The organism is Candidimonas nitroreducens, from assembly GCF_002209565.1.
Lineage (GTDB): Bacteria > Pseudomonadota > Gammaproteobacteria > Burkholderiales > Burkholderiaceae_B > Candidimonas > Candidimonas nitroreducens.
Map to the genome: position 1 here is coordinate 1 of NZ_NJIH01000004.1, position 228,736 is coordinate 228,736.

The 228,736-nt window shown below is 64.0% G+C and carries 205 protein-coding genes, 3 pseudogenes and 3 riboswitches; of the genes and pseudogenes, 102 read left to right on the top strand and 106 right to left on the bottom strand.

Annotated features, from left to right (window positions below; all coding sequences use genetic code 11):
• The 9 genes from CEY11_RS26055 to CEY11_RS07555 all read right to left on the bottom strand — a co-directional run.
• Positions 1-281 (bottom strand): transposase family protein (locus tag CEY11_RS26055; protein WP_143322727.1); only part of this gene is annotated, 281 nt, incomplete at its 3' end.
• Positions 282-408: 127 nt separating this feature from the next.
• Positions 409-1,125 carry a GntR family transcriptional regulator gene (locus CEY11_RS07520; RefSeq protein WP_088602778.1) on the bottom strand — a complete coding sequence of 239 codons (717 nt, stop codon included), beginning with the start codon at positions 1,123-1,125 and terminating at the stop codon, positions 409-411.
• A 126-nt stretch (positions 1,126-1,251) separates the two neighbouring features.
• Positions 1,252-2,754, bottom strand: a complete 1,503-nt coding sequence (locus CEY11_RS07525) for an MmgE/PrpD family protein (protein ID WP_088602779.1) — start codon at positions 2,752-2,754, stop codon at positions 1,252-1,254.
• Positions 2,684-3,655: a Bug family tripartite tricarboxylate transporter substrate binding protein gene (locus tag CEY11_RS07530; protein ID WP_088602780.1), complete on the bottom strand. Its 972-nt coding sequence runs from the start codon at positions 3,653-3,655 to the stop codon at positions 2,684-2,686. Before CEY11_RS07530 ends, CEY11_RS07525 begins: the two co-directional genes overlap by 71 nt.
• Before the next feature lie 60 nt (positions 3,656-3,715).
• Positions 3,716-4,288, bottom strand: a complete 573-nt coding sequence (locus tag CEY11_RS07535) for a DUF2889 domain-containing protein (RefSeq protein ID WP_088602781.1) — start codon at positions 4,286-4,288, stop codon at positions 3,716-3,718.
• Positions 4,289-4,326: 38 nt separating this feature from the next.
• Positions 4,327-6,468, bottom strand: a complete 2,142-nt coding sequence (locus CEY11_RS07540) for an acetate--CoA ligase family protein (RefSeq protein WP_088602782.1) — start codon at positions 6,466-6,468, stop codon at positions 4,327-4,329.
• Complete coding sequence (locus CEY11_RS07545) at positions 6,453-7,661, bottom strand: CaiB/BaiF CoA transferase family protein (protein ID WP_088602783.1); 1,209 nt, start codon at positions 7,659-7,661, stop codon at positions 6,453-6,455. Before CEY11_RS07545 ends, CEY11_RS07540 begins: the two co-directional genes overlap by 16 nt.
• A 9-nt stretch (positions 7,662-7,670) precedes the next feature.
• Positions 7,671-8,840: an FAS1-like dehydratase domain-containing protein gene (locus CEY11_RS07550; RefSeq protein ID WP_088602784.1), complete on the bottom strand. Its 1,170-nt coding sequence runs from the start codon at positions 8,838-8,840 to the stop codon at positions 7,671-7,673.
• A gap of 1,040 nt (positions 8,841-9,880) precedes the next feature.
• Positions 9,881-11,332 carry a sodium:solute symporter family transporter gene (locus CEY11_RS07555; protein WP_088603201.1) on the bottom strand — a complete coding sequence of 484 codons (1,452 nt, stop codon included), beginning with the start codon at positions 11,330-11,332 and terminating at the stop codon, positions 9,881-9,883.
• 60 nt (positions 11,333-11,392) lie between these two features.
• Positions 11,393-11,500: riboswitch (TPP riboswitch) on the bottom strand.
• A 74-nt stretch (positions 11,501-11,574) separates the two neighbouring features.
• Positions 11,575-11,673: riboswitch (TPP riboswitch) on the top strand.
• A 46-nt stretch (positions 11,674-11,719) separates the two neighbouring features.
• Between CEY11_RS07555 and CEY11_RS07560 the strand changes: the two genes are divergently transcribed.
• Positions 11,720-12,502: a 3-oxoacyl-ACP reductase gene (locus CEY11_RS07560; RefSeq protein WP_088602785.1), complete on the top strand. Its 783-nt coding sequence runs from the start codon at positions 11,720-11,722 to the stop codon at positions 12,500-12,502.
• A 14-nt stretch (positions 12,503-12,516) separates the two neighbouring features.
• The gene (locus CEY11_RS07565; protein WP_088602786.1) at positions 12,517-13,809 is read left to right on the top strand and encodes an LLM class flavin-dependent oxidoreductase; all 1,293 of its coding nucleotides are present in this window, start codon (positions 12,517-12,519) and stop codon (positions 13,807-13,809) included.
• Positions 13,810-13,816: 7 nt separating this feature from the next.
• Here the strand turns inward: CEY11_RS07565 and CEY11_RS07570 are convergent, their stop codons facing one another.
• Both CEY11_RS07570 and CEY11_RS07575 read right to left on the bottom strand, forming a co-directional pair.
• Complete coding sequence (locus tag CEY11_RS07570) at positions 13,817-14,275, bottom strand: carboxymuconolactone decarboxylase family protein (RefSeq protein WP_088602787.1); 459 nt, start codon at positions 14,273-14,275, stop codon at positions 13,817-13,819.
• A 162-nt stretch (positions 14,276-14,437) separates the two neighbouring features.
• Positions 14,438-15,265 (bottom strand): isocitrate lyase/PEP mutase family protein, encoded by an 828-nt coding sequence (locus tag CEY11_RS07575; protein ID WP_088602788.1) that lies wholly within the window; start codon positions 15,263-15,265, stop codon positions 14,438-14,440.
• Positions 15,266-15,690: 425 nt separating this feature from the next.
• Between CEY11_RS07575 and CEY11_RS07580 the strand changes: the two genes are divergently transcribed.
• Both CEY11_RS07580 and CEY11_RS07585 read left to right on the top strand, forming a co-directional pair.
• The gene (locus CEY11_RS07580) at positions 15,691-16,341 is read left to right on the top strand and encodes a hypothetical protein (RefSeq protein ID WP_198958860.1); all 651 of its coding nucleotides are present in this window, start codon (positions 15,691-15,693) and stop codon (positions 16,339-16,341) included.
• A gap of 135 nt (positions 16,342-16,476) precedes the next feature.
• Positions 16,477-17,181 (top strand): RNA polymerase sigma factor, encoded by a 705-nt coding sequence (locus CEY11_RS07585; protein WP_088602789.1) that lies wholly within the window; start codon positions 16,477-16,479, stop codon positions 17,179-17,181.
• Positions 17,182-17,188: 7 nt separating this feature from the next.
• On the opposite strand, the gene CEY11_RS07590 is transcribed toward CEY11_RS07585, so the two are convergent.
• Positions 17,189-17,806, bottom strand: coding sequence for a hypothetical protein (locus tag CEY11_RS07590; protein WP_088602790.1), 618 nt, complete (start codon positions 17,804-17,806; stop codon positions 17,189-17,191).
• 317 nt (positions 17,807-18,123) lie between these two features.
• Here CEY11_RS07590 and CEY11_RS07595 point away from each other — a divergent pair, with 317 nt between their 5' ends.
• From CEY11_RS07595 to CEY11_RS07625, 7 genes are all read left to right on the top strand, one after another.
• A complete protein-coding gene (locus tag CEY11_RS07595; protein WP_088602791.1) occupies positions 18,124-19,902 on the top strand; it encodes a uracil-xanthine permease family protein in 1,779 nt (592 codons plus the stop codon).
• 216 nt (positions 19,903-20,118) lie between these two features.
• Positions 20,119-21,225: a D-alanine--D-alanine ligase gene (gene ddlA / locus CEY11_RS07600; RefSeq protein WP_088602792.1), complete on the top strand. Its 1,107-nt coding sequence runs from the start codon at positions 20,119-20,121 to the stop codon at positions 21,223-21,225.
• Between the two features lie 445 nt (positions 21,226-21,670).
• Positions 21,671-21,919, top strand: coding sequence for a hypothetical protein (locus tag CEY11_RS07605; protein WP_088602793.1), 249 nt, complete (start codon positions 21,671-21,673; stop codon positions 21,917-21,919).
• A 114-nt stretch (positions 21,920-22,033) separates the two neighbouring features.
• A complete protein-coding gene (locus tag CEY11_RS07610; RefSeq protein WP_088603203.1) occupies positions 22,034-22,807 on the top strand; it encodes a class II aldolase/adducin family protein in 774 nt (257 codons plus the stop codon).
• 409 nt (positions 22,808-23,216) lie between these two features.
• Positions 23,217-24,389: an LLM class flavin-dependent oxidoreductase gene (locus tag CEY11_RS07615; RefSeq protein WP_198958861.1), complete on the top strand. Its 1,173-nt coding sequence runs from the start codon at positions 23,217-23,219 to the stop codon at positions 24,387-24,389.
• Positions 24,390-24,423: 34 nt separating this feature from the next.
• Entirely contained in the window at positions 24,424-25,401 is a 978-nt protein-coding gene (locus CEY11_RS07620) for a Bug family tripartite tricarboxylate transporter substrate binding protein (protein ID WP_088602795.1), read from the top strand.
• 18 nt (positions 25,402-25,419) lie between these two features.
• Entirely contained in the window at positions 25,420-26,199 is a 780-nt protein-coding gene (locus tag CEY11_RS07625; protein ID WP_088602796.1) for an alpha/beta fold hydrolase, read from the top strand.
• A 129-nt stretch (positions 26,200-26,328) separates the two neighbouring features.
• On the opposite strand, the gene CEY11_RS07630 is transcribed toward CEY11_RS07625, so the two are convergent.
• Both CEY11_RS07630 and CEY11_RS07635 read right to left on the bottom strand, forming a co-directional pair.
• Positions 26,329-27,039, bottom strand: coding sequence for a GntR family transcriptional regulator (locus tag CEY11_RS07630; protein WP_088602797.1), 711 nt, complete (start codon positions 27,037-27,039; stop codon positions 26,329-26,331).
• Between the two features lie 47 nt (positions 27,040-27,086).
• Positions 27,087-28,019 (bottom strand): isocitrate lyase/PEP mutase family protein, encoded by a 933-nt coding sequence (locus tag CEY11_RS07635; RefSeq protein ID WP_088602798.1) that lies wholly within the window; start codon positions 28,017-28,019, stop codon positions 27,087-27,089.
• Positions 28,020-28,206: 187 nt separating this feature from the next.
• On the opposite strand from CEY11_RS07635, the gene CEY11_RS07640 reads away from it, so the two are divergent.
• On the top strand, positions 28,207-29,196 hold the full coding sequence (locus tag CEY11_RS07640) for a Bug family tripartite tricarboxylate transporter substrate binding protein (RefSeq protein ID WP_088602799.1): 990 nt from the start codon (positions 28,207-28,209) through the stop codon (positions 29,194-29,196).
• Positions 29,197-29,314: 118 nt separating this feature from the next.
• On the opposite strand, the gene CEY11_RS07645 is transcribed toward CEY11_RS07640, so the two are convergent.
• The 5 genes from CEY11_RS07645 to CEY11_RS07665 all read right to left on the bottom strand — a co-directional run bounded on the left by CEY11_RS07645 (position 29,315) and on the right by CEY11_RS07665 (position 34,677).
• Positions 29,315-29,860, bottom strand: a complete 546-nt coding sequence (locus CEY11_RS07645; protein WP_088602800.1) for a LeuD/DmdB family oxidoreductase small subunit — start codon at positions 29,858-29,860, stop codon at positions 29,315-29,317.
• On the bottom strand, positions 29,857-31,113 hold the full coding sequence (locus CEY11_RS07650) for an aconitase/3-isopropylmalate dehydratase large subunit family protein (protein WP_088603204.1): 1,257 nt from the start codon (positions 31,111-31,113) through the stop codon (positions 29,857-29,859). The genes CEY11_RS07645 and CEY11_RS07650 overlap by 4 nt, the downstream gene beginning before the upstream one ends.
• Before the next feature lie 515 nt (positions 31,114-31,628).
• Entirely contained in the window at positions 31,629-32,264 is a 636-nt protein-coding gene (gene leuD / locus CEY11_RS07655) for a 3-isopropylmalate dehydratase small subunit (RefSeq protein ID WP_088602801.1), read from the bottom strand.
• Complete coding sequence (gene leuC / locus CEY11_RS07660) at positions 32,264-33,649, bottom strand: 3-isopropylmalate dehydratase large subunit (protein ID WP_233154777.1); 1,386 nt, start codon at positions 33,647-33,649, stop codon at positions 32,264-32,266. Before leuC ends, leuD begins: the two co-directional genes overlap by 1 nt.
• A 62-nt stretch (positions 33,650-33,711) precedes the next feature.
• A complete protein-coding gene (locus CEY11_RS07665; RefSeq protein WP_088602802.1) occupies positions 33,712-34,677 on the bottom strand; it encodes a Bug family tripartite tricarboxylate transporter substrate binding protein in 966 nt (321 codons plus the stop codon).
• Between the two features lie 129 nt (positions 34,678-34,806).
• Between CEY11_RS07665 and CEY11_RS07670 the strand changes: the two genes are divergently transcribed.
• Positions 34,807-35,769, top strand: a complete 963-nt coding sequence (locus CEY11_RS07670; protein ID WP_088602803.1) for a LysR family transcriptional regulator — start codon at positions 34,807-34,809, stop codon at positions 35,767-35,769.
• Between the two features lie 38 nt (positions 35,770-35,807).
• Here CEY11_RS07670 and CEY11_RS07675 read toward each other — a convergent pair whose 3' ends face one another.
• Positions 35,808-36,695, bottom strand: a complete 888-nt coding sequence (locus tag CEY11_RS07675; RefSeq protein ID WP_233154778.1) for an isocitrate lyase/PEP mutase family protein — start codon at positions 36,693-36,695, stop codon at positions 35,808-35,810.
• 2 nt (positions 36,696-36,697) lie between these two features.
• Positions 36,698-37,759 carry a TauD/TfdA family dioxygenase gene (locus CEY11_RS07680; protein WP_088602804.1) on the bottom strand — a complete coding sequence of 354 codons (1,062 nt, stop codon included), beginning with the start codon at positions 37,757-37,759 and terminating at the stop codon, positions 36,698-36,700.
• Between the two features lie 146 nt (positions 37,760-37,905).
• Here CEY11_RS07680 and CEY11_RS07685 point away from each other — a divergent pair, with 146 nt between their 5' ends.
• Positions 37,906-38,868, top strand: a complete 963-nt coding sequence (locus CEY11_RS07685; protein WP_158215232.1) for a LysR family transcriptional regulator — start codon at positions 37,906-37,908, stop codon at positions 38,866-38,868.
• Positions 38,869-38,976: 108 nt separating this feature from the next.
• On the opposite strand, the gene CEY11_RS07690 is transcribed toward CEY11_RS07685, so the two are convergent.
• Positions 38,977-39,900, bottom strand: coding sequence for a LysR family transcriptional regulator (locus CEY11_RS07690; RefSeq protein ID WP_088602806.1), 924 nt, complete (start codon positions 39,898-39,900; stop codon positions 38,977-38,979).
• A 269-nt stretch (positions 39,901-40,169) separates the two neighbouring features.
• Positions 40,170-41,159 carry a Bug family tripartite tricarboxylate transporter substrate binding protein gene (locus tag CEY11_RS07695; RefSeq protein WP_088602807.1) on the bottom strand — a complete coding sequence of 330 codons (990 nt, stop codon included), beginning with the start codon at positions 41,157-41,159 and terminating at the stop codon, positions 40,170-40,172.
• Between the two features lie 553 nt (positions 41,160-41,712).
• Between CEY11_RS07695 and CEY11_RS07700 the strand changes: the two genes are divergently transcribed.
• Both CEY11_RS07700 and ribB read left to right on the top strand, forming a co-directional pair.
• Positions 41,713-42,261, top strand: coding sequence for a flavin reductase family protein (locus tag CEY11_RS07700; protein ID WP_088602808.1), 549 nt, complete (start codon positions 41,713-41,715; stop codon positions 42,259-42,261).
• 110 nt (positions 42,262-42,371) lie between these two features.
• Positions 42,372-43,025: pseudogene (gene ribB / locus CEY11_RS07705) on the top strand (3,4-dihydroxy-2-butanone-4-phosphate synthase); the annotation flags it as partial.
• 126 nt (positions 43,026-43,151) lie between these two features.
• Here ribB and CEY11_RS07710 read toward each other — a convergent pair.
• The 4 genes from CEY11_RS07710 to CEY11_RS07725 all read right to left on the bottom strand — a co-directional run bounded on the left by CEY11_RS07710 (position 43,152) and on the right by CEY11_RS07725 (position 46,761).
• Positions 43,152-43,895: a sulfite exporter TauE/SafE family protein gene (locus CEY11_RS07710; RefSeq protein ID WP_233154779.1), complete on the bottom strand. Its 744-nt coding sequence runs from the start codon at positions 43,893-43,895 to the stop codon at positions 43,152-43,154.
• A 28-nt stretch (positions 43,896-43,923) separates the two neighbouring features.
• Positions 43,924-44,895 (bottom strand): Bug family tripartite tricarboxylate transporter substrate binding protein, encoded by a 972-nt coding sequence (locus tag CEY11_RS07715; protein ID WP_088602811.1) that lies wholly within the window; start codon positions 44,893-44,895, stop codon positions 43,924-43,926.
• 200 nt (positions 44,896-45,095) lie between these two features.
• A complete protein-coding gene (locus CEY11_RS07720) occupies positions 45,096-45,983 on the bottom strand; it encodes a LysR family transcriptional regulator (protein WP_088602812.1) in 888 nt (295 codons plus the stop codon).
• 28 nt (positions 45,984-46,011) lie between these two features.
• Positions 46,012-46,761 (bottom strand): sulfite exporter TauE/SafE family protein, encoded by a 750-nt coding sequence (locus tag CEY11_RS07725; RefSeq protein ID WP_233154780.1) that lies wholly within the window; start codon positions 46,759-46,761, stop codon positions 46,012-46,014.
• Between the two features lie 230 nt (positions 46,762-46,991).
• Between CEY11_RS07725 and CEY11_RS07730 the strand changes: the two genes are divergently transcribed.
• The 7 genes from CEY11_RS07730 to CEY11_RS07760 all read left to right on the top strand — a co-directional run bounded on the left by CEY11_RS07730 (position 46,992) and on the right by CEY11_RS07760 (position 54,375).
• On the top strand, positions 46,992-47,774 hold the full coding sequence (locus tag CEY11_RS07730) for a GntR family transcriptional regulator (RefSeq protein WP_088602813.1): 783 nt from the start codon (positions 46,992-46,994) through the stop codon (positions 47,772-47,774).
• A 179-nt stretch (positions 47,775-47,953) separates the two neighbouring features.
• The gene (locus CEY11_RS07735; RefSeq protein WP_233154781.1) at positions 47,954-48,736 is read left to right on the top strand and encodes an ABC transporter permease; all 783 of its coding nucleotides are present in this window, start codon (positions 47,954-47,956) and stop codon (positions 48,734-48,736) included.
• A 50-nt stretch (positions 48,737-48,786) separates the two neighbouring features.
• A complete protein-coding gene (locus CEY11_RS07740; RefSeq protein WP_088602814.1) occupies positions 48,787-49,605 on the top strand; it encodes an ABC transporter ATP-binding protein in 819 nt (272 codons plus the stop codon).
• Positions 49,606-49,699: 94 nt separating this feature from the next.
• On the top strand, positions 49,700-50,695 hold the full coding sequence (locus CEY11_RS07745) for an ABC transporter substrate-binding protein (RefSeq protein WP_088602815.1): 996 nt from the start codon (positions 49,700-49,702) through the stop codon (positions 50,693-50,695).
• Positions 50,692-52,341: a GMC family oxidoreductase gene (locus tag CEY11_RS07750; RefSeq protein WP_088602816.1), complete on the top strand. Its 1,650-nt coding sequence runs from the start codon at positions 50,692-50,694 to the stop codon at positions 52,339-52,341. Before CEY11_RS07745 ends, CEY11_RS07750 begins: the two co-directional genes overlap by 4 nt.
• Before the next feature lie 93 nt (positions 52,342-52,434).
• On the top strand, positions 52,435-53,586 hold the full coding sequence (locus tag CEY11_RS07755; RefSeq protein WP_088602817.1) for a mandelate racemase/muconate lactonizing enzyme family protein: 1,152 nt from the start codon (positions 52,435-52,437) through the stop codon (positions 53,584-53,586).
• 108 nt (positions 53,587-53,694) lie between these two features.
• Positions 53,695-54,375 carry a DUF2946 family protein gene (locus CEY11_RS07760; RefSeq protein ID WP_088602818.1) on the top strand — a complete coding sequence of 227 codons (681 nt, stop codon included), beginning with the start codon at positions 53,695-53,697 and terminating at the stop codon, positions 54,373-54,375.
• 190 nt (positions 54,376-54,565) lie between these two features.
• Here CEY11_RS07760 and CEY11_RS07765 read toward each other — a convergent pair whose 3' ends face one another.
• From CEY11_RS07765 to CEY11_RS07775, 3 genes are read right to left on the bottom strand one after another with little or no spacing between them, the layout of a single operon-like run.
• Positions 54,566-55,426, bottom strand: a complete 861-nt coding sequence (locus CEY11_RS07765; RefSeq protein WP_088602819.1) for an SDR family NAD(P)-dependent oxidoreductase — start codon at positions 55,424-55,426, stop codon at positions 54,566-54,568.
• 12 nt (positions 55,427-55,438) lie between these two features.
• A complete protein-coding gene (locus CEY11_RS07770) occupies positions 55,439-56,431 on the bottom strand; it encodes a Bug family tripartite tricarboxylate transporter substrate binding protein (protein WP_088602820.1) in 993 nt (330 codons plus the stop codon).
• 51 nt (positions 56,432-56,482) lie between these two features.
• Positions 56,483-56,875: a tautomerase family protein gene (locus CEY11_RS07775; protein ID WP_158215233.1), complete on the bottom strand. Its 393-nt coding sequence runs from the start codon at positions 56,873-56,875 to the stop codon at positions 56,483-56,485.
• A 614-nt stretch (positions 56,876-57,489) separates the two neighbouring features.
• On the opposite strand from CEY11_RS07775, the gene CEY11_RS07780 reads away from it, so the two are divergent.
• From CEY11_RS07780 to CEY11_RS07795, 4 genes are all read left to right on the top strand, one after another.
• Positions 57,490-58,194, top strand: coding sequence for a haloacid dehalogenase type II (locus tag CEY11_RS07780; RefSeq protein WP_088602822.1), 705 nt, complete (start codon positions 57,490-57,492; stop codon positions 58,192-58,194).
• 4 nt (positions 58,195-58,198) lie between these two features.
• Positions 58,199-59,416, top strand: coding sequence for a CaiB/BaiF CoA transferase family protein (locus CEY11_RS07785; protein WP_088602823.1), 1,218 nt, complete (start codon positions 58,199-58,201; stop codon positions 59,414-59,416).
• Positions 59,409-59,828 (top strand): PaaI family thioesterase, encoded by a 420-nt coding sequence (locus tag CEY11_RS07790; RefSeq protein ID WP_088602824.1) that lies wholly within the window; start codon positions 59,409-59,411, stop codon positions 59,826-59,828. Before CEY11_RS07785 ends, CEY11_RS07790 begins: the two co-directional genes overlap by 8 nt.
• 70 nt (positions 59,829-59,898) lie before the next feature.
• Positions 59,899-61,380 carry an aldehyde dehydrogenase gene (locus CEY11_RS07795; RefSeq protein ID WP_088602825.1) on the top strand — a complete coding sequence of 494 codons (1,482 nt, stop codon included), beginning with the start codon at positions 59,899-59,901 and terminating at the stop codon, positions 61,378-61,380.
• Positions 61,381-61,446: 66 nt separating this feature from the next.
• Here the strand turns inward: CEY11_RS07795 and CEY11_RS07800 are convergent, their stop codons facing one another.
• The gene (locus tag CEY11_RS07800) at positions 61,447-62,334 is read right to left on the bottom strand and encodes a LysR family transcriptional regulator (protein WP_088602826.1); all 888 of its coding nucleotides are present in this window, start codon (positions 62,332-62,334) and stop codon (positions 61,447-61,449) included.
• 149 nt (positions 62,335-62,483) lie between these two features.
• Between CEY11_RS07800 and CEY11_RS07805 the strand changes: the two genes are divergently transcribed.
• The 7 genes from CEY11_RS07805 to CEY11_RS07835 all read left to right on the top strand — a co-directional run bounded on the left by CEY11_RS07805 (position 62,484) and on the right by CEY11_RS07835 (position 69,374).
• On the top strand, positions 62,484-63,347 hold the full coding sequence (locus CEY11_RS07805; RefSeq protein ID WP_088602827.1) for an HpcH/HpaI aldolase/citrate lyase family protein: 864 nt from the start codon (positions 62,484-62,486) through the stop codon (positions 63,345-63,347).
• Positions 63,348-63,679: 332 nt separating this feature from the next.
• Positions 63,680-64,279 carry an NUDIX hydrolase gene (locus CEY11_RS07810; protein WP_088602828.1) on the top strand — a complete coding sequence of 200 codons (600 nt, stop codon included), beginning with the start codon at positions 63,680-63,682 and terminating at the stop codon, positions 64,277-64,279.
• A gap of 45 nt (positions 64,280-64,324) precedes the next feature.
• Positions 64,325-65,089: a leucyl/phenylalanyl-tRNA--protein transferase gene (gene aat, locus CEY11_RS07815; RefSeq protein ID WP_088602829.1), complete on the top strand. Its 765-nt coding sequence runs from the start codon at positions 64,325-64,327 to the stop codon at positions 65,087-65,089.
• 76 nt (positions 65,090-65,165) lie between these two features.
• On the top strand, positions 65,166-65,903 hold the full coding sequence (locus CEY11_RS07820; protein WP_088603209.1) for an arginyltransferase: 738 nt from the start codon (positions 65,166-65,168) through the stop codon (positions 65,901-65,903).
• 156 nt (positions 65,904-66,059) lie between these two features.
• A complete protein-coding gene (locus tag CEY11_RS07825) occupies positions 66,060-67,097 on the top strand; it encodes a quinone-dependent dihydroorotate dehydrogenase (protein ID WP_088602830.1) in 1,038 nt (345 codons plus the stop codon).
• 145 nt (positions 67,098-67,242) lie between these two features.
• Complete coding sequence (locus tag CEY11_RS07830; protein WP_088602831.1) at positions 67,243-68,322, top strand: cyclase family protein; 1,080 nt, start codon at positions 67,243-67,245, stop codon at positions 68,320-68,322.
• 71 nt (positions 68,323-68,393) lie between these two features.
• Positions 68,394-69,374, top strand: coding sequence for a Bug family tripartite tricarboxylate transporter substrate binding protein (locus tag CEY11_RS07835; RefSeq protein ID WP_088602832.1), 981 nt, complete (start codon positions 68,394-68,396; stop codon positions 69,372-69,374).
• Positions 69,375-69,605: 231 nt separating this feature from the next.
• Here the strand turns inward: CEY11_RS07835 and CEY11_RS07840 are convergent, their stop codons facing one another.
• Positions 69,606-70,184, bottom strand: a complete 579-nt coding sequence (locus tag CEY11_RS07840) for a phasin family protein (protein ID WP_088602833.1) — start codon at positions 70,182-70,184, stop codon at positions 69,606-69,608.
• A 533-nt stretch (positions 70,185-70,717) separates the two neighbouring features.
• On the opposite strand from CEY11_RS07840, the gene CEY11_RS07845 reads away from it, so the two are divergent.
• Complete coding sequence (locus tag CEY11_RS07845; protein WP_088602834.1) at positions 70,718-71,701, top strand: tripartite tricarboxylate transporter substrate binding protein BugD; 984 nt, start codon at positions 70,718-70,720, stop codon at positions 71,699-71,701.
• A 136-nt stretch (positions 71,702-71,837) separates the two neighbouring features.
• Here the strand turns inward: CEY11_RS07845 and CEY11_RS07850 are convergent, their stop codons facing one another.
• The 3 genes from CEY11_RS07850 to CEY11_RS07860 form a co-directional block, all read right to left on the bottom strand.
• Entirely contained in the window at positions 71,838-72,644 is an 807-nt protein-coding gene (locus CEY11_RS07850) for an IclR family transcriptional regulator (protein ID WP_088602835.1), read from the bottom strand.
• A 271-nt stretch (positions 72,645-72,915) separates the two neighbouring features.
• Positions 72,916-73,722: a competence/damage-inducible protein A gene (locus CEY11_RS07855; protein WP_088602836.1), complete on the bottom strand. Its 807-nt coding sequence runs from the start codon at positions 73,720-73,722 to the stop codon at positions 72,916-72,918.
• A 169-nt stretch (positions 73,723-73,891) separates the two neighbouring features.
• A complete protein-coding gene (locus CEY11_RS07860; protein WP_088602837.1) occupies positions 73,892-74,689 on the bottom strand; it encodes an EI24 domain-containing protein in 798 nt (265 codons plus the stop codon).
• A 266-nt stretch (positions 74,690-74,955) separates the two neighbouring features.
• On the opposite strand from CEY11_RS07860, the gene CEY11_RS07865 reads away from it, so the two are divergent.
• Complete coding sequence (locus CEY11_RS07865; RefSeq protein WP_088602838.1) at positions 74,956-75,336, top strand: thioredoxin family protein; 381 nt, start codon at positions 74,956-74,958, stop codon at positions 75,334-75,336.
• Positions 75,337-75,540: 204 nt separating this feature from the next.
• Here CEY11_RS07865 and CEY11_RS07870 read toward each other — a convergent pair whose 3' ends face one another.
• The 3 genes from CEY11_RS07870 to CEY11_RS07880 form a co-directional block, all read right to left on the bottom strand.
• Positions 75,541-76,923, bottom strand: a complete 1,383-nt coding sequence (locus CEY11_RS07870) for a DEAD/DEAH box helicase (RefSeq protein ID WP_088602839.1) — start codon at positions 76,921-76,923, stop codon at positions 75,541-75,543.
• Positions 76,924-77,242: 319 nt separating this feature from the next.
• Positions 77,243-77,578: an AzlD domain-containing protein gene (locus tag CEY11_RS07875; protein WP_088602840.1), complete on the bottom strand. Its 336-nt coding sequence runs from the start codon at positions 77,576-77,578 to the stop codon at positions 77,243-77,245.
• A 139-nt stretch (positions 77,579-77,717) separates the two neighbouring features.
• Positions 77,718-78,485 carry an AzlC family ABC transporter permease gene (locus CEY11_RS07880; protein ID WP_088602841.1) on the bottom strand — a complete coding sequence of 256 codons (768 nt, stop codon included), beginning with the start codon at positions 78,483-78,485 and terminating at the stop codon, positions 77,718-77,720.
• Between the two features lie 265 nt (positions 78,486-78,750).
• Here CEY11_RS07880 and CEY11_RS07885 point away from each other — a divergent pair, with 265 nt between their 5' ends.
• The 4 genes from CEY11_RS07885 to CEY11_RS07900 all read left to right on the top strand — a co-directional run bounded on the left by CEY11_RS07885 (position 78,751) and on the right by CEY11_RS07900 (position 81,622).
• Positions 78,751-79,671 carry a branched-chain amino acid transaminase gene (locus CEY11_RS07885; RefSeq protein ID WP_088602842.1) on the top strand — a complete coding sequence of 307 codons (921 nt, stop codon included), beginning with the start codon at positions 78,751-78,753 and terminating at the stop codon, positions 79,669-79,671.
• A gap of 53 nt (positions 79,672-79,724) precedes the next feature.
• On the top strand, positions 79,725-79,937 hold the full coding sequence (locus CEY11_RS07890; protein ID WP_088602843.1) for a zinc-finger domain-containing protein: 213 nt from the start codon (positions 79,725-79,727) through the stop codon (positions 79,935-79,937).
• A gap of 26 nt (positions 79,938-79,963) precedes the next feature.
• Positions 79,964-80,386 carry a YybH family protein gene (locus tag CEY11_RS07895; protein ID WP_088602844.1) on the top strand — a complete coding sequence of 141 codons (423 nt, stop codon included), beginning with the start codon at positions 79,964-79,966 and terminating at the stop codon, positions 80,384-80,386.
• A 144-nt stretch (positions 80,387-80,530) separates the two neighbouring features.
• On the top strand, positions 80,531-81,622 hold the full coding sequence (locus tag CEY11_RS07900; protein ID WP_088602845.1) for a YheT family hydrolase: 1,092 nt from the start codon (positions 80,531-80,533) through the stop codon (positions 81,620-81,622).
• Between the two features lie 347 nt (positions 81,623-81,969).
• Here the strand turns inward: CEY11_RS07900 and CEY11_RS07905 are convergent, their stop codons facing one another.
• The 4 genes from CEY11_RS07905 to CEY11_RS07920 form a co-directional block, all read right to left on the bottom strand.
• Positions 81,970-83,472, bottom strand: coding sequence for a M48 family metalloprotease (locus tag CEY11_RS07905; protein WP_088602846.1), 1,503 nt, complete (start codon positions 83,470-83,472; stop codon positions 81,970-81,972).
• Positions 83,465-84,322, bottom strand: a complete 858-nt coding sequence (locus CEY11_RS07910) for a cytochrome c oxidase assembly protein (RefSeq protein ID WP_088602847.1) — start codon at positions 84,320-84,322, stop codon at positions 83,465-83,467. The genes CEY11_RS07905 and CEY11_RS07910 overlap by 8 nt, the downstream gene beginning before the upstream one ends.
• An 89-nt stretch (positions 84,323-84,411) precedes the next feature.
• Entirely contained in the window at positions 84,412-85,416 is a 1,005-nt protein-coding gene (locus CEY11_RS07915; RefSeq protein ID WP_088603210.1) for a sodium:calcium antiporter, read from the bottom strand.
• Between the two features lie 86 nt (positions 85,417-85,502).
• A riboswitch (yybP-ykoY riboswitch) is annotated at positions 85,503-85,629 on the bottom strand.
• Positions 85,630-85,766: 137 nt separating this feature from the next.
• Positions 85,767-86,231, bottom strand: a complete 465-nt coding sequence (locus tag CEY11_RS07920; protein WP_233154782.1) for a TM2 domain-containing protein — start codon at positions 86,229-86,231, stop codon at positions 85,767-85,769.
• Positions 86,232-86,510: 279 nt separating this feature from the next.
• Here CEY11_RS07920 and CEY11_RS07925 point away from each other — a divergent pair, with 279 nt between their 5' ends.
• The 9 genes from CEY11_RS07925 (at position 86,511) to recQ (ending at position 96,888) form a co-directional block, all read left to right on the top strand.
• Positions 86,511-87,677: a UbiH/UbiF/VisC/COQ6 family ubiquinone biosynthesis hydroxylase gene (locus tag CEY11_RS07925; RefSeq protein ID WP_088602848.1), complete on the top strand. Its 1,167-nt coding sequence runs from the start codon at positions 86,511-86,513 to the stop codon at positions 87,675-87,677.
• Between the two features lie 28 nt (positions 87,678-87,705).
• Positions 87,706-88,725, top strand: a complete 1,020-nt coding sequence (gene dusB / locus CEY11_RS07930; protein WP_088602849.1) for a tRNA dihydrouridine synthase DusB — start codon at positions 87,706-87,708, stop codon at positions 88,723-88,725.
• A gap of 212 nt (positions 88,726-88,937) precedes the next feature.
• Entirely contained in the window at positions 88,938-89,177 is a 240-nt protein-coding gene (locus tag CEY11_RS07935) for a helix-turn-helix domain-containing protein (RefSeq protein ID WP_088602850.1), read from the top strand.
• A gap of 18 nt (positions 89,178-89,195) precedes the next feature.
• Positions 89,196-90,788, top strand: coding sequence for a bifunctional phosphoribosylaminoimidazolecarboxamide formyltransferase/IMP cyclohydrolase (gene purH / locus CEY11_RS07940; protein ID WP_088602851.1), 1,593 nt, complete (start codon positions 89,196-89,198; stop codon positions 90,786-90,788).
• Positions 90,789-90,923: 135 nt separating this feature from the next.
• The gene (gene ruvC / locus CEY11_RS07945) at positions 90,924-91,463 is read left to right on the top strand and encodes a crossover junction endodeoxyribonuclease RuvC (RefSeq protein ID WP_088602852.1); all 540 of its coding nucleotides are present in this window, start codon (positions 90,924-90,926) and stop codon (positions 91,461-91,463) included.
• A gap of 154 nt (positions 91,464-91,617) precedes the next feature.
• Positions 91,618-92,202 carry a Holliday junction branch migration protein RuvA gene (gene ruvA / locus CEY11_RS07950; protein WP_088602853.1) on the top strand — a complete coding sequence of 195 codons (585 nt, stop codon included), beginning with the start codon at positions 91,618-91,620 and terminating at the stop codon, positions 92,200-92,202.
• A gap of 217 nt (positions 92,203-92,419) precedes the next feature.
• The gene (gene ruvB, locus CEY11_RS07955) at positions 92,420-93,487 is read left to right on the top strand and encodes a Holliday junction branch migration DNA helicase RuvB (RefSeq protein WP_088602854.1); all 1,068 of its coding nucleotides are present in this window, start codon (positions 92,420-92,422) and stop codon (positions 93,485-93,487) included.
• A gap of 268 nt (positions 93,488-93,755) precedes the next feature.
• Positions 93,756-94,895: a fimbria/pilus outer membrane usher protein gene (locus CEY11_RS07960; protein WP_088602855.1), complete on the top strand. Its 1,140-nt coding sequence runs from the start codon at positions 93,756-93,758 to the stop codon at positions 94,893-94,895.
• A 160-nt stretch (positions 94,896-95,055) separates the two neighbouring features.
• Entirely contained in the window at positions 95,056-96,888 is a 1,833-nt protein-coding gene (gene recQ, locus CEY11_RS07965) for a DNA helicase RecQ (RefSeq protein ID WP_088602856.1), read from the top strand.
• A gap of 159 nt (positions 96,889-97,047) precedes the next feature.
• Here recQ and CEY11_RS07970 read toward each other — a convergent pair whose 3' ends face one another.
• On the bottom strand, positions 97,048-98,838 hold the full coding sequence (locus CEY11_RS07970; protein WP_088602857.1) for a ClcB-like voltage-gated chloride channel protein: 1,791 nt from the start codon (positions 98,836-98,838) through the stop codon (positions 97,048-97,050).
• A gap of 160 nt (positions 98,839-98,998) precedes the next feature.
• Here CEY11_RS07970 and CEY11_RS07975 point away from each other — a divergent pair, with 160 nt between their 5' ends.
• From CEY11_RS07975 to CEY11_RS25355, 10 genes and pseudogenes are all read left to right on the top strand, one after another.
• Positions 98,999-99,700: a response regulator gene (locus tag CEY11_RS07975; RefSeq protein WP_088603212.1), complete on the top strand. Its 702-nt coding sequence runs from the start codon at positions 98,999-99,001 to the stop codon at positions 99,698-99,700.
• A gap of 33 nt (positions 99,701-99,733) precedes the next feature.
• Complete coding sequence (locus CEY11_RS07980) at positions 99,734-101,158, top strand: sensor histidine kinase (protein WP_088602858.1); 1,425 nt, start codon at positions 99,734-99,736, stop codon at positions 101,156-101,158.
• 257 nt (positions 101,159-101,415) lie between these two features.
• Positions 101,416-101,862 (top strand): annotated as a pseudogene (locus tag CEY11_RS26060) (AAA family ATPase); the annotation flags it as partial.
• Positions 101,863-101,982: 120 nt separating this feature from the next.
• Positions 101,983-104,190 carry a LuxR C-terminal-related transcriptional regulator gene (locus CEY11_RS07985; RefSeq protein ID WP_233154784.1) on the top strand — a complete coding sequence of 736 codons (2,208 nt, stop codon included), beginning with the start codon at positions 101,983-101,985 and terminating at the stop codon, positions 104,188-104,190.
• 110 nt (positions 104,191-104,300) lie between these two features.
• Entirely contained in the window at positions 104,301-105,314 is a 1,014-nt protein-coding gene (locus tag CEY11_RS07990; RefSeq protein WP_088602860.1) for a Bug family tripartite tricarboxylate transporter substrate binding protein, read from the top strand.
• A gap of 18 nt (positions 105,315-105,332) precedes the next feature.
• The gene (locus CEY11_RS07995) at positions 105,333-106,184 is read left to right on the top strand and encodes an enoyl-CoA hydratase/isomerase family protein (RefSeq protein ID WP_088602861.1); all 852 of its coding nucleotides are present in this window, start codon (positions 105,333-105,335) and stop codon (positions 106,182-106,184) included.
• A gap of 49 nt (positions 106,185-106,233) precedes the next feature.
• Entirely contained in the window at positions 106,234-107,451 is a 1,218-nt protein-coding gene (locus tag CEY11_RS08000; RefSeq protein ID WP_233154785.1) for a CaiB/BaiF CoA transferase family protein, read from the top strand.
• Positions 107,452-107,474: 23 nt separating this feature from the next.
• Complete coding sequence (locus CEY11_RS08005) at positions 107,475-108,170, top strand: enoyl-CoA hydratase-related protein (protein WP_233154786.1); 696 nt, start codon at positions 107,475-107,477, stop codon at positions 108,168-108,170.
• Positions 108,167-108,916, top strand: coding sequence for an NAD(P)H-dependent oxidoreductase (locus CEY11_RS08010; RefSeq protein ID WP_088602864.1), 750 nt, complete (start codon positions 108,167-108,169; stop codon positions 108,914-108,916). The genes CEY11_RS08005 and CEY11_RS08010 overlap by 4 nt, the downstream gene beginning before the upstream one ends.
• A gap of 18 nt (positions 108,917-108,934) precedes the next feature.
• Complete coding sequence (locus CEY11_RS25355; RefSeq protein WP_158215234.1) at positions 108,935-109,108, top strand: hypothetical protein; 174 nt, start codon at positions 108,935-108,937, stop codon at positions 109,106-109,108.
• Here CEY11_RS25355 and CEY11_RS08015 read toward each other — a convergent pair.
• A complete protein-coding gene (locus CEY11_RS08015; protein ID WP_088602865.1) occupies positions 109,105-110,154 on the bottom strand; it encodes a cytochrome d ubiquinol oxidase subunit II in 1,050 nt (349 codons plus the stop codon). The genes CEY11_RS25355 and CEY11_RS08015 overlap by 4 nt on opposite strands.
• The gene (locus CEY11_RS08020) at positions 110,151-111,485 is read right to left on the bottom strand and encodes a cytochrome ubiquinol oxidase subunit I (protein WP_088602866.1); all 1,335 of its coding nucleotides are present in this window, start codon (positions 111,483-111,485) and stop codon (positions 110,151-110,153) included. Before CEY11_RS08020 ends, CEY11_RS08015 begins: the two co-directional genes overlap by 4 nt.
• A gap of 198 nt (positions 111,486-111,683) precedes the next feature.
• Here CEY11_RS08020 and CEY11_RS08025 point away from each other — a divergent pair, with 198 nt between their 5' ends.
• The 4 genes from CEY11_RS08025 to minE all read left to right on the top strand — a co-directional run bounded on the left by CEY11_RS08025 (position 111,684) and on the right by minE (position 115,705).
• Entirely contained in the window at positions 111,684-113,438 is a 1,755-nt protein-coding gene (locus CEY11_RS08025; protein ID WP_088603213.1) for a glutamine--tRNA ligase/YqeY domain fusion protein, read from the top strand.
• A 14-nt stretch (positions 113,439-113,452) separates the two neighbouring features.
• On the top strand, positions 113,453-114,349 hold the full coding sequence (gene minC, locus CEY11_RS08030; protein ID WP_233154787.1) for a septum site-determining protein MinC: 897 nt from the start codon (positions 113,453-113,455) through the stop codon (positions 114,347-114,349).
• Positions 114,350-114,621: 272 nt separating this feature from the next.
• Positions 114,622-115,437, top strand: coding sequence for a septum site-determining protein MinD (gene minD, locus CEY11_RS08035; RefSeq protein WP_088602868.1), 816 nt, complete (start codon positions 114,622-114,624; stop codon positions 115,435-115,437).
• A gap of 1 nt (position 115,438) precedes the next feature.
• Positions 115,439-115,705, top strand: a complete 267-nt coding sequence (gene minE / locus CEY11_RS08040; RefSeq protein ID WP_088602869.1) for a cell division topological specificity factor MinE — start codon at positions 115,439-115,441, stop codon at positions 115,703-115,705.
• Between the two features lie 257 nt (positions 115,706-115,962).
• Here minE and CEY11_RS08045 read toward each other — a convergent pair whose 3' ends face one another.
• The 8 genes from CEY11_RS08045 to CEY11_RS08080 form a co-directional block, all read right to left on the bottom strand.
• Positions 115,963-116,184, bottom strand: a complete 222-nt coding sequence (locus CEY11_RS08045; RefSeq protein WP_088602870.1) for a glycine zipper 2TM domain-containing protein — start codon at positions 116,182-116,184, stop codon at positions 115,963-115,965.
• 107 nt (positions 116,185-116,291) lie between these two features.
• Positions 116,292-116,864, bottom strand: coding sequence for an isochorismatase family protein (locus CEY11_RS08050; protein WP_088602871.1), 573 nt, complete (start codon positions 116,862-116,864; stop codon positions 116,292-116,294).
• 44 nt (positions 116,865-116,908) lie between these two features.
• Positions 116,909-118,582: an energy-dependent translational throttle protein EttA gene (ettA, locus tag CEY11_RS08055; RefSeq protein WP_088602872.1), complete on the bottom strand. Its 1,674-nt coding sequence runs from the start codon at positions 118,580-118,582 to the stop codon at positions 116,909-116,911.
• Between the two features lie 170 nt (positions 118,583-118,752).
• A complete protein-coding gene (locus CEY11_RS08060) occupies positions 118,753-119,493 on the bottom strand; it encodes a hypothetical protein (protein WP_088602873.1) in 741 nt (246 codons plus the stop codon).
• 133 nt (positions 119,494-119,626) lie between these two features.
• Positions 119,627-120,637, bottom strand: a complete 1,011-nt coding sequence (locus tag CEY11_RS08065; protein WP_088602874.1) for a Bug family tripartite tricarboxylate transporter substrate binding protein — start codon at positions 120,635-120,637, stop codon at positions 119,627-119,629.
• A gap of 96 nt (positions 120,638-120,733) precedes the next feature.
• Positions 120,734-121,327: a cysteine hydrolase gene (locus CEY11_RS08070; RefSeq protein WP_088602875.1), complete on the bottom strand. Its 594-nt coding sequence runs from the start codon at positions 121,325-121,327 to the stop codon at positions 120,734-120,736.
• A 201-nt stretch (positions 121,328-121,528) separates the two neighbouring features.
• Positions 121,529-122,290: an SDR family NAD(P)-dependent oxidoreductase gene (locus CEY11_RS08075; protein ID WP_198958862.1), complete on the bottom strand. Its 762-nt coding sequence runs from the start codon at positions 122,288-122,290 to the stop codon at positions 121,529-121,531.
• A 146-nt stretch (positions 122,291-122,436) separates the two neighbouring features.
• Entirely contained in the window at positions 122,437-123,246 is an 810-nt protein-coding gene (locus CEY11_RS08080; protein ID WP_088602876.1) for an aspartate/glutamate racemase family protein, read from the bottom strand.
• A 230-nt stretch (positions 123,247-123,476) separates the two neighbouring features.
• Here CEY11_RS08080 and CEY11_RS08085 point away from each other — a divergent pair, with 230 nt between their 5' ends.
• Entirely contained in the window at positions 123,477-123,986 is a 510-nt protein-coding gene (locus CEY11_RS08085; RefSeq protein WP_088602877.1) for a hypothetical protein, read from the top strand.
• A 62-nt stretch (positions 123,987-124,048) separates the two neighbouring features.
• Here CEY11_RS08085 and CEY11_RS08090 read toward each other — a convergent pair whose 3' ends face one another.
• The 8 genes from CEY11_RS08090 to CEY11_RS08125 form a co-directional block, all read right to left on the bottom strand.
• Positions 124,049-125,035: a 3-hydroxyacyl-CoA dehydrogenase NAD-binding domain-containing protein gene (locus CEY11_RS08090; RefSeq protein WP_233154788.1), complete on the bottom strand. Its 987-nt coding sequence runs from the start codon at positions 125,033-125,035 to the stop codon at positions 124,049-124,051.
• Positions 125,032-125,772: an ABC transporter ATP-binding protein gene (locus CEY11_RS08095; RefSeq protein ID WP_088602878.1), complete on the bottom strand. Its 741-nt coding sequence runs from the start codon at positions 125,770-125,772 to the stop codon at positions 125,032-125,034. The genes CEY11_RS08090 and CEY11_RS08095 overlap by 4 nt, the downstream gene beginning before the upstream one ends.
• Positions 125,769-126,536 carry an ABC transporter ATP-binding protein gene (locus CEY11_RS08100; RefSeq protein WP_088602879.1) on the bottom strand — a complete coding sequence of 256 codons (768 nt, stop codon included), beginning with the start codon at positions 126,534-126,536 and terminating at the stop codon, positions 125,769-125,771. The genes CEY11_RS08095 and CEY11_RS08100 overlap by 4 nt, the downstream gene beginning before the upstream one ends.
• Positions 126,536-127,510: a branched-chain amino acid ABC transporter permease gene (locus CEY11_RS08105; RefSeq protein ID WP_088602880.1), complete on the bottom strand. Its 975-nt coding sequence runs from the start codon at positions 127,508-127,510 to the stop codon at positions 126,536-126,538. Before CEY11_RS08105 ends, CEY11_RS08100 begins: the two co-directional genes overlap by 1 nt.
• 9 nt (positions 127,511-127,519) lie before the next feature.
• Complete coding sequence (locus tag CEY11_RS08110; RefSeq protein ID WP_088602881.1) at positions 127,520-128,437, bottom strand: branched-chain amino acid ABC transporter permease; 918 nt, start codon at positions 128,435-128,437, stop codon at positions 127,520-127,522.
• Positions 128,438-128,509: 72 nt separating this feature from the next.
• A complete protein-coding gene (locus CEY11_RS08115) occupies positions 128,510-129,685 on the bottom strand; it encodes an ABC transporter substrate-binding protein (RefSeq protein ID WP_088602882.1) in 1,176 nt (391 codons plus the stop codon).
• Between the two features lie 33 nt (positions 129,686-129,718).
• The gene (locus CEY11_RS08120; protein ID WP_088603216.1) at positions 129,719-131,173 is read right to left on the bottom strand and encodes a 2-hydroxymuconic semialdehyde dehydrogenase; all 1,455 of its coding nucleotides are present in this window, start codon (positions 131,171-131,173) and stop codon (positions 129,719-129,721) included.
• Between the two features lie 254 nt (positions 131,174-131,427).
• Positions 131,428-132,291 (bottom strand): VOC family protein, encoded by an 864-nt coding sequence (locus CEY11_RS08125; protein WP_088602883.1) that lies wholly within the window; start codon positions 132,289-132,291, stop codon positions 131,428-131,430.
• Between the two features lie 220 nt (positions 132,292-132,511).
• Between CEY11_RS08125 and CEY11_RS08130 the strand changes: the two genes are divergently transcribed.
• A complete protein-coding gene (locus CEY11_RS08130) occupies positions 132,512-133,249 on the top strand; it encodes a GntR family transcriptional regulator (RefSeq protein WP_088602884.1) in 738 nt (245 codons plus the stop codon).
• A gap of 166 nt (positions 133,250-133,415) precedes the next feature.
• Here the strand turns inward: CEY11_RS08130 and CEY11_RS08135 are convergent, their stop codons facing one another.
• From CEY11_RS08135 to CEY11_RS08145, 3 genes are read right to left on the bottom strand one after another with little or no spacing between them, the layout of a single operon-like run.
• A complete protein-coding gene (locus CEY11_RS08135) occupies positions 133,416-134,306 on the bottom strand; it encodes an amidohydrolase family protein (protein WP_158215235.1) in 891 nt (296 codons plus the stop codon).
• A 2-nt stretch (positions 134,307-134,308) separates the two neighbouring features.
• Positions 134,309-135,151 (bottom strand): class II aldolase/adducin family protein, encoded by an 843-nt coding sequence (locus tag CEY11_RS08140; RefSeq protein WP_088602886.1) that lies wholly within the window; start codon positions 135,149-135,151, stop codon positions 134,309-134,311.
• A 2-nt stretch (positions 135,152-135,153) separates the two neighbouring features.
• Positions 135,154-136,137 (bottom strand): Bug family tripartite tricarboxylate transporter substrate binding protein, encoded by a 984-nt coding sequence (locus CEY11_RS08145; protein WP_143322733.1) that lies wholly within the window; start codon positions 136,135-136,137, stop codon positions 135,154-135,156.
• Positions 136,138-136,611: 474 nt separating this feature from the next.
• Here CEY11_RS08145 and CEY11_RS08150 point away from each other — a divergent pair, with 474 nt between their 5' ends.
• Positions 136,612-137,595, top strand: coding sequence for a LysR family transcriptional regulator (locus CEY11_RS08150; RefSeq protein ID WP_088602888.1), 984 nt, complete (start codon positions 136,612-136,614; stop codon positions 137,593-137,595).
• A 13-nt stretch (positions 137,596-137,608) separates the two neighbouring features.
• Here CEY11_RS08150 and CEY11_RS08155 read toward each other — a convergent pair whose 3' ends face one another.
• On the bottom strand, positions 137,609-138,553 hold the full coding sequence (locus CEY11_RS08155) for a glycosyltransferase family 2 protein (RefSeq protein WP_088602889.1): 945 nt from the start codon (positions 138,551-138,553) through the stop codon (positions 137,609-137,611).
• A 429-nt stretch (positions 138,554-138,982) separates the two neighbouring features.
• On the bottom strand, positions 138,983-139,111 hold the full coding sequence (locus CEY11_RS25930; RefSeq protein WP_268248096.1) for a hypothetical protein: 129 nt from the start codon (positions 139,109-139,111) through the stop codon (positions 138,983-138,985).
• Here CEY11_RS25930 and CEY11_RS25935 point away from each other — a divergent pair.
• Entirely contained in the window at positions 139,110-139,235 is a 126-nt protein-coding gene (locus CEY11_RS25935) for a hypothetical protein (RefSeq protein ID WP_269845266.1), read from the top strand. The two genes, CEY11_RS25930 and CEY11_RS25935, sit on opposite strands and share 2 nt — an antisense overlap.
• Positions 139,236-139,342: 107 nt before the next feature.
• Complete coding sequence (uvrA, locus tag CEY11_RS08160; protein WP_088602890.1) at positions 139,343-145,159, top strand: excinuclease ABC subunit UvrA; 5,817 nt, start codon at positions 139,343-139,345, stop codon at positions 145,157-145,159.
• Between the two features lie 1,023 nt (positions 145,160-146,182).
• Here the strand turns inward: uvrA and CEY11_RS08165 are convergent.
• Positions 146,183-147,091, bottom strand: coding sequence for a tRNA threonylcarbamoyladenosine dehydratase (locus tag CEY11_RS08165; RefSeq protein WP_408608107.1), 909 nt, complete (start codon positions 147,089-147,091; stop codon positions 146,183-146,185).
• A gap of 439 nt (positions 147,092-147,530) precedes the next feature.
• Here CEY11_RS08165 and CEY11_RS08170 point away from each other — a divergent pair, with 439 nt between their 5' ends.
• The 5 genes from CEY11_RS08170 (at position 147,531) to purU (ending at position 151,798) form a co-directional block, all read left to right on the top strand.
• Complete coding sequence (locus tag CEY11_RS08170; RefSeq protein ID WP_233154789.1) at positions 147,531-148,190, top strand: gamma-glutamylcyclotransferase; 660 nt, start codon at positions 147,531-147,533, stop codon at positions 148,188-148,190.
• A gap of 54 nt (positions 148,191-148,244) precedes the next feature.
• Entirely contained in the window at positions 148,245-148,877 is a 633-nt protein-coding gene (gene pdxH, locus CEY11_RS08175; protein ID WP_088602892.1) for a pyridoxamine 5'-phosphate oxidase, read from the top strand.
• Between the two features lie 107 nt (positions 148,878-148,984).
• Positions 148,985-149,506 carry a flavin reductase family protein gene (locus tag CEY11_RS08180; protein WP_088602893.1) on the top strand — a complete coding sequence of 174 codons (522 nt, stop codon included), beginning with the start codon at positions 148,985-148,987 and terminating at the stop codon, positions 149,504-149,506.
• A gap of 188 nt (positions 149,507-149,694) precedes the next feature.
• Positions 149,695-150,828 carry an NAD(P)/FAD-dependent oxidoreductase gene (locus CEY11_RS08185; protein WP_088602894.1) on the top strand — a complete coding sequence of 378 codons (1,134 nt, stop codon included), beginning with the start codon at positions 149,695-149,697 and terminating at the stop codon, positions 150,826-150,828.
• 115 nt (positions 150,829-150,943) lie between these two features.
• Entirely contained in the window at positions 150,944-151,798 is an 855-nt protein-coding gene (purU, locus tag CEY11_RS08190; protein WP_088602895.1) for a formyltetrahydrofolate deformylase, read from the top strand.
• 178 nt (positions 151,799-151,976) lie between these two features.
• On the opposite strand, the gene ggt is transcribed toward purU, so the two are convergent.
• Positions 151,977-153,695 (bottom strand): gamma-glutamyltransferase, encoded by a 1,719-nt coding sequence (gene ggt / locus CEY11_RS08195; RefSeq protein WP_088603218.1) that lies wholly within the window; start codon positions 153,693-153,695, stop codon positions 151,977-151,979.
• Positions 153,696-153,983: 288 nt separating this feature from the next.
• Entirely contained in the window at positions 153,984-154,895 is a 912-nt protein-coding gene (locus tag CEY11_RS08200) for a LysR substrate-binding domain-containing protein (protein WP_088602896.1), read from the bottom strand.
• 348 nt (positions 154,896-155,243) lie between these two features.
• Here CEY11_RS08200 and CEY11_RS08205 point away from each other — a divergent pair, with 348 nt between their 5' ends.
• Entirely contained in the window at positions 155,244-156,941 is a 1,698-nt protein-coding gene (locus tag CEY11_RS08205; RefSeq protein WP_088602897.1) for a thiamine pyrophosphate-binding protein, read from the top strand.
• A 213-nt stretch (positions 156,942-157,154) separates the two neighbouring features.
• Positions 157,155-158,348 (top strand): acyl-CoA dehydrogenase, encoded by a 1,194-nt coding sequence (locus CEY11_RS08210; RefSeq protein ID WP_088602898.1) that lies wholly within the window; start codon positions 157,155-157,157, stop codon positions 158,346-158,348.
• Positions 158,349-158,524: 176 nt separating this feature from the next.
• On the opposite strand, the gene CEY11_RS08215 is transcribed toward CEY11_RS08210, so the two are convergent.
• Positions 158,525-159,400: an alpha/beta hydrolase family protein gene (locus tag CEY11_RS08215; protein WP_088602899.1), complete on the bottom strand. Its 876-nt coding sequence runs from the start codon at positions 159,398-159,400 to the stop codon at positions 158,525-158,527.
• 321 nt (positions 159,401-159,721) lie between these two features.
• Here CEY11_RS08215 and CEY11_RS08220 point away from each other — a divergent pair, with 321 nt between their 5' ends.
• From CEY11_RS08220 to CEY11_RS08235, 4 genes are all read left to right on the top strand, one after another.
• On the top strand, positions 159,722-160,441 hold the full coding sequence (locus CEY11_RS08220) for a c-type cytochrome (RefSeq protein WP_088602900.1): 720 nt from the start codon (positions 159,722-159,724) through the stop codon (positions 160,439-160,441).
• A gap of 8 nt (positions 160,442-160,449) precedes the next feature.
• Positions 160,450-161,382, top strand: coding sequence for a c-type cytochrome (locus CEY11_RS08225; RefSeq protein WP_198958875.1), 933 nt, complete (start codon positions 160,450-160,452; stop codon positions 161,380-161,382).
• Positions 161,383-161,553: 171 nt separating this feature from the next.
• On the top strand, positions 161,554-162,255 hold the full coding sequence (locus CEY11_RS08230) for an SDR family oxidoreductase (RefSeq protein ID WP_088602902.1): 702 nt from the start codon (positions 161,554-161,556) through the stop codon (positions 162,253-162,255).
• Positions 162,256-162,362: 107 nt separating this feature from the next.
• Entirely contained in the window at positions 162,363-163,808 is a 1,446-nt protein-coding gene (locus CEY11_RS08235) for an MFS transporter (RefSeq protein WP_088602903.1), read from the top strand.
• A gap of 90 nt (positions 163,809-163,898) precedes the next feature.
• Here CEY11_RS08235 and CEY11_RS08240 read toward each other — a convergent pair whose 3' ends face one another.
• The gene (locus tag CEY11_RS08240) at positions 163,899-164,429 is read right to left on the bottom strand and encodes a MaoC family dehydratase (protein WP_332888359.1); all 531 of its coding nucleotides are present in this window, start codon (positions 164,427-164,429) and stop codon (positions 163,899-163,901) included.
• 161 nt (positions 164,430-164,590) lie between these two features.
• Between CEY11_RS08240 and CEY11_RS08245 the strand changes: the two genes are divergently transcribed.
• The gene (locus CEY11_RS08245; RefSeq protein WP_088602905.1) at positions 164,591-164,881 is read left to right on the top strand and encodes a nucleotidyltransferase family protein; all 291 of its coding nucleotides are present in this window, start codon (positions 164,591-164,593) and stop codon (positions 164,879-164,881) included.
• A 69-nt stretch (positions 164,882-164,950) separates the two neighbouring features.
• Positions 164,951-165,310 carry a HepT-like ribonuclease domain-containing protein gene (locus CEY11_RS08250; protein ID WP_233154790.1) on the top strand — a complete coding sequence of 120 codons (360 nt, stop codon included), beginning with the start codon at positions 164,951-164,953 and terminating at the stop codon, positions 165,308-165,310.
• A gap of 6 nt (positions 165,311-165,316) precedes the next feature.
• Here CEY11_RS08250 and boxA read toward each other — a convergent pair whose 3' ends face one another.
• The 4 genes from boxA to CEY11_RS08270 form a co-directional block, all read right to left on the bottom strand.
• Entirely contained in the window at positions 165,317-166,591 is a 1,275-nt protein-coding gene (gene boxA, locus CEY11_RS08255) for a benzoyl-CoA 2,3-epoxidase subunit BoxA (RefSeq protein WP_088602906.1), read from the bottom strand.
• Between the two features lie 97 nt (positions 166,592-166,688).
• Positions 166,689-168,116: a benzoyl-CoA 2,3-epoxidase subunit BoxB gene (gene boxB / locus CEY11_RS08260; RefSeq protein ID WP_088602907.1), complete on the bottom strand. Its 1,428-nt coding sequence runs from the start codon at positions 168,114-168,116 to the stop codon at positions 166,689-166,691.
• A 148-nt stretch (positions 168,117-168,264) separates the two neighbouring features.
• The gene (gene boxC / locus CEY11_RS08265; protein ID WP_088602908.1) at positions 168,265-169,923 is read right to left on the bottom strand and encodes a 2,3-epoxybenzoyl-CoA dihydrolase; all 1,659 of its coding nucleotides are present in this window, start codon (positions 169,921-169,923) and stop codon (positions 168,265-168,267) included.
• A gap of 394 nt (positions 169,924-170,317) precedes the next feature.
• Positions 170,318-171,247, bottom strand: coding sequence for a helix-turn-helix transcriptional regulator (locus CEY11_RS08270; RefSeq protein ID WP_269845268.1), 930 nt, complete (start codon positions 171,245-171,247; stop codon positions 170,318-170,320).
• Positions 171,248-171,436: 189 nt separating this feature from the next.
• On the opposite strand from CEY11_RS08270, the gene CEY11_RS08275 reads away from it, so the two are divergent.
• The 3 genes from CEY11_RS08275 to CEY11_RS08285 all read left to right on the top strand — a co-directional run bounded on the left by CEY11_RS08275 (position 171,437) and on the right by CEY11_RS08285 (position 174,403).
• Entirely contained in the window at positions 171,437-171,919 is a 483-nt protein-coding gene (locus tag CEY11_RS08275; protein ID WP_088602909.1) for a 4-hydroxylaminobenzoate lyase, read from the top strand.
• 106 nt (positions 171,920-172,025) lie between these two features.
• Entirely contained in the window at positions 172,026-173,582 is a 1,557-nt protein-coding gene (locus CEY11_RS08280) for a benzoate-CoA ligase family protein (RefSeq protein ID WP_088602910.1), read from the top strand.
• Positions 173,579-174,403 (top strand): alpha/beta fold hydrolase, encoded by an 825-nt coding sequence (locus CEY11_RS08285; RefSeq protein WP_088602911.1) that lies wholly within the window; start codon positions 173,579-173,581, stop codon positions 174,401-174,403. The genes CEY11_RS08280 and CEY11_RS08285 overlap by 4 nt, the downstream gene beginning before the upstream one ends.
• Before the next feature lie 131 nt (positions 174,404-174,534).
• Here the strand turns inward: CEY11_RS08285 and CEY11_RS08290 are convergent, their stop codons facing one another.
• From CEY11_RS08290 to CEY11_RS08340, 11 genes are all read right to left on the bottom strand, one after another.
• Positions 174,535-175,512, bottom strand: coding sequence for a Bug family tripartite tricarboxylate transporter substrate binding protein (locus CEY11_RS08290; protein ID WP_408608108.1), 978 nt, complete (start codon positions 175,510-175,512; stop codon positions 174,535-174,537).
• Positions 175,513-175,720: 208 nt separating this feature from the next.
• Positions 175,721-178,483, bottom strand: coding sequence for an aconitate hydratase AcnA (acnA, locus tag CEY11_RS08295; RefSeq protein WP_408608110.1), 2,763 nt, complete (start codon positions 178,481-178,483; stop codon positions 175,721-175,723).
• 125 nt (positions 178,484-178,608) lie between these two features.
• The gene (locus CEY11_RS08300) at positions 178,609-179,493 is read right to left on the bottom strand and encodes a LysR family transcriptional regulator (protein ID WP_088602914.1); all 885 of its coding nucleotides are present in this window, start codon (positions 179,491-179,493) and stop codon (positions 178,609-178,611) included.
• 46 nt (positions 179,494-179,539) lie between these two features.
• Positions 179,540-180,559, bottom strand: coding sequence for an L-threonylcarbamoyladenylate synthase (locus CEY11_RS08305; protein WP_088602915.1), 1,020 nt, complete (start codon positions 180,557-180,559; stop codon positions 179,540-179,542).
• A 13-nt stretch (positions 180,560-180,572) separates the two neighbouring features.
• Positions 180,573-181,754 (bottom strand): 5-(carboxyamino)imidazole ribonucleotide synthase, encoded by a 1,182-nt coding sequence (locus CEY11_RS08310; RefSeq protein ID WP_088602916.1) that lies wholly within the window; start codon positions 181,752-181,754, stop codon positions 180,573-180,575.
• Positions 181,751-182,287, bottom strand: coding sequence for a 5-(carboxyamino)imidazole ribonucleotide mutase (gene purE, locus CEY11_RS08315; protein ID WP_233154791.1), 537 nt, complete (start codon positions 182,285-182,287; stop codon positions 181,751-181,753). Before purE ends, CEY11_RS08310 begins: the two co-directional genes overlap by 4 nt.
• Positions 182,288-182,299: 12 nt before the next feature.
• Positions 182,300-183,184 (bottom strand): phosphoribosylaminoimidazolesuccinocarboxamide synthase, encoded by an 885-nt coding sequence (locus CEY11_RS08320; RefSeq protein WP_088602917.1) that lies wholly within the window; start codon positions 183,182-183,184, stop codon positions 182,300-182,302.
• Between the two features lie 118 nt (positions 183,185-183,302).
• A complete protein-coding gene (gene fba, locus CEY11_RS08325; protein WP_088602918.1) occupies positions 183,303-184,367 on the bottom strand; it encodes a class II fructose-bisphosphate aldolase in 1,065 nt (354 codons plus the stop codon).
• Positions 184,368-184,592: 225 nt separating this feature from the next.
• Positions 184,593-185,228, bottom strand: a complete 636-nt coding sequence (gene mog, locus CEY11_RS08330; RefSeq protein WP_088602919.1) for a molybdopterin adenylyltransferase — start codon at positions 185,226-185,228, stop codon at positions 184,593-184,595.
• A gap of 227 nt (positions 185,229-185,455) precedes the next feature.
• Positions 185,456-186,214 (bottom strand): SDR family oxidoreductase, encoded by a 759-nt coding sequence (locus tag CEY11_RS08335; RefSeq protein WP_088602920.1) that lies wholly within the window; start codon positions 186,212-186,214, stop codon positions 185,456-185,458.
• A gap of 26 nt (positions 186,215-186,240) precedes the next feature.
• Positions 186,241-187,674: an aldehyde dehydrogenase family protein gene (locus CEY11_RS08340; RefSeq protein ID WP_088602921.1), complete on the bottom strand. Its 1,434-nt coding sequence runs from the start codon at positions 187,672-187,674 to the stop codon at positions 186,241-186,243.
• A 379-nt stretch (positions 187,675-188,053) separates the two neighbouring features.
• Between CEY11_RS08340 and CEY11_RS08345 the strand changes: the two genes are divergently transcribed.
• Positions 188,054-188,881, top strand: coding sequence for an NAD-dependent epimerase/dehydratase family protein (locus CEY11_RS08345; RefSeq protein ID WP_088602922.1), 828 nt, complete (start codon positions 188,054-188,056; stop codon positions 188,879-188,881).
• Positions 188,882-189,018: 137 nt separating this feature from the next.
• On the opposite strand, the gene lpxO is transcribed toward CEY11_RS08345, so the two are convergent.
• From lpxO to tkt, 4 genes are all read right to left on the bottom strand, one after another.
• Positions 189,019-189,918: a lipid A hydroxylase LpxO gene (gene lpxO, locus CEY11_RS08350; RefSeq protein WP_088602923.1), complete on the bottom strand. Its 900-nt coding sequence runs from the start codon at positions 189,916-189,918 to the stop codon at positions 189,019-189,021.
• 96 nt (positions 189,919-190,014) lie between these two features.
• Positions 190,015-191,211 carry a phosphoglycerate kinase gene (locus CEY11_RS08355; protein WP_088602924.1) on the bottom strand — a complete coding sequence of 399 codons (1,197 nt, stop codon included), beginning with the start codon at positions 191,209-191,211 and terminating at the stop codon, positions 190,015-190,017.
• Between the two features lie 94 nt (positions 191,212-191,305).
• Positions 191,306-192,319, bottom strand: a complete 1,014-nt coding sequence (gap, locus tag CEY11_RS08360) for a type I glyceraldehyde-3-phosphate dehydrogenase (protein WP_088602925.1) — start codon at positions 192,317-192,319, stop codon at positions 191,306-191,308.
• 15 nt (positions 192,320-192,334) lie between these two features.
• Positions 192,335-194,380: a transketolase gene (tkt, locus tag CEY11_RS08365; protein ID WP_088602926.1), complete on the bottom strand. Its 2,046-nt coding sequence runs from the start codon at positions 194,378-194,380 to the stop codon at positions 192,335-192,337.
• Between the two features lie 363 nt (positions 194,381-194,743).
• Between tkt and CEY11_RS08370 the strand changes: the two genes are divergently transcribed.
• Positions 194,744-195,475 carry a 16S rRNA (uracil(1498)-N(3))-methyltransferase gene (locus tag CEY11_RS08370; protein WP_088602927.1) on the top strand — a complete coding sequence of 244 codons (732 nt, stop codon included), beginning with the start codon at positions 194,744-194,746 and terminating at the stop codon, positions 195,473-195,475.
• A gap of 8 nt (positions 195,476-195,483) precedes the next feature.
• Here the strand turns inward: CEY11_RS08370 and CEY11_RS08375 are convergent, their stop codons facing one another.
• The 4 genes from CEY11_RS08375 to CEY11_RS08390 all read right to left on the bottom strand — a co-directional run bounded on the left by CEY11_RS08375 (position 195,484) and on the right by CEY11_RS08390 (position 200,805).
• On the bottom strand, positions 195,484-195,954 hold the full coding sequence (locus CEY11_RS08375; RefSeq protein WP_088602928.1) for a barstar family protein: 471 nt from the start codon (positions 195,952-195,954) through the stop codon (positions 195,484-195,486).
• Positions 195,955-196,106: 152 nt separating this feature from the next.
• Entirely contained in the window at positions 196,107-197,387 is a 1,281-nt protein-coding gene (locus CEY11_RS08380; RefSeq protein WP_088602929.1) for a patatin-like phospholipase family protein, read from the bottom strand.
• The gene (locus tag CEY11_RS08385) at positions 197,368-199,656 is read right to left on the bottom strand and encodes an NADP-dependent malic enzyme (RefSeq protein WP_088602930.1); all 2,289 of its coding nucleotides are present in this window, start codon (positions 199,654-199,656) and stop codon (positions 197,368-197,370) included. Before CEY11_RS08385 ends, CEY11_RS08380 begins: the two co-directional genes overlap by 20 nt.
• 222 nt (positions 199,657-199,878) lie before the next feature.
• On the bottom strand, positions 199,879-200,805 hold the full coding sequence (locus tag CEY11_RS08390; protein WP_143322735.1) for a hypothetical protein: 927 nt from the start codon (positions 200,803-200,805) through the stop codon (positions 199,879-199,881).
• A gap of 174 nt (positions 200,806-200,979) precedes the next feature.
• Here CEY11_RS08390 and CEY11_RS08395 point away from each other — a divergent pair, with 174 nt between their 5' ends.
• Positions 200,980-202,137, top strand: coding sequence for a pyridoxal phosphate-dependent aminotransferase (locus tag CEY11_RS08395; RefSeq protein WP_088602932.1), 1,158 nt, complete (start codon positions 200,980-200,982; stop codon positions 202,135-202,137).
• Positions 202,138-202,297: 160 nt separating this feature from the next.
• Here CEY11_RS08395 and CEY11_RS08400 read toward each other — a convergent pair whose 3' ends face one another.
• The gene (locus tag CEY11_RS08400; protein ID WP_233154792.1) at positions 202,298-203,287 is read right to left on the bottom strand and encodes a transglycosylase SLT domain-containing protein; all 990 of its coding nucleotides are present in this window, start codon (positions 203,285-203,287) and stop codon (positions 202,298-202,300) included.
• Between the two features lie 352 nt (positions 203,288-203,639).
• Between CEY11_RS08400 and ubiD the strand changes: the two genes are divergently transcribed.
• On the top strand, positions 203,640-205,184 hold the full coding sequence (gene ubiD / locus CEY11_RS08405; protein WP_088603223.1) for a 4-hydroxy-3-polyprenylbenzoate decarboxylase: 1,545 nt from the start codon (positions 203,640-203,642) through the stop codon (positions 205,182-205,184).
• A gap of 10 nt (positions 205,185-205,194) precedes the next feature.
• Here ubiD and CEY11_RS08410 read toward each other — a convergent pair whose 3' ends face one another.
• The 6 genes from CEY11_RS08410 to dacB all read right to left on the bottom strand — a co-directional run bounded on the left by CEY11_RS08410 (position 205,195) and on the right by dacB (position 209,962).
• The gene (locus tag CEY11_RS08410; RefSeq protein ID WP_088602933.1) at positions 205,195-205,539 is read right to left on the bottom strand and encodes a hypothetical protein; all 345 of its coding nucleotides are present in this window, start codon (positions 205,537-205,539) and stop codon (positions 205,195-205,197) included.
• Positions 205,536-205,946: a phage holin family protein gene (locus tag CEY11_RS08415; protein WP_088602934.1), complete on the bottom strand. Its 411-nt coding sequence runs from the start codon at positions 205,944-205,946 to the stop codon at positions 205,536-205,538. Before CEY11_RS08415 ends, CEY11_RS08410 begins: the two co-directional genes overlap by 4 nt.
• Before the next feature lie 108 nt (positions 205,947-206,054).
• A complete protein-coding gene (locus CEY11_RS08420; protein ID WP_088602935.1) occupies positions 206,055-206,381 on the bottom strand; it encodes a DUF883 family protein in 327 nt (108 codons plus the stop codon).
• 222 nt (positions 206,382-206,603) lie between these two features.
• A complete protein-coding gene (locus CEY11_RS08425) occupies positions 206,604-207,320 on the bottom strand; it encodes a hypothetical protein (protein WP_088602936.1) in 717 nt (238 codons plus the stop codon).
• A 298-nt stretch (positions 207,321-207,618) separates the two neighbouring features.
• Positions 207,619-208,257 (bottom strand): uracil phosphoribosyltransferase, encoded by a 639-nt coding sequence (gene upp, locus CEY11_RS08430; protein ID WP_088602937.1) that lies wholly within the window; start codon positions 208,255-208,257, stop codon positions 207,619-207,621.
• A 145-nt stretch (positions 208,258-208,402) separates the two neighbouring features.
• Complete coding sequence (gene dacB, locus CEY11_RS08435) at positions 208,403-209,962, bottom strand: D-alanyl-D-alanine carboxypeptidase/D-alanyl-D-alanine endopeptidase (protein WP_233154793.1); 1,560 nt, start codon at positions 209,960-209,962, stop codon at positions 208,403-208,405.
• Positions 209,963-210,562: 600 nt separating this feature from the next.
• Between dacB and queA the strand changes: the two genes are divergently transcribed.
• The 13 genes from queA to CEY11_RS08500 all read left to right on the top strand — a co-directional run bounded on the left by queA (position 210,563) and on the right by CEY11_RS08500 (position 225,139).
• The gene (queA, locus tag CEY11_RS08440) at positions 210,563-211,654 is read left to right on the top strand and encodes a tRNA preQ1(34) S-adenosylmethionine ribosyltransferase-isomerase QueA (protein WP_088603224.1); all 1,092 of its coding nucleotides are present in this window, start codon (positions 210,563-210,565) and stop codon (positions 211,652-211,654) included.
• Positions 211,651-212,787: a tRNA guanosine(34) transglycosylase Tgt gene (gene tgt / locus CEY11_RS08445; protein ID WP_088602939.1), complete on the top strand. Its 1,137-nt coding sequence runs from the start codon at positions 211,651-211,653 to the stop codon at positions 212,785-212,787. The genes queA and tgt overlap by 4 nt, the downstream gene beginning before the upstream one ends.
• 50 nt (positions 212,788-212,837) lie before the next feature.
• On the top strand, positions 212,838-213,188 hold the full coding sequence (yajC, locus tag CEY11_RS08450; RefSeq protein WP_088602940.1) for a preprotein translocase subunit YajC: 351 nt from the start codon (positions 212,838-212,840) through the stop codon (positions 213,186-213,188).
• Between the two features lie 109 nt (positions 213,189-213,297).
• The gene (gene secD, locus CEY11_RS08455; protein ID WP_088602941.1) at positions 213,298-215,178 is read left to right on the top strand and encodes a protein translocase subunit SecD; all 1,881 of its coding nucleotides are present in this window, start codon (positions 213,298-213,300) and stop codon (positions 215,176-215,178) included.
• Between the two features lie 93 nt (positions 215,179-215,271).
• A complete protein-coding gene (gene secF, locus CEY11_RS08460; protein ID WP_088602942.1) occupies positions 215,272-216,207 on the top strand; it encodes a protein translocase subunit SecF in 936 nt (311 codons plus the stop codon).
• 258 nt (positions 216,208-216,465) lie between these two features.
• Positions 216,466-217,944 (top strand): tRNA (N6-isopentenyl adenosine(37)-C2)-methylthiotransferase MiaB, encoded by a 1,479-nt coding sequence (gene miaB, locus CEY11_RS08465; protein WP_088602943.1) that lies wholly within the window; start codon positions 216,466-216,468, stop codon positions 217,942-217,944.
• On the top strand, positions 217,941-218,939 hold the full coding sequence (locus CEY11_RS08470; protein WP_088602944.1) for a PhoH family protein: 999 nt from the start codon (positions 217,941-217,943) through the stop codon (positions 218,937-218,939). Before miaB ends, CEY11_RS08470 begins: the two co-directional genes overlap by 4 nt.
• Positions 218,929-219,399 carry an rRNA maturation RNase YbeY gene (gene ybeY, locus CEY11_RS08475; protein ID WP_088602945.1) on the top strand — a complete coding sequence of 157 codons (471 nt, stop codon included), beginning with the start codon at positions 218,929-218,931 and terminating at the stop codon, positions 219,397-219,399. Before CEY11_RS08470 ends, ybeY begins: the two co-directional genes overlap by 11 nt.
• An 85-nt stretch (positions 219,400-219,484) precedes the next feature.
• Positions 219,485-220,366 (top strand): HlyC/CorC family transporter, encoded by an 882-nt coding sequence (locus CEY11_RS08480; protein WP_088602946.1) that lies wholly within the window; start codon positions 219,485-219,487, stop codon positions 220,364-220,366.
• 3 nt (positions 220,367-220,369) lie between these two features.
• Positions 220,370-222,013 carry an apolipoprotein N-acyltransferase gene (gene lnt / locus CEY11_RS08485; RefSeq protein ID WP_233154794.1) on the top strand — a complete coding sequence of 548 codons (1,644 nt, stop codon included), beginning with the start codon at positions 220,370-220,372 and terminating at the stop codon, positions 222,011-222,013.
• Between the two features lie 19 nt (positions 222,014-222,032).
• Complete coding sequence (locus CEY11_RS08490) at positions 222,033-222,941, top strand: LysR family transcriptional regulator (RefSeq protein ID WP_158215236.1); 909 nt, start codon at positions 222,033-222,035, stop codon at positions 222,939-222,941.
• Positions 222,942-223,185: 244 nt separating this feature from the next.
• Positions 223,186-224,079 (top strand): TauD/TfdA dioxygenase family protein, encoded by an 894-nt coding sequence (locus CEY11_RS08495; RefSeq protein WP_158215237.1) that lies wholly within the window; start codon positions 223,186-223,188, stop codon positions 224,077-224,079.
• A gap of 43 nt (positions 224,080-224,122) precedes the next feature.
• Positions 224,123-225,139, top strand: coding sequence for a Bug family tripartite tricarboxylate transporter substrate binding protein (locus tag CEY11_RS08500; RefSeq protein WP_088602949.1), 1,017 nt, complete (start codon positions 224,123-224,125; stop codon positions 225,137-225,139).
• 228 nt (positions 225,140-225,367) lie between these two features.
• Here the strand turns inward: CEY11_RS08500 and CEY11_RS08505 are convergent, their stop codons facing one another.
• Positions 225,368-226,597 (bottom strand): alpha/beta hydrolase family protein, encoded by a 1,230-nt coding sequence (locus CEY11_RS08505; protein ID WP_233154795.1) that lies wholly within the window; start codon positions 226,595-226,597, stop codon positions 225,368-225,370.
• 550 nt (positions 226,598-227,147) lie between these two features.
• Here CEY11_RS08505 and CEY11_RS25705 point away from each other — a divergent pair.
• The gene (locus CEY11_RS25705; protein ID WP_088602951.1) at positions 227,148-227,399 is read left to right on the top strand and encodes a hypothetical protein; all 252 of its coding nucleotides are present in this window, start codon (positions 227,148-227,150) and stop codon (positions 227,397-227,399) included.
• A gap of 85 nt (positions 227,400-227,484) precedes the next feature.
• Here the strand turns inward: CEY11_RS25705 and CEY11_RS08515 are convergent, their stop codons facing one another.
• The 4 genes and pseudogenes from CEY11_RS08515 to CEY11_RS25065 all read right to left on the bottom strand — a co-directional run.
• Positions 227,485-227,778 carry a HigA family addiction module antitoxin gene (locus CEY11_RS08515; protein WP_088602952.1) on the bottom strand — a complete coding sequence of 98 codons (294 nt, stop codon included), beginning with the start codon at positions 227,776-227,778 and terminating at the stop codon, positions 227,485-227,487.
• Entirely contained in the window at positions 227,778-228,056 is a 279-nt protein-coding gene (locus CEY11_RS08520) for a type II toxin-antitoxin system RelE/ParE family toxin (RefSeq protein WP_088602953.1), read from the bottom strand. Before CEY11_RS08520 ends, CEY11_RS08515 begins: the two co-directional genes overlap by 1 nt.
• The gene (locus tag CEY11_RS25940; protein ID WP_269845269.1) at positions 228,053-228,175 is read right to left on the bottom strand and encodes a hypothetical protein; all 123 of its coding nucleotides are present in this window, start codon (positions 228,173-228,175) and stop codon (positions 228,053-228,055) included. Before CEY11_RS25940 ends, CEY11_RS08520 begins: the two co-directional genes overlap by 4 nt.
• A 56-nt stretch (positions 228,176-228,231) precedes the next feature.
• Positions 228,232-228,383, bottom strand: a pseudogene (locus tag CEY11_RS25065) (transposase); the annotation flags it as partial.
• Between the last annotated feature and the right edge of the window lie 353 nt (positions 228,384-228,736).

The following is a 228,736-nucleotide window of genomic DNA, read 5'->3' on the forward strand; positions in this document are numbered from 1 at the left end:
ATGCCCGCAAAGCGATGGCGGAAATAGCGATTGCAATCGGTGCAGTGATACTTGGGCACGGCCAAGTGCAGCACCATCAGTTGGTTGCCTTGGCGGGTGTGCTTGAGCGTACGCTGGTGTGTCGCCTTAATTCGTACCGCCTCTCGCTGGCAATGTATGCATGCCAGGCGTTTGGCCGGCCGGGCCCAGACATGGATCTCTCGGCCACGCTGCACGTGTTCAATGAATAAATCTCGAATTCCTAAGATAGAATCTACTGGGGACATCGGTATTCGCTCCATTAAGCTCGTTCTTCGCAAAAACAAGTTTAATGAATACCGCTTATCCCCCGTTCATGATGAAGAGCCTCGCACATTAGCTCCAAAAATTGCAGCCAAGCTATTATGCCAGCGGTATGGACATCCTCGTTTATGGCCGAATGGCCTCCATGTGTACGAGAAACGCCTGCCATGCTCCTAACAAATGATTATTCAACGCTGTATATGCAGCGTCCCGATCATGCTGGCGCAAGGCATCCATAATTTTGACATGATCTGTGTGCGCAACGTGGCCGCGATCCGTAAAATAGCCATCGATCCGGCGCTTGAGTAGTAGCCGCTCGAATGCTTGCTCCAACATGCGCAACAGAATCTCATTGCCTGACAATGACGCCAGCTTGAGATGGAAATCCCGATCAATCAACATGCGATCGCGCGTTCGATTTTCATCGAGGAACACCTTGTACTGATTCATGATTTCCTCCAGCGGAGCTAGATCCCCTTCGGTAAACCCGTGTTCGAACGATAGGTCTAGAGCAAACAGCTCCAGAGCGCGCCGTACCTCATACAACTGCCGTGCCTCATCTTCACTAATTTCGGAGACAAAGTAGCCACGCCGTGCCAAGCGTTGGGCAAAGCCTTCCTGAGTGAGGCGTTCAAGGGCCTCCCGCACCGGAGTTCGCGAAACATCGAGAATTTGAGCCAGCGAATCATGCGTGAGCTTGGCTCCTGGCCTAAGTTGGTTGGACAGAATCAATTCTTTGATGCGGGTATAGACGCTCTTGGACAACGAAGCTTGCCCAGGAACGGAATGGTCATTGCCGGTTGAAGCTACACTAGTTGCACCACGGCGCCCGCCTTCATCCATCCCTACCCTCCCGTTAGCCCGCGATTTACACCGTACCAATCAAATTGGCACGCCATTGAATTACCAAATGGAACTTAGTATTTTATAAAAAACTAGCTTTCCCCGCTTGAAAAGGGAAAGACAGGGCTAGGAATCCAGCAAATGAGGGGGGCTGGCGCCAGAAAATGCGAGTTCGTCGACCACATCCCTAACCGCAATGTCAGAATCGAGGGACTGCAAGAGCTCGAACTGCCGCGTAGCGGCATTTGCCACGGTCGCAACAGTATTCCCAAAAGCATTGCAGTCGAGAAACTTGTCTAACAATTGCCCGCGGTTGAGGCGCCTCGCTGGCTTCCCCTTGGCCAGCAGCACGAGCTCTTCCATTGTCGTGCCTTTTACAGTCATCAGGCTGACGACTGAAGCAAATTCTCCATCATCCCTAACCCGGTCATCGACATAGACTTCGATGCGCCGCATCAGTTGAATTAGAAGGGGATCACTCAATCGCTCTTGCGCAAATGTGGACAGCTTCACCTCCCCATCAAGCAAAGCCACCGCTACGCAATAGCCAATATGGAACTTGGCTTCCAATGGGGTGGTAGGCCAATTCGAAAGAAGTGGGCCACGCGCCATTTCGGAAATTCCAATACGGACGCGGTGAATCTCGTCAACGCGACCGGCCAGATTGGCCCTTAGTATCTGGGCGGCCTCAATAGCCGTATGGGTCGCCCCGCAGCATGGATATGCCTTCAACGCGATACCATACTCGCTCAAAATCTCCAGCCGACTACCCCAATCCGATAGCGCGTTCCAATTAATCTTTCCCGATTCGAACACGGCTGCGAAGCCAGCTGGGCTCTCGATAATATCCAAACATCCATCAATGCCGGCCTGCGCCATCAACGCGGCCATTGCCCCATTGCGAGCCGCCATGCCAGCATGTATAGGCTTCGTCATAGTGCCGAAATTTGCCCTCAAGCCTCCTGCCGAACTAGCTGCGATAGCAAGCGCAATCGCGGCGCGCCGGGAATCCAGCCGTATGAGATGTGCTGCTGCCGCTGCCGCGCCCATCGTGCCTAGTGTACTGGTCGCATGCCACCCTCTCTTATAATGCTCTTGGTTGAGCGCTGACCCAAGTTTACCTATGGTTTCGATGCCAACGATGTAAGCACTGATCAGGTCGGAACCTTTGGCGTTAACCACTTCGCCAGCCGCCAGCAAAGCAGGCACCAGAACAGCGCTCGGATGAGCATAGCCCGGATGGGTGATGTCATCGTAATCCAAGGCATGGGCCATCGCGCCGTTAAGATAGGCGGCGTCTGGAGCAGCAGCAGACCTGCCTAACCCGATGACGGTCGCCGCTCGCTCCGGCGCGGCATTCAGGCGCCAACTTACGGACGGAACGACCTGTAACAATAGGGGAACAATAGGCTCATGCACAGCACCCGCAATACAGGCGATACAATCGGTCACCGCATCGACTGCCAGAGACCTAGCCTGTGCCGGGAATTGCTCATGATCAGAAATGAATCTGGCGAGGCCTTCGGTGCATCCTTGGTGCGATGAGCCTGACATATACTCACTCCAGATGAATTCCTGCTTTCTTGATAACGGTTCCCCAACGGCGAATTTCGCTGTCGAAGCGCTCATGGGCCTGATCGAGAGTGTCGCCTATTGGAGATAGCCCCAAATCTTTCAGTTTCCTGGCCATGCTGGGATCGCGGAGAACTGCTACCAGATCTTCATTCAAGCGCTTAGCGATGGGGGCTGGCGTCTTGCTCGAGACGAAGAGCGTAAATAAGACACTAGCATCAAACCCGGGCAAGCCAGATTCGGCGACCGTAGGGACATTAGGCAATATGTCAGAGCGCTTGAGCGTAGTGACCGCCAGCGCGCGCAGCTTGCCGCTTTTCACAAGTTTTACCGACTCACCAACCGTCAAGATTGCGAACTGCACTTGTCCACCCAATAGGGCCAAACTCGCGTCAGATCCTCCTCGATATGGAATGTGCGTCATCTTGATACCCGCTTCTTGTACCAGCAATTCGCCAGCCAAATGCGTAGAGGTTCCAACGCCAGCCGAGCCAAAGTTTAGGGATCCTGGGCTCGCTTTTGCCATCGCGATCAGATCATGCAGGGTTTTAGCCGGAAAGTCTTTATTCACTATGACAGCAAACGGCCCTCCTACAGCTGTGGTAATAGGAGTTAAGTCCTTGGTCACATCAAAAGGCAATTTTTTTTGTATGGACGGATACACTGCAATAGCGCCACTATGAAAGAGTAGCGTATTGCCATCGGGTCGAGCTTGTACAACTGCTGCCGTTCCAATCTCACCGCCAGCACCACTCCGGTTGTCGACTATGACAGGCCGTTTAGTCTTCGCCTGCAAACTAGATGCTATAAAGCGCGCCAGCATGTCGGTCGTACCACCGGGCGAATACGGAACAACGATACGAATTGGCGCTTCGGAAGTTTGTGCTATCGACGGTGTCGCGCTGGTGAGAAGAGCCGCAACTCCCAAGGCGCGCAAGATAAGGCTTATTTTTGTCACATTAGTCTCCTAGGTTAAAGTTATCAGCAGTAATTTCTTGTTCAGTTTATGAATCCGAATTTATGAATCCGGCTTGGCATCCGCTCCCGTGTAAAACGCCGGCCATTTATCACGCACAACTTGGCGGCTGCTGCCATAGGCATAGCAACTATCTATCTTCACCGGCTTACCCTGTCTATCTAACTTATCTGGCCTGGCCCACCGCAGAACCACCAACGTTTGATATGCTGTAGTCGCCATCGGGCCCAGTAGCTCCATCAGGTGCGTGCATCCGCGCGCGCCGCCCAGACGCTCCTTAACGGCACGAGTCCAGCCTGATGCAATCGTTAAACCGACGATCTGCTGCATTGCATAGACCGCTTGCGGGCAAATCACATAAGGAGAAGCATCAATGGCAGCGTCGACGGCATGGACGAAAAGGGACTCGTCAATGGTTATCCGGATCGACATATCATGAATCGCATCGCCGGCGGCCACGCTACGCCCGCCATCAAGGCGGGAAATGTCATAGGTTTTCCGATCTACCATTCGGCCTTCCACATCGAACATGCCATCACTGCGGCGAAACCCCTGGCATTCGATTTTCCGGACGTGAAGTAATTCCCGATCGCAAGACGGTGATGGCAACGGCATATCTGACTCCCATCGAAGGTTCGTTCTGGCGGCCGCCTTCAGGCCGACCTTCTAACCAGCACATCGACAGCGACTACGCCTTGCCCATTCGGTCGAACGAATACCGGATTCAACTCGATTTCTTGCACCGATGCTTTCATGTTTAAGAATGCATCGCCCAACCTTGCCGCTGCGCGCACTAATGCCTGCCGATCAACGAGCGGCATACCGCGAAAACCCGCCAGTAAGCGCGACAGGTGCAGCCGGCCCACCGCTGCGTGAATCTGGATCTCGGTTGCTGGCAGCGCAAGATAGGCCACGTCCTGCAGCAGCTCCACCATGACTCCACCCGCCCCTATTGCCAATACGGCACCAAAGTCGGGGTTACGCATCACCGCCAGAGAAGCTTCCACGCCGTCACGAATCATCTCTTGCACCAGTAAGTCGTTTTCCGGCTTGCCAATGCGCTCGCGGATCGTTCTGGCCATCCTGTCGACTTCCGTTGCGTTATGGAGGTTGAGCGCAACAGCCCCTAAGTCGGTTTTATGCTCCACATCTTCCGGCATGGCCTTGAGCGCCACTGGGTAAACCAGATCCGCGCAAGCCCGAGCAGCATCCTGGACGGGACGCAAGACGGCAAACCTTGGGGTTTTGATACCAACTTTATCAAGCAGCCCTAGCGTTCCCCGCCATGTGTCACTCGGAGCCCATTGGATTTCTCCCTGTCTCTCCTGGCCAGACTCCTGGCCACTACACGATATAGTCTCGCGTACCCGATAAAGCCATGCTAACCAGCGGACGGCGTCACGCGGATCCCGGGCAACAAATACCCCGCTTTCAGCATGATGACGTCGTTCCTCGGGCGGCATTTCATCCGACAGTAAACTAACCACCACGGGCAGCCGATACTCCCGGGCAATACGGGCCAGCGCATCCTCGTACTTTCGGACATCATGTAGCCCCCGATTGGCGAACTGAACGATCAAAGCTTCAGTATTCGGATCCTTCGCTACGATTTCCAGAGCATCGTTCAGCATGTTCGGGCGCGACAGTACCTGCCCTGTCAAATCGATCGGATTCTTGAAATAGCCGAATCTTGGTAAATTTTGTTCCAACGCATCGACGGTTTCATCCTGAAAGCAAGCCAAGGGAACATCATTTGCGCCGCACAAATCTGCTGTCAATGCGCGGGTCCCTCCTGGGATACTACATACCGCCACACCTCCTTGGTTGGCCTGCTTGCTGCGCCGCGGGGGGTTCATCGCAAGTAGCACTTGGGCAATTTCGACCAGATCAGTTAGGCTATCGACTTGCAAAATGCCAAACTGAGCAAAAACATCGCGGTATATTGCGTAAGGTGTTGCAATCTTTCCCGTATGCGATGCTGCGGCTTCCGCACCCACTGCGCTATTACCCGATTTGAGCGCAACCAACGTCACATTACGGCGCCTCGCCTTGTCGACGATCCGCTTCAGGCGCACACCATCCCGCAACCCTTCCATGAAGAAAAGGATATGCGCCACGTCGTCCTGGTCTAGCAACCAGTCGGTCACATCCAACAGGCTGGTGTCGGTCTCGTTGCCTACACTAACCACATAGCTACAGCCATAGCCTTGATCCTGGAGATGCCTAGCCACAGCACCACTCATCGCACCGCTCTGGCTCACGACGGCGAGGGGCGCATGATATAGCCGCTGGCGCTTGGCCGCTGAACCGAAAGTCAGGATCGTACTGGCGGCAACGGACCATACTCCCTCACAATTCGGGCCAATCAACGTCAGGTTATGCTCCGAACAGATTCTCCTCATTTGTTCGACAAGCGTAACGCCTCCCTCAATTTCCTCGAACCCGGAACTCAGGACAATCGCAGCTTTCATACCACGGTCGCAACAATGCTCCAGCGTATCCGGAACTTCTGCCGCGGGCACCATGACGAGTGCCAGATCAACCCCGTACGGCACATCTTCGACGCAACGGTGGCATGGCAACCCGTCGATGACGTCGTATTTGGGATTCACCAGATGAATATCCCCAGGGAAATCGTGCATCCGCAATAGGTTCAATGGGGCATGATTCAACCGGGCAGGATCCGCCGAAACGCCAACAAGACAAACCGACCGGGGCCGAAACACGGCATCAAGGCGGCTGGAATCAGCCGTTTTTTCTAACGGGATCGCATCCAAATTCAAATCGCGGCGCATTCCTTCAACCTTTCAATCCGTTGTGTCTCGTATCCAAGAACTTCCGCCAGGATTTCCTCGGTATGTTGTGCCAGCATAGGCGGCGCCCGATAGACAGGCTCCCGTTCCCCATCAAAGCGGAACACTGTGCCAAGCAAATGCAGATCCCCCCCAGACGAATGGGCGACTGTCTGGATCATTCCCGGTGAGTTCTGTTGCAACTGTTCAAAAGCCGTCTTCATGTCGTTGACGGGCGCACAGGGAACATCGTGAATCTCAAAGAGCCGAATCCAGTCCCGCGTAGTGCGTCGAACCAAGACGTCGCTCAACAGACCTATGAGCACATCGCGGTTACGGACTCGATCTTGATTGGAAACGAACCGGGGATCCTCACCGAGTTCGGGTAGACCGACGGCGGCACATACATCTCGGAAAATTCGATTCGTGCCAGCGCTGATGACCACATGCCCGTCCGACGTCGGGAATGCCTGATACGGTACTAGCTGCGGATGCCCGGATCCCAAGGGCTTCAAATCGAGATGCCCGTCCATGACCATGACGGCATAGTTGGAAAGCATGCTCATCGTCGCATCAATCAGGGATACGTCGACCTCTCGGCCAACCCCCATCTTCTCGCGTTCATACAACGCAGCCAGCACTCCGGCCGCGAGGAAGATTCCTCCGCCAAAATCCGCCAACGACACAGCAGGTTTGACGGGCTCTTTGCTGTCAATCGCTCCAGTCAGCCGCATGACTCCGGACCGTGCCTGAACTGCGACATCCATACCCGGTTTGTCAGCGAGCGCCCCATCCCCATATGCCGATATATTGGCGACGATGATCTTCGGGTTAATCTGGCGCAGCTCTTCATAGCCCAGCCCCAGACGCTTAAGTACACCAGGTCGGAAATTTTGCACTACAACATCAGCATTCCGCGCAAGATCCTTACATACATCCTTTCCTGCCTCATTTTTCAGGTTCAGGCCGATGCTGCGTTTATTCCGGTTAATGGCGAGAAAATAATCTCCGCCAACCTCCGGAATCTTATCGATGAACCGCTCACTGCCATTCATCGCGCGCGTAGGATCTCCTCGCCCGGGCTTCTCGATCTTGATGATTTCCGCGCCTAAGTCTCCCAGGGTCATGGTGCAATATGGGCCTGCCACACCATGCGTCAGGTCGAGTACGCGAATTCCTCGTAGCGGTGCAACCATATCGCAGCCTCAACGCTTGATGGCGATGTCGCGCGAAGGCAAGCGTATCGACGCAAGGCCCTCGCAGTTCTTTTCACCCCGTTGATTAATTCCCCACCACTTGACGTGAACCAAGGCCTCGCCATCTTCTTTCGTCTTGTCCAAGACTTCGCCTGTCAACTTCGTCAGATCCCCGACAAGATTAGGAACAAGCACCCGGCCGGAATATTTCCTGACGAATCCGTGGTCACCACACCAATTGGTAAGCAGGTGCCCCCCCCAATTAAGCCTCTGCCAGCCCTGGTCGTAGGCACCCGGAAAGCCCACTTCCTTCGCGATCTCCACGTCGAAGTGACCTGCCGCCGGATGCATGGGCACCCCGGTAGCCGGTGAGACATAGCAATTGGACGGATGGCGGTCGCGCTCGGCGAATGCGAGCTTCATTACGTTGTAGACCGTTCTACGACCCGCATAGAAGCCCACGATGTCGACCAGCGTCAGTGGTCCCTTGAACAGAACAGGCAATGCATCGCCGACATTCGTCTCCTCCCAGTACCTGGGTGTACTACCGCGCCGCTCTTCGTTACGGTAGCCCATGGCAATCTCGGAAATTTCCTCTGGAGAATATTTGTAGCGTTCGCCAGTTTCCTTCTTGAATTTGAAACCTTGCCCACTGCGCGAACGAGGCACGCGAAAAATATCACCTTCGTACCGAGAAACTGTCTGGCCAACCTGATTGGTATAGATGACCTCTCCAACCTGATTGACGAATCGCGGAACAGATTTCCCCTCTTTGACCTGCACGTCGATCACTCGCGCACGCGCCGTAATCGTGTCCCCCTGCCTGATCGGTTCGAAATGCTCCCAACGTCCGCCAGCGAAGATCCACTGCACGCCTGGCAACCCGGGTGCGACGATCCCGCTATCGATCGTGTAAAGAAAAGTTGGCGGCGCGATAGGAACACCCCATTGGCTCAATCGCGCATAGCCCGGATCGCAGAACAGAGGGTTGTCGTCGCCGACACTGTAGTTGGTCCAGCGCCGAATGTCGTGTGCCGAGACCGGCTCGTACAGCGACGGCAGATGCACGTCCCGGCGCAGCCAGACACCGATCAAGCCTCTGGCCTTTTCTATTGCCTCGTCCGTCAGCGCTGGAGACAGATCCACCTTTAATGCGTCGATGGTTTCAACCTTACCCATTTCTTTCCTTCCTCTGTTGATCACATTGGTTACCTGGCACCCATGTCGCACGACATCCCTTACATGGCCAGTTGATATCGAGTTTCTTCTCTTATTGGATCCAAATTTTAATGCAATTTTTTATCCAATTTATATGGGTAAAAACCCTTATCACTCTGCCAGATCAGGGCCGCCCCATTGCGCCGGTCTCCCCTTGCAGCAGCCTGGCACAACTATGAGCCTGAAGGCAGGCTATTGACTTCGAAGGCAAAGGGCTCAGCGGCGGATCAACGTGATACCGCATACAAACAAGAGACAAAGCGGTCGACCGACGGTTGCAGTAACGATTCAAGCGGGATTTATAAACAACCCGACTGCGATGCAATATTCAACTTCACCTCGGGTAAATCCTCTACATTAAATCTAAGTGGGTAGCCGACCAATCTTGTTCTGTGGGACGGCTGATCAATCAAGGGATGCACAACCCATTCGCAGCCGTGCAGTTGCTCACCATTCATTTAAAAAACTAATTGCAGGGATGTCGAAATCATGGGCCAGGTGAACCTCGGCCCTTTCCTTTGATTTCTAGAATTCCAGAAATCTGTCCGGCGCCGGGAAATAAAAAGCGGCCCAGAGGCCGCGAGGTTGGTTGCAATCGGACTAGACCTTGGCCCGTGGCTGCGCCGAGAAACCGATACCGCGCTCACCAGTGTTTCAGTCAGTGCCACAGGCTATGTCTATGTCAAGCAGATCTGGGGGGATAAAACCTAACTACATATTTGCAAGTTGTAAGGGATGCCAGATGTAAGGCCCAATAATCTCAGGGTTACGCTTAGTTAGCCGAGCGAAATCTCGCCTAAATGCAATCTAGGGCAGAGTCCGTGCCGAATCTCCACTTAGCTGGACTGGTAGACGCCCAGCGGCGAGTTCCGCTGGCGAACTGTAGAGCACGGCTGGAAGCGAGTCACGCCTCCAGTTGCTGTTATTTTGCCAGGCCCGGCCTCATTTGGCCCTTTGTGGCTAGGAGGAGCGTCCCCAATTGGCTCGCTCCCACACTACCACTAAGCCCCATCCTCATCCAACAACCGCACCGACGCGCCGAGCTTGGCGAAATCGAATTCGTGCATCGAGCGGCGCAGCGGGCGCATGATCAGGATCACCACCACCGGCACCAGCGCCGCGGCCAGGAAGGACTCCAGCAGATGCTCGGGCTTGGCGCCAGGCAACGGAAACAACGACAGGCCAGCCACAAGCCCGAAAAGCGTGCCGGTCATGGCCGCAAAGCCGTCGTGGCGCTTGCTGAACAGGCCGTAGAAAACAGGAAAGGCCGCGGCGGAGCACAGCAGGTCGGCCAGCAGGAATAGATACAGCACGCTATAGCCTTGGGCGGCGACCACGATGACGGGAATCGCCAGCACGAAGATCAGCCCGCGCGCCAGGCGCATCATGGTGGCGCTGCTGGCCTTGGGCAGCAGCCGGCCTAGGTCGACCGCGATAAGGCTGGAGATGGCACTGATCGCGGTGTCGGAGCTGCTCATCACCAAGCCCAGGCCCAGCGGGATCAAGAGCAGTGCGAGCCACAGCGAAGCGTGCGGGATCAGCACGCTGAACAGCGCGACGGAGCTGTCGCCGCCGGGCGCCAGGCCGACGAAGGCCAGGCCGAACAGGCCCATCAGGAAGATGAACGGCCCCACCATCAGGCCGCCCAGCAGGAAGCCGTTGCGCATGGTGCGCGAGTCGCGCGCGGCGTAGATGCGCTGCCAGTTGCCCTGGTGGAACAGGCCGGTAAGAAGAATGGCCACGAAGAAGGTGAATCCCGCCTTGACGCCGGCCGGGTCGCTCAGATCCAGCAGCCGCGGCGCCCGGGCGCGCAGCCCTTCGATGGTGGGCATCGCCCCGCCCGCCGTGTACCAGCCCAATGCGACCAGGAACAGCAGCAGCGGCACGATGACGATCATGTGCACCCGGTCGGTGAAGATGGAGGCGCGCAGGCCGCCGTACGAGGTGTATATAAGGGTGGCGCCCACGACGACGATGGCCGTGACCCAGATCGGCACCGGCGCAAGCAGGCGCACCAGCTTGCCTACGGCCGTGACTTCGGCGGACATGGCGATGAACAGATAGAACACCATGATGAGCAGCGCCAGGCCGTACATGGGCCTGCCATAGCGGGCGATGAGGAACTCGGTCAAAGTGTGGCCGTTGGGGATCAGTTCGCGCATGCGCCGCCCCAGCGGGATCATGGCGATGCGCGGCGACATGGCGCCCAGCGCGTAGCCGATGATGGCCGCCAGGCCGCCCCAGGTCGCGGCCTGCGCCGGCGCGAACAGTATCCACGCCCCCAGGGTCGAGGCCATCAGGGTCAGGATGGTGGCAATGGCGCTCTGACTGTTGCGGGCCGTGATGTAGTCTTCGAGGCTTTTTTTGAAGCTCCGGGTGTACAGGATGCCGGCGGCCGCGTAGCCGAACGCGCAAAGAAGCAGCCAGGAAACGGCTGTTGAACTGCTGAGCATGGTGAAAGTCCTTCCCACAAGTGATTTGGCGGGAGGGGCGCGCCGTATGGCGGTATGGCGCATCGCGCGCGACTCCTTCCCTTCGCCGGCATTACCCGGATCAGGTTCTAAGGGTTAGCGCGAAATAGACGCAATCTCAGCTCGCTGCGAGCTCCCCCAGGACAGGCGTAAGGCTAAAAGAGCCGCGGCCGGCTGTCAACGACATTCCCCGATGCCGGGCGATCCGGTGTGGTAAATTGCGCAATAGCGACACGGGGTGTCCCGACCAAGTCGGGGCTGAGACGACACCCGTAGAACCTGATTCAGTTCACACTGGCGGAGGGATGTTCGCGACGCGGCAGCACACCGGCCGCGCCCGGGTCTTTCGCCTGCTATGCGAGAGACATCATGCCCGGATCCACACAAGCTTTACCCCTGAACCAACAAATAGTCCTCGTTACGGGCGGCGCCCGCGGCCTGGGCGCGCACATCGCACGCGCCTTCCAGCGCGAAGGCGCGCGCGTGGTCGTCAATTATTTCCGCAGCGCCGAGGCGGCTGCGGCGCTGGCCGCGCAGGCGCCGGACCGCACGCTCGCCGTCCAGGCGGACGTCCGCGACGCGCACGCCGTGCAGGCGATGCTCGACCAGGCGCAGCGGCATTTCGGCGCGCCGGTAAGCACGGTCGTCAACAACGCCCTACCTGACTTCCAGTTCAATGGCGACCAGCGTCCGCACGCCGACACGCTGTCATGGGAAAACCTCAGCCAGCAAATGGAAGGCACCCTGCGCAGCGCTCTGAATACCGTGCAAGCGGCACTGCCCGGCATGCGCAGCGCGGGCTTTGGCCGGGTGATCAACGTGGGCACCAATCTTTTCCAGAATCCGGTGGTGCCTTATCACGATTACACGGCGGCCAAGGCAGCGTTGCTTTCTTTCACGCGCACACTGTCGCACGACCTGGGGCCGGACGGCATTACCGTGAACATGGTTTCGGGCGGCCTGCTGCGCACCACCGATGCCTCGGCCGCCACGCCGGAAGCCGTGTTCGAGCTGATCGCCGGCAGCACCCCCTTGCGCCGCGTCACGACCCCGGCGGAATTCGCCGACGCCGTGCTGTTCTTCGCTTCGCCGTGGTCGCGCTCTGTAACAGGCCAGAACCTGGTGGTCGACGGCGGCCTGGTGCACAACTGATACGCGCGGGCACTATGCTGCACCTCAATCTATTCATATTCGGCTGCGGGCATCATCGTGCGGCCTGGCGCCATCGTGCCTCGGCCGCCGAGCGCCTGGGCGACATAGCCTATTACGAAGAGCTGGCGCGCATCGCCGAACGCGGCAAGCTGGACGCGATTTTCTTCGCCGACGGCGCCTCGGTCAGCCACATCGAGGACGGGCCGCGCTGGTACCTGGAACCCCTGACCATGCTGGCAGCGATCAGCCGCGCCACCGAGCGCATCGGGCTGATCAGCACGGTATCCAGCACTTTCTACACGCCGTTCCACGCGGCGCGCCTGGTCGCTTCGCTGGATCACATCTCAGGCGGGCGCATGGGCTGGAACGTCGTGACGTCGATGTTCGACGCCGAGGCGCGTAATCACGGCTACGAGGCTATGCCCGATCACGCCTGGCGCTATGGGCGCGCGGAAGAATTCATCGACGTGGTGCTGCGGCTGTGGGATTCATGGGCGGACGATGCACTGGTGCTGGATCGGGCCCAGGGCATCTACGGCGCCGCCGAACGGGTGCGCCCCATCGGCCACCACGGCGCCCATTTCCTGGTGGACGGCCCACTGACGGTACCGCGCCCGCCGCAGGGGCATCCGGTGCTGTTCCAGGCCGGCGCGTCCGCCCAGGGGCGCGACTTGGCCGCCCGCCGCGCCGAAGCCATCTACGCGGTCGCCTACGATCTTGCCGCCGCCCAATCCTACTACCGAGACATCAAACGCCGCGTCCGGGAAGCCGGACGAAGCGATCCCGTACCCATCATGCCGGGGCTGGTGACATACGTGGGTTCGACGGAAGCGGAGGCCCGCGCCAAGCAGCGCGAGCTGGACGAACTGCTGCCGCAGGAAGCGTCGCTGCGGCAGCTTGGCATGTACGTGGGCCAGGACTGCATGGCGTGGGAGATGGACGCCCCCGTCCCGCCCCTGCCGCCACTGTCGGCGTTCGAAGGCCCGAAGGGCCGCTACGCCACGATTCTGCGCATCATCGAGGCCGAGCAGCCCACGGTGCGCCAGCTGCTGGGGCGCCTGGCGGCCGGCGGGGGGCATTGCACCATGGTCGGCACGCCCGAACAGATTGCCGACCAAATGGAGCATTGGGCCGCCCACGAAGGCGCGGACGGCTTCAACCTGATGCCGCCCACCTTGCCCGGTGGCATCACGGATTTCGTCGAGCAGGTCGTGCCGGTGCTGCAAAGGCGCGGGCTGTTCCGCAAGGAATACGAAACCACTACGCTGCGCGGGCACCTGGGCTTGCGCCGGCCCGCGGGGCCTTGACGCCCGGTCAGTGGCGCCCCGGCTGGTAGTGTCCGGGCTCGGCACGGAACGGGATCGCCAGGCGATTCCAGCCGTTGATCGCGATAATGGCAAACGACAAGTCCACGAGTTCTTTCTCGTTGAACTGTTTGCGCACTTGATCGTAGAGCTCGTCTTCCACGGGATCGGTCGAAATTTTCGTAAGCGCTTCCGTCCAGGCCAGTGCCGCGCGCTCTCGCTCGCTATAAAAAGGCGCTTCGCGCCAGGCATCCAAAAGATACAGGCGCTGTTCGGTCTCGCCGGCGGCGCGGGCGTCCTTCGAGTGCATGTCCAGGCAGTACGCGCAGCCGTTGATCTGCGACGCCCGCATCTTGACGAGCTCGAGTAACGCGTGTTCGAGCCCCGAGCCTTCGACATACTGCTGTAGATTGCGCATGGCCTTGAAGCCTTCCGGCGATGCATGAATGTAATCGAGGCGTTGTGCCATTTTTTACTCCATCAAGTTATTACCACATACAGATAAACAGATTTTTGTGCGAGGCTCGGAACACCAGGCAAGGCACCGGCCGCTGCCTTGCCGCCAAGGTACGGACACCAGCACCAGCCCACTGGAACGGCGACATCGGCCGGTACGCGCCAACGGCAGTGTTCAGTCGTAGCGCTGGAACCGTTCGCCAAGCTGCGCATAGCTCACCGTATTGCCGAGCCCGTCTATCTCGCCGCGCTTCAGCTGGTCTACCGCAGCGACAAAGCCGCTCCAGGCTGCCAGCGACAAGGAGCTTGCCGTGCTGATGCGGCGCACGCCGATCTCGGCGAGCGTCTTGAATCCGAGCTTGGCTGCGTGCCCCATCATGACGTTGACGGGCTTCGGAGCCACAGCTTGCACGACGGCAGCGATGTCTTCGCGCGCCGACAGCCCGGGCGCGTACAGGCAGTCCGCCCCGGCTTCGGCATATGCGCGCAGGCGCCTTATGGTTTCATCGAGATCGGGGCGCCCGACCAGAAAGCACTCTGCGCGCCCCACCAGCATGACCGCTGGATCCTCAGCGTCGATTGCCTGGCGCGCGGCACGCATGCGGGCGACGGCCTCGTCGAAGCCGTATAGCGCGCCTTTTTCGCCGGCGATCGAATCTTCTATGGACAAGGCGGATACGCCCGCCTGCACGCAGCCGCGCACATTGGCCTTCAGGCCTTCGATCGTGCGGGAGTATCCATCTTCGAAATCGGCGTTGACCGGCAGGCCGGTGGCATGCACCAGCTCGCCGCAATGCCGCACGACCTCGTCGACGGCAACTTTCCGATCCGGAACCCCGCGCGAGAACGCGTAGCCCGCGCTGGTGGTGGCCAAGGCCTTGAAACCGGCTTGTTCGAGCCAGCGGGCCGTGCCGGCATCCCATGGATTGGGCAAGATAAAGCACCCCGCTTCATGAAGCTCGCGGAACGCGGCGTGCCGAGCCGCGAGAGCATTGGTAGACATCGGGAACCTCCGGATTTCTGTTGTGGGTGCGGCTCGGCACCCAACGTGCACAGGACAGGAACCGCGCCAGGCTGCGCATGCGCTACCCGCGGCTCCGACAAGGGTGCAAATAGCATATACCCATCTGCGCACTATTCGACAGGCAAGCAATAGCCGGGTCTTGCAATGCACCGAACAGCCCAAGCCCGCGCCAGATCAAAAACGCCCCCGGCCCAGGGTACGGCAGGCACTTCATCTTTGGCCCAGGACGGTGGATTGGAACGTATTACTTGAAACGTATTCCGCCGCCGTCGCATCCAATCGACGAAACGCGATGACTTGCCGCTTCGGCGGAGGGAATTCCCGTCTATCCACGGATCGCTGCCGCCCGTGCGCCTACCGGCCCCCGGAACAGCGGTTCCGACACCCTTAAGGAGCTTGTTACTGTGAAGATCACGAAAAAACTCGTCATGGCTCCGGCCGCTCTGGCCGCTGTCCTCGGGCTCTTGTGCGGCACCACGACCGCCACCGCCGCCGACGCGCCGCAAGCCGGCCACACCATGACCATGGCCATGAATTGGTTCGGTGGGCCGGTCTACGATGGCGCGCCCGCCCTGGCGGCAACCGCCGCGCTGGTTCAAGCCGGCGGCGGCGCCGAGCACTTCACGTTCGCACAGGCGCTGGTGTCCATGCTGGGCGAGAAAACCGTCAACGCTGAAGTGGCAAAGCTCACCAAGCAATATGGCAAGAAAGACGTGGACGGCTTCTTGAACGGCATGACCTTCGCCATCAAGGACGGGCTGAAGCGCGCCACCGAGGCCGGGGTGAAACTGCCGGATGCGCCGGCCGATCTCAAGGGGGTGAAACTGGCGCGGGCACTGGTGCAGGCCGGCACCGCCCCCGACGGCATATTCTGGGCCGGGTACTTGTTCGACAAGGCGATCTCGCACAAGCTGCACAACCAGGTCATGGTCGACATCGACGTGAAATACGGACATGGTGCGGACGAAAACACGCACAAGGTATTGAACCAGGCCATGTACGACGTGGCGCAGGCGCTGGGCGACACGCACGTCAAGCTGGCCTCGCTGCACTAAGCGACGCATGCCCCCGAAGCTCGCGGCAAAAAGCCATGGGAGCCGACTGGCTCCCGATACGCCTCCGCCCCAGCCTGGTTATTGCAATAAAATGCATTCATCGGGTTTGTAGAACAAGAGTTTTCGGGGGTTTATATGGGCACGATGGCCGACGCCGTTTCCATCGACGACTCGGAGCTGATCCAGCTGGCGGCTGCGGGCGACATCGGCGCTTTCGACGCATTGATGCGCCATCACAACCAGCGGCTGTACCGCGTGGCCCGCAGCGTGCTGCATGACGAGGCCGACGCGGAAGAGGCCGTTCAGGAAGCCTGGTGGAAAGCCTACAATCATTTGCAGGACTTTCGCGCCGAGGCCAGGCCCGCGACCTGGCTGACCCGTATCGCCATCAACGAGGCCCTGATGCTCCGGCGGCGCAACAAAAGCCGCGAGGCCGTCATTCAATCTGCGCATCAGGATCAGCGGACACAGGACACCATGCCCATGGACGAACTTCCCCTGGCTATACCCGCCTCCTCGCAGCCCGATCAACAGGCCTGGCGTTCGGAGTTGCGCAGCCTGATCGAGCAACGCATCGACGCCCTGCCCGACATCTACCGCTCGGTCTTCGTGCTAAGAGGCGTGGAAGGCATGCCCGCGAGCGAAGTGGCCGCCGCGCTGGATCTGCCCGAAGCCACGATTCGCGTGCGCTTCATGCGCGCCCGCCGCCTGCTCCAGGACGCGCTGTCGCGCGACATCGACCAGCGCACCAAAGACGCTTTCTCGTTTGCCGGGGAACGCTGCGACCGTATCGTGGCAGCCGTGCACGCGCGCATCAAGCACCAGGCCTCTTCCCGCTAGACGACCGCTATGCTGGCGCGACCGCCTCTTTCGGCGGCTTGGGCATAAGCCCGGAAGAAACCAGGCTGTCATGGAGCGCCGCCACCGAGCACAGGTAGGCATCCACTTGTTGCATCGTCAGCTCGGAAATCGGCGCCACGACGGTGCAGAACCTTCTTAGGTTTCTTTGGAGATACGGCACTTTTCCGACCAGTTCGGCTATGGCCTGGCCTTCGGATTGATTGAGCACATCGACCTTGTCCAACACGAGATGACTCGCGGGAATCTTCAGTTCTCCCACAGACCATCTCAACCTTCCCATCGTCAACGGGTCTATCCTGTCGCCGACCGACATTCCCCGGATTTTGAGCAGCTCCGCCTTTAAATCATCGACAGTCGCGGCGATGTTCCCGATTTCCGCGGAAATCATCCATCGCACGATAACCGCCTCCCGAGCGCGCCACTGTGCACGCTCCCTGCCGTCGCTCAAGGCCAGCCATAACGCCAGCATGACGGATCCCACCGTCCCGAAAGCCGTCATCGCATTGAGCCAATCGATTTTTGCCAGGAATCCCGGCCGTGCGCCCAGGAGCCAGCCAACCAGGCATCCAAGCGCCACGCCGACCGTAAATTTCACATAACGCATTTTTCTCTCCCGACCTTCTGGGCTTCGGAAATCATACCTTCAGCCTTTTCCGATAACACCGGGTAGCGGCGCTTTTCTCTGACACGCCGAGCACCCCATCGGAATGGTAATTGGGCCGCCCGACACGCAGCATCAACGGACACATGATGGAAGAGAACGGCTCGCACGCACGAGCCGCGCCCACAACGCCTGTCAACCGAAGGCATTTAACGTCAACACGCCATAACTCGAAAGCAAATAGTAAATATTAAATACACATGTAATCACATGATACTATTCGGATATTCGGCATAGATCCGCCGCCAAGAAAACCAGCCATGGCCATCCTTCCGAATATCAAACTGCCGCCCACTCCGCCGTTCAAGCGCCCACGCGATCTGGCCTACGCATCGGACGAGCTGCCTCCGCCGCTCACGCTGGCTACATTGTCTATCCAGCATATTGCCACCGCGCTCACCCTGATCGCCTATGTGCTGGCGGCGGCGGGAATCGGCGGCCTGGACGTGAAAGCCACGCAAAGCATGGTAACGGCAACCCTGCTCAGCATGGCAATAGCCACTTTCCTGCAGGCCTGGGGCGGCCGGCTAGGGTCGGGCCTGCTGCTGGTGCATGTGCCCACGTCGCTGCTGGTCGCCATACTGGGCGCGATTCTCGCCAAGTACGGTTTCGGCTCCATGGTCGTCGTCGGGCTGGTCTACGGCGGGGTGGGTCTGGTGATCAGCTTCGTCTTCCCCTATCTGCGCGCCATCCTGCCGCCGGCCGTGGCCGGCGTCGTGCTTTGCCTGGCGGGCCTGTCGCTGATCGCGCCGGCCCTGACCGAAACCGGCAGCCTGTCGGCCGATATGACGCACATGAGCGCCAGCGATGCCCTGGTCGGCATATTCACCCTGGTGATGATCGTGGCCCTGTCCATCTGGGGCACCAAGCAGACCAAGCTGTTCTCGCTGCTGGCCGGCATTATTGCCGGCCTGGTGCTGGCCGCCGCAATGGGCAAGATACATGGGCTGGAGGCCCTGTCGGCCGCGCCGGTCTTCGACCTGCCTCATCTGCCGGTGCCGGTATTCAATGTCGACCCGGGCATCATCGGCGCCGTGGCGGTGCTGTCGCTGATGACCCAGCTGTGTACGTTCGGGCGCGTGGTGCTGGTGCACAAGATGAACGACTCCAACTGGCACCGGCCCAATATGCGCATGGTGGGCGCGGGCATATTCGCCAATTCCCTGGGCAACTTCCTGGCGGCCTGGCTGGGCGCGTATCCCTGCACCACGTCGTCGACCAATATTGCCGTCAACCACATCAGTCATTCCACTTCGCGCTGGATCGGCCTGGCGACCGCCGTGCTGATCGGCCTGATCGCGTTCCTGCCGCAGGTGTCGCTGGCCCTGACCCTGATCCCCACCCCCATCATCGGCGCCGTCGAGGTCTACGCAGCGGCCTATCTCATCGTCTCGGGCATTCAGCTGATCGCGGCGCGCTCCATGGATTCGCGCGCGGTATTCATGGTCGGCCTGTCCTTCGTCACGGGCGTGGGCGTCATGTTCCTGCCCGGCATCGCCCAGATGGTGCCGGAATCGTTCAGGTTCATGGTCGAGAACGGTATCGTGGTGGGTGGGGTCACCGCGGTCATCCTGAACATCATCTTCCGGCTGGGCGTGAAAAAATCCGCACAGCTGGATCTGAAGCCGGTGCAGGATGCCGCCGATCTGGGCGGCAATATTGTCGATTTCGTCGAAGACCAGTGTGCGAGCTGGGGCGCGCGGCGCGACGTCGCGGTGCGCGCCGCTCAGGCGGCGCTCGAGGCCTCCGAGGCCATCGCCGCCGCCGACATGGGCAGGCGCGTCACTGCCGTGCGCGGCAGCTTCGACGAATTCAACCTGGACATCGAGCTGCTGCACGACGGCGCCCCGCTGGCCGTCGAGGCCGACCAGCAGAAGCTTAGGGAAAACCTGCTCGAGGCCGACGACGACACCTTCCAGGCAGCGCTGGAAACGGCGATGCTGAACGTGTCGCACGTGCTGCTTACACGACTGGCCGACCGCCTGGGCAGCGGCAAGCGTGGCGCATCGTCCTATCTGCGCCTGCATTTCAACCACTGATTCCATCTCTAAATCAATCATGCACTGAGTCAGCTTCGCTGGCCGTACTACTTGTACTGTCTGCGCTTCGCTTGCGCGTTCATGATCGGTCTGGAAATGGAATGACATTCCCGGTTACGACCGAGGGCCCGGCACCCCAACAGGGCGCCGGCGTCCATGTATGATGCGTTCTTGGCGGCTCTATCGATGTGCCGCCGTGCAAAAAAGGAACGCAATATGGGCGGCAAGACCAGGGTGGGCATCGTCTTCGGCGGCAAATCGGCCGAGCACGAGGTGTCTCTTCAATCGGCCAGGAATATCGTCGAGGCACTCGACAAGAACCGCTATGACGTCACGCTGATCGGCATCGACAAGCAGGGGCAATGGCACGTGAACAACGCGTCCAACTATTTGCTGCATGCCGAGAACCCGGCCCTGATCGCCCTGAACCGATCCAATGTAGAGGTGGCGCTGGTACCCGGCAAGCGCGAACACCAGCTGGTCGCCACCCAGGGCGCGCCGGCTTCGGTGCTGGGCCAGATCGACGTGATCTTTCCCATCGTACACGGCACCCAGGGGGAAGACGGCTCGCTGCAGGGCATGCTGCGCATGGCCAACCTGCCTTTCGTCGGCTCCGACGTGCTGGGCTCGGCGGTGTGCATGGACAAAGACGTTACCAAGCGCCTGCTGCGCGACGCGGGGCTGGCGGTGGCGCCGTTCGTGGCGTATACACGCGGCTCGGCCGCGCGGGCCAGCTTCGACGAAGTGGCGGCCAAACTGGGCTTGCCCTTGTTCGTCAAGCCCGCCAACATGGGTTCTTCGGTGGGCGTAAGCAAGGTGCGCAACGAGGCGGAATTCCGCCGCGCCATCACCCTGGCGCTGGAATTCGACCACAAGGTGCTGGTGGAGCAGGCCATTGCGGGCCGCGAAATCGAATGCGCCGTGCTGGGCAACGACGACCCGCAGGCCAGCGTCTGCGGCGAGGTGGTGCTGCACGACGAGTTCTATTCCTACGACACCAAGTACATCAATGAAAGCGGCGCGGCGGTGGTCGTGCCGGCCGACATCGACGCCCGCAGCAGCGACGAGGTGCGCCGTATCGCGATACAGGCATTCCTGGCCCTGGACTGCGCGGGCATGGCGCGCGTGGACGTGTTCCTGACCCCGCAAGGCAAGGTGATCGTCAATGAAGTGAACACGCTGCCCGGCTTCACGCACATCAGCATGTACCCCAAACTGTGGCAGGCCAGCGGCATGACCTATACCGAGCTGATCACCCGTCTGATCGAGCTGGCGCAGGAACGGCACGCCCAGGACAGTGCGCTGAAGACCTCGATACTCTGATTTTCCTGCAGTCTTTGACGCTTCGGTTCCCGGCGCTTCGGTTCTTGACGCCGCAACTCCTGGCGCTGCGGCCCTTGATGCTGCGGCCTTTGATGCTGCAACCTTTGATGCTGCAACCTTTGATGCTGCAGCCATCAATGCAAGGCCGGCTCGAGCCGCAGCTGGCTGCTTGGCACAGCGAGCTTGTTGATTCAGGCCGGCACAGCTTGCGGCGAACGCGGCCAGCCGCCCGCCCTAGCCTCTAGCCTCTAGCCTCTAGCCTCTAGCCTCTAGCCTCTAGCCCGCAAGAATGATATTCCCCGAAGCCCCGGCGGCGGCAAAATCCATAGTAAACGTTTCCATCAACGCTCTTTTCAGCATGAAATTCACTCATCGACCGAGGTGGGCGTAGAATGTTACGAACTAAGACAGCGTAAGCTGCTCCAGTTGAAAAGGCGGAGGTGACATGGGCCATCTGAAGATTCAGAACCAATTGAGCCGCATCAACGGCGCGTACCAGCAATGCATGGACGAGCTGCAGGCGCACGGCATCGACACCAACTCATTAGTCCTGCTGCAGATCGAGCGCCACGCGCTGGTGGATCTGCTACTCGACGAGATCCGCAGCCTCAGTGCCCGCATCGACTCTTTGCACAAGACCGGGGCGGCGCTCGAATCCGTGCGCCCAAAAGACAGCCACTACCACGTTTTGTAGTCACGGCCGCGAGCCGCGACGCCCTTCCGCCCCGACGCTGCCGCTAAAGACCCTAAGCACGACTACAGGCAAGGCATTGCGGTATTCTTGCTGCTGAAGAAACCGGAGACCCTCATGCCATCCGCCTCGAACGCAGCCAGCGCAAGCGCAGCCGACACCCTCTGCGACGAACGGCAACTGCGCGCCGATCTGGCGGCGTGTTACCGCATTTTCGCCATGCTGGGCTGGACAGAGCTCATCTACAACCACATCACTGTGCGCGTCCCGGGCCCCGAACGCCACTTCCTCATCAATCCGTTCGGGCTGCACTACACCGAAGTCACCGCCGAGAACCTGGTCATGATCGACCTGCAAGGCCGTATCGTGGGCCGCTCGGACTGGCCGGTGAACCCCGCCGGCTTCGTGCTGCACTCGGCCATCCACGAGGCGATCCCCGAGGCCCACTGCGTCATGCACACGCACACGACGGCGGGTTGCGCCGTGGCCTGCAGTGCCGCCGGGCTGTCGCGCGATAATTTCTATTCAGCGCAGCTGCACGACCGCGTGGCCTATCACGACTTCGAAGGCATCACGGTGCACGAAGAAGAAAAGCCACGCGTGGTGCGTTCGATCGGCCGGGCGCAGGCAGTGATCTTGCGCAATCATGGGCTGTTGTCCTGGGGCGGCACGATCGCGCAGGCCTTTGCCTATCTGTGGACGCTACAGCGCGCCTGCGAGATTCAGGTGGCCGGCGCCGCACTGGGGCCGACCCTTCCCATACCCGAGGCGATACAAGTACAGGCCAGCGCCGACGCGCTGCAATTCGACCCGCGCTACGGCGGCGGCCAGGACGTGTTCGATGCGCTGCGACGCCTGGTGGATCGCAGCCATACCGGCCGCGGCGACTAGACGGCGGCAGCATCCCGATCGGCGCGCGCCGTGACCCGCGCAACCTGATGCCGCGCGACACAGAAACCCCCATCGCCCTCTTGCGCTAACGGCCTCATTGCCCGCGGGGCCATGCCTGCGCTACGCCACGTCCGGCGCGCCTGTGGGCCACCACATTCCATTGACGCAGCATCATTGCAGCATGCTCACATCATGCCGTTCTGGTATGAACTGCATTCATAGGAAGGCTCTTCCGATTTCACTTTGCCGGCTATTTTTCCACGCCTACACTAGCCGCAGCCCTACACACCTGATCGAGGCTACGGGAGTCCGGGTGGCGCAGGACACCGGTCTGGCACAAGTCCTTGGGATCTCGCGCCACCATCCCGCGCCAGCATTCCGATCACGGAAAAATGCCGACGCCTGAGACTTGTCTTTGCCATCTCTACGGGCCTTTCGGGAAAGGGCAAACTTTGACGCAGCTCCCCATTCAGGGGACTCAACAGGAGTATTGAAAATGCCCGCGAAACTCATCGGAATGATTGGTGTCGAACCCCCCAGCACATCCGCCCTGCACATCATTGCGGGAGGGAATATTTCCCCCGATTACGTCACGGAATTCTCGCGCGCCCATGAAGACGCGGGCTTCGACAGCGTGCTCGTGGGATACAACACAGCGTCGGCAGAAGGCTTCAATGTCGCCGCCTATGCCGCGGCACACACCAAGAATCTGGCATTCCTGATTGCCCATCGGCCCGGCGTGGTCGCCCCCACTTTTGCAGCGCGTGCCGCGGCAACGTTCGACCATTTCTCGGGCGGCCGGATTGCATTGCACATCATCTCTGGCTTGAGCGACGCCGAGATGGCGGCCGAGGGAGACTTCAGCACCAAAGAGCTTCGCTACCATCGCGCAGCGGAATACCTGGACATCATGCGCAAGATCTGGACTTCGTCCGAACGCTTCGACTACGACGGCGAGTTTTACAAACTCAAGGGCGCATACAGCGCGGTCAAGCCGCTACAGAATCCCCATGTTCCGCTCTTCTTCGGAGGCTCTTCGACGGGGGCGCTGGAAATGGGGGCGAAGCATTGCGACGTCTATGCCGTGTACGGAGAGCCGTTGAAGGAAACCAGCGATGTCATCGCCGATTTCAGGAAGCGGGCAGCAGAATTCGGAAGAACGCCCAAATTCAACATTTCGTTCCGTCCCGTAATTGCCGATACCGAGGACGAAGCCTGGGAAAAAGCACTCAAGATCCAGAATGATCTGATAGCGCAAAACCTGCCCAAAGAGGCTCGCGACCGTTCCGCCCAGCGCATGCTCGATGCGGCATCGCGCAGCGACATCCACGACGAACGGCTCTGGATGGGGGCCGCCCGTGTCAGCGGAGCGCGCGGCAACAGCTCCTGCCTGGTGGGCACGCCACGGCAGGTCGCAGAGGCAATGCTCAAATACTACCGCCTGGGAATCGAATCCTTCCTGATCCGCGGCTTCGACCCCGTGAACGACACGAAGGAATTCGGAAAAGAGCTCATCCCGCTGCTCAAGGAGGGGGCGCTGCAAGTCGATCGCGAAAAATCTTCAGAGAAGGTAGAAGCTTGATCCGAGGTGGGACGACAATAAAAAGGGAGACATCATGAAGCTCAATAGAATAGCGATAGGGCTTGTCGTTGCCGCTTTCTCGGTCATAGGAACCGCGAGGGCGGACTACCCCAATCGCGCGATCAACCTCATTGTTCCCAACCCTCCGGGAGCCACAAACGATAAATTGGGCCGCATGCTGGGACAATGGCTCAACAAGTATCTGAAGCAGCCTGTCGTCATAGAAAACCGCGCGGGCGCGGCGATGGCGATCGGGACGCAGTACGTCGCCAACTCGCCGCCGGACGGATACACGCTACTCCTTGGAGGAGCCAGCGCTTTCGTCACGAACCCCTTGGTGCGCTCCGACCTACGCTACAACTTCCATCGAGACTTCAAGACAGTTGCGCTGATTGCCAAGTCACCGATGATCTTCCTTGCCAATCCCAGCAGCTCTTTCAAATCGATGCAGGACGTTGTTCAGACGGCAGAAAAACACCCTGGCGAAGTGATGTACGCGACAGCCGGAAGCGGGTCTTCGTTGAACATCGCGACCGAAGGGCTTGCCGCCGACGCAGGAATTCGCCTCGAGCACATCCCCTACCAAGGAAGTGCTCCAGCCATGCTGGCGGTAGTCAAGGGCGAAGTGCCTTTAATGACCGAGGTCGTGTCCGGCGCGGTCGCCTATATCAAGTCTGGCCAGGTTCGGGGGCTAGGAGTCGGATCTGCGCAAAGGCTGCCTTTGTTGCCGAACGTGCCCACAGTCGAAGAGGCAACTGGCATAAAAAATTTCCGCGCAGGAACCTGGTGGTCTTTGACTGTACCTCACGCCACCCCACAGCCCATCATCGAAAAGCTTCGACACGTCGTCGACAAAATCCTGGTGGATCCATCCTTCCAGGCAATATTCCAGAACGACGGCCTGACGATCGCTGCTCCCATGAGCCTGGCGGAAACCCAGGACTATATGGACTCCGAAGTTAAAAGATGGGCAACCCTATACAAGACCGTGGAAAGCCGGCTCGCCAAATAAACACAAGGAAATATTGCTATGCCATTCCTGGATCTCGACGACGCAAGCGTGTTCTGGCGTACCGACGGCCACCCCAACCGCCCCGCCCTGGTACTGGCCAACTCGCTGGGCAGCGATACGGCGCTTTGGGACGGTGTCATTCCGCGGCTTGTGCAGCACTATCACGTCATACGCCTGGATCTGCCGGGCCACGGCGCATCGCGCCTGACCGGGAGCAAAGACGAATGGACTGTCGCAGGGCTGGCTGCCCACGTACTCAAGGCGGCCGACGCCGCCGGCGCAAGTGAATTCGACTTCGCTGGCATTTCCATTGGCGGAATGATCGGCCTGGAGCTTGCCGCCCACAGCAGCCGGGTCAAGCGGCTGATCGTATCGAATACAGCGTCGACGTCGGATCCAAAGATGTGGGCGGATCGCATCCGCACGATAAAGGCAACGGGGCTGCATGCGGCAGTGGACGCTACGATGCAGCGGTGGTTCAGTCCCGGGTTCCTGAAAAGTGATACGCCGCTGCTTGCCACCATCCGCGAACACTTCCTGCAGGTCGACCTGCGGGGCTACACGGGCTGCAGCGCGGCAATCCGCGACCTCGACCTGCAAGCCGGGCTGCCGCACATTCAAGCACCGACTCTGGTCATTTCCGGGGAAAATGATACGGCGATGCCTGCCGGCTCGGCCCAGGCAATCACGCGAGCCATCCCAGGCGCCCGGCATGTGGAGCTGCCCACATACCATATTCCGCACATCGAAGACCCCACGCCCTTCGTCGACGCCGTGCTGGCACATTTGCGGCCCTGAACGACCTGATTCAAAGCTGTATGGGGTTTTCCGACAACATTTCAGGGGCCAATCGAGTTTGGCACTTGTTACCCGGCAGTGCCCAACGGCCCCATAGATAAAAGCAGGCTTTCTACTAAGAGAAGAGTCTCACCCGCCTTCGTTTTCCTGCTTGAACCGCTGGTTCAGGACGTCACGGTTATGCAGGATGTGCTCCGCCATGAGGCCTTCCGCCCGGCTGGCCTCACCGTGTTTGACAGCGGCCGCCAGGCGCAAATGCTCGGAGTAAGCCTCACGGGAGTGCTCTCGCTGGTATAACAGTTGGAGTTCCCCATGGTTGTGCGGCCGCCCCTCGCGATCGAATATCAAGGGCAAACGCCGCACCCGCAACGCGGCTTCGCTTAGCCAGTGATTTCCGGCAATCTCCAAGAACAAGGAGTGAAATTTGAGATTCAGGTCATGCCACGCCAGCGCACGCTCTACCGACCATACCCCGGTGTATAGCACTTCTTGCTGCTTGGCCAGGACTGAATCCAGGCGCGTCATGGCACTTGCATCGAAACCGTTCTGGCATGCGAGGCGGCAAGCGAAGCCCTCTAGATTGGCGCGCAGAGTATAGGCGTCGTACACGTCCTTGAATTGAAAACGTCTAACCACATAGCCACGGTTCGGCAGGTACGCCAGCAACCCCTCGTCCGCCAGCCGAGCCAGAGCGTCGCGCAGCGGAGTCCGTGACACACCCAGTTCGGCAGCCAGAGGCACTTCCATGAGATGGGTGTCGGGAGGCAGCCCCCCCTCATAAATGCGGCTGCGCAAGGTGTCCGCAATACTGAGCGCCCGAGTGGAGAATGTTTTACTCATGAATCGCGCATATGCCGTTCAACCGTAGACGATGCTCGGATGATACCTTAACGATAGCCAAGAGAGCCTTCGTACTTTGCCGCGGCGTCGGCGGGAAGGAATTCCTTCTCGAGTTCATGAATACGTTCCAGTCCCAGGAAGGCATGCATCGCAGCGGTAGGGTGCTGGCGATCCGTCCGGCTTTTTTCATAACGCACTACAGCCTCTACATCATCACGCATAAAGTCGTCGAGATAGTCGACCAGGGCTGCGGCGCTGGCGCGCAAGGCACCCGTGGCGTTAGATACCAATGCCACTCCAATTTCGTTCAGGCGCGCCAGAGGTATTCGCGGAGATATGCCGGCGCGGTTGTAGTGGATCGGCCCATTGATTTCCCGAACACAGCGCACCAGCTCTTCTTCACTGGTGAGCCCTTCCGGGAAAATATGATCTGCGCCCGCATCCAGATAACGATTGGATCGCTCGATCAGTGCGTCAACAGAGCCGCCCGCGACACCACGCGCATCACAACGAGCAATCAGAAGAAAGTCGGGATCCAGTTCCTTGCGCACGTGATCGACGGCACGCAGCTTGCCCACCATCTCCTCCACCGGGATGATCTGCTTGCCGGCAAAGTGGCCACAACGTTTGGGAGCGACCTGATCCTCGATATGGAATCCGGCGACACCCGCAGTGATGAACTCTTCGGCGGTACGTATGGCGTTGATGGCATTCCCATAACCAGTATCGACATCAGCGATCAAGGGGATGGACACGGCATGCGTTATACGCCGAGCGACATCGACCATTTCAGTCATTGTCACCAAACCGACATCGGGTCGCCCCAACAAAGCCGCGGAAACCGCGTATCCCGACAGCCCACAACATTTGAAGCCTGCGCGCTCAGCGACCACTGCGGACAATGCGTCGTAAGTGCCTGGCTTCACGACCGTTTTCCCGGTTTCGAATAGCGCACGCAGCCTGGTGCTGGTTCTAGTCATCAAACGCTCCTATTTCTTGTCTTCCGAGATAGATTGTATACATGAAGGCTAAAATTTTGCAAAAAATCTGGATTTAAAGCAGCTTTTAAAGAATAATGTATCCATGATGGCATGAATCAAGCCAAGGAGCATCCCATCGATCGCATCACACAGCCAACAAAAGCTCCATCGAGACAAAGGTGAAACCATGAAGGGGTTCAAAAGAAACGTGATAGGGAACGCTGTGCTCGCCACTGCGTTTTGCGCTGGCACCCAGGCCTGGGGTTCGACCCACGCCAGCGACTACCCCACCCACCCGTTGCAAATCATCGTTCCCAGCACGCCGGGCGGTAGTGTCGACACACTGACACGAGTGATAGGCAAGCGCTTGTCGCAAGAGTTGAAACAAGCCGTGGTCATCGTGAATAAGCCAGGAGCCGGCGGAACAATCGCCGCAGAGTATGTACAACGCGCGGCACCCGACGGCTACACATTCATGATGGGGACAGTCGCGTCAATGGCCACAAATGTCAGCCTGGAGAAAAACTTACCCTATTACCCACCACGAGACTTTGCCGCGGTTTCTCTGGTTGCCAAGCAGCATCTCGTCTTGGTCACCGGGCCAAAGTTTGCCGCAAAAAGCGTCGCCGACATAATAGCGATGGCAAAGAAACATCCGGGCAAATTATCTTTCGCGTCGGCTGGCGTGGGATCCGCGGGCCATCTATCTGGCGAGCTGTTCAAAATGCTGGCAGGTATAAATCTGCTTCATGTTCCATACAAAGGCGTGTCTCCGGCCCTGATCGACGTAATCAACGGCGACGTCACGATGACCTTCGCCAGCACCATGACAGCACTGTCGCAAGTAAACGAAGGAAAGCTGCACGCATTTGCGGTAACGAGCGAGAAGCGCTCTCCCACGTTCCCAAATCTACCAACAATGGAAGAAGCGGGCGTGAAAGACTTCGTGTCGACCGCCTGGTATGCATTGTTTGCGCCGGCCCATACGCCCCCCAATGTGGTGAAAAAGATCTCGCAGACAGTCGCCGGTATCGTACGTGAAGACGATGTCAAAAAGCACCTTGCATCCGATGGCATGGAACTGGTTGGCAGTACGCCGCAAGAGCTGGCGCGTTTCGACTTGGCGGAAATCAAAAAATGGGCCGCAGTCGTAAAGGCGGCGGATTTAAAGAAATAGATCCGGCAGCTTATGCGGAGCCCGGCAGAGCGTAGGGCCAAACTGCCGGAAGCTGGCCGGGTTCAGGTCGATCCAGCTCGGCCCGTATGCACCAGGGCCGCGCACGTGACACCAGGGCTTATATTGCCGAAGCTACGGGGCCAGCCTGCTGGTCGGGCTGTTCGGCGGGTTTAGGCGCGATGAGGCCCTCGCGTTCAAGTAAAGGATACAGGCCTCCGGCTTCGAGCAGTGCCAATAACTTCGGCGGGAATATCCTGGCGGTCAGCTGCACCCCTGTAGTCAAGTTCTCTACCAGATTCCGCCGCATGTCCACCTGCGCAATCTCACCCTCCTTGAAGGCATCTGATACCCCCGGGCATTCTATTGCGGGAAATGCGAAGTTTACGCAATTACGGAAAAACAACCCGTTGATCGAGTCCGCGACCAAACAAGCCAACCCAAGATTACGCAACGATCGCGCAGCTGGGCGGCTGGAACCCATTCCGAAATTCCTGCCACCAATGATAATGTCGCCCGCCTGCACCTGGCTTGCCCATTCGGGGCGGTTCGCCCTGAAGACATATTTGGCCTGCTCTTCCGGAGTCAGGTAAAACGCCACATTCGGCAGAATCAGGTCGGTATTGATGTCGTCCCCGAACTTCCAGGCTCTAGCTTTGAATTTCATGATTGCAAAACCTCCCTCGGATCAGCAATCACACCGCGAACGGCCGAAGCAGCGACAGTAGCCGGTGACGCCATGAATATACGCGCGCTGGGATCACCCATGCGCCCCTTGAAGTTGCGTGTCGATGCAGTAATGCAAGTTTCTCCCGGCCCCAGTACGCCCATGTGACCCCCGCCACAAGCGCCGCAGGTTGCCGGGGTTACAACGGCACCGGCATCAAGCAGCGTTTCGACGTAACCCTCACGTACAGCTTCTTTATATATGGCCTGTGAACCCGGCGTAATCAGTAAGCGCACGCCGGAAGCCACCTTGCGCCCGGACAGCACCCGTGCAGCCAGCGCCAGATCACTGAGAGTCCCATTGGCGCACGACCCAATAAAGGCCTGATGAATACGAGTGCCTGTCACCGCTCCCACCGGCTCCGAGTTGTTCACGACTTTGTCTGGCAGCGCAACGAGAGGTTCCAGCTTTGACAAATCAATCGTACGTACCGCCGCGTATTCCGCGTCTGCATCGGGATAGACCGCACTAAAGGGCGCGGGATTGCGGCTGCGCACCCACTCCAGCATGATCGGGTCGGGCTCGAATGTCGCAAACTCGGCGGATAACTCTGCGGACATGGTAGTCAGTGTCTTGCGGGCGTTGATATCAAGCCGAGCCATGCCGGAGCCGCCATACTCGACATTCTGCGTGGCATGATCGCCGTATGTACCGGCTATGTGCAGGAATGCATCCTTGGCCGTCACTGCCGGATGCAGCTCCCCCACCAGCTCGTAGCGTATGGTTTCACCTATGCGAAACCATGCCTCCCCCTTGGTGGCGGCATAGAAAACATCCGGGCTGCCAACCCCTCTGGCCGCACAATTGAAAACACCGGCGCCGCATGTGTGAGAGTCTGAACACAGCAGAACCGAGCCCGGTAAGCCGTAGCCATAGTCGGAAACGAGCTGATGGCTGATACCCTGAGATGCCCCCACATCATGAAAGCGCTTTATGCCGAATCTTTCGACGAAGCGGCGTCCCGTGATCTGGGCAGCGGCGCTTGCCTGAGTGGCGGCCGGGACGCGATGATCGAACACAACCACCATCCTTTCGGGATCATGCAATTTCAGAATGTCGCGCCAGACACTGGGCATGAAATTGTTGTCGAACAGAATCACAGTATCTACGTCGACCGTTACCAAGTCCCCTGGCCGGACGGTAGGCTGGCCGCTCTTGCTGGCCAGTATCTTCTCAATGACAGTCATGCCCATCTGTATGCCCCTAATTGCCCCATCGGGCTGACCATGAGCGCGAGGTGACATCGCGCTCATGCACGTTCTAGGTTAATGTATACATTTAAATATGAATTTTTAGATTTTTTCTTTTTGAAAGCCTTGTTTTATTATTATTGTATACATGTATCGCCAAAAAGAGCTAGAAACTTACAAAATATGCGGGCCAGCAGCACATGAGCAGCTTGATTCTTAGAGTGAGGCACGAAAGCAAATAGCTAAAGACCGGGCGCGGCGATTGCGAGAACTCGGGACGTTCCACGCTGAAAAAAGTGTCATTGGGCTTGTCGGCCTATTGATTCGGGCCATATCGAGCCAATCGATCACGCACTGCAGTTACATGCTCCGCAGCAACTTCCCCGACACTGGCTCGCATGCCGCTGCGCCTACCGCTACCCAATGACGCCCTCGTGACGTACTCGTGCCAGCATGAACATGCCGGAGACTCCAGGCCAACAGCGTCGCGTACACAGCAGCGGCGCCCGACAAATCGTTCAAGATTGATCGGAGTTGTCGTGAGGCAGTGACCAAGGAGCAATGCGGTAATAGTCACGCTCGAATGCCGCGACGGCCGGCAACATGGACAGCGTCAGCTCGATTTCGTCCACACCGTGCAGCAGCAGTTCCCGATGAAAGGGATCAATGGCGAATGTATAGGCCGACCCATGCCAATCGCACACTTGTTGCCGCCCCAGATCCACAACGAGATGCTGGCCTGGCTGTGACACCAGTTCTGTGCGCATCCGCGCGCATACGTCAGACGCCAAACGTACGGGTACGATACCGTTGCGCAGGCAATTACGGTAGAAGATATCTGAAAAGCTTGGTGCGACAACACATCGCACCCCGTAGTCGTAGAGCGCATAGGCCGCCCCTTCTCGCGAAGAGCCGCAACCAAAGTTGTGATTCGCCACGATAATGGGCGCATCACGGAACGCAGGGCGATTGAGTACAAACCCGGAGATCTCCTTGCCGCAGTCATCGAACCGCTGATCGTGAAACAGATAACTTCCATAGCCCAGTTCTCGTGGCTTTTTCAGGAAGCGGGCCGGCAAAATCTGGTCTGTATCCACATTCTCTGCATCGAGGGGCGCGGCAATAGCATCGAGCATTGTGAAAGGCTGCGCCATTACCAGGCCCCCAGCTTGCGCACATCCGTCAAGCGCCCCGTGACCGCGGCAGCGGCAGCCATGGCCGGGCTCATCAAATGCGTGCGAACGCCTCTACCTTGACGCCCTTCGAAGTTGCGGTTCGATGTGGATGCGATACGATCACCTGGCGTTCCGAGGTCGCCATTCGTACCTACGCACATGGAACATCCTGCATGACGCCATTCGAACCCAGCCTCTTGGAATACGCGATGGAGTCCCTCGGACTCAGCTTGGTGCCGCACAGTTTCCGAGCCAGGAACCACCAAGCTGGCGACATGAGCCCGGCGCCCGCGCACAATCGCGGCCGCAGCACGCAGATCCTCGATGCGGCCATTCGTACACGAGCCGATGAAAACGCGATCGACGGGCAGGCCTTCCAGCGGGATTCCGGGCGCAAGCCCCATCACACGCAATACATGCCGAAGCCGCATTTTATCCGTCGGATCCCGTGCATCATCCGGGTCGGGAATATGGCCATCAATAGGAAGAGCGTCTTGGGGACTCGTTCCCCAGGTCACCATCGGCGCCAACATTTCAGCATCCAAGGTAAGTTCCCGATCGTAGCTCGCTCCCGGATCCGATGCCAACAACCGCCAGTTACCCACGGCACGATCCCATGCGGCACCGGCGGGTGCATAAGGCTTGTCGCATAGGTAAGAGTACGTAGTGTCATCCGGCGCCACCATACCGGCTCGTGCGCCAGCCTCGATGGACATATTGCACACAGTCAACCTTTCTTCGACCGTCATGCCGCGAACGGCCGCGCCGGCATACTCGATGACATAGCCGGTGGCGCCCCCTGTGCCGATCCGCGCGATGATACCCAGAATTACATCCTTCGCCGTGACGCCACGGGGAAGGCGGTCTTCAATCGAGATCCGCATGACCTTGGGGGTCGTTTGCCAAATCGTTTGTGTAGCCAGCACATGCTCGTTCTCGGACTGGCCTATACCGAACGCCAGGCATCCAAGAGCACCATGCGTGGACGTGTGGCTGTCGCCACACACCAACACAAAGCCAGGCAGCGTCAAACCCAGCTCGGGCCCGACCACGTGTACGATGCCCTGGCGCGGATCGTCCAGTTCGAACGCGGTGAGCTCATTCGCCGTGACGTTGTTGTGAAACGTCGTAAGCATGTGTCGGATTTCCGCACCCGGAGCGTCCTCCAATTTGCGGCCGACGGTCGGCGCATAGTGATCCGCTGTGCCAAACGTCTGCGCCGGACGACGCACCTTGAGCCCACGGCTGGCCAGATTCCTGAAGGCATGGAAAGAACCCTCGTGCACCAGATGCCGATCGACATAGAGCAGCGAGTTCTCGCCGCGCCGGGCGATGACGTGTCGATCCCAGATTTTGGCAAACATGGTGCGTGGGCCAGTCCGCGGTGTGGCCATTGCGTTACCCACTGTCATTTTTTACAGCCTCGTTATTGCGGTGTAATACCGGCGCTTCTAATCAATTCCGCATATATGGCAACGTCATTTTTAAACCGCTTCGAGAACTCGGCGGGCGTATTTGGAGGCAGCACAGCCAGGCCTTGCTTGCTAAGGAAATCACGTACGTCCGGCATTTTCATGATCTTCATGACGGCGGCATTGATCTTTTGGACAATCGGCTCTGGCGTGCGCGCAGGCGCCATCAGGCCGTACCAGGGTTTGACGTCGAAACGCGTATAGCCCAGCTCGTCCATAGTGGGAACATCGGGCAACTCGGGCAAACGCGCCGAGGCGACTACCGCAAGCGCCCGTATGCGGCCGCTCAGTATGTGCGGCATGACGACTACGGGGTTGGAAAAAATAATATCGACTCGACCCGCCAGCAAATCGGTCAATGCCGGCGGGCCGCCCTTGTATGGCACATGCAGCATCTGGACATCCGCTAAGCGAGAAAACAGGACACCCGAAAGTTGCCCGGTGCTGCCAATGCCGGTCGATGCATATGTCACTCTTCCAGGATGAGCTTTGGCGTATGCAATCAACTCTTTCGTGGACTTGACGGGCAACGCCATGCTCGACGCCAGCACCGTATGCGCCTCGACGACATTGGCGACCGGCGCAAGATCACGCACTGGATCGTAGCTCAGTTTCTTGAACAGGCTGACGCTGACGGCGTTGATAGAGGTTCCCATGTACAGGGTGTACCCATCTGCAGGCGCGTGGGCCACGATGGCTCCAGCGATGTTGCCCGTTGCTCCGGGCTTATTCTCGACGACGATCGGCTGGCCCAACAACGGCCCCAGTTTTTCGGCCAGGAGCCGCGCTACCGTGTCGACGGCACCACCGGCGGGATAGCCAACCAGTAAGTGCACAGGCCTACTCGGATAAGCATCAGGCGCGGCAAATGCGAGCGCATGCAGCAAGAGTAGGCATATCGCCACCACGTTACGCTTCATTATGTTTCCTCCTTCTGGGACTATGTCCGCAGTGCCTGCGGATTGAATTCTGTGTATCCCAAAGATTACTTGCCGTAATTAATAGTGTCTATTACTATATTTTGAATAATATAAAGATCAAATCTAATAATGTACGGCGTGACTTTCAAGCAGCTACAGGCGTTCGTAGTGCTCGCACAAGAGCAAAATTTTGGCCGGGCGGCAGAGCGGCTGCATGTCACCCCGCCCACCATCACCGCCACGATCAAAACGCTCGAATCGACCATCGGCATGCGACTGTTCGATCGATCTACGCGATCTGTAACGCTCACCGTGCACGCAGAGAACTTCCTGCCGATAGCCGAGCGCCTGCTCGACGACCTAGCGCGGGCACTGGAAGACCTCAAGGCATTCAAAAATCGGCGCAAAGGCTCGGTTATTGCAATCGGAGCCACATCTTTCATGGCTCACGTGCTCGCTCCCGCTGTGGCGAAGCTGGCCAGTTCGAGCCCCGAAATCAAGGTGCGGATGATCCAGGAATCCACACTGCGAGTGACGCAGGAAGTACTGGACGGCAAAGCAGATTTCGGAATTACCGCTCTCAAGGAAACCGGGCCAGACCTGGTCAGTATCCCATTGGTTACGGACAAGTTCGGCATCGTTTGCCATCGCGACCATCCTCTGGCGGCTCAGGATGGGCCGATCGAACTCCGCGACGCCGCCCGGTATCCCGTCATCGGGCTGAACCACGCCAACGGCCTGCAGATTGCGCTGGCGGCCAATAATCGCATTCCTATCGAGTTCCGTTCGCCATTGCGAGAGGTTTCGACAATAAACCTCATGGAGCCCTTTCTGGAGCAGAACGTGTGTGTAGCCCTACTGCCCGCACTGGGTGCGCGCGTCGTGCAACGCCCTTCGCTGGTATTCCGGCCTGTACGGATTGCATTGAGCCGCAATTTGGATTTGATACTACCCCGGCATCGCAGCCTCACACCTGCGGCACAGGCGCTGATCGGTTTAATGTGCGAGCAGCTTCACCTATTGCGCAATGAGCCCATGCTGCGCATCGCGAACTCCATGGAAGAACTACGGGCGCTCACCACCGTCGTTTGAAGACAACCTTACGTACCAGGAGAGCCGAGCGCCCTCAGTCAAGCCTTCGAAGCGGACATGGGAGTATCTTGAAAGCGGGTACGCAAAGCATCCCATTCCTGGGCCCCGAAGCGATTGAAGGTCTGGGATACCCGCGGCGCGCCCGGAGGCGTGGGATGCATATGCGTCATCTTCAGCTCTTCCAGAACAGTGTCACAGACGCCAATCACCGACTTGCTCAACAACCCAGGCAATATTGCAAGTACATAGCCCATTTGAGCGGCTTCACGCAGATCCAGCAACGGCGTCTTGCCGCCAAACACCACATTAAGCATGCACGGGCCGCCAACGGCCACTGGCACCTGGGCAACCTCATCAATGGTCTGGGGGCCTTCCAGAAATACCAAATCGGCCCCACAGTCGAGAGCCATCTTGCAACGATCCACGGCTTCTTCCATGCCAACGACCGCGCGGGCATCGGTTCTGGCAATAATCAGAAAGTTGGGGTCGGAGCGCGCATACGCGGCGGCACGGATCTTCGCCGCGAACTCCTGACGAGTTATGACCTCTTTGTCGTCCAGATGCCCGCAGCGCTTGGGGCTGACCTGATCTTCGATATGAATCCCTGCCGTTCCGGCCCGCTCATGTTCTTGCACAGTACGAACGACATTCAGCTCATTCCCGTAACCCGTGTCTCCGTCGGCAATCAGCGGTATGTCGATCGAGCCGTTGATACGCCTGGCGGCATCGACCATTTCCGTCATGGTGATCAAACCCAAATCGGGATATCCCAATGCCATAGAGGTACCGGCACCGGTCATGTAGGCAACCGGAAACCCCGCCTGCTGTATCGCCCTAGCAGTAATGGCGTCATAGCAACCCGGGGCGACGACCATGTCTTGGCCCGAAAGTATGGCGCGCAGGCGGCTGGTCTTCATATTAGACATGATCAGTTCGGCTCCAGCGAAAACGTCAGACGAGTGCCCGGGACAATAATGCCTCCACGATCGCCGGCTTGCGTCGACCCATATCTGGCGGCGAACACATCCGGCAAGGGCCGGCCCGCCAGCGGTGCAAGCCAGAGCCGTAACAGGTGGCGCTTACGTTCCGGCTCGGGCCAATCTTCGAAGTCGGTACGCGAGTGCATGATCTGATGATTGTGCAAAAATTGCATGTCGCCAGGCAAAAAGTCCATCTTCAGGCTGAGCCCGGCTTCGTTGCTGAGCTGATCCAGCATGTCGATGGCCGCAAGCTCGGTATCGGTGAGACGGCGCGCCCGAGGAAAGTTCTGCTGGGCGCTGCGAATATATTGCCCGACGTAGATTGTAGTCAGTTCGCCCGCATACCAATTAAAGACTGGCATATCGAACCAGGGATCCATGCCAACGGGCACTTCGCCACGGCGATCCGTCGGGTAGGCATGGAACAGTGCCTCGGCGAGCTCAGGGTATCGCGCACGCATTTCGTTATATAGGGCCACCGAACTCAGTATGCGGCTTTCCCCGCCGCTGCGCGCGGCCTTCAGACACAGCAGACCCACAATGTCGCAAGAGTCGGTATGGTATTCCAGCTGCTTGTTGGTTTGGTAATAGCGCGTTCCACCATTGCGTATGTCAGCCCCCAGATCGCGGACATGGCCCAGCAGATGGCCTTTGGCGTTCTGCGAGCGAAAGCTTCCCAAATGCGCACCGATTCCCAAGTAAATGATCGCAGCCTCTTGCTCGCTGTAGCGATCGATGGGCAGCCCGCGAATCAGGAAAAATCCATGGCCGTGCAGCAGGTCATGCAGGATGCTGTGAAGCTGGTTTGCCAGCGACTCCAGTGGAAACGTGGTCGCGTTGATATCCGCGATCTGGAAATCATGTTGCTTGAATGACTTCAGGGCCGCGTCGATCTCAGCGACGTCGAACCGGGTCAGCCGATATATCCAATTTTCGCTGGACGCCATCTGTGAGCCGTACCAGACAGACGGGCCTTCGATGCGAGCGGGCACCGGGAATGGAGCATCCATAAGTCTCTTTTTCCTGCATCGATGATTGACGATAAATGGAGTCTATATCTGCAAAAATATATAGTAAAATGAATAATATCGATGTATATATCGAATTATTCAATAGTATCAAGCTGGCAGCTGCAGTACTTTCTATGGCTCTCGGAATGAAAAACATCACTTTCAAGCAGATCCGGGCTTTCGCCACGGTGGCGCGAGAGCGTAATTTCACGCGGGCGGCCGAGTCGCTGCACGTCACGCAATCCACTCTGACGTCCGCAATCAAGCTGCTGGAAGCCGAAATCGGCTTGCCACTATTTGACCGATCCACGCGTACGCTGGCTTTGACGCCGCAAGGCGAACGCTTCCTGCCCAGAGCGCAGCGCCTGCTGGAAGAACTAGAAGATTCGCTGGACGACTTGGCCGGGCTGGCGACGGGACAATGGGGTTATGTCACGGTCGCCGGCGCCGCATCTTTTATCCAATATGTTCTGGCGCCGGCCGTGGCCGTGCTAGCGAAAAAACACCCGGGTATCGCCGTCAGGTTGTCCGAAGACACCACTGAAGTGGCAACGCGCAAGGTTCTGGCCTCCGAAGCCGATTTCGGAGTCGTGACACTCACCGAGAAAGTGCCTCAACTCGAATCAATCAAACTGCTCACTGACAGGTACGGCGTGGTGTTCCCTCGCCACCACCCCCTCGATAAAAAGCGCGAACCGATTACATGGGCCGAGCTGCAAGAGCACACGGTGATCGGACTACACCCAAACAACGGAATCCGTTCTTTGATTGATCGGCAAGCAGACATTCCGGGCAGTTTGAAGCGCCCTGCCTACGAAATCAACGCCATGCCCTCGCTTCTGCCGCTACTGGAACAGAAGATCGGCTGCGCAGCGCTACCGTCGATGGCGGCCGCGCCACTCGTCGCGGCAGGAATGCAGTTCAAGCGGCTGACACAGCCCGACCTGTACCGGCAGCTCCATGTGTTCAAGAAGAAGAACCGCAGCCTGACACCTTCGGCACTGGCGCTGCTGCAGGCCACCGCGGAGTCGCTGCAACGCCTGCGTGCGAACCGCGACATTCATGTACATGCCACCGAAACCACTCTGCAGGTCTTTGGCGAGGCCTAGACGATGCCTCTTCGGTTCTACCTCTATGCCATCATCAGCCACTGCCCAAATCCCGGCGGCCGCCCAAACGCCATAGAAGTGTTCTTGCCCGGTCTGGAATCCGGTGGCCTACGCCGCGCCCATGCTGCGCGCCGCGCGCTTCACGCAGTCGATCAGCCATGACACTGCCGGGTCGGCATCGTAACGCCCATGCCAGACGAGATATAGCGGGGTCGGCAGCATCTTGAAGGGCAAAGCATGGACGCTGAGGTCGAAGGCCTGGGCAAAGCCATTGCGCATGGGCTCGGGCACCGTGCACAGGTAGCCGGTCTCCGCCGCGGTTGCGAGCATTGCATAGTAGGTCTGCACCGAAGCCCCGACGCGGCGCCGCAGCCCCAGCTCCGACAGCGCAGCATCGACTCTATTGGTGTGCGAGTCCCGCCTGAAAACGACGTGAGGCCGCTGCAGGAAAAGCTCGAAAGGCATCTCGGTCGACCCGGGGGCATCGGCGTTACGCACCATCGTCACGAAGCCCACCTCGACAAGAGGCTCGGAACGGATGCGGGCGCCATGAAAAGGCCGCCTGGAAACCACGAGGTCGATGTCTCCGCTTTCCAGCATGGCCTCTGTGGTGTCCGCATACGGCGACGGCACGCTGTGAATGACGGCCCCGGGCGCTTCGGAGCAGGCCAGGCGCACGATTTTCGAGAACAGCCAGCTTTCCACCAAGTCATTGGTGCCCAGTCTGAATACGATTTCGGCTGTCGCCGGGTCAAATGACGAACGCACTCTCAGGGCGGTAGAGATTTTCTGCAGCGCATCCTGAATGGGGCCGATGATTTCCGCCGCCATGGGCGTGGGCACCAGGCCCGTACGGCCCGGTACAAACAGCGAGTCGCCCACACATTCCCTGAGCCTGCGCAAAGCATGGCTGACTGCGGATTGGGTAAGAGAAAGCTGTTCTGCCGCGCGGCTGACACTTCTGGCTTCCCACACCACCACGAAGACGGAAAGCAGGTTGAGATCCAGCGACTGAATGTTGAATCGACTCATGATGGCAACGGAATGCGGTAGATATAACCCATATTGCAGGATGCCTATCTTATCTAATACAACGCACCTACATACCCGCAGGCCCGGCAGGCGATTGCGGCCGAGCCCCGCAGACACAGCGCCGACGCGCGGCCGCTACGCAAATCCAGGCGCGGCCAGGCGCCCGGCCGACGCAGCGCCGGGGGCCGGCCCTACCTCGAATGCGCCCGGCCTGCCCGTTCGAGCCCGTATTCCGAGCGCCCCGGGCTGCTTTCATCTCAACCAGAAACTCAAGGCTTGATTCCGCCATTGGCCAAGACCGTCTTGTAAAGCGCACTCCACCGCTCACCTTCCTGGGCCAGAAAGTCCTGAATTTCCTTGGCGCTTCTAGGCACGGTGAATATCAGGCCATCTTGTTTGAAGGCAGCCTGAAAGGACGGCTCGTCCAGCACTCGATAAACGGCTTTTCTGAGCTTGTCGACCGCAGCGTCCGGTGTGGCCTTTGGAACCTGCAAAGACCACCACGTCCAGGCGATGAAATTCTGCATGCCGGTCGCCTCGCCAACCGTCGGCACATCGGGCCATAAAGGCAGCCTTTGGGCAGTCCCTACGGCCAGCGGCCGGGCCTGGCCCGCCTTGACCATGGCAGCAGCCCCCGAAACCACTTCGGTCATCAGCGGAACGTCGCCCCTGATCAAGGCCAGCATGGCGGGGGCGTCCCCTTGATACGGCACGTGTTGAAGATGGATCCCCGCATTGGCGGCAAAACCCTCGGACACCAAGTGCATCGATGTTCCGGTTCCTCCCGTTGCGTACATGACCTTTCCGGGGCTCTTTTGCGCCGCCCGGATGATGTCCTTCATGGACTTGTACGGGCTATTCGGATTGGCGAGAAAGGCCATGGGCGCTTCGGCAATAATCGCGACCGTCTTGAAATCGCGCGCCAGGCTATAGGTGACGTCTTTCCGAACCAGCGGGTTGACGAAAAACGTGGACGCCGAACCGGCCAGCACGGTGTAGCCGTCCGGGGCCGAGCGTTCCACGTATTGAGCACCGATCGCCGTTGCGGCGCCAGCACGGTTTTCTACAACGATCGGCTGCTTGAGCTCCTTATTGAGATGATCGCCCAGTATGCGTATGAGCTTGTCATTGGTGCCGCCTGGCGGATAAGGCACCACCATGTGAATCGGCCGATCCGGATAATCGGCATGCGCCGCGCCGGCAAAACATCCGGCGGCCATGGCCACGACGGCAAGCGCCGCCTTGAGATTGCGGTTCATCTATGTGTCTCCTTCAATTGTCCCACTCTCGAGAGTGAATGTTGTCGAATCTGTGTGCTCTGTGCGCCCTGTTGCGGCATGCATGCAGAGCCATTACCGGAACAGAGGAATTTGCGACCTGCTGGACTTCTGCGCGCCGCCTGTGACTCTCGCGGCCGTCCGCCGGCTCTTTTATTTTTTATAGAATCCTATTATTTAGTACATAGTTTCAACATTTGATGAATTCTATTGTGAGCCATTTTCGATGTCAATATATGCGATATATTTCCCATCTATCAGGACAAAACAGGCATCAAGATCGACGGCCGGCGGTGCAATCCACATATGCGGCGAGGCTCTCATTACCGGCACGGGCCGCGGCCAATAGGGGATCGTCCGTCCGCGCACGCTCACGCCTTCGAGATATGAACGACGTTCATACTCTGGCTATTCCGATTTCACTTTATTCGTTGCGCCCCGCCGCTTATATTGACTCCAACGCGGTGCTTAAAGTTTTCAAAGGCTGCTTGCCGGCACACCCGGCACATAGGCAATCAAATTCGGAGGCAAGGAAATGAGCGCAGTCCATGACCCAAAGCAATTTCGAGGGGCCTTAGGCGCATTCGCGACCGGCATCACTGTCGTAACCGCACGCTCACCGAACGGACAGGATTTCGGTCTCACCGCCACCAGCTTCAATTCGGTTTCCCTGGATCCACCGATGATTCTGTGGAGCCTCGATCGCGGGTCTTCCAACGCAGAGGCCTTTTCGAAGGTGGATGCATTCGCAATCCATGTACTGGCCGCAGATCAAGAGCACATCTGCAAGCAATTCTCGACCAAAGGCATAGACAGGTTTGCCGGCATCGACTGCACCCGCGGACAAGCGGGGATGCCCTTGATTACGGACTGCGCCGCAGTCTTCGAATGCCGTATCGCGCACCGTTATGACGGTGGCGATCATATTATTATCGTGGGCGAGGTGCTGTCCTACGTCGCCACGCATAAAAGCCCACTTATATTTTATCGGGGGAAAATCTGCGGCCCATTCCAGGCCGCCGAGCCCGCCGTCATCAACCGCAGCCCCGCGCCCAGCAGGTTCCAGGAACCCGCATACGCATGACATTACATCGCATCATCCACGCCCATAAGCGATGCGGGATCGAAAGCACCTAAACCGGCCATACACCTAATCCAGGATCAGGCCCGGTGTGAACAGGCCCTAAACCCAATATGAAGTTGTCGGCGCTCGCCAATGCCCAGGCTCAAGACAATACGCGACCAGAGGCGTTCATCATCAGCGAGCCTGCCGAAATCGTGAAGGCTATGCGTGCCGGACAGATGGTAATTCTTGTCGACGACAAGAACCGGGAAAATGAAGGAGATCTCGTCATCGCGGCCGAATGTGTTTCAGCCGAAGACATCAACTTCATGGCCCGGCACGGCCGCGGCTTGATTTGTCTGACGCTGACTCAATCACGCTGCCAAGAACTCGACCTGGCTCTGATCGCGCAGCGCCATACCGGCAGCCGAAGCACGAATTTCACCACCTCGATCGACGCGGCCCATGGAACGACAACGGGGATCTCGGCCGCGGATCGCGCCAAGACCGTACACGTGGCGATCGACCCATCGAGCCGCCCGCAAGACCTCATGCAGCCCGGCCATGTTTTTCCCCTCATGGCTCGACCAGGCGGGGTGCTGGAACGGCCCGGACACACGGAAGCGGGCTGCGACTACGCAGCCCTGGCGGGCTTTCGTCCCGCGGCGGTAATCTGCGAAATCATGAAAGACAACGGCGAAATGGCGCGCCTACCCGACCTGGTGATTTTCGCCCGCCGGCACGGGCTCAAGCTCGGGACGATCGCGGATCTGATCGCATATCGCCGGTCACCGGCTTGGGCGCACACAAATATGCATGCGAGACCCGGGCAGCCGCACGCCGCGTGGGCCCGTCTCGGGGACTGACTGTCTGCTCTTGCCAGGCCCAATAATATGAAGCCGCGCAGGCCCTTACAGCAACATGCCCACACCCGCGCATATCAGCAACACACAGACGATGTGCTTGAGCGTATTTTTCGAAATGGGCACGGACAAATTCGCCGTCAGGAACGTAACCAGGAACACCACGGGTATGGCCTCCAGGGCCAGCCACATTGCCTGGGCGCTTACCAGGCCCGACAAAATCATTACAAGCAGCCGGAACGCGGCCCCTACACCGAAACAAAATATCAACGATTCGCGGATCACGTCCACCGGCCAAGGCTGCCGATACACGGCATAAACCAAAGGCGGCCCGGCGGCGGAAAATATGCCGCCGAGCACACCGGACAAGGCCCCCACGATAGTGAAATATACGCAGCCCGAAGCAAGCGCAAGGGGCTTCGCGGAACGCCAGAGCAATATCGCGCAGCCTACGATGCACAGCCCAAGCAGCGCCTTCAAAACACTGAATGCATGCGCCGCGAGAAACGCAAGGATTCCTATGCCCAGCACTGCGCCAAGCAAGCTGGCAACAATCGTCGGCTTCATTGCCGGCTCCAGCCTTACCGGCCTGCGGCGATAAAGAAACACCACCGCATTCACGATAATCAGCACCGTCACGGCACTCACCGCATCGGGCAATGGCACCAGGTCGGTCAGGCCGACCAGCCCCAGCAGAATCAGCGCAAAGGCGAACCCCGTCAGGTTCTGCACACAGACCGCAATCGCTACAAAGAATGCGAAACAGCCATGAGTGTATAAAACAGAAGACACGGGGATCCTTTGCTTGCTTCGGGCGGCTTCAGTCGCGCCTGATGTTGAGCGGTTTGACCAACTTTCCCCACTTGTCCAGGTCATTGGATATAAGCGTCTTGAATTCCGCCGGGGAGCCGCCTACCGGTATTGCTCCGATCAATTCCAGGCGCTTCTTCATGGCCGGGCTTTTCATCGCCGCGGATATTGCCGCAGCCAGCTTGTCTACGACTGCCTTGGGGGTACCCGCGGGTGCAAAAACCCCATACCACGACTCCATTTCCAGGCCCGGGACGGTTTCCGCCATGGAAGGCAGCTCAGGCGCCAGCGGGCTGCGCTTGCCGGAGGTTACGGCTATGCCTTTAATGCGTTTGTCCTTGATGTAGGGCAATGCCTCGTTCGCGGCTATGAATGTGATCTGCCCACCCATAAGCGCCGTAATTGCCGGGATACCGCCCTTATAGGGAATTCTGGTGATTGCCACGCCAGCCATTTCGTTCAAAAGCGCGCAAATGAGATCGGAGCTGGTGCCGACACCACTAGTCCCGCAGGTTATTTCCCGGGGACGCGCCTTTGCCCCGGCCAACAAATCTTTGAGATTTTTATATTTGGAGTTGCTGGCAACAGCCACGTAATTCGGAATGCTCACAATTTGGCTGACGGGAGCCAGATCTTTCCGGAGATCCAATAATTTCTTGGTGTAGAAAAACTCGTTCAACACATTTGAGAACGCACCCATCAGCAATGTGTAGCCGTCCGCCTTGGCCCGCGCCACGTACCGCGAGCCGAGCATTCCGCCGGCGCCCGGCTTGTTTTCTACTATGACCGGCTGACCCAAGGCGTCCGACAAATCTTTGCCTAGAGCCCGGGACAATAAATCAGCGTTTCCCCCCGGAGGGAATGGCGCCACCAGAGTAATGGTTTGTTCCGGCCACGCAGCCTGCGCCGCCGCCGTCGACACTGCACAAACCGCGGCAGCCGCCAACACCCATAGTCGTCCCGCTGTGATCAATCGTCTCATATTTCCTCCTGATTGATTTTGAATGGCTGCGTCATTTCGAGCCAAGCTTCATAGAGGTTTATGGTAGAGAGTCACACGACCACATAAAAGCGAATTTTTTGACAGATCAGCATCGGCAAAACCGACGCTGCCGGCGATGGTGGGAACCCGCATCCGGGACGCAAAGAATACGAACAAAGGAAAAAGAAGGCCTGCCTGATTTATTTCTTCTGGGGGTGCGGAACATATGTTCCGAACTCCCTGAAATAGCTGAGCAGAACCCGCGTTGCCTTGCTGTCGCTATTTGCACGGCGCACCGCCAGGCAGACCTGCCGGTGTATGCCGGGGAGTTCCACGAATCGCAGCCCGGCATCTTTACGGGCATGTCCCAACAGCACGGGCAGGATGGTTACCCCGATGTCGTGGCGCACTACGGAAAGAACGGCATCATGCGAATCCAGCTCCATGACGGGGCGCACCGAAAATCCTCTTTCGGCGATAAAGCCTTCGATCTGCTTTCCGATCCATGTCGTGCGGTCAAATGCGATATATGGATTGGCTTCGAGAACCTCTTTAATGCTGGTGAATGTACGCTCGCTGCTCATTACCAGGGCCAATGGCTCCGTATACAGGGGATGCAGGCAAAGCGCGCTGGAAACGAGCGGCGGCGGCGTGGATATGATGGCCGCATCGATCAGCCCGGTCTCGACCTGTGCTGCAAGCTCCGGCGATTTATTCGCCGTGATGCGGATTTCCAGCTGCGAGTGATCGGCACTGAGCCGCTTCAGGGCCCCGGGAAGCCCGCCGGTCAGCGTGCTGGTGATGACGCCCAAAGAAACCCTTCCACGCAGACTCCGGGAATTTCCCAAAGACGCCATTTCGGCTTCCAGGTCGAGCATTTGCTGAACCAAAGGCACAAGCTGGTGAGCCCGGGCGGTCAAGGTAATCGACCGCCCCGTTCGGACGAACAATTCAATATTGAATTCCTGCTCCAGGCTTCTCAATTGGACGCTCACGGCGGAGGGCGACAGATGAACCACTTGCGCCGCGGCCGCCACGGTGCCGAATTGATGCAGTGCCAGGAATGCGCGCAGCGAACGACTTTGCATGGATGCCAACGAAAGAAATGAAGAAAGCCTAAATCAGCATGCCCAACCCGGCACACGCCAATAATACGCACACAATATGCCTCAACACCTCGCGCGAGCATGGCAGTTTCCGGTTGGCCGCAAACGTCGTGATCAAGAACGCCACCGGCAGAGACTCCAAACCCAGCAAGACTGCCTGCATGCTCACCTGCCCCGCCAGGCCCATCACGGCAAGCCTGAATGCGGCGCCGATGCCGAAACTGAACACCAGCGTTTCTTGTATCGTCTTCATCGGCCACGGCTGCCTGTAGACCGCATAAACCAGCGGCGGGCCCGGAGACGAGAAGACGCCGCCCAGAATTCCGGACACCCCGCCCACCAAGGCGAAGGCCCTTGCGCTGGAAGGAGTCTGCAGCGGCTTGGCCGCTCGCCACAGCAGCAGCGCGCATCCAATAATGCATACGCCCAGCAACGATTTGAGAACACCCACGGCATGCGCCGCCAGCAGCGTCAGTATGCCCATTCCGACAAAATAGCCGACGAAGCTCGCCGCAATCGCCGGCCGGAACGTCCGCTCTAATTTGAACGGCCTGCGCCGATACAAAAAATAGCTCGCATTTACTATATTGATTATCGATACGGCATTGATGGCGTCCGGAAGAGGGACGACGTTGGTCGAGCCGACCAGGCTCAGCAGCACCAGCGCCAATGCAAAGCCGGTGAGGTTCTGCGTATATACAGCAAGACCCGCAAAAGCGACGAACGCCAAATGCACATACAGACCATCGGACAAAGACATGGGTTAGCGTTCCAACACCGGTAAAGAGGCGGGCCAAAGCCCCGACTGCCGTTTCAGCCTACGAAGGCACGATGCCCATGATAGAAAAGATCCATGCCGGGGCATAGCGCAATGTTGTATTGCTAAGCGTCGGAATTTCCGACGCTCGAATCGGCTTCCGAGGCAGAACGATACGCAAAAATACGGTAAAAAGGCTTGCTTTTTTATATTGTGCTTATTAGCATAACTTTATGAAGAAAGTGCCGGAAAGCCTGCACCGCAATCGCATGCCGCTGTATCTGCAAATGGCCAAGCTGATGCGGCAGAAGATCGAGAGCCAGGAATGGCGCTACGGCGAGCAGATTCCGACGCTCGATGAACTGGAAAAGGAATACCAGGTTTCGCGCATCACCTTGCGCGGCGCGCTGGACTATCTGGAGGAATTCGGCATCATCCGCCGTACGCGCGGACGCGGCACGTTCGTGGCCAAGGATCTGTCGGAAGAACGCTGGTTCAAGCTGGCCAACACGCTGGACGAACTGGTCGAGAAGGTGGCCGACCTGAACGTGCAGCTGCTGCTGATCGAGCAGGCCGAAAAGCCGCCGAGCCCGGCTTTTCCTTTTGGCGAAGTGGGGCCGGCCTATCGGCACCTGAAACGCGTGCACTATCACAAAGAGGTGCCATATTGCGTAATCGATCTTTATCTGGACAAGGTGATCTTCGATTCCGACCCGCAGGCCTTCAGTGCGGCTCCCGTGGTGTCGCAGCTGGCGCGCCGCGATGATGTGCGGATCGCCGGGGCCAAACAGGTGACCCGCGTGGCGGTGGCCGACGAGGAAACCGCGGCGCATCTGCGCATCGGGGTGGGCGAGCCCATAGCCGATGTGTGCCGCACCTTTGTAGACGAAAACGACCGCATCATTTATTACGCGCATATTCAGTACCCGACGCACATGATCCAGATCGAAACCGATTTAATGCAAGGGGCTTCCGCCCCCAGGAAGAAGCGGCAGAAAAGCGGGGATGGCCGCTAGTCCATCGCCCGTTCCGGGTTTCAGCGGACGGGCGCCGGGTCGCCGCCGGGGCGGCCGCGGCACCCGCCCGAAGCAAGTAGACACAGTACGAGGCGGGCATCCGCCCTTTGCACAAAAAGCTGCGCAGCTGGACGGACGGCAATCGAAGCGGAAGCTGGCGCTATATACGGAGACAAGCATTGGCAAGCAAACCGCGCCGCGGCGTACTCGGCCGCATTTTCTGGGTGGTATTCCCCTTCGCGTGCCTGATCGCCTTCTGGGCGCTGCTGCGCGTTTCAGGCCTGATGAATCCGGGGTTGCTGCCCTCTCCTCTGGAAGTGCTGCAAACTTTCTGGAGCCGCCTGACTCAGGCGGGGCTGCTGGTGGACATGCTGATGTCGCTGCAGCGGGTATTGGCGGGCCTGCTGCTGGGCATGCTGGCGGCAGTGCCCATAGGCTTCCTGATCGGCTGGTACAAGCCGGTGCGCCGCTTCATCGACCCGCTGATCAATTTCTTTCGCGCCCTGCCCCCCATCGCCCTGATCCCGCTGGTGATCGTATATCTGGGCATCGGCGAGCTGGCCAAGATCGTGATCTTGTTCTATGCGTCGTTTTTCGCGGCGGTGATCGTCATGTACGAAGGCATGATGCAGATCAGCCCGGTGTACATCCGGGTGGCGCGCACCTTGGGCGCCACCGACCTGGAAATCTTCCTGAAGGTGATGGTGCCGATGACGGTGCCGCACATGCTGACGGCGCTGCGGGTGGCGCTGGGCGTGGGCTGGGCCACGCTGGTGGCGGCCGAGCTGGTGGCCGCACAGCGCGGCCTGGGCGCGATGATCCAGAATGCCTCGGCGTTCTTCGATCTGCGCACAATATACCTGGGCATCATCTGCATCGGCGCGCTGGCGCTGCTGATGGACGTGGCACTGCGCAAGATTTCCGAACGGCTGGTCAGCTGGCAGGACAAGGCGGACAGCTGATCCGGAATCGCGAGCCCATGATGCAAGAGTCGACACTTCGAGGAACGGAAATGCAGGAATCCAAGGAACGCATACGTTTCGATAATGTATCTATGCAATACCAGACACCGGCCGGCCCCCTGGAAGTCGTCAGGCAGATGTCCTTCTCGGTGAACCAGGGCGACTTCATTTCCCTGGTGGGGCCTTCGGGCTGCGGCAAGACGACGCTGCTGAATATGGCGGCCGGCTTCATCCGGCCCACCAGCGGCGCGGTGCTGCTGGACGGCAAGCCGATAACGGGGCCGGGCCCCGACCGCGGCGTAATGTTCCAGGAGTACGGCGTGTTCCCCTGGCTGACTGTAGAACAGAACATCGCCTTCGGCCTGAACCTGAAGGCCGGCGGCAAGCGCAGCGCGCAGGCCAAGAAAGAGATCGTCGACCGCTACCTGGAACTGATGGGACTGTCGAGTTTTCGCAAGGCCTACCCGAAAATGCTGTCGGGCGGCATGCGCCAGCGCCTGGCGCTAGCGCGCACCTATGCCGTGCACCCGGAATTCGTTCTGATGGACGAACCTTTCGGCGCGCTCGACGCGCAGACGCGCAGCGCCATGCACGATCTGCTGCTGGAAGTGCTGCACGCCGAAGGCAAGACGGTGCTGCTGATTACCCATTCCGTGGAAGAAGCCGTGTATCTGTCCAACAAGGTTCTGGTCATTTCGGCCCGGCCCTCCCGCATCCAGGAGGTGGTTGACATCCCTTTCCCTTATCCGCGCCAGCACACCTTGCAGGACACCGCGGAATTCAATGCGCTGCGTGCCCGCATACACCACCAGGTCATGCGGGAATACGCGGCGCAGGAAGCCCAGGCATCGGCAGGAAACGCGAACTGACCGCGGGGCAATCATGCCGAGGCCTACCCAAGCAGCACGCAGCAAGCAGCATTCATCCGCTAAATACGATACCTACCACAATGGAGACGAACTCATGAAACGACGCACATTCATCAGCCTGGCGGCCACCGGCGCCGCCGCCATGGCGCTGCCCGGCCTCGCGCTGGCAAAGACCGACAAGATCAAGGTGGGCTATCTGCACACGCTGGCGGTGGACGGCCAGATGTGGCTGGCGGAATCGCAAGGGCTGTGGAAGCAGCAGAACCTGGAGCCGGAATTCGTGCAGTTCCAGACCGGGCTGGAATTGTTCCAGGCCATGAGCGGCGGCAGCATCGACGTGCTGAGCACGGGCGCGGTCATGTCGAACTTCCCGGCGCGCGGCCAGGGCAAGGTATTCCTGATCAACGACATCGAGTTCGCCACGGCGCAGCTGTGGGTGCATCCCGACATGGGCGTGAAGACCTGGGCCGACCTGAAGGGCAAGAAGATCTCGACCACGGCGGGCACCACGGCCCATGTGTTCCTGGACACGGCTCTGAAGGCCCACGGCATCGACCCCAAGAAAGACATACAAATCGTCAACCAGCGCATGCCCGACGCGGTCACGGCCTTCATTTCCAAGGCAGTGCCGGCGGTGGCGCTGTGGGTGCCTTTCAACATTCCCGTAAAGAACAAGTCGCCCGGCGCCAAGATGCTGGGCGACGCCTCGGCCTATTACCCCAAGGCGGCGATCGTCGACGGCTGGGCCGCGCGCAACGACTTCTACGACAAGCGCAAAGATGTGCTCGAACGCATCATCCGCGCCTGGGTCGGTGCCAACGATTATTTCGTCGGCAATCCCGACAAGGCCCTGGCCGAGCTGCAGTCCAAGCGCTACCCGAACGTGCCGCTGCCCGATCTGAAAGAACAGTTCCATGCGCAGAAGATGTTCACGTCCAAGGAATGGGCCAAGCGCTACGCCGACGGCACGGTCACGAAATGGCTGCAGCAGGTCACCGACTTCTTCGTCGACTTCGCGCACATCTCGAATTCGGTGCCGGCCTCGAAGTACTTCGATCCAAGCATCTATCTGAAGGTGGTCAAGGCATGACACAAAACCAGGGGCGGACATCCCCGGCAGCGGGCGCGGCCGGGGCCGTGCCCGCCTATGACTACATCATCGTCGGGGCCGGCTCGGCCGGCTGCGTGCTGGCCAACCGGCTGTCGGCCGATCCGGCTGTACGGGTGCTGCTGATCGAAGCGGGCGGCAAAGACCGCAACTTCTGGCTACACCTGCCGGTGGGGTATTTCAAGACCATCTACGACACGCGCTTCTCGCGCCTGTTCGACACCGAGCCCTGCGAGGGCACGGCGGGCCGCAACATCATCTGGCCGCGCGGCCGCGTGGTCGGCGGATCCAGCTCGATCAACGGCCTCATCTACATCCGCGGCCAGCACCGCGACTACGACGACTGGGCGCAGAAGGGGGCGACGGGCTGGGACTATGGCTCGGTACTGCCCTTCTTCCGGCGCTCGGAACACTACGAGGGCGGCGACAGTGAATACCATGGCGGCCACGGCGAGCTGGGCGTCTCCAACCTGAAGAACGACCATCCCTACTGCGCAGCCTGGGTCAAGGCGGGCCAGCAGTTCGGCCTGCCCTACAACCCCGACTTCAACGGCGCCACCGAATACGGGGTGGGCGCCTACCAGCTATCGATGTACAAGGGCTGGCGCTCCAGCGCCGCGGTGTGCTTTCTTGCGCCTGTGCGCCGCCGCCCCAATCTTACGGTGCTGACGCGTGCGCACCTGCGGCGCGTGCTGTTCGAGGGCACCACCGCAGTCGGTGTCGAATGGGGCCATGACGGCCAACTGGCGCAGGCCCGCGCCGAGCGAGAGGTCATCCTGTCGGCCGGCACGATCCAGTCGCCGCAAATACTGCAGCTCTCGGGCATCGGGCCGGCGCAACTGCTGCAAAGCCACGGCATTCCGGTGATCGTGGACGCGCCCGAAGTGGGCGAGAACCTCAAAGACCATTACCAGGCGCGCACTATCGTGCGCCTGAAGAAGAAGCTGTCGCTGAACAACGACGTGCGCAACCCCTGCAAGCTCGCCTCCATGGGCCTCGAATGGCTGTTCCGCCATTCCGGGCCTCTGACGGTGGGCGCCGGTCAAGTGGGCGGCTTCGCCTGCACGCCGTACGCGTCCGCCGGCCGCGCCGACATGCAATTCAATGTCATGCCGCTGTCGGTCGACAAGCCCGGCACGCCGCTGCATGACTATCCCGGCTTCACGGCTTCGGCCTGCCAGTGCCGGCCGGCCTCGCGCGGCCGCCTGCAGATCCAATCGGCTGATCCGCTGCAGGCGCCGCGCATCGAGACGCGCTACCTGAGCGAAGAGCGGGATCGCAACACCCTGGCCGCCGGCGTCGAAATGCTGCGCGAGATCTACAATCAGCCGGCATTCAGGAGCTTGGTCGACACCGAGGTGCTGCCCGGGGCGCAGCGGCGCACACGTCAGGAAGTCCTGGACTTCGCCCGCGAGGCGGGCGGCACCGTGTTTCATCCGGTAGGTACCTGCCGCATGGGCTCGGACGATACGTCCGTGGTGGATCCGGCACTGAAAGTGCGCGGGGCGCAGCGGCTGCGCGTGATCGATGCCTCGGTCATGCCCGAAATCATCTCCGCCAACACCAACGCCGCGTCCATCATGATCGGCGAGAAAGGCGCCGACATTGTGCTGCGCCAGCCGTTCTGACCCGGCGCAAGCCCTTATGCACATAGCGGTGCCGGCAGCGGCCGCACCCGGATACCGGCGCCCCCCGGCAATGAGGGGCAAGGACAAAACACCATGCATCAATTCCCAGACACCCCGCCTATCCATCCGGCCAAGATCCAGGCCTTTGTGTACCGCGCCCCCATCGAAGAACCGGTGCGAACCTCGTTCGGCGTCATGCACGATCGCCCTGCGGTGCTAGTGCGCATCGAAGATCATGACGGCGCTCACGGCTGGGGCGAGATCTGGTGCAATTTTCCCGGCGTCGGGGCCGAACATCGCGCGCGCATGCTGGAATCGTGCGTGGCGCCCATTTTGCAGGAACGGCAGTGGGCGCACCCGGCCGAGGCCTTCGAAACCCTGAGCCGACGCCTCGAGGTGCTGGCCATACAAACCGGCGAACCCGGCACCGTGGCACAGGCCATAGCCGGGGCCGACCTGGCGCTGTGGGATCTGGCCGCCCGGCGCCTGGGCCAGCCGCTATGGCGCATGTTCGGCGGCACGCCGCGCATCAGTACCTACGCCTCGGGGCTGAGTCCCAGCGAGCCGCAGCGGCTGGCAGCGGCCAAGCACGCCGAAGGCTACCGCGCCTTCAAGCTCAAGGTCGGCTTCGGCGAAGAGCGCGACGTGCTCAATCTGCGCGCACTGCGCGAGCAGTTCGGGCCGGATACGGCGCTGATGATCGACGCCAACCAGGCCTGGGACGAGGCAGCCGCCGCCCACATGAGCCGCAGGCTGGCCAAATACGGCCCCATCTGGCTGGAAGAGCCGCTGCGCGCCGACTCCAGCCTGGAACAATGGCGCCGGCTGGCGCAGGCCAGCCCGCTGCCCCTGGCCGCCGGAGAAAACCTGCGCGGCGACGCGCAGTTCGACGCGGTCATAAGCAGCGGCTCGCTCGCGGTGATCCAGCCCGACCCGGGCAAGTGGGGCGGCTTCAGCGGCTGCCTGCCGGTGGCACGCCGCGCCATCGCCGCGCAGCGCATGTTCTGCCCTCATTGGCTGGGCGGCGGGGTGGGCCTGGTAGCCGCGATGCAGCTCAAGGCGAGCGTCGGCCACCCCGGCTATGTGGAAGTGGATTCGAATCCGAACCCGCTGCGCGACCTGTTCGCCGGCCCGCTGCTGCGCCCGGACGAGGGCGTGGTCACGCTGCCGGACGCGCCCGGCCTGGGGATAGAGCCGGATCTGGCCGCCGCGCGCGGCTTCCTGGTGCCGCACAACTATCATTGAAGGCAGTGGCGGGCCGCTGCTGCCAAGAGGCCGGCGCACAGCCCGCTCCTTGCCGGGTATCGCCCTGCGGCGGGGTATCATGCATCACACACCCCAAGCGGAAATGAAATGGACGCAAATGTGATCGCCGCCATGGCGCGCTGGCCCGACGTGCCCGACGTCTACGGCTGGCTGTCGCTGTCGGAGAGCGGCCGCTGGCGCCTGCACCCGCGTGGCGATGCATTGCTCGACCCGGCCGCCGCGGGCGAGGAAATTTCCAGCCCGCAGATCCTGCAGTTCATCGGCCGCAACTACACCAGCGACGAACGCGGCCGCTGGTATTTCCAGAACGGCCCGCAGCGGGTCTATGCGCGGCTGGACGCCGCACCCTATATATTCAGCTGCGCCGGGCCCGGCCCCGAACTGCGCACCCACAACGACCTGCCCGCCGGCCCGGTGCTCGCCTGGTGGCTGGACGACACCGGCCGGCTCTATGCACGCTGCCGCCAGGGGCCCGGCCTGATTGCCGGGCGCGACCTGATGGGCGTGATGGACGGCTTGTACACCGAAGCAGGCACGCCCCTGCTGCAGGCGCTGGAACAGGACGACGCTGGCACGCAGCAGCCGCTGCTGGTGCGCGCCATGGCCGAGATCAGCGGCCGCGCGGCGGCCGGCGATGCCCGGCCGGTTCCCGGCAATGCCGGGCGCGGCATCAATGCGGCCGACCCGGTTCCCCTGCACCGCTGCGCAGCGCGCGACATACCCGCGGCGCTGGGATTCGAGCCCCTGCCGCGGCCCAGCCCTAATTGAACTTGGCGTTTTTCAGACGACAGGCACCCTCCACGACAAATGAATCAAATACAAAACGTTCGACCAACACCCGCAGACGACCACCTTGCACCACAATAGCAGTTGCCCGAAGCGATACACCTCGGCACTGCTCACTTCCCAATGTCAATTCGAGCCGATCAGCTTTTGCGTTACCAAAACGGAGCTCGACTTAGCTCACTGGCCTTGCACCGGGCCACAACGATTGCGCCCCCATCGACTGCCAAGCAGCTGGGCTGCCGCATTTCATCGCGGCTTCGCTCGGCGGTAGACTGGCGTCCCAGAGCCTCGCAACGAAGCGATACCCCGTTGTTGCCCCCCCATCTTCAGAAAGTAGCCAGCAGATGGGCGGTATCATTGCGTCAGGCTGGATTAATGTACTTCGATCCAACGGGGCGTGGGCATCGAAAAATGCAGTGTTCACCGCACCGCCAGGCAGCAGAGCATTGCAGGTGACTCCGTGGCTCGCAAGATCGCGCGACCAGCCTACTGTCGCAGCTTCCAGCCAAGCCTTCGAAGGGCCATAGGGGGTATATGCAGCTCGGTACATGGTGTCTAGACTAGTCGTGACGTTGACGATACGCCCCCATTTCTGAGCGACCAAATGTGGCGCCACCGCACGCGCCATCAAGAACGGCGCTTTGGTGTTCAAGTCCATCAGCGACTGCCATAGGGCGGGATCGACTTCCCAAAAGGGCACGGGCCTATCAAGGTAGTCTGCGCGAATCGCCGTCATACCCCGCCCGGCATTGTTGACTACGCCATGCACTGCGCCGAAATGGGCTATAGCGCGATCTACGACAGAATGGCAAACATCTATATCGCAAATATCTCCTGGAACAGCCAGTGCCTTGTCGCCGGCGGCAGTTATTGCCTGCGCGAGCTCCCGGCAGGCTTGCTCGGCTATATCGACGACGATGATATTAGCCCCTTCCCGTGCTATGCCCATCGACATGGCTCTTCCCATGCCCTGGGCGCCGCCTGTAATGATAAAGGTCTTTCCGACGAGGCTTCTAGAAATAGCGTTTCCCATTAATTGTCCTTTTCAATTGATTTTTGCCCCAGACTCTTGCACAACCTTATGCCATTTGGGGATTTCCTCGTGGATTTCCTTTGCAAATTGCGCAGGATCATTGCCCACTACTTCCTCACCGAGAGTTGCCAGCTTTTTCTGCACATCATGCTCGTTCAGAATGTGAGTGATATCGTTATACAGCCTATCAATGACAGCCCTGGGTGTGTGCGCCGGCGCAAAAAAACCGTACCAATTCTCGGCCTGATAGCCCGGAAGTCCGGATTCAGCAACGGTAGGAATCTGAGGCGCCGCTTTCGAGCGCTTCGCAGTGGTTACCGCAAGCGCGCGCAGCTTACCCGCCTTCACCTGGGCCCAAGACGCAGGCATATTTTCGAATGACATATCCACGTGGCCGGCAACCACATCGACAATAGCTGGGCCGCTCCCTCTATACGGAACGGCTGTCATCTTGACGCCGGCAGTAGTGTTAAAAAGCTCTCCCGCGAGGTGGCCGGCAGTGCCCGCACCCCCAGTAGCGAAAGTGAGTTTGCCTGGCTTTGACTTCGCCAAAGCTATAAGCTCGGCAACCGAATGCACTGGAAGCTTAGGGTTCACGACCAGCAAATTTGTTACTACGACGGCTTTGGTGATTGGATCCAAATCTCGTTCCGGATCGTAAGGCAGCTTGGAAAACAGGCTGACGTTGATTGAGATCGGCCCGACCGTGCCCAGCAAAATCGTGTACCCGTCTGGATTCGACTTAGCAACGATCTCAGTGCCTAAATTGCCACCCGCACCGGGGTGATTTTCCACCACTACTGGCTGCCCCAAAGAATCTCCCAGTTTCTGGGCCACGACGCGGGCAAGGATGTCCGATCCGCCTCCGGCTGCGAAGGGCACAATAAGCCGAAGCGGCTTAGTAGGATAATCACTGCCGCTGGCCCAGGCATGTGAAACTCCGCTCAACGCGCAAACACCGAGGGCGGCAGTCAAAGCTGCCCGCCAAATTGTTCGTATAGTCATGACTTGTCTCCTTTATATGGATGAGCACACAAGCTGCGCCAAAGTAAAGAATCAGACTTTGACGCTGTAGCTCAAATTGATCTCGTCGCCAGCCTCGCCCATCAATCCCCAGGCATGACGGGGTTGTTGAGTGATGATGACGTCGATATCCCTGCGTTCTATTCCCGTGGACTCGTGAATACGCTGGACGATTTGCTGCACAACCTCTTTCAATGTCTCCACGGAACGCCCTTCGAAAGTTTCGATCTCGACAATAGTGAATCTTTCCGATCGTTCGTGAGGCGGATAAATGAAGTCGGCACGATCCATCGGAAAAAAGCGCTGCAGCCGGCGCTCCGGCGGAAATTTAAAAGCAACGGAGATAGCTTCATTGACAGCGTCGGAAATGGCTTGACGGTTGGGAATCAGGTTTTCGCGAATACCGTAGATTTTGGCCTGGGGCATGCAACTCTCCTTTGAGCACATAGTGGCGTTGTGAAGTAGAGAAAACTGGAAGTAGCGACGTCCGGCGGAGCGCCGAATATATGTGATGCCGGCGTACCGCCCGCGCGGATCTGGGTTCCGGCAAAAAGCTCAGCCGTCGATACGTTCCGACCAGGCAGGACACCAAAGGCCTTCAAATTGAGGCTTTCCCGCATTTATTTCTCCGAGCAGCCCGGATCCGGGCTTGGAAGGGAGCAATCGACGACGCCCCTTGCATGTGAGCGACCAATTCTACCGACGGCCCTCTCATTAGCCTAATTGATTATTATGATTGCACCATTCACAAGATAAATAATGGTTTGAGCAAGGCAAATTCAGGTAATGGCAAGATCATGTCAGCCACGTCTCCTACCCTGTTGGCTCAGACACTCAATTGAGCTGAGCATCGAAACCGCCGCACAGATGCAGGGGACGCAGTCCGCCGGGATAAAGATCGAACGGGTTCTCGAAGCCCTGCCTCACCATTATCTCCATACAAAATAACGCCATACCAATTATCGATTAGACAAATTTATATCGAAAACCTAAATTTCTTCTGGCTAATCAGCGCACAAACCCTCAGTCGGAGAAACTCCATGGCATCAGCAGACGTCCTCAAGGACAAGATTAAAGTCGTCATGTTCGACCAATACGGCACAGTGGTCGACATGCAAAAGGGCCTGACCGAGGCTGCGGCTCCATTTCTAAAGAAGAAGGGCTGGATCGGCAATCCAAGCTCATTCGTCACATGGTGGCGCCGCGTCCACTTCGAGAACTCGATGATCGACGCACTACAGCACAAGGAACACACGTCATACAGGGAAATCGGCGAACGTGCAGTCGCCTACACCATGGATCGCGCCGGCATCGACTACTCCCCCGAAGACGTACGCTATCTGGTCGCCTGCATAGAAAGGCTGAAGTGTTTCCCTGATGTGCCCGAAGCACTTTCCAGACTGCAGACACGCTACAAGATCGTCGTACTGTCCAACGGCGATCCGGACATGCTGGAAACTGCGAAAGCCTACCACGGCGTACCATTCGACAATATCATCTCCGTCGCGGAAGCCAACTCATTCAAGCCGCACGTTGCCACCTACACCAAGGCTGCCGAGATCATGGGAGTGCGCATGGATGAAGTGCTCTTTGTGGCGAACCACGCATTCGACTGCTTGGGCGCGAAGTCCGCTGGTATGCACAGCGCTTTCATCGATCGCCGCAAACGACCGTTCGGCAGGACACCCTATCAGCCCGACTTATGGGTGGATGACATGAAGTCGCTGGCCGACGTGTTAGTGTGATCACATGAAACCGCTTGCAGGGATCAGGGTGCTCGATATGAGCCGGGTGGTTTCGGGGCCTTTCTGTAGCATGCTGCTGGGAGACCTGGGCGCCGAAGTCATCAAGATAGAAGAGCCCGAGCACGGCGATGACAGCCGCTCCTTCGGGCCGCCTTTCAGTGGAGGAGAAAGCGCGTATTTCCTGTCGATCAACCGCAACAAGAGCAGTTGCGCCATCAATTTACGAAAGGCCGAAGGCGTCGACATCGTGCGGCGGCTTGCCAAGCAAAGCGATGTGTTGCTCGACAACTTCCGCCCGGGAACGATGGAGCGACTGGGACTGGATCATTCGAAGCTACGCGCGGCCAACCCCAGCTTGATAACCTGCTCAATCACCGGCTTCGGTCAGAAGGGCAAGGACGCACTACGTCCAGGATACGACCTAATCATCCAGGGGGAATCCGGAATCATGGACATCACCGGCGACCCCAACGGGCCGCCGACAAAGATCGGCACGTCCATTGCCGATCTGCTGACCGGCCAGTTCGCATCTCAGGGCATTACCGCCGCACTGCTTGAGCGCACACGTACGGGCAAGGGCAGGCACATCGACGTGTCGATGCTGGACTGCATGGCGTCGCTTCTAACCTTCAATGCCGGCATTTATTTCACCACGGGCCGCAGCCCCGAGCGTCGAGGCAACACCCATGCCACGATTACACCTTACGAGACGTTTAAGGCCTCAGACGGGTGGCTCAACATCGGCGTCGCCAACGATAAATTCTGGAGGCTCTTCTGCGAGGTCATTGAGCGCCCCGATCTCGCTGCGGATCCACGCTATGCGAAGGCTGCGGATCGGGTAAGGTCGCGCGGGGAGCTCGTACCAGTTGTCGCAGATATCGTGTCGACAAGGCCCCGAGGCCATTGGATCGATCGGCTGAGGACGGCCGGCGTACCCTACGGCGACATCCGCTCGGTGGGAGAGACCTGTGAAGCAGAACAACTAACCAGCCGCGGAATGGTGATCGAAATGCCCCATCCCACTGCGGGCACAGTGAAGAACATCAACAGCCCTCTGCGCTTCGACGATCAGGGCAACGACCAGCATACGCCGCCGCCACTGCTCGGGCAGCACACCGCCGCGGTGCTGCATGAACTGCTCGGCATAAGCGGTGACAGGTTGCACGCGCTGATCAGCCTGGGCGTAGTGCGCTGCCGAGAAGCCGAGATACCTCATGGATGAGCAGCAGGCGAGGCAGGCCTTCGAACTTGCCCTGAAAACGCAACGTCCCGCCTTCGAGGACTTCTTTCTTGCTCGCCTACTGGGTCTGCGTTTCGAATACCCCGGCCATGCCTGTGTAATCTCGTTCGAGCTCAGGGACTTCATGCTCAACCCCCAGGGCTCGCTGCACGGCGGCGTCGTCGCAACGGTGATGGATATCTCGATGGGCCACCTGCTCAACCGCCTCCAAGGCCCCGGCACAACACTGGAGATGAAGATACAGTATGTGAAAGCAGCACGCCAGGGAACTCTTTGGTGCCGCGGGGAACTCACCAAGCTCGGGCAAGGCATTTCTTACCTGCGGTCGACCCTGTCGGACGAGGCCGGAGATATAGTGGCCTTTGCAACGTCAACGTGGAAGCGATTGAAGTGAAACATCCCATAGCCCCTTGGCCAAACTGTCCCCGCAGGGGCGGCAAACAGATGTATTCGGAGCATATGAAATGGAAAGGTTCTACAACTTGATCAATGGGATCAAAGTGCCGCCGGTCGCCAACAAATGGATGGGTAGCCTAGACCCCTATCGCAACGAAGACTGGTGCGAAATTCCCGACAGCGGAGAGGCCGACGTGGACGCCGCAGTGGCTGCGGCGCGTTCGGCCTTTATGTCCCCAGAATGGAAAGGGATGAGCCAAACCGCGCGAGGGGCGATGTTGCGCACACTGGGGGATCTGATCACAGAAAATGCCCAACGACTCGCTGAGATAGAGGTGCGAGACAACGGCAAGCTCCTCACCGAGATGCTGGCCCAGCTGCGCTATTTGCCGCAATGGTTTTACTACTATGGCGGCTTGGCGGACAAAATGGAGGGCGGCGTGCTTCCAATAGATAAAGCAGACCACTTCGTCTATACAGCCTGGGAGCCTCTTGGCGTAGTGGCGGCGATCACCGCCTGGAACTCCCCATTGCTCCTGCTCACCTGGAAATTGGCGCCGGGATTGGCGGCAGGAAATACGTTCGTGGTCAAACCGTCCGAATTCGCCAGCGCATCCACACTCGCCTTCGCAGAGTTGTTCGAGAAGGCCGGGTTTCCGGCGGGCGTAATTAATGTCGTTTGCGGCACAGGACAAGGTGCCGGCGCGCATCTCGTGGCACATCCCGACGTTGCAAAGATCGCATTTACCGGCTCGGACGCAGCCGGCCGCATCATCAGTCGTGCAGCCGCCGGTGAACTGAAACACATCACAATGGAGCTTGGCGGAAAATCACCTAACATCGTCTTTGAAGACGCGGATCTGGATTCCGCGGCGGCCGGCGTGGCGTCAGGTATTTTTGCTGCTGCGGGGCAAACGTGCATCGCGGGATCGCGCCTGCTGCTGCAGCGATCCATCTACAGCGCCTTCCTTGACAAAGTGACGGCCATGGCGTCCGCGATCAAGATCGGGGATCCAATGGATCCCGCTACACAGATGGGCCCTTTGGCCAACACTGCACACTACAGCAAGGTGCTGAACTGCATTGCGTCGGCTGAACGTGCTGGCTGCAAACTGTCGTTCGGCGGCAAACCGATCGACCATCCAGCCGGCGGCCTGTTCGTTCAACCGACCGTCTTTAACGACGTCGATAACAATTCCGAACTCGCACAGCACGAGATCTTCGGCCCGGTGCTTGCCGTGATCCCGTTCGACTCGGAGGAGGACGCAATTCGGCTGGCTAACGAAACCGACTATGGGCTCGGAGCGGGAGTTTGGACGAAAGACATGGCGCGCGTCTTTCGAATGACCAAGTCCCTGCAGGCTGGAACAGTGTGGGTGAACACCTACCGCTCACTCGGCTACATGGCGCCTTTCGGCGGAGTCAAAGGCAGTGGCCTCGGCAGGGAAAGCGGGCAAGAAATGATCAAATCTTACATGCAGATGAAAACAGTTTGGATCAACAACTCTACCCAGCCAGTGGCGAATCCGTTCGTCATGCGCTTGGGATGAAGGGCGCCCTTTTTACGTTTTTCGGGGAATTCGAACCTAAGAGGAAGTCACTTTCGGACGAAGAGATCAGCGGGGCAATGTATTCGCAACGTCGAGTAGAAGCGCCTTCATCCATGAATGTGCATTGCTATGCACGTGCCGCTGCAGAGAATAAACCATCCACTGGAACTCCGGAACATAGAATGGCAGCGGCTTACAGACTATGCCCTGGCTGGTGAGCTTATTGCCGATGCGCTCAGAGACGACGCCCAGAAGATCCGTTTCCCGCAGCATTTCAGGCACCAAGAGCCACTGAGGAACATTGACCGAGATCTTGCGGCTGAGCCCCTGTGCGGCAAGCTTACTGTCGACGAAGCGCAAGTCAGTAGGGCTCATGGCCACGCGCAGGTGCTGAGCATCGAGAAAACGCTTCAACGTCATTCTGCCCGCACTTAAGGGGTGCCCAGTACGCATGGCGCAAACCATCCGGTCTGAAAGCAGAGGCTCCGAGCGAATGGATTTGCCATGAGAGAGTTCAAAACTGACCACAAAGTCGAGTTGGTCTTCTTCAAGCGCGCGGATCGAACGTTCCGGCGCCATGTGCAAGACGTCGAGAGAGATCCCGGGAGCAGCGGAGGTAAGCCGCCGCATGCAGCCCGGCAGAAGAAGCGATCCCACCAGATCCGACATTCTGATCGTAAACTTCCTGTCGGAAGTACTTGGATCAAAGAGCGGAGCACTGTTCATCAGGCGTTCCGTCTGATGGAGTATCTGGCGCACCGACTCCCCCAGCTCAACTGCACGCGGCGTGGGTTCCATGCCGTGCGCCGTGCGCACCAGCAACTCATCTTTGAAGAGCGTCCGCAACCGCGACAAGGCACTGCTCATTGCCGGCTGACTCATGGCCACGCGGGCCGCTGCCCTTGTGACATGCCGCTCGACCATCAATGCGTCGAACATCACCAAGAGGTTCATGTCGACAGAACGGAGGTTGATTCTCACAGCACGCCAAGTATTTTCAAAGCAGATAATATGTCAACTATTATATATCTATATGAATAACGTGCCCTCGCCTCTCTTTCCAGGTACGGGAGGCTCAAACCAAACCAACGAGGGGGAGCGCGATGCCATCGAGCGATCACCAGAAGTCCTACGCTGTTGTCGCTGACCAGCTACGACAAGCATCCACGTTTCTCTTTGTCCCTGGAAATCGCCCAGACAGATTCCAGTCCGCTGCCCGTAGCCAGGCGGACGTCGTCATCATGGATCTGGAGGCGTCCGTTCACCCTCTCAGCAAAGGCGTTGCACGCGAACAAGTCTCGCTTTGGCTGGCTGCACATAGCCCAGGCATCCCGACACTTGTCCGTCTGAACCGACCGGAAACGCCCGACGCAATGCTCGATTTACAGGCCCTAGCCACGATTGCGGGTATCGGATTAATGTGTTCGGGTGCCGAGATAGGCCCAAACCTGGATCGGATACTCAAGGCTGCGCTCGGACAATTTCCAGTTGTACTGCTCATAGAAACAGCGCTAGGCGTCGAACAGGCAAACCAGCTTGCCACACTCCCAGGCGTGTGCCGGCTCGCCTTTGGAAACATGGACTACGCCACCGAGCTAAACCTTGGCAGAGAGGGCTGGGGGCTCATCTACCCTAGCTCGCGGCTTGTAGTGGCATCCAAGTGCGCCGGCCTGGCTGCACCGATCGCCGGCGTCACCGCCAGCATCCGAGACCGACAGGCCATAGATCGAGACGCAAAATTTGAACGCAGCCTTGGGTTCGGCGCGAAGATGTGCATACATCCAGAGCAAGTGCCGTGGGTGCATGAAGCATTTGAGCCATCGGAGCAGGAGCTTGCCTGGGCCAGGCGCATCATCGAAGCCACTGCGGAAAGCCACGCAATAGGCTTGGACGGGGAAATGGTCGACCGCCCTGTCATTGAACGCGCGAGACGCATACTTGCACGAGCCAAGACACAAGCAGACTGAGCCATCCCAGCGGGGGGGAGGCGGAAAGGCTCGGATCGCGTGGTTCGGGAGTGCCGGCGCGGTCACGCTACCGGCCGGCGCGATCCAGCCCACGATGCGGCGCCGGTGTAAAAACCTGATGCTGCCGCAGCAGGGAACACTTGTGTATCGGGCAGTACATTCGGCGCAGGACAGGCCCGCCAGCGGCAGCGCCATATTGAAACCATCAGCCGCTCAGCCCCGGGCCGCATGACCGAAATTGCGACCAAAGCTTATTCGACCGAGTCGGAGATCGAGCAAATCAACCTCAAAAACTTGCTTACAAAGCATCGTGGCTTGAGTAGAATCGAGGCATGACCGCACATGCCCCAAGCTTTTATTTCCCTTCGCCGCGCACCGAAAAATTCTGCAGCCAATGTGGCACGGAACTCACGCGCATGGTTCCGCCCGGCGACACGCACGAACGCGACGTATGCGAAAGCTGCGGCGCGGTGCATTACCAGAACCCGCGCAATGTGGTGGGAGCGCTGCCGGTCTGGGAAGACAAGATCCTGCTGTGCCGGCGCGCCATAGAACCGCGCTACAACACCTGGACCCTGCCCGCGGGCTTCATGGAACTGGGCGAAACCACAGGCCAGGGCGCGCACCGCGAAACCATAGAAGAAGCCGGCGTCAATATAGAGCTGGGCCCGCTGTACACGGTGATCGACGTGCCGCACGCCGAACAAGTGCATTTCTTTTATCTGGCAAAGGTGCTCGACCCGGCGCTCGCGCCCGGCGAAGAAACCCTCGAGGCGCGTTATTTCAGGCCCGATGAAATTCCCTGGGAAGAGCTGTCGTTCCGCACCGTGATCACCACGCTGGAACACTATCTGCACGACCGCGAAACGGGCAGCTTCCCCATGCACCATTACGGCATCCCGATTCCGCCGCCCAAGCGGCGGCCGGCGTAAAACGCCGCCGCACGGCGCGGCGGCCGTCCGACGCGCCACGACATCATGCACACCCCCATCTGGCTCGCCCCTGCGACCCCGCTGCCCGACCCGTGCCTGGCGCTGCACGACGAATTGCTGGCCGTGGGCGGCGATTTGTCGCTGGCGCGGCTGCGCGAGGCCTATTCCAAGGGCCTGTTCCCCTGGTTCAACGACGGCGAGCCGGTACTGTGGTGGAGCCTAGATCCGCGCATGCTGCTGGCCTGCGCCGAGTTTTCGCCTTCGCACTCGCTGCGCAAGAAGCTGCGCCGCCTGGCGCGCGAAGAAGCCAACGGCAACGCAGCACTGCAGATTCGCATGAACACCGCATTCGAGGCGGTGCTGGAAGGCTGCGCCACGGCGCGCGGCAGAGAAGCCGGCACCTGGATTTCGCCGACGTTGCGGGCCGCCTACCTGGACTGGCACCGCGCCGGCGAAGTGCATAGCGTCGAAACCTGGCTGGATGGCGAACTGGTCGGCGGCCTCTATGGGGTCGGACAGGGGCGGCTGTTCTGCGGCGAATCCATGTTCAGCCGCGCCAGCGACGCCTCGAAGCTGGCCCTGGCCTATCTGGTGAATTTCCTGGTTCGCCACGGCGTGCAATGGATAGACTGCCAGCAGCAGACCGCGCACCTGGCCAGCCTGGGGGCTCGGCCGGTGCCGCGCCGCCGCTTCCTGAGCATACTTGCCCAAGCCAGGCAACAGCCGGCGCCCCCCTGGGGCCGCGGCCGGCTGCTGCAGTCGGGGCTGCTGCAGCAGGCGCCGGCATCCTCCTCCCCCGGATCCGCTTGATCCGCGGTGGCCAAAACCGCCATAATGGGTTTGCGCAATGCGCGGCACGTGGCCGCGCAGCATACGGCACGACGCCATGAGCCACCCCACAGAGCTTAGCTTCAAGACCCTGCAGTTCTACGCCACCGCGCCCTACCCGTGCAGCTATCTGCCCGGCCGCGAAGCGCGTTCGCAGGTGGCCGCGCCATCGCACCTGATCGATGCCGCCACCTATTCCCGGCTGGTCGAACAGGGCTTCCGGCGCAGCGGGCTGTTCACCTACCGGCCGCACTGCGACGCCTGCCGCGCCTGCATCTCGATCCGCGTCGACGCCGCGCGCTACACCCCCAGCCGCACCCAGCGCAAGATCTGGAAGCGCCACGGCGCGCAGCTGCACGCCCGCGTCATGCCGCTGCGCTGGGAAAGCGAGCACTTCGACCTGTACCAGCGCTACCAGGCCGGCCGCCACCCCGGCGCCGGCATGGACGAAGACAGCCAGTCGCAGTACACGCAATTCCTGCTGACCAGCCGGGTCGACTCGCGGCTGGTGGAATTCCGCGACCAACGCGAACAGCTGCTGATGGTGTCGATGATCGACGTGCTCGAAAGCGGCCTGTCCTCGGTCTACACCTTCTTCGACCCGGATGCCGCCGGCAGCCTGGGCACCTACGGCATACTGTGGCAGATCGAACAATGCCGGCTGCTCGGCCTGCCCTGGCTGTACCTGGGATACTGGATCCGCGAAAGCCGTAAAATGGCGTACAAGTCGCAGTTCCGGCCCTTCCAGGTTCTGGACGGCGCCGGCTGGCACGACATGCCCGACACCGAAACCTGAAGCCGCGGCGCGGGTGCGGCACCAGACACGCGGCCGGGCGTGGCCCCGGCGTAGCGCGCCAAGCTGCGGGAACTCTCCGTCGGGTATCATCCGGTACGCGCCCCCGGGCGCGCCGCAAGCCGCGCCACGCCGATCGTCACTTCCCTACTCGCCCTTATGTCCCTATTGTTCAAGACCTACGCCCTGGCTCGCCCGGCGCTGTTTTCCCTGGATGCCGAAACCGCCCACGAACTCACGCTGGAATCGCTGCGCAAGGCCCAGGCCTGCGGCTGGACTCGCGGCCTGCTGCACTCGCAGCCGCAGCAGCCACGCACTCTGATGGGCCTGAGCCTGCGCAATCCGGTGGGCCTGGCGGCGGGGCTGGACAAGAACGGAGCCTATATCGATGCCCTGGGCAACCTGGGCTTCGGCTTCGTCGAAGTGGGCACGGTGACGCCGCGCGCGCAACCCGGCAATCCCAAGCCGCGCATGTTCCGCCTGCCGCAAGCCCAGGCGCTGATCAACCGGCTGGGCTTCAACAACAAGGGGCTGGAAGCCTTCATCGACAACGTGCGGCGCAGCCAGTGGCGCGCCCAGGGCGGCATACTGGGGCTGAACATCGGCAAGAATGCCGACACGCCCATCGAACGCGCCGTCGACGACTATCTGCTGGGCCTGGAAGGCGTATACCCGCACGCCGACTACATTACCGTGAACATTTCCTCGCCCAACACCCGCAACCTACGGGCCCTGCAGGGCCAGGACGAACTGGCGGGGCTGCTCGGCCCGCTGCGCGACAGGCGCAAGGATCTGGCCGACCGGCATGGGCGCAGCGTGCCCCTGGTGGTGAAGATCGCGCCCGACCTGGACGAGGCGCAGATCGATGTGATTGCCGACACGCTGCCGCGCTACGGCGTGGACGGGGTGATCGCCACCAACACCACGCTGTCGCGCGAGGCGGTGCAGGGCCTGCCCCATGCGCAGGAAGGCGGCGGCCTGTCCGGGCCGCCGGTGCACGCCTTGTCGCTGCGCGTCATCGAGCGCCTGCGCCAGCGGCTGGGCCAAGGCCTGGCCATCATCGGCGTGGGCGGTATCGTCTCAGGCCAGCAGGCCCGCGAGAAGATCGCCGCCGGAGCCGATGCCGTGCAGGTCTACACCGGGCTGATCTATCGCGGGCCGGCGCTGATCGAGGAATGCGTGCGGGCGCTGTCCTGAAGCACGGCCCTGGTTCATGAGCGGGCCCCGCAGGCGCGCCGCGAGCCGTATTCCGTACCACGAAACGGAATGAGATTTCTCGCAGGATTGCCTGTGGCCGCCAATATACTGCCCTCGAGGCATAAGCATTGGCGGAGACAGGATCATGGACGACAAGCCGGGCAGCGGGATTGAAAACGCGGGGCGGCGCTGGAAGCGCCGTCCGCCGGGATCTAACTGGGGGGATTTCGGGGCGGACGACCAGCTCGGCCGCATGAACCTGCTGACCCCGGAGAAAGTCAGGCAAGGCTTGGCGGAGGCCCGCGAGGGCAAGGTGTTCTGCCTGAGCCTGCCCCTGGATTTTCCCGGTGGCTCGACCGTGAATCCGCGCCGCAGGCCGCCGCTGCTCCAGCCCACGCTACGCGACGGCAAGCCCAACATCAATTTCCCCCTGAGCCGGCTGCATTGCTGCCATACGGACGTCATCAGCGACGACGCAGTTCTGCTGCACACACAGTATTCGACGCAATGGGACGGCCTGGCCCACGTCGGCGCGTGGTTCGACGCCAATGGCGATGGACGCCCCGAGATGATGTATTACAACGGCTACCGCGCCCGCGCCGACATATTGGGCCCGATGGACTACAGCGCACAGGACGAGACGGAAATCGAAGGCCGGCCGATCGGCGCCAAGAAGCTGGGCATCGAGAACATGGCCTCCACCTGCGTGCAGGGGCGTGGCGTGATGATAGATCTGGCCGCCCACTTCGACACGCAGCGCCACTATGTTTCATACGATGAGCTGATGCGCATCATGGAAGCGGACGGGGTAGAGGTGGAGCGCGGCGACATGGTCTGTCTGCGCACGGGCTTCGACCGCTATCTGCTGGACTGCGGCAGAAACCCGCCGGCACGCGCGCAGATGGACGCCATCCAGGTGGGCCTGGACGGCCGCGACGAGCGCCTGCTGCAATGGATCACGGACAGCGGCCTGGCGGCGCTGATCTCGGACAACATAGGCGTGGAGCTCTTCCCCGCCCGCCCGGTGTCCGGGCACGCGCCGGGCCATCCGCTGCACCAGCACTGCCTGTTCAAGCTCGGCATCCATCTCGGCGAGCTGTGGCTCCTGAGCGACTTGGCCGACTGGCTGCGCAGTGCCGGCCGCAGCCGGTTCCTGCTTACCGCCCCGCCGCTACGGCTGCCCGGAGCGATCGGCTCGCCGGCCACGCCGGTCGCAACTGTCTGAATTATCCAGAGGACGACCCGCATTCGATTGCGAGGGGTAGTCCGTCCGCAAAACCAAAGGAGAGCGGTATCGTGAAAAAGACCATGAAATACATTGTGCTTGCTGGCATGCTGGCAGGCACTCTCTTCAACGCAGGGGCCAGCGCAGCGGCCGACACTTTTCCATCCAAGCCCGTGTATCTCGTGGCGCCGTATGCGGCGGGCGGCCCGGTCGACATCGTGACACGCATACTTGCCAAGCAGCTGTCCGACCGGTGGGGCAAGGCCGTAATCGTCGAGAACCGCGCCGGCGCGGGCGGCAATATCGGCACCGCGTATGTGGCCAGGGCGCGCCCGGACGGCTATACGCTGCTGGTCAACACCCCGGCCATGCTGATCACTCCGCTGATCGGGCCGAGCGTGGGCTTCGACGCCATCAAAGACTTCACTCCGCTGGCCCGCGTCGGACGCGTGCCGGCCCTGCTGCTGACGAACACCAAAGTGCCGGCGAACAATGTGAAGGAGCTCATTGCATTGGCCAAGGCGCATCCCGGCAAGCTGAACTACGCCTCTCCCGGCGTCGGAACTTCCTTGCAGTTCGCGGCGGTGCTGTTCGCCAGTGAAGCGGGCATCGAGATCACCCATGTACCCTACAAGGGCGGCTCGCAGGCTCTGCCGCAACTGGCCGCGGGAGATACGCAAATGATGTTCGACCCGATCACCGACTCGCTGCCCCTGGTCAAGTCGGGCAAGCTCAGGGCGCTGGCAATTTCTACCCAGCACCGCTCTTCCCTGTTGCCCGAGGTGCCCACCGTCGCCGAAAGCGGGCTGCCGCGCTACGACTTCGCCGTCTGGTACGGGGTGTTTGCCCCCGCCGGCATGCCCGCGGCGCTGCGCGACCAGATCGGGAACGACATCATGAAAGCCCTGGGCACGCCGGAAGTGGCCGCCCGCCTGGGCAAGCTGGGCATAGAAATGCAATTGCAGCCGCCGGCCGAGTTCGCAAGCAGCTACCGCGCCGAGCAGAAACAATGGCAGGATCTCGCACACGCCCAGCACATTTCGGCGCACTGAACGGCAAGGGGAAATCATCCCCGGCCGCGCCGAATTCCCTGTGCCACAATTCGAGCCCCTGGAAAAAAACGGACTAGCGCCGTGCGGCGCACGATCGGGCTTGCGCTTCTCGGCGAACGCAGCATAAAAAAACCCCGAAGACAGAAGCCTTCGGGGCCCAGGGGAGACAACTCAATACGGAGGCATCGCGGCGTCTAGCTACGCGCCGCGCTGCGCGCTGCCGTTTGCCTATCAGGCGGCGCTGCGGCGAGCGCGCTGGCCGGGCTTGGCCGCTTCAGCGGCATCGGCAGCGGCCTTGAACGTGGCGTTCGTGGCGGCAGCGAGGTTCGATTCGGCAGCAGCGGCGGCTTGCTTGGCAGCCTTGTTGACCGATTCGTAGGCGCTGTTGGCGGTAGCCAGCGAGGACTTCAGCAGCGCGACGGCGCTTTCCGAGCCGGTGGGCGCGTTCTTCGAGAACTGCTCGATGGCTTCGGACACTTGTTGCTGGCCTTGAGCGATCTGGTCTTCGGTCAGCTTGGACAGATCGGCTTGCACGCCGGAAACGATGTCATACACATGCTTGCTGTAGGCCAGCGCCTTTTCGGCATTGGGCTGCACCAGGCCGGACGTGAAAGCCAGCGCTTCCTGGACGTCTTTCACTTCGATGGCTTGCTGCGACTTCTCGGCGACGTCGTCCAGCGTGGCCTTGATGACTTTCAGGTTCAGGTCGACGAGCTTTTCGAAGCCGCCGAAAAAGGTGCCTTGCACGGCCAGAAACTTGTCGAGGGAGGCTTTTTGGTTGGCCAGGACTTGTTGGGGGATAGCGCTCATGATCATTCCTTCACGAAATGCCGGCGGAGCCGGCGCAATAATTGAACGGGGTTCAAGCTTAAAAAGATGAGAAGGCCAAGCAAATCACTGGTTGTTTGTGAAAACCTGCCTTGCTGCACTGCACAAATGAAATTCTACCGGACTGAACAGCGAAGTCAAGCGGTTTTTGTTGCGATGCAACAAAAAGCGTAAGTACCTGCTGCAAAATGATAATTTTTTGTCGAATAAGCCACGGACATGGCAGTGCAGCAACCCGTCCCAGGGAAACTCCTTACGGGTAAACCTGCACGACACGCAAGGGATTTTCCCCTAGAATTCTGTCAGCTTTATGACAGGAAAAATACAGCCAACAGACAGCTTTCTTTCAGCCAGCCCGCAGGCACTCCGTCGCACGCTACCGCGGCGCGACAGCCCGAGTGCCGGCCGGAGCCCGGCCCAAGGCCTGTCGACGCTGAAAGGGCGCCCTTTCGGCATCGACAGGCCTTGGGTATGAACCACCCGAAATCATCAGAAAAAACACCCCTGGAGCACAAATGAAGCGTCACATCCCACATCTTCCTTCCCTACTGCTGGGCGGCATCCTGGCCTGCGCCGCGGGCGCCGCGGCAGCCGCCGACTATCCCACCCACGCCATCAATATGGTCGTGCCATTTTCGGCCGGCGGCCCCACCGACAACGTGGCGCGCTCCCTATCCGAAGCCATGCGCCCCACCCTGGGTCAGCCGATACTGGTCGAAAACAAGGGCGGCGCCGGCGGCACCATAGGCACGTCGCAGGTGGCGCGCGCCCACCCCGACGGCTACAGCATCCTGCTCATGCACATCGGCTTCTCGACCGCGCCGTCGCTGTACAAGAAGCCCGGCTACGATGCCCTGGCCGGCTTCCAGCCCATAGGCCTGGTGGTCGACGTACCCATGACCATCGTCGCCCGCTCCGATTTTCCGGCCAACAACATCAAAGAACTGGTGGAATATATCAAGGCCAACAAAGACAAGGTGTCCCTGGCCAATGCCGGCATAGGCGCCGCCAGCCACCTATGCGGCACCATGTTCACCAAGGCCTTGGGAGTAAAGCTGCTGACGGTACCCTACAAGGGCACCGGGCCGGCCATGAACGACCTGCTGGGCAAGCAAGTCGACCTGATGTGCGACCAAACCACCAATACCACGCAGCAGATCAAGGCCGGCAAGGTCAAGGCATACGCGGTCACCAGCAAACAGCGCGTGCCCACTTTGCCCGATCTGCCCACCATGCAGGAATCAGGCTACCCTGGCTTCGAGGTCGGCATCTGGCACGGCATGTGGGCGCCCAAGGGTACGCCCAAGGCAGTCACCGACAAACTCGTCGCGGCACTGCAGGCAGGGCTGGCCGACAAGGCCTTCCAGCAGCGCATGGGCGTGCTGGGGGCGCAAGTACTGGTCTCGGATGCCAACCCGCAAGCGCTGCAGAAAAAGGTCGAACAGCAGGTGCCGCAATGGGCCGAGCTCTTCAAGCAGGCGGGTGTCGCGCCGCAATGATGCGGCCGTAACCGGCAGGTGCGCCGCTGCATTGCCCGCAAACCCCGGGGCAGCGGCACCAACAGCCGGCGCACCCGCACAGCAATAAACGCGGGGCCCGGCATTACCAGTAAGAAACAAGAGCAAGGCGGGCGCCTCAGTGCGCCCCTTCGTATCCCAGGGCCTCGGAAATCTGCGCAGCGGTGCGCTGCAGCAGCCCGATCCATTCGTCGCGCATGCGCTCGGCGGGCGCCGAAAGCGACAGGCCGGCCTGCAGCTTGCCGGTATCGTCATAGACCCCCGCGGCGATGCAGCGCACGCCCAGCTCCAGCTCTTCGTTGTCGCGCGAGTAGCCATGGCGGCGCACCAGGGCCAGGTCGCGCTCGAGCTGGTCGAGCTGCGTAATGCTGTTGCGCGTGGTGCCGGCCAGGCCGGTGCGCATGGCATAGGCCCGCACTTGGCGCGGGTCGCTTACCGACAGGAACAGCTTGCCGGTGGAAGTCAGGTGCAAAGGCGCTCGTCCGCCGATGGCGCGCACCACCTGCATGCCGGAACGTTCGCTCCAGGCGCGCTCCACGTAGACGATCTCGTCGCCCTGCTGCAACGAGAGGTTGACGGTCTGCCCCGTGACCTTGTGCAGTTCGCGCATGGCGTCCAGCGCCACTTCGCGCACATTCAGGCGCCCCTTGACCAAAGAGCCCAGTTCCAGCAGGCGCATGCCCAGCTGGTATAGGCCGCTGTCGACGCGTTCGACGTAGCGGCCCGCCACCAGGTCATTGAGTATGCGATGCGCGGTGGAAGTATGCAGGCCAGTGGCCGCGGCAATGTCCTTCAACGCCACGGGTTCGGGCTGCCGCGCCAATACGTCCAGCAGTTGCATGGCGCGCTCCAGCACCTGGATGGTGATGGGCATGGCCTTGGCGAAGGCCGGAGAGGCGGAAGAAAGGCTGGGAGACTGTGACATGGATCAATGTTGACGCAATGCAACATTCCCATAATATGAAAAATTTGGCCTCCCGGCAAGTAGTGTTTTGCAAGTGCTTTGCAAACGGCCTTGTTTATGGGCGGCCGTCCGAGCGCCAGGGAATGCGGGCGTATACGGGCAATCGCCCGGCCCACGGCGCTACACAGACGGGGAGTTATCGCAGCGAGCCCGCAGCGGCGGCGCTATTGCGGGCGCCATGCCGACCGCCCGCCGTAACGGGCCCGGCACCAGCTGCCGGGCCGCCGCCTGATCAGGACTCCGGAGGCGTAAGGCTGCCGCCGACGCGCAGCACCTCGGCGCGCAGGAAGGCCAGCGCCTCGGCGGCGGCGGCGGGCTCGCCCTTGACGCCCAGGTCGATATGAGGATGGCCGCTGCCGCCCATGCTCGGCAGGCTGAAGGCCTTGACGCCCGGCCACTTGCGCTCCAGCTCTTGCATGGCGGGGGTGATGCGCGATTCGGGCAGGCGAAAGGCCAGGAAGGAATGCTCGACGCGCGTGACGCGGTGATGCAGATCGCGATAACGGGTATCGAGCGTCCATTCCATCATCGGCCACGCCATGACGGGAAAGCCCGGCATGAAGGTATGGTCGTGGATGTAGAAGCCCGGGATCTTGTTGTAGGGATTGGGCACGATTTCCGCGCCGACCGGAAACACCCCCATCTGCAGGCGCTGCTGGTTTTCGGGCAGCGACATGTCGGCGCTGCCCTGGCCGCGGCGAGCATTGTCGGCGCAGCGCTCGGCAATCAGGCGGGCAGCCTCGGGGTGCAGCGCCAGTTCCACGCCCAGGGCCTGGGCCGCGGCCTGCCGCGTGCGGTCGTCGGGCGTGGCGCCTATGCCGCCGCAGCTGAAGACCACGTCATCGCTGGCAAAGCTGCGTTTCAAGGTGGCGACGATGGCATCGAAGTCATCGGAGACGAATTCCGCGCCGTACAGCTGCATGCCGCGCTGCCCCAGCAGCTCTACCATTTTGGCGAAATGCTTGTCCTGGCGCCGGCCGGACAAAATCTCGTCGCCGATGATGATCAGCCGCACCCGGGCTGTCGTTGCTGTAGTCATGTTCACCCGATCCCTTGGAAATTCTGATGGAAATTTGCAGCCGCAGCTGCAGTTGCCGCCTCACGGCCTCACGGCCCCAGGCCGCCAGGCCGTACATACAGCAAGACCAGAGGCGCGGCACCGCCGCCATCGCGCCCGCACCAGGCTACTGCCGGGGGCGGCAGGCCCGTCAGGCCTCGATGACGGTTTCGCGCCGCATCTGCCGCAGGGCCTCGAGACTGTAGTGGGCGAAAACCAGCGCCGAAAACACCGGCAGCACGATCCAGACCGGCGGGAACAGATTGATCAGCGCCAGGCAAAGGCCCAGCAGCCAGTATTCGCGGCTGTGGCGGCGCCAGAGGATTCTACGCTCCTGCACGCTGGCGTGCTCGATGAGCGAGTCGACCTTCAGCATGCGGCTGAAGGCGAAGGCCCACCACAATACCGGCAGCGCCAGGGCCAGCGGCGGGAACAGCCAGAGCGGCATGGTGAACAGCCAGCCCAGCGCGAACAGCACGCCCACCCATATGGCATTCCAGGTGCTGACCACAGTGGTGTAGCGCCCTTCGCGCCTCAGGCCGGGATAGTCGCGCGCTTCGAGGTGCCGCAGCACGATGGGCATGACGAAGATGGCGGCGATGACCAGCCCGAGTATGCCCGAAGCCGGCAGCAGGATGCCCACGGCCAGCAGCGGCACCAGGTACAGCTTGACGGAGAACAGGCCGATCGCCACCATCCACTGGTCGACGTGGTCGAGCAGGCCCCAGCCCGACACCTCGGTATTGAGCCAGTGCGTCAGCGGCGTCCAGAAGGCCCACAGCAATATAATGGCGCCGACGATGGCGATCAGGAACGGCATCAGCACTGCCAGCAACATCTTCGGATGGCACTGCGACACCACGGCGCGCCTGAAGGCCAGGCCCACGCCGGACAGGCCCTTGACGGAAGGACGGGTGGTGCCTTGCAGTACCAGATCGGAATCACTCATCGTATCGTTTCGCAGACAAACATTGGAACAGGGAAGCCCCGGGGAAGCCCCAACCGGCCGGCGCTGTGGATGCATCGAACCGCAAGGTAGCTGGCTCGGGCCGCCCACACAGGGCTTGTAAGGAATACAGGGCCGGCACCGGGAAGCCCCGAACCAGTTGCCCGCATGATCAATTTATAGACCAAACAAACAAGGCAGGGCATGAACGGCTGCGCAGCGGCTTCGAAGCTTTCCTATCATAGTCAAACCTGGCGTATTTTTCTTCCATGTCCGTACTGAATCCGTTACACGATCTGTCGGCCCTGCAGGCGCGCATTGCGCACTGTACGGGCCTGGTGGTGGTCTGCTATTGCGCCGCCTGGTGCGACACCTGCACGCAATACCGCGGCGATTTCGAGCGGCTGGCGCAGCGCCTGCCGCAACATGCTTTCGTGTGGGTGGATATCGAGGACAGCCCCGAGCTGCTGGGCGAGGAAGACGTGGAAAACTTTCCCACCCTGGCCATACAGGGCGCGGAAGGCAATCGCTTTTTCGGCACCCTGCTGCCCTACATCAGCCACCTGGAACGGCTCGTCGAGCAATTGCAGGACGACGCCGGGCATGCCGTGGTGGCGGGGCCACCGCTGCTGCGCAGCGCCGTCGCCTGACGCGCGAGAGCAGCGCCGAACGGGGTATTTGGGTCTGTCAAATAACGAGAGTAGCGCCGAACGGGTATTTGGGTCTGCCAAATATCTGGAAATCGGCACATTTGCCGGATCATACAAAGGCGGCAGGGTTCGCTGCAAAGGCGGCAGGGCTCGCACTACCTGCCACACCACAGAACACTTGCGGTCGACCGCGCAGCCAGGCCTTTAGTGGCGTCCGCCGCCCAGCAGCACGCCTACGGATTTGCGGGCCGGCTGGCGCAGCGGCGCGTCCTGTTCGGGCGCAGCCGACGACGAGGGCGCGGGCACATAAGGCTTGTAGAAGAAATCGTCGACCGGCTGGGCGGGCGCGCCGCCATAGGTTCCGTGGTGGCTGGAGCCCGAACGGCTGCGGCCCGAACCGCGTGGCGGGCGCGCCGAAGGCGGCAGCGTGAACTGCCCGCGCGGAATGCGCGTCTTGATGAGCTTTTCGATATCGTGCAGGTGGCGCTCTTCGTCGGGCGCGAAAAAGGCGATGGCCTCGCCGCTGGCGCCGGCGCGGCCGGTGCGGCCGATGCGGTGCACGTAGTCTTCGGGGTTGTACGGCAAGTCGTAGTTGATCACGCAGGGAATGCCGGCGACATCCAGGCCGCGCGCGGCCACGTCGGTGGCCACCAGCACCTCGAGTTCGCCGGCCTTGAAGGCGTCCAGCGCCTTCATGCGGTCGAGCTGGCTCTTGTCGCCATGGATGGATTCGGCCTTCACGCCGTCGCGCTGCAATTGCCGCGCCAGGCGGCTGGTGCCGATCTTGGTATTGGAAAACACGATCACCTGGTTCAGGCCGCGCGACTTGATCAGGTGCACGACCGCGGCGCGCTTGTCGTCGCCCGACAGCGGGTAGGCGATCTGCGTGACGGTGTCGGCCGTGGCATTGCGCGCCGCGACTTCGATCTCGACGGGGTCGTTCAGGAAGCTGCGGCCCAGCTTGCGGATTTCGTTGCTGAAGGTGGCGGAGAACAGCAGGCCCTGGCGCCGCTCGGGCAGCAGGCGGACGATGCGGTCGAGGTCGGGCAGGAAGCCCATGTCGAGCATGCGGTCGGCCTCGTCCAGCACCAGTATGCCGACCTGCCCCAAGTTGACGTTCTTTTGTTCCACATGGTCGAGCAGCCGGCCCGGGGTGGCGATGAGTATTTCGCAGCCGCGGCGCAGCGCATCGCGCTGCGGGCCGATGTCGACCCCGCCGAACACCACGGCCGAACGCAGCGGCGTACGCTTGCTATAGCCCTGCACGCTCTCGGCTACCTGGTCGGCCAGCTCGCGCGTCGGCGTCAGGATCAGCGCCCGCACCGGGTGGCGCGCCGGCGAGGCACTGGTATTGGCCACGGCCATCAGCCGGTGCAGAATGGGCAGCGTGAAGGCCGCGGTCTTGCCGGTGCCGGTCTGGGCGGCGCCCATGACGTCGCGGCCCGCCATGACTATGGGTATGGCCTGGGCCTGTATGGGCGTCGGGGTGGTGTAGCCGGTTTCGGCGACGGCCTGCAGGATGCTGGGATGCAGGCCAAAATCGGAGAACGTGGTGGCGGATGTGTCGGATTGAGTGGAGTCTGTCATTAGAGCGGTGCGCGCCTGTGGTGGGAAGATCCCCCCCGGGCCTTTTATCAGCCTGGCATTTTAGCGCAGCATGGCCCGTCTCCCCTAATCCGGCGCCCGCACCGCCGCCCGCGGCCTATCGGAGTGTCGCGAAAAATCCACGAAATACCAAGGGCTTATAGCGCCGGGAGGGAGGCTTCACGGGCTAGGAACCGGAAAGTGAAGAACTCCGGCTTTTGGCCGAGGCCCCTTGCCGCAACGCAGAAGCATCTGCGGTACTGCGTGGCTACAGCCACGCCAGCGCTCGCCCCGAGCAGGCCAGGCTGCGCCAGGCCCATGATCAGGACAAGGCCTGCAGCCCCCAGAGCGCCAGCATGCCGGCGACGATCACCATGACCGCGCTGCGCGTGCGCAGATAGACCAATACCGCGATCAGTGCGGCAACGGCCTTGACGCCGACCTGCGGCATCGCCCCGGGCATCCACGGCAGCAGTTCGGGCAGCACAATGGCGATCAGCGCCGCGTTGGGCGCGTAGCGCAAGGCCCGGCGCAGCCCCTCGGGCAAGGGGAAATAGTCGCCGAACAGCAGGTAGCCGCAACGCGTCAGGAAGCTGCACAGCACCAGCAGGGCGATCGCGCCCAGCACATACCAGTCCCAGCCTGCGTGCCCGCTCATTGGTATACCCTCCTGTCGCTGCGCGACATCCTCCCCGTGGGAGGACGCGCGGGCGCGACCGGTTGACCACCCTCCTGTCGCTGCGCGACACCCTCCCCGTGGGAGGACGCGCGCCCTCCGGGCGGCCGCGCGGGCGCGCTCATCCCAGCCTCCGCAGCAGCGCGGCGATGCGGCGGCGCCAGCGCGGCCGCGCCGGCGGACGCTTGCGCGCCTGGCGTTCGGCGGCGACGCCGGCCGCGACGCCCGCGATCACGGCGGCGACCAGGCCCAGGCGCAGCGGCAGGCCCTGCCCGAACCAGGCCGCCACGGCGGCGGCGCACAGCGAAATGGCCATGGGCCGGGTGGTGATCAGCGGGATGATGATCGCCAGCAAAGCGAGTATTGCGGCGTAGTCCAGCGACCAGGAGGCCGGCACCCCCGAGCCCATGTAGATGCCCAGCAGCGAACAGGCCTGCCAGGACAGCCAGCCCGGCACGATGACTCCGACGAAGTACCAGAGCTGGTCGCGGGTGCCCTTGTCGCGCGCATCGGCATAGCGCTGCATGAAGAGCACGAACACGATGTCGCCCGACAGATAGCCCAGGAGCAGGCGGCGGCGCCGCGAAAAATGCCGGAAGTACGGATGCAGCGCGGCGCCGAAGATGACGAAGCGGATGTTGACCACGCAGGCGGCGGCGAACACCAGCCACAGCGGCGCCCCCGACACGATCAGCGGCAGCGCCGTAAGCTGCGCCGAACCGGCGTACACGAGCACGGTCATGAGTACGGACATGCCCACGGTCAGCCCCGACTTGACCAGGGCGATGCCGGTGACCAGCGCCCACACGCTGGTGGCGACCATGGTGGGCAGCACGTCGCGCAGGCCGGTATAAAAGCTGCGGCGGGCCTGTACATCGAACCGAGACATGGAAGTCGGGAAAAAAGCCGGCAAGGAAAACCTCGGTCTGGGTCGGATCGGGCCGATAAGCCGCCGCGGGCCCGCGGCGCTGCGCCGCAAGCATGCATATGCCAAAAGTTCGCTATTGTAAGGCTCACCGCTTGCTACAATTGTTGCCGCGGAAAGCCGCGTGCAGGCCGGCTGGGTTCAGGCTCCCTTCCAGGGTTCAGGCTCCCTTCTATCAAATGAGCCGGCGGCCGCAGGGCTTCCTCGATTCCTATTCACGGAGAGCATTATGTCGATGTCCGATCGCGACGGTTTCATCTGGTATGACGGCAAGCTGGTGCCATGGCGCGACGCCACCACCCACGTCCTGACTCATTCGCTGCACTATGGTCTGGCCGTCTTCGAAGGCGTACGCGCCTACAACACCGACATCGGCACCGCCATCTTCAAGCTGAAAGAGCACACCAACCGCTTGTTCAATTCGGCGCACATCTACCAGATGGCGATACCCTACGACCGCGACGCCATCAACGCGGCGCAATGCGAAGTGGTACGCGCCAACCAGCTCGAATCCTGCTACATACGCCCGCTGGTGTTCTACGGTTCGGAAAAAATGGGTGTCTCGCCCAAAGGCGCGCAGGTGCACGTGGCCATCGCCGCCTGGTCCTGGGGCGCCTATCTGGGCGACGAGGCGCTCAAGCAGGGCATCCGCGTCAAGGTCTCGTCGTATGCGCGCCAGCACGTCAATGTCACGATGCCGCGCGCCAAGGTGGCCAGCACCTACGCCAACTCCATCATCGCCAATGCCGAGGCGCTGGATCACGGCTACGACGAGGCCATCCTGCTCGACACCGAAGGCTTCGTGGCCGAAGGCTCGGGCGAGAACATCTTCATCGTCAAGGACGGCGTGCTGTGCGAGCCGGAAATCGCCTCGGCGCTTACCGGCATCACCCGCGCCACCATCCACACGCTGGCCGCCGACCTGGGCATCCCCCTGGTCACCAAGCGCCTCACACGAGACGACCTGTACATTGCCGACGAGGCCTTCTTCAGCGGCACCGCCGCCGAAGTCACGCCCATCCGCGAGGTCGACCGGCGCGTCATCGGCCAGGGCAGCCGCGGCCCCATCACGGCCAAGCTCCAGCAAGCGTTCTTCGACGCGGCCAATGGCCGCAACCCGAAGTACCATCACTGGCTCACCAAGGTATGAAGGCGCACTCACGCCCGCAATCGACCCCACACCCGCTACATCCAGGACACCCCATGACCAGCGCAGACCAGCCCTCGCATCCCGAGCAGCCCACCATCTACGTCGAAGCCAAGGATCTGCCGGTCTACTGTCCGGGGCCCAAGGCTCCGCTGTGGAGCATGCATCCGCGGGTGTACATCGAAGTCGTGAAGACCGGCCGCGCCCTGTGCCCGTATTGCGGGGCAGCCTACCAGCTCAAGGAAGGCGAGCACGTGCACGGCCACTGAGCCGCGCACACCGCCCGCCGACAACCATGTTCGCCACCGCCCACGAAGCTGAAAGCACCTTCTACGAGGCCTTGCGCCGCGCCGACGCGGGCCTGCTGATGCAGGTCTGGGCCGACGACGAGGAAATCGTCTGCGTGCACCCCGGCGGGCTGCGCCTGATCGGGCACGACGCGGTGCAGGAATCCTGGCAGCAGATTCTTGCCAAGGGCCCGCTGGACATCCGGCCAGCGCGCCCGCTGGTGCTCAGCAGCCTGATGAGCTCCACCCATACGCTGATAGAGCAGTTGACGTTCTCGACGCCCGAAGGCCGCCAGACCGCGCACTGCTATTGCACCAATGTCTATCAGAAGGGCGCCACGGGCTGGCGCATGGTGCTGCACCACGCATCCAATGCACCCAGCAGTGCCGGCCTGCTCGATCTGCAGGACGTTCCGGGCACCTTGCACTAGTGGCCTGCCACGACGCAGCCGGCCCACGCGGCCGCGCGTGCCGCCGCGAGGCGGCAGCGGCGCGAGCGACGCGGGCTCGTGTCATGGCAGGCAGGCTCCACCCACCCTTACCATTCCATACAGCAGGCACGTGACAGTAGCTTCGTGACAGCACAGATAGACTCCTCGCCCTGCCCGGTTCCGCTCTGGCTTCCAGGCCGGCACCTGCAGACCATCTATAGCGCGCTCGGCGCCCGCTATCATCGCATCGCCTTCGTCCGCGAGCGTGTCGACACGCCCGACGGCGACTTCATCGATTTCGACTGGGTAGGGCCGGGCCTGTTTTCGGATCAGTCCGCCGACGGCAAGCCGGTCGAGGCGGATCCGGCGCTGGCCGGCACGGCGGCGCGCCGCTGGGTTGGCCCATCCGATTGGGCCAGCCTGCCGACCACGCCCGAGACGCCCGCGCTGGTGCTGTTCCATGGGCTGGAGGGCAGCAGCCGCAGCCGCTATGCGCAAGCCATCGCCCAGCACTTCAGGGCGCGCGGCTGGATCGTCGCAGTGGCGCACTTTCGCGGCTGCTCGGGCTTCGCCAACCGCATGGCGCGCGCCTATTTTTCGGGCGACTCGGTGGATCTGGGTTTCATGCTGGACACCGTGCGCGCCCGCGTGCCGCACGCCGCCTGGCACGCGGTGGGGGTGTCCCTGGGCGGCAACGCCATGCTCAGGTGCCTGGGCGAACAGCCCGAAGCCAGGCGCTGGCTGAACGCCGCGGCCGCGGTCTCGGTGCCGCTCGACCTGGTGGCCAGCGGCAACTCGCTGACCGACACCTTTGCGGGGCGGCACCTGTATACGCCGCATTTTCTGAAAACCATGAAAGAAAAGGTGCTGGAGAAAGCCAAGCGCTTCCCCGGCACCATAGACGTCTTCCGCCTGGGGCAGGCGCGTACCCTGCGCGATTTCGACGACTTGTACACCGCACCTATGCACGGCTATCGCAACGCGCTGGACTACTGGACGCGGGCCTCGAGCAAACCGCTGCTGGGCGCCATCGCCGTGCCGACGCTGGTGCTCAATGCGCGCAACGACCCTTTCGTACCCGGGCCCTCGCTGCCCGGGTCGGCCGATTGCTCCGACTACGTCGTGCTGCACCAGCCCGCCGAAGGCGGCCACGTGGGCTTCGTTACGGGGGCGTTTCCGGGTACGAGCGGCTGGCTGCCGGCGCGCATCGCCCGCTACTTCGAAACCGGCCATTGAGGCCCGCGCGGCACAGCGCCGCCGGCCGATGCACCGATGCACCGATGCACCGATGTGCCGATGTGCCGATGTGCCGATGTGCCGATGTGCCGATGTGCCGATGTGCCGATGTGCCGATGTGCCGATGTGCCGATGTGCCGATGTGCCGATGTGCAAACAGGCTACCGGGTCAGGCCCAAGTAATGGGGACATCTTTCGGGAACATCTTTCCGATCGCCAAGCCTACCGGAGCCTGCGCACCAGCCTGCCCGCCCCAGAACAATTTCGGCTCAAAAGTTTACGGATTTTCCGCGCTACTTGTCCGAAGCCATGCCTCGAAGGGCGTATAGGCCCGAAGCAAAAATGCCCTAGTTCGATTTCTTGAAACGTTCCAGCAGGTGCCGCTCGGTATCGAGGCGCTGGCGCAGGTCGCGGATCTGCGCGTCCAGCTCGGACTGGACGTAGAAGTCGGTGGTCAGGTCGCGCGCCTGGCGCAACTGCTCGACTGCGGTGGACAAGGAACCGGTGAGTTCGTAGTACTTGGCCATGGAGCGCCGCGCCTGCACCTTCTGCCCCAGGCGCTCCTGGCTTTGCGCCCGCAAGCGGTACAAGGGGGCGAACTTGGGCCACTGCCGGATGCAAGGCTCGACGAACTTGATTGCCTCGTCGTCGCGGCGCGCCTGGCGCAGCACGTCGACCAGCGCCACCGCCACGCCCTGGCTGTGGGGCCAGCGCTGCCAGCCCGCGCGGGCTACGCGCAGCGCCTCGTCGGCCTGGCCCTGGCTGTTGGCCAGCCGGGCGGCCAGTACCGCGGTCTCGGGTACGACCGAGGGATCTTGGGCCGACTTGCCCAGGGCCTCCGCAGCCTGGGCATAGCTGCCGGCTTCCCAATAGCCGTAGGCGATGCCGTACCAGGCGGCCGAGCGCTGCACGGCGCTGCCCTGGGTCGTTTCCTGGCGCAGCTGCAGCAAGGCGTCGTCGCGCTCTTGGCGGCTGACCGCCTGCAGCACGCGCAGCTTGGCGCGCAAATACCAGAACTGCGGATCGTCGTGGTGGTGTACGGGCGGCAGCTCGGACACCCGATTCTGGATGTCGGACATGCGCTGTATCGACAGCGGGTGGGTACTGGTATAGGCGCCGCCGCCCTTGCCTTCGTTCAGGCTCGATGCATGCATCAGCATGGAAAACATCTGCACCATGCCGCGCGGATCGTAGCCGGCCTTGCGCAGCATCTCGAAGCCGGCGCGGTCGGCCTCTTGTTCGGCCTGGCGCGAAAAACCCAGCTGGCGATCGATGGCCGCGGCCTGGCCGAAAGCGGCCACACCCACGGCCAGATCGCCGCTGCCGGCAAGCCCGGCGAGCAGCGCGCCCACCAGCGAGGCGATGATGACCCCGGTATTCTGCGACTGCTGGGTCATGCCGCGGGCGATATGGCGCTGCACTACGTGACCGATTTCATGGGCCAGCACGGACGCGAGTTCGGACTCGTTGCCGGCCGACACCAGCAGGCCGCTGTTCACGCCGATGTAGCCGCCCGGCAGCGTAAAGGCATTGATCTGCGGGTCGCGCACGCCGAACACGGTGATGTGGTGGGTGCCGCCGCCCGGCGCCCCGGCCACCAGCTTGCGGCCCATCGCCGTAAGGTACTGGTCGAGATCGGGGTCGGAAATATAGGTGGGGTCGCGCCGCCCTTGTTCCATGATGGCGTCGCCCAGCATCTGCTCGAGCGCCGGCGGCAGCTCGGCATCGGCGGCACTGCCCATGCTGGGCAGGCCCATGGGCTGGGCCAGCGCACGCAGCGGCAACACCAGGGCCAGCGCCGCGCACACCGCGCCGCGACGCAAGCGGGCACGGGCGAACCGCTCAGGCATGCGCGGTGGCCGGCGCCGCCGCGCGCCGGCGCTCTCGCCGGCTGCGCAGCCGCCCCTTGCTGGACAGCCGCATGAGATGCGACAGGGCGAACATCAGGCCGCAGATTTCGATCAGGCCCGCGGGTATCCACATGGTCAGGCCGCCCAGGCTCTGATCCATGACGGCCGACATGGGGATGGCGCGCCCGCACAGGGCGAATACGGGATAGATGTCGTGCTGGGTGAAGGTGATGATCGCCCCCACCAGCATCTGCGGCGCCATGGTGATGATGGGCGAAATGATGCGGCTGCCGGGGGACATTACCGCCGGCGGGCTGGGCCGGCGGTCGAGGATCAGGTTCCAGTACAGGAAGCCGCTGGCCACCACGGACCAGTTCATGAGGCGGTACAGGCGCCAGTCGAGCATGGAATAGAACTGGATGCTGGGCACCAGCCATATCACGACCAGGAACACGAACATGAAAGGCACCAGGAACTTGTTGGTGAGCAGCCCTTCCAGGACGCGGCCGCCGAGGCTGCGGCGGAATTCCAGCAGCAGGCGGCGCCAGCGCGCGGGCAGCCCGGCGCGCATGACCTGGCCGGGATACGAGCCCATGACCAGCAGCGGCCCCAGGTGATGCAGCACCAGGTGCTGCAGGCGGTGCGCGAAGAACAGGCGTTCGGCGTAGTAGTCGACCCGGGTATGCAGCGACAGGTAGAGCAGCACCAGGCCCGTCCAGAACAGGGCCTGGCGCAGGCGCGTGACGCGATGCACCCGTACGCCGCGCACATACAGGCCGCCGCCCACGATGAACAGCAGCACCAGGGTGGGAGAAAATTCCCAGGGAATGAGCCAGTCCAGCCAGTCCATTTCTTGTCCGTTGAAAGCTCGATTGTAAGCCATGGCGCCGCGGCGCGAGACCGCCCGGCGCGGCTCCACGCGCCCAAGGTCGCCGCGATCTACGCGTCCAGGTACGCCACGATATAGGCCGCGAAAACCAGGTACAGCAGGCCCACGGCGGCCAGGGATCCGGCGCGCATGCCGCCGCGCCGGAAGCGCGACCACAGAAACGCGATGGACGCCATGGTCAGGCCAGCCGCCACCAGCAGCGGTGCGTCCAGGTGCCAGGGGGTCATGAAGATCGCCAGCGCGCTGGGTATGGTGGCCTGTATCATCATGGCGCCCGAAATATTGGCCAGGGCCAGACGCTCCCTGCCCTGCCGCACCCAGATCAGGGCATTCATGACCTCGGGCAGCTCGGTGGCCACCGGTGACAGCAGCAGCGCGGCCATGCGCGCGGGCATGCCCGCCCATACTCCTATGGCGTAGATCTGGCCGACGAACACGTGCGAGGCCCACGCAATCACCAGCAGCGCCAGCACGGTCTGCAGCAGGGCCCAGGCCAGCGAGGGCTGCGGATCGCGCGGGCGCAAGCGCAGGGGCTCCAGCCCGCCGGCATCGAGCGTCTCGTCCTCGGCCTTCAATTCATGCCAGACGTAGATGCCGTAAGCCGCCAGGAACAACAGCCCGAGCCAGGGCTTCCAGGCGAATACCAGCAGGCCGAGTCCCACTTTGGCCACGAAAATAACCATGAACCAGGCCTGATCCGAAGCCAGCCGGGGCTGATCCGCCACCAGGCTACAGGGCTCGGCCCGCCGCCGGCGCGCGCGATACAGCACCGCCAGCCCTACCACCGCATAGGCTACCGTGGCCAGCACCAGCGGGCCGCCCAGCGCCGCGCCTACGCCCACGTCCTTGCGCTCGGGCGAACCGCCGAACATCACGGCCATGAATGTGACGGCGCTCTCGGGCAGCGCAGTGCCGAAGGCCGCCAGCACGGTACCCACGGCGGTAGTGCCCAGGTTCAGCCGGCACCCCGTCCATTCAATGCCATTGACGAAGAACTCACAGGCGAAATAAATGGCCGCGGCGGAAAGGAAAAACAGCAGGAAGGTGAGCAGCATGGCGTCCACAGCCGGGCGAAATACGAGAACCATGGCGCAAACGCATCTCGCCCGGCTCGGGACGATGCTTTGCGGCCAAAGGTCTCGCCGGCTGCCAGCCCTCGGGGCATGCCCGGGCCGCCAGTACCTGCGCCATGGCTGTGTGAGGCCAAGTGTGTTGACGCAAGCTTTCCGAGCCGGGCTCGGAAATGGCTACTCCCCTATGACGGAAGTGGGGGGATTCTAACAGACTTGACGGCGCGAGGCCGCGTACCGCAGCCGGCCGGCAAGCAACACGAAAGCGGCCTGAAAGCGATTCGAAAGCATCTGGGCCGCGCACGCGGACGTGGACGGCCCGCGGCCGCCGGGCCCTATAACTGCAGGCCGTCGAGCCAGCCCATTGCCGTATAGATATGCATCACCGCCAGCGCGATGCCGAACACCACTACGGTGCCCATCAGCACCAGGGTGACCATGGCGGCGATGATGGGGCCCCAGCGGGTGTGGGTGGCCACGCCCGAATCGGGGTTGTACAGCTGGTCGAATTTTTCGTCCGGCTTGACCGCGAATATCAGGGCCTCGATGTAGCCCTCGGTGATGGGCAGCAACAGCAGCAGGAAAGCCGGGTTGTCCCACCACACCGGGTACAGGTGGGCCAGGGCCAGCATCACGCAGGAATAGACCGTGAACACCCAAGCCCCGCGGCGCCCCAAGTACCACCAATGGGCGCCGAACATGCCCAGCAGGCTCGCCAGCCATGCGACGGTGGTCTTGCTGCGATGCGTCACGGGGGCGTGGGTAGCCATGGCCGTGGCCGGGCTGGATTGCGGCTGCATGATCGGAAAACCTCTAGGGTCGTTGCGCGCAACGGGGCACACGAGTGCGTCCGGCGCTTAAAATGAACGCATATCCGGCAAAAGGACTTGCCGGACAACCGGAATCACAATCCGGGACTCTGGTGTGTCGAGCCGGCGATTCGTCGAACCGAGCCCCGACTCGGGACATCAGGCCCGGCCATTGTATTCCAGAGCCCGCTCTCCCGGAAGGCGGTGCGCCCCGAAAAGCGCCCGCATGGCGCCGGGGACGGGCCCAACCCTCATACCCTAAGGGAACGGATGGATCTCCCTGCTCAAGAAGTGGATGTAGACGTGGCCATCGTCGGCGCCGGGCCGGTGGGCTGCACCCTGGCCTTGCTGCTGGCACGCGTGGCGCCCCGGCCGCAACGCATAGCACTGGTCGGCCGCGCCGCGGGCGCCGCGCGCGGCGGCAGCGGCGCCGACCCGCGCACGCTGGCGGTAAACCACGGCAGCCGCGTGCTGCTCGAACAACTGGGTGCGTGGCCGGCTGCCGCGGCCAGCATAGAAACCGTGCACGTATCGCAGCGCGGGCGCCTGGGCCGCACCCTGATACGCCACGAAGAGCTGGGCGTGCCGCGCCTGGGCAGCGTCGTGGGCTATGAAGCCCTGCTCGCAGCCATGGCGCAGGCGGTGGCGGACAGCCCGGTGCGCTTCATCGAGGCGCAAAAGCCCGAAGTGCGCCACAGCGGCTCCGCGGCCTATATTGAACTGCCGCAAGCAAGCCTGTCCTGCGGGATCGTGGTGCAGTCCGACGGCGTCCGGCCAGCCGGGCTGCAGCGCGATTACGGCCAGGAGGCCGTGCTAGCCTGCGTGCGCGCCGAGCGCCCCCGCAGCGGCTGGGCCTACGAACGCTTCACCGACGAAGGCCCCCTGGCGCTGCTGCCCCATCCCGCGGGCGGCGGGCTGTACAGCCTGGTATGGTGCTGCACGCCAGAACACGCCCGGCAGCTGCGCGCCATGGACACGGCGGCGTTCGACGCCGCCCTGCGGGAACGCTACGGCGAACGGCTGGGGCGGCTGAGCCTGGCCGGCGAGCGCCATGTGTTTCCGCTGTCGCTGCACACCGGCCCCACCCTGCCCGGCTCCCGCACGGTGGCCATCGGCAATGCCGCCCAGACCCTGCACCCGGTGGCCGGGCAAGGCCTGAACCTGGGCCTGCGCGACGCGGCACAGCTGGCGCAGGCGCTGGCGCCCTGGCTGCTGCAGCCGCAGTCCGACCCGTCCAGCCTGCTGCAACACTACGCTGCCGGCCGGCGCGCCGACCGCTGGCTGACCGCGGGCATCACCGACTTGCTGCCGCGCGTCTTCGCCACGCGCCTGGCTCCGGTCGAGCACGCCTGCGGGCTGGCCCTGCTGGCCCTGGATCTGAGCTCGGCCCTGCGCCTGCCCCTGGCCCGCCATCTGATGCAGGGCCTGCGCGGCTGAGGCCTGGCGACAGGGTTAAAATCCCCCGATGCGCATCGGCTCCTGGCTCCTTCCCAACCCTGTATTCGTCGCTCCCATGGCGGGCGTGACCGACCGTCCCTACCGCCAGCTCTGCAAGCGGCTGGGCGCCGGCTACGCCGTCTCCGAGATGGCTGCAAGCAATCCCAGACTCTGGGATAGCGTCAAGACCTCGCGCCGCCTCGACCATGCCGGCGAGATCGACCCCATCGCGGTGCAGATCGCGGGGTCGGATCCGGCCATGCTGGCCGAAGCCGCCGTTTTCAATATCGAAAAGGGCGCGCGCATCATCGACATCAATATGGGCTGCCCGGCCAAGAAGGTGTGCAATACGGCGGCCGGCTCCGCCCTGCTGCGCGACGAAGCCCTGGTGGCGCGCATACTGGAAAGCGTGGTGGCGGCCTGCACCCCGCTGGGCGTGCCGGTTACGCTCAAGACCCGCACCGGCTGGGATCGCAGCCACCGCAATGCGCCGCGCGTGGCCAAAATGGCGGAAGACATAGGCATTGCCGCGCTGACCCTGCACGGCCGCACCCGCGCCGACCTGTACCAAGGCCACGCCGAATACGACACCATAGGCGAAGTCAAAAACCTGCTGAAAATCCCGGTAATTGCAAATGGGGATATCGATAGCCCGGAAAAAGCCGAATACGTATTAAAGTACACCGGTGCCGACGCCATCATGATCGGCCGGGCCGCGCAAGGCCGTCCCTGGATTTTCCGCGAAGTGGCGCATTACCTGGCAACAGGCGAATACCTGGCGCCACCCACTTATGGCGAACTGCGCGCGTGCCTGCTCGACCACCTGGAAGACCATTATCGTTTTTATGGGGAATTCACGGGGGTGCGCTCGGCGCGCAAGCACATCGGCTGGTATTTGGCCGAGCTGCCCGACAGCCAGGCTCTGATGGCCAGCATCAACGCCATCGAAAGCACGCGCGAGCAGACGGCCGCCCTGATCCACTGGTTCGACCACCGGCCCGCCGACGGGCCGGCCACACAGAGGATGCCGCAGCGGCTGGCCGCGTAAAGCGGCGGGCCGGGCCGCCAATAGGCGTATAAAGGGGTAGCGGCCGAACAAGAAAAGCAACAAGGCGCATAGCCACAGCATATACAGCAGCATTACGGGGCGACGCGGCAACGCAGCCGCCCCGGCGCGGCGCGGCAAGATGACTGCCGGCCGGGCGAAGCCACAAACCTGATTTATATAAGCACAATAACCAAACGCGATACCGAACCGCCATGAACCACAAGTCCCCCCTGGAACAGTCCGTCCGCGACCGTCTCGAACGTTATTTTTCCGACCTCGGCGACGCCGAGCCGCACGACCTGCTGGCCATGGTCGTGAGCTGCGTCGAGCGCCCCGTACTGCAGGTCGCCCTGGAAAAATCCCAGGGCAACCAGTCCAAGGCCGCCGCCATGCTCGGCGTCACGCGCAGCACGCTGCGCAAGAAGCTGCTCGCACATAATCTGCAACCCTGAACCTTCCCTGTCCAACTCATGAAAATCCAGACCGCCCTGATTTCGGTTTCAGACAAAACCGGCATCGTCGAATTCGCCAAGGCTCTCGCACAACGCGGGGTGCGGCTGCTGTCCACCGGAGGCACGGCAAAGCTGCTGGCGCAAGCCGGCCTCGCCGTCACCGAAGTGGCCGAACACACCGGCTCGCCCGAGATTCTCGACGGCCGCGTCAAGACCCTGCACCCGAAGATCCATGGCGGCCTGCTGGCCCGCCGCGACAGCGCCGAACATCTCGACACGCTGCGCCAGCACGGCATCGACCGCATCGACATGCTGGTGGTCAACCTGTATCCGTTCCGCGAAACCATCGCCAAGCCTGGGTGCTCGTTCGCCGACGCGGTGGAAAACATCGACATCGGCGGCCCGGCCATGCTGCGCGCCGCAGCCAAGAACCATGGCACACAGGAAGGCGGCGTCACGGTAATCATCGACCCGGTCGACTACTCGCGCGTGCTGGCCGAAATGGACGGGCCGAGCGGCACGACCTCGTACGGCCTGCGCCTGGAGCTGGCCACCAAGGCCTACGCCCATACCGCCTCCTACGACGGCGCCATCGCCGCCTACCTGAGCAGCCTGACCGAGGCCGAGCCGGCCCAGGAAGCGGCGCCCGGGCGCGAGCCCTGGCCCCGCACCCTGACCCTGCAGGCGCAGCGCCACCAGGTGCTGCGCTACGGCGAGAACCCGCACCAGGCGGCGGCCTTCTACGTCGAAACCCCGGTCGGGCCAGGCCTGCTGGGCGGCTACCGCCAGTTGCAGGGCAAAGAGCTGTCCTATAACAATATCGCCGACGCCGACGCCGCCTGGGAATGCGCGCGCAGCTTCGACACGCCGGTCTGCGTCATCGTCAAGCATGCCAACCCTTGCGGTGTAGCCACGGCGGCCACGTCCGAGCAGGCCTACCGCCAGGCCTTCAAGACCGACCCCACCTCGGCCTTCGGCGGCATCATCGCCTTCAACCGGCCGGTCGACGGCGCCACCGCCCGCGCCGTGACGGAACAATTCGCCGAAGTGCTGCTGGCGCCCTCGTACAGCGGCGAGGCGCTGGCCGTGTTCGCCGCCAAGAAGAACCTGCGCGTGCTGGAAGTGCCGCAAGGCGAGGCGCACAATGCCTTCGACCTGAAGCGCGTGGGCGGCGGCTGGCTGGTGCAGACGCCCGACGACCATCAGGTGCCGCCGTCCGAATTCAAGGTGGCCACGCGCAAGGCGCCCAGCGATGAACAGATGCGCGACCTGCTGTTCGCCTGGAAGGTTGCCAAGTACGTCAAGTCCAATGCCATCGTGTTCGCCGCCGGCGGCATGACCGTCGGCGTGGGCGCGGGCCAGATGAGCCGCGTCGACTCGGCCCGCATCGCCTCCATCAAGGCCGGCAACGCCGGCCTGAGCCTGGCCGGCTCGGCGGCGGCCTCGGACGCCTTCTTCCCCTTCCGCGACGGCCTGGACGTGGTGGTCGATGCCGGCGCGTCCTGCGTGATCCAGCCCGGCGGCAGCATACGCGACGACGAAGTCATCGCCGCGGCCGACGAACGCGGCATCGCCATGGTGCTGACCGGCGCGCGCCATTTCCGGCACTAGCACCGCGCCGCCCGTGACCAGCCGCTACGCGAATTGCATGAGCGCCGTCCCCATCCCGTACGCGCCCAGGCACCGCAAGGTGGCAAACGTGTTCCCGGCGCGGCGTCGTCCCGGAAGCCCGGCCAGCGGGATCCGATGCGCATACTAGGCATCGACCCCGGGCTGCGGCGCACCGGCTTCGGCGTCATCGAGGCCCACGGCATGCGCCTGAGCTACGTCGCCAGCGGCACCATCGTGGTGCCGGCCGGCGAGCCGCTGGCGCAGCGCCTCAAGGTCATACTGGACAATCTGCGCGAAGTCGTGGCCTCGACCCGGCCCGACGTATCGGCGCTGGAAAAAGTCTTCGTCAACACCAACCCGACCTCCACGCTGCTGCTCGGCCAGGCGCGCGGCGCGGCGCTGTGCGCGCTGGCCGACAGCGAGCTGCTGGTGCACGAATACACCGCGCTGCAGATCAAGAAGGCGGTGGTCGGCAACGGCCACGCCGCCAAAGAGCAGGTGCAGAAAATGGTGCAGCACCTGCTGGCCCTGGACGGCCTGCCCGCGGCCGACTCGGCCGACGCGCTGGCCTGCGCCATCTGCCATGCCCACGCCGGCCCGCTGGCGCAGCGCCTGCAGCGCGCCGGCGGCACCGCGGCGCACCGCAGCCGCCTGCGCGGCGGGCGCCTCGTTTGAAAGCCGATACGGGCTTGCCATCAAAAAGACAAGAGGCCTTGCTTCGCCTTGCCGTACTATTTGCACTGTTCTCCGGCTGCGCGCCTTGCCCTCTCGGCGCGCTTGCCGTTTTGATCGCAAGCCCGCAAGAATTGAACGCTGAAAGGACGATCCGATGATCGGAAGAATCACCGGCACGCTGCTGGAAAAAACCCCCCCTACCGTCTGCGTGGACGTGGCCGGCGTGGGCTATGAAATCGACGTGCCCATGAGCACCTTCTACGATCTGCCCGAGACCGGCGCGCGCGTCAGCCTGCACACCCATCTGGCGGTGCGCGAAGACGCCCATACCCTGTACGGCTTTTCCACCGCCAGCCAGCGCAGCACCTTCCGCGCCCTGATCAAGGTCAGCGGCATCGGCGCGCGCACCGCCCTGGCGGTGCTGTCGGGCATGACGGTCGACGAACTGGCCGAAGCCGTCACCCGCCAGGAGACCGGGCGGCTTACGCGCGTGCCCGGCATAGGCAAGAAAACCGCCGAACGCCTGCTGCTGGAGCTGCGCGGCAAGCTCGGCGCCGACCTGGGAGGCCAGGGCGGTGCAGCCGGCGCGCCGTCCTCGGGGCGCGACGACATCCTGAACGCCCTGCTGTCGCTGGGCTATTCCAACAGCGAGTCGCAGGCCGCGCTGAAGAAGCTGCCCGAGGGCGTGGACGTGGCCGAAGGCATACGCCTGTCGCTCAAGTCCCTGGCCAAGGGCTGAGCCAGCCGGCCGGCCGCGGCGCCGGGCGCAGCGGTTTCCCCGGCCTGGGCGCCCGGCGCCACGGCCGGAACGCCGCCGCAGGCGGCACGCTGTATTCCGGGTTGCGGGCCGAACGGCACCCCGCGGCCCGCAACGCCGCGCGGACGGATGCGGCGCCTTCCGCTGCAACGCAAGCGCGTAGTGTACGATTCATTCATTCATCGCCGAATCCGATGCCATGGCCATACATTCCGACTCGCTTTCCAGTTCGGCGCCGCCGCAGCGCCTGGTAGCCCCGCAGCCTTCCTCGCCCAACGAAGAATCGATCGAGCGCGCGCTGCGGCCGCGCGCGCTAGCCGACTACGTGGGCCAGGATCGCGTGCGCGAACAGCTGGAAATCTTCATCGCCGCGGCGCGCAAGCGCGGCGAGGCCCTGGATCACGTGCTGCTGTTCGGCCCGCCGGGGCTGGGCAAGACCACGCTGGCGCACATCATCGCCCATGAAATGGGCGTGCAGATGCGCCAGACCTCGGGGCCGGTGCTGGAGCGCGCCGGCGACCTGGCGGCGCTGCTTACCAACCTGGAAAAGAACGACGTACTGTTCATCGACGAAATCCACCGGCTCTCGCCGGTCGTCGAGGAAATCCTCTATCCGGCACTGGAAGACTTCCAGATCGACATCCTGATCGGCGAAGGGCCGTCGGCGCGCAGCGTCAAGATCGACCTGCAGCCCTTCACCCTGGTGGGCGCCACCACCCGCGCGGGCATGCTCACCAACCCGCTGCGCGACCGTTTCGGCATTGTTTCGCGCCTGGAGTTCTACAACGCCGACGACCTCACCCACATCGTCAAGCGCAGCGCCCATCTGCTCAATGCCGAGATCAGCGCGGACGGCGCGGCCGAAATCGCGCGGCGCGCGCGCGGCACGCCGCGCATCGCCAACCGCCTGCTGCGCCGCGTGCGCGACTACGCCGAGGTCAAATCGCACGGCCGGATCGATTCAGCCGCGGCCGGGGCCGCGCTGGCCATGCTGGAAGTCGACCCGCAAGGCCTGGATCTCATGGATCGCAAGCTGCTCGAAGCCATCATCCACAAATTCGACGGCGGCCCGGTGGGCGTGGACAGCCTGGCCGCGGCCATAGGCGAAGAGCGCGACACCATCGAGGACGTGATCGAGCCCTACCTGATCCAGCACGGCTACCTGCAGCGCACGCCGCGCGGACGCATGGCCACGCAAACCACCTGGCGCCACCTGGGGTTGACGCCGCCCAAAAGCAATTCCGGCAGCGGCGAACTATTTTCCTGACACGGGCTTGCGACCAAAACGGCAAGCGCACTGAACGAACAAGGCGCGAATCCACACGAGCACCGCACAGGCGCGGGCCCTCGCCCAGTAAGGCACATACGCCATACATACGCCCGCGGCCAGGGGCGCGCTTGCACGCGCAGCACCGACCGATGCGTGCAGGCCACAGTCAGCCCTTGCCGCCCGTGCGACGCGATTACAATGACGGTTTCCGGGCCCGCCGCCTGCTGCGGCGCCCGCCCGGGAACTGGCAATGGCAGTGCTTGCAATGAAGATTTCCACAGTGCTGGCCGGCGTGGCGGCGGGGCTCATGATCCCGGCCGGCGCGGCCGTCCACGCGCAGGCCGACATTGCGCAGAACGGCCCGACCCTGCGCGATCTCGCTCCCGTACAGACCTATAGCGTGCCCGACAACGATCGCGTGGCACCGCGCCCGCTACCGCCGCCCGACGACGGTGATGCCGGATCGGGGCTGCGCGTCGACGATGCCGCGGCGCCCGCAGCCGACCAGCCCGAGCCCCTGGATCTGAAGGGCACCTGGCGCCGCTTGCGCCCGGCCTACGCGCCGGGGGCCTGGCAGCCCATGGGGCTGGACGTGCTCGACGACCGGGCGCCGGCCTCGGGCCAGACCATGGCCTCCCTGGGCTGGAGCCTGGGCAGCAAGAACTGGCGCTACACGAGTTCGGGCGGCCTCGGGCTGACGCTGGGAAACGTCTCGCCCACCACGCCGGCCTGGGCCTCGTCCCCGACGCTGGGTGGCGTGGGCTTTTCCAACGGGCTGTCGCAAGGCGCCACCGCAGCGGGCCAGTGGCAGTACTCCGCCATGGTCGGCGCCCTGGACTACACTCCCAGCGGCGCCGAGGGCGGCCTGGACTATGGGCCGGCTGCCGGCGCCTCGGTGCTGCGCTATGGCCTGAGCAACGACCTGACCCTGGAATCGCAGCTGGAGACGGCTCCGTCCATGAATACCATCGGCCTGGGGGGCACCTACGATATGCGCCAATGGGGCGCCTGGTCCGCCGGCGTGGCCCGCGCCACCCAGGAGATGGACGACGGCATGCGCTACCGCGTCGGCTACCAGACGAGCCTGCTGGGCCGGCTGCAGCTTTCGTGGCTCGGCGAGCGCCGCAGCGCCGGTTTTTCCGATCTGAGCCTGTATCGCAACTTCGCCGACAACGAGGCGCAGACCAGCAACCTGTGGAAGCTCACCGTGCCGCTGGACGGCTACGGCAGCCTGAGCGGCTCGTACCAGGCCACCGAAACCCCGTCGGGGCCGCCGGTCGAGGTGTTCGGCGTATCGCACCAGTTCGCCCTGAGCCAGAACGTGAAATTGGCGCTGCAGGCCCAGCGCCAGCGCTACACCGGCGACTACGACGTGGGCCTGCAACTGTCCATACCCCTGAATTGATTAGGGCCTGCGGATCACGCCGGCAGGCAGACCAGCCGCGCGGCGGGACACATTGCCGTGGATCGAAATGGAACGCCGGCACGGGGGCCGGCCGGCAAGGCGATAAAATGCCCTATTTCACGCGGCGGCGCCGCGCGCTTCCCTGACTACACAACACTGCATGCCCGCTACACTCGAATCCCCGCTCGACATCCTGCAACGCGTCTTCGGCTACGAGTCGTTTCGCGGCGACCAGCAGGCCATCATCGAGCACGTGGTCGAGGGCGGCGATGCATTGGTGCTGATGCCCACCGGCGGCGGCAAGTCGCTGTGCTACCAGATACCGGCCCTGGCGCGGCCCGGCACCGGCGTGGTGGTCTCGCCGCTGATCGCGCTGATGCAGGATCAGGTCGACGCCCTGACCGAGCTGGGTGTGCGCGCCGCTTTCCTGAACTCGACGCAGGACTGGCGCACGGCGCGCGAGGTCGAGCAGGCCTTCCTGGACGGCGAACTGGATCTGCTGTACGTGGCGCCGGAACGGCTGGTGACCGAACGCTGCATGGAACTGCTGGCGCGCGGCCATATCGCCCTGTTCGCCATCGACGAAGCGCACTGCGTATCGCAATGGGGGCACGACTTCCGCCCCGAATACCTGGAATTGTCGATCCTGTCCGAGCGCTGGCCCGAAGTGCCGCGCATCGCGCTTACCGCCACGGCCACCACGGCCACGCGCCAGGAAATCGCCCAGCGCCTGAACCTGGTGTCGGCGCGCCATTTCGTCGCCAGCTTCGACCGCCCCAACATCCGCTACCGCATCGTCGAGAAAGCCGACGTCAAGCGCCAGCTGCTCGACTTCATCCAGGGCGAGCACGCCGGCGACTGCGGCATCGTCTATGCGCTGTCGCGAGCCCGCGTCGAGGACACGGCCGAATTTCTCAGCCAGCACGGCATACCCGCGCTACCCTACCACGCCGGCCTGATCGCGGCGACGCGCGCCGCCAACCAGTCGCGCTTCCTGCGCGAGGACGGCCTGGTGATCGTCGCCACCATCGCCTTCGGCATGGGCATCGACAAGCCCGACGTGCGCTTCGTGGCGCACATCGACCTGCCCAAGTCGGTCGAGGGCTACTACCAGGAAACCGGGCGCGCCGGACGCGACGGCCTGCCGGCCACGGCGTGGCTGGCCTACGGGCTACAGGACGTGGTGCAGCAGCGCCGCATGATCGACGAATCACCCGGCGAAGACATGTTCCGGCGCCGCCTCGGCGCCCAGCTCGACGCCATGCTGGGGCTGTGCGAAACCGTGTCCTGCCGGCGCCAGCGCCTGCTGGCCTATTTCGATCAGGCCATCCAGCCTTGCGGCAATTGCGACACCTGCCTGGAGCCGCCGCAGGCCTGGGACGGCACGGTGGCGGCGCAGAAGATCCTGTCGGCCGTGTACCGCCTGTGGCGCGAGCGCGGCCAGCGTTTCGGCGCCGGGCACCTGATAGACATCCTGCGCGGCAAGCCCACCGAGCGGGTCAAGCAATACGCCCACGACGAACTGACGGTTTACGGCGTAGGCGCAGACCTGTCCGAGCAGGCCTGGCGCGGCGTGCTGCGCCAGTTGCTGGCGCAGAGCCTGCTGGCCGTGGATCACGAAGGCTATGGCACCCTGGCCCTGACCGAGGGCAGCCGCGAGGTGCTCAAGGGCGAACGCACCCTGATGTTCCGCCGCGAGCCCGAGAAACGCAGCCGCAGCCGCAGTTCGGGCACGCGCCGCAAAGAGGCCGAAATCGACCTGCCGGCGCACGCGCAAGGCACTTTCCAGGCGCTGCGTGCCTGGCGCGCCGAAATAGCGCGCAACCACGGGGTGCCGGCCTACGTCATTTTCCACGACGCCACGCTGCGCGAGATCGCCGCCACCGGGCCCGCCTCGATGGACGAGCTGGGCCACATCAGCGGGGTGGGCGCCCGCAAGCTGGAAGCCTACGGCGAAGAGATCCTACGCTGCGTGCAGGCCGCCGGCGCCTGACGCTACTTCCGCACCAGGCGCAGCAGGGCCTGTTCACCCTTATAGGGATGCCAGTTGCGGCCACCCCCGAAGATGAAAGAGGCCTCTTTCACGCTAGCTCTTTCACGCTAGTCATTCCGTTTCTAAATCAAGCGTGAACGCGAAAGCGAAGAAGCAGAATCAGCCGCGCGGCCGCGCCACGCGCACGTCCAGCCTGACCTCGCCGCTGGCGTCTATGGATTTCTTGAGCGCGCAATACTTTTCGAGCACCGAGGACTTGTACACCACGCCCAGCAGCCTGGGCTCGGCCGAACTGGCTACCACCGGCAGCCGCTCGCCCACGAAGTTGACGAAATGGGCCTGGGCCTCGTCCAGCGTCATGTCGGGCTGCAGGGGCTTGACGAAATCCAGCCGCAGCACGTCTCCGGCCTTGCGATCCTGCGCATCGGCGCCCTGGTTCAGCAGCATGCTGGTCAGGTCTTGCTGGGCGATGACGCCCTGGAACATCTCGTTCTCGTCGACCACGTACAGGTATTTGACGGGGTAATCGATGAACATCTGCAGCGCCTCGCGCACCGGCGCGGCGGTGTTCACGATGGTGACCGCCGGCTTGATCAGGGCGCTGAGCGGCGTGTCGCGCAGCTGGTGGCGCGTCTCGACGTCGCGCTCGCGCACCAGCACCACCTCGTACATGGCCACCTGAGCAATGCCGCGCGACACGAAATAGGCCACCACGCAGGCCACCATCAGCGGCAGCACGATCTGGTAGCTGAGCGACATTTCGAAGATCATCAATATCGCCATCAGCGGCGCGCTGGTGGCCGCCCCCAGGAAGGCGCCCATGCCGACCAGCGTGTACAGATAGGCCTCGGGCGAGAGCGTCGGCCACAAATACACGACCACCTGCCCGAACAGCGTGCCGAAGGCCGCGCCCACGAAAATCGTGGGCGTAAACACCCCGCCGACCGCGCCCGAACCCACCGTCAGCCCGGTGGCCAGCACCTTGCACACCAGAACCAGCACCACCGCATACCAGGCCCAGTGGCTGTGCAGCAGCGAGTTGATGACACTGTAGCCATTGCCGGCGACCCTGGGCACGAAGATCGACAGCAGGCCCAGCAGCAGCCCGCCCAGGCCCAGCCGCAGCGGCAGCGGCAGCCCGGTGCGGCGGAAGCTTTTCTTGATGAAATCGAGAATCTTCAGGAACAGCGGCGCCCCCAGGCCGGCCAGCACGCCCAGGACGATGAAGGGCAGCACCTGCAGGCCGCCTATCTGCGGCACGTTCAGCACCGCGTAATTGGTGTGGTAGTAGCCGGTGAGCCGCATGACGACATTGGCGGTGGCGGCGGCAATCAGCAGCGGGCCCAAGGCCTGCATGGTCATGGTGCCCAATATGATTTCCGCCACGAACATCGCGCCGGCCAGCGGCGCCCCGTAGGCGGAGGCCACGCCGGCGGCCGCGCCGCAGGCCACCAGCAGGCGCAGGCGCGCCGTGTTGAACGAGGTGAAGCGCCCGATGGCCGAGGCGCTCAGCGAGGCCAGGTGCACCATGGCTCCCTCGCGCCCGATCGACCCGCCCGAAGACACCGTGCACAACGACGACAGCGTGCGCAGCAGGCCCTGGCGCAGCGACAGCCGGCCGTCGCCGATGGCCACCGCCTCCATGTAGTCGGAATTGGCGCCGGCCTTGAAGCGCGCGGCGCCCCACAGCAGGCTGCCGGCCACGACGCCCCCGGCCATGGGGAACAGCAGGCGCCCATACCAGGGCAGGCTCTGGGTGACACCGACAATCGAGCCGCTGCGGCCGGTGACCAGCTCTTGCAGCAGATCCATGCCGCGGTGAAAGACAATGGTGGCCAAGGCGCCGAGCACACCCACCACCGCAGCCCAGCACAGCATGGCGGGCAGATCCGAAAGCCAGGAATAGCCTTCCAGGCGATGGCGGATGGAGGAAAGCAGGCTGGAACTCATGCGCAATTTCAGGTAATGACGGGCGCGCCGCCGCCGGCGGCAGGGACGGTAATCATAGACGCAAACCGGCATGCACGGCCACACGGCGGCCTAGAAGCCAGTTATTTCAGGCAGTTACCGGAACTTGCCAGGCATGGGCCGAACCGGCACACTGGCGCTTATGGATACCCCGCTAGTCAAAGTTCTGGTCGTCGACGACGACCCCGCCCTGCGCCAGCTGCTGGCCGATTATCTGAATCGCCACGGCTACGACACCCTGCTGGCCGCCGACGCCACCGACATGGTGGCGCGCATCCAGCGCTACGCGCCCGACCTGGTGGTGCTCGACCGCATGCTGCCCGACGGCGACGGCGCCGAGGCCTGTAGACGCTTGCGCGAGCAGGGCGAAGACATACCCGTGATCCTGCTTACCGGGCGCGACGAAACCGTAGACCGCGTGGTGGGCCTGGAGGCCGGCGCCGACGATTACGTCGGCAAGCCTTTCGACCCGCGCGAACTGCTGGCCCGCATCGAGGCCGTGCTGCGCCGCAAGAAAGGCGCCTCGGCGCTTACCAAAGAACAGCCCGTCACCTTCGGCCCCTTCGTCTTCGACCCGGCCACGCGCCAGCTGTACAAAGACCAGGCGCCGGTCAAGCTCACCGGCGGCGAGGTCAACCTGCTCGAGGCCCTGGTCAAGAATCCCGGCAAGCCCCTGTCGCGCGACCGGCTGCTGGCCCTGGCGCGCGACGACGACGAAGGCGAACGCAACGACCGCGCCATCGACATCGCGGTGCTGCGCCTGCGGCGCTCCATCGAAGAAGACCCCAGGCAGCCGCGCTGGATCCAGACCGTCTGGGGCGTCGGCTACCGCTTCTCGCCATAGGCCCGCCATGCCGCGGCCTCCCCTGCACCCACGATGAAATGGCGCTCCTTCCTGCCGCGCTCGCTGCACGCGCGCATGATCCTGCTGACCCTGGGCACGGTGCTCCTGGTACAAGCAGCCACCGTCGCCAGCGTCAACTACTTCCGCCGCACATTCGTCGAAGAAGTGGCCGTGCAGTACACAGCCACCACCATCGCCACGCTGCGCGCGGCCTTGGCCACCATACCCGACGACGAGCGCGCCGAGTTCGTGCGCCACGCCTCGCAAGACCAATGGCACCTGTGGTCGCGCAGCCTGCCCTCTGAAGCCCGCATCGGCCGCTGGCGCCATCGGCCTTCCGACGCGCACGACCGCCCTCCGCGGCGCGAACCGCCCCCCATGCCCGACGACATGCGGCGCGACCTGCGCCTGTTCGTGCGCCTGCTCAATGAACGCCTCAGCGACGGCACGCGGGTGGCGCTGTCGCGCGGCCACCGGCCGCGCATGTTCATCTCGCTGGCCAGCGACTTCGGCGAAGACGACACCCCGCGTGACAAGGAATGGCTGGTGATCCCCCTGGATCACATCGCCCCGCCGGTCGCCACCCCGGCCATCGTCGGCTGGCTCGGCGTCATGGGGCTGTTCCTGCTGATATCGGCCGTGTTCTCGTGGCACATCACGCGCCCGCTGACACGGCTGGCCGACGCCGCCGACCAGCTCGCCGCCGGCCAACCGCAGCGCGTCACGCCCTCCGGGCCGCGCGAAACCCGGGTGCTGGGCGAACGCTTCAACGCCATGCTCGACGCCCTGGCCGAGTCCAGCACGGTGCGCCGCACCCTGCTCGCCGGCCTGCCCCACGACCTCAAAGGGCCTCTGTCGCGCATGTGGCTGCGCGTCGAAATGGCCGACGATTCCGACTTCAAGGACGGCATGCGCCGCGACATCCAGGACATGCAGCGCATGGTCGACCAGTTCATAGGCTTCGTACGCGGCACCGACCCCGGCACCTACCACTTCGCGCCGCTGGCCATCAACCCCTGGCTCGAAGAACAGGCGGCAGCCTGGGAAAGCGCCGGCAGCGCGGTGCACCTGACCGAGCTGGCCTCCCAGCCCATGACCGTACGCGCCGACCGCATCGCGTTGGGGCGGCTGCTCGACAACCTGGTGACCAACGCCTTCAACCACGGCAAGCCGCCGGTGGAACTGGCACTGAAGGCCGAAGACGGCTGGGCCGTGATTTCAGTCACGGATCACGGCCCCGGCATCGCCCCGGCGCGCCGCGAAGAGGCGCTGCGGCCCTTCTCGCGCCTGGACGAGGCCCGCACCCGCACCGGCTCGGTAGGCCTGGGCCTGGCCCTGGCCGACGCCGTGTCGCGGGCGCACGACGGCAGCCTGACACTGGAAGATGCCGAGGGCGGCGGCCTGAAGGTGGTGATACGGCTGCCGACCCAGACCGCTGCAGGCATTGCTGCAGGCTAATTTCCTGCCACGGCGATGGCCCGTTATCCCACCCGGCCAGCACGATGACGTCGTGGGCTCTTCCGCATCGCGCCTGGGGCCCTGGCGACCTTACTTTCTGCGGACTGCCTAAATAGCCGCATACGACGGCCGCTACATGTTCGCTATACTCTGAAGGGACGCGCGTTTCGCAAACACCACGAGACATATCGTTATCGGCACCAGGCTTCGAGCGGCTGGGGATGTAGCGCTGCTTGCTCTTTCGTAGGGGGTATCGTATGCACTTGAGCACGCCGCTACGCGTGCGGGCGGATGCCGATCCGCCGATAGCTACGACCGGAGGCCAAGGCTTCAGCGTAGCAAACGTTGCACCGGCCAGGCGCGGAGATATTCTCCGCCATGACGCGCTGCGCCAGCTGGACGCGGCAAAAAATGCGTCCTGCGTGGTGCTACATGGGCCCGCCGGCAGCGGTAAAAGCCATTTGCTTCGAGCCTGGGCCGCGCGCCAGGCGTCGGCGGGCGCCACCTGGATATGGGTGGACTGCGAGCGCCTGCCCAAAGAAGGTATCGCCGCTCCGCTCGTTGGCGCGTGCCTGAGGACACTGCCCGAGCTGAGTGCGAATTTTCCCGATCGGCGCACAGGTACGAAAAACGAAGAGGATGTCCCGTTGATTTTGGGATTGATCCGTGCACTTTCGCACCATGCCGGCCCCTTCATTTTCGTATTCGACAATTTGCACGCGTGCGAGAACCAGAACCGTTTGCAGTGCCTGCAGGCTCTTCTGGACTATTGCCCTCCGCACCTGCAGTGTCTGTTCGCCCATAGGGCTCCGCTACCTCTATCCTTGTCGCGTCTACGGGATTGTGGGGCTCTACTGCAGATCGGGCCGGCCTCACTGGCCTGGAACCTGGAGGAGACCCGCGCTTTTATTCGCAACAAGTTGGGAGTCAGGGCCTATACCCGGGCTCAGGCCTGGTTCGATCTGACCCGGGGGTGGTGTACCGGCCTAGTCTATCTGAGCGATGCTTACGACAGCGCCAAGAATGGCGAAACAGATCCGGAGCATGGGCTGCCGGGTGCCTTATTGGACTATCTGGAAACCGAAGTCTTGCGGCAGCTTTGTGAAGAAGACATATATTGCTTGACCGTACTGGCGCAGCTGGATTCCGACCACGACAAACTGTTGCCTTCCATGCTGGGCACAGGCTGGCCGGCAATTGTGCACAAACTATCGCAACTGAGCCAGTGCATGGGCTTCCTCCAGGCGCAAGGCTCCCCGGGTATGCCGGCTCGATGGGATCTGCATCCGATTCTGCGTCTGGCGCTCCAGCGGCGATTTTCCGGTTGGACAGCCGATGCGCAGGCCACGTTCCATCGGCGTGCCAGCGCCGCATTCACGAATATCGCGGACTTCAAGCGTGTGGTGCATCACGCCATCTGTGCCGGCGCGCCCGACACATTGGGATTGATGGAACAGAGTGTGGAAGCAATGGGGCGGAAGGGAGATCTGCCCCGGATAGCCCAAGTGCTGTCGCTACTGCCCGCACAAGTGCTTCAGGCCCGCCCGCGACTGCAGTCCTGGCTGGCCATGGCCGCGCTGATGGCGCACCGCCTCGAAGACTGCCGCCTGATGATCGGCCGCCTGTATGGGCAGCGGCCAGGGGCGGACGAAGCCGAGCGCTGCCGCTGGCATGTCATAAGTGGCATGCTGGCCATATATTCAGACGACATCGATGCAGCAGCGGCGCTGGTGCCCGTACTGGAAGCGATGCATCCGGAACGGATCGATACCGTTACCCGAAGCGGGCGACGCAACGTACTGTCTTGGATCTACATCCATCAAAGCGCCTACGGGCGAGCCCGGCAGATGCAGCTGGACACGCCGGCCGACGAATCGAACAGGCCCGAAGAAACCATGTTCGGCAGGCAGATCGGCCGCTGCATGGCGGGCTTCAGCCTTGCCCTCGAGGGCAAGATGAATGAGGCCGAGCGGGTCTATCGCGAGGTGCTTGAAAAATGCGGGCCGCAGGAGGAGCAGCTCATGGACGCCATATGCCAGGCGTCGGGGCTCTTGGGCGAAACGTTATACGAACTGAACGACTTGGACAGCGTTCTGGCACTGGCGGTGCGGCAGGACGAAATGGAGCGCGTCGCCATCCCGGACACTTTCCTGCGCGTAATGCTGGGCATCGGACGGACACTGGCCATTCGAGGCCGCTTGCGCGAGAGCAGCGAAATCCTGCTGCGCCTGGAACAGTATGCGCGTGCCCGGAATTTGCGCCGTATTCTGGCCTATAGCCTGCTCGAGCAGTGTGCCCTGTCGCTGCGAGCCCACGACCGGGCACACGCAGAACACCTCCGCCGCCAGTTGGCCGGCCTACGTCGCCGGGACAAAAGCGGGCCGCTGGGCGGCGGCGTGGACATCACGGCGGTGGCCCGTAGAGCGGATATTCTTTGCTGCATCGCTGCAGGGGACATGGCGGCGGCCCACCGGAACATTCTCCGCCTCATGGAATGCAGCCTGGCAGCGGGACGCTACCGACGCGTGGCGGCCCTGTGTTGCCAGATCGCGATAATAGAACGTCGCCAGGGCAGGCATGTGTCCGCGACGGAGCACTTGAAAGAAGCGCTGGCCATCGGATACCGCATGGGTTTGTTGCGCAGCCTGCTCGACGCACACCCCGATGTGCCGGACGCGGCGCAAGATATTTTGAGAATGGGCGGATTGGATTCGATGGCGGCATTTCAGGCCGACCTGCTTTGCAATGCTCCCGGTATTTCTCCGCTTGCCGGGCCGTCCGTACACGCGCCGAGCCATAGCGCCACCCTGGGGCAGGACGATCGACCCCATGATGACGAGCTCTTGACCGGCCGGGAACTGGATATAGCGCGCCAGCTCATTCTGGCGCTGCCCAACAAGCTGATTGCACGCAGCCTGAGCCTGTCTCCGGAAACCGTCAAATGGCATCTGAGCAATATCTACCAGAAGCTCGGCGTGTCCAACAGGCACGACGCGGTTGCGCGGCTGCGTAGGCTTCTGCTCGGCTCCTGACCTCCCACCCAATCGCACAGCCCCCCCGACATGGGTGGGTAGCTTGCCGGGATGCTCTTGGGATAATCCTCTCCACCAGCCAAAGATCTGGCAAGAACAGGAGGAGAGACATGTCCCAGAACCATTTTGATGTCGAGGGCCGGCGCCGAGTGCTGCAATACATGACGGCGTTAGGCCTGCTTTCATGCGCGGGTCTGCCCGCGACCGGCCTGGCGCAAAGCTACCCCAACCGGCCGATAAGACTGTTGCTCGGCTTTGCGCCCGGTGCTGCCACCGATGCTTTCGCAAGAATCGTGGCCAAGCAGTTGTCCGCCATGCTGGGTCAGCAATTCATCGTAGAGAACCGGCCGGGAGCCGCCACCCGCATAGCGATGGACGACGTTCAGAAGTCGGCGGCAGACGGATATATGCTCGGTTTCGCAACTGCGGTTACGGCTGCTTTTCCCCTTCTGTTCAAGGGCATGTCTTTCGATCCGGGGCGCAATTTCACTCCGGTTGCGATGCTCGGGCGCGCGCCGATGTTTCTGGTGGTACGCAGCAGCATGGGCGTGAACACCTACAAGGAGTTCGTCGACTACGCCCGGAAGAAAGGCAGCCTGGCCTTCGGCCATCAGGGCAAAGGCAGCAATCCCCATCTGGCAGGACTCGCGCTAGCCAAATCCGCCGGCTTTCATGTGGTGGATGTGCCGTACCGGGGGGGCGGCCCTTTGTCGCTGGCGTTGGGCGCGGGCGAGGTTGATTTCGCGATGATCGAATACGCAGGCGTACGTCCCATGCTCGAGCGCGGCGTGGTAAAGCTTCTGCTGGTGACCGAGCCGGATCGATCCCCGAATCAGCCCAATGTCCCCGCAGGGCGTGAAGTAGGCATGCCCGCCGATGCCGAAGGGCTCGCACCATGGTTCATGCTGATTGCGCCGCCCGGGATGCCCGAACCCGTCACCGCGCTTCTCGGCTCCGCCGCCAAGAAGTTGTTGGCGCTGCCAGACGTGCACAAGGAACTGCTTGGCATAGGGATCGTGCCCGGCTATGCCGACTCTCAAGCAACTGCCCAGTTCTTTGTGTCGCAGCGTAAACGCATCGTCAAGCTGGCGCACGACCTCAATCTTTCTTTATCGAAATCCTGACCCGGAGCCGACCACGATATGGAAGGAAGAACGTATGCGCTTTCCGTGTCTTCGTTGAGAACAGCCCGGGGGGTGGCCGAGTTCATCCACGAAGATGCCGAGCGCCGCAATCCGCTGGGTTCGGCATTGCGCCACGACTATGAACGCATGCTGGATATCGTCGAGAACGACCCAGAGATCAAATGCCTGCTGTTGGCCGGATCGGGCGGCAGCTTCTGTGCAGGCGGCGACATCCGTGAAATGCGCAGCCGTATCGAAAGCGGCGACCCGTCGAACCACTCTCCCGATGCGACTCGACAGCGCCTGGAGACAGCTTCGCGTTGGTTATCCCGGCTGCGGAACCTGAACGCGATCGTCATTGCCTGCGTAGACGGCCCGGCTTATGGAGGGGGATTCAGCCTGGCACTGCATGCCGATTTCATTCTGGCCTCGCCGCGGGCCGATTTCTGCATGTCGTTCATCCGCCTGGGGCTGACGCCGGACTTCGGTGCCGTCTACTGCCTTTCCCGGCTAGTCGGCCTGGCAGCGGCCCGAGACATCCTTTTGACAGGGCGGCGTCTGGATGCCCAGTCCGCGCACACCATGGGTATGGTTCACGCGGTTCTAACACAAGAGACTCTGATGAAGCGGGCCCATACGATGGCCGACATGATCTGCCGAGGCTCGGCGCAGGCCTTGTCCATGACCAAGGCGATGCTGAACCGCGGCCTCGAGTCGGATTATGCGGCGTCTGCCTCGATGGAGTCCTACGCCCAGGGCATCTCCATGTCCACCCCCTACCACAAGCGGGCCATTGAGGCTTTCCTTGGGCGCGAGCCCCTCCAGTATGAATGGGATCGCGACTGGCCGGCCCGGCCGCAAGCAGAGTAAATGCGGCCAACGGCATGGAAACCAAAAGCATCAACCCAGGAGGCATAAATTGACTCAAGATGCTTCACCGCGCGGAGGGCCGCTTGCCGGCCTGAAAGTGATCGAGCTGGCAACTATCGTGGCAGCCCCGTCGGCCGCGTCTTACTTGTCGGACTATGGGGCGGAGGTGCTAAAAATAGAATTGCCCGATAAAGGGGACGGCCTGCGCAATTTCCCTCCATTCAAGGACGAGCACTCCCTTTGGTGGAAAGTCGTCAATCGGGACAAGCAGCTGATCACCCTGGATCTGCGCAAACCCCGTGGGCGCGAGATTTTCAAGTCCCTGTTGCCGCATTACGACGTCCTGATAGAAAACTTCCGCCCCGGAACGCTGGCAAGATGGGGGCTGGATCCAGACACATTGAGGCAATGCCGGAAAGACCTTATCGTGCTGCGCGCCACGGCTTTCGGGCAGGATGGCCCGTACCGAGACCGCCCGGGATTCGCGCGCATCTTCGAAGCCATGGGAGGCCTGACCTATATAAGCGGAGAGCCGCAGGGCGCCCCCATGCATGCCGGCTATCCCATCGGCGATTCGATAGGCGCGCTGTTCGCCGCACTGGGCGTGATGGTCGCCTTATGGCGCCGAACGGCACATCCGCAAGCGCCGGGCGAGGAGATCGACCTATCCATGACCGAAGCGATGATCAAGCTGCTGGATTTCCTGCCCATGCAGCACGATCTCCTGGGCAAGTCGCAACAGCGATCCGGCAACGTCAGTCAATATGCGGCGCCCACGGGCGTATACAGGACGCGCGACGGGGGCTGGGTGTCTCTGTCGGGCAGCACCGATGCTCTTTTTGCCGCCAATTGCCGTGCCATCGGTCGGGAGGACTTGCTAGCCGACCCTCGCTACGCCAGCAACCGCGCACGCTGCAAGAATTCGGATGAAGTAAACAGACTATTTGAACAGTGGTTTCTGCTGCACGACCAGAATGAGGTTGTCGAGCGTTTCCAGAAGGCCCACGGCACAGTGGCCCCGGTGTATTCGGCCGAACAAGTCGTCAACGACCCACAGGTAGTGGCCAGGAAGTTTCTGCAATCCGTCGAGGACGAGGACTTCGGGTCGGTGCGGATTCCGGGCGTAGTTCCCCGTTTCCGCAACTCGCCCTGCCGAATTGCGCATGCGGCCAGATCGATGGGGGCGGATAACGAAACTGTCTACAGCCGTCTGCTGGGAATTTCCGCGGCCGAGCAAGATATCCTTCGCCAACAAGGAATAATTTAGGCGGCACCATGACAACACATGTATTGACCGAACAACTTGGCGACACATTACATATCACCCTGAACAGGCCGGACAAACGCAATGCCATCGACATGCCTATGTTCTCCCGGCTGGCGGCCGAACTGGCGGAGGCGGAACGAGAGCCCCTGGTGGGCGCCGTGCTGCTATCCGGCGCGGGGGAGTCTTTCTGCGCCGGCCATGACCTGCGCGCGTTCTCAAGCTGGCCGCAGCAACCAGACGGCCCGGTTCCGGCTTTCCTACACGCCTTGGCCGCTTTGCGAAAGCCCCTGGTAGCGGCAGTTCACGGCCACGCCGTGGGCATTGGCGCCACGCTGCTGCTGCACGCGGATTGGGTGATCAGCACACCAGATGCGCAATTGCTCTTGCCATTCGTGGATATGGAAATCGCCCCCGAAGCAGCCAGCAGCCTGTTGCTGGCGCAGGCCATAGGCCTGGTCAGAGCCAAGCGCGCCATGTTGTCCGGAGCCGCCTTTAGTGGTCAACAGGCCTACGATTGGGGCATGGTGACGGAACTCTGCGACCGGGAGACGCTGCTCGCCACGGCGCGGGAAAAAGCAGAATATCTCGCGACGAAGTCCGGCTCGGCGTATGCCCGTATCAAGTGGCTCCTGATGTCGCCCTACGACGTGCATCGGCGCATCGACGAAGAAGTAGACGCCATCAACTTTGCCGTCCTGAAGCAGCGAGGGGTTTCATGAGCACCGCTGGAGTCGAAGGCAAGCGCGCCCGCATCGTGCTCGCCCACCCGGAACCCCGCTCTTTCGTCGCCGCCATGGCGGATACTGCACGAACCGCGCTGACCCACGCCGGCTGGCGAGTCACCGTTTCCGACCTTTACCGCAAGCGGTTCAATCCGGTAGCCAGCGCCGCCGACTTCCGCAACAGGAGCCGGCCGGATTACCTGGTCTACCCTTTAGAGCAGAGGCACGCCCACGCGCAGGGCTCATTGGATCCCGACATCGAGGAAGAGGTCAACGCAGTACTGGAATCGGATTTGCTGATATTGGTCTTCCCGGTATTCTGGTTTTCGACCCCGGCCATATTGAAGGGATGGATAGACCGAGTCTTTCTATCCGGGGCATTCTACGGTGGGCGCCGCGTCTATGATCGTGGCGGGATGACGGGAAAACGCGCCATGATCATCACTGCGCTGGGGGGGCGCGAGCATATGTTCGGTGCGCACGGCATCCACGGAGAGCTGGCGGGCGGCATGCTGCGCCATTTGCAGCAGGGCACGCTGGGATATGTCGGATTCGAGGTTCACGAGCCTTTCATCGCCTACCACGTTCCGTATATCACTCAGACAGAACGGAAGGCGATGCTCGAACGACTGGAGACGGAACTGGCGGCGATAGATGCGCGCCCCCTGGTTTCTTTTCCGTCACTGGAGAATTTCGACGCCCAGTTCCGCCCACTCGGCGAAGCCGGGAACACGGAAGACTAAGGAGCGGCACGGCTGGGTATGCCGGAACGGAACAGGCTGATTGCCGGCATCGTCCTTGATCATCCCGCGATCCGGAATGTATTCGACGATAACCGGATCGCCGAACCAACGGCTCATTGCGCAACTGAACCGGCAACCGTCGCGCGATCTCGAGGCCTTGCCATGCAGGCCATCCAGAAATATTTTGCCTAAGGCTTGAAATCCGGCGGCACGGGTGGGCGCGACAGGCCGAACATGCGCCAGTACACCCAGATATTGAAGATCAGCGCCACCGGCAGGGCTATGACGGTGGCCGACAGGATCAGGCGCAGGGACGATACCGACGCGGCCGCGTCCCAGATGGTGATGTTGTCCAGCACCAGGTAGGGAAAGAAGCTGTAGCCCAGGCCGCCCAGCGTCACCAGGAAGATCAGCAGCACCATCATGAAGGGGAACATGGTGGTGCGGTAGCTGCTGTTGATCATGCGCTGCAGGCACATTTCCACCGACACGAAGGCAAGCAGCAGAAAGCCCCACAGGCCCACCACCACGGCCCAGTCGGGCCCGTCGCTCCATTTCAGGAACACGCCGGTATTGGCGAAGGCCAGCACCACGGACACGCCCACCGCCCCGGCGGCGGTCCAGCGCACCGCGCGCCGCCCCCACAGCACGGCACGCACCCGCAATTTGCCGCCCACGCGCATAATGAGCCAGGAGGCGCCCAGCAGGCAGTAGGCGGCCGGCACGCACAGGCCTGTGAACACCAAGAACCAGGTGTAGCCGGGCTCGTCCTGGTAGCTGACCACCAGTTGCCCGAGCAGCAGCCCGTGCGCCACGGCGGTGACCAGCGAGCCGAGCCCGAAGCCCAGCAGCCAGCGGGCCTGCATCTCGACCGGCGAGCGCAGCCGGAACTCGAAGGAGACCGAGCGCAGCAGCACGCCCAGCGCCAGCAGGCATAGCGGCAGGTAGAGCTGACCCATGATGCTGCCCCAGGCATTGGGAAAGGCCGAAACGAACAGTCCCATGCCCAGGAACAGCCAGAACTCGTTGGCGTCGCGCCAGGGGCTGAGCAGCGCGGCCATGCGCGGGCGCAGATCCGCCGGCGCGAACAGCGTCAGGCAGCCGACGCCGATGTCGAAGCCGTCGAGCACCGTGCCGGCCACGATCACGGCGTACAGCACCGCCATGAAGGCCAGGGGCATCCAGAACGCCGGATCCTGCGCGCTCATGCCCAGCGAAGCGGCGAGCGACTCGATCATGCCCTACCCCTGGTGCGCGCCACCGGCACTACGCCGTAGCGGGCGATGTGCCGCAGCATGTGCAGAAAGCCGAGCATCAGCACCGCGTAGAACAGCGCATAGGCGGCAAGGCCGCCGAGCAGCATTTCGGGGCCGGCAGTGCCGGAGATCTCGGACAGGGTGACGGTGCCATTGACGGCGAAGGGCGACAGGCCGAACAAGGCATAGGCCATGCCCGCCAGGCTGCCGACCCAGCCCGACAGCATCATCAGGCGCAGGAAGCGGCGCCAGCGCCGGGACAAGGCGCCGGGATCGAACTGCCGCTTGCGTACCCGCAAATAGGTGCCCCAGCTGGCCAGCAGCATCAGCAGGCCCACCAGCGCCATGAGACGCACCGACCAGAAGACGGCCGCTACCGGCGGGCTCATCCCGGAAAAATGATCCAGCCCGAGCAGGCGCCCGTCCTTGTCCTGCCCCAGCAGGCGGCCGCCGGCATGGTGCCAGACCCAGGCGGCGCGATTGCGGCCATTCTGCGGCCAGGCGAACAATATCAGGTCGGGCTGTGTGCCCGAGTGCCAATATGCCGCCGCCGCGGCCGCCTTGGCCGGCTGGTAGCGCGCCACCATGTGCGCGGCTCCGGCGCCGGCGCCGCCCTGCAGCAGCACGCAGGCCATGGCCAGGCACAAAGCCGTCTTGAACACCATGCGCTCGCTGTCGTCGAGCGGCCGGCGCAGCGTCTGGCCGGCGGTCACGCCCAGCATAAGGAAGGCAGCCGTCAGGCCTGCCGACAGCAGCAACAGCGCCGCGTGCCAGCCCACCGAGGGATTGAACAGCACCTCGCGCCAGTCCAGGACGCGGTACTGGCCGTCCAGCATCAGGGCGCCCGCGGGCGTCTGCATCCAGGACATCAGCGCCAGAATCCAGAAAGCCGCCAGCGTGGCGCCCACCGCCACCATAAACACCACCAGGGTGTGCAGGCGGCCCGACAGGCGGCGCTGGCCGAACAGCATGGCGCCGAGGAAGCACGACTTGAACACGAACGTGGTCAGAATGGCGGCCAGCAGCAGCGGGCCGGCGACTTCGCCGATCTTGCCCATCAGCCCGGGCCAGAGGCTGCCGAACTGGATCAGCACCGGCATGCTGGAGGCGAAGGCCAGAACGAAGGCCAGGGCGAAGACGCGCACCCAGAAGCGATAGGCGTCCGTCCAGGCCGCCACCCCCGAGACATGGGCACGGATCTTGAAATACAGCAACACCCAGGCCAGCCCCAGCTCCACCACCAGGAACAGCGACAGAAACCCCAGGCTGAGGAAGAATTGGATCTGCGAGAGCCAGAGAGTGGAATTCACCATGTCGGACGCCAGGGCCGGCCCGCGCCGCCCCTGGCATGTACTCACTAAATGGGCCGTAGTGTAGAGCCCTTCGCCGGCCCTGACTACTGCGGGCCGGCCGGCGCGGGCAACGGCTGGCGCGGAAGGAAGCCGGGGAACATGGCAAAATGCCTACTTTGCATGATATTGTTTTTCGTTACCCCCCTGTTTTCCGCCAGCATGAACCCTGATTCCAACCCGCCCGCTTCCAACTTCCTGCGCACCATCATCGAGCGCGACCTGGCCGAAGGCCGCTACGCCGGCAGGCTGTGGGCCGGCCGGCCCGGCCCGGCCTCAGTGCAGGAACAGGGCGCTCCCGACGCGGCGCGGATCCGTACCCGGTTTCCGCCCGAACCCAACGGCTACCTGCACATCGGCCACGCCAAGAGCATCTGCCTGAATTTCGGCCTGGCGCGCGACTACGGCGGCACCTGCCACCTGCGCTTCGACGACACCAATCCCGAGAAGGAAGAAGACGAATACGTGCGGGCCATCGCCGACACCGTCGCGTGGCTGGGCTTCGACTGGCACTGGCAAGGCCAGGACAACCGCTACTTCGCCAGCGACTATTTCGAGTACCTGTACCAATTCGCCGAGGCGCTGGTGCAGGCGGGCGATGCCTATGTCGACGAGCAAAGCGCCGAAGAGATACGCGCCAATCGCGGCACGCTTACGGAAAAAGGCCGCAACTCGCCCTGGCGCGACCGGCCGGTGGCCGAGTCGCTGGCCCGGCTGCGCGAAATGCGCGCCGGCCAGCATCCCGACGGCAGCATGGCGCTGCGCGCCCGCATCGACATGGCTTCGCCCAACATCAACCTGCGCGACCCGGTGCTCTACCGCATCCGCCATGCGCCGCACCACCGCACCGGCGACGCCTGGAGCATCTACCCCATGTATGCCTGGGCGCATCCCGTGGAAGATGCGCTGGAAGGCATCACGCACAGCATCTGCACCCTGGAATTCGAAGACCAGCGCCCGTTCTACGACTGGATCCTGGGCAAGCTGGCCGACCTGGGCCAGCTGCGGCGCCCACTGCCGCACCAGCATGAATTCGCGCGGCTGAATCTCAGCTATGTGGTCACCAGCAAGCGCAAGCTGCTGCAGCTGGTGCGCGAAGGCCATGTGCAGGGCTGGGACGACCCGCGCATGCCGACCCTGGCCGGGCTGCGCCGCCGCGGCTACACGCCCGCTTCGATCCGCCTGTTCTGCGAACGCCTGGGGGTTTCGAAGTCCGATTCGCGCATCGACTACAGCCTGCTGGAACAAGCGCTGCGCGACGACCTCGACCCGCGCGCCAAGCGCGCGGTGGCGGTGCTGGATCCGCTCAAGCTGGTGATCACCAATTATCCCGAAGGCGCCAGCGAGCTCTGCCACGCGCCGCTCAACCCGCACGCCCCGGACGCGGGCACACGCGAATTCCCGTTCTCGCGCGAATTATGGATAGAGCGCGACGACTTCCGGGAAGAGCCGCCCAAGAAATATTTCCGCCTGTTCCCGGGCAATACCGTGCGCCTGAAGTACGGCTATATCGTGAAATGCACGGGCTGCGTCAAGGACGAACAGGGCCGCGTGGTGGAAGTGCACGCCGAATACCTGCCCGACACAAAAAGCGGCACGCCTGGCGCGGACGCAGTCAAGGTCAAGGGCACGATCACCTGGGTCAGCGCGGCGCACGCCGTGGCGGCCGAGGTGCGCCTGTACGACCGGCTGTTCTCCGATCCTCACCCCGACGGCGGCGACCGCGACTTCCTGCAGGCGCTGAACCCGGATTCCTGCCATACGGTACAGGCCTGGCTGGAGCCCGGCACGCGCGCCGAGCCGGGGGCCACGTGGCAGTTCGAGCGCCTCGGCTATTTCGTGGCCGACCGGGAAGAATCGACGCCCGAAAAGCCGGTGATCAACCGCACCGCGACCTTGCGGGATTCATGGGCCTGAACAGAAGGACGATCGTGAGCCAAACATCGAATCAACGCGAAGAGCAACCGGCGCTGGACATCAAGAGCGCCTCGCTGTACGCCTTGCGGGTCGTACTGCGCACGTCCCGATTGTCCGACCTGCAGGCCGCGCTGGCGCAGCGCATGCGCGACGCCGGCTCGTTCTTCGAGAACGAACCGGTGGTCATCGACGCCTCTGCGCTCGAAGAGCCCCTGGACTGGGCCGCCCTGGCGCAAGAGCTACGCAGCCACAAGCTGCACCCCATCGGCGCCGTGGCGCCCGACGAGCAGCGCGACGCGGCCTCGGCGGCGGGCCTGCCCAGCGTCGAGCTGGCCAAGGCGGTGCCGCGCCCCACGGCCACGCCGGCGCCGGAACACGACATTCCGCCAGTCGCCGCGCCGCCGGCGGCTGGCTCGGCCTCTGCCACGGCCGCCCCGGCAAAAGGCGGTAGCGCCGCTCAGGCCGCGCCCGCCGCGGCGCAAGGCAAGGCCGCTGCAGCCCAGGGCAAGGCCGCCAAGGGCGGCACGAGCCGGCCGGCGCAGCCCAGCCCCGCGCCCGAGCACCCGGCCGTCGCCCCGGCGGCGATGGTGATCAGCCGACCGCTGCGCTCGGGCCAGCGGGTCTATGCGCGCGACACAGACCTGATCGTGATCGGCGTGGTCAGCCAGGGCGCAGAAGTCATCGCCGACGGCAACATCCACGTGTACGGGCCGCTGCGAGGCAAGGCCATGGCCGGCGCGCGCGGCGACACCAGCGCGCGCATCTTCACTACCGAACTCGACCCCGAGCTGCTGGCGATTGCCGGCGTATACCGGGTCATCGAAACACGCCTCGAGCCCGCGCTGCACGGCAAACCTGGCATCGTGCAGCTGGAAGGCGAGTCGCTGCGCATCGTTCCGGTAGAGGCCTGAGGCGAAGGCCAGAGCGGCTCGCGGCGCTCGGGCCCCGCTGCAAGGCAGCGCGCAACACGCAGCGCCCGGCGGGCCGGAAGCGACGGCCGTTGAACGGCAAGCGCCTCTAAAGCCCCCGGATACGGGATGGGGCAAACCAGCATAGGCAAAGCACCCCGGCTGCGGTTAAGTTTTGTTGCCAAGCCACGGTCAAACAATTTGAAGTCGGACTCGTATGCAGCGTTTTTGCATTACGATTACGGGATTTACAAAACTAGAGGGAATCTACAGTCATGGCGCGAATCGTTGTGGTGACATCCGGCAAAGGCGGGGTGGGCAAAACGACCACCAGTGCGAGCTTTTCTTCGGGCCTGGCGATGCGCGGCCACAAGACTGTGGTCATCGACTTCGACGTCGGCCTGCGCAATCTCGACCTGATCATGGGCTGCGAGCGGCGCGTGGTGTACGACTTCGTCAACGTCATCCAGGGCGAAGCCACGCTGAACCAGGCGCTGATCCGCGACAAGCAGCTCGAGAACCTGTTCATCCTGCCGGCCTCGCAGACCCGCGACAAGGACGCCCTGACCCAGGACGGCGTGGAAAAGGTGCTGAACGACCTCAAGGACATGGATTTCGAATACATCGTCTGCGACTCGCCGGCCGGCATCGAAACAGGCGCCCTGATGGCGGCCTACTTTGCCGACGACGCGCTGGTGGTGACCAACCCCGAAGTCTCGTCGGTGCGCGACTCCGACCGCATCCTGGGCATACTGTCGGCCAAGTCGCAGCGCGCGGTCAAGGGCGACGAACCCATCAAGGAATTCCTGCTGCTCACCCGCTACAGCCCCAAGCGCGTGGCCGGCGGCGAGATGCTGTCGCTCAAGGACATCGAAGACATCCTGCGCATCAAGCTGATAGGCGTCATCCCCGAATCCGAATCGGTGCTGCAGGCATCGAACCAGGGCGTGCCCGCCATCCACATCCGCGACAGCGACGTGGCCCAGGCCTACCAGGATGTCGTGGCGCGCTATCTAGGCGAGGACAAGGCGCTGCGCTTCGTCGACTACGAAAAGCCGGGCCTGTTCAAGCGACTGTTCGGAGGCAAATAAGATGTCTTTCCTCTCATTCCTGCTCGGCGAAAAGAAAACCTCCGCCAGTGTCGCGAAAGATCGCCTGCAGCTCATCCTCATCAATGAACGCCGCGGCAGCAGCGCCGGGCCCGACTTCCTGCCGCAACTGCAGCAAGAGCTGGTGGCCGTCATCTCCAAGTACGTCAAGATCAACCCCGACGACATCAAGGTGAACCTGGAACGCCAGGACTCGCTGGAAGTGCTGGAGGTCAAGATCGAAATGCCCCAGCCCGAAGCCAGCGCATAATGGTTCGGCGCGCGCACCGCGCCCTGCCTGGGCGCCAGCGCCCGGCGCCTGCCCGCCGCGCTACAAAGCATCGACGCGAAGCATGCACGTCCCGCGCTGTCGGATACGAGGGCGATTGATTCGGAAACGGGATAAGGTACAAGGCCCGCGCAGCCGGGCTGCTGGCACGCCGACCGGATCACCGGCAGGCGGCTCGCAGCCCGGTTGCGCGGGCCTTGTTTGTATTGGAGCCGTATATTACTTACCGGCTCGGATCGTTACTTGCCGACCTGGTTGCCGATGACGCCGCCTATGGCCGCGCCGCCCACCGTGCCGAGTACGCCGCCGCCGGTGATCACCGCCCCCGCCACACCGCCGAGGCCGGCGCCGGTCACCGTGCTCTTCTGGCGATGGGACATGCCGTTCCAGGTGGAGCACCCGGCCATGGACACGCCGAGCAACGCAACAGCCGCGAGTTTGCTTATAGTGCCGTATTTCATTTTTTCCTCCGTAGCAGAGTAACTGCGTTGATTCAATATAACACCAGCTATGAAGCCAGCATTCCAAATTTCCGCTGGTGTTGCTGTGAGCATAGGCAACTAATGTATCAAATGAGTTCGCCCTGCTGCGCAGGCGGCGGCGCCCCCTTCACCAGCGCCAGCACCTCGCGGAAGCGCGGATGATCCGCGCTGGCCAGCCATTCGAACATGGCCATTTCCATGCTTGCGACCTCTATGCCGCGCTGGGCGGCGCGGCCCAGGGCCAGGCGGTGATCCAGGGGTGTGCGCGAGCCCACGCAGTCCGCCACCATGATCGCATGGCGGCCCGCCGCCGCAAGGCCCATGGCCGTCTGCAACACGCATACATGCGCTTCAGTGCCAATTAGCAACACATTCGGCCGCCCCGAAGGCAGTTCCTCGGCCATTCCCGGCTCGCGCGCGGCATCGAAATGGGTTTTGTGGATGGTGCGTTGCACAAATTGCGCCAGCCCGGGCTCGGTCGGGCCTATCCGGTCGGCGCAGTGCTCGGTGGCCAGCACCGGCACGTCCAACAGCAGCGCGGCCTGCACCAGTGCCGAGGCGCGAGCCAGCAGCGCGGCGTGATCATGTATGGCGGGCAGCAGGCGGGTCTGCATGTCCACCACCAGCAGCACGGAATTCCCGGCGCACAAGCGATCCATAAGCCCTCCTGCCCTTGCCGTCCGCCCGGCGGCGCACCCCGCCGCTACTTCAGCGCCTTGTAGCGCAGGCGCTTGGGCTTGGCGCCCTCTTCGCCCAGGCGGCGCTTCTTGTCGGCCTCGTATTCCTGGTAGTTGCCGTCGAAGAACACCACCTGCGAATCGCCCTCGAAAGCCAGGATATGGGTGGCGATGCGATCCAGGAACCAGCGGTCGTGGCTGATGACCAGCACGCAGCCCGCGAATTCCAGCAGGGCATCTTCCAGCGCCCGCAGGGTTTCGACGTCCAGGTCGTTGGAGGGCTCGTCCAGCAGCAGCACATTGCCGCCCGCCAGCAAGGTCTGGGCCAGGTGCAGGCGGCCGCGTTCGCCGCCCGACAGCTTGCCGACCAGCTTGTTCTGATCCGAGCCCTTGAAATTGAAGCGGCCCAGGTAGGCGCGCGAGGACATTTCGAACTTGCCCACGGTAAGCAGGTCGGCGCCATCGGACACGGCCTCGAACACCGTCTTGCCGCCGTCCAGCGATTCGCGCGATTGGCCGACGTAGGCCAGCTTGACGGTCTGGCCGATGCGCACCGCGCCGCTGTCGGGCTGCTCCTGGCCGACGATCATGCGGAACAGCGTGGACTTGCCGGCGCCGTTGGCGCCGATCACGCCGACGATGGCGCCGGGCGGAATCTTGAAACTTAGGTCGTCGATCAGCAGCCGTTCGCCGTAGCCCTTGCTGACGTGCTCGAACTCGATGACCTCGTTGCCCAGGCGCTCGGCCACGGGAATGAAGATTTCCTGGGTTTCGTTGCGCTTCTGGTATTCCAGGGAAGACAACTCTTCGAAGCGCGCCAGGCGCGCCTTGGCCTTGGCCTGGCGGCCCTTGGGATTCTGGCGCACCCATTCCAGCTCTTTCTTGATGGTCTTCTGGCGCGCAGACTCGGCCGCCTCTTCCTGTTCCAGGCGCGCCTCTTTCTGCTCCAGCCACGAGCTGTAATTGCCCTTCCAGGGTATGCCGTGGCCGCGATCCAGTTCAAGTATCCATTCGGCGGCGTTGTCCAGGAAATACCGGTCGTGGGTCACCCCCACCACCGTGCCGGGGAATTTCTGCAGGAACTGCTCAAGCCATTCGACGCTTTCGGCGTCCAGGTGGTTGGTGGGCTCGTCCAGCAGCAGCATGTCGGGCTTGGACAGCAGCAGGCGGCACAGCGCCACGCGGCGCTTCTCGCCGCCCGACAGCGTACCGACCACGGCGTCCCAGGGCGGCAGGCGCAGGGCGTCGGCGGCGATCTCCATCTGGTGCTCGATGTCGTCGGAACCGCTGGAAGCGGCCGCGGCGATCACGGCTTCCAGGTGCGCCTGCTCTTCGGCCAGCTTGTCGAAATCGGCGTCGGGTTCGGAATATTCGGCGTAGACCTGTTCGAGCCGCTGGCGCGCCGAGAAGATCTCGCCCAGGCCGGCCTCGACCGCGGCGCGCACGGTATCGGCCGGATCGAGCTCGGGTTCCTGCGGCAGATAGCCGATCTTCAGGCCCGACATGGGCACCGCCTCGCCCTCGATTTCCCGATCGACGCCGGCCATGATGCGCAGCAGGGTCGACTTGCCCGCACCGTTCAGGCCAAGGACGCCGATCTTGGCGCCGGGGAAGAAAGACAGGGAAATGTCCCGCAGGATCTGCCGCTTGGGCGGCACGATCTTGCCGACACGATTCATCGTGTATACGTATTGAGCCATATGCTAGGAAACAGGAAACAGACAGATAAAAAAGAGGAAACGCGCCAGGAACCGGCGCGCTTGCCCGAAAACACCGATTGTAGGCCGGATGGGAACAACGCAGCCCCGAAGGCGCGAAAAGCCCGGCGGCCCGGTCGACGCGGCAAGGCCGCGCGACGCATCGCAGCCGGCTACAAACCGTCCTGGCTGGGCAAGCGAGCCCACGCCTGGAACTGCGGCGACGCATCCACGCGGCCGGAACGCACCAGTTCGAGCCACACGCCAGCCGCATCGTGGAAGCTGTTGGCGCCGCAAGGCCAGAGCGCCACGCTCATGGCCTCGGCCATTTTCGCTTCGGGGATCCCCAGGGCATAACAGGCCAGCAGCTCGACCTCGACGCCCCATTTCGATTTCGCGCCGCTGTGCGCCGACAGCAGCGCCAGATGCGCCCATTCCGGCGTAACGCCATCCAGGCCCGCGATCAGGGCGTCCACGCCGTCCAGATAGGTACGGCGGGCGCTGATCTCGGGGAAAAAGGCATGCCAGCCCTGCTCGATGAACACGAAGGCACTGACGCCGCTTACCCAGGCGGCCAGCCGAAAAGCCGCGCCCGCCTGGGCATTGGTGCCGCCGCTCTTGAAGAACTCTTTGATGTGATGCGCCCCGATCTCGTTGGCGACGCACAGCAGCGTGAGCCAGACGAACTCCCGCTCGAGCGGCGCCAGATGCTTGGGATCCAGCACCAGCGCCTTGTAGAACACACGATAGCCATCGAACACCCCAGGCAGCGCGGCCGCCATCGGCCCTTGCTGTGGGTTCACATAGCCGCGCCGCGCACGGAACTCGTCCAGCCGGGCCAGAACATCGTCGATGCCGGCCAATTCGCCGCCGCTCAGCGGCTCTGCGGAAGGCGGGGTGCTAGGTTTTTCCACGGAAATCAGGCTCCATTTTGTCTGGTCGATACGGCGCCCACGCAGGCACGCCGACGCGCTTCGGGATCGGGATCGGGAAATGCGAGGCTAAATGCTAGAGGGCAAAGGTGCTTCCGAGTGCAAGCCCGGAGAATCATTTCGACGCCAGGCCTGCCGCCTTGATGGTGCGGTCGATCAGGTGCTGGTCACGCGCCAGCATGTCGCGAAAATCGGCTGATCGGTTGCCCACCGGCTCGGTGCCAAGCCCCTGTAAAGCCTTGTCGACCGCCGGGTCGTGTGCCGCCGCCATGACCGCCTGCTCGAGGCGCTGCACGACGGCCGGCGGCGTACCGGCCGGCGCGAACAAGCCCGTCCAGGAAGTCGACTGATAGCCCGGCACGCCCGCCTCGGCCATGGTAGGCAGATCGGGCAGGAAGCGCGAACGCTTCGCCGAACCTATGGCCAGCGCCCGCACCTGGCCCGACTTGATCAAACCGAGCACGGCCGGCATGTTTTCAAATTCCACCTGCAGCACGCCAGAGCGCAGATCGGTCAAGGCCTGCGCGGTTCCGCGGTAAGGCACATGCGTCATCTTGACCTTGGCCAGGAAATCGAACATTTCGCCGCTGAGATGCGCGATCGAGCCCACGCCGGCACTGCCGAAGTTGATGCCGCCCGGCTTGGCCCGGGCGGCCGCTATCAGGTCGCGCACCGAATGCCACGGCGTGTCTTTATTGACGATCAGCACCATGGGGCTGTCGGAAAACTGTGAAACGGCGACGAAATCTTTCTGGGGATCGTAGCGCACCGGCTTCATGGCCGGGTTGATCTGGATGGTGCCCGGCGTGCCGACCATCAGGGTGTAGCCGTCGGCGGGCGCGCGCGCAACCTGCTGCGCACCTATGATGCCGCCGGCCCCGGCGACGTTTTCCACTACGACCGACTGGCCCAGAGTATGGCCAATGGACTTGGCTAGCAAGCGGCCCAGCACGTCGGTGCCGCCACCGGCCGAGAAAGGAACCACGAGGTGGATGGGCCGATCGGGGAAATGGCCGGCCGCTACGCTGGCCCGCGCCGGCAAGACACCCGCACACGCGGCCGCCGCACAGGCCAACACCGACACCAGCACAGCCCGACGGCCACCGTTTGCCGCATTGCGTTCCATGACCAGCCTCCAGCTATAGTAGCTTCGACGATCCTGTATATATAGCACAAGAACCTGCGGCACAAGAACCGCGCCGCGGTTCAATCCAGGACAAGTTCAAGGGTTGGAAAAAGCCACTGCCTCCGTCGTCTGTACCGTGCAGAAGCGCGCAATGCTCTGTATGGAATTGGCATGCTCTTCGGCACTGTGCGCCGCGCAGGCGTCTTCCAGCACCACCACTTCATAGTCACGGTCGTGCGCATCGCGCACCGTGGCCTGCACCACAGCCTGGGTCGATACGCCCGAGCAGTAGATGCGCGCCACCCCCTGCGCGCGCAACTGCGCTTCCAGCGTAGTGGAATAGAAGGGGCTGACGCGATGCTTGACGACCTGGATGTCGCCAGGGCGCTGCTCGAGCGACGGATGGATCTCGGTGCCCCAGGCGCCCAGCTTGAACAAGCCGTTGCGGGGCGCGCCCGAAAAGATCGGCGAAGACCTCGGGCATTCCGGGTATTCGGGCGAAAACCCCACCCGCACGAAGCCCACCAAGATGCCGGCCTGGCGCGCCTTGGCGATGGCCGCTGCGGTGCGAGGCAGGATGCCGCGCTGGCGCACCTGCTCGCCCATCGGCCCCTTGCCGTTGGGGCCATCCTCGTGCACCAGGTCGTTCTCCATATCGAGAACCAGATAAATCGAACGGCTTGCTTGCATGGACTGCGCCTCCTTAAACAAGAGTTTTGGACAAATAACAAATAATGATTTCAGCTACTGAAAAACACTGCCGGGCATCTGTCCCATAAATGCCGAACGCCGCGGCCTCGGCGGCCCGCCGCGATAATGGCGGAGGCTGCCGGCAGCCATCAAGGCGCCGAACCGGATGCGGACAATCGACCGGATGTCGGGCCGATGCATTCAATCGCACCAGATGCCGCCGTTGACGTCCAGCACTTCGCCGGTCACGAAACCGGACTGCGGCGCGGCCAGGAACAGGATGGCGTTGGCGACCTCCTGCGCGGTGCCCATGCGGCCCACCGGCACGAGATCGCGCAGCACTTGCGGGAACGAGGTGGTCATGGCCGACGACACCGGCCCGGGCGCCACGGCATTGACCGTGACGCCCGAGCCGGCCAGTTCTTTGGCCAGGAAGGCGGTCATCATGTGCACACCCGCCTTGGAGACCCCGTAGGCGACATTGCCGGCCTTTTCCTGCTCGGCTGCATCGAGCCAGGGGCGCGGATTGCCGCCGTTCTTGCCCACTACCGAGCCCAGATTGACGATGCGGCCGTAGCCCCCGGCCCGCATGTGCGGAATCGCCGCCTGGCAGCACAGGAACGTACCCTTCAGGTTAATGTCGATGACACGATCCCACTCGGCCTCGGCCAGGTGCTCGGCATCGCCCAGCGACACGACGCCGGCGACATTGACCAGAATGTCCAGGCGCCCCAGGCGCCCGACGGTTTCGTCCAGGCGAGCCCGCACCTCGTCCACCCGCGTGACGTCCAGCCGGCACCACTCGATAGCCGAGTCCGGCGGCACTGCGGCGCCAGGCCCCAGGTCGGCGGCCACCACCCGTGCGCCGTGCGCCGCAAGCGCCTCGCACACCGCCCGGCCTATGCCGCCGGCCGCCCCGGTCACGAACGCCACGCGCCCGCGCATCAAGTCCTTGTCATACATTGCCTTGCCCTTTCAGCCGAACGACCGGTTCCCGCCCACCGCATTGCCAGGCGCCGCCCACGCGACCCGTGCCGCACCGGCAAGCGCTGCCCGGACAGGTTCGTGCCATGCATCTGGAACCCTCGAGATGCCGCACGACCCCGCCGTCAGGTGCTTGCCTGCAATCGATCCAGGCCGTAGAACGCAAAGACCTCGCCGACTCGGTCGAGATCCGGAAGCTTGTGATAATAGCCCTTGCGGCAAGGCTTAGTGCCGCAAAGCGTGCGCAAATCGTGCATGGCCTCGGCCTGCTTGATCCAGGCGGCCAAAGAATCCAGCACAGGCACGCCGTCAATTTCATTAATGCCATTCTGCACCAGCAGTATGTTCATCGGCGCCTCGCCGGGAATGATGACCTCGGCGCCCGCGGCGATCAGCTTCCTAGCCGCGCTATGAAAACGCTCGATGAACTCGGACGGATCCTCGAAGCCCTTGAGCACGTCATTGAAGGTGAAGCCGACCGGCATGGCGCCGGCGAAGCGGGTCTCGAGCCCGAGACCGCGCGCGTTTTCGGCGATCAGCTCATTGAAGTCGTCGATGAAGGCCAGCACCCCGAACTTGCGGCCCAGCATGCACGCGGTAAGCATTGCGGATTCGCCGTAGCCGACCACCGGAATGTCGACCAGCCCCCTGATTTCCCTGAGGGCGGGATCCGGCAGGGTGCTGATGGCATAGACGTCGTACTGTTCGCTTTGGGCCTGCACCGCCGCCTTGATGAACTGCAGCGCATGGATGTAGTGCAAAGCCACGTGGCGAATATCCGCGCCCGGGTAGTTGGAACGATAGGTTCCGGGCTGCATGCCATGCAGCACGATCTCGGTTCCGGGCCGCGCCACGCGCGCGAAGTGGGACTCGAGCGCACGGTTATACACACCCAGATGGCTCAAGACGGTAAAACTCTGATGCCAGATTTTCATGACTACACCAATAATCAGGTTGGAAAAATTCCGCGGTCTGCGGGCCCGGTCTAATTCGGCCCGCGCCCGGCCAGTCTACCCGCGTGCGGGCAGACAAAATACGGAGGAAAGCCGAAGACACTGTTCGATTATCCCGAAAGACGTCCTGCGGGGAGATCGGGCAAAGGCATCCGGCCCAGGCAGACAATGTTTTAAAATACCACCTGATCCCCGCGCAAGTGCCCGCCCCCATGGCCCATACCCCAGACGACGCCCCGCCCCGCTTCACCGCCGAAGAACTCGAACTGCTCGGGCGCACCGCCGATGCGCTCAGCGCGTATATGGGCAAGCCGGTGCTGGCCGAGGTCATGGATCCGGAAGAAACCGGCTCCGAATGGGTGCTGTTCGCCGTTCCCCTAAGCACGGACGAACAGGCGGAAGACATCACTACCGTGCAGGTCGGCGGCGCGAGCGCACGGCTGCTGGGCAACAAGGGCGGCATGCAGTTCGGCGCCGGCGATGTTTACGACTGCGAATATCTGTGGGCAATTCAGCTGTCCACGCAAGAAGGCGTGCGCTTCATCAAGGTCGACCGCAACGGCGATGACGTCGCCTGGACGGACGACCTGCACGAGATCCTGCCCTTCGACCTGATCGACGAGGCGCTGTCCGACAGCGAAGACGACGAGGATGAGGATGAGGACGGGGATGATCCAGATGATGGTTACATCGCCGACCCGCACACCCCCCGTAACAGCTAGGTAACAGCCGGCGCGGCTGTCGAAAGACATTCCGCCGTACTTTAACGAGCAGGCCGCGCGCCTTAAATTTCCCCGCGCTTTTTTGCCGCCAGCATCGCCAGCACCGCGCGGTCACGCTCCTGAGCCAGTTCGGCGGGTTCGCGGCCGTGCGCGGCATCGGCCATGCCGTCCACCAGGGCCTTGCGCGTCGCCTCGTCCAGGGTGGGGCGGCCCAGGCTGGCCCACCACTGTTCGACGGGTTCGCCCAGCTTGTCGAGAAAGCCCGCCATGCCGGCCTCGCCGCCCGCCAAATGGAAGATGCGGTGCGGGCCGCACACGGCCCAGCGCGCCCCCAGGCCCTCGGTGACGCTGCGATCCACATCTTCGACCGTGGCGTAGCCCTCGGCCACCAGATGCACGGCTTCGCGCCACAAGGCGGCCTGCAGCCGGTTGACCAGGTGGCCGGTGATTTCACGGCGCAGGATGACGGTCTGCTTGCCCAGCTCCCGATAAAAGGCATCGGCCGCATGCAAGGCCCACGGCGCGGTCTGGCGCCCTCCGGAAATTTCCACCAGCGGCATCAGGTAAGGAGGGTTGCAGGGATGGGCGATCAGCAGGCGCTCGGGATGCCGCAAGCCTTCCTGCAGCGCCGAGGGCGGAATACCCGATGAGCTGGAGGCGATGACACATTGTTCGTCCAGACTGGCTTCGACCAAGGCATAGACATGGTGCTTGAGTTCGAGGCGCTCGGGCAGCGCTTCCTGTACATGCGCGGCGCCCGCCACGGCCGGCCCCGGCTCGACGTATAGCAGCGGCACCGTCGGGCGCGCTGCCAGCAGGCCTTGCGCCTGCAGCACCGGCCGGGCCCGCGCCATGACCGTATCGAGCTGATCCTGGGCCTGCGGCCCAGTGTCGAACACCCGTACTTCCAGGCCCTGCAAGGCAAAGAAGGCGGCCCAGCCCGCGCCTATGGTGCCCGCGCCGAGCACCGCCACCGGCCCCATGTCTGCATGCACTGGCGTGCCCTCCTGGCGCCGCACGGCGTTCTCCTCATGGGAAGACGTGTTCATACCCCCAGATACTCCTCGACCACCGCGGCGTCCTGCCGAAGCGACGGGCTGTCGCCGGCCCACACGACCCGGCCCTTTTCCATCACGTAGTGGCGATGCGCCAGATCCAGCAGCGGCCCCAGGTTCTTGTCGACCACGATCATGGACATGCCCGATTCGGCCAGCCGGCGCAGCACGCGCCAGATGTCCTCGCGCACCAGCGGCGCCAGGCCTTCGGTGGCTTCGTCCAGGATCAGCAGGCGCGGATTCGTCATCAGGGCGCGGCCGATGGCCAGCATCTGCTGCTCGCCGCCGGACAGCTGGTTGCCCATATTGCGGCGCCGCTCGCGCAGGCGCGGGAAAAATTCGTACACGCGCTCCAGGCCATAGGGCTCGGGAGCCCGGTGGCGGTTGGCGGCGGTGGCGAGCAGATTCTCTTCTACCGTGAGTGTCGGAAACACCTGCCTGCCTTCGGGCACCAGGCCGATGCCGCTGCGAGCCACCATGTGCGAGGGCCGGCCGCGGATCGACTGTCCGTCCAGCCGGATGTCGCCGCCCTGGGCGCGCAACATGCCCATGACGCACTTCAGGCAAGTGGATTTGCCCATGCCGTTGCGGCCCAGCAGCGTCACCGCCTCGCCCCGGCCCACCGAGAAATCGACCCCGTGCAGCACCCGGCTGCGGCCATAGCTGGCGCTCAGGCCTTCGACTTCCAGCAGGCGCGGCGCAACGGTGTCGTTCGAGAGTTGCGCGCTCATGCCGCCCTCCGCGCCAGCGCGTCGTCGTCGCCGAGGTAGGCTTTGCGTACGGCAGGGTCGGCGCGCACCTGGGCGGGGGCGCCGCTGCAGATGGCCTTGCCGTAGACCAGCACCGAGACCTGGTCGGCCAGGGCGAAGACGGCCTGCATATCGTGCTCGACCAGCAGGATCGTGTATTGCCGCTTGAGCCTGCCCAGCAAGTCGACCAGGACTGCGGACTCCGCCTGGCTCATGCCGGCCAGGGGCTCGTCCAGCAGCAGCAGGCGCGGCGACATGGCCAGCACCATGGCCAGCTCGAGCTGGCGATGCTCGCCGTGAGCCAGCGTCATGACATCTTCCCGCGCGCGGTCGGCCAGCCCGACGCTGTCCAGGGCGCGCAGGGCCGGCTCGACGATCTCGCGCTGGCGCAGCACGGGCTGCCACGGCCGGAACGAGTGGCCGAGCCGGGCCTGCACCATCAGCATCACGTTCTCCTGCACGCTGAAGCCTTCGACCAGCTGCACGATTTGATAAGAACGGGCAATGCCGGCCAGGGCGCGGCGCGGGATGCTCCAGCGGGTAATGGCCTGGCCGTCGAAATTGATTTCGCCCGAGTCGGGCCGGATCTCGCCGGCAAGCTGTCCCATGATGGTGGTCTTGCCCGCGCCGTTGGGGCCTATCAGCGCGTGCAGTTCGCCGCTGCGCACCGTCAGATCCAGCCCGTCGGTGGCGGTCAGGCCGCCGTAGCGCTTGACCAGATTGCGCACGACCAGCAGTTCGTTCATCAGTCGTCCTCCCGGCCCGCGGCCGCCGGATGCGCCAGCGCGCCCCAGATGCCGCGGCTCGCATACAGGGCCGCCAGCAGGATCAGCAGCCCCAGAATGGCCATCCAGTGCTGCGTCATTCCCGACAAAGCCTCTTCCAGCGCCAGCAGCAGGAAGGCCCCGGTCAAAGGCCCCATGACCGTACCCATGCCGCCGATGACGACCATGAGCAGCAGCTCGCCCGACGACTGCCACGATAGATAAGAAGGCGCGGCGAAGGTGGTGAGATTGGCCAGCAGCACCCCGGCGACGGCGCACATCAGCGCAGAAACCACGAACGCGGCAAGCTGGTAGCGCAGGCGCGGAAAGCCGGCCGTGAGCATGCGCCGCTCGTTGGCCTGGAAGCCCCGCAGCACGTAGCCGTAGCGGCTGTGCGCAATGCGCCAGACCAGGTACATGCACAGGGCCAGCACCAGCAGCGCCAGGTAGTACAGGCTCACCTTGCCGTCCAGCGAGGGCCAGGGGCCGAGCATGCTGGTCTGGTAGATGGGCAGGCCGTCGTCGCCGCCATACTGCTTGAGGCTGACGGCCAGGAAATAGAACATCTGCCCGAAGGCGAGCGTGATCATGATGAAGCCGATGGCGCGCGTGCGCAGCGACACCAGCCCGACGGGCACCGCGACCAGGCCGGCCAGCAGCAGCGCGATCAGTAGCTGCAGCCAGCCATTGTCCATGCCGTGGAAGGACGCGATGCCCACCACGTAGGCGCCCAGTCCGACGAACAGGGCATGGCCCAGGCTGACCATGCCGCCATAGCCCAGCACCAGGTTCAGCCCTGTAGCCGCAATGGCGTAGATGAGGATGCGCGTGGCCAGCGACAGATAAAAGCCCAGGCCCAAAGAAGTGGTGAGCCAGGGCAGGCACAGCAGGCAGGCGCCGATGATCAGCGCCAGGATGACGCGCCGCGAACGCCACTGCAGGGTTTCGGGAAACATGCGGGGCCCTCAGCGCTTGACCGGAAACAGGCCGTCGGGCTTGATCGCCAGCATGACCGCCATGAATAGATAAATGAGCATGGACGCCAGCGCGGGGCCGGCCGCATCCGCCACATTGCGCTGGAATATGCCGCCCAACATCTGCGACATATAGGCCCGCCCCATGGTGTCCACCATGCCCACCAGCAAGGCGGCGTAAAGGGCTCCGCGTATCGAGCCGATGCCGCCTATGACGATCACCACCAGCGCCAGGATCAGGACGCTGTCGCCCATGCCCGACTGCACCGAGACGATGGGCCCGACCAGCCAGCCGGCCAGTGCCGCCAGGCCCGCGCCCACGCAGAACAGCAGCGTGTTCACCAGCCGCGCATTGACGCCCAGCGCCGCCACGATTTCGGCGTGAGTGGAGCTGGCCCGCACCAGCATACCGACGCGCGTGCGGTGTATGAGCAGATAAATGACCAGGGCCACCAGCAGGCCCGCCACGATGATCAGCAGCCGATAGCTGGAATAGCTCAGCCCGCCAAAGGCCAGCGAGCCGTCAGCCCACGATGGCAGCGAGGTGAACACCGGCTGCGAGCCCCAAACCATGCGCGCCGCCTCGTTGAAGAACAGCAGCAGCCCGAAAGTGCCCAGCACCTGCACCAGATGATTCTTGTCGTACAGCTTGCGCAGCGCCAGGCGCTCGGTAAGCAGCGCGGCCAGCATGCCGCCGCCGATCCCGATCACGCCGGCCAGCAGGAAGGAATGCACATAGCGCAGCGCGGTGGCGGCAAAATAGGCGCCCAGCATATAGAACGACCCGTGGCTCAGGTTGACGAAATTCATGATGCCGAACACTAGGGTCAAGCCGGCCGCCAGCAGGAACAACAGCATGCCCAGCTGCACGCCGTTGAGCATCTGCATGAAGAACAGACTCCAGTCCATGGGCATCGTCTGCAGGGTGCGAAGGTGCGGGCCGGCGGCGCGGCCGCAAGGCCCGCCGCCGGCCTGTGCCGCCTACGACCGCTTGCACTCCTTGTAGTAGGCGTCCTTGCTGTCCTTCAGCACCTTGGCCTCGGTTTTCAGCGTCGCATTGCCCTGCGCATCTTTCACCACCTTGAACACATAGAAGTCCTGGATGGGGAACTGGTTGGTATTGAAGCGGAAGTGGCCGCGCACCGACTTGAAGTCCGCCGCGTCTATGGCCTTGCGCAGCGCCTGCAGATTGCCGGTGTCGCCCTTGACCTTGGCCAGGGCCGAGCCGATCAGCATGGCGGCGTCATACGACTGCGCCGCGTACTCCGACGGAATGCGGTGGTATTTGGCCTCGAAATCCGCGACGAAGCGGTGATTGACCGGATTGTCCAGATCCGGCCCCCAGGCCGAGGCGGACATGACGCCCAGCGCCGTGTCTTTCAGGGCCGGCAGGGTGGTGCCGTCCGCGGTCGAGACACTGAGCAGCGGCACTTTGCCGATCAGGCCAGCCTGCTTGTAGGCGCGCACGAAGCTCACGCCCAGTCCGCCCGGATAGAACACATACACGGCATCGGGCTTCTCGGCGGTGATGCGCGAGATCTCGGCCGAGAAGTCGAGCTGATTGAGCGGGGTGTAGATCTCGTCGGCCAGCTTGGTCTTGTAGGTGCGCTTGAAGCCGTTGATGAAGTCCTTGCCGGCCTGGTAGTTGGGCGCCATGGCGATGACGCGCTGGTACTTCTGGTTGGTGGCGTACTGGCCCATGGCCTCGGCGAACTGGTCGTTCTGCTTGGACACCACGAACACATTGGGCAGGCAGTGGCTGCCGGCCAGCGGCGCCGGGCCGGCGCCCGCGCCCACCACCACGATGTTCGCCTTGTCGAGCTTGCGGGCAACGGCCATCATGATGTTGGAAAAAGAAATGCCGGTGACGATGGGCACTTCTTTCTTGTCGATCAGCTCTTCGACGATCTGGTTGGCCACCTGCGGCTTGAGCTGGCTGTCGCGCGGCAGCAGCTGCACGGGAATCCCGCCCAGCTTGCCGCCGCCCTGCTCCAGCGCCAGCTTGAAGGCATCCAGCTTGTCCTGGCCCAGCGCCGCCTGCGGGCCCGACAGCGGCGCCAGCAGGGCGATCTTCACCGGCCCGGCCGCATCGGCTTGCGCCGCGCAGCCCACGGCCAGCGCCAGGCCCGCGGCCCATATCCATTTATTCGTCTTCATGCTTGTTCTCCTCGCAAATATCTGATCTATAGTTCAAAGCCTGACGCAGACGTTGCGCAGCTCGGTGTAGAACTCCAGCGAATGCACACCCCCCTCGCGCCCTATTCCCGACTGCCGTGCGCCGCCAAAAGAAGTGCGCAGGTCGCGCAGGAACCAGGAATTGATCCAGCACAGGCCTACGTCCAGCGCCTCGCCCAGCCTGTGGGCCACGCCCAGGTCGCGCGTCCAGGCCGTAGCCGCCAGCCCGTAGCGGGTGTCGTTGGCCATATCGATGGCCTCTTGCTCGGTATCGAAGGGCTGCACGTGGCAGCACGGGCCGAAGATTTCCTCGCGCACGATCGCCGAGCTTTCGGGCAGGCCCGTCCAGATGGTGGGCTGGATCCAGGCCCCGTCCCGCAAGGCCCCGGGCATGTCCGGAATGCCGCCGCCGGTTACCACCGTGGCGCCTTCGTCGCGCGCGCGCTGGTAATACGACAAGACCTTTTCCCGATGCTTGAGCGACACCAGCGGCCCGAAGTCGACCGCGCGATCGAACGGGTCGCCCAGCCTGTAGGCCTCGGCGCGCACCTTGAGCGCGGCCACGAAGCGTTCGAAGATGGGCCGCTGCACATATACGCGCTCGGTGCCCAGGCACACCTGCCCGGTGTTCTCGAAGGTGGAGCGGGCGATGCCGGCCACCGCCTTGTCGAAGTCCGCGTCCGCGAACACGATGCCGGGGTTCTTGCCTCCGAGCTCCAGCGACACCGGGCGCAGGCCCTTGGCCGCGGCCGCCATGATGGCCTCGCCGGTACCCGTCTCGCCGGTGAAGGTGATGCCGTCGACGCCGGGGTGCGTGGAAAGATACTCGCCCGCCGAATCGGGGCCGTAGCCATGCACTACATTGTAGACACCTGGCGGCACGCCGACCTCGTTCATGATCTCGCCCAGCAGCGTCGCCGTGGCCGGCGTGTCTTCCGAGGGCTTGACCACCACGGTGTTGCCGCAGGCCAGCGCCGGCCCCACCTTCCAGGTCATCAGCAGCAGCGGCAGATTCCACGGGCATATCACACCGATGACGCCGCGCGGCGCGCGCACCGCATAGTTCAGGGCCCGCCCGCCGTCGGGCGTGTCCATGCCGAAAGACTCGTTGGGCACATTGCGTATCAGGTCGGCGAACACGCGGAAATTGGCCGCGCCGCGCGGAATGTCGAGGTGGCTGGCGAGCCCGTAGGGCTTGCCGGTGTCGCGCATCTCGGCATCCAGGAAATCGTCGAAACGGCGGTTGATACCGTCGACCAGGGCATGCAGCAGATCGACCCGCTGCTGCGTCTTCAGCTTGCCCCAGGGCCCGCGCAAGGCCGCGCGCGCCGCGGCGACCGCCGCGTCCACCTCGGGCCGGCCGGCTTCGTGCACGGGGCCTATCAGGCTGTTATCCGCCGGGTTGCGATTCTCGAAGGTTCGATCCGTGGCAACCCATTGCCCGTCGATGAAATTCTTGAATTCCGTCATCCGCTTGCCAGTCATCTGCGTTCCATCTTCTCGCTGAAAATCATTGCTCATCCTGCGCCGGGCGGCCACATCGCGGATCGCCGGCATGCCAGTGACCCTAGTCCGGCCATGCCTCGCCGGCCGCGCCTAGCCAGCCGCGCCTAGCCGGCCGCGCCTGTCTGGCTGTATCTGGCCGGCCGTACCTGGCCGCTCGCACCTCGCCGGCCGCACCTCGCCGGCCGCAGCCTTCGGCATAGACTGGCCGCCGGCGCGGCTCAAGTCTTGAATTCCGGGATATCGGGCTTGGAGCCCCACATGCAGAACGACGAAAGCGCCACCGGGAACGAGCGCGGCCGGTAGGTCTTCTCGTCCTCGGCGGTAATGCGGCGCACCCCGGTGGAATATTCGTAGATCATGCCGTCGGGGCCTTCGAAATACAGGAAGATCGCGCCCGAGGTCGGATGGCGCCCGGGCCCGAAGCGGATGGGTATGCCGAGTTCGCGCAGCATGTAGTAGGCGCGCATGACGTCATCGACACTTTCCACCTGGTGATTGATGTGCTGCACCCCCGGAAAAGCGGAAGGAAACAGCGCCAGCTTGTGATGGATTTCGTCGATGCGCAGCAGCGGCGCCTGGCCGATGCGGTCGCTGACCTTGGCGCTGAGCAGCTGTGTCCAGAAGGCTTCATCGCGGCGCGGATCCAGCGTACGCAGGCCGATATGGCTGAAACCGGTGATGCCCGCGTCGCGCGAGGGAAAGTAGCGGCGCCCGCTATGGTGCGGATCGAGCACCAGCTCGATGCGATTGCCCGAAGGGTCGGTGAAGACGACGAGGTCGCGCACATAGCGCTGCTCGATCTCGTCGGCCGTACCGCGCCTGGCCGTATAGCCGCCACCGGTAAGGCTGGCCAGGGCATGATCCAGTTCTTCGGGCGTATCGACATCGAAGGCGACACTGTGATCGCGCGGATCGCCTTCGAAGTAGCACAAAGTGTGGTCGCGATTGTCGGAGCGCAGGTATACGGCCTTGCCTTCCTTGCGCGCGATCTCGAGCCCGAGTACCTGCGTGGCATAGCGCACGGCATCTTGCAGATTTGCCGTACCCAGCCTGACGTAGCGGATGTCGTGCAGATGTATCAACCCTGTCTCCTTGCGCTGCTTGCCACGGCGGCGCAACAGCGCAGCCTGCTTCTTGTTTTTTCTTAGGTTAATTTCAATAATCTAGCAAGTCAATTAAAATTCTCGATATTTTTATATTTTTCCGATATACCTAGCCTGCAGCGATGGATACGAGTAATCTACCGGCATCGCCCCGCGGGCTTACGAGGCCCAACCTCCGGCAAGAAAAACAGCAATCGACATGGCCTCCACACCCGACCTCCGCCCTGCCGCATCCTCCATCGCGGCGCCGCCGGCCACAGCGCCGGCCTCGTCGCGCACCTTGGTCGGCTCAGCCTACCTGGGCCTGCGCCGCGACATCATCAACGGGCAACTGGCGCCAGGTGAGAAATTGCGGGTGGAACATCTGAAAACGGTGTACGGGGTGGGTGCCGGCACGCTGCGCGAGGCGCTGACCCTACTGGTGTCGGACGCCCTCGTGGTCGCCGAAGGACAGCGCGGCTTCTACGTCAAGCCCATGTCCATGGCCGACTTCTACGACATCACGCAGATGCGCATCCTGCTGGAATGCCAGGCACTGCGACAGGCGATCGAATGCGGCGACGACGCCTGGGAAGGCAATGTGGTGGCGGCTTTCCACAGGCTCAGCCGCGCCGAGGCGCGGCTCGACGACGCCAACGGCACGGGCTTCGAAGAATGGGAAGAACGCAACCGCGACTTCCACAGCACCCTGATCAGCGCCTGCAAGTCGGCCTGGCTGCACCGCTTCCTGGACATTCTTTACCGGCAGGCGGAACGCTACCGGCGGCTGTCCATCGAACGCAAGCCCATTCCACGCGACGTCCACGCCGAACACCAGTCCATACTCGACGCCACCCTGGCCCACGACGCCGACCGGGCCTGTGCGCTGCTGACCGCGCACATCCGCACCACCTACGACGCGATCCAGACACTGCCCCCGTCGCTGCTCGGTGGGTAGCTTTACTGTGCAGCGCAGTTAGCTCGCTAGAGCATGGAATCGATGGCCCCGCAGGCCGCGCTCTGACGCCGCCAAAGAGCAGGTCGCGGGCACGTCGAACGTGACCGCCAGAGCTCAAGCCGCTGCCTGTGCGCAAACGCGAGATTAGGCTTCTGACACAGTAAGGCTAGTCGAATTGGTAAAGCCGCGCGGGGTTCTCCACCAGCACTTTATGAAGCAGCGTCTCATCTTGCACCCATTCGGCCAAGGCATCCGCCAAGTCTGCATCATTATCTACCCGCCCTACGTTGGGATGAGGCCAATCCGTACCGAATACGCAACGATCCGCAGCCACGCCCATCAGGGCCTGGGCCAATGGAGCCACGTCGGCGAAGGGTGGCAGCAGATGGGACACTCGATACCCGCCGCTGAGCTTGAACCACACATGATCATGGTGCGCAAGCTCCAGGAGAGCCTGGAACTCAGGTGAATGAATGCCCTTCTCGGCACGAACATGGCCGAAATGGTCAATCACGCACGGAACCGGCAAGCGTAAAATTTCATCGGCCGCAGCAGAATTGGCGGTAATGTTTATAAAGAACTGAAGATGCCAGCCGAGCCGCTCGATACGATGCGCCAATTCCCGCGCATGCTCCATGCGCAAGCCCGGAGTATGAGAGGCCGCGTTGATACGGATGCCGCGCACGCCGGCGGCGTGCAACTCCAGAAGCTCCGCATCAGACACCTTCGGATCCACGACCACCACGCCTCGGAAATCAAACTTGCCAGCAGCCATTGCATCGAGCAAACAACGGTTGTCCGTGCCGTATACGCTAGGTTGTACCAACACCGCGCGCATGCATCCTATTGATCGCAACATGGAAATGTAGGCATCTACAGGCAGGTACTCGGCAATATACGCGGCATGTCCGGCGTAAGGATATTCATCTTGGCTGCCAAACACGTGCGCGTGGCAATCACATGCGCCCACAGGAAATTTGACTTTCGGCTTGCGTAGAGATCGATCCGGCCCAAGAATGGTGGCGGGGCGACGGGAATGCACGCTGGAATCGCCCACGGTCATTCCCTGAACGATGGGTCAACGCGGTCAAGCATGCGCAACAGAGCTGGCCACTCCAAGCGGCCGGGCTTGCGGCGGAAAGAAGGCTGGAGCTTGGGATGGAAGATCTCATATGTCTTCTGCACGACGTCATCCGGCGGCAAGCTGAGCTTTTGGCCACAAGACATTGCCGCGATCTGCATCTGGCAGGCGCGCTCCAGGCGGAACATGGTATTGAACGCCTCCAATATTGTGTTCCCCACGGTCAGCAGCCCATGGTTGCGTAAAATCATCGCCTCATGCTCTCCAAGATCTTCCACCAGCCGCGCCTGCTCATCCATATTCAGCACTACACCCTCATAAGAGTGATAGGCGATCTTGGCGAACCTCATGGCAGTCTGCGAAATCGGCACCAGGCCGCACTCCAGCGCCGAAACAGCCATGCCGGCAATCGTGTGTGAATGGATGACGCACTCCACTTCTGGCAAGGCGCGGTGAATCGCGCTGTGTATCACAAAGCCCGCTTTGTTGAAGTCCAGATCAGTAGGGTTGTAGTGCACGTTTCCCTCTAAATCGATCTCCAACAGGCTCGACGCAGTGACTTCGTCATACAACAGGCCATATGGATTGATCAGGAAACGGTCGTGCGTGCCCGGTACCCGCGCCGAAATATGATTGGCGATCATCTCTGTCATACCGAAGTGACTCATCAGCCGATAGCAGGCCGCGAGATTGACTCGAGTCTCCCACTCGCCAGGAGAGACCCGTTCGCGCGCACTTTCGATTGCGAGGTTTGGGCTGGTGGGAGCCTGCACAGAAGAAGTCGCGGAACCAGTAGACGCAGAGAAAGATGAATTGATCATGATCATTTCTTTAACAAATCGGGATGGGACTCGAAGAAATCGTGCCATTGCTTGATATCGTCGTCGTAGAAGCTCTGAAATTTCTGAACTCCGGAGACAAACGGGTTTGCACCATATTTCGCATACTGCTTGACCACCGCGGGCTCTCTAAGCGCGTGGGCCACCGCAAGATTGATTTTTTTCTTAGCTTCTTCCGGCATGCCGCTAGGAGCGAGCAAGCCGTACCAGACTTTTGGATAAAAATTCGGCAGGCCCACCTCAGCCAACGTCGGCACATCGGGAAACTCGGGATCACGCTGGGGCGTGGCAACCGCCAACACCTTGAGCAAACCGGACTGAATGTAGCCCCGCACCGTCGTCATGCTTAAAAACATGAATGTGACGCGCCCCGCCAATAGGTCATTGGTGGCGGGGGCAGTACCCTTGTAAGGAACGTGGGTCAGTTTCGTATCGGTCAACACGCCAAACCTCGCCCCTGCCACATGAGGGCCATTGCCGACCCCCGAAGAGGCGTACGTCACAGAGCCCGGTGACTTCTTCGCCATTTCGATGAGGTCGTGCACTGAATTTACCGGCAGCTTCTGATTGACGACCAGATAGTACGGGGTGATGCATAGGGGCGCGACCGCCGTAAAGTCTCGCTTTGCGTCGAAAGGCACGCCCGGTATGAAGTGAGGGGTAAGAACCGTAGGCGAGCCTCCAGCCAGCAAGGTGTACCCATCGCCTGGAGAGCGCGCCACATAGGCAGCGGCGATCGAACCCCCTGCCCCCGGCTTGTTTTCTATGATGATATTTTGCTTCAGCTCCTGCGTCATGATGGGCGCGATGGCGCGCACGAATAAATCGGTAGGCCCACCAGGCTCGAAGGGAATGAGAATGCGTATGGGCTTATTGGGGTAGCTGCTATTTGAACGAGCGGGCGACGTCGCAACCAAAGCTATCGCGGCGAACAACATAGCCATGCCGAAAATTTTCCGTTGAATCACAACCGTGCCTCCTTCAGCTCTTTATCATTGATGTGGAATGACATTATGAAGCGGCCGACAAGAGGCTGGAATTGCAAATTAAGCTTTGCTGTGATAATGATTGGGCATCACCATTTTTGCTTCGTGGATTACCCGCCGCACCCCAGCCCAAAGAGCCACAGGGTGTATTTATTTTCCAGGAAATAGCACCGTAAACATGCACGAAGACGGGCAATCGGAAGGGGTTGATTCGAAATTGGCCAATTATTTATTTTTTCAAACCAAGCGGATAAATTCCGGAGTGCTGCTCTATTTATGTGACACACAACCCGATTTTCAAACGAGCAGCAATTTCAATACTGCATAAAGACGGCCATACAGGCCGGCCAGGGCATCGGGAACAGGTCTCAAAAATTATTGGCAGCTATTGCCGAAATTTCTATATATTCGCACTGGTTTTCTCATCCGACGCTATAGCTTGAAAAAAGGGGAGCCATGCGGGCGCGACTGACGTTTCAAGAGCTCGAAAAGTTTATCGACGTCGCCTACACGTTGAACTTTCGCGCCTCGGCGGCACGCTGCTGTATCTCGCAGCCGGCGCTGAGCCGCGCGATCGCCTCAATCGAGGCAAAACTTGGCGCACGCCTATTCGACCGCAACACACACGGAGTCAGTCTCACGACCGCCGGCAAGCAATTACTGCCCATCGCCCGCCGCATCGTATTCGAACTCAATGACTCCCTTAGCGAATTGTCCGAATTCGTAGCTGGCCACCGGGGACACATACTGCTGGCCAGCATTCCTTCAGCCGCAGCGGCGATACTACCGAAGCTGATGCAAACCTTCCTAGAAAGCCATCCCGGAGTGTCCATGGGATTACAAGCCGTCAGCGCAGCCGAAGTGTCGGCGAGCGTGGCGGACGGCACGGCGGACATTGGCATTTGCGCCATAGCGCCGGACGAGGCCTACCCTCTGGACGGATTCGACTTCACGCCAATCATTGACGACGAGCTGCTATTGATTTGCTCGGAGGACGATCCGCTCGCACGTAATGACTCGGCATCATGGAAGGCATTCACCACCCGCCCATACATCATGAACGGGCCTGCCAGCAGTCTCCGGCCGTTGGTGAAACACGCCTTCGAGCATACGGGCATAACCGTACGGGCGCGTTACGAATCCATGAATTTGCCGGTGACGGCCCGCATGGTGGCGGCGGGTTTGGGAATCGCAGTGCTGTCTTCACTATCGCGCAGCGTCGTCAATCCCGATGGTCTTGCCTTCGTGCCTCTGCGCGACCCGCCAGTCAGTCGCCGCATCGGCGTCCTGACCCGGAAGGGGCGCTCTCTGTCGGCGCCCGCCAATCAATTTTTGTCGCACCTGATAGAAAACGGCGCCGACGCAGGGCAGCTTGCCGCAGATTTATGTGCCGTGCCGCAGCGACGCCAACGGCGTCAAACACGCAGCAGCAGTCACTGAGCGGCGAGCCGCCTCAGCCGCCGCCGGCCTCGCCGCGGTGCCGGTCGCGCTGGTACAGCAGCACGCCCAGCGGCCACATGAGCGCCACCAACAGATGCGCCCATACGCCGCGCAGCGCCCAGCCCCGCGGACGGCGCTGGCCGGCATGCCGCAAGTGCAGGCCGAAGCGCGTGTAGCGCGCGGCTGCCTTGAAGAATTCCGCCGGCCGGTAACGGAACCAGGGCAGGCATTCGACCACGGTATCGCGTGCCAGCAGCAGCAGGCCCAGGGCGTGCCGCGAGCCGTCGCGGCCCTGCGCCGACACCGAATCGGCGCTGTCGTAATAAGTGCGGAACACCTGGTTGACATAGCGGCTCAGATAGCCCGCCCGGGCGATGCGGCGCCACACCAGGCTTTCGGGCACGAAGCCGGGAATGTCCTCGGGAAAGGGAAAGCGGCGCAGCACGTCGGTGCGCATGCAGCCGAATTTCTCGCCGCCCACGTGGTAGCGGAAGCTCATGTCCAGAACCGTCGCGTCGACGACATCGCTGGGATAAAGGTCGCCGACGATGCTGCCGTCGGGGCGGGCGCACAGGCCGGTGACCGCCGCATAGCTGTCGCGCTCTTTCTCGGGAATGCCGGCCCAGACCCTGGCCATGGCCTGCAGCGCTTTGGCATCGAGCCGGTCGTCGCTGTCGATCTGCACCACGAGTTCGCCAGCCGCCTCGCGCACGCCGTGGTTGAAGGCGGTCTTCTTGTGGCCGTTGGGCTGCCAGACATAGCGTATGGGAAAGGGGGAATGGCCCTGCCAGGACTCGACCAGTTCGCGCGTGGAGTCAGTGGAGCCGTCATCGACGATCAGCCACTCGAAATCGCGCAGGGCCTGCGCGCACAAAGAGTTGTAGACCCGCCCGAGCACATCGGCGCGATTGTAGGTGGGGGTCAAAACGGTGAAGAGATAACGCCGGATACCGGACATGCTTCTTCCCTGTTTCTGAACCGGATCGGCAGCCCGCGAGCCGCGGGCTCGTCCGCAGGAACCAGCCGGCCCGGCGCGCTGCCGGGCGGCTCATCCGGACATGGCCGTTCGGCCGCGTCCGGATTTAGAAAGATGATAGGTGAAAAACGGCACCCCGCTCATGACAATTTGTCGCCCGAGGAAACCGTCGGTGCCATGCCGCGGCACCGCCGCACTTGCCAAAGGCGCGCGGCCCGGAAGTGCCCTATAATGCTTTTACTGTATATAAAAACAGCACTCGCTTGCGGGTGCTGTTTGGGGCCGGAAGGCGCCATGCATGATCGCGCGGCGCCCCAGGCAACGTCGGGCCGATGCCAAGCCGATACAGGCAATTGTCCAGCCTGGCATCCGGCCGGCAAAGGCCTGCGGCCGGGATTACACCCGCCGGAATTACACCCGCTTTACTTTTTCCAGCATCTTGAACACACCCTTCGGCGCACGCACGAACAGGCGCTTGAACGCCTTGCCCAGGCAACGGCGCTCGAGGGTATTGCGGCGATTGCGTTTGATTTCTGCCATGATGATCTCCGGTCTCGGCTCGGGCGGCCCGGCCGGACAAGCCCAGCCCCATGAAAAATCGAAAATCGACGATCAACAATCAATCGACTATCGCTATCATGCAGCCACCCGGCCCGAGCCCTAATCCGCCAAAATGAATTAAGTCAACCTGCAATTCTAACCCGAAACCGCCCAACCCTGCACAGCACAGCGCCTTCTGCCGCCCATCGCCACCAGGGCTACCATATCGCCATGAGCTCACAAATCCGCATTACCGGCGCACGCCAGAACAACCTCAAGAACCTGGACGTATCCATCAATACCGGCGAACTGCTGGTGCTGACCGGGGTATCCGGCTCGGGCAAAAGCTCGCTAGCCTTCGACACGCTGTATGCGGAAGGCCAGCGGCGCTACGTCGAAACCTTCTCTCCCTACGCCCGCCAGTTCCTCGACCGCATGGACAAGCCGCAGGTCGAACGCATCGAGGGCATACTGCCGGCCATCGCCATCGACCAGGTCAACCCGGTGCGCAACTCGCGCAGCACCGTGGGCACCATGACCGAACTCAACGACCACCTGAAGCTGCTCTATGCGCGCATGAGCCGCCTGTACTGCCGCGGCTGCGGCGCCGAGGTGCGGCGCGACAACGCCGACTCGATCCAGCGCCAGCTGGCGCTGCGCACCGATCTGCACCAGGCGCGCATGAGCATCACCTTCCCAGTCGTGATACCGGCCAACTTCACCGAAGACGAAGTGCGCGGCTTTCTCGAGCAGCAGGGCTATACGCGCATCCACCACGAAGAAAGCATCACCCGGCCGGTGGCCGGCACGGTGCGTAAAAAAGGCGGCAAGGCGGCGCAAAAACCCAAGGGCCGCAGCGCGGCCGGCTCGGGTGAAACCGAGACGCTGCGGGTGCTGCACGTAACGCAAGACCGCTTCCGCTACGCCGGTGCCGAGCCGGCGCGCATCATGGAGGCGCTCGACGCCGCGCTGCGCCAGGGCGACGGCCACCTGGCCGTGCATGCTGCCAACGAACAGGGCGAAGAACTCGCGGTACTGCGCTTCAGCAAGCAGTTGCATTGCGCCCATTGCAATATCGAATATTCGCCCACGCTGCCCAGTACCTTCTCGTTCAATTCGCCGCTGGGCGCCTGCGAGTCGTGCCGCGGCTTCGGGCGCGTGATGGGCATCGACTACGGCCTGGTGGTGCCCGACGAAAAGAAAACCCTGCGCGAAGGCGCCATCAAGCCCTGGCAGACTACCAGCTACAAAGAATGCCAGACCGAGCTGGAACGCTATGCGCCGGCCGCCGGGGTGCGCCTGGGGGTGCCCTGGAAAGACCTCAGCGAACAGGAAAAGCACTGGGTCATCCACGGCACGCCCGACTGGAAGGGCGGCCCGCAGGCCTGGAAGACCCAGTGGTACGGCGCGCAGCGCTTCTTCGACTGGCTGGAATCGCGCGCCTACAAGATGCACGTGCGGGTGCTGCTGTCCAAGTACCGCAGCTACACGCCCTGCCCGGCCTGCGGCGGCTCGCGGCTCAAGCCCGACGCCACGCTGTGGCGCCTGGGTGCAGACGCCGAGCCGGTCGACGACCATTACCCGCGCTTCATGCCGGTGCACGCGGCCTGGTCGCGGGCGCAGCTCGACGCCCTGCCCGGCCTGGGCCTGCACGACCTGATGCGCCTGCCCATCGAGCAGGTGCAGCAGTATTTTTCCCGCATCCGCTTCGAATCGTCGGCGCTGGACGCCGCGCTCGAGCTGCTGCTCGACGAGGTACGCACGCGCCTGAAGTTCCTCTGCGACGTGGGCCTGGGCTATCTGTCGCTGGATCGCCAGAGCCGCACCTTGTCGGGCGGCGAGGTGCAGCGCATCAACCTCACCACGGCGCTCGGCACTTCGCTGGTCAATACCCTGTTCGTGCTGGACGAGCCGTCCATAGGCCTGCATCCGCGCGACATGCATCGCGTGGTCGAAGTCATGCACCGCCTGCGCGCCAACGGCAACACGCTGGTGGTGGTGGAACACGACCCGCAGGTCATGATCGCGGCCGACCGCATCATGGACATCGGGCCCGGCCCGGGCGAGCGCGGCGGGCGCATCGTGTTCGACGGCACACCCGAACAATTGCGCAGCGCCGACACGCTTACCGGCAATTACCTGGGCGGGCGCCTGCGCGTCGAGGCGCCGCGGCCGCTGGCGGTGGCGCCCGGCACGCCGCGCCTGGTGCTGGACGGCGTGTGCGCCAACAACTTGAAGCAGGTAACCCTGTCGATACCGCTGGGCCGCCTGGTCTGTGTCACCGGCGTGTCGGGCTCGGGCAAGTCGACGCTGATCCAGGACGTGCTGTACCCCGCCATCCTCAAGCACATGGGCCGGCCCACCGAGCCGCCGGGCGAATACCAGCACCTGCTGGGCGTGGAACAGATCGCCGACGTGGTGATGGTCGACCAGACCCCTATAGGCAAGACGGCGCGCTCCAACCCCGCCAGCTACGTCGGCGCCTTCGACGCCATCCGCAAGATCTTCTCCAACGCGCCGCTGGCGCGCGAGCGCGGCTACACGCCGGGCACCTTCAGCTTCAATAGCGGCGACGGCCGCTGCCCCACCTGCGGCGGCACCGGCTTCGAGCACGTGGAAATGCAGTTCCTGTCCGACGTGTACCTGCGCTGCCCCGATTGCGACGGCAAGCGCTACCGCCCCGAAATCCTGGAAGTGCGGGCCGAGCACCTGGGACGCAGCGCCTCCATCGACGAGGTGCTGGAAATGACGGTGCACGAGGCGGCGGAATTCTTCAGCGGCCTGCGCGACGTGCAGGCCGGCCTGGCGCCGCTGGCCGACGTGGGGCTGGAATACGTGCGCCTGGGCCAACCCGTGCCCACGCTGTCGGGCGGCGAGGCGCAGCGCCTGAAGCTGGCCGGCCACCTTGCCGCGGCGGCGCGCAGCGGCATTTCATCGGCCAAACTGGCCAAGAAGGGCAGCCTGTTCCTGTTCGACGAACCCACCACCGGCCTGCACTTCGACGACGTGGCGCGGCTGATGCGCGCCTTCCGCAAGCTGCTGGCGGCCGGCCACACGCTGCTCATCATCGAGCACAACCTGGACGTGGTGCGCGCCGCCGACTGGATCGTCGACCTGGGCCCCGAGGGCGGCGACGCCGGCGGCCAGGTCGTGGCGCAAGGCACGCCCGCCGACCTCATGGCCAGCGCCGGCTCGCATACCGGCAAGGCGCTGCGCGACTACACCAGCGCCATCGTCTACGAAGAAGCCTCGCAGCGCGCCCGCGCGCTGGCCGAACCGCGGCCCGAATATGCCGCCGACCGCGGCACGCCGCTGCAAAGCGTGGTCGGGCGCCAGCGCCGCCACAGCATCGATATCGTCAATGCGCGCGAACACAATCTGAAAGGCGTGAACGTGTCGATCCCGCGCGATACGTTCACGGTGGTCACGGGCGTGTCGGGTTCGGGCAAGTCGACCCTGGCCTTCGACATTCTGTTCAACGAAGGGCAGCGGCGCTACCTGGAATCGCTCAATGCCTATGCCCGGGCCATCGTGCAGCCGGCCGGCAAGCCGGACGTCGACGCCATCTACGGCATTCCGCCGACTGTCGCCATCGAACAGCGCACCAGCCGCGGCGGCCGCAAATCCACCGTCGCCACCATGACGGAAATCCACCATTTCCTGCGCCTGCTGTACGTGAAGCTGGGCACGCAGATGTGCCCCACCTGCCACGTGCCGGTAGAACCGCAGAAACCCGAGCAGATCGTGGCGCAGCTGCTGCGCGAACACAAGGGCGAGCACGTCGGCATCCTGGCGCCGCTGGTCACGGCGCGCAAGGGCTATTACACCGACCTGGCCAAGTGGGCGGCGGCCCGCGGCCATTCGCACCTGCGGGTCGACGGCGAGTTCATCCCGGTGGCGCCCTGGCCGCGGCTCGACCGCTACAAAGAACACACGATCGAACTGCCGGTGGCCGACCTGGTGCTGGACGCGGCCGACGAGGCTACGCTGCGCAAGGCAGTGCACGAGGCGCTGGAACACGGCCACGGCAGCCTGGTGGCGCTGGTGGGCCTGAGCCACGGCGCAGCCCCGCTGGCGCAGCGCCGCGCCACGGCCCCCGACGGCGCGGCGCAGGCGCTGCACTTTTCGGTCAAGCGCGCCTGCCCCAGTTGCGGCACCAGCTACCCCGAGCCCGATCCGCGCATGTTCTCGTACAACTCCAAGCACGGCTGGTGCCCGGCCTGCTTCGGCACGGGCCTGCAGCTCAAGGGCTTCGACGCCGAGCAGACCGGCGAGGAAACCGCCTGGAACGACTGGTATGAGGGCGAGGCCGAGCCCTGCAAGGTGTGCAATGGCGAGCGCCTGAATGCGCTGGCGCGCGCCTTCCGCTGGCGCGACCACTCGATCGCCGAGCTGGCGGCGCTACCGGTGTCGGACGCGCAAACTTTCTTCACCGGCCTGGTCAGCCGTGGCCGCGAGGCGGAGATCGCCCGCGACATCCTCACGGAAATCCGCGGCCGCCTCGATTTCATGCAAGAGGTCGGCCTGGGCTATCTGGCGCTGGATCGCGCCGCGCCCACGCTTTCGGGCGGCGAGGCGCAGCGCATCCGCCTGGCGGCGCAGCTGGGCTCGAACCTGCAGGGTGTGTGCTATGTGCTGGACGAACCGACCATAGGGCTGCATGCGCGCGACAACCGGATATTGCTCGACGCGCTGGGCAAGCTGGAAGGCCACGGCAATACGCTGGTGGTGGTAGAGCACGACGACGACACGATACGGCGCGCCTCGCACATCATCGACATCGGCCCCGGCGCCGGGGTGCGCGGCGGGCGCGTGGTGGCGCAAGGCAGCGCCAGCGACCTGATCGCCAGCCCGGAATCGGTCACGGGCCGCTATCTGGCGCGGCCGCTGCACCATCCGCTGCAGCCGCGGCGCAAGGTCGGCCGCGACACGCCGATGGTCGAGGTGCGCGGCGCGCATCTGCACAATCTGCACAATGTGCGGGCGGCCATTCCGGTGGGCCGGCTCAGCGTCATTACCGGCGTGTCGGGCTCGGGCAAGTCGACGCTGGCGCGCGAGGTGCTGCTGGACAACCTGGCCCACGCGGTGTCGCAAGGCAAGGCGCCGGCGGCCTGGTATGGCTGCACCGGCATCGAGGGCTGGGAACGCATCGACCGGGTGCTGGAGGTCGACCAGACGCCCATAGGCAAGACGCCGCGCTCATGTCCGGCAACGTATATAGGCTTCTGGGACGATGTGCGCCGGCTGTTCGCCGATGCACGCGAGTCGCGCATACGCGGCTGGGGGCCGACGCGCTTCTCGTTCAATACGGGCGAGGGCCGCTGCCCGATCTGCGAGGGCCAGGGGATGCGCACGCTGGAAATGAGTTTCCTGCCGGATGTGAAGGTGCCTTGCGATGCCTGCGGCGGCGAGCGCTTCAACCGCGACACGCTCAGTGTGATGCTGCGCGACAAGAGCGCGGGCGAGGTGCTGAAGATGGAGGTCGACGAGGCCATCGGCTATTTTGCGGCGCATCCGAAGATAGCGCGGGCGCTGCAGCTGATGCAGGATGTGGGGCTGGGCTATTTGACGCTGGGCCAGCCTTCGCCGACGCTGTCGGGCGGCGAGGCGCAGCGCATCAAGCTGGTGACGGAGCTGGTGAAGGCGCGGCTGACTGACGGGCTGATCAAGACGGGCCGGGCGTCGCGTATTCCGCACACGCTGTATGTGCTGGATGAGCCGACGGTGGGGCTGTCGATGGCGGATGTGGAGAAGCTGATCCATGTGCTGCATCGGCTGGTGGATGCGGGCAATACGGTGGTGGTGATCGAGCACAATCTGGATGTGATCGCGGAGGCGGACTGGGTGCTGGATCTAGGGCCGGAAGGCGGCCGCGGCGGCGGCCGGGTGGTGGCCGCGGGGACGCCGGAAGAGCTGATGGCACGGCGTGATGTGTCGCACACAGGGGCGGCGCTGGAGCCGTTCATGAAGGCGGCTGAGGGTGGTGTGGAGACCGAGGCGGAGATTTCGGCGTCAGCGTCGGCTGCGGCTGCGGCTGCGGGACAGTAGCGGCGGGTTGTGCTTTGAACCTGCGTTGAGGGTTGGTCGTTTGGTGGTTGGATCTTGAACCCGCGCCGGCGGTCGGCCCTTGGTGGTCGGATCTTGAACCCGCGCCGGCGGTTGGTCGCTTGGTGGTTGGATCTTGAACCCGCGCCGGCGGTCGGCCCTTGGTGGTCGGATTTTGAACCCGCGCCGGCGGCGGGGCCAGGTGGGCGGCTAAGTTCGCCCGGCCCCGGCTACGCCGGGGCTGCCCTTGCCTCCGGACGTTTTGGGGCGGTCGGCAAACTCCCGCGGCGGTCAGCCCCCCAGGCTGACCGCAAACGTCGCGGTCAAACAGTGCCTCCCTCGCATCCCCAAAACGCCCGAAGGCCGCGGCGGGCTCTCAAATCGCCGCCCACCTGGCCCCGCCGCCGACGCTGGACGTTGTGGAGTTTTGGGACAGCTTCGCGGTGTTGTTGGTGTTTTGTAGATTTTGTAGATACACCATTGGGGCTTGTTGGAGCTTGTGAATCTTGTCGTTGGGGCTTGCGAGCCTTGTTGGCCTTCCTTTCCGTCGAGTTCATACGCGTCCTCTTAAAAGGCGAAATTTCAGGGGAAGCTCAGCCTGTACGGACTTTGTGGGCCTCATCGGATATTTTGGGGCCGCGCCGAATTGCGGTCTGCCTTGACGGTCGCGCTTAGGGCCTGTTCACACTAAAAGGGGAGTCGCATGGCCACAAAAAAGCCTGTCCATCAAGGCGCGAAGCGCAGCCGTGGTGGTTCCACGGAGAGCATGAGCAACGCCGAGGGGCGGGCTTTTTTGTGGCCACCCTGCGGGCTGGTGGGCAAATGGGCGCCAGGCTAGGCGCGGGCGAGGCCGCTCCACGCAACGAGTCTGCAACGACGCATGGCGCCCATTTGCCCACCAGTGCGGCTCCCCTTTTAGTGTAAACAGGCCCTAACCGTCATGGCGGGCGCCGCCTCCCCCGAGAATGAAAGGGGCTTCTTTCACATTAATACTACAAGGCGCCACAAGCAAAACGAATCCAATATTCAGCCAGGGTAGCGACCCTGGATCAAGTGATGGATCACTTGGCCGGCGGCGGCCATGCCCATGGCGGCGGTGACGGTGACCAGGGAGCCGTAGCCGGCGCAGGACAGGCCTTGCGGGCCGGCGGCGGCAGCACTTGTGTCGGGGGCGGCATCGGCGTTGGAGGGCGCGGCGGAGTCGGCGGAGGAACCGGTGGCTGCGGTGAAAGCGGCCGCCGCGCCACTGGCCCAGGCGGAGGGCAGCAGGGCCGGCTGGTCGAACCATAGGGCGCGGACTCCCATCTTGGGGACGCGCTTGCGCGGCTTGCCGGCGTGGTCGGAAGCCTTGGGGTAGCCGTGGCGCCGCCTCAGGGTATTGCGCAGCTTGGCCAGCAGGGCGTCGTTGGCGGCCTGGGCTAGGTCGCCGGCGCGCAGGCCCAGCGCGTCGATCTTGCCGCCGGCGCCGCCGCAGACGACGATGGGTGCGGCGCGGCGCGCCATTTCGAGGATCATGGCGGTCTTGGCGGAGATCTGGTCGGTGCAGTCGACCAGGAAAGCCAGGTCGGGCGGCAGCACTTCCCGTATGTTGTCGGGGGTGACGAAGTCGTCGACGATATTGACGCGGCAGTCGGGATTGATGCCGTGCACGCGCTGGGCCATGGCCTGCACTTTGGCCGCGCCCAGGGTTTCGGTCAGGGCGTGCAGCTGGCGGTTGATGTTGGATTCGGCGATGTGATCCAGGTCGATCAGCGTCAACGCACCCACGCCGCAGCGGGCCAGCGCCTCGGCGCACCACGAGCCTACGCCGCCTATGCCGGCCACGGCCACGTGGGCGGCAGCCAGGCGCGGCAGGGCGTCGGGGCCGTACAGGCGTTCGACGCCGCCAAAGCGGCGTCGGGTATCGACGGCGTCGATCTCGGACATGGAAGACATGGCTGGAGCTGGCTTATTCTTAATGAGACGTGGCAACGAGCACCGGCAGGCAGGGCGCCCGGCCAGGCGCAGCAGCGGCCGCCGCTTGTCCTTTGCGGCCCGTGCTGCCACACGCAGGTCACGGCGGGCAGGCGGCACAACGGAAGTGTACACGCGCCTGCAAGCCCTGGAGCCCGTTCACACTAGGAAGGGAGCGGGCGCTTAGCCGCTCCGGCCCACGGATGTGGCCCGAGGCGCCGCTACGTCCACACGCCCTTGCCGAATAGGGTTCGCCGGATCCTGGCCGACGGACATGCCCTACCCCGCCCCGCCTGGCTGACACTAAAATAGGGGTCGCAAGCTGCAAATCGCAAGCCTTAAGCACCACGCATCAAGCATCAAGCATCAAGCATTAATGCCTCAAGGATTAAGCATTAAGCATCAAGCCGGACACTATGCCGTGAATCTTCCCGCCGCCACCTCATCAACTCCCGCACGCCGCAGTTTCCGCCTGTTGACGGACGCCGAGCGCCAGGCCTCGCTCGACCGCAGCCTGAGCCACTGGACTCCCGACCAGGATGTCTGGGTGTTCGGCTATGGCTCGCTGGTCTGGCGCCCCGAATTCGACTTTGCCGAGCGCCGCCTGGCGGTGCTCAATGGGTATCACCGTTCGCTGTGCCTGTGGTCGCGGGTCAATCGTGGCACGCCGGAACTGCCGGGGCTGGTGTTCGGGCTGGACAGGGGCGGCTCCTGCAAGGGGGTGGTGTTCCGCATAGCGGCGCGCGAGGTCAGGACGACGATGCGCGAGCTGTGGAAGCGCGAGATGCCCAGCGGCGCCTATATTCCCAAGTGGCTGAACTGCCGCACTCGCCAGGGCGGCGTGCGGGCGCTGGCCTTCACCATGGATCGCGGCACCGACGCCTACGTGCGGGGCCTGCCGCCGGAAGAGCTGATCGCCATCGTGCAGCGCGCCCACGGCCACTACGGGCCGTGTACCGAATATGTTCTGGAAACGGCGCAGGCACTCGAGCAGCACGGCATACTCGACAAGAAGCTGCGGGCGGTGGTGCTGCGCCTGCGCGGGCCGGCACGGCCCAAGAATACGGCCGGTAAGGGTTAAACTCGCTATATTGTCCGTTCTCGCATCAGCCCGCTGACCGCCGCCAGCCACACCATGTCCGTTGCCGATATCCGTCAAAGCTACGAAAAAAATGTATTGCTCGAATCCGCGCTGGCGTCTACGCCGCTCGAGCAGTTCTCACTCTGGTTCGAAGAGGCTCTGAAGGCGGGAGCCGTGGAGCCCACCGCCATGACGCTGGCCACTTGCGATGCGCAAGGCAGGCCCTCGGCGCGCATCGTGCTGCTCAAGGGCTACGACGAGCGCGGCTTCGTGTTCTACACCAATTACGAATCGCGCAAGGGCACGGAACTGGCCGCCAATCCATATGCCAGCCTGCTGTTCTTCTGGCCGCTGCTGGAACGCCAGGTACGCATCGAGGGCCGTGTCGGCAAGATTTCGGCCGAGGAATCCACCGCTTATTACGACAGCCGCCCGCTGGGTTCGCGCATCGGCGCCTGGGCCTCGCCGCAAAGCCAGCCCATCAGCCGCGACCAGCTCGAGGCGCGCACGCGCGAATTCACGCAGTCGCTGGGCGAGCATCCGCCGCGGCCCGAGCACTGGGGCGGCTACCGTCTGGCTCCCGAGCGCGTCGAGTTCTGGCAGGGCCGGCCCTCGCGCCTGCACGACCGGCTAGTCTTCCTCAAGAACGCCCAGCAGCAATGGGCCAACGTCCGCCTGGCGCCCTAAGGTAGCGGCCGCATGTCTTCTACGCTCATCAGTGCGCCCGCCCGGCCGCCCGAAGGGCGCGCATGCTCCCCCGGGGGGTATGTCGCGCAGCGGCAGGGGGGCTCGCAATGACCGCCCGCCCCGCGGACTTCGACACGCGGTATTTCCGTTCGGCGCTGGGCCGCTTCCCTACCGGCGTCACCGTGGTCACCACCGACGGCGGCAGCCACGGCCCGGTGGGGCTGACCATCAGCTCTTTCAATTCCGTGTCGCTGGATCCGCCGCTGGTGCTCTGGACGCTGACCCGCAAGGCTTCGTCGCTATCCTACTTCCAGCGTGCCGAGCGTTATGTGATCCATGTGCTGTCGGCCGGACAGCTGCACCTGGCACGCCAATTCGCGCAGGGCAGCCAGGCCAGCCGCTTCGCCGGCGTGGACATGACGCGCTCGCCCCACGGCGCGCCGATGCTGGCCGATCCGCATTGCGCAGCCTGGTTCGAATGCCACAACCACAGCCAGGTCGAGGCCGGCGACCATCTCATCTTCATAGGCCAGGTGGAACGCTGCCACCGCGGCGCCGGACTGCCCTTGGTGTACCATGCGGGCGATTTCGATCTGACGCCTTCGCGCGAACCACTGCCGGAACCTTGATGCAGGCTGGTCGTTGTTGGCGGAACAGGCGCGGCGCATGCCGCAAGCCGGAGCAATGCCGCGGTGGCGGCGCGGTTGCCGCTACCGCTGCCGCTACCGCGCATAGAAACCGACAGCGCGAGCAGCGGCAGCGGTTGAGGGCGACGGCGACGGCTACGGCACACATGAAATACAAGGATCTATAAACAATGGCTGCAGACATCGACTGCGTGGTACTGGGCGCCGGCGTGGTGGGCCTGGCCGTGGCGCGCGAACTGGCCATGGCCGGCCATGACGTGCTGCTGGCCGAGGCCGCCGAGGCCATAGGCACGGGCACCAGTTCGCGCAACTCGGAAGTCATCCATGCCGGCATCTATTACCCGCAAGGCAGCCTCAAGGCACGCCTGTGCGTGGCCGGCAAGCACATGCTCTATGACTATTGCGCGGAACACGGCATACCGCACCAGCGGCTCGGCAAGCTGATCGTGGCCGCTACGCCGGAGCAGGCCGCGGGCCTGGATCAGATCGCCGAGCGCGCCCGCCGCAATGGCGTGGACGACCTGTACCGCATCAGCGGCACCGAGGCGCAGGCGCTGGAGCCGGCGCTGCGCTGCGCGGCCGCGCTGGTCTCGCCGTCTACGGGCATCGTCGACAGCCACGCGCTGATGCTGGCCTTGCAGGGTGATGCCGAGAATCACGGCGCACAATGTGTATTCCACACGCCCTTTGCCAGCGGCAGCGTCCTGCCTTCGGGCGAATTCCTGCTGCGCTTCGAGGGTGCGGAGCCCATGGAGATCACTGCGCGCTGCGTGATCAACGCCTGCGGCCTGCAGGCACCCGAGGCGGCGCGGCGCCTGCAAGGCCTGGATGCGCGGCACATTCCCCAAGCCTATTTCTGCAAGGGCAGCTATTTCACGCTGTCGGGCCGCGCGCCCTTCTCCCACCTGATCTACCCCATGCCGAGCCACGCCGGGCTGGGCGTGCACCTGACGCTGGATCTGGGCGGCCAGGCCAAGTTCGGCCCCGACACCGAGTGGATCGATCACCCCGACTACACGCTGGACGCGCGGCGCGGCGAGGTGTTCTACGAGGCCGTGCGGCAATACTGGCCGGGGCTGCCCGACGGCGCGCTGAGCCCCGGATACACGGGCATACGGCCCAAGATCGCCGGCCCCGGCGAACCGGCCGCCGACTTCGTGATCTCGGGCCCCGCGCAGCACGGCGTGGCCAATCTGGTGAATCTGTTCGGCATCGAATCGCCCGGACTCACTTCATGCCTGGCCGTGGCCCAGGCGACCCGCCAGGCGCTGCAAGCGGGCGCCGGCATGAACCCGCCGCAATGAACCCGGCCCAGAGGCACCCGCGCGCCAAAACCGGCAAGCCATGCACCCGGCAAGCCCGAAGCAACATGGTTTTTCAACGCACCCGCCGTTTTGATTGCGAATCCGCAAAAGCATTATGACGACACACGACTACATTCTTACTCTTTCCTGTCCCGACCGCGTGGGCATCGTGCACCGCGTCTCGGGCTGGCTGCTGGAGCGCGAAGGCAATATCATCGACGCCCAGCAATTCGGCGACACCCAGACGCAGCGCTTTTTCCTGCGCGTGCATTTCTCTTTGCCCGACGCCATGGACATCGCCGAGCTGCAGCGGCAGTTCCTGCCGCTGGCCGAAGATTTCGACATGGACGCCCGCATTCTCGACGCGCGCCGCAAGGCGCGCCTGCTGATCCTCGTCAGCCGCCAGGGCCACTGCCTGAACGACCTGCTGTTCCGTACGCACAGCGGCCAGCTGCCGGTGGAGATCGCCGCCATTGTTTCCAACCACCCCGACTACGCGTCGCTGGCCGGTTCATACAAGGTGCCCTTCCACCACCTGCCCGTAACGCCCGAGACCCGCGCCGCGCAGGAGCGGCAGATCCTCGACCTGGTGGAAGCCGAGCGCGTCGACCTGGTGGTGCTGGCGCGCTACATGCAGATTCTGTCGCAGGACATGTGCCGGGCGCTGTCCGGCCGTGCGATCAACATCCACCACAGCTTCCTGCCCAGCTTCAAGGGCGCCCGCCCCTATCACCAGGCGCACGCCCGCGGCGTGAAGATCATCGGCGCCACCGCGCACTACGTCACCGCCGACCTAGACGAAGGCCCCATCATCGAGCAGGACATCGAGCGCGTGGATCATTCCATGAGCGCCGACGAGCTGGTGCAGGTGGGCAGCGATGTCGAATCGCTGGTGCTGGCGCGCGCCGTGCGGCGCCACGTCGAGCATCGCATCCTGCTCAACGGCCAGCGCACCGTGGTCTTCAAGTAGCGCCCCCAACGGATACGCAATCAAATAAAGAACAAAGCGCGCAGCCGCAGAACCATACCAGTCACACGGCAAGGCGAAAGGCGAAGCAGCGCCCTTGCCTGAACGCGGCTACCGTTTGCGAACCCGTATTAGGGTCTGTTCACACTAAAAGGGGCTCCCCTTTTAGTGCGAACAAGCCCTAATCCCCGATCGCCAGCCCCTCGCGGCGCGGGTCGGCGCCGCCCTCCAGGCCTTGCGGGGTGATCACCACGCCCTGCAAGCCGCTGGGAAAGTCTCTTTCGTGCACGGTATAGCCCATGGCCCGCAGGCCGGGGATCAGGCGGTGCAGCGCGGTGTACTTTTCAATTTCAAGGCCGCGGTTGCGGCTGCCCAGATTCGGCAGGTCTATGGCTTCCTGGATGTTCAGGCCGCGGTCGAGCACGCCGCGCACGGCCTTGGCGACATAATTGATGATGGCGCTGCCGCCGGGCGAACCGATGGCCATATAAGGCTTGTCATGTTTAAGGATGAGCATGGGCGCCATGGAGCTGCGCGGCCGCTTCAGCGGCTCGACGCGATTGGCAACCGGCCGGCCCTGCGCATCCACATCCGACAGCGAGAAATCGGTCAGCTGATTGTTCAGCAGGAAGCCGTCGACGAAGATCTTGCTGCCGAAGGCGGACTCGATGGTGGTCGTCATGGACACCACATTGGCATGATCGTCGACCACCACCAAGTGCGAGGTGGACGGGATCTCGGGGGTATTGCCCGCGCCGCGCAACATGCGCATGCGCGCCGGGTCGCCGGGCAGCGCGGGGCCCATGCTGCGGCCGGGCTCGATCAGTGTGGCGCGCAAGGCCAGGTATCCCGGGCTCAGCAGGTCTTTTACCGGCACCTTGACGAAGGCGGGGTCGGCCACGTACAGGTCGCGGTCGGCGTAGGCCAGCTTGCCGGCCTCGGCGAAATAATGCACCGCCTGCACCGAATCGACCGGGTAGCGGTCTATCGGTGTGTGGGTCAGGATTTCCAGCATCTGTATGACGGTCAGCGGGCCCGAACTGGGCGGCGGCGGCCCGCACAAGGTATAGGCCGAGCGGTACGGCGCGCACAGCGGGGCGCGCTCCAGCGCGCGATACCCGGACAGGTCGGCCAGCGTCATGTCGCCGGGCACTGCGTGGTGCGCGATGGCGGCGACAATGTCGCGCGCCACCTCGCCCTTGTAGAAAGCGTCCGGGCCGCGCTCGGCAATGCCGCGCAGCACTTGCGCCAGGGCCGGATTGCGCAGCCGGTAGCCAACCGGCCAGGCCTGCCCCTGGGCATTGTAGAAATAGGCCGCAGCGGCGGGCTGCTTGCGCAGCGCCTGGTTCTGTTCCAGCAAAGCGTGCAGGCGCGGCGACACCTTGAAACCCTGCTCGGCCAGCCGTATGGCCGGCTGGAACAGCGTCTTCCAGGGCAAGTGCCCTTCGCGCGCGTGCATCAGAGCCAGGGCGCGCAGCACGCCGGGCGTGCCGACCGACAGCCCGCTGTTGACTGCCGCCATGAACGGCATGGCATGGCCGTCGCGCATGAAGCGGTCGCTGCGCGCCGCCGCCGGCGCGGTTTCACGGCCGTCATAGCTGCGTACCCGCCGCTGCCGGGCGTCGTAGGTAACGATGAAGGCGCCGCCCCCAATGCCCGAAGACTGGGGCTCTACCAGATTCAGCACCATCTGCATGGCGATCGCCGCATCGGCGGCGCTGCCGCCCTGGCGCAGTATCTGCAGGCCGGCGCGGCTGGCCAATGGATTGGCGCTGCTGACCATGTCGTGGCGCGCATGCGCCACGGGCCGCTCGATGCGGCCGGTACCCGCCTCGGGATTGATGTCCTCGGCCGCCATGGCCTGCTGCAGCACGGCCGGCAGCGCATCGGCCGCGGCCATGCGCAGCGGCGCCAGCGCCACGGCCGCCAGCAGGGGCCAGGCCCAGGCCAGGCGGCGCAGCCCACAAGGGCGCGGGGCTGGCCTCGGGCCAGAGGCGCCGGGCCGCGGCGCTTGCCAGACGACGGGGCCGCTCGCCCTGCCCGCCAGGCTCGCCGCATCCGCCAAGACCTCGGACAGGCCAGCAGCAGACCTGCCTGCGCAAGGCTTGCCGGGGCTTGCGTCCATGCCTAGTCCATCCATGCCTCGTCTCCTCTTGTAGGGCCGCCCGCGGCTCAGCCGCACAGGCCTTCAGCCGCGCGGCGGCGCAGGGTCGCCGGAGGTTTTCACCACGCCGGCCAGCCAGGTCTCGAAGGCCGCCAGCGCGCCGGAACGCTCGATATTGTCGGGATAGCTGAAATAATACGCCTCGGGCACCGCCAGCCCCGCACCGGCGGGAATGCGCAGGCGCCCCGCGGCCAGTTCGCCCTGCACCAGGAAGCGCGGCACCAGGCCCACGCCCAGGCCGGCGCGCACCGCGGCCATGGTCATGGTGAACAGCTCATAGCGCGGCCCGGCGCTGACGGAGGGCAGGTAATCCATGTCGTAGCGGCGATACCACAGGCGCCAGGCGTCCGGGCGCGAAATCATGTGCAGGTGGGTCAGCGCCGCCATGCCCTCCTTGCGCGCCCGGCGCGCCAGCTCGGGCAGGCAGACCGGCAGCAGCTCGCCCTCGTCGAACAGCTTGATGCCGGCCGTGTGCGGCCACATCTGCCGGTCGTGGTACAGGGCCGCATCGAAGGGGTGATCGCTGAACTGGAAAGGCAGCGTGCGTATCGACAGGCTGACCGAGATATCGCCGTGGCGGGCGCGGAATTCCGGCAGCCGCGGGATCAGCCAGGTGGTGGCCAGCGTCGGCAGCACGGCGATGTGCAGGCTGCGCCCCATGCCGGCGCGCGACACCAGGCCGAAGGTGTCTTTTTCCAGCTGCTCCAGGTGGTGCCGCACTCGCGCGGCATATTCCGCGCCCGCCTCGGTCAGCGCCACGCGGCGCCGCACGCGCGTGAACAGCTGCACGCCCAGGCGCTCTTCCAGGCCCGCCACCTGGCGGTAAACCGCGCTGTGGGTCAGGGCCAATTCCTCGGCCGCGCGGGAAAACGAGCCCAGGCGCGCCGTGGCCTCGAAGGCCTGCAGGGCGCCCAGGTTGGGAATGCCGTTTCTCATGCCGATGCTCCGCGTCCTCTGATGTTTCGATGCCCTCTGGCGCCCCGCCCGTCTGCGCAGGGACTGCCACACCCAAAGGGGGATCCCCCGAACAGCCCGTCTCGAATGCCTGGCCTTGGATCCGGATACCGATGGACGCACCGGCCAGGCCAGGCACGAGCCAGAGCCGCTGCGCCACTCCCGCCAGAGAGGAGGTTTAGAATCGAAGGCCATGAGGCCCGGCCCGACCACGCCCCGCAGGGGCAGTACGCGGCACAAGCAGGCCCCGGCATGTCTGCGCAATACGCAAGACATTGTGCAATTTTATCAATTGCGTTGTGCATAAAACGCACTTATCCTGGAAGGATCATGAAATCCAGCTCAGCCTCCGCTCCCGCCGCCCGACCGGGCGGCCATATTCTCGTCGACCAACTGGTCGCCCACGGTGTCGATCACGTATTCTGCGTGCCCGGTGAAAGCTACCTGGCCGTGCTCGACGGCCTGCACGACGCCGACATCCAGGTCACGGTCTGCCGCCAGGAAGGCGGCGCGGCCATGATGGCCGACGCGCACGGCAAGCTCACGGGCCGGCCCGGCATCTGCATGGTGACGCGCGGCCCGGGGGCCTCCAATGCCATGGCGGGCGTGCACATTGCCCACCAGGACTCCACGCCGCTGATCCTGTTCGTCGGCCAGATCGACCGCAGCATGCGCGAGCGCGATGCCTTCCAGGAAATGGACTACCGCGCGGTATTCGGCACGCAGGCCAAATGGGTCACCGAAATCGACCAGGTCGAACGCATCCCCGAACTGGTGTCGCGCGCCTTCAGCGTGGCCACCTCGGGGCGCCCCGGGCCGGTGGTGATCGCACTGCCGGAAGACATGCTGACCGACCAGGCCAGTGTCGCCGACGCGCCGCACTACGAGGTCGTGGACACCGCGGTGGCGGCCAGCCAGATCGAAGCCCTGGGCCAAGAGCTGGCGCGCGCCAAGCGCCCCATCGCCATACTCGGCGGCTCGCGCTGGGACGCGCAAGCGGTCGACCAGTTCGCTGCCTTCGCGGCCCGCTGGCAACTGCCCGTCACGGTACAGTTCCGGCGCCAGATGCTGTTCCCCGCGCGCCATCCGAATTTCGTCGGCGACCTGGGCCTGGGCAGCAACCCCGAACTCATCCGCTACATCAAGGATTCCGACCTGGTGCTGCTGGTGGGCGGGCGCATGTCCGAGATCCCCAGCCAAAGCTACACGCTGTTCGACATCCCCGTGCCCGCGCAGCGCCTGGTGCACGTGCACCCCGACGCCAGCGAACTGAACCGCGTCTACCGCGCCAGCCTCGCCATCAACACCTCGCCGGTGTCTTTCGCCGCGGCGCTGCAAGGCCTGGCGCCGGCCGGTGCGCCTGCATGGGCCGTTGCCGCCCAGGCGCTGCACGAAAGCTGCGTGGCCTGGACTGACCCGTCCCGCGTCGAGAACCCCGGCGCATTGCAAATGGGCCGCGTCATGCAGTACCTGAATGCGCACCTGCCCGAAGACGCCATCATGACCAACGGTGCCGGCAACTACGCCACCTGGCTGCACCGCTTCCACCCCTTCCAGCGCTACGGCACGCAGCTCGCGCCCACCTCGGGCTCGATGGGCTACGGCCTGCCGGCCGCGGTCGGCGCCAAGCGCGTCCAGCCCGAAAAAACGGTGGTGTGCTTCGCCGGCGACGGCTGCTTCATGATGCACGGCCAGGAATTCGCCACAGCGGTGCAGTACGGCCTGCCCATCATCGTGCTGATCTTCGACAACGGCATGTACGGCACCATTCGCATGCACCAGGAGCGCCACTATCCGGGCCGCCTGTCGGCCACCACACTGGAAAACCCCGACTTCGCCGCCTACGCCCGCGCCTTCGGCGGCCACGGCGAAACGGTCGAAAGCACGGAACAGTTCGAACCTGCCTTCGAGCGCGCCCTGGCCAGCGGCAAGCCCGCCATCCTGCATTGCAAGCTCGATCCGGAGGCCATCACGCCCACGACCACGCTGCAGAAAATCCGCCAGCAGGCGCTGGCTGCGGCCAAGTAAGGCGCCGGCCGGGCCGGCCGCCAGGCAACAGGCCCGCCGCGCAAGCCCGCGGGTCTTGCCGGCGGTTCCGCCCGCAGCAAAGCCCGCCGCGCAGGCAGGCCCGATGTAATCACCGAGCTGCCGCAACACCTTGCGGCATGCCGTAAAGCTTGAACATTGCCGAGTTCTCTGCAAAAATACTTTAAACTTAAATTATCTACACGGAGCGTATCCATGTCCTCTGCCCCCTCCTTCCACTGGGAAGACCCCCTCTTGCTGGACTCCCAGCTCACCGAAGAAGAACGCATGGTGCGCGACGCGGCCCAGGCCTACGCGCAGGACAAGCTGGCCACGCGCGTGCTCGAAGCCTTCCGCCACGAAAAGACCGATCCGGCGATCTTCGCCGAAATGGGCGAACTGGGCCTGCTGGGCGCCACCATCCCGGAAGAATACGGCGGCGCTGGCATGAACTACGTGTGCTACGGCCTGATCGCCCGCGAAGTCGAGCGCGTCGACTCGGGCTACCGCTCGATGATGAGCGTGCAGTCCTCGCTGGTCATGGTGCCCATCAATGAATTCGGCAGCGAAGAACAAAAACGCAAATACCTGCCCAAGCTCGCCAGCGGCCAATGGATAGGCTGCTTCGGCCTGACCGAACCCAACCACGGCTCCGACCCCGGCAGCATGGAAACCCGCGCGGTCAAGACCGCCGACGGCTACAAGCTCAGCGGCAACAAGATGTGGATCACCAACTCGCCCATCGCCGACGTCTTCGTGGTGTGGGCCAAGTGCGTCGGCGGCGACTACGACGGCAAGATCCGCGGCTTCATCCTGGAAAAAGGCATGAAGGGCCTGACCGCGCCGGCCATCCACGGCAAGGTGGGCCTGCGCGCCTCGATCACCGGCGAGATCGTCATGGACGAGGTCGAAATCCCCGACACCCAGATGCTGCCCGGCGTCAGCGGCCTGAAAGGCCCCTTCACCTGCCTGAACTCGGCGCGCTTCGGCATCGCCTGGGGTGCCCTGGGCGCCGCCGAATTCTGCTGGCACACCGCGCGCCAGTACACCGTCGACCGCAAGCAGTTCGGCCGCCCGCTGGCCGCCAACCAGCTCATCCAGAAAAAACTGGCCGACATGCAGACCGAAATCACGCTGGCCCTGCAAGGCTGCCTGCGCCTGGGCCGCATGAAAGACGAAGGCACCGCCGCGGTGGAAATCACCTCCATCATGAAGCGCAATTCCTGCGGCAAGGCGCTGGACGTCGCCCGCCTGGCGCGCGACATGCTGGGCGGCAACGGCATTTCCGACGAATTCGGCATCGCCCGCCACCTGGTGAACCTGGAAGTGGTCAACACCTACGAAGGCACCCACGACGTGCACGCCCTGATCCTGGGCCGCGCCCAGACAGGCATACAGGCGTTCAGCTGATCGGCTTCATCCGCCGGCGGGCCCTATGCGGGCCCGCAATCAAAAAACAAGGCGCCAGGCCGCGAAAGACGCCGGGTGGCGGCGGCAGCGCGGCCGAAGCAGTGGCAAGACGCAGCAGTAGCAAAACGCGGCAGCACCCTGGTGTCGGTGCACCTGCCGCCACGTCCAGGCTCGTTTCAATCGTCCGCGCCGCGCTGCAGCTTTCTGGCCATCTGCCGCGCTACCTTGATGAACTCGGGTGTCTTCAGCACCGAGGCATGCGTGGCGCCTTCCACATAAGTCAGATCGGCCTGCACGCCGCCAGCCTGCAGCTTGGCCAGGAAGGCCTCGCTGAACTTGGGCAGCGTATTCGTGTCCTTGGTGCCCACGACGATCCGCAAGACTGTGCCGGGCTTGATCTTGCCCGCCTCTTTCAGCGGCGACAGGCTGCGCCCCCAGTATGCGCTGCGATTGCCGTCCTGCCCGCGCCAGACGCGCCACGCCACTACGTCGCACGGGCAAGAGGCCAGCAGATAGGCATCGGCGGCGGCCGGATGCCGCGCCGCGGTCAGGGCCGTCATCGCCGAGCCGCCCGAGTGGCCGACCAACAGTATGCGCCGGCCCGGATAATGACGGCGCAGGCTGTCCAGCGCGCCCGCCAGGATGTCGACGTTGCCGGAGGTGTAGTCATCGTCCTGGAACGAGGTAAAGCCGTCGGACTTGCCCAGCGGGCTCTGGTAGCCCGGCCGCTGCAGCGCCACGACCGTCGCATTCAGCTTGTTGCTCAGGCGCGCCGCCGCCCCTTTGTCGTCGCTCAAGGTGATGTGGCCGCCATTGTCGCCATGCAAAAAGACGATCAGCACCTTCTTGAAATGATGGGCATCGGCCTCGTGCAACTTCATGATCAGACAGCCCTTCGGGCCTCCCGCCCGCGAGACGCCATCGGCCGGCTTGCCGTCCGGGCAGGCAGCCCCTGCCTGGGCCCACGCCGCGTTCCCGCACAATGCGGTGGCTCCAGCCAAAGCCAGGGCCGCGGAAAATTTCTTGGAAGAGCGCAATACGGCCTGTCTCATCGCCTGTCCCCTTGGATCGATTTGGATGGGTAGGGCCTCTGTTCACCCTAGTTGAATCTGTCCGACGATGGCGCAATATAAATCCGCCCGACACATTTCGGAACAGGCCGTCGAATCTATATTATCAATAGAAATATGCTTATAATTATTTAAGCATAACGAGCTTGCGCGACGACGGAGCGCATGGTGTGATCGCCGGATATGACCCGCCGGCGCTAGGCAGCCTCCATACCGGCAACAGCATTGGCCTACGTGGCAGCATGACGGGGCGCCGGCCATGCACCGCGCCCGCAGCGACTCGCACACACGGAGAACATGCCCATGACCACGAACCTCATTCGCGAACGCCGCAGGCTGTATAGCCTGGCCGCCGCGAGCCTGCTGGCGCTGGGCGCCCAGGCCCACGCGGACTCCCTGGCCGACCAGGGCAAGGCGATCGCCACCTCGGGCAGCGGCGCCGCCGTCGCCTGTGCCAGTTGCCATGGCGCGCAAGGCCAGGGCATGGCGGCCGCCGGCTTTCCCTATCTAGCCGGACAAGGCGCCGACTACCTGGCCCGGCAACTGCACGACTTTGCGTCGGGCAAGCGCCCCAACCCGATCATGCAGCCCATCGCCAAGGCGCTCAGCGCCGAGCAGGTCAAGGCCGTGGCCGCATACTTCTCGCAACTGCCGCCCGCCATCGACGCCAAGGCGCTGGCCGGCCGCGCAGATACTTATCCGCCCAAAGGCGATACGGGCGCGTGGCTGGCCAACCGCGGTGACTGGAGCCGCGACATCCCCGCCTGTGTGCAATGCCACGGCCCGGGAGGCATCGGCGTGGGCAAGGACTTTCCGGCCATCGCCGGGCAGTCGGCGCAGTACCTCCACAATCAACTGGCCGCCTGGAAAGACAAGAAGCGCGACCCCGGCCCGCTGGCCCTGATGGGGGATATCGCCGCGCGCATGGACGACGCGCAGATGACGGCGGTATCGGACTATTTCTCCAAGCTGCCGGCTGCCGCACAAAGCCCGGCCGCGCAGGCCCAGGGAGCACAGAAATGAATAAACACTTGAAACACGCCGCCCTGTGCGCCGCCGCCATCGCTACGCTGGGCGCGGCCCTGCCCTGTGCTACGCAAGCCGCCACGCAGGCCGCCGCCCCCAAAGCCGAGCCGGCGCCCGCCTTCACGCCGCCGCCGGCCGACTCCATACCTGACGACGAGTTCGGCAAAATGGTGCGCAAGGGCCAGGACATCTTCCTGCACACCGGCGCCTACGCCGGCAAATACATCGGCAACGACTTGAACTGCGTCAGCTGCCACCTCGACGCGGGCAGGCGCGCCGGCGCCTCGCCGATGTGGGCGGCCTATGTGCTCTATCCGGCATACCGTGCGAAGAACGGCCACGTCAACACCCTGGCCGAGCGCCTGCAGGGATGCTTCCGCTACAGCATGAACGGCGCAATGCCTCCGGCCGACAGCCAGACCATCGTGGCGCTGGAAACCTATATGTATTGGTTGGCCAAGGGCGCACCCACCGGCGTGAAGCTGGCCGGCCAGGGTTTTCCGAAGCTGGCCAAGCCCGCCCAGAAAGCCGACTACACCCGCGGCCAGCAAGTCTACGAGCAGCATTGCGTGCTCTGCCACGGCGCCGACGGCGCGGGCCAGCACGCCGGGGGCAAGATGGTGTTCCCCGCCTTGTGGGGCGACGACTCGTACAACTGGGGCGCGGGCATGCACAGCGTCGCCACCGCGGCGGCCTTCATCAAGGCCAATATGCCGCTCAGCCAGGGCAACACCCTGACGGAGCAGCAGGCCTGGGATGTCGCCTATTTCATCGATGCCCAAGAACGGCCCCAGGATCCGCGCTTCAATGGGTCGGTCGAAGAAACCCGCAAGAAATACCACGATTCCGCCGACAGCCTGTATGGGCTGGAAGTCAACGGCAAAGTGCTGGGCGCGCACTCCACGCCGGCGGGCGGCAAGCTCAGGAAGGGTTCGTAGCGCGGATGTACACGGGCCGCATGGGCCTGCATAGCTCTTTGCCCGCTGGCCCATGACATGCGGGCATCGTGTCCCGCAAAACGCCGCACCACGGAACACCACACGGCGATTCGTGGCAAGCGGCCGGCACTGCCATAATGTCGCCTGTACGATCCATTCACGCAGGAAACCATGTCTCAAGAACGAGTACTCATTACCGGGGGCGGCGCCGGCATCGGCGCGGCTTGCGCGAGGCGTTGCGCCGATGAAGGCTATGAAGTGGTGGTCATAGACCGGGCCGGCGGGGACATCACCGCCGATCTTTCCGACCCGCAACAGACCGCCCAGGCGCTGGAGCAGGCGCTGCGCGGCGGGCCGATCACACGCCTGGTGAACAATGTGGGCATGGTATGCCCCGCCAGCGCCGCCGAGCAGACGATTGACGAACTGGCCAGCACCTGGTCGCTGAACGTGCGTTGCGCCATGCAATGCATGCAGGCTCTGCTGCCGGGCATGCAGGCCGCGGGCTTCGGCCGTATCGTGAATATTTCGTCCAGGGCGGCCCTGGGCAAGGAACTGCGCAGCGCCTATGCATCGACCAAGGCGGCCCTGCTGGGGATGACGCGGGTCTGGGCGCTGGAACTCGGCCGCCATGGCATCACGGCCAATGCGATCGGCCCCGGGCCCATACGCACGGAATTATTCGACCGGGCCAATCCGGCGGACAGCCCACGCACCCAGGCCATCATCGACGGCGTGCCGGTCAAGCGCCTAGGGACTCCGGACGATATCGCGCATGCCGCGGCATTCTTGCTCGACGCGCGCAGCGGCTTCACGACCGGGCAGGTGCTGTATGTGTGCGGCGGCATGACCGTCGGCACGGCGGCCGTCTGACAGCGCCGCGCACGCACGGCGGCCTATAGGCCTATACTCCATAGGCACCGCCGCCCCGCCCGGGGTAACACGCAGTCTTGCGAAACGAAGCCTGACAAGCATGTAGCATGAGCCCTCATCACGATGCCGGCAAACCGGCGAGCCCGACCGACAACAAGCCCATACAACGCGGCAAGGTGTTCGCCACCGTTTCCCTGGCGCTGCTGATGACATCGGTGGATTCGACCATCGTCGCGACGGCGCTGCATTCCATGCAGCTCGGGCTGCATACCTCGATCAACTGGGTCGGCTGGACCATCACGGCGTATTCCTTCGGCTTCGTGCTGATGCTGCCGATCAGCGGCGGCCTCAGCGAACGCTACGGCCGCCGCAAGGTGTTCCTGGGCTCGATCATCGCATTCACGGCGGCTTCGCTGTGCTGCGGGCTGACCAATGATATTTTCCTGCTGATTGCCCTGCGCGCGGTGCAGGCGGCGGGCGGAGCCGGTTTCACGCCTTCGGCCACCGGCATCGTCGTCGACCACTTCGGCAGCGCACGCGACCGCGCCGTCAGCCTGTTCGGCAGCATCTTCCCCATCGGCGCCATGATCGGGCCCATCTTCGGTGGCCTGTTCGTGACGTACTGGACCTGGCGAGGCGTATTCTTCGTCAATGTGCCTATCGGCCTGCTGCTCATGGCGATGACCTTGCGCTATATACCGCGCGACCGGCCTGCGCAGCCCGCCGGCGCTGCCGGCAACCCATCTACAGCAAAAAAACCACGCCGGGGCCTGGACATCGTCGGCATCACTCTGCTCGGCGGCGGCCTGTTCGCGGCCATGCTGGCCGCCAGCTACCTCGGCGAAAAGCACGCGGAACCGGCATCGCTGGCTTTTGTAGCACCGGCGATCGTCGCGGTCGCGGGCCTATGGCTGTTCTTCCGCCATATCCACCGCAGCACACATCCTTTCATCGCCCCCCAGCTGATCCACGGGCCGGGCTTCGGCTCGGTCAACTTCATCAATACCATCTACGGCGGCATCATCGCGGGCTCGATGGCGCTGGTTCCGCTGTATGCCACCAACCGCTACGGCATAGACGCACTCGGCTCCGGCACCCTACTGGTCGCCCAGGGGATCGCCGCCATCGTCCTGTCCATCGTCGGCACCATGATATTGCGCCGCACCGGCTACCGCCTGCCCATGTACATAGGCGGCACGGTGATAGGCCTGGGCATGCTGCTGCTCGCCATACATCCGCCGGCGGGCATTTCGCCCTACCTCTGGATGGCGGCCGCAGCCTTTCTGGTCGGCGCGGGCAGCGGCACCCTGAACCCGGCCAGCCGCAACGCGGGCCTGCAACTGGCGCCAGAGCACTCATCGACGCTCGCCGCGCTGCGCACCCTGTTCCGCCAGGTCGGCTCCATCATCACGATCTCGACGGCCACCGCGATTCTTTCCCACGCCGGCACGCCGGGCAGCACGCAAAGCTGGATCTACATCGCGACCGCGCTGCTGTGTGTCGCCTCGCTGCCGGTAATCACCCGCGTGCCCGAGCATCGCGGCTCGTGGTAGGCGGCCCCTCGCAGCCGCGAGGCCGCCCGGGCCCATCCATGGCCGCATCCCATGCCTTCCACAAGCCCGCAGCGGGCGGGGCCGGGGGTTTTATGCCTGCTCGCCCAGATCGAACAGGCTGGTGGCTTCCAGCTCCAGCACTTGTTCGTCGCGCTGGTTGAAGACCTGCCAGGTCCAGCGCATGATGCCGAGATCGGCACGGCTGGACGATGTGCGCACGGAATTGACCGTGGCTTCGAGGCGTATGGCGTCGCCGGGACGCACCGGCAGTATCCAGCGCAGCCTTTCCACGCCGGGCGAACCGAAGGACTCGGAATCAGTCAGGGCGGCCTCGACGGCCATGCGCATCGCCAGGCTGCAGGTCAGCCAGCCGCTGGCGATCAGGCCGCCCCAGCGGCTCTGCCCGGCGCGCTGCACGTCGGTATGGAACCATTGCGGGTCGTAGTCGCGCGCAAAGCCGAGCATTTCCTGTTCGTCCACGACGACGGGCGGATGCTTGATGACCATGCCGGCTTGGAATTCGCTGAATTTCATGTCAGACCTATTGGAATCGGTGTGCGGAAAAATTCGATGCCTGCTCAGCGTTCCCCGGTCGGCCGCGGGGCTACAACAGGCAGGCATCGGCTGGCTCCAGTGTAACGCCCATTGGCGTAATGGATGGGAACAGAGCCGCACCCTCGACCCAGCGGTCTCGGTGCAATAGCCCACCCGCTAATAGCGTGAATAGAGTGTAGAATCAATGGCAGTACCGTGGTCAGTGCTCGTTTGTGGACAGACACAACATGAAACCCTCACAAGCCCTCGATACGCACAGAACCGAGATCAGACGCATCGTGGAAGCGCACCGTGCGCATAATGCGCGCATCTTTGGTTCCGCCGCCCATGGCAATGATACCGAAGCCAGCGACCTGGACATCCTCGTCGACCCCACGCCCGAAACCACCCTATTCGACATAGGCGCGATTCGGCACGAATTGTTGCAACTACTCGGGGTGCCGGTCGACGTCGTTACGCCCAACGCCCTGCCGGAAAAATTCAGGCATGTCGTGCTGGCCGAGGCCGTCCCGATATGAGCTCGCCCGGCGGCTGCCCACGGGAGTCACCAAGCGCGGGATGTGGAGCAGCCACGGGAGGGTGAACCTGTGAGCCTATCCGACACTGCCCGGCTGCCAGACTATCTCGCTCACATTCTGGAAGCGATAGAACGCATTGACGAATATACGTCAGGGCTGAGCACCGCCAGGTTTCTCCAAAACAAGCTGATCCAGGACGCTGTACTGCGCAACCTGGAAATTGTCGGCGAAGCCAGCCACGGCATCGAAGCACGCTATCCGGAGTTCGCCGCAGCGCACCCCGACTTGCCGCTGGCCTTCGCCTACCAGATGCGCAATGCCGTAGCCCATGGCTACTTCAAGGTAGACATGGAAATCGTCTGGCAGACAATCAGACAGGATCTGCCCACCTTCCATACGAAGGTGAAGAAATTGCTCGCGTCCGGCTAAGCCCAATCAATAAGTCTCGAAATGCAGCCGCCCCTGGGTCTTGAGCTGGGCGTGGACTTCGGCCCAGTCGCCGCCGGCCTGTGAGACCACGTGTTGCAGGGCGTCGATGACGCCGTCTTCCATGCCCTTGAGGCCGCAGACGTAGATGCAGGTCTTGCCGTCTTCCAGCAGCCCCATCACGTCGGTGGCGCGCTCGCGTATCAAGTCCTGCACGTAGCGCTTGGGCTGGCCGGGCGCGCGCGACAGGGCCAGGTTGATGTCGATGAATTCCTTGGCCAGGTTCATCAAGGGGCCGAAATACGGCAGTTCGCGCTCGGTGCGCGCGCCGAAGAACAGCATCAGCCGGCCCTTGAAGTTCTGCTCTTTGGTCAGGCGGCGGCAGCGTTCGGTCATGGCGCGCATGGGGGCCGAGCCGGTGCCGGTGCAGATCATGATCAGGTTCGAGTCGGCCTGGTTGGGCATCAGGAAGGTATTGCCGAAGGGGCCTATGACCTTGACCGTGTCGTTCTTCTTCAGGTCGCACAGGTAGTTCGAGCACACGCCCTGCGTCGGCTTGCCGTCGTAGTCGGTGGTTACGCGCTTGACCGTCAGCGACAGGTTGTTATAGCGCGGCCGCTCGCCGTCGCGCGGGCTGGCGATCGAGTATTGGCGCGCATGATAGGGCCGGCCGGACGCATCGGTGCCGGGCGGGAAGATGGCGACCGACTGGCCCTCCAGCACGGGGAAAGGCTGCTCGCCGAAGTCCAGCACGATGTGGTGGATGTCGCTTTCGGTGTCGTCGTCGGTGACGCGGTAATTGCCTACGACGGTAGCCGTCACCGGGTTCTTGTGGGTGTACAGATTGAGATAGGGGTGCGCGGCCGACCAGGGCGGCACGCTGGCCCCGGCCGAGGTCGACGGCAGGCCGTCCAGGTCGGCATTGGGGTCTTCCTGCGCCTCGGCGGCCACGGCCGGCGCCGCCACTGGCTGCTGCGCGCCCGCGGGTTCGGCCGCGGGTTCGGGCAGATCTTGCTGGGCCGGAAGTTCCATCCAGCCGAATTGCTCATCCATGCTGTAGGTCTGGTCGGACAGCACCTTCAGCCAGTTGTCGATGGCGCCGGTCGGGCACGGCGGCACACAGGCCATGCAGCTTTGGCAGACCTCGGGGTTCACCACGTAGTTGTTGGAATCGTGGGTGATGGCATCGATCGGACAGGTTTCCTCGCAGGTATTGCAGCGTATGCAGATTTCAGGATCGATCAGATGCTGCTTGATGATGCTGGAGGGGATGGGGGCTGTCATGACGGAACTCCTGGTGCCGAGGCCTGGGATTCGGGCCGGGCGGCCGCGCCGCGGACGAAGCCGCCGCGCGCAGTCCGGCCGGAACGCCGAAGAGACTTCAGTTGAAACGCACGTATTCGAAATCGATGGGCTGGCGGTTGATGCCTATGGGCGGCGGCGCGATCCAGTTGGCGAACTTGCCCGGCTCGGCGACACGCCCCATCAGCGAGGCGACGAAGGCGCGGTCGCCCTCGGTGGGCAGCCAGGAATCCTGGTTGGCGCGCCACTGGTCTTCGCTCAGCACGGTGCCGTCGGGCGCCACGCGGATGCCGGCCAGCGCGCCGATCTTGCGGTTGAAGGCCTTGTGCGGCACTTGCAGGCGGAAGGCGACGCCGCTTTTTTCCATGACGCGGTTCCAGCGGCCCACGCCGGCCATCGAGTCGCGGATGAAGTCGTCGCGCAGCACTTCGTTCAGCGCATTGAGCATGGGCACCTCGATCTCGCGCAACTTGCCGTCGGCCACTTCCAGCACGCGATAGGTGTCGTTCTTCAGCTGGTGGTCGTCGCTGCGCTTGCCCTCTTCGTAGCGGCCCTTCAGCCCCGAGCTGTAGAAGATGGCGGCATTGGACGACTGGTCGGCACCGAACAGGTCGATGGTGACGCTGTAATGGAAATTCAGGTAGCGCTGGATGGTCGGCAGGTCGATGACGCCGGCGGCGCGCAGCGTGGCCGGGTCTTCGGTCTTGAGCTCGTTCATGACCTGGCAGGTACGCTGCAGCACACGCGACACGCCCGACTCGCCCACGAACATATGGTGGGCTTCTTCAGTCAGCATGAACTTGGTGGTGCGCGCCAGGGGGTCGAAGCCCGACTCGGACAGGGCGCTGAGCTGGAACTTGCCGTCGCGGTCGGTGAAATACGTGAACATGTAGAAGGCCAGCCAGTCGGGCGTCTTCTCGTTGAAGGCGCCGAGAATGCGCGGGCTGTCCTGGTCGCCGGAATTGCGCTGCAGCAGGGCATCGGCCTCTTCGCGCCCGTCGCGGCCGAAATAGCGGTGCAGCAGGTAGACCATGGCCCACAGGTGCCGCCCTTCCTCGACATTGACCTGGAACAGGTTGCGCAGGTCGTACAGCGAAGGCGCGGTCAGGCCCAGGTGGCGCTGTTGCTCGACCGAAGCGGGCTCGGTGTCGCCCTGCGTGACGATGATGCGGCGCAGGTTGGCGCGGTGCTCGCCCGGCGCTTCCTGCCAGGCCTCGCGGCCCAGTTGCTCGCCGAAGTGGATCTTGCGTTCGCCGTCTTGCGGCGCCAGGAAAATGCCCCAGCGGTACTCGGGCATTTTCACGTAGTCGAAATGCGCCCAGCCGTCGGGCTGCACGCTGACCGCGGTGCGCAGATAAACGTCGAAGTTCTGCGCGCCTTCGGGGCCCATGTCCCGCCACCATTGCAGGTAGTTGGGCTGCCAGTGCTCGAGCGCACGCTGCAGCGTACGGTCGCCGGACAGGTTGACGTTGTTGGGGATCTTCTCGGAATAGTTGATGCCGGACATATCTGGAACTCCTCGATGGAAAAGCCCTGTGGCTCTATCTAATCTATATACCTGGCCGATGCAGCGCTGGCGCTGGAATCGGCAGAATGCTTGCGCGGTGCGCGGCACTTGCCGGCGCGCCGCATGATTGCGGCAGGCGGCCGCGTCGTCAGACTCGATTCCAGTCGAAACTGGCCTGCTCGCCCTTGCCGTACAGCTTCAGGGCGCCCTTTTCTCCCGATGCATTGGGTCGATAGAAAATCCAGTTTTGCCAAGCGGTCAGGCGCCCGAACACCCGGGTCTCCATGGTTTCCACGCCGCCGAAGCGCAGATTGGCCTCCAGCCCGGTCAGCGCATCGGGCGACAGGGCGCGGCGCTCTTCCAGGGCCAGGCGAACCTCGTCGTCCCAGTCCAGGGCATCGAGCGCATAGGTGACCAGCCCCAGATCTTGCGCCGCGGCCGCACTGATGGGGGCGCCGGCGGCGCCGCGCACCGCCTCGATGGCCGGCGCTTCGTCATAGTAGCGGCGCTGGATGCGGCTCTGGCCGTTGACCATGGGGTAGTAGCCGAAATTGGCTTCGTCCAGCGCGATCGTCGCCGGCTCTGCGGCTTCGTCGTCGTCGAGCATATAAGAGCGGTCGCAGGCCAGGGCCAGCTCGAGCAGCGTGCCGACGAAGCACGAACCCGGCTCGATCAGCGCATACAGGGAACGCGAGGTCACGTCCAGGCGCGCCAGGGTACGGCGCAGCATGCCTGTGGTTTCGCGCACGAACCAGTGGTCGGCGAATTTCTGCAGGACGGCGTCGGCCGCCAGCACTTGCTCGGCGTCGCCAGCGGTGCGTATCACCCAGGTGCCGATATCGAGTTCATTGGTACGCATGTGCAGGATGGCGTCGTCCAGTTCGCGCACCATGCGCAGCGGCCACCACTCCGCACCCTGGGCCAGGATGGCGTCGATGTCGGCAGCCACCGGCGCCTCGGGCGCGCGCACCGTCCACTCGGCCAGGCGCTTGTCGCGGTCGATGCGCACTTCCACATATTTGTAGGCCAGGCCGTCGGCGCCGGCGGTGCGCTGCAGCGGCGTGAGTTCGACACCGCGGGCGTCGGCCGGCCGGTCGCTGCCGGCGGCCAGATCCTGCGCGCGCTGCTTCACGCCATCGGCGAATTGCGCCGGCTTGATGATGGCATCGACCAGGCGCCAGTCTTTGGCGCGCTGGCCGCGCACGCCCTCGACCAGGGTGCAGAAGATGTCGGCATGGTCGTGGCGCACCTTGCGCTTGTCGGTGACGCGGGTCAGCCCGCCGGTACCGGGCAGCACGCCCAGCAGGGGCACTTCCGGCAGCGCCACCGCCGAAGAGCGGTCGTCGATCAGCAGGATCTCGTCGCAGGCCAGCGCCAGTTCGTAGCCGCCGCCCGCGCAGGCACCATTCAGGGCCGCCACGAACTTCAGCCCGCTATGGCGGCTGGAGTCTTCGATGCCATTGCGGGTTTCGTTGGTGAATTTGCAGAAGTTGACCTTCCAGGAATGCGAGGACAGGCCCAGCATGAAGATATTGGCGCCCGAACAGAAGACGCGGTCTTTCAGGCTGGTGACGACCACGGTGCGCACCTCGGGGTGTTCGAAGCGGATGCGCTGCAGCGCGTCGTGCAGCTCGATATCCACACCCAGGTCATAGGAATTCAGCTTGAGCTTGTAGCCGGGACGCAGGCCGCCGTCTTCCGCCACATCCATGGCCAAAGTCGCCACCGCGCCGTCGAAGGACAGCTTCCAGTGCTTGTAGAGATCGGGATGAGTGCGGAAATCGACCGCGGCGGAAAGATCGCTCATGAGCGGCTCCTGTAGTCTGGATGAATAATAATTCATGGCGAGTGATGGGATGCATAATAATGCACTATTTTTCCACTGTCAAAGAAAAATGCAAAAAAATTCATTTTTCTTTCCGGAGAGGACGCCGCCGCACTGCCGCTGTCCTGTTTTCCGACGCCATCACTGCCCTGGGCAGCGCCCCGCCACTGCCCTGTCACTGCCCTGTCACTGCCCTGTCACTGCCCTGTCACTGCCCTGTCACTGCCACCGCCACTGCCGCACACGCGCTACTGCACTTGCTTTACTGTCCGCCCGCTTCCCCTGCTTGGTTCCCGCGCCGGCGGCGCCGGTCGCGCCAATCACGCGATCTACAGCCGCAGCCAGCGGCAGCTATGCCCCAACACCCTAGTTCCCTCTATACAGGCAGCCCGGCCTCCTGCCGGATATGGGTGCGCAGCGCCTGGAAGCATTCCTGCAGGCTCTGGTGGCTGGTGGAGCAGGAGAAATCCGCCTTGGAATAAAAGGCCTCGCGGCTGGCCAGGATGCGCTTGAGGTCGGACATGGCTTCGTTATTACCGGCCATGGGGCGGAAATCGCCCTGCGCCATGACACGCGCCATGTGCTCTTCGGGCGTGGCCTGCACCCATACCGTATAGCAATGTGCCAACAGTTGGTTCAGGGCGGCAGGCTCGGACACCAGGCCGCCGGGGGTGGCCAGCACCATTTCGGGATACAGCTGCAGCGACTCTTCCAGCGCTCGCTTTTCGTAGCGCCGGTAGGCGCTGGGGCCGTAAAGACTATGGATTTCGAGAATGCCGCAGCCGGCCACGCGCTCGATCTCGGCACTGAGCTCGACAAAGGCATAGCCCAGGTCTTGAGCCAGCATGCGGCCCAGCGTGGACTTGCCGGCGCCGCGCAGCCCGATCAGGGCGATTTGCTGCAGTTTGTTGCGGCGCCCCGCCGCCGCATGCCCGTCGTAGAGCTCGGCCAGCGTCTCGCGCGCCCGCTGCAGCTCGCTTTCGGAGCGATGCTCGAGCAGTTCGCGGATCAGCAGCCATTCGGGGCTGGAAGTGGTGACATCGCCCACCAGCTCGGCGATCGGGCAATGAAAGGCCTGGGCGATCTGCTGCAGCAGCAGGATGGACACATTGCCGATGCCGCCTTCCAGATTGGCCAGGTGGCGTTCGGACACCCCGGCGCTTTGCGCCAGCGCCTTGCGCGTCATGCCGCGCATCGCCCGCAGGCGGCGCACGCGCTCGCCCAATGCCACCAGATAGGGTTCCTTGGTGCCGTCCATGGCCTCGGGGACTTCCGCCGCCTGGCGCTCGAGTGCTTTATTTTTCACCCTGAATTACCCTAATAATTCGATTAACATGCATTATAGTGCTTGACACTTTCAATGAAAAGCCCTAATTTGCAGTCCAGCTGCAAGATTCTTCTTGACACTTACCCACACATTGCGCCGCAAGCCGCACGCCCCTCCCGGGGCCACGCCGCCTTGCGCAGCAGCCATTACAGCACAGGAGCCCTGGCCATGAGCAGCACCGAAGCACAGTTCCGCGGCCTGATCGCGCCTATTGCCGCCAGCGTCGGCGGGCGCAGCCTCGACGCCGAACTGCAGCGCGAACTGAACCAGCGCTATCCGGCCCACGGTGAGGCCTATCGGCAGATCATGCAGTCCTGTAGGGACGGCATCGCGGCGGGCTGGATGTGCCCGCACGAGCACGGCGGCATCCGCTACGGCCGCGTGCTGGAAGCCGCGCCCGAGCTGGGCGGCTGTTCGGTCGACGTGGCGCAGATGCAAGATGTTGCCGGCCCGCACCATCGTCATCCCAACGGCGAGATCGACCTCATCATGCCCCTGGACCAGCAGGCCGAATTCGACGGGCACCCGGCCGGCTGGCTGGTCTACGGCCCCGACACGGCCCACCGGCCCACGGTCAGCGGCGGCAGCGCGCTGGTACTGTACCTGCTGCCCGAAGGCGCCATCGAATTCACCCGCCGCGCACAACAGTAAGGGGGCGCGGCGCAAGACAGCACGTGCCCTCGCAGTGCACTCGCCTTGCCTCGCGCCGCAGCCGCACTACTCATATTTCCATCCATTCCGATCGAGCGAGACACACATGAATTCCTGCCCACGCCTACTCAATTTCGCCCAGTACCTGAGCGAAGTCAACGCCGTGCGCGCCGCCAAACCGGCCTATATAGACGGCCAGCGCACCCTGAGCTACGGCGAGCTGGCCGAGCGCAGCGCGCGCTTTGCCGGCCTGTTGCAGGAGCTGGGCCTGCGGCGCGAAGAACGCGCCCTGCTGCTGATGCACGACACCGTCGACTGGCCGGTCGCCTTCCTGGGCGCCCTGCACGCCGGGGTCGTGCCGGTGGCCGTCAATACCCTGCTGACGGCCGACGACTACGCCTATATGCTGGCGCACAGCCGCAGCCAGGCGGTGTTCGTGTCGGGCTCGCTGCTGCCGATCCTGCGCGAGGCGCTGCAGCGCGGCCCGCACGAGGTCAAGCACATCGTCGTCTCGGAACCCACCGAAGCCCTGCAGGCGCCCTGTATCGATTTCGAAAGCCGCGTACAGGCCGCGCAGCCGGTGCGGGCCGCCGATACCCATGCCGACGAGATCGCCTTCTGGCTGTACTCGTCAGGCTCTACCGGCCAGCCCAAGGGCGTGGTGCACTCGCACGGCAACCTCTGGTATACGGTAGAACTCTACGGCAAGCCCGTGTTGGGTGTGCGCGAAAGCGACGTGGTGTTCTCGGCGGCCAAGCTGTTCTTCGCCTATGGCCTGGGCAATGCGCTCAGCTTCCCGCTGGCGGTGGGCGCCACCGTGGTGCTGCTGCGCGGCCGGCCGACCCCGCAGGCAGTGTTCGAGAAACTGGTGGAATTCCAGCCCACGGTGTTCTGCGGCGTGCCCACGCTGTACGCCAGCATGCTGGCCGCGCCCGACCTGCCCACGCGCGAACAAGTGGCGATGCGGGTCTGCGCCTCGGCCGGCGAGGCCCTGCCCAAAGAGCTGGGCGAGCGCTACACGGCACAATTCGGCTGCTACATCCTGGACGGCATCGGCTCGACCGAAATGCTGCACATCTTTCTTTCCAACCGCAGCGACGACCTGCATTACGGCACCACCGGCAAGCCCGTGCCCGGCTACGAGGTGCAGCTGCGCGACGAGCTGGGCGCGCCCGTGGCCACCGGCAGCATCGGCGACCTGTACATCAAGGGGCCCAGCGCCGCCCTGATGTACTGGAACAATCGCGACAAGACACGCGCCACTTTCCTGGGCGAATGGCTCAAGAGCGGCGACAAATATATATGCGATGAGCAGGGCTACTATACTTATGCCGGCCGCAGCGACGACATGATCAAGGTCAGCGGCCAGTACGTCTCGCCCATCGAGGTCGAGAACGTGCTGGTGCAGCACGAGGCCGTGCTGGAAGCCGCCGTCATCGGCGTGGCGGACGCGCAGGGCCTGGTCAAGACCGTGGCCTACGTGGTGTTGCGCCCGGGCCAGGATGGCGGCGACGCCGTCAAGGCCGCGCTGCAGGCCCACGTCAAGCACAGCCTGGCGCCGTTCAAGTACCCGCGCCAGATCCATTTCACTGAAGAACTGCCGAAAACCGCGACAGGCAAGATCCAGCGCTTCCGCCTGCGCCAGATGGAAACCCAAGCATGACCGCAACCGCCGTTCCCGCCACCGCCAGCCGCAGCGAGCACGTGCGCATCCGCGCACTGGGCCGCGAACTGAGCATCGAGTACCAATGGATCGCCGCCGCGGATGCGGCCGCGCCGCTACTGGTGTTCCTGCACGAGGGGCTGGGCTCGGTGTCGATGTGGAAAGACTTCCCCGCCCGCGCCTGCGCCGCGCTGGGCTGCCGCGGCCTGGTGTTCTCGCGCTACGGCTATGGTTCGAGCACGCCGCGCCCCGAGGCCGAGCGCTGGCCGGTCAGCTATATGCATGCCCAGGCCGAAGAAGTGCTGCCCGCGCTGTTCGCGGCCCTGGGCCTGGCAGACGAAAAACCCATATTGTTCGGCCACAGCGACGGCGGTTCCATCGCCCTGCTGTATGCGGCCATGTACCCCGACGCCCCGCGCGCCATCGTCGTCGCGGCGCCGCACATCTTCGTCGAGGACATTTCGGTGTCCAGCATCGAACAGGCGCGCCAAGCGTATCTGAACACCGATCTGCCGGCCAAGCTGGGCCGCTACCACCAGGTACCCGATTCGGCCTTCTGGGGCTGGAACCACATCTGGCTGGATCCGGCCTTCCGCGCCTGGAACATCGAAGCATACCTGGACAAGATCCGCTGCCCGATACTGGCCGTGCAGGGTGAAGACGACGAATACGGCACCCTGGAACAGATCCGCGGCATCCAGCGCCTGGCGCCGCAGGCACGCCTGAGCATACTGCCCGACTGCCGGCATTCGCCGCACAAAGACCAGCCGGAAAAGCTGATCGCTGCCATGCGGGAATTCGTCGGCGGGCTGGGCGGGTAAGGCCCCGCCGCGCCCTGCGCAAGGCCACAGGGCGGCCCATTCCCGGGACGGCATATTACGCGGCAACGCGCACAAGCGAACGCAGCGAACGCAGCGAACGCAGATGGCCTGCCTCCGGCAGGCCATCTGGCTTATTCCGCGTGCATGTGCCCCGCCTTGACCACCTTGCCCAGACGCGTGTATTCGTCTTGGGTGAACTTGGTGAACTGGGCACGGTTGAAATCGCCCGGCTCGATGCTGGTCTTCTTCAGGGTATCCAGCACCTCGGGGGCCTTGGCCGCCTTCAGAATGGCCGCATTCATTTTGTCGAGGATGTCAGCCGGCGTGCCGGTGGGCGCGAACATCCCTTCCCAGTGGCCGATGCGGATGTTGGGGAAGCCTTCTTCGGCTGCGGTCGGAATGTCCGGCGCGCTGGCCAGGCGGCCGCCCCAGGTGGTGGCCAGCGCCTTGAGCTTGCCGCCCTTGACCAGCGGCAGGGTCACGATACTGGCCTCGGACGTCATGTCGACCTGGCCGCCGATGACGGCCGCGACGCCTTCCGAGCCGCTTTTATACGAAATCATCTGGATCGGCAGGCCGGTTTCCTGCTTGACCATGGCGCCGACGAAGTCCGGTGTGCTGCCCACGCCCGCGCGCGAGAAAGTGATGCGGCTGACGTGGTTCTTCTTGGCGTTGGCGACGAATTCCTTCAAGCCATGCGCGGGATTGGAAGGATTGGTGACGATGACGGAAGGCGCCACGCCCATCAGGCCCACGGGTGTGAGCTGGTCGTCTTTATAGGGCTGATCGGAGCGTATCTGGCTGTTGGTGACGATGCCGTTGCCCGCCACCAGGAAGGTATAGCCGTCGGGTTTGGCGCGCGCCACGTGCGCCGAACCCACCACGCCGCCGGCGCCGGGCCGGTTCTCGACGATGATGCTCTGGTGCAGGTCTTTGCCTATCTGCTTAGCGAAGACGCGCGTGATCAGGTCGATCCCGCCGCCCGGCGAGAACGGCACGACAATGGTAACGGGCCGATCGGGCCAGGCCGCGGCCTGGGCGCCCAGCGGAGCGAGCCCGGCCGCTACCCCGGCCGCGACCAAGGTCTTCAGCATCTTTCTTCTTTGCATATTCTTCTCCTGAGTTTTGGATAATGAGAGACTGCATGTAGCGTCCGCCAGGCCCTCCCGTTGCCAGCCTGCGGACGTATTCAAACCCTGTATCGGTTCGCCCAGCGGCGGCACGCCCAGCCGCCCGCCCGGCGCGTATTCCGGTGCCGGAACCGCGCCTGATCTCGCAGGCGCCGGGCTAAAACCGATGATCCGGCCAACCCGGGCATCAAGCGGAGGCCGCCGGCGCGCCGGCGGACACCAGCACGCCGGCAACGTAAGGCAGGATGCCGCCGGCGCGGTACCAGGCAATTTCACGCGGAATGTCGAGCCGGCATATCAGTTCTATACAGGTCGATTCTCCGTTGTCGCGGCGGATTTCGCAAGACAGCGCCTGGCGCGGTTGCAGCGAGGCCCAGGGCCCGGTGACGGTAAAGGTCTCGCTGCCGTCCAGCCCGAGATCGGCGGCGCGAGTGCCGGGCGGCAGCTGCAGCGGCAGCACCCCCATGCCCACCAGGTTGGAACGATGGATACGCTCGAAAGACTCGGCGATCACCGCGCGCACGCCCAGCAGGCGCGTGCCCTTGGCAGCCCAGTCGCGCGACGAGCCGGTGCCGTATTCGCCGCCCGCCACTACCACCAGCGGCACGCCCTCGGCGCGGTAGCGTTCGGCGGCCTGGTAGACGGGCAGGATCCCGCCATCGGGCTCGTGGCGCGTCCAGCCGCCCTCGCGCCCACCGGCCATGGCGTTGCGCAGGCGTGGGTTGTCAAAAGTGCCCCGCATCATGACTTCGTGATTGCCGCGCCGCGTCAGCAGCGTGTTGAAGTCGGCCGGCTCGACCCCCAGTCCGGCCAGGTAATCGCCCGCCACGGTGCCGGAGCGGATGGCATGCACGGGGGAAATATGGTCGGTGGTGATGCTGTCGCCCAGCAGGGCCAGCGGCCGCGCGCCGACAATATCGCCCTGGCCGATGCCGGGCTCGCCATTGTCGAGCTCGAAATACGGCGGCCTGCGGATATAGGTGCTGTGCTCGTCCCAGTCGTAATGCATGCCGCGCGGCGCCTGCAGGGCCTGCCAGCGCTGCTCGCCGCGGTCGGAATCGGCATAGCGGCGCCGGTACAGCGTGGCGCTGATGTGCTCGCGCATCACCGTCTCGATCTCGGCCTCGTCCGGCCAGACCTCGGACAGCCACACCGGCCTGCCGTCGCGGCCGAGCGCCAGCGGCATGCGCGTCAAGTCGATGCCTATGGATCCGGCGCAAGCATAAGCCACGACCAGCGCCGGCGAGCACAGGAAGTTGGCGCGCACCAGCGCATGCGTGCGGCCCTCGAAATTGCGGTTGCCCGACAGCACGGAAGCCACCACCAGATCCGATTCTTCGATCTGCGCGGCCACCTCCGGCGCCAACGGCCCCGACGCGCCGGCGCAAGTCATGCAGCCATAGCCCACCAGTTGGAAGCCCAGCGCGTCCAGATCCTGTTTGAGCCCCGCCGCCTCCAGGTAGTCCATGACCACTCGCGAGCCGGGCGCCAGCGAAGTCTTGACCCAGGGCCGGACGCCGACGCCCCGCTGGCGCAGCTTGCGCGCCAGCAGTCCGGCCCCCACCATGGCCTGCGGATTGGAGGTATTGGTGCAGCTGGTAATGGCCGCCAGCACGATGTCGCCGTGCTGCAAGTGGCGCGGCGGCGCATCGGGGACATCGGCGCGCAGCGGCTCTGTGGGCGGCTGCCAGCCCTGCAGCCGTTCGGCATAGGCCTCGGCAAAACGCTGCGGCGCGCCGCCCAGGTCGACGCGATCCTGCGGGCGGCTCGGGCCGGCCATCGACGGGCGCACCGCGCCCAGGTCGAATTCCATGCGCTCGCTGTAGACGATCGCCTCGCCGTCGGCAGGACGCCACAGGCCCTGTGCATGGGCATAGGCGCGCACCAGCTCGATCTGCTCAGCGCTGCGGCCGGTGGCCTGCAAATAATCGATCGTGGCCTGGTCGACCGGGAAGAAGCACATGGTGGCGCCCGATTCCGGGGCCATATTGGATATGGTGGCGCGGTGCGACAGGGGCAAGTGATCCAGGCCGTCGCCGTAGTATTCGACGAACTTGCCGACCAGCTTGCGCCGGCGCAGCGCTTCGGTAAGCGTGAGCACGATGTCGGTGCTGGTCACGCCCGCCTGCGGCCTGCCGGTGATGCGGCAGCCCACTACTTCGGGCAGCAGCATGGAAATCGGCTGCCCCAGCATGGCCGCGCCAGCTTCGATGCCGCCCACGCCCCAGCCCAGGACGCCGATGCCGTTGACCATGGGCGTATGGCTGTCCAGGCCGACCAGCGTGTCGGGATACGCCATGGCTCGGCCACCGGCCCCGGGGCCCGTCCAGACGACACGGGCCAGGTGTTCCACATTCACTTGGTGGGCAATGCCCATCGATGGCGGAATCACCCGCAGATTGGCGAACGAACCCTGCGCCCATTTGAGAAAGGTATAGCGCTCGGCGTTGCGGCGGTATTCCAGCGCCAGGTTCAGGTCGTAGGCCTGGTCGCTGCCCGCGTACTCGGTGATGCAGGAATGGTCGACGACCACGTCCACGGGAATCATCGGATTCACGTGGGCCGGGTCGCCGCCGGCGGCGCTTACTGCCTCGCGCATGGCAGCCAGGTCGCCCAGCAGGGGAATGCCCGATGCATCGGGCATCAGCACCCGGGCGGGATGGAAGCTGATTTCCTGGTCGCTGGATCCCTGCACCAGCCAGTCGCGCAGCGCCTGCAGATCGTGTTCGTCGCCCGGCTCGCGGCAGCGCAGACTGTTCTCCAGGAGAATGCGCAGAGTGACCGGCAGGCGAAATGCCTGGATCAGCCCGGCCCGCTGCGCGGCGCGCAGGCTGATGAAATGATATCGCTGGCCGCCCGCATCGAGGCTTTCAAGCAGATCGGCGGGCGCGCCGGCGGCATTGCGGGTAGTTGTAGCGGTAGAGATAGCGAGCCTCCGTGAAAATCGAATACCCGATTCCTGGTACGGATCGGGCTCTTTGATTTTATGGGTCTCGACGCTCCATCATATAAAAGCTGTCAGGCCATATTCCATAAGGATTACTTATAGAATTGGCGCTGCGGCGGCAAACCGGCTCAGACCGCGTCCAGCAGCGCCGCGAACTCGGACGCCAGGGACGGCCGCAACTGCGGCGCCCAGGCCATGCGTATTTCGAAGCGCGGCAGATCCGCGCCATCGCTGATGTCCAGCACCCGCACGTCCTGGTGCAGGACACGCCGCACGGAGGCCGGCAGCAGGCAGACGCCCAGGCCGGCCGCCACGCAAGCCAGCGCCGTAGTGGAACGCTCGACCTCCTGCACCACGCGCCCTTCGCCTCCGGCCCTGCGCATCGCCGCCAATATGCGCATGCGCAGAAACGGCAGGTTGCGCTCGGGAAACCAGATCAGCCCGGCGCGGGCGATCTCCGCCAGGCTGACCTTGCCGTCGCGCCCTATCGAAAGGCTGGCGGGAACCACCGCCACCATGGGCTCGCGGCTGACGACTTTTTCGCGCATGCGCCCCGTCAGCGACACCGGTGTGTGCAGCAGCGCGACGTCGATGGTGCCGTGCGCCAGCGCCTGAGCCTGCGACAGATTGCCCATTTCGCGCAGCACGATCTCTACCCCCGGGCGCCGCGCGCGGAACGCGCACAGGGCTCGCGGCAGCACGGTGTGCGTGGCCAGCGTGACGAAGCCTATGGTCAGCCGGCCGGCCAGCCCCGCGGCCACCGCCTTGGCGCGCAGCGCGGCCGCATCGGCGCGAGCCAGGCTCTCGCGCATGTCGTCGATGATCGCCAGGCCGGCGGCAGTCAGATCCGCCCCGGCGCGCGAACGCACCAGCAGCTGCACGCCGAGGTCGCGCTCCAGCTTGTTGATGACCTGCGTCAGGGCCGGCTGCGACACATCCAGGTACTCGGCCGCCTTGGTCAGGCTGCCCAGATCCGCTACCGCCAGGAAGTAGCGCATGTGGCGATTTTCCATGGGACTCCTCGAGGCTGCGCCAGGCCGCTTCAGCCGCCGATTCGCGTCACTCGAACGCCGCGGCGGCCCGGCCGATACGGTCGTTGACCGCGCGCCAGGCCGGCAGGGACGGCGGGCGCTCGAGCACGATGCAATCGTAGCCGCCTTCATCGAGGCGGCGCAGCAGCGCGTACAGATCCCGGGCGTAAGCGGCGGGATCCTGGGAGGCGCCGTGCCAGTCGACTTGCGGGCGCGCGGCATGCGCCGCGGCATCGAATACCACCGCCGCGACCTTGGTGCCGCCATCGGCACAGACTTGCAGGCAGCGATCCAGGTCGGCCGTGGCCACCAGCCGCAGCGGCGTACGCGGCGCATAGTGCGCCTTCAGCGACCCCGACACGCGCGGCGCCGCGGCATCGGGGCTGCCGATGGGTTCTCCCAGCACTTCGGCCATTTGCGCCGCGGATATATGGCCCGGGCGCAACAGCACCGGCCCGACTCCCTGCGCCAGGCGCGACAGATCGACGATGGTGGATTCGATGCCGACTTCCGCAGGGCCGCCTTCCAGCACCAGCAGGCGATCGGGGCCCAGTTCTGCGAATTCCGCCCGCACGTGCTCGGCGCGCGTGGGCGAGACCTGGCCGAACTTGTTGGCCGACGGGCCGGCCACCCCACCCTGGCCGCCCGGCTTGAGCGCGGCGAAACGGCGCAGCAGCGCCTGGGCCACGGGATGCGAAGGACAGCGCAGGCCGACGCTGTCCTGGCCGCCGCTGACGGCGGCCGGCACGTGCGCGGCGCGCGGCAGGATCAGGGTCAGCGGGCCGGGCCAGAATGCCTGTATCAGGGCGCGCGCCTGCGCCGGAATTTCGCGGGCCCAATACGACAAGTCGGCCTCGGGCGCCACGTGCACGATCACGGGATGGCTGGACGGCCGGCCCTTGGCGGCGTAGATGCGCGCGATGGCCTCGGGGTTCTCGGCGTCGCCCCCCAGCCCATACACGGTCTCGGTGGGGAAGGCCACCAGGCCGCCCTCGGCCAGCCGCCGCGCGGCGGCGTCCAGGGCATGGCTCATGTCGGTATCGCTCATGCCGCGCCCGCTGCTACTCGGCACGATCAAAAGGAATGTTCAAGGCCGCGGCCACGTCGGCGGCCGCTTGGCGTACCGAGTCCAGCGTAGGCGCGACCACGTTGACGTGCCCCATCTTGCGGCCGCGCCGCGCCTCGGCCTTGCCGTACAGGTGCAGCGAGGCGCCGGGCACGGCCAGCACCGCCGCCCAGTCGGGCTCGCGGCGCGCGCCGCCGGCCGGGTCGAACCAGACGTCGCCCAGGATGTTCAGCATGATGGCCGGGCAAAGACTGTCGGTGCTGCCCAGGGGCAGGCCGGCCATGACGCGGGCCTGCTGCTCGAACTGGCTGGTGACGCAGGCATTCATGGTGTAGTGGCCGCTGTTGTGGGGACGCGGCGCGATCTCGTTGGCCAGCAGCCGGCCGTCCTGCAGCACGAAGAATTCCACGCACAGCACGCCGTGGTAGTCGAGCCCCTCGGCGATGACCTGCGCGGCCTGCGCGGCATTGCGCTGCAGCTCGGCCTGCTGCGCGTCGAGCTGCGTGGGCACGGTGGACACCGCCAATATGCCCTCGCGGTGTTCGTTCCAGGCCGAGGGATACACCGCGCAGCGGCCGTCGTAGCCGCGCGCCAGCACCACCGACAATTCGGCCCGCAGCGGCATCAGGGCCTCGAGCACGCAGGCGACGCCGCCGAGATCGGCGTAGGCTTGCCGCGCCTCTTGCCTGCTGGCGACCCGCGCCTGGCCTTTGCCGTCGTAGCCCAGGCGGGCCGCCTTGAGAATGCCGGGGAACAGCTCGGGGGCGGCCGCATCGATATCCGCGGCGCCATGGATCTCGGCATACGGCGCCAAGGGCACGCCGGCGCCGGCTATGAAGGCCTTCTCGCGGATCCGATCCTGCACGATGGCCACGGCCGACCCGGCCGGGGCGACGCGCGCATCGCGCGCCAAGGCATCGAGGCTTTGCGCCGGAACATTTTCGAATTCGGTGGACACTGCCTGGCAGCGTGCACCCAGCTGCGCCAGCCCGGCCGGATCGTCGTAGGCCGCACGGATGTGCAGGTCGGCCACGACCCCGGCAGGACTGCCCTCGGCCGGATCCAGCACCGCCACCTTGTAGCCCAGGCTTTGCGCGGCCTGGCAGAACATGCGTCCGAGCTGCCCGCCACCCACCATGCCCAGCCAGTTGCCGGGCGCAATCAAAGGATATGTCATAGCGTCACGTGCGGAGGCACGGTCATGGCTTGCGCCGCCTGGGTCTGGCGCGCGCGGAATTCTTCCAGCTTGCGGCGCAGCCCGGCATCGGTAGTGGCCAGGCAGGCCACCACGTGCAGCGCGGCGTTGGCGGCGCCGGCCTCGCCGATGGCGAAGGTGGCCACCGGCACGCCCTTGGGCATCTGCACGATGGAATACAAAGAATCTTCGCCGCGCAGGTACTTGGAAGGCACCGGCACGCCGTAGACGGGCACCGGCGTGAAGGCGGCCACCATGCCGGGCAGGTGCGCCGCACCGCCGGCGCCGGCGATGATGGCGCGCAGGCCGCGGCCGGCCGCGCCGGAGCCGTATTCGGCCATTTGCTGCGGCATGCGGTGGGCGGACACCACTCGCAATTCGTGCGGCACGCCGAACTCTTCCAGTATGGCCGCCGCGTGCTGCATGACCTCCCAGTCGCTGGACGAGCCCATGATCACGCCCACCAGCGGACTGGCGGAAACGGCAGTGGGAGTATCGATAGTGAATTCAGCCATGCGTGCCTCCGGTCATGCGCCGATCAGGCGCGTCATCGCCTCGCGGTACTTGGCGGCGGTCTTTTCCAGTACGTCGGCCGGCAGGCGCGGCGCCGGCGGCGTCTTGTCCCAGGTCTGTGTCTCGAGCCAGTCGCGCACGAACTGCTTGTCGAACGACGGCGGGCTGATGCCTTCGGCATATTGGTCGGCCGGCCAGAAGCGCGAGGAGTCGGGCGTCAGCACTTCGTCCATCAGGTACAGGCCGCCCTGCTCGTCCAGGCCGAACTCGAACTTGGTGTCGGCGATGATGATGCCCTTGCCGCGGGCGTATTCGGCGGCTTCGCCGTACAACGCCAGCGTGATGTCGCGGATGCGGCCGGCCAGTTCGGCGCCGACTTCGCGTACCACGTGGTCGAAGTCGACGTTCTCGTCATGGGTGCCGAATTCCGCCTTGGCGGCGGGGGTGAAGATGGGTTCGGGCAGCCGTGCGGCCTGGCGCAGGCCCGCCGGCAGCGCGACGCCGCAGATGGCGCCGCTGGCCTGATAGTCTTTCCAGCCGGAACCTATCAGGTAGCCGCGCGCCACGGCCTCGACCAGTATCGGCTTGAGCCGCTTGACCACCATGGCGCGGCCGCGCACCTGGTCGCGCTCGCCCGGGGCGACGACGTCTTCGGGCGCGATGCCGGTGGAATGGTTGGGCAGCACGTGGCCCAGCCGGCCCAGCCAGAACTCGGTCAGCGCGGTCAGCACCTGCCCCTTGCCGGGGATGGGGTCGTCGAGTATGACGTCGAAGGCCGAGATGCGGTCGGAGGCCACGATGAGCAGCTTGTCGTCGCCCACCGCGTACATGTCGCGCACCTTGCCGCGGCCCAGCAAAGGTAGGGATTCGATCGTCGATTGATGGAGAGCCTGCACCACGATATGTCCTTGGAATGAAAGCGCCGCGCCCGACCTGCGTCGGGCGCTGAAAATATTGGACTCGCCAGGCCCGGCACAGCCCGCGGGGCCGCGCCGATCCCGACGGGGCGGCTTTTGCTTACTGCACCACCTGGGCCAGCTTGCCCGAGGCGTAGCGCTGCGCCATGTCGGACAGCGGCACGGGTTGGATCTTGCTGGCGTTGCCGGCGGTGCCGAACTGCTCGTAGCGCTGCTTGCAGACCAGCTTGGCAGCCTGGCGCGCCGGCTTGAGGTATTCGCGCGGGTCGAACTTGGCGGGGCTTTCGGCCATGAAGCGGCGGATCGCGCCCGTCATCGCCAGGCGGATGTCGGTGTCGATGTTGACCTTGCGCACGCCGAACTTGATGGCTTCCTGAATTTCCTCGACGGGCACGCCGTAGGTTTCCTTCATGTCGCCGCCGAATTCGCGGATCTCGGCCAGCAAATCTTGAGGCACGCTGGAGCTGCCGTGCATCACCAGGTGCGTATTGGGCAGGCGCCGGTGGATTTCCTTGATGCGCGAGATCGACAGGATGTCGCCGGTGGGCTTGCGCGTGAACTTGTAGGCGCCGTGGCTGGTGCCGATGGCGATGGCCAGCGCGTCGAGCTGGGTATGGCGCACGAAATCGGCGGCCTGCTCGGGGTCGGTCAACAGCTGTTCGCGGGTCATGGTGCCCTCGGCGCCGTGGCCGTCTTCCTTGTCGCCCTTCATGGTTTCGAGCGAGCCCAGGCAGCCCAGCTCGCCCTCGACCGTGACGCCCAGCTTGTGGGCCATGTCCACCACCTTGCCGGTGACGCCGAGGTTGTATTCATAGTCGGCGATGGTCTTGCCGTCTTCCTTGAGCGAGCCGTCCATCATCACACTGGAGAAGCCCAGCTCGATGGCGCCCTTGCACACGACCGGGGACTGGCCGTGGTCTTGGTGCATGACCACCGGGATGTGCGGGTAGGATTCCACCGCCGCCTGGATCAGGTACTTCAAGAAGCCTTCGCCGGCGTACTTGCGGGCGCCTGCCGAGGCCTGCATGATGACCGGGCTGTTGGTTTCATCGGCCGCTTCCATGATAGCCTGAACCTGCTCGAGGTTATTGACGTTGAACGCGGGAATACCATAGCCGTGCTCCGCCGCATGATCGAGCAGCTGACGCATGGATACCAGGGCCATGACGGCACCTCCTGAATACTGATTGAACGGGAATAGCCGCCATTTTACGGGGGAACGGGATTCGCTGCTCGGCGCCGGGCCCTTGGGTTACGACTGGATACCAGGCCGGAGTCCGCGCCCCGCTGCCGGGCGCTGTGGCGTTGTATACCCGCCGCCCGATTCAATAAGGCTCAAGCCAAGGCTTACGCCAGGCGCACAGGGCGTCGCCAGCTACGCCGTGCCGGCCTAGCGCCGCGCCGACTTGGGCCGGAAGGCCTTGAGCACTTCCGGACGCGTCTCGATATACGGGCCGCCGATCAGGTCTATGCAGTACGGCACCGCCGCGAATATACCCGGCACCAAAGGCTTGCCGGCCTCGTCCTTGAGGCCTTCCAGGGTCTCCCGGACGGCCTTGGGCTGGCCCGGCAGGTTGATGATCAGCGCCGCGTGGCTGCCGGTGTCGCGGATCACCGCCACCTGGCGCGAGAGGATGGCGGTGGGCACGAAACGCAGGCTGATCTGGCGCATCTGCTCGCCAAAGCCCGGCATTTCGCGGGTGGCCACGTCCAGCGTGGCCTCGGGGGTCACGTCGCGCCGCGCCGGGCCGGTGCCGCCGGTGGTCAAGACCAGGTCGCAGCCGACGCTGTCGACCAGTTCGACCAGCGTGGCGGCGATCAGCGGCCGCTCGTCCGGAATCAGGCGCGTGGCGCACTGGCAGGATCCCACCAGCGCCGACTCGAGCCAGCCCTGCAAGGCCGGCAGGCCCTCGTCCTGGTAGACGCCGCTGGATGCGCGGTCGGACACCGACACCAGCCCGACCAGCAATTCGTCGGGATGGCGGCGCACCAGCGGCGCCGCGGCTGAACCTAGAACAGCAGGCATGATTTTCCCTTCAGATCTTTAGCTTGTACACACCGGCGGAAGCGTTGAGCACGCCCCGCCATCCCATAAACGCCGCCAGACAGTTGCCATCACACCGTCGCCGCTACGCAGTCGCCGCAGCACAGTTACCACCATGCAGGTGCCACCACACAGTCCCGCAACGCCGCCACATGCGTTTATCGCAACATCGCCGCAGCAATGCGCCTGCCGCCACTGCGGCAAATCCTTTACACGCAGCGGCCGCCGTCGACCTCCAGGCAGGCGCCTGTGACGAAAGAGGCTTCGTCCGACGCGAAGTACAGCGCCGCGTTGGCGATGTCCTGCGGGGTGGAAAAGCGGCCCAGGGGGATGCCGGCCAGGAAGCGCTCGCGGTTGGCGGGCGTGTCGGGCATGCCCATGAAATCTTCCACCAGGCCGGTGGCGCCGATGACCGGGTTGACGCAATTGACGCGGATATTGTCCTTGCCGAGCTCGGCGGCCATGGCCTTGCTGGCGGTGACCACGGCGCCTTTGGTGCTGTTGTACCAGACCAGGCCGGGCCGCGGGCGGACGGCCGCCGTCGAAGCAATGTTGACGAAGCAGCCGCCGCCCTGCTGGCGGAAATAGGGAACCATGTGCCGGGCCGTCCAGTAGATGCTCTTGACGTTGACGCTGAACACCTTGTCGAATTCCTGCTCGGTGATTTCCAGCAGCGGCTTGTTGCGGTGCGTGGTGCCGGCATTGTTGACCACGCAATGCAGCTCGCCGTAGGCGTCCAGCGTGGCCCGCAGCATGGCTTCGACGCTGGCGCCGTCAGCCACGTTGGCCGCAACGAAATGCGCCTGGCCGCCGGCCGCGCGGATCTGCTCGGTAACGGCCCGGCCGTGTTCTTCGTGAATATCGGCCACCATCACGCGTGCGCCTTCGCGCGCAAAGGTCTGGGCAATGCCTGCGCCGAACCCCGAGCCCGCGCCTGTGACGATGGCGACTTTACCTGCAAGACGCATGTTCTGTTCTCCTGCCGTTATTCCATTCAATGCTTGATGGCAATGGTCTTGAGCGTGGTGAAGCCGTACAGGGCCTCGAAACCCTTCTCGCGCCCGTAGCCCGACTGGCCGGTGCCGCCGAAGGGCAGCTCGACGCCGCCGCCGGCGCCGTAGTTATTGACGAACACCTGGCCCGAACGCAGCTTGTGCGCCAGGCGCAGCTGGCGCGCGCCGTCCTGCGTCCAGACGCCGGCCACCAGGCCGTAGCGCGTGCCATTGGCCAGGCGCACCGCGTCGGCCTCGTGCTCGAAGGGAATGGCGGCCAGCACCGGGCCGAAGATTTCTTCCTGCCCCAGCCGGTGCTCGGCGGGCACGTGCGTCAGCAGCACCGGCGGCTGGTAGAAGCCCGCGGCCGGCGCAGATTCCAGCAAGGTGCCGCGCGCCGCGACCTGGATGCCGTCGCGGTCGGCCAGTTCCAGATAGCCGCGCACGCGCTCGAGCTGGCGGGCGCTGATCAGCGGCCCGCAGTCCAGGTTTTCCGAGGCCGGGCCGGTGCGAGTGCAGGCAAACAGCTCGGCCAGGCGATCCATCAGCGTGGAATACAGCGGACGCTGCACCAGCAGGCGGCTGCCGGCCGAGCAGGTCTGGCCGGCGTTCTGCACGATGGCACTGAGTAACACCGGCAGTGCGGCGTCGATGTCGGCGTCGGCGAACACGATTTGCGGCGACTTGCCGCCCAGTTCCAGCGTGACGGGCGCGAAATGCGCCGCGGCGGCCTGCGCCACCTGCATGCCCGTCTGCGGCGAACCCGTGAACGAAATGTGGTCGATGCCGGGGTGCGCCGCCAGGGCCGCACCGGCTTCGGCACCCAGGCCGGTACATATGTTCAGCGCACCGTCGGGCAGCCCGACTTCCTGGGCGATGCGCGCCACTTCCAGCAGCGAGATGCAGGCGTCCTCGGCAGGCTTGACGACGCAGGCATTGCCCACCGCCAGCGCAGCGCCGACACTGCGGCCGAAGATCTGCAAGGGATAGTTCCACGGAATGATGTGGCCCGTGACGCCATGCGGCTCGCGCACGGTCAATACGGTGTAGTCCTGCGCGCTGGGCAAAGTGGCGCCGTGCAGCTTGTCGGCGGCGCCGCCGTAGAACTCGAAATAGCGGGCGACGGCCGCGGCGTCGGCGCGGCCCTGCTTGAGCGGCTTGCCGGTGTCGCGCGATTCGAGCTGCGCCAGGTGTTCCTGCTGGTCGAGCAGCGCGCTTGCCAGGCGCAGCAGCAGGCGGCTGCGCTGAGCCGGCGCCATGCGGCCCCAGGCACCTTCACGCGCGGCGCGGGCGGCGGCCACGGCGGCATCGATATCGGCCGCGCCGGAACGCGCCATGATGTCGAAGGGCTGCCCGTCGGAAGGATCGATCACCGGCAGGGTTTCGCCGCTGAGGGCTGACACCCAGCGGTTGGCAATGAAGTTCTGGTAGCTCATTACGGATCTCTGGTTGGGCAGTTGGACGCGGCCCACGCGGCGCGCCCGGAACAGCTCGAGCCGCGTAGGTCGAGCCGCGTAGCTCGGGCCGCGCGGGCCGGGCCGCATAGGTCGCACCACGTAAGCCGGGACGCGCAGGCCGGGCAGTGCAGGCGGCCGCCCGACCCGGCCTCGGGAGGAGCGGCCGCCATGCCCGCCGACAGGCCATCGGCCTACACCCAGGCCTGGCCGGCACGGCCACGAGCCGGGATATCGGGGCGGCTTAGAATGGAGTTTATCAGTATTGGAAACCACGATTCAGGCCTGCTTGCGGGCGAATCACAAGGGACGCGGCCCGCCCGGGCGGGCAGGCCCATCGCAAGCCGGGAGGAACAGATCGATGACAAGGCGGCGCGTGCTGCTGGCCGGCGCGGGCGACTTGTGCCTGCGCACCGGCCGGCTGCTGCGGGAACAGGGCGACGAGGTGTGGGCGCTGCGGCGCCGGCCGCCGGCGCACGACTCCACCGGGCTGCGCTGGCTGGCGGGCGACCTGGCCCGGCCGCTGCGCGGCCTGCCCCCGGGCATTACACACGTGGTGTATGCGCCGGCGCCGGACGCACGCGACGAGCGGGCCTACCGCGCGGTGTTCGAACACGGCCCACGCAACCTGCTCGCCGCGCTCGATCGCGCGGCGCTGCAGCGCTTCGTGTTCATATCTTCGAGCGCGGTGTACGGCGACCACGGCGGCGCCTGGGTGGACGAGGACACGCCGGCACGCCCGGCGGCCTTCAACGGCCGCATACTGCTGGAGGCCGAAACCTGGCTGCGGGAAGAGCTGGGCTGCGCAGCCAGCCTGCGGCTGGCCGGGTTGTACGGCCCCGGCCGCGTGGCCTTGCTGCGCCGCATAGCCGACGGCGCGGCGCGGGTGCCGCGCGGCGCGGGGCATTGGGCGAATCGCTTCCACATCGACGACGCGGCACGGGCTGTGGCGCATGTGCTGGGCCTGCAGCACGCCCGGCAATGCTACATCGGCGCCGACGACACGCCGCACCTGATAGAAGATCTGTACGACGCCCTGGCGCGCATGCTGGGGGCGCCGCAGCCCCCGTACGGCCCGCCGGGCGGAGAGACAGGCAGCAAAAGGCTAGGCAACGCCCGCCTGCGCGCCAGCGGCTTCGTACCGGCGTGGCCGGACGCGGTGCTGGGCTACAAGTCGCTAATTGGCTAATGCGCATCTGCAATCAAAAATATAAGAATTCATACAAGGGATTCTTATCTCTTTGAAAGCGGATTGGTATAAAGCCCTGCCGAGGCCCGCGGGCCTCGCGGCGGCCAACGAAACGCCGCTGGGAAACACGGCCCCGATCAGTGCCAGAAGATCGCCAGCAGGATGACGGCGAAGATGGCCCACTTGACAGCGTAGTAGACGTTGCGGTTCCAGGCCTTGAGGCGCTTGCCGACGCGGCGTACGGCGTACAGGTACTTGAAGGCACGGTTCAGGCCGCCGGTGCGGTCGCCGATTTCGTTGGGCGAAGCGGCGGCGCGCATCAGGAAGCCGCCGATGGCATTATTGACGGCCTGGGCCCAGCGGTACTTCATGGGCCGATCGATGTCGCAGAACAGGATGATGCGGTCTTGCTCGGTCTTGTTGGCGGCGTAATGCAGATAGGTTTCGTCGAACACCACGTCCTGGCCGTCGCGCCACGAGTATTGCTCGCCATCCACGAAAATAGCGCAGCCGTCGTCGTTGGGCGTGGCCAGCCCCAGGTGGTAGCGCAGCGAGCCCGCGTAGGGGTCGCGGTGCAGGCCCAGCTTGCCGCCCGGCGGCAGCTGGGCGAACATGGCGGCCTTCACCGAAGGCAGGCGATTGAGGATCTCCAGCGTGCGCGGGCAGTATTGCGCCGCGGAAGGATGCGGGTTGTCATACCATTTCAGGTAGAAACGCCGCCAGCCATTGCGGAAGAAGGAATTGAAGCCTATGTCATTGTACTGCTGGGCCGCCTGGATGCGGCTGGCTTCGCGCAAGGCCAGCGCCTCTGCACGTATGGTCTGCCACTCGCCGCGCAGCACGTCCAGGTCGGGAAACAGCGCAGGCTGCAGGTAGGGTGTGGAAGGCACGCTCGAAAACGCATACACGAAGCAGTTCAGGGGCGACATGAAAGTGGAATGATCCGACAGCTGCCGGAAGAAGCCATGCCTGACCTTGCCGCGGCGGTGCGTGTAGACCGCGCAGACCACGAACAGCAACAACACTATCCAGCGCATAGGGCCACTCCCGCCCGCAGAGACATTCAAATAAATAAAGCGGCAGTATTATAGCCCGCGGCCCCAGCCGGCCGCCATGAGCCAAGCGAACGGACACTACCCCGCGGCGCGCGCCTTCAGCGCCTCTACGGCCGGCAGAGGCTTGCCCTCGAGGAATTCCAGGAAGGCGCCTCCGCCCGTGGAGATATAGCCCATCTTGTCGGCGATATGGAACTTGGCGATGGCCGCCAAGGTGTCGCCGCCTCCGGCAATCGAGAAGGCCGGGGAATCGGCCACCGCGCGGGCCACGCCCTGCGTGCCGCCGGCAAAGGCCTCGAATTCGAACACCCCTACCGGGCCGTTCCAGACGATGGTTCCGGCCTGCGCCAGAATCGCCGCCAGCTGCACGGTGGTGCGCGGGCCTATGTCCAGGATCATGTCGTCCTCGGCCACCTCGGCGGCCTCTTTGACGGCGGGCACGGCGTCGGCGCCGAAGTTCTTGGCGCACACCACGTCCACCGGAATGGGCACCTCGGCGCCGCGCGCCTTCATCAGATCGATCACGGCGCGGGCCTGGTCGAGCTGCTCGGGCTCGGCCAGCGACTTGCCGATTTTCAGGCCGGCGGCCAGCATGAAGGTATTGGCGATGCCGCCGCCCACCACCAATTTATCCACCTTGGCGGCCAGGGCCTGCAGGATGGACAGCTTGGTGGACACCTTGGAGCCGCCGACGATGGCAACCAGCGGGCGGCGTGGCTCCAGCAGCGCGCGGCCCAGGGCATCGAGCTCGGCCTCGAGCAAGGGGCCGGCACAAGCCACCGGAGCGTAGTGCGCAATGCCCTCGGTGGTGGCCTCGGCGCGGTGCGCGGTGCCGAAGGCATCATTCACGTAGACGTCGCACAGCGCGGCCATCTTGCGCGCCAGGGCGGGGTCGTTCTTTTTCTCGCCGACGTTGCAGCGGCAGTTTTCCAGCAGCACCACCTGGCCGGGCTGCACCTGCACGCCGTCGACCCAATCGCGCAGCAGCGCCACCGGCTGGTCGAGCAGGCGCGACAGGCGCGCGGCAACGGGCTCGAGGCTGTCGGCGGGGGTCAGCACGCCCTCTTTCGGGCGCCCCAAATGCGAGGTGACCATCACCGCAGCGCCGGCGTCCAGCGCCATGCGCATCGCCGGCACCGAAGCGCGTATACGGGTGTCTTCGGTGATTTCACCGGCCTCGTCAAAGGGCACGTTCAGGTCGGAGCGTATGAACACGCGCTTGCCTGCCAGGGCGCCGGCGCGCGCCAGGGAACTGAGGGTTTGGACTGTAGACATGGATGTGGGGTGGCCAGATCGGAATTGGAATGTGCGCGGAAAATATGCGCGGGGCGGGTTGCCCCGCCCCGCGCACATCGGTAATGACGGCGGATCAGCGCGCCGACATGAGCGCGACCGTAGTGTCGAGCATGCGGTTGGAGAAGCCCCATTCGTTGTCGTACCAGGACGACACCTTGACCAGCGAGCCCGAAACCTTGGTAAGGGTGGCGTCGAAAGTGCTGGAAGCGGGGTTGTGGTTGAAGTCGACCGAAACCAGGGGTTCCGTGTTGTATTCCAGGATGCCCTTGAGCGGCCCGGATTCCGACGCGGCCTTGAGTATGCCGTTGACTTCGTCGACCGAGGTCTCGCGCGCGGCCACGAACGACAGGTCGACGATGGACACGTTGATGGTCGGGACGCGGATGGCGTAGCCATCGAGCTTGCCGTTGAGCTCGGGCAGCACCAGGCCGACCGCGGCGGCGGCGCCGGTCTTGGTGGGGATCATGCTCATGGTGGCCGAACGGGCGCGGCGCAGATCCTGGTGATAGACGTCGGTCAGAACCTGGTCATTGGTATAGGAGTGCACGGTGGTCATGAGGCCGCTGAGTATGCCCAGCTTCTGGTGCAGGGGCTGTACCAGCGGCGCCAGGCAGTTGGTGGTGCACGAGGCGTTGGAAATGACTGTGTCGCTGGCCTTGAGCACGCCGTGGTTCACGCCGTAGACGATGGTGGCATCCACGTCCTTGCCGCCGGGGGCAGAGATAATGACTTTCTTGGCGCCGCCCTTCAGGTGCGCGCCGGCCTTTTCCTTGGTGGCGAAGAAGCCGGTGCATTCGAGCACGACGTCCACGCCCAGCTCGCCCCAGGGCAGCTCGGCGGGGTTGCGGTTGGCCAGCACGCGGATCTTGTCGCCATTGACTACCATGTATTCGCCATCTACCGACACCTTGCCCGGGAAACGCCCGTGGGCGGTGTCGTACTGCGTCAGGTGCGCGTTGGTCTTGGGATCCCCGAGGTCGTTGATGGCGACGATCTCGATGTCGTGCTTTTTACCGTCCTCGTAGTGGGCGCGCAAAATATTGCGACCAATACGCCCGTACCCATTGATCGCTACCCGTATCGTCATTGCAATTCTCCTGTTTTATAAAACTTGCTCGACCGCTGCCGCGACATGCTCGGCCGTAATGCCGAAATACTTGAACAGGACACCGCCGGGCGCCGATTCGCCGTAGGTATCCAGGCCCACCACCTTGCCGTGCAGGCCGACATATTTGTACCAGCCGGCAGTGACGCCGGCTTCCACTGCCACGCGCGGCAACCCGTCGGGCAGCACGGCGGCGCGCCATTGCTCGTCTTGCGCATCGAACACTTGGGTGCAGGGCATGGATACCACCCGCACCGCGATGCCTTTGGCTGCCAGCTGTTCCTGCGCCGCCAGGGCCACCGAGACTTCGGAGCCGGTGGCAATGATGGCCGCGCGCGGCTGCGCCGCGTCGCGCAGCACATAGCCGCCGCGGGCGATCGCCTGGACGGTCGGTTCGTCGCGCTGCACGAAAGGCAGGTTCTGGCGCGACAACAGCAGCGCGCTGGGGCCGCCGTCGTGCACCGCCATGCCGATGCTGGCCGGACGCCGCAGCGCCGCGGCCCAGGCCACCGCGGTCTCGGTGGTGTCGCAGGGGCGCCATACGTGCAGATTGGGGATCAGGCGCAGGCTGGCCGCGTGCTCGACCGACTGGTGCGTGGGGCCGTCTTCGCCCAGGCCGATGGAATCGTGGGTGAACACATGCACCACGCGCTGCTTCATCAGCGCCGACATGCGCAAGGCATTGCGCGAATAATCGGAGAAGGTCAGGAAGGTGCCGCCGAAAGGCAGGTAGCCGCCGTGCAGGGCCACGCCGTTCATGATGGCGGCCATGCCGAATTCGCGCACCCCGTAATGGATGTAGCGGCCGGGCTGCAGGCTTTCCGAGCCGACCATTACCGGCGCCCCGCCCTTCCAGTCGGTAAGGTTCGAGCCGGTCAGGTCGGCCGAGCCGCCCAGCATCTCGGGCACCGCCGGGGCGAAGGCCTGGATGGCGAGCTGCGAGGCCTTGCGAGTGGCGACCGTCTCGCCCTTGGCGGCGGTTGCGGCAATGAAGGCGCGCGCCTGCTCGTCGAAACCGGCGGGCAGCTCGCCCGCCATGCGGCGCAGGAGCTCGGCAGCCTGTTCCGGGAAGGCGGCGGCATAGGCATCGAAACGATGCTGCCATTCGGCCTGCAACTCGCCCCCGCGCGGACGGCAGTCCCAGCCCCGGTAGACGTGCTCGGGAATCTCGAAAGGCGGCCAGGCCCAGCCCAGCGCCTTGCGGGTGGCCGCGACCTCTTCTTCGCCCAGCGGCGAGCCGTGCACTTTTTCGGTGCCGGCCTTGTGCGGCGAGCCCTTGCCTATGACAGTGCGGCAGCAGATCAGGGTGGGGCCGCCGCCCTCGGCGGACATGCGCTTGGCGCGTTCAATGGCCGCCTCGACCGCCGCCGCGTCATTGCCGTCGATCGGCGGAATCACGTGCCAGCCATAGCCTTCGAAGCGCTTGACGGTATCGTCGCGGAACCAGCCGTCGACCTCGCCGTCGATGGAAATGCCGTTGTCGTCATAGAACACGATCAGCTTGGAAAGCCCGAGCGTGCCCGCCAGCGAGCAGGCCTCGTGCGAAATGCCTTCCATCAGGCAGCCGTCGCCGCAGATGGCATAGGTGTGGTGGTCGACCACCGTATGGCCGGGCCGGTTGAACTCCATGGCCAGCAGGGCCTCGGCCAGCGCCAGGCCCACGGCATTGGCCAGGCCCTGGCCCAGCGGGCCGGTAGTGGTTTCGACGCCAGGAGTCAGGCCCACTTCGGGGTGGCCGGGCGTGCGGGAATGCAGCTGGCGGAAATTCTTCAGCTCTTCCATGGGCAGGTCATAGCCGCTCAGGTGCAGCACGGCGTACAGCAGCATGGAGGCATGCCCATTGGACAGCACGAAACGGTCGCGGTCGAGCCAGGCCGGATCGGCGGGATTATGGCGCAGATGACGCGTCCAGAGCACCTGGGCGACTTCGGCCAGCCCCATGGGAGCCCCCGGGTGGCCCGAATTGGCTTTCTGAACCGCGTCCATGGCCAGCACGCGGATAGCATTGGCCAGAGAAGCATCGTGGACTGAAGGTAGGTTCATGAAGAACTCGCAAGGCGCGGCCCCATTCGGGGAAACCGCCGGGCCGATCGCCGCAACAGGGTTTGCAAAGGCTTGGATTTTACCATCCGGCATCGCGCCCCCCTTGCGCGCGGATACATTCGATTGCCTGGTATTGCAGGCGCTTGCACGAGTTTGCCGCCAGGGGCGCTGTGCCTGCGGCAAAAAGCCGCGGCCTGTTCTCCACGACAGCAGGGCGTGCTACCTTATTGTGCCGGCCCCTTTCATTTTCTTCATTTCCGGCCCCAGTCATTCCGGCTTTTATTATCATTGCCGGCTCACGCCAGTGCCGGCCCGCCTGTCGCCGGCATTGCCCGGCCGGCTCTCTAGCGCACCCGCACGACCATGGCTACGCCCCGCTTCTATTGCCCCGCCGGCCTCGCCGCGGGCCAGACCATCGAATTGCCGCAGGCGCTCGCGCACCATGCCTTGCGCGTGCTGCGGCTGCGCGACGGCGCGGCCATCGCGCTGTTCGACGGGCGCGGCGGCGAATACCCGGCCACGCTGCACGCCACGGGCAAGGGCGCCAGCGCGCTGCTGGGGGCGCACGATGCGCGCGAAGCCGAGCTGGCGGGCGAAATCACGCTGCTGCAGGGTATTGCCGCCGGCGACAAGATGGACTGGATCATAGAAAAAGCGGTGGAACTCGGCGTGCGGCGGCTGGTGCCGGTGGCGGCCCGGCGCAGTGTGCTGCAGCTGAGCGGTGCGCGCCTGGAAAAGCGCCGGCAGCACTGGGAACGCGTGGCGCAGTCGGCCAGCGAGCAGTGCGGGCGCAACCGCCTCATGCAGATCGCTGCGCCGGCCGGCCTGGCCGACTGCCTGCGCGGCCTCGATGAGTCCGGCCTGGCCCTGTTCTGCCATCCCGAGGCGCCGCAAAGCCTGGCGCAGGCGCTACGGCCCGGCACGCGGCGCCTGGCGCTGCTGGTCGGGCCGGAAGGCGGCTGGGCGGAAGACGAACTGGAACTGGCGCGCGGCCACGGGCTGCAGGCGGTGCGCCACGGCGCGCGCGTGCTGCGTACCGAGACCGCCGGACTGGCGCTGGTGGCTGCCGCCAGCGCCCTGCTGGGCTGGGACTGAACCTCTTCTTATTCGTGTTCGCGGTTGCCGGCGTACGGCGTGGGCGCCACGCCCGGTTCGGGGTCGGGATGCTTGCCGGCATGCTCGATGGCGTAGGCGAAATAGCGCCCGTTGTCGGCCGCGAATTCCACCGTGTCGGCGCACACGCTTTCGATGGCGGCGGCATCGGCGGCCAGCGCCGGATCGCCCGAATGCAGCTTGTGCAGCCACAGCACCATGCCCACCTTCTGATCCTGCAGCGTGTCGCACAGACAATCGGACAGCGCATCCAGGTTGCTGCCGAAATATTCGGGGAAGTCGACGGCCTTGGCGATGGCCCGCAACACGGCCGAACAGCTGCGCGCGCGGTCGCAGTCGACGAAGAACAGCGTCATCCCCAAAGCCTGGGCCGCCTCTGCCGCCTCTTGCCGGCCGATGGAGGAGATGTCGAGCAAACCACCTTTTTGCAGACTCTTCTGCAGCGACTGTGCCTGGGCCATGTCAGCCTCCGCAGGGCCGCCCAAAGGAGGCTGAAGCCCCCTTGGGTGATGAGTTCGGACATAGCACAGTCCCTGCGGACTGCGCTATGCCTGACGAATCCAAGCGGCCTACGAGCCGCGCGGTGGGCCGTGAGCGTGGGGGTCGTTCCATATCAGGGCTCCTTGAAAAACGCCTGCACTTCCTCTACGCGGCTCATGCTGTCGTTGCGTCCGAGGCGGATCAACTCTTTCGTATAACCCGACTCGAACAACAGATACGAAACCAAAGCTCCGCCCGCCGACAAACTGGAACCGGACGATACGCCCAGCACCCTGAACAGGCTGCGGGCCGCGCGCGGCATCTGTTCCAGGTGCCGCATGGCGATTTCGTCCAGCGACCGGCTTGGCGTAATAGACAAAGACCTAACCGGGCGCAGCGACTGGCTTTTTAATACATCCGGGGCCACTTGCGCAAGCAGTTCATTGATGCGTTCCATACGTTCCACATCCATGGCCAGGCTGTCCAGAAAAATATTCGACAATACATGGCCGCCGATCTGCGCCAAAGTAGGATACAGCGGATCTTCGCGGCGCTGTTCAGGGTACGTGTCGTCTTCGTGCCCGGTGCCTATTACGAAGATGCGATCCGCTCCCATATGGATCGCCGGGCTCAAGGGCGCGAGCTGCCGCATGGAGCCGTCGCCGCACCATTCAGTCTGCCCGTGCGGGGAGTCGGCCTGCAGCAGCGCCTTGGCCATGGGCGCATCGGGCCGCGGGCGCAGGGAAATGGCCTGCGCCGGAAACACGAAGGGAATGGACGTGGAGGCCATCAGGTGCTCGATGCCGATGTGGCTCGGTACCGCACGGCGCAAAGGCCGGGTCCAGGGCTGGATGCTCAGGTGCGACTCGTAGAAGGTAATGTGCTCGCCGCTGGTGTAGCCGGTGGCGGTGATCGCCAGCGCGTCGAGAAAGCCATTGTTCAGATTGCGCCGCAGCCGCGGAAAATCGAGCACGGATCCCAGCAGCTCGGCCAGTGGCTGATTGTCCAGCAGGGCGCGCGGACTGCTGCGCTGCGGCTCGGGCCGCAGCCAGCCCAGGCTGAGCATGCCCAGCCAGCGCAGTCCGCTGCGAAACAAGCCCGCGCTGTCGCTGCGGTACACCATGTCGGTGCGCAAGGTTTCCCAGAGCCGGCGCGTGTGCGCCATGGCCTCGCGCGGCGCGTCGGCCTTGCAGGCCAGCGCGGCCGCATTGATGGCGCCGGCCGAAGAGCCGCAGATGATGCGAAAAGGATTGAGGAAATCCGGCCGCCGTTTGGGGTCGAGGATATCGAGCACGCCACAGAGCACCCCGACCTGGTAGGCGGCGCGGGCGCCGCCCCCGGTCAGTACCAGCCCCGTATGGAGGCTGGACGGGAGGGAGGGCGCCGGGCCCGTGCTACCTGGGTGTATTGGCATCGACCACAGTCAGCGCCGTCATGTTGATGATGCGGCGCACAGTAGAGCTGGACGTGAGGATATGCACCGGCGCATTGGCCCCCAGCAGGAACGGGCCCACGGCGACATTGCCGCCGGCGGTGGTCTTGAGCAGGTTGTAGGCGATATTGCCCGAATCGACGTTGGGGCACACCAGCAGGTTGGCATCGCCCTTGAGCGTGGTCGAAGGCAGGATGCGCAGCCGCAAGGCCTCGTTGAGCGCGCAATCGCCGTGCATTTCGCCGTCGATTTCGAGTTCCGGGGCCTGGGCCCGGATCAGTTCCAGGGCCTGGCGCATCTTGGCGCCCGAGGCTGAGCTGCCCGAGCCGAAATTGGAGCGCGACAGCAGCGCCACCTTGGGCTCGACATTCAGGCGCCGCATCTCGGCGGCGGCGGCCAGCGTGATCTCGGCAAGCTGCTCGGCGCTGGGATCATCGTTGACGTGCGTGTCGACCAGCGCCACGGTGCGCTCGGCCAGCAGCAGGATATTCATGGCGGCATAGGTGCGCGCGCCGCTGCTGTGGCCTATGACCTGGTCGATGAACTGCAGGTGATTGGCATAAGTGCCGACCGTGCCGCAGATCATGCCGTCGGCATCGCCCATGTGCACCATCATGGCGCCGATCAGGGTGAGCCGGCGGCGCATCTCGACGCGCGCCATTTCTTTGCTGATGCCGCGGCGGCACATCAGTTCCCAGTAGGTGGTCCAGTAACGGTGGAAGCGCTCGTCGTAGTCGGGATTGGTGACCTCGACGTCGGTGCCCAGCTGCAGCCGCAGGCCGAACTTTTCGATGCGCGCCTGCAGCACCGCCGGCCGGCCCACCAGTATGGGCCGTGCGAGTTTTTCGTCGACCACCACCTGCACCGCCCGCAGCACGCGCTCTTCCTCGCCCTCGGCGAACACGATGCGGGCCTTGCCGCCATCGCGCACCAGGCCCTTGGCAATAGAGAACAGCGGCTTCATGAACGAGCCCGAGCGATACACGAACTGCTGCAGCTGCTGCGTATAAGCGTCGAGATCGTCGATGGGCCGGGTGGCCACGCCGTCTTCCATGGCGGCGCGCGCCACCGCGGGGGCGATGCGCACGATCAGGCGCGGATCGAAGGGTTTGGGGATCAGGTATTCGGGCCCGAAGCACACGCCGTAGGTGCCGTACGCGGCGGCCACCACCTCGTTCTGCTCTTCCTGGGCCAGTTTGTAGATGGCTTGCACGGCGGCCTTTTCCATGCCGCGCGTGATGGTGGTTGCGCCCACGTCCAGCGCGCCGCGGAAAATATACGGGAAGCATAAGACGTTGTTGACCTGGTTCGGATAGTCGGAGCGGCCGGTGGCCATGACCACGTCGTCACGCACCGAGCGGGCGACCTCGGGCAGAATTTCAGGGGTGGGATTGGCCAGCGCCAGGATCAGCGGCCGCGCCGCCATCTTCGCCACCATTTCCGGCTTGAGCACGCCGCCGGCCGACAGCCCCAGGAATACGTCGGCGCCCTCGATGATTTCACCCAGCGTGCGGGCCTCGGTGTCTTGCGCGTAGCGCTCTTTTTCGGGATCCATGAGCGCCTTGCGGCCCTTGTAGACCACGCCCTCGATGTCGCTGACCCAGATATTGGCCAGCGGCAGGCCCAGGTCGACCATCAGGTCGAGACAGGCCAGCGCCGCGGCGCCGGCGCCCGAAACCACCACCTTGACCTGGTCGATGGGCTTGCCGACGACCTCGAGCCCGCCGCTGAAGGCGGCCGACACGCAGATGGCGGTACCGTGCTGGTCGTCGTGGAAGACCGGAATCTTCATGCGCTCGCGCAGCTTGCGCTCGACCGTGAAGCATTCGGGCGCCTTGATGTCTTCCAGGTTGATGCCGCCGAAGGTAGGCTCCAGGCCGGCGATGATGTCCACCAGCTTATCGGGGTCGGTTTCGTTGATCTCGATGTCGAACACGTCGATGTCGGCGAACTTCTTGAACAGCACCGCCTTGCCTTCCATGACGGGCTTGGAGGCCAGCGCGCCAATATTGCCCAGGCCCAGCACCGCCGTGCCGTTGGTGATGACCCCGACCAGATTGCCGCGCGCGGTGTAGCGATAGGCATTGACCGGATCGGTGACGATCTCTTCGCAGGCCGCGGCTACCCCGGGGGTATACGCCAGAGCCAGATCGCGCTGGTTCGAGAGCTGCTTGGTCGGGGTGACCGCGACCTTGCCGGGGCGCCCGTGAGTGTGATAGGCGAGGGCTGCGGTGCGAATATTGTCGTCCATGATGATTCTTGACCGGGGTAGATATAGAGAGACGCTCATTCTAGCCCTTGCCACAGATTATTTGCAGGGAGGCCGAGCCGGATCGCCCGCCCCGGACGCGGGCGGCTGCTGATTGGCGCCGCGGCGGCGGCACATGGCGCCGGCCGGCCGCTCACTCCATACCTGAATCAATCATGAACGCGCAAGCGAAGCTGGCTACGCACGATTAATTTAGAAAGGGAATCAAATATCCTGGCCGGTATAAGGAAACAGATCGGACGGATCGAACAGTGTCTTGACGCGCGCATCGAGGTCGGCCGCGAAAAACCAGGCCTCGTCTTCGGAGCTGTCGTGATGCGTGGAAAAATCGGGGCGGCCGGTATCGGGGCGCGGCGCCATGCGGCGCTCGTTGAGCACCACCCATTCGACCCAGCACAGCGCGCCGCCCTGCCCCAGCACCAGGTGCGACAGGTTGATGGTGTGCCCTTCGGCGGGCAGCAAGGCATCGAGGCGATAGCGCGCGGGCCAGGGGCCCAGACGCCGGCAGGCCTGGGCCTCGGTGCGCGCCGACAATTCGAACAGGCTGGACACCAGTTGCTGCGCGCTGAGATTGGGCAAGGCCTGATTGCTGTCGGTGCCGAAGGGGCCGAGCGTCATGGTGGAGCCGTCGGCCAGCATGACGGCAGCATGATCCAGGCCGGACATGTGGGTCTGGCCGCCGTCCCAGTCGCACAGTGTGCGATCGGCCAGCCACGCCGCCACGGTCAGGTACGAGGGCCAATCGGCAAACTGGCGAAAACCGGCCTCTTCCAGATCGCCCAGCAGGCAGCCGGGCTGCACGAACCATTGGCTGCCGCCCTCTTTCAGGCGGCGGCAGGCAGCCATCTCGCGCCCGGGCTCGACCCACAGCACCGACTGGCCCAGCGGCTGCGACCCTTGCGGCACCCCGCCCAGGGTCAGCAGCACGCCGTATTCGGCGCAAAGCGTACGGGCATGATGCACGTCGGCCGGCTCGGCCGGCACCAGCCGGGCGCTGCCCACCCCCTGTTCCGCGCCATAGTCGAAAAAGGTGCCGACGATGCTGCGGCGCATGCGCTGGCAGAAATTGTCCCATGGATCCCTGGAAGGGCGGCGGCCCATCAGGAATGAACGGCGCGAAGGTGACGGCATGTACGGCGATTCCCGGTGAAGATTTCCGATCAATATATCTGCAGGCGCCGCGGCCGGGGCTGCGCCGGCAGCGCGGCCTGCGCAGCCGCCGCCCGCCCACGCGGCAGCGGCCCGCGCCGCAACGCTCTACAATTCTTCTCTTGTCCCACTCTGCCCACCCGGAAAGCCAGTCTCATGCCCGCCCTTGCCAAGCGCACCGAACAAGTGATGCCATTCTACGCTGTAGAGCTGTTCAAACAGGCCAATGCGCTCAACGCCCAAGGCCGCGACGTCATCAGCCTGGGCATAGGCGAACCCGACTTCACCGCGCCGGCGCAGGTGCTGGAAACCCTGGATCGCGCCGCGCGCGCCGGGCTAAGCGGCTACACCCCGCCGGCCGGCATCGCGCCGCTGCGCGACGCCATTGCGCATTATTATTCCCAACAATTCGGCGCCACGGTCGACCCGCACCGGGTGGTCGTGACTTCCGGCGCCTCGGGCGCACTGCTGCTGCTCAGCATGGCGCTGATCAATCCGGGCGACGAGATCCTGATGCCCGACCCCTCGTACCCCGCCAACCAGAATTTCATCACCGGCGCCGGCGGCATTCCGCGCCTGATACCCTGCGGCGCGCAGCAGCGCTTCCAGCTAAGCGCCGCCGACGTCCGCAAGCACTGGGGGCCGGCCACGCGCGGCGTGCTGATCGCCTCGCCCAGCAACCCCACGGGCACCACCATCGCCCGAGCCGACCTGCAGGCGCTGATTACCGAGGTGCGCCAGCGCGGCGGCTTCGTCATCATGGACGAAATCTATCTGGGCCTGTACTACGAGCAGGCGCCGCAAAGCGCCCTCACCCTCGACGAGGACGTGATCATCGTCAATAGTTTTTCCAAGTACTTCCACATGACGGGCTGGCGCCTGGGCTGGCTGATCGCGCCCGCGTCCATGGTTCCGGCGGTGGAAAAACTCGCGGCCAGCCTGGCGATCTGCGCGCCCTCGCTGGCTCAGCACGCCGCGCTGGCCTGCTTCGAGCCGGACGTGATGCGCATCTATGAAAACCGGCGGCTGTCGTTCAAGCAGCGCCGCGACTACCTGCTGCCTGAATTCGAGCGGCTCGGGCTGCACGTGCCGGTGGTGCCCGACGGCGCCTTCTATATTTATGCCGACATCAGTGCGCACAGCCAGGACAGCGACGACTTCTCGCACCGCCTGCTGCACGAGGCCGGCGTGGCCGCCGTACCCGGCCGCGACTTCGGTGCGGCCTGGGCACGCCAGACCATGCGCTTCTCGTACGCTACCGGGCTGGATCGCCTGCAGGAAGCCATAGCCCGCATCGAGCGCTTCCTGGAATAAGCCCGGGCGCGGCACGCCCCCTGCGCACGGAGCTGCGCCAGAGAGCCCAAGCGGCATGCAGACCGCGAGATGGATGAGCCCGGACACATCGCAGCCCCTGCGGACTGCGGTGTGTCTGGCGAATCCGGGCAACATGTAAGCTGCGAGGTGGACAAGCCGCTCACTTTTGTATCGGTATCCCCGACGCCAGGGCGATGCGGCGCTGTTCGGCCAGCACCCGCGCGCCGTAGCCGCCGTCATTGGCTCCGGACGCGCCCACGTAGCACGCCAGCCCACCCTGCACCGAACCGCGCCGCTTGATGCAGTCCTTCAAGATCTGCGAACCCACGCGGATATTGGCGATGGGGTTGAGCGCCGCGGCCAGGCCGCCGCCAAAATGCGCGAACTTGTCTTTATGCACATTGGTCATGACCTGCATCAAGCCCTGTGCGCCGACATGGCTTTCGGCCAAGGGGTTGTAGCGGGACTCGATGGCAATCACCGCCAGCAGCAATTGCGGATCCAGATGCTGCTCGCTACCCACTGTGAACGCGGTCTTGATCAACACCCCGGCCGCGTTGTAGGCAATCTGGTATTTGCGCGCGATATAGCTGCGCAGCGCTTCGGCCTGCGCCTTGCTCACATGGGGTATGGACAGGCGGCCCTGGGCGGCCACGCCCAGCGCCCGCAGGAAATAGCTGGGCGACGCCAGCTCCGCCTTCGCGATATTGCTCTCGGACTGCACCGCCGCACCGGCCTGGAGCTCGGGCGTCGCCACGGCGGCGCCCCCCGCAACCAGGGTGACCGCGGCGTTTGCGCCGCTCGCAGTCCGCGCGTCTCCCGCGGCGCTGGCGGTATCGGCAGCCGTCGCGCCGGCCTGGGCCTCGTCCACGGCGAACTCGGGGCCGAGATCGGTGTCCATGGTATTGGCCAGTACGGCATCGCTTGCCTGGGCATACGAAGCATAAGACGTCGCAGAGGCTCCACCCTGCATCACATCGGGACGCAGGGTGGCCATCAGCGCGTCGTGCATATTGCGCGACTGGAGCCGCAAGGAAGGCACGGTCAGGCTCAAGCCCATAGTCACCAGCACCGCAATGCCCAGATAGATGGAGGCGACGTGCAGGCATTCCCCGCCCTGGTTGACCAGGCCGCGGAACGTACGGCTCATGAACGTCAAGCCCCACGCAGGGCCTTCGGCTTGCTGCCCCCCGGGGGGGCGCTTTTTTCCTTGGGGCGGCCCGGCGGAGAAAGGAGGCCCCCACGCTGCGCCTTCGGCTTGCTGCCCCCTCGGGGGGCGCTTTTTTCCTTGGGGCGGCCCGGCGGAGAAAGGAGGCCCCCACGCTGCGCCTTCGGCTTGCTGCCCCCTCGGGGGGCGCTTTTTTCCTTGGGGCGGCCCGGCGGAAAAAGGAGGATTCTTCTCAGAAGACTCGGTCATTCTCCCGGTATCCGTGAAAAAGAAGACAGGCCGATGTTAACCTTAGTCCTGTTTCGCAAATGTAACGAAATCGATGGGATTTTCCGTGAAATACCGTGACCTCAGGGACTTCATGGCGCAGCTCGAGGGTGCCGGGGAACTCCGGCGCATCGCCGTGCCGGTGTCCACCGACCTCGAAATGACCGAGATCGGCGACCGTGTGCTGCGCGCCGGCGGCCCGGCGCTGCTGTTCGAGCGCGCCGTGCACGCGGGCGCGCCCGCGGCCATGCCGGTGCTGACCAATCTGTTCGGCACGCCGGCGCGCGTGGCCCGCGGCATGGGCGCCGACGATGTCGGTGCGCTGCGCGAGACCGGCGAGCTGCTGGCGGCGCTGCGCGAGCCCGAACCGCCGCGCGGGCTGCGCGACGCCCTGGCCAAGGTGTCCATGCTGAAGGCCGCGCTCTGGGACATGAGCCCCAAAACCGTCAAGGGCCCGGCCTGCCAGGAAATCGTGCTGGAAGGCACGGACGTGGATCTGAACCGGATCCCGCTGCAGCGCTGCTGGCCCGGCGACGCCGCCCCGCTGCTGACCTGGGGCCTGGTGATCACCCGCGGCCCGCGGGCGCGCCGCCAGAATCTCGGCATCTACCGTCAGCAGATCATTGGCCGCAACAAGCTCATCATGCGCTGGCTGTCGCACCGCGGCGGCGCGCTCGACTTCCGCGACCACGCGCTGGCGCATCCGGGCGCGCCCTTCCCGGTGGCCGTGGCGCTGGGCGCCGACCCGGCCACCACGCTGGGGGCGGTGACCCCGGTGCCCGACAGCCTGTCGGAATACCAGTTCGCCGGCCTGCTGCGCGGCAGCCGCACTGAAGTCGCCGAGGCGCTGGGCAGCAGCTTGTCGGTGCCGGCGCGCGCCGAAATCGTGCTCGAGGGCCATCTGCTGCCCGCCGGCGACCCGCGCGCCCGGCCGCTGGAAGTACCCGAAGGCGCGCCGGGGCCGGCCGACCGCAGCTACGAGATGGCGCTGGAAGGGCCCTATGGCGACCACACCGGCTATTACAACGAACAGGACTGGTTCCCGGTCTTCACCGTCGAACGCATCACCATGCGGCGCGACCCCATTTATCACAGCACCTACACCGGCAAGCCTCCCGACGAGCCCGCGGTGCTGGGCGTGGCCCTGAACGAGGTATTCGTGCCGCTGCTGCGGCGCCAGCTGCCCGAGATCGTCGATTTCTACCTGCCGCCCGAAGGCTGCAGCTACCGGCTGGCGGTGGTGTCCATCCGCAAGCAATATCCGGGGCATGCCAAGCGCGCGATGTTCGGCATCTGGAGCGTGCTGCGCCAGTTCATGTACACCAAATTCATCGTGGTGGTCGACGAAGATGTCGACCCGCGCAACTGGCAGGAAGTCGTGTGGGCCATGACCACGCGCATGGATCCGGTGCGCGATACGGTGCTGGTGGACAACACGCCCATCGACTACCTGGATTTCGCCTCGCCGGTGTCGGGCCTGGGCGGCAAGATGGGCCTGGACGCCACCAACAAGTGGCCCGGGGAAACCCAGCGCGAATGGGGCCGCCCCATCGTCATGGACGCCAGCGTCAAGGCCCGCGTGGACGCCATGTGGCAAAGCCTGGGGCTATAAACGGCGCCTATTACCGGCGCCCGCCTTGATCGCGCATGCGCCACGCCTGCAGCCCCAGCAGCAGCCCGGCGCCCAGGCGCAGCCAGGTACGCCCACGCCGCCGGCCGGTAAGCAGCGCGGAAGCCAGGCTGACCAGCAGCGGGTAGCGCCGCGCCAGCGACAGCCCATCGGCCAGCCAGCCCCGGCCGCTGCGCGGCAACAGGCGCGGCAAAGCGGCCTGCAGCAGCGCCGCGGGCCGCAGCTCGGTGCCCGCCTGCGCCACGCTGCGCCGCAGCGCCTGGCGCTCTAGTGCCGCGCGTGCGCGCAGCACTTCGATGCGCAATTCCTGCCGGCTGCGGGTGTTGCGGTCGCTCATGGCGCATCCTTGGGTACGGCGTTCCGGGCCGCGGGGGATTCACCCAGGCGGGCCGCCAGCGCCGCATCGCGCCGCAACTCATCCAGGGTGGCCGCAAAAGGCAGCGGGCCGTACAGCAGGGCGCGGCGCACCACCCAGAACAGCGCCAGCCCCAACACCGCATACAGCAGGGCCAGCAGGCCCAGCGCCAGGTAGCGGTCGGGGCCCGGCCAGAAATACAGCGCGAAAGCGATGGAAAACACCAGCACGGCCAGCGCCAGGAACAGCAGCGCGGCAAACGCCAGGCCAGCCAGCTTGAACAGGCGCGACGCTTCGCCGGAGGCTTCCAGGGAGAAAAGCTCCAGCCGCGTGTGCAGCATGGACAGCAAGGTGCCGGCGATGTCGCCCACGGATTGTCTCAGGGCCATGGCAGGTCGAGATCCGGTAGAAATTGCGCTTGCGAATTGCGCTTGCGACCAGGGTCGCGAAAACCGCGCCGCCAGGCCCCGCAACGGAGCGCGCGGCGCGGGGCGGCGTCAGCGGCGGCTGATCAACATGCCCACCAGCAGGCCCGTCAACCCGGCTACACCTATGGCCTGCCATGGATTGTCGTGCACGTAATCGTCGGTGGCGTGCACCGCCTGGCGTCCGCGCAGCAACAGCGCGTCTTGCGTGTCGTACAGGGCTTCGCGGGTGCGGCGCAACGAGCGCAAGGCCTTGTCGCGCAGCTCGGCAGCCTTGTCGCCGGTGGCGTCGGCCGCTTCGCGCAGCAGTTTCTCGGCATCGTCCAGGCTGTTCTTGACGCTTTCGATGAACTGGTCTTCGGCCTGGACATCTTTGGCAGCATTATCTTTTGCAGGCATGGCATGCTCCTTGTACAAGGTTGTAGCGGTTACTCAAAATCATACATCACGGCCCCACGGCCGAAATCGGCCGATATCCCTATTGTCCCGTGTGCCCGGCCCAAGAGCTGAACACACCGGGCCCTGACACTTTCCACCGCGTCGTGCAGACTTCCGCGTCGTGCAGACTTTTCACCGCGGTACGCCGCCTCGCTGCGGGCTTTGCTCAGCGGCACCTCGCGCTTATTCCAGATTCGTCACCTTCAGTTCAGAGTTCAGGCCCTGCTGGCTGCTTTCCTGCTTCATCACCATGTGCAGCGCCGGACAAAACCAGTCGGTAACGGCGGCGCGCATGCCGGGTATGGGCAGAACCAGGCCGTTGAACGAAGCCTGGGTGGGGTCGGTGACACGCTGGTAGCGCACCGGCCAGCACGACTGCGGGCCGCGCGCCGTCTGGATGCGCTCGCGCTGCCCGACGGTCTTTACCCCGGTGCTGACGCTGAGCGGCTGCGCCTGGCGGTCGATATGCACCCGGAACTTCAGGGCGGGGAAAGTCTGGCCGGCATGCGTGATCGGCTGCCCGTAGGCAAACAGGCCCAGCATGCGCAGGTCGAAACCGCCATTCATGGGCACGCGCTGCCCCGAATCGTCGCGACGCTCGAAGTGCGCATAGCCCTTGCGCACCGACATCCAGTAATCGATCTTCGACTTGCCCGGAGGCAAGCCCGCCAAGCTGAAGCTGGCCGAGCCCTGCACCCGCGCCTGGCAGGCGCCGGCCGCCGCCTTGCGCACCTCGGAAAAATGCACATCGGCACCCAGCTGCATGGCGCCCGAACCGACCAGGCGCACATGGCCGCCGTCGTGCATGAACGGTGCCGCGCATACGTCTGCCCGGGCGGACGCCGCAAGGCCGATCCACCCAGCCATTACCACCACACCCGCACACCACAGCCTGCTCATGGAATCTTTCCAATCGAACCGTCGTGCCTTCATACTACACGCTTCGCGTGCGCGGCCGCGGACAAAAGATGAATAATCGTTAGTAATCATTAACCGGCCTTTAGAGAATGAACTCGCGCAAGCTGCAGGGCGCCGGCATAGGCCACACATCGCCTACATGCCGGCGACGTGTGGCCCGCGTGTGGCCCGCGTGCGGCCGGCACCGAACGAATGCCGGGCCGCCATGTACAGGCCGGCGTACATGGCGGCGCGCCGGACGGCGCGGGCCGATGCGGGGCCGGCAGTGCCGCGGCCGCAGTCAGCCCACTTGCTGCCGTGTGCCGAAGATGCGGTCGCCGGCGTCGCCCAGGCCGGGGATGATATAGCCGTTCTCGTTCAGATGGCTGTCTATCGAGGCCGTATAGATATGCACGTCGGGATGCTTGCCCAGCACGGCGTCGATGCCCTGCGGCGCGGCGACCAGAACCAGGGCGCGGACATTGCGGCAGCCCGCCTTTTTCAACATGTCTATGGTGGCGACCATCGAGCCGCCTGTGGCCAGCATCGGATCGACGATCAGCGCCAGGCGCTGATCCAGCGCGCCCACCAGCCGTTCCAGGTAGGTGTGCGCCTGCAGCGTCTCTTCGTTGCGGGCGATGCCCACCACGCTGACCTTGGCGCCGGGTATCAGGCTGAGTACGCCGTCCAGCATGCCTATGCCGGCGCGCAGTATCGGCACTACCGTCACCTTCTTGCCGGCCAGTTTTTCGACGGCCACCTCGCCGCACCAGCCTTCGATGGTATGCGGCTCCAGCGGCAGGTCTTTGGAGGCCTCGTAGGTCAGCAGCGCGGCGACCTCTTGTGCCATTTCGCGGAAATTCTTGGTGCTGAGATCGGCGCGGCGCATCAGCCCGAGCTTGTGGCGTATCAAAGGGTGGCGGATTTCATGTATGGGCATGTCGGTTCCAGGATTGATGAGCCCAGGCACCGCACAGCCCCTGCGGACTGTGCGGTGCCTGGCGAATCCGAGCGGCATGCAGGCTGCGAGACGGGAAAGTCTTTATCCGGGCAGCATGCACGCGAAATAGGGAAGCCATTATCATCTATTTGTCTGCGACCCAGCGGATCAGTGCGTCGTCGAAGGCCCGCACCGCGCCGGCCTTCGGGTCGTTGACGACACTGACCACGATATAGCGCTTGCCGCTGGCGCCCAGCACATAGCCGGCCAGGGCGCGGGAGTCGCGCAGCGTGCCGGTCTTCAGGTGCGCCATGCCCTTCACGTCGCCGCCGCGCAGGCGGCGCTTGACCGTGCCGTCGACGCCGGCGATGGCGAGCGAGGACATGAACTCGGACATCAGCGGCGTGTGCCAGGCCACGTCCAGCATCTGCCCCAGGCCGCGGGCCGTCAGGCGCGCCTGGCGTGCCAGCCCGGCGCCGTTGTCGATCACCCAGCCGGCGGTGTCCACGCCCTGCCCGGCCAGCACCGCCAGCGCGGCCCGGTCGCCGCTATCCACCGTGGCCCCCGGGCCATTCTTGACCGCCCCGAGCGTCAGCAGCACGGTGCGGGCCATGACATTGTTGCTGTTCTTGTTGATGAGCCGGATGGTGTCGGCCAGGGAGGCCGAGTCGTGCCAGACGATCGGCACGGCATCCGCAGGCACCGCGCCTGCACGCACGCCGCGGCCCAGGGTGCCGCCCAGCTCTTTCCAGAGCAGGCGGAACACGGCGGCGAAATAGTCCGGCTGCGGCATGGCCAGGCGGTAGACGCTGAATTCGCCGCAAGACCCGGGCGCCGCCCCGCTGATGTGCAAAACGGAGGCGCCGCCGCTGCCGCCGACGTCAGTGGCGATCTCGGGCGATCCCCGGCAGGCCCCGGCTTCCCACTTTACCGAGCCCTGGACGCGAATCTCGGGCAGGGGCGGATCGACGATGGGTATCCACTTGTGCGCCCGCGCGTCGGGCTGGAACACCAGCCGCACCGCGCCCAGCCCCACCATCAGCGCGTCGGGGCTGGCGTTGTAGGGGCGGTCTGGCGCATCGTCGAAAGCACCCGGATCGGTGGCGACTCGGCCGAAGATGGAGCGATCCACCACCAGCTCGGAAATATTCTTCACGCCGCGCAGGCGCAAATCGTTCAGCAGCGTCCAGAGGTCTTCGATGCGCAGCATGGGGTCGCCGCCCGCCTTCAGGTACAAGGGGCCGCGCAAAGTGCCCTGGGCGTCGGGCCGGTCGCCGCGCCCGGCCAGGAAGGTGGTGCGCCAGGAATAGTCGGGCCCGAGGCCCGAAAGCGCGCTCCAGGTGGTGGCCATTTTCATTACCGAGGCCGGGTTGCGCGGCACGGCGTCGTTGACCGCGACCAGCTGCGGGCCGTCGATCTGCCGCACCACCAGCGACAGCGAGCCCAGCGGCACGCGCGTGGCCTGCCAGGCCTGGGCGAGTTCCGGCGGCAGCTGCTGCGCACCGGCGACCGCCGTCCATGCCAGCGCCAGGCCCGCGGCCGCGCGGCGCAGAGGCGCCGGCCACAAGGCCGCAACACAGGTGCTTATCCGTCCAAGCAAGGCCGCGGCCGACCAGGCGGCGCCCCCTTCCAAGGCCGCGTCCCTCGCAGCCAGCATGACAAAAGCCGGCACGCGACGCCACGCCGGCGGGCTTATCCAGTTCATCTTTTTTCCCGTCAACCGCATAACCATGATGGAGATCCGCTGCCGCAACCCCGGGCGCCGGAAGCTGCAGGCATAAGCAAAAAGCGCCGCCGATCCGGCGCACGCGCGCGGCCCAGCCGCGCCGCGCTCCATCATAAGTCATTAAACCCGGGGAACAAATATTGCGGCGACCTTGCAGGCATGACGGGCTCCTGCCTGCATGCGGGCCCGGCACACACCGCTCGAGCGCCCCGCCGGATCCATCCCCGCGGGAAACAGGAGGAAATCGTAACAGCAGGCAAGGCGGCCGCAGGCCGGCAAGGCCGGCGCGAGCACCAGCCGTCCCGCCCGGGCGGCCATCCCGCCGTTCGCGCGCCAGAAGACCGCCTGGATGTCGAATTCCGGCCCGGCCTCTGGCTCACACTATCCTTGCGCAGCAAGGGGCAGCCCCAGGTATGGCTGGCGGTAGTATGGCTGGCGGTACCCTTGGACGGGATTTGCCAGGTCACGCCACTCGTCCCGAGTAGCGCTCTGGCCGGCCGGTGCACCACTTGCGACTAAAATACCGTCCTGTCGCCAATTGCGCGGGGCATCTTGCGCCCCGCCTTCCTGATTTCCCCCGTGAACCCCAAACTAGAACTTTCGCAGTTCGACTACGAGCTGCCTTCCGAACTCATTGCCCAGGCGCCCGCGGCCGAACGCAGCGGCAGCCGCCTGCTGCACCTGGACGCCGGCTCGCGCCTGCACGACCTGCGCTTCACCGACCTGCCCGGGCTGCTGCGCGCCGGCGACCTGCTGGTCTTCAACGACACCCGCGTCATCAAGGCCAGGCTGCGCGGCAGCAAGGACAGCGGCGGCCGGGTCGAGGTGCTGGTCGAGCGCATTACCGCCCCCACCCTGGCGCTGGCTCATGTGCGCGCCAGCAAATCCCCCAAGGCCGGCAGCGCGCTGCGGCTGGAAGATGCTTTTTCGGCGCGGGTTCTGGGACGCCAGGGCGAGCTGTTCGAGCTGGAATTTCCCGAGCGCGTGCTGGACTTGCTGGAGCGCCACGGCAGCACGCCGCTGCCGCCCTACATCACCCACGCCGCTGGGCGGGAAGACGAGGAACGCTACCAGACCGTCTACGCCCGCGAGCCGGGCGCCGTGGCCGCCCCCACGGCCGGGCTGCATTTCGACCAGCCCATGCTCGAGCGCCTGGCGGCGCAGGGCGTGCAGCGCGCCTTCGTCACTCTGCACGTCGGCGCCGGCACCTTCCAGCCGGTGCGCGTGCAGGATCTGAGCGCACACGTGATGCACTCCGAACGCTATGTGGTTCCCCCCGAAACCCTGGATCTGATGCGCGCCACCCGCAAGGCCGGCGGCCGGATCGTGGCCGTCGGCACCACCAGCGTGCGCGCCCTGGAATCGGCCGCCGCGCAGGATCCGGACGCCCCGGGGCCTGTGGAAGGCGACACGCGGCTGTTCATCACCCCCGGTTACAAATACCGGGCCATCGATGCCCTAATCACCAATTTCCACCTGCCCCAGTCCACCCTGCTGATGCTGGTCTCGGCGCTGGCCGGCATGGAGCCCATCCGCCGCGCCTACGCCCACGCGGTCGCGGAACGCTACCGCTTCTTCAGCTACGGCGACGCCATGTTCATAGAATCCCCCCGGGAAACCTCCGGCCCAGCCCGCGGCGCGGCGGTTCGCCCCGAGGATCCCCGGCCATGAGCGGACTGCAATTCGAGCTGCTGGCCACCGACGGCGCGGCCCGCCGCGGCCGCATCACCCTGAATCACGGCATCGTCGAGACGCCCATCTTCATGCCGGTGGGCACCTATGGCAGCGTCAAGGCCATGCTGCCGCACGAGCTGGAGCAGATCGGCGCCCAGATCGTGCTGGGCAACACCTTCCACCTGTGGCTGCGGCCCGGCACCGAGGTCATGCAGGCGCACGGCGGCCTGCACGGCTTCATGCAGTGGCAGAAACCCATACTGACCGACTCCGGTGGCTTCCAGGTCTTCAGCCTGAACGGCCTGCGCAAGATCACCGAAGAAGGCGTGAAATTCGCCTCGCCCATAGACGGCGCCCGGCTGTTCCTGACGCCCGAGGAATCGATGCGCATCCAGCGCGCACTGAATTCCGATATCGCCATGGTGTTCGACGAGTGCACCCCCTACGCCATAGACGGGCGCCCGGCCACCGCCGAGGAAGCCGCGCGCTCGATGCGCATGTCGCTGCGCTGGGCGCGGCGCTCGCGCACCGCCTTCGACGAACTGGGCAACCCGAACGCGCTGTTCGGCATCGTCCAGGGCGGCATGTTCGAGGCACTGCGCGACGAATCGCTGCAGGGCCTGGTCGACATCGGCTTCCACGGCTACGCCATAGGCGGCCTGTCGGTGGGCGAGCCCAAGGAAGAGATGCTGCGGGTGCTGGCCCACGTGGCGCCGCGGCTGCCGGTGGCGGCGCCGCGCTACCTGATGGGCGTGGGCACGCCCGAAGACCTGGTCGAGGGCGTGAGCCGCGGCGTGGACATGTTCGACTGCGTGATGCCCACCCGCAACGCGCGCAACGGCTGGCTGTTCACCCGCTACGGCGACATCAAGATCCGCAACGCGCGCTACCGCAGCGACACGCGGCCGCTGGACGCGAGCTGCGGCTGCCACACCTGCGGGCACTTCTCGCGCGCCTACCTGCACCATCTGCAGCGCGCCAACGAGATCACCGGCGCGCGCCTCAATACCCTGCACAACCTGCACTTCTACCTGAACCTGATGCAGGAAATGCGCCAGGCCATCGAGGCCGGCACCTTCGCCCAATGGCGCGCCGGCTTCGAGCACGATCGAGCCCGCGGCATCGAATGAGCCAGATGTCGCTACAATAGTGAGTTTATTAAAAGGATCGGGAGTACCGAATGCTCGCTCTAGACACACTGAACACCATCGCCGCCCAGGCCGGCGCGGCGGCCGGCGGAGAAAACGCGCTGATGGGCATGCTGCCCATCATCCTGATGTTCGTGATTCTCTACTTCCTGATGATACGCCCGCAAATGAAGCGCCAGAAAGAACAGCGCAACATGGTGGCGGCACTGGCCAAGGGCGACGAAGTCATCACCAGCGGCGGCCTGCTGGGCAAGATCACCAAGGTCAGCGACAGCTACATCACGCTCGAAATATCCAGTATCGCCGACAAGCCGGTGGAAACCGTGCTGCAACGCACCGCCGTCACCTCGGTACTGCCCAAGGGCACCATCAAGGCGCTCTAAGCACCTGGCGCCATGTTTGCCCGGCCCACGAACCAGGCAAACCGGCACCGATCTCTTCCCCGGCACTAGCTGCCGGGGCTCGTCTCCGACGCCTCAGCCTCGATCGACCATGAACCGCTACCCCCTCTGGAAGTACCTGACCGTCCTGGCCGCCGTACTCATAGGCATACTGTACACACTGCCCAACTTCTTCGGCGAGTCGCCCGCGGTACAGATCGCCGGCGCGAAATCCACGGTCAAGGTCGACAACCAGGTGCTCGGGCGCGTCCAGGAAATCCTGCAGCACGACCAGATTCCCACCACCGGCGCCTACTTCGAGCAGAACGGCCCGGCCGCCTCGGTACGGGTGCGCTTCGCCACCACTGACCTGCAGCTCAAGGCCAAGGATGTCATCGAAAAGGCCCTGGATCCCGATCCCAGCGACCCCAGCTACACGGTGGCCCTGAACCTGGTGTCGGCCTCCCCCAACTGGCTTTCCGCCTTGGGCGCGCACCCCATGTACCTGGGCCTGGATCTGCGCGGCGGCGTGCACTTCCTGCTGCAGGTCGACATGCACGGCGCCCTGACCGGCCGGCTCGATTCGCTGGCCAGCGACCTGCGCACCAACCTGCGTGAAGCCGGCATCAAGGGCGCCAGCGTCGACCGTTCCGAACTAAGCCTGATTGCCAAGTTCGACAGCGACCAGGATCGCGACACGGCACTGTCCGACCTGCGCCGGCGCATGCCCGAAATCGCCTTCACCAACGGCGAGGCCAGCGGCGGCAAATACCCGCTGATAGGCAAGCTTACCCAAGACGCCGCGGTCAAGATCCAGAACAACGCACTGAAGCAGAACATCACCACGCTGCACAACCGCATCAACGAGCTGGGCGTGTCCGAGCCGGTGATCCAGCAGCAGGGCGCCGACCGTATCGTGGTCGAACTGCCGGGCGTGCAGGACGTCGCCAAGGCCAAGGAAATCCTCGGCCGCACCGCCACACTGCAGATCCGCATGGTCGACGACTCGCCCAGCGCCATGGCTGCCCTGGCGGCCGGCACCGTGCCCTTCGGCCTGGAACGCTATACCGACCATGACGGCCACCCCCTGCTGGTGCGCCGCCAGGTCATCCTGACCGGCGAAAACCTGCAAGACGCACAGCCCGGCCGCGACCCGCAGACCCAGCAGCCCTCGGTCAACCTGACCCTGGACGCCAAGGGCGCGCGCATCTTCCGCGACGTCACGCGCGACAACATCGGCAAGCGCATGGCCATCATCCTGTTCGAGAACGGCAAGGGCGAAGTGGTCACCGCGCCGGTCATCCGCAGCGAGATCCCCGGCGGCCAGGTGCAGATCACCGGCAGCATGGGGCCGCAAGAAGCCGCCGACACCGCCCTGCTGCTGCGCGCCGGGGCCCTGGCCGCGCCCATGCACATCATCGAAGAACGCACCATCGGCCCCAGCCTGGGCGCCGACAACATCAGGAAGGGCTTCGACTCGACCCTGTACGGCTTCCTGGGCATCGCCATCTTCATCATCCTGTATTACAAGCTGTTCGGCGTGTTCTCGACCCTGGGCCTGGCCTTCAACGTGCTGCTGCTGCTGGCGGTGCTGTCGATGCTGCAGGCAACCCTGACGCTGCCCGGCATCGCCGCCATCGCGCTCACGCTGGGCATGGCCATCGACTCGAACGTGCTCATCAACGAGCGCATCCGCGAAGAACTGCGCAACGGCGACACGCCGCAGCGCGCCATCCAGCTGGGCTTCGAACGCGCCTGGGACACCATCTTCGACTCGAACCTGACCACGCTCATCGTCGGCTTGTCGCTGCTGGCCTTCGGCACCGGCCCGATCCGCGGCTTCGCCGTGGTGCACTGCATAGGCATCCTGACCTCGATGTTCTCGTCGGTGGTGGGGGTGCGGGCGCTGGCCAACCTCTGGTATGGGCGCCGCCGCAAGCTGCGCAGCATTTCCATCGGACAGGTCTGGAAACCCAATACCGGCAAGAACTAAGACCAAGCGCGCGGGCGCGGCGTTGTGCGCCGCCCGCGCATCGGAATCGCGCCTGCCCAGGCAGGACACGGCAAGAACACGGCAAGAGACGACATGGAATTCTTTCGCATCCACCGCACCATCCCGTTCATGCGCAACGCGCTGGTGCTCAACATCATCAGCCTGCTGACGTTCATCGCCGCGGTGTTCTTCATCGTCACCCGGGGCTTCCACCTGTCGATCGAGTTCACCGGCGGCACCGTGATGGAGGTGCACTACGCCCAGACCGCCCAAGTGGACAAGATCCGCGACGCGGTCGATACGCTGGGCTACAAAGACTTCCAGGTACAGAACTTCGGCACCTCGCGCGACGTCATGATCCGCCTGCCGCTGGCCCACGGCCAGACCTCGTCGGCGCAAAGCGAGGCCGTGCTGAAGGTGCTCAAGGCCCAGACCCCCGAGGTAGAGCTGCGCAGCGTGGAATACGTCGGGCCGCAGGTGGGCCAGGAACTGGCGCACAACGGCCTGATGGCCTTGCTATGCGTGGTGGTGGGCATCATCATCTACCTGAGCCTGCGATTCGAATGGAAATTCGCGGTTTCGGGGGTGATCGCCAACCTGCACGACGTGGTGATCATCCTCGGCTTCTTCGCCTTCTTCCAGTGGGAATTCTCGCTTTCGGTGCTGGCCGGGGTGCTGGCGGTGCTGGGCTATTCGGTGAACGAATCCGTGGTCATCATGGATCGGATCCGCGAAAACTTCCGCAAGCAGCGCAAGGCGCCGGTGCGTGAAATCATCGACGGCGCCATCACCCAGACGATCTCGCGCACCATCATCACCCACGGCTCGACGCAGATGATGGTGCTGTCGATGTTCTTCTTCGGTGGCCCCACCCTGCACTACTTCTCGCTGGCCCTGACCATCGGCATCTGGTTCGGTATTTATTCGTCCGTGTTCGTGGCCGCCGCCCTGGCGATGTGGATGGGCGTCAAGCGCGAAGACCTGGTCAAGCAGGTCAAGAAAGACGACCCGCGCGCCGAGCTGGGCTGATTCCATCCAGGCGGCCGGCGGCTTCCGCTGCGCCCGCCCCGCTCGCCGGCTTCCTGCCTCAGGCAGGCCGCAACACGGCTCCACATGCCTCTATACCGAGGCAGCACGCGGCAGAAGCTGCGCCGCGGCGCAGCCGGGCGCCGCGAGCAAGAGGTGTCGGGAGCAAGAGGCGGGCCCGCCGCGGCGGGCAAGGTAAAATAGCCTTTTCCATCAATAATCAACGAGCCCGCGGGATATACACCCGTCACGGCTGAGACCATGCAAGAAATCTCCGTCAAGCGGCCGGGCGCAGCGCCCGCGGCCGCGCAACCGGCCGCGGCCGGCATCGAAAGCGCCCTGGCGGCCCTGGCATCGGCCGGCGCACAGCCCGCGGCACATGCCTCCACCCGCAAGCTGTTCATCCGCACCTTCGGCTGCCAGATGAACGAGTACGACTCCGAGAAAATGGCCGACGTGCTGCGCGAGGCGCAGGGGCTGGAGCTCACGCAGAACCCCGAAGAGGCGGACGTGATCCTCTTCAACACCTGTTCCATACGCGAGAAGGCCCAGGAAAAGGTCTTTTCCGACCTGGGCCGGGTACGCCACCTGAAGGACAGCAAGCCGGGCCTGGTCATCGGCGTGGGCGGCTGCGTGGCCAGCCAGGAAGGCGCCGAGATCGTGCGCCGCGCCCCCTATGTGGACGTGGTGTTCGGGCCGCAGACGCTGCATCGCCTGCCCGAACTGATCGCGCGCCGCAAAGAATCGGGCGTATCGCAAGTCGACATCAGCTTTCCGGAAATCGAAAAATTCGACGCCCTGCCGCCGGCCCGCGTCGACGGCCCCACGGCCTTCGTCTCCATCATGGAAGGCTGCAGCAAGTATTGCAGCTTCTGCGTCGTTCCCTACACCCGCGGCGCCGAGATCTCGCGCCCCTTCGACGACGTGCTGGTCGAGATCGCCGACCTGGCCGACCAGGGCGTGCGCGAAGTCACGCTGCTGGGGCAGAACGTCAACGCCTACCGCGGCGCCATGGGCGACACCGACGAAATCGCCGACTTCGCCATGCTGCTGGAATACGTGCACGAGATCCCCGGCATCGAGCGCATCCGCTACACCACCTCGCACCCCAAGGAAATGACCTCGCGCCTGATCGAGGCGCACGGCAAGCTGCCCAAGCTGGTGCCCTTCCTGCACCTGCCGGTGCAGGCCGGCAGCGACCGCGTGCTGGCGGCCATGAAGCGCGGCTACACCACCCTGGAATTCAAATCCATCGTGCGCCGCCTGCGCGCCGCGCGCCCCGGGCTGAGCCTGTCGTCCGATTTCATCGTCGGCTTTCCCGGCGAAACCGAGGCAGACTTCGCCCAGACCCTGCGGCTCATCGAAGACGTGGGCTTCGACCAGTCGTTCTCGTTCGTCTATTCGCGCCGCCCCGGCACGCCCGCGGCCGATCTCGAAGACGACACCAGCAAAGAAGAAAAGCTGGCGCGCCTGCACCGCCTGCAGGCCCTGATCAACGAACAGGCCTCGGCCATCGGCGCCGCAATGGTCGGCAGCGTGCAGCGCGTGCTGGTCGAAGGCCATTCGCGGCGCGACCCCGGCGAGCTCATGGGCCGCACCGAAAACAACCGCATCATCAACTTCCCCGGCCAGCCGCGGCTCATCGGCAGCATGGCCGACGTGCGCGTGCTGCGCGCCCTGACCAATACGCTCAAGGGCGAAATCGCCGTGCGCCAATCGGCGCCGGAGGGCAGTCTATGAATCGACCGCCGCGCCGACAGCCCCCCATCATCGCCACGCTCGATGGCGACAACACGCACCTGGCCAATCTGTGCGGCCCGCTGGACGAAAACCTGCGCCAGATCGCCGACGGCTGGAACGTCAAGCTCAACCGCCGCGGCAACCGCTTCTCGATAGAAGGCGAGCAGGCCCAGGCCGCGCGCCACGCCCTGGAATGGTTCCACCAGCGCGCCGTGCACAAGATGCTGTCGATCGACGACATCCAGCTCGGCATGGTCGAGCTTGGCGCCGGCGACCCGCAGGCCCATGCCGGCAACGGCAGCCTGCCCGACCCCATAGATGCCAACGGCGCCATCGTGCTGCGCACCCGCCGCAGCGACCTGCGCCCGCGCACTCCGCGCCAGCGCGAGTACCTGGACAACATCCTGCGCCACGACATCACCTTCGGCGTCGGCCCGGCCGGCACCGGCAAGACCTGGCTGGCTGTAGCCTGCGCCATCGACGCCCTGGAGCGCGAAAACGTGCAGCGGCTGGTGCTTACCCGCCCCGCGGTGGAAGCCGGCGAGCGGCTGGGTTTCCTGCCCGGCGACCTGGTGCAGAAGGTCGACCCGTACCTGCGGCCGCTCTACGACGCGCTGTACGACCTGATGGGCATCGAGCGCGTGCAGCGCCTGTTCGAAAAACAAACCATAGAAATCGCCCCTCTGGCCTATATGCGCGGGCGCACCCTGAACCATTCCTTCGTCATCCTGGACGAGGCGCAGAACACCACGCCCGAGCAGATGAAGATGTTCCTTACGCGCATCGGCTTCGGCAGCAAGGCGGTCATCAACGGCGACCCCTCGCAGGTGGATCTGCCGCGCGCGCAGGCCAGCGGCCTGGTGCATGCCGTCGACGTGCTGGCCTCGGTGCAGGGCATCGCCACCACCCGCTTCACCAGCCGCGACGTGGTGCGCCATCCCCTGGTGGCGCGCATCGTCGACGCCTACGAACGCGCGGGCGACCATGTCGGTTGAGCTGAGCCTGTCGGTGCAGTTCGGCACCGGCGCCGCCGAGCTGCCGCGCTGGCGGCTGCGCCGCTGGATCGAACGCGCGCTGCGCGAGCTGGAGCCCGAACTGGATCCCGCCCTGCTGCGCGCCGCGCTGACCCTGCGCCTGGTCGACGCGCGCGAGGGCCGGCGCCTGAACCGCGAGTTCCGCCAGCGCGACTACGCCACCAACGTGCTGACCTTCGAATACGGCCTGGCACCCGACGGCACCCTGGCCGGCGACATCGTGCTGTGCGTGCCGGTGCTGCGCCGCGAGGCCCGCGAGCAGCACAAGCCGCTGCTATCGCACGCCGCCCACCTGGTGCTGCACGGCGTGCTGCACGCGCTGGGCTACGACCACATCGACCCGGCCGAGGCCGACGCCATGGAAACGCTGGAAACGCGCGTGCTCGGGAAAATGGGCATTCCCGACCCCTACCGTGCCTGAATTCCCGCCCGCCACACTCCCGCGCCCACAACCGCAAGCCCAATTTCGGTTATGCTGAAAGGCCCGATGACCCGTCCCGTGGACAATGCTCGACTCCAAACCCTCCGACCCTGAACCCCGACCGGCCAAAACGCCATCCAGATCGCTGCTGGCCAGGCTCGCCGCCTTCCTGCGCCCCGAACCCGAAGACCGCGAAGACATCAAGGCCGTACTGGAAGCCGCGCACGACCGGCAGGTGCTCGACGGAGAATCCTACGCCATGATCTCGGGCGCGCTCGAGGTGGCCAACCAGACCGTGGCCGACATCATGGTGCCGCGCTCCAAGATGGACATGCTCGACATCGGCAAGCCGCTGTCCGAGCTGCTGCCCGAAATCATCGAGACCGGCCACTCGCGCTTCCCCATCTACGAAACCGAGCGCGACAACATCATTGGCATCCTGCTTGCCAAAGACCTGCTGCTGTCGCTGACCAACCCGTCCATAGACCTGCGCTCGCTGGTGCGCCCGGCGGTCTTCATCCCCGAAACCAAGCGGCTGAACGTGCTGCTGCACGACTTCCGCAGCAGCCGCAACCACCTGGCCATCGTCATCGACGAATACGGCGGCACATCCGGCCTGGTCACCATGGAAGACGTGCTCGAACAAATCGTCGGCGACATCGAAGACGAATTCGACGAAGACGCCGAAAAAACCATCTTCCAGACCGGCAGCAACAGCTGGCGCGTCATGGCCATCACCGAAATCGAAGACTTCAACCGCGCCTTCGGCACCGAACTGCCCGACGACGACTACGACACCATCGGCGGCTGGCTGGCCGCCGAACTGGGCCACATACCGCGGCGCGGCGAAAGCATTTCCTTCCAGGGGCTGGACATCACGGTGGTCGGCGCCGACGCCAAGCGCGCGCTGTGGCTGCACGTGCAGCGCGGCAGCGTCGACCCCAGCCCCGACCACCAGACCGAGTAACTCTTGAAACCCCGCCTGCCGCGTATCCTGGGCTTGCTATTGCTGGGCGCCGTGCACGCCCTGTCGTTCGCCCCCGGCCCATTGCCCTCGTGGTGCCTGCCCTTCGTGCAGATCTTCGCGCTCGCCATACTGGCGGCCATGGTCTTCGGCAGCAGTACACCGCGGCGCGCCGCGGCGGCCGGCTTCTGCTTCGGCCTGGCCGACTTCTCGGTCGGGCTGTACTGGCTGTACATCAGCATGCACAGCTACGGCGGCCTGGCCGCGCCGCTGTCCGCCGCCGGCGTGCTGCTGCTGGCCGCGGGCCTGTCCCTGTATACGGCGCTGGCAGCCGCCGCGTCGCGCTGGCTGTCCGGGCGCCACCTGCACGGCCGCGCCGACTTCCGCTGGCAGTTGCTGATCGCCGCCGTCTGGGCCTCGACCTGGGCCGGCGCCGAATGGCTGCGCGGCACGCTCTTCACCGGCTTTCCGTGGCTGAATATCGGCTATGCGCACGTCGAAGGCGTGCTGGCCAGCTGGGCCCCCGTGGTCGGGGTCTACGGCGTGGCCTGGCTGGCGGCCTTCGCCTCGGGCGCCATCGCGCTCATGGCGCGCTCGCGCAACGGCGCCAACGACGCCTCGGCCGCCGTCGCCCTGGCGGCCGCCATCATCATCGGCCTGGCCGGTATCCTGCTGAGCCATGTCGTCTGGTTCAAGCAGCACGGCCAGCCCATGATCGTCCGCCTGGTGCAAGGCGCCGTGCCGCAGTCCGAGAAATTCGACCCGCAGCTCATGCACCAGGGCATCGAGACCTACATGCGGCTCGCCGCCCTGCCGCCCCAGCCCGGCGACGGCGGCCCCGACCTGATCGTACTGCCCGAAACCGTCATGCCGGTATTCCAGGATCGCATCGCTCCGCAGGTCTGGGAGCAGTGGCTGGACATCGCGCGCACGCGCGGCGCCGACATACTCATGGGCATCCCGCTGCATAAAAACCTCGATGGCCGCGACCGCTACACCAACAGCGCCATTGTCATCGATCGCTACACACCGCTATCCACCCTGGGCGCGGGCGCACTGCGCATGCACTACGACAAGCACCACCTGGTGCCCTTCGGCGAATTCGTACCGGCCGGCTTCCACTGGTTCATCGACATGCTGCAGATCCCGCTGGGCGATTTCAACCGCGGCGCGCCGCGCCAGCCCCTGTTCGTCATCCACGGCCAGAACATCGCCCCCGACATCTGCTACGAAGACCTGTTCGGCGAAGAAATCATCCGGTCGGTGCGCGACAGCGAACTGCACGGCCCCGGCGCCAACATCCTGATCAACATCAGCAACCTGGCGTGGTTCGGCCATTCCTGGGCGTTGCGCCAGCACCTGCAAATCGCCCGCATGCGCGCGCTGGAAACCGCCCGCCCGATGCTCGCCGCCACCAATACCGGCACCACCGCCGCCATTGCCCCCGACGGCTCGGTCGGCGCGGCCTTGCCGCCCCTGCGCAAGGGCGTGCTGGACGTGGAAGTGCAAGGCACGACCGGCCTCACCCCCTATGTGCGCTGGGGCAACGCCCCCGTCCTCATCTGGATCGGCTTGCTGCTGCTGCTTGGGCTGTCGCTGCGGAAATACCAGCCCGGCGGCCCGCAAAGCAGCGTCACCGAAGACGAATAAGGCCGCTGCGAGGTCAGGCATGGACAGCAATCTGAGCCTCCAATCAATGCGGATTTTCCTGGCGGTGCTGGATCACCGCAGCGTCGGCCTCGCCGCACGATCCCTGCACATGAGCCAATCGGGGCTGAGCACCGCGCTGGCGAAACTGCGCAAGGAACTGGGCGATGCCTTGTTTCTGACCACGGCTGCCGGGATGCTGCCCACGAGCCGGGCCATGGAACTCGCGGCACCGATGCGGGACGCCGTCAACTGCATAGAGCACAAGATCCTGAGAAGAAGCGTCTTCGACCCGTCCACCGAAGCCCGCGAATTCCTGATTGCGCTAACCGATGTCGGCGAAACCCTCTACATGTCGCGCTTGCTGAACGCGGTATCGTCGATCGCGCCTAATGTTCGCTTCCGCTCGGTTTCCATGCCGCCACTGGAGATGCAGCGCGCGCTATCGGAAGGCAGGGTGGATTTCGCCCTGGGATACTTTCCGGACTTGCTGGCCAGGGAATTCGTCCGCAGGAAGATCGCGCAGCACACGTTTTCCTGCATCTGCAGCTCCGCCAACACGCGTATCATCGACGGCTTCAATCTGAAGAAGTATTGCGAGGCGCGTCACGTGGTAATCGAAGCGCCAAGCAGGACGCAAGGTTTGCTGGAACGCTATATAAAGCAGCGCGGCATCGAGCGCCGCATCGTTCTCACGACGCCGCACGTAATGGGCCTGGCGGAAATTATCTCCAATACCGATATGCTGGCCTCGATTCCAAACGACCTGGCGCAATCGCTGTCCGGCTTCAAGAATCTGATCCGGCTCGATCTTCCATTCCGGGCGCCGGTGTTCGACTCGCACCTCTACTGGAGCAAGATCGTGCACGACGACCCCGGCGTCCGCTGGCTGCGTACAACCCTGTTCAAGACCTTCGCCATATCGAAATGAAATGCGCCTGCCGCACAGGTCATTTCATCGTCATAGAATCGCTATATCAGATTCTCTGAATCTTAAATGACGATTGCATCGCGCCCTATACTGTCGTCACGCCGGTGATGCACAGTCCTCGCGCATCGAGTTTGCCTCTTCATGTGACATAGGCGAGTGCTGGCGTACTCGCCCGAGCCGCCGAATCGATGCTCGGAAGTGAAACAGCGATAGGGAGTCTCTAGCGATGCAAAGCATCTCTTCAATGGATGCACACCCCACTCTCGTCCAGCCCCGCAGTTATCGGCACATTTCGGTCTGCCCGGCCACGGGCGTCCTGGGCGCCGAAATCACCGGTGTAGACCTGCGCAGCCCCCTCTCTGCGGATGTCTGGACGGAAATCAGCCAGGCCTTTGCCGACCACCAGGTCATCTGGTTTCCGAAGCAGAAGATCACTCACGAGCAGCATCTGGAGTTCAGCAAGGGCTTCGGAGAAGTGATACGCGTACCGCAGCTGCATAACGTGGACGGGCATCCCGAAGTACAGATCATCCGCCGGCTGGCCACTGACACGGGCCGTATCGTGGGGGAAAACTGGCATGCCGACAGCACGTATTTCGAAGCGCCGCCGGCTGCCGTCGTGATGCGTGCGGTCGAGGTGCCTTCTTATGGCGGCGACACGGGGTTTCTAAGCATGTACGCCGCCTACGAAGCGCTGTCTCCCGCCTACAAGGCGCTGCTGGAGCCGCTCAACGTCATCCACAGCGCGACGCGCATCTTCGGATCCGCCTACGCGGCACAAGGGCGCAAGTACAACGAGGCGACGACGCGCACCAACCTGAGCATCGAAGAAGGCGATCGGGAAGTCTCCCATCCGCTGGTCTGCACGCACGCCGTCAGCGGCCGCAAGTTCCTCTATGTGAACAAGACCTACTCACAGCGGATAGAGGGCCTCACCAACGAAGAAAGCGCGCCCATTCTGCAGTATCTGCTCGATCACTCTTCGCGCTTCGACTTCACGTGCCGGGCACGCTGGCACGACGACCAGGTTCTGATCTGGGACAACCGCTGCACCATGCATCGGGCCATCCCGGACTACACCGGGCAATATCGATATCTCACCCGCGTGACCATCGGCGGCCCGCGCCCTGCCCGTTGAACAACGACCGCCATCATTCATATACGAACAACATGGAGACACCATGATCCACAAAAAGACTGTCCGCCGCTGGCTCTCCGCGGGGCTACTTGCCGCCTGCTGCGCCGCGCTCGGCGGTACCGCATTCGCAAGCACCGATTTCCCCCGCAAGCCGGTATCCATCGTCGTGCCGTTCGCCGCGGGCGGCAATCTCGACATGACCGCGCGCATCGTCGCCGACAAGCTCGGGAGCATCCTGGGCAAGCAGGTGCTCGTTCTCAACCGGCCCGGGGCGGGAACCGCCGTAGGCGTACGCTTCGTCGCGGGTGCGCCCGCCGACGGATACACTTTGCTCCTGAGCTCGGGATCGGCCTACGGCTTCATGCACTTGCTCCTTCCGGACTTTGACCTGGGCCTGAAAGACTTCACCCCGATCGCATCGGTCGCGTCCAATCCCTCGGCGATAGTAGTCAGCACGACAATGAAGGCCAAAACCCTGCAGGAGCTGGTCGAATACGTACAGGCCAACCCTGGCACCGTAAGCTTTTGCAGCACCGGGGTGAACGGCCTGAATCATCTCCAGCTGGAAATGTTCAAGCGCCTCGTCAAGAAAAAAACGGGTAAAGATTTCCTGGTCACCCACGTCCCCTACAACGGGGTCGCCCCCGCCCTTATCGCCGTCCAAAGACATGACGTGCAGGCCTGCATGCTGCCCTACACCTCGCTGCTCAAGACCCTCAATGGGAAGTCCTTGCACATCCTCGCGATCCAGCGGAAAGCGCCGATGCCGTCCATCCCCGACGTTCCCACCACCGGCACGCAGGGTTATCCGGAAATGGACGGAAACGACGCTTTCGAGAATATCGAAGCACCCAAGGGCACGCCCGCTGCCGTCGTAGCCAAACTCGAGGCCGCACTGCGCCAGACGATGCAAGACCCGGTCGTGCGCCAGAAGCTGCAAAAGCTCGATATCGAACCTATATTCATGAGCAGCCAGGAAACCATGAGCTGGCTCAAGAAAGACGTGGCGAAGTTCAGCGCCATTATCGAAGACGCCGGCCTTGCCACGGCTGCCCACTAGAGAGCAAATTCGGTGCAAATGTTTACCGAATTTTCACGGCACACTTGATGCCGCGCCTTTAAAGGCGCGGCGGGTGTAAACATCTGAACCAAAAACGCGCTAAAGCCCAGCAAAAACCTATCAAGGCAGTACTCGCCTGCGCGTTTTTTTTCACCCTCCACCCTGGTACCCTGCCAAGCCCGGGGATCCTGCCTAGGGATCTCCAACGTGTGCAGCGCAGCGGCCCGGTCAGGGAGCCCCTACAGTCTCGTCGAGCCAGTCCATAGCCACCGCTGCCGAATAAGACAGATTACCTGCCTGGCAATGGGCATCGGCCCCCTCGAGGGCGGTGAACAGCCGGGGCGTGCAGAGCCCGCCGACCGCATCCTGGAAGACCCGCCACTGCCGCAAGGGCTCGGCCCCCTCTCCCTCGCCCACCAGTGCCAGCGACGGACAGCGGATCGCGGCCAATCCGTCCGCGCTCAGCTTGAAATCCAGAATACGGCGATAGGTCTGGCCGAAGGTCGGCCGGCCGAAGCGCAGCATGAGATTGCGCGCCATCACGCGCGTCTGGGCGTTCATCTCCGCCTCGGGAATGTGCTCGAGGTCGGCCACCCCGAAATCGTCCGACTCGGGCAGCGAGGCCGGATCGAATCCGACGAAAGAACTCATGTAGGCGTGCAGGTCGACAATCGGCGAATTGGCGATCAGCGCCCCGATCCTCGGTTCGTGCGCCGCGATGCGGGACGCGAAATACCCGCCGAAACTGATACCCATCAAGGCCACGCGGCGCGGATCCATACCAGACTGGGCCAGGGCGTAGTCCGTCGCCTGGCGTCCCACCACTTCGAAGTCCGGCGCGAAATGGCTGGCCGCGTCGAAGCGCCAGGCATCCATCTGGCCCGGCCCGGTGAACAGCAGCAGATCGTAGCCGCGCTCAAGCGCCGGCCGACCGTAGGCGATATAAGATTCCTCGAGCGTCCCGTCGAATCCGCTGACGATCATCAATATGCGATTGGCGGGGCCGCGCGCGCCGCGGATGTGGTATGCGGGCAGACGCAATCCCTGATGCGAGAACCAGAGCTCCACGCACGAGGCCTCGTCCCACTGCATCGCCGACATAAAAGCCTGGCGGCTGGCCAGGCCGTATTCCCGGTGACGGGGATCGTCCACCGGGCAATAGTATTCCGCCGCACGGTAGCTATTGCAGGCCACCAGGTATTGATCCCGAGCACTGACCGCATGCCCGTTGCGAGCCCGTAGCGCGGCATCCTCGGACTGGCGCCGGCCCGCCTCGGCGAATTCCTCGATCCACGAAACCGGATCGGCATCGCGGATTCGCGCCGCCGCCGCCAGGCATTCGCCGATCGATGCGCCGCCGTATCGCACCGAACCCAGTTGACGCATGAGCTGGTGATCCATTTCAGGGTCGCGGAAACCCTGCACCCGAGTATGTCCGCGTTCCAGCGCATCAACCATTGCTCCTCCCAAGGCCATACCGGCCGGTCGATCATGGGCTTCCACCCTCGCCGCGGCCCGCTCCCGTGCAAGCAGCGCCCGCCTGCGGCTATGACTGTATGCTACTTAATTCGATTCCGTCCCCGCAAATCCCACATGTTCAATCTATCGGCTGGCCGTCATCGACCGGTCGAGTCATGAGCTCCAGCCTAAGCAAAGCGGGCCGCAGCCCTCTGTCGAGCTTGAAGCAAAACTGGACGGCAGGGATACGATCCTCGTACGAACGAACGACTCCCGGAACCAGAAGCGATCCAAGATTTTGTCGGCACCTCCGAATTCGTCCACACATCCGAATTCGTCTGTACATCCAATTCGTCAGCACCTTCCTGTGGGTCAACTTTCAACCGACGCTGACAACTTCGCAGCGGCAACGGCCGGGCCCGATAGCTGTGTGGGCCGGCACCGAAGGGGGCAAGACGCTGACGCAGGCCCCCAATTGCGAGTAAGGTAAGTAGTGGAGGCCTAGATTGCCCGGCACCCCGGCCTGTGCCATCAACGGGAACCAGACATCATGAAGACCCGTCGCTCAGCCCTACAGCCAGTCCTTGTCGCGCTCGCGTGCGCGTCAATTTCTGCCTGTGCAAATAATCCGCCCCCGCAAGCCGATCTGAACGACCGAACCCCGCCATCTCCCACGACGCAAGGCGCGAATCGCACCCCGAGCCCTTCGGGCCAGCGCTTGACCATACAGACTGGCGAAGGGGAAAAGCTGGATCTACCCTGGTTCGTTAGAGATACCCAGGATTGGATCAACAGTAAGTAGTATTTGGAGGCAGGTAGCCGGCTGAGTCCAACACGAACGATTGGCCATTCTGTCGCTTGAATACGACCTCATTGCAGACCCCATGCTAGGCGACAGTAAATTGTAGTTCGTCGACACTTTGCAAATCGACATACTGTCGGGCGATCCATAGGTCGTGAGCATCCTGCATGGCCAACCAGCTTTCCGGGCTGCGTCCAAGCGCCTTGGACAGGCGCAACGCCATTTCAGGCGTGACACGAGATGTACCGCTGAGAACTCGGCTCAATGTAGAAGCCGCTACGCCGAGCGCCTTGGCAAGCTCGCGCCCACTGATATTGTTGGGCTCAAGGTAGATGCCGGATATAAACTCTCCCGGATGGGGTGGGTTATGCATGTTCATCAATGATAGTCCTCGTAATCCAGCACAAAAGCGTTTCCGTTTTCAAACTCAAAGCTGATACGCCAGTTTCCGTTGATGGTGATTGACCAGCCACTCTTCATTGCGCCCTTGAGAGGATGCAGCCTGAACCCTGGGAGGTTCATATCTTCAATAACTTGGGCGGTATTAAGGGCGGATAGTTGTAGGCGCAGGCGTGTGGCATGGCTTGCTTGAACACCTGAAGCGTTGCCTGTTTCAAATAGTCGGCGAAGGCCCTTGTGCCAGAAGCTTTTGATCATGTATCGATTGTAGCGTGTTGCGCATCGCGAAACAAAAGATGCTTCTTTTCTCCTATTTCTTCTGGAATGCCAGGTTGTTGCCCCTGTTCTGGTGATCGACCTTTTGAAAGCGTGCTCATAGAATACGTTCATAAGCCCTGTATCCCACGCTTCTGCACTGCTCGTTGAGCCATCTCGATACGTCCATGCCGCCGTACTTCGAGCGCCACTTGTAGAACGCGCCGTACTGACTCCCAACTCCCGGCACACCTACGGAACCGCCAAGCCGACTTCTACCCGCTTGATCGCATCCATGATCTGGCTATCCAGGAACCTCGACTTCTTCATGCCGTAGAACTCCTCAATGAGAAAATTCTACTTCTGGCTTCACCACTTTTCCGGGAGGATTACCCTTTAGACAAAAGCGCTAAGGAACTTGATTGGTGACTTGGTAATTTATCTATGCAAAAGAAGGTCTAAGAATACCGGCCAGATTACGGGGTATTCCTGTGGGCGTGTTTCTGCTGAGGATGTGGGCTTTACAGCGGTAAAAAACGGCTGAAAAGCCACGTTTTGGAATATAAACCCCGAGTCTGGAATATAAATCAGGGCGAAAAAAAACACTTACGTGTTGTAAGTGCTTTTTTATTGAATTTTTTGGCGGAGCGGACGGGACTCGAACCCGCGACCCCCGGCGTGAC

What these genes read in the sequence shown, in the direction of transcription:
- CEY11_RS08310 (WP_088602916.1), bottom strand. Translation starts at nt 181,754, where the DNA reads ATGACATATCCTTTGATTGCGCCCGGCAACTGGCTGGGCATGGTGGGT.
- CEY11_RS07790 (WP_088602824.1), top strand. Translation starts at nt 59,409, where the DNA reads ATGGATGAGCAGCAGGCGAGGCAGGCCTTCGAACTTGCCCTGAAAACG.
- CEY11_RS07805 (WP_088602827.1), top strand. Translation starts at nt 62,484, where the DNA reads ATGCCATCGAGCGATCACCAGAAGTCCTACGCTGTTGTCGCTGACCAG.
- CEY11_RS08275 (WP_088602909.1), top strand. Translation starts at nt 171,437, where the DNA reads ATGAGCAGCACCGAAGCACAGTTCCGCGGCCTGATCGCGCCTATTGCC.
- CEY11_RS07750 (WP_088602816.1), top strand. Translation starts at nt 50,692, where the DNA reads ATGACACAAAACCAGGGGCGGACATCCCCGGCAGCGGGCGCGGCCGGG.
- CEY11_RS07675 (WP_233154778.1), bottom strand. Translation starts at nt 36,695, where the DNA reads ATGTCTAATATGAAGACCAGCCGCCTGCGCGCCATACTTTCGGGCCAA.
- CEY11_RS07645 (WP_088602800.1), bottom strand. Translation starts at nt 29,860, where the DNA reads ATGAAATTCAAAGCTAGAGCCTGGAAGTTCGGGGACGACATCAATACC.
- CEY11_RS07695 (WP_088602807.1), bottom strand. Translation starts at nt 41,159, where the DNA reads ATGAACCGCAATCTCAAGGCGGCGCTTGCCGTCGTGGCCATGGCCGCC.
- CEY11_RS08390 (WP_143322735.1), bottom strand. Translation starts at nt 200,805, where the DNA reads ATGCCGTCACCTTCGCGCCGTTCATTCCTGATGGGCCGCCGCCCTTCC.
- CEY11_RS07915 (WP_088603210.1), bottom strand. Translation starts at nt 85,416, where the DNA reads ATGCTGCTCACCTTCCTGCTGTTTTTCCTTTCCGCCGCGGCCATTTAT.
- CEY11_RS07640 (WP_088602799.1), top strand. Translation starts at nt 28,207, where the DNA reads ATGAAGGGGTTCAAAAGAAACGTGATAGGGAACGCTGTGCTCGCCACT.
- CEY11_RS08245 (WP_088602905.1), top strand. Translation starts at nt 164,591, where the DNA reads ATGAAACCCTCACAAGCCCTCGATACGCACAGAACCGAGATCAGACGC.
- CEY11_RS07925 (WP_088602848.1), top strand. Translation starts at nt 86,511, where the DNA reads ATGGATCTCCCTGCTCAAGAAGTGGATGTAGACGTGGCCATCGTCGGC.
- CEY11_RS08240 (WP_332888359.1), bottom strand. Translation starts at nt 164,429, where the DNA reads ATGCCTGCCTGTTGTAGCCCCGCGGCCGACCGGGGAACGCTGAGCAGG.
- CEY11_RS07730 (WP_088602813.1), top strand. Translation starts at nt 46,992, where the DNA reads ATGAAGAAAGTGCCGGAAAGCCTGCACCGCAATCGCATGCCGCTGTAT.
- CEY11_RS08165 (WP_408608107.1), bottom strand. Translation starts at nt 147,091, where the DNA reads ATGTCTTCCATGTCCGAGATCGACGCCGTCGATACCCGACGCCGCTTT.
- CEY11_RS08205 (WP_088602897.1), top strand. Translation starts at nt 155,244, where the DNA reads ATGAAATCCAGCTCAGCCTCCGCTCCCGCCGCCCGACCGGGCGGCCAT.
- CEY11_RS08100 (WP_088602879.1), bottom strand. Translation starts at nt 126,536, where the DNA reads ATGAACGAACTGCTGGTCGTGCGCAATCTGGTCAAGCGCTACGGCGGC.
- CEY11_RS08090 (WP_233154788.1), bottom strand. Translation starts at nt 125,035, where the DNA reads ATGAACACGTCTTCCCATGAGGAGAACGCCGTGCGGCGCCAGGAGGGC.
- CEY11_RS07850 (WP_088602835.1), bottom strand. Translation starts at nt 72,644, where the DNA reads ATGTCACAGTCTCCCAGCCTTTCTTCCGCCTCTCCGGCCTTCGCCAAG.
- CEY11_RS08490 (WP_158215236.1), top strand. Translation starts at nt 222,033, where the DNA reads ATGGACAGCAATCTGAGCCTCCAATCAATGCGGATTTTCCTGGCGGTG.
- CEY11_RS25935 (WP_269845266.1), top strand. Translation starts at nt 139,110, where the DNA reads ATGATGATCTCCGGTCTCGGCTCGGGCGGCCCGGCCGGACAAGCCCAG.
- purH (WP_088602851.1), top strand. Translation starts at nt 89,196, where the DNA reads ATGAAAATCCAGACCGCCCTGATTTCGGTTTCAGACAAAACCGGCATC.
- CEY11_RS07775 (WP_158215233.1), bottom strand. Translation starts at nt 56,875, where the DNA reads ATGCCCCAGGCCAAAATCTACGGTATTCGCGAAAACCTGATTCCCAAC.
- CEY11_RS08180 (WP_088602893.1), top strand. Translation starts at nt 148,985, where the DNA reads ATGACCGCCCGCCCCGCGGACTTCGACACGCGGTATTTCCGTTCGGCG.
- CEY11_RS07540 (WP_088602782.1), bottom strand. Translation starts at nt 6,468, where the DNA reads ATGCGCCGCGATTTGAATTTGGATGCGATCCCGTTAGAAAAAACGGCT.
- CEY11_RS07885 (WP_088602842.1), top strand. Translation starts at nt 78,751, where the DNA reads ATGTCGATGTCCGATCGCGACGGTTTCATCTGGTATGACGGCAAGCTG.
- CEY11_RS08010 (WP_088602864.1), top strand. Translation starts at nt 108,167, where the DNA reads ATGAGCACCGCTGGAGTCGAAGGCAAGCGCGCCCGCATCGTGCTCGCC.
- CEY11_RS08095 (WP_088602878.1), bottom strand. Translation starts at nt 125,772, where the DNA reads ATGAGCGCGCAACTCTCGAACGACACCGTTGCGCCGCGCCTGCTGGAA.
- CEY11_RS08120 (WP_088603216.1), bottom strand. Translation starts at nt 131,173, where the DNA reads ATGACGGAATTCAAGAATTTCATCGACGGGCAATGGGTTGCCACGGAT.
- CEY11_RS08215 (WP_088602899.1), bottom strand. Translation starts at nt 159,400, where the DNA reads ATGAGACAGGCCGTATTGCGCTCTTCCAAGAAATTTTCCGCGGCCCTG.
- CEY11_RS07685 (WP_158215232.1), top strand. Translation starts at nt 37,906, where the DNA reads ATGAAAAACATCACTTTCAAGCAGATCCGGGCTTTCGCCACGGTGGCG.
- mog (WP_088602919.1), bottom strand. Translation starts at nt 185,228, where the DNA reads ATGCCTGCTGTTCTAGGTTCAGCCGCGGCGCCGCTGGTGCGCCGCCAT.
- CEY11_RS07610 (WP_088603203.1), top strand. Translation starts at nt 22,034, where the DNA reads ATGCCATCCGCCTCGAACGCAGCCAGCGCAAGCGCAGCCGACACCCTC.
- CEY11_RS07720 (WP_088602812.1), bottom strand. Translation starts at nt 45,983, where the DNA reads ATGCAAAGTCGTTCGCTGCGCGCATTCCTGGCACTGCATCAATTCGGC.
- CEY11_RS07765 (WP_088602819.1), bottom strand. Translation starts at nt 55,426, where the DNA reads ATGGGAAACGCTATTTCTAGAAGCCTCGTCGGAAAGACCTTTATCATT.
- CEY11_RS07740 (WP_088602814.1), top strand. Translation starts at nt 48,787, where the DNA reads ATGCAGGAATCCAAGGAACGCATACGTTTCGATAATGTATCTATGCAA.
- CEY11_RS08480 (WP_088602946.1), top strand. Translation starts at nt 219,485, where the DNA reads ATGCTCGACTCCAAACCCTCCGACCCTGAACCCCGACCGGCCAAAACG.
- CEY11_RS08410 (WP_088602933.1), bottom strand. Translation starts at nt 205,539, where the DNA reads ATGAGCGACCGCAACACCCGCAGCCGGCAGGAATTGCGCATCGAAGTG.
- CEY11_RS07820 (WP_088603209.1), top strand. Translation starts at nt 65,166, where the DNA reads ATGAGCCACCCCACAGAGCTTAGCTTCAAGACCCTGCAGTTCTACGCC.
- CEY11_RS07760 (WP_088602818.1), top strand. Translation starts at nt 53,695, where the DNA reads ATGGACGCAAATGTGATCGCCGCCATGGCGCGCTGGCCCGACGTGCCC.
- CEY11_RS07800 (WP_088602826.1), bottom strand. Translation starts at nt 62,334, where the DNA reads ATGAACCTCTTGGTGATGTTCGACGCATTGATGGTCGAGCGGCATGTC.
- leuC (WP_233154777.1), bottom strand. Translation starts at nt 33,649, where the DNA reads ATGTTTGCCAAAATCTGGGATCGACACGTCATCGCCCGGCGCGGCGAG.
- CEY11_RS08415 (WP_088602934.1), bottom strand. Translation starts at nt 205,946, where the DNA reads ATGGCCCTGAGACAATCCGTGGGCGACATCGCCGGCACCTTGCTGTCC.
- CEY11_RS08335 (WP_088602920.1), bottom strand. Translation starts at nt 186,214, where the DNA reads ATGCGTCTTGCAGGTAAAGTCGCCATCGTCACAGGCGCGGGCTCGGGG.
- CEY11_RS08340 (WP_088602921.1), bottom strand. Translation starts at nt 187,674, where the DNA reads ATGAGCTACCAGAACTTCATTGCCAACCGCTGGGTGTCAGCCCTCAGC.
- CEY11_RS07630 (WP_088602797.1), bottom strand. Translation starts at nt 27,039, where the DNA reads ATGAGTAAAACATTCTCCACTCGGGCGCTCAGTATTGCGGACACCTTG.
- CEY11_RS07725 (WP_233154780.1), bottom strand. Translation starts at nt 46,761, where the DNA reads ATGTCTTTGTCCGATGGTCTGTATGTGCATTTGGCGTTCGTCGCTTTT.
- CEY11_RS07670 (WP_088602803.1), top strand. Translation starts at nt 34,807, where the DNA reads ATGTACGGCGTGACTTTCAAGCAGCTACAGGCGTTCGTAGTGCTCGCA.
- CEY11_RS08105 (WP_088602880.1), bottom strand. Translation starts at nt 127,510, where the DNA reads ATGTTTCCCGAAACCCTGCAGTGGCGTTCGCGGCGCGTCATCCTGGCG.
- CEY11_RS08420 (WP_088602935.1), bottom strand. Translation starts at nt 206,381, where the DNA reads ATGCCTGCAAAAGATAATGCTGCCAAAGATGTCCAGGCCGAAGACCAG.
- ybeY (WP_088602945.1), top strand. Translation starts at nt 218,929, where the DNA reads ATGTCGGTTGAGCTGAGCCTGTCGGTGCAGTTCGGCACCGGCGCCGCC.
- CEY11_RS08290 (WP_408608108.1), bottom strand. Translation starts at nt 175,512, where the DNA reads ATGCAAAGAAGAAAGATGCTGAAGACCTTGGTCGCGGCCGGGGTAGCG.
- CEY11_RS07700 (WP_088602808.1), top strand. Translation starts at nt 41,713, where the DNA reads ATGAGCGCAGTCCATGACCCAAAGCAATTTCGAGGGGCCTTAGGCGCA.
- CEY11_RS07890 (WP_088602843.1), top strand. Translation starts at nt 79,725, where the DNA reads ATGACCAGCGCAGACCAGCCCTCGCATCCCGAGCAGCCCACCATCTAC.
- CEY11_RS07785 (WP_088602823.1), top strand. Translation starts at nt 58,199, where the DNA reads ATGAAACCGCTTGCAGGGATCAGGGTGCTCGATATGAGCCGGGTGGTT.
- CEY11_RS07920 (WP_233154782.1), bottom strand. Translation starts at nt 86,231, where the DNA reads ATGCAGCCGCAATCCAGCCCGGCCACGGCCATGGCTACCCACGCCCCC.
- CEY11_RS07995 (WP_088602861.1), top strand. Translation starts at nt 105,333, where the DNA reads ATGGAAGGAAGAACGTATGCGCTTTCCGTGTCTTCGTTGAGAACAGCC.
- CEY11_RS08080 (WP_088602876.1), bottom strand. Translation starts at nt 123,246, where the DNA reads ATGAAAATCTGGCATCAGAGTTTTACCGTCTTGAGCCATCTGGGTGTG.
- CEY11_RS07665 (WP_088602802.1), bottom strand. Translation starts at nt 34,677, where the DNA reads ATGAAGCGTAACGTGGTGGCGATATGCCTACTCTTGCTGCATGCGCTC.
- yajC (WP_088602940.1), top strand. Translation starts at nt 212,838, where the DNA reads ATGCTCGCTCTAGACACACTGAACACCATCGCCGCCCAGGCCGGCGCG.
- CEY11_RS07855 (WP_088602836.1), bottom strand. Translation starts at nt 73,722, where the DNA reads ATGACTACAGCAACGACAGCCCGGGTGCGGCTGATCATCATCGGCGAC.
- CEY11_RS07990 (WP_088602860.1), top strand. Translation starts at nt 104,301, where the DNA reads ATGTCCCAGAACCATTTTGATGTCGAGGGCCGGCGCCGAGTGCTGCAA.
- CEY11_RS07755 (WP_088602817.1), top strand. Translation starts at nt 52,435, where the DNA reads ATGCATCAATTCCCAGACACCCCGCCTATCCATCCGGCCAAGATCCAG.
- pdxH (WP_088602892.1), top strand. Translation starts at nt 148,245, where the DNA reads ATGTCCGTTGCCGATATCCGTCAAAGCTACGAAAAAAATGTATTGCTC.
- purU (WP_088602895.1), top strand. Translation starts at nt 150,944, where the DNA reads ATGACGACACACGACTACATTCTTACTCTTTCCTGTCCCGACCGCGTG.
- CEY11_RS07650 (WP_088603204.1), bottom strand. Translation starts at nt 31,113, where the DNA reads ATGGGCATGACTGTCATTGAGAAGATACTGGCCAGCAAGAGCGGCCAG.
- CEY11_RS08065 (WP_088602874.1), bottom strand. Translation starts at nt 120,637, where the DNA reads ATGGAACGCAATGCGGCAAACGGTGGCCGTCGGGCTGTGCTGGTGTCG.
- minE (WP_088602869.1), top strand. Translation starts at nt 115,439, where the DNA reads ATGTCTTTCCTCTCATTCCTGCTCGGCGAAAAGAAAACCTCCGCCAGT.
- CEY11_RS08495 (WP_158215237.1), top strand. Translation starts at nt 223,186, where the DNA reads ATGGATGCACACCCCACTCTCGTCCAGCCCCGCAGTTATCGGCACATT.
- CEY11_RS25930 (WP_268248096.1), bottom strand. Translation starts at nt 139,111, where the DNA reads ATGGCAGAAATCAAACGCAATCGCCGCAATACCCTCGAGCGCCGTTGC.
- upp (WP_088602937.1), bottom strand. Translation starts at nt 208,257, where the DNA reads ATGCCCATACATGAAATCCGCCACCCTTTGATACGCCACAAGCTCGGG.
- CEY11_RS07825 (WP_088602830.1), top strand. Translation starts at nt 66,060, where the DNA reads ATGTCCCTATTGTTCAAGACCTACGCCCTGGCTCGCCCGGCGCTGTTT.
- CEY11_RS08470 (WP_088602944.1), top strand. Translation starts at nt 217,941, where the DNA reads ATGAATCGACCGCCGCGCCGACAGCCCCCCATCATCGCCACGCTCGAT.
- CEY11_RS07525 (WP_088602779.1), bottom strand. Translation starts at nt 2,754, where the DNA reads ATGAGCGCTTCGACAGCGAAATTCGCCGTTGGGGAACCGTTATCAAGA.
- CEY11_RS07870 (WP_088602839.1), bottom strand. Translation starts at nt 76,923, where the DNA reads ATGACAGACTCCACTCAATCCGACACATCCGCCACCACGTTCTCCGAT.
- CEY11_RS08305 (WP_088602915.1), bottom strand. Translation starts at nt 180,559, where the DNA reads ATGAGCGATACCGACATGAGCCATGCCCTGGACGCCGCCGCGCGGCGG.
- CEY11_RS07690 (WP_088602806.1), bottom strand. Translation starts at nt 39,900, where the DNA reads ATGAGTCGATTCAACATTCAGTCGCTGGATCTCAACCTGCTTTCCGTC.
- CEY11_RS08025 (WP_088603213.1), top strand. Translation starts at nt 111,684, where the DNA reads ATGAACCCTGATTCCAACCCGCCCGCTTCCAACTTCCTGCGCACCATC.
- CEY11_RS07555 (WP_088603201.1), bottom strand. Translation starts at nt 11,332, where the DNA reads ATGCTCAGCAGTTCAACAGCCGTTTCCTGGCTGCTTCTTTGCGCGTTC.
- CEY11_RS08110 (WP_088602881.1), bottom strand. Translation starts at nt 128,437, where the DNA reads ATGGACTGGAGTCTGTTCTTCATGCAGATGCTCAACGGCGTGCAGCTG.
- CEY11_RS07575 (WP_088602788.1), bottom strand. Translation starts at nt 15,265, where the DNA reads ATGTCTACCAATGCTCTCGCGGCTCGGCACGCCGCGTTCCGCGAGCTT.
- CEY11_RS08300 (WP_088602914.1), bottom strand. Translation starts at nt 179,493, where the DNA reads ATGGAAAATCGCCACATGCGCTACTTCCTGGCGGTAGCGGATCTGGGC.
- CEY11_RS08070 (WP_088602875.1), bottom strand. Translation starts at nt 121,327, where the DNA reads ATGCAAGCAAGCCGTTCGATTTATCTGGTTCTCGATATGGAGAACGAC.
- CEY11_RS08380 (WP_088602929.1), bottom strand. Translation starts at nt 197,387, where the DNA reads ATGCCAATACACCCAGGTAGCACGGGCCCGGCGCCCTCCCTCCCGTCC.
- CEY11_RS08285 (WP_088602911.1), top strand. Translation starts at nt 173,579, where the DNA reads ATGACCGCAACCGCCGTTCCCGCCACCGCCAGCCGCAGCGAGCACGTG.
- CEY11_RS07895 (WP_088602844.1), top strand. Translation starts at nt 79,964, where the DNA reads ATGTTCGCCACCGCCCACGAAGCTGAAAGCACCTTCTACGAGGCCTTG.
- CEY11_RS08425 (WP_088602936.1), bottom strand. Translation starts at nt 207,320, where the DNA reads ATGAGCAGGCTGTGGTGTGCGGGTGTGGTGGTAATGGCTGGGTGGATC.
- CEY11_RS08130 (WP_088602884.1), top strand. Translation starts at nt 132,512, where the DNA reads ATGGCCTCCACACCCGACCTCCGCCCTGCCGCATCCTCCATCGCGGCG.
- minD (WP_088602868.1), top strand. Translation starts at nt 114,622, where the DNA reads ATGGCGCGAATCGTTGTGGTGACATCCGGCAAAGGCGGGGTGGGCAAA.
- CEY11_RS07535 (WP_088602781.1), bottom strand. Translation starts at nt 4,288, where the DNA reads ATGCCGTTGCCATCACCGTCTTGCGATCGGGAATTACTTCACGTCCGG.
- ruvA (WP_088602853.1), top strand. Translation starts at nt 91,618, where the DNA reads ATGATCGGAAGAATCACCGGCACGCTGCTGGAAAAAACCCCCCCTACC.
- CEY11_RS08015 (WP_088602865.1), bottom strand. Translation starts at nt 110,154, where the DNA reads ATGATCGAGTCGCTCGCCGCTTCGCTGGGCATGAGCGCGCAGGATCCG.
- boxC (WP_088602908.1), bottom strand. Translation starts at nt 169,923, where the DNA reads ATGAGCGATCTTTCCGCCGCGGTCGATTTCCGCACTCATCCCGATCTC.
- CEY11_RS07860 (WP_088602837.1), bottom strand. Translation starts at nt 74,689, where the DNA reads ATGAGTGATTCCGATCTGGTACTGCAAGGCACCACCCGTCCTTCCGTC.
- boxB (WP_088602907.1), bottom strand. Translation starts at nt 168,116, where the DNA reads ATGTCCGGCATCAACTATTCCGAGAAGATCCCCAACAACGTCAACCTG.
- CEY11_RS08500 (WP_088602949.1), top strand. Translation starts at nt 224,123, where the DNA reads ATGATCCACAAAAAGACTGTCCGCCGCTGGCTCTCCGCGGGGCTACTT.
- CEY11_RS07905 (WP_088602846.1), bottom strand. Translation starts at nt 83,472, where the DNA reads ATGCCTGAGCGGTTCGCCCGTGCCCGCTTGCGTCGCGGCGCGGTGTGC.
- secD (WP_088602941.1), top strand. Translation starts at nt 213,298, where the DNA reads ATGAACCGCTACCCCCTCTGGAAGTACCTGACCGTCCTGGCCGCCGTA.
- CEY11_RS07560 (WP_088602785.1), top strand. Translation starts at nt 11,720, where the DNA reads ATGCCCGGATCCACACAAGCTTTACCCCTGAACCAACAAATAGTCCTC.
- CEY11_RS08150 (WP_088602888.1), top strand. Translation starts at nt 136,612, where the DNA reads ATGCGGGCGCGACTGACGTTTCAAGAGCTCGAAAAGTTTATCGACGTC.
- tkt (WP_088602926.1), bottom strand. Translation starts at nt 194,380, where the DNA reads ATGAACCTACCTTCAGTCCACGATGCTTCTCTGGCCAATGCTATCCGC.
- CEY11_RS08400 (WP_233154792.1), bottom strand. Translation starts at nt 203,287, where the DNA reads ATGAGCCGTACGTTCCGCGGCCTGGTCAACCAGGGCGGGGAATGCCTG.
- aat (WP_088602829.1), top strand. Translation starts at nt 64,325, where the DNA reads ATGCACACCCCCATCTGGCTCGCCCCTGCGACCCCGCTGCCCGACCCG.
- leuD (WP_088602801.1), bottom strand. Translation starts at nt 32,264, where the DNA reads ATGGCGCAGCCTTTCACAATGCTCGATGCTATTGCCGCGCCCCTCGAT.
- CEY11_RS08355 (WP_088602924.1), bottom strand. Translation starts at nt 191,211, where the DNA reads ATGTCTACAGTCCAAACCCTCAGTTCCCTGGCGCGCGCCGGCGCCCTG.
- CEY11_RS08370 (WP_088602927.1), top strand. Translation starts at nt 194,744, where the DNA reads ATGGCTACGCCCCGCTTCTATTGCCCCGCCGGCCTCGCCGCGGGCCAG.
- CEY11_RS07745 (WP_088602815.1), top strand. Translation starts at nt 49,700, where the DNA reads ATGAAACGACGCACATTCATCAGCCTGGCGGCCACCGGCGCCGCCGCC.
- CEY11_RS08115 (WP_088602882.1), bottom strand. Translation starts at nt 129,685, where the DNA reads ATGAAGACGAATAAATGGATATGGGCCGCGGGCCTGGCGCTGGCCGTG.
- CEY11_RS08385 (WP_088602930.1), bottom strand. Translation starts at nt 199,656, where the DNA reads ATGGACGACAATATTCGCACCGCAGCCCTCGCCTATCACACTCACGGG.
- gap (WP_088602925.1), bottom strand. Translation starts at nt 192,319, where the DNA reads ATGACGATACGGGTAGCGATCAATGGGTACGGGCGTATTGGTCGCAAT.
- CEY11_RS07875 (WP_088602840.1), bottom strand. Translation starts at nt 77,578, where the DNA reads ATGAGCGGGCACGCAGGCTGGGACTGGTATGTGCTGGGCGCGATCGCC.
- fba (WP_088602918.1), bottom strand. Translation starts at nt 184,367, where the DNA reads ATGGCCCTGGTATCCATGCGTCAGCTGCTCGATCATGCGGCGGAGCAC.
- CEY11_RS08230 (WP_088602902.1), top strand. Translation starts at nt 161,554, where the DNA reads ATGTCTCAAGAACGAGTACTCATTACCGGGGGCGGCGCCGGCATCGGC.
- recQ (WP_088602856.1), top strand. Translation starts at nt 95,056, where the DNA reads ATGCCCGCTACACTCGAATCCCCGCTCGACATCCTGCAACGCGTCTTC.
- CEY11_RS08345 (WP_088602922.1), top strand. Translation starts at nt 188,054, where the DNA reads ATGACAAGGCGGCGCGTGCTGCTGGCCGGCGCGGGCGACTTGTGCCTG.
- CEY11_RS25940 (WP_269845269.1), bottom strand. Translation starts at nt 228,175, where the DNA reads ATGAGCACGCTTTCAAAAGGTCGATCACCAGAACAGGGGCAACAACCT.
- CEY11_RS08520 (WP_088602953.1), bottom strand. Translation starts at nt 228,056, where the DNA reads ATGATCAAAAGCTTCTGGCACAAGGGCCTTCGCCGACTATTTGAAACA.
- CEY11_RS08085 (WP_088602877.1), top strand. Translation starts at nt 123,477, where the DNA reads ATGGCCCATACCCCAGACGACGCCCCGCCCCGCTTCACCGCCGAAGAA.
- ddlA (WP_088602792.1), top strand. Translation starts at nt 20,119, where the DNA reads ATGGGCGGCAAGACCAGGGTGGGCATCGTCTTCGGCGGCAAATCGGCC.
- CEY11_RS08220 (WP_088602900.1), top strand. Translation starts at nt 159,722, where the DNA reads ATGACCACGAACCTCATTCGCGAACGCCGCAGGCTGTATAGCCTGGCC.
- ruvB (WP_088602854.1), top strand. Translation starts at nt 92,420, where the DNA reads ATGGCCATACATTCCGACTCGCTTTCCAGTTCGGCGCCGCCGCAGCGC.
- dusB (WP_088602849.1), top strand. Translation starts at nt 87,706, where the DNA reads ATGCGCATCGGCTCCTGGCTCCTTCCCAACCCTGTATTCGTCGCTCCC.
- CEY11_RS08375 (WP_088602928.1), bottom strand. Translation starts at nt 195,954, where the DNA reads ATGGCCCAGGCACAGTCGCTGCAGAAGAGTCTGCAAAAAGGTGGTTTG.
- CEY11_RS08075 (WP_198958862.1), bottom strand. Translation starts at nt 122,290, where the DNA reads ATGTATGACAAGGACTTGATGCGCGGGCGCGTGGCGTTCGTGACCGGG.
- CEY11_RS07715 (WP_088602811.1), bottom strand. Translation starts at nt 44,895, where the DNA reads ATGAGACGATTGATCACAGCGGGACGACTATGGGTGTTGGCGGCTGCC.
- CEY11_RS07880 (WP_088602841.1), bottom strand. Translation starts at nt 78,485, where the DNA reads ATGTCTCGGTTCGATGTACAGGCCCGCCGCAGCTTTTATACCGGCCTG.
- CEY11_RS08140 (WP_088602886.1), bottom strand. Translation starts at nt 135,151, where the DNA reads ATGATCAATTCATCTTTCTCTGCGTCTACTGGTTCCGCGACTTCTTCT.
- CEY11_RS07605 (WP_088602793.1), top strand. Translation starts at nt 21,671, where the DNA reads ATGGGCCATCTGAAGATTCAGAACCAATTGAGCCGCATCAACGGCGCG.
- CEY11_RS07595 (WP_088602791.1), top strand. Translation starts at nt 18,124, where the DNA reads ATGGCCATCCTTCCGAATATCAAACTGCCGCCCACTCCGCCGTTCAAG.
- purE (WP_233154791.1), bottom strand. Translation starts at nt 182,287, where the DNA reads ATGGCTGAATTCACTATCGATACTCCCACTGCCGTTTCCGCCAGTCCG.
- tgt (WP_088602939.1), top strand. Translation starts at nt 211,651, where the DNA reads ATGAGCGGACTGCAATTCGAGCTGCTGGCCACCGACGGCGCGGCCCGC.
- CEY11_RS07975 (WP_088603212.1), top strand. Translation starts at nt 98,999, where the DNA reads ATGGATACCCCGCTAGTCAAAGTTCTGGTCGTCGACGACGACCCCGCC.
- CEY11_RS07550 (WP_088602784.1), bottom strand. Translation starts at nt 8,840, where the DNA reads ATGGGTAAGGTTGAAACCATCGACGCATTAAAGGTGGATCTGTCTCCA.
- CEY11_RS08185 (WP_088602894.1), top strand. Translation starts at nt 149,695, where the DNA reads ATGGCTGCAGACATCGACTGCGTGGTACTGGGCGCCGGCGTGGTGGGC.
- CEY11_RS08395 (WP_088602932.1), top strand. Translation starts at nt 200,980, where the DNA reads ATGCCCGCCCTTGCCAAGCGCACCGAACAAGTGATGCCATTCTACGCT.
- ettA (WP_088602872.1), bottom strand. Translation starts at nt 118,582, where the DNA reads ATGGCTCAATACGTATACACGATGAATCGTGTCGGCAAGATCGTGCCG.
- CEY11_RS07865 (WP_088602838.1), top strand. Translation starts at nt 74,956, where the DNA reads ATGTCCGTACTGAATCCGTTACACGATCTGTCGGCCCTGCAGGCGCGC.
- ruvC (WP_088602852.1), top strand. Translation starts at nt 90,924, where the DNA reads ATGCGCATACTAGGCATCGACCCCGGGCTGCGGCGCACCGGCTTCGGC.
- CEY11_RS08020 (WP_088602866.1), bottom strand. Translation starts at nt 111,485, where the DNA reads ATGGTGAATTCCACTCTCTGGCTCTCGCAGATCCAATTCTTCCTCAGC.
- CEY11_RS08515 (WP_088602952.1), bottom strand. Translation starts at nt 227,778, where the DNA reads ATGAACATGCATAACCCACCCCATCCGGGAGAGTTTATATCCGGCATC.
- CEY11_RS07545 (WP_088602783.1), bottom strand. Translation starts at nt 7,661, where the DNA reads ATGGTTGCACCGCTACGAGGAATTCGCGTACTCGACCTGACGCATGGT.
- CEY11_RS07910 (WP_088602847.1), bottom strand. Translation starts at nt 84,322, where the DNA reads ATGGACTGGCTGGACTGGCTCATTCCCTGGGAATTTTCTCCCACCCTG.
- uvrA (WP_088602890.1), top strand. Translation starts at nt 139,343, where the DNA reads ATGAGCTCACAAATCCGCATTACCGGCGCACGCCAGAACAACCTCAAG.
- CEY11_RS07935 (WP_088602850.1), top strand. Translation starts at nt 88,938, where the DNA reads ATGAACCACAAGTCCCCCCTGGAACAGTCCGTCCGCGACCGTCTCGAA.
- CEY11_RS07845 (WP_088602834.1), top strand. Translation starts at nt 70,718, where the DNA reads ATGAAGCGTCACATCCCACATCTTCCTTCCCTACTGCTGGGCGGCATC.
- CEY11_RS07830 (WP_088602831.1), top strand. Translation starts at nt 67,243, where the DNA reads ATGGACGACAAGCCGGGCAGCGGGATTGAAAACGCGGGGCGGCGCTGG.
- CEY11_RS25355 (WP_158215234.1), top strand. Translation starts at nt 108,935, where the DNA reads ATGCCGGAACGGAACAGGCTGATTGCCGGCATCGTCCTTGATCATCCC.
- CEY11_RS07840 (WP_088602833.1), bottom strand. Translation starts at nt 70,184, where the DNA reads ATGAGCGCTATCCCCCAACAAGTCCTGGCCAACCAAAAAGCCTCCCTC.
- ggt (WP_088603218.1), bottom strand. Translation starts at nt 153,695, where the DNA reads ATGGCCGCGGCCGATGCGCTGCCGGCCGTGCTGCAGCAGGCCATGGCG.
- CEY11_RS07620 (WP_088602795.1), top strand. Translation starts at nt 24,424, where the DNA reads ATGAAGCTCAATAGAATAGCGATAGGGCTTGTCGTTGCCGCTTTCTCG.
- CEY11_RS07565 (WP_088602786.1), top strand. Translation starts at nt 12,517, where the DNA reads ATGCTGCACCTCAATCTATTCATATTCGGCTGCGGGCATCATCGTGCG.
- CEY11_RS07810 (WP_088602828.1), top strand. Translation starts at nt 63,680, where the DNA reads ATGACCGCACATGCCCCAAGCTTTTATTTCCCTTCGCCGCGCACCGAA.
- lpxO (WP_088602923.1), bottom strand. Translation starts at nt 189,918, where the DNA reads ATGCGCTGGATAGTGTTGTTGCTGTTCGTGGTCTGCGCGGTCTACACG.
- CEY11_RS07795 (WP_088602825.1), top strand. Translation starts at nt 59,899, where the DNA reads ATGGAAAGGTTCTACAACTTGATCAATGGGATCAAAGTGCCGCCGGTC.
- CEY11_RS08280 (WP_088602910.1), top strand. Translation starts at nt 172,026, where the DNA reads ATGAATTCCTGCCCACGCCTACTCAATTTCGCCCAGTACCTGAGCGAA.
- CEY11_RS07970 (WP_088602857.1), bottom strand. Translation starts at nt 98,838, where the DNA reads ATGAGTTCCAGCCTGCTTTCCTCCATCCGCCATCGCCTGGAAGGCTAT.
- CEY11_RS07635 (WP_088602798.1), bottom strand. Translation starts at nt 28,019, where the DNA reads ATGACTAGAACCAGCACCAGGCTGCGTGCGCTATTCGAAACCGGGAAA.
- secF (WP_088602942.1), top strand. Translation starts at nt 215,272, where the DNA reads ATGGAATTCTTTCGCATCCACCGCACCATCCCGTTCATGCGCAACGCG.
- CEY11_RS07585 (WP_088602789.1), top strand. Translation starts at nt 16,477, where the DNA reads ATGGGCACGATGGCCGACGCCGTTTCCATCGACGACTCGGAGCTGATC.
- CEY11_RS07770 (WP_088602820.1), bottom strand. Translation starts at nt 56,431, where the DNA reads ATGACTATACGAACAATTTGGCGGGCAGCTTTGACTGCCGCCCTCGGT.
- CEY11_RS07980 (WP_088602858.1), top strand. Translation starts at nt 99,734, where the DNA reads ATGAAATGGCGCTCCTTCCTGCCGCGCTCGCTGCACGCGCGCATGATC.
- CEY11_RS08200 (WP_088602896.1), bottom strand. Translation starts at nt 154,895, where the DNA reads ATGAGAAACGGCATTCCCAACCTGGGCGCCCTGCAGGCCTTCGAGGCC.
- CEY11_RS07625 (WP_088602796.1), top strand. Translation starts at nt 25,420, where the DNA reads ATGCCATTCCTGGATCTCGACGACGCAAGCGTGTTCTGGCGTACCGAC.
- CEY11_RS07570 (WP_088602787.1), bottom strand. Translation starts at nt 14,275, where the DNA reads ATGGCACAACGCCTCGATTACATTCATGCATCGCCGGAAGGCTTCAAG.
- CEY11_RS08155 (WP_088602889.1), bottom strand. Translation starts at nt 138,553, where the DNA reads ATGTCCGGTATCCGGCGTTATCTCTTCACCGTTTTGACCCCCACCTAC.
- CEY11_RS25705 (WP_088602951.1), top strand. Translation starts at nt 227,148, where the DNA reads ATGAAGACCCGTCGCTCAGCCCTACAGCCAGTCCTTGTCGCGCTCGCG.
- miaB (WP_088602943.1), top strand. Translation starts at nt 216,466, where the DNA reads ATGCAAGAAATCTCCGTCAAGCGGCCGGGCGCAGCGCCCGCGGCCGCG.
- CEY11_RS08045 (WP_088602870.1), bottom strand. Translation starts at nt 116,184, where the DNA reads ATGAAATACGGCACTATAAGCAAACTCGCGGCTGTTGCGTTGCTCGGC.
- boxA (WP_088602906.1), bottom strand. Translation starts at nt 166,591, where the DNA reads ATGACAGCCCCCATCCCCTCCAGCATCATCAAGCAGCATCTGATCGAT.
- CEY11_RS08505 (WP_233154795.1), bottom strand. Translation starts at nt 226,597, where the DNA reads ATGGTTGATGCGCTGGAACGCGGACATACTCGGGTGCAGGGTTTCCGC.
- dacB (WP_233154793.1), bottom strand. Translation starts at nt 209,962, where the DNA reads ATGAACTGGATAAGCCCGCCGGCGTGGCGTCGCGTGCCGGCTTTTGTC.
- CEY11_RS07520 (WP_088602778.1), bottom strand. Translation starts at nt 1,125, where the DNA reads ATGGATGAAGGCGGGCGCCGTGGTGCAACTAGTGTAGCTTCAACCGGC.
- CEY11_RS08050 (WP_088602871.1), bottom strand. Translation starts at nt 116,864, where the DNA reads ATGGATCGCTTGTGCGCCGGGAATTCCGTGCTGCTGGTGGTGGACATG.
- CEY11_RS07960 (WP_088602855.1), top strand. Translation starts at nt 93,756, where the DNA reads ATGAAGATTTCCACAGTGCTGGCCGGCGTGGCGGCGGGGCTCATGATC.
- CEY11_RS07590 (WP_088602790.1), bottom strand. Translation starts at nt 17,806, where the DNA reads ATGCGTTATGTGAAATTTACGGTCGGCGTGGCGCTTGGATGCCTGGTT.
- CEY11_RS08210 (WP_088602898.1), top strand. Translation starts at nt 157,155, where the DNA reads ATGTCCTCTGCCCCCTCCTTCCACTGGGAAGACCCCCTCTTGCTGGAC.
- CEY11_RS07680 (WP_088602804.1), bottom strand. Translation starts at nt 37,759, where the DNA reads ATGGATGCTCCATTCCCGGTGCCCGCTCGCATCGAAGGCCCGTCTGTC.
- CEY11_RS08235 (WP_088602903.1), top strand. Translation starts at nt 162,363, where the DNA reads ATGAGCCCTCATCACGATGCCGGCAAACCGGCGAGCCCGACCGACAAC.
- CEY11_RS07780 (WP_088602822.1), top strand. Translation starts at nt 57,490, where the DNA reads ATGGCATCAGCAGACGTCCTCAAGGACAAGATTAAAGTCGTCATGTTC.